At 72.3% G+C, this 230,686-nt stretch carries 93 protein-coding genes and 10 pseudogenes (2 of these 103 only partly in view); 43 read left to right on the forward strand and 60 right to left on the reverse strand.

The window, feature by feature from the left end; all coding sequences use genetic code 11:
- A protein-coding gene (locus tag JEK78_RS00305; RefSeq protein WP_200262082.1) for a 2-oxoacid:acceptor oxidoreductase subunit alpha crosses the window boundary here: on the reverse strand, positions 1–1,304 show its 5' portion. It extends 595 nt beyond the left edge of the window; the window shows 1,304 of its 1,899 coding nt (coding positions 1–1,304); its start codon is at positions 1,302–1,304; the stop codon falls past the left edge of the window.
- A gap of 50 nt (positions 1,305–1,354) precedes the next feature.
- Positions 1,355–2,931, reverse strand: a pseudogene (locus JEK78_RS00310) (acyl-CoA carboxylase subunit beta).
- A gap of 286 nt (positions 2,932–3,217) precedes the next feature.
- Between JEK78_RS00310 and JEK78_RS23735 the strand changes: the two are divergent.
- Positions 3,218–3,547 (forward strand): thioesterase domain-containing protein, encoded by a 330-nt coding sequence (locus JEK78_RS23735; RefSeq protein ID WP_200262083.1) that lies wholly within the window; start codon positions 3,218–3,220, stop codon positions 3,545–3,547.
- A gap of 15 nt (positions 3,548–3,562) precedes the next feature.
- On the forward strand, positions 3,563–3,889 hold the full coding sequence (locus JEK78_RS00320; RefSeq protein ID WP_200262084.1) for a hypothetical protein: 327 nt from the start codon (positions 3,563–3,565) through the stop codon (positions 3,887–3,889).
- A gap of 48 nt (positions 3,890–3,937) precedes the next feature.
- Here the strand turns inward: JEK78_RS00320 and JEK78_RS00325 are convergent, their stop codons facing one another.
- The 10 genes and pseudogenes from JEK78_RS00325 to JEK78_RS00365 all read right to left on the reverse strand — a co-directional run bounded on the left by JEK78_RS00325 (position 3,938) and on the right by JEK78_RS00365 (position 14,118).
- A complete protein-coding gene (locus tag JEK78_RS00325; RefSeq protein ID WP_200262085.1) occupies positions 3,938–5,446 on the reverse strand; it encodes an FAD-dependent monooxygenase in 1,509 nt (502 codons plus the stop codon).
- 228 nt (positions 5,447–5,674) lie between these two features.
- Positions 5,675–6,071, reverse strand: a pseudogene (locus tag JEK78_RS23110) (DUF6009 family protein).
- Positions 6,068–7,540 (reverse strand): phage/plasmid primase, P4 family, encoded by a 1,473-nt coding sequence (locus JEK78_RS00330; RefSeq protein WP_242483204.1) that lies wholly within the window; start codon positions 7,538–7,540, stop codon positions 6,068–6,070. Before JEK78_RS00330 ends, JEK78_RS23110 begins: the two are co-directional and overlap by 4 nt.
- A 1,013-nt stretch (positions 7,541–8,553) precedes the next feature.
- The gene (locus tag JEK78_RS00335) at positions 8,554–9,111 is read right to left on the reverse strand and encodes an XRE family transcriptional regulator (protein ID WP_200262086.1); all 558 of its coding nucleotides are present in this window, start codon (positions 9,109–9,111) and stop codon (positions 8,554–8,556) included.
- A 9-nt stretch (positions 9,112–9,120) separates the two neighbouring features.
- Entirely contained in the window at positions 9,121–11,331 is a 2,211-nt protein-coding gene (locus tag JEK78_RS00340; protein ID WP_200262087.1) for a helix-turn-helix transcriptional regulator, read from the reverse strand.
- A gap of 170 nt (positions 11,332–11,501) precedes the next feature.
- Positions 11,502–12,041, reverse strand: coding sequence for a hypothetical protein (locus JEK78_RS00345; protein ID WP_200262088.1), 540 nt, complete (start codon positions 12,039–12,041; stop codon positions 11,502–11,504).
- A gap of 2 nt (positions 12,042–12,043) precedes the next feature.
- Entirely contained in the window at positions 12,044–12,493 is a 450-nt protein-coding gene (locus JEK78_RS00350; RefSeq protein ID WP_200262089.1) for a hypothetical protein, read from the reverse strand.
- Positions 12,490–12,687, reverse strand: coding sequence for a hypothetical protein (locus JEK78_RS00355; protein ID WP_242483205.1), 198 nt, complete (start codon positions 12,685–12,687; stop codon positions 12,490–12,492). Before JEK78_RS00355 ends, JEK78_RS00350 begins: the two co-directional genes overlap by 4 nt.
- Before the next feature lie 22 nt (positions 12,688–12,709).
- Positions 12,710–13,717, reverse strand: coding sequence for an IS3 family transposase (locus JEK78_RS00360; protein ID WP_200262090.1), 1,008 nt, complete (start codon positions 13,715–13,717; stop codon positions 12,710–12,712).
- Positions 13,718–13,734: 17 nt separating this feature from the next.
- Complete coding sequence (locus JEK78_RS00365) at positions 13,735–14,118, reverse strand: transposase (protein WP_200262091.1); 384 nt, start codon at positions 14,116–14,118, stop codon at positions 13,735–13,737.
- A 20-nt stretch (positions 14,119–14,138) separates the two neighbouring features.
- Here JEK78_RS00365 and JEK78_RS00370 point away from each other — a divergent pair, with 20 nt between their 5' ends.
- The 3 genes and pseudogenes from JEK78_RS00370 (at position 14,139) to JEK78_RS00380 (ending at position 15,343) form a co-directional block, all read left to right on the forward strand.
- Positions 14,139–14,471 (forward strand): hypothetical protein, encoded by a 333-nt coding sequence (locus JEK78_RS00370; protein ID WP_242483206.1) that lies wholly within the window; start codon positions 14,139–14,141, stop codon positions 14,469–14,471.
- 6 nt (positions 14,472–14,477) lie between these two features.
- Positions 14,478–14,939, forward strand: a pseudogene (locus JEK78_RS00375) (metallophosphoesterase family protein); the annotation flags it as partial.
- Positions 14,849–15,343 (forward strand): alpha/beta fold hydrolase, encoded by a 495-nt coding sequence (locus tag JEK78_RS00380; RefSeq protein ID WP_200262092.1) that lies wholly within the window; start codon positions 14,849–14,851, stop codon positions 15,341–15,343. The pseudogene JEK78_RS00375 and the gene JEK78_RS00380, both read left to right, overlap by 91 nt.
- A gap of 120 nt (positions 15,344–15,463) precedes the next feature.
- Here the strand turns inward: JEK78_RS00380 and JEK78_RS00385 are convergent, their stop codons facing one another.
- From JEK78_RS00385 to JEK78_RS23115, 5 genes and pseudogenes are all read right to left on the reverse strand, one after another.
- On the reverse strand, positions 15,464–16,504 hold the full coding sequence (locus tag JEK78_RS00385) for a zeta toxin family protein (RefSeq protein WP_200262093.1): 1,041 nt from the start codon (positions 16,502–16,504) through the stop codon (positions 15,464–15,466).
- On the reverse strand, positions 16,501–16,809 hold the full coding sequence (locus JEK78_RS00390; protein ID WP_242483207.1) for a hypothetical protein: 309 nt from the start codon (positions 16,807–16,809) through the stop codon (positions 16,501–16,503). The genes JEK78_RS00385 and JEK78_RS00390 overlap by 4 nt, the downstream gene beginning before the upstream one ends.
- A 369-nt stretch (positions 16,810–17,178) precedes the next feature.
- Positions 17,179–18,380 (reverse strand): IS3 family transposase gene (locus JEK78_RS00395; RefSeq protein WP_200263920.1). Its coding sequence is split into 2 segments (ribosomal slippage): positions 17,179–18,089 and positions 18,089–18,380, totalling 1,203 coding nucleotides; the frame shifts between segments, so codons are not numbered across the junction.
- A gap of 153 nt (positions 18,381–18,533) precedes the next feature.
- Positions 18,534–19,781: pseudogene (locus tag JEK78_RS00400) on the reverse strand (IS30 family transposase); the annotation flags it as partial.
- Positions 19,782–19,812: 31 nt separating this feature from the next.
- A pseudogene (locus JEK78_RS23115) lies at positions 19,813–20,766 on the reverse strand (IS3 family transposase); the annotation flags it as partial.
- A 150-nt stretch (positions 20,767–20,916) separates the two neighbouring features.
- Between JEK78_RS23115 and JEK78_RS00410 the strand changes: the two are divergent.
- Positions 20,917–22,734: an RNA-binding domain-containing protein gene (locus JEK78_RS00410; RefSeq protein ID WP_200262097.1), complete on the forward strand. Its 1,818-nt coding sequence runs from the start codon at positions 20,917–20,919 to the stop codon at positions 22,732–22,734.
- A gap of 382 nt (positions 22,735–23,116) precedes the next feature.
- Here the strand turns inward: JEK78_RS00410 and JEK78_RS23635 are convergent, their stop codons facing one another.
- Both JEK78_RS23635 and JEK78_RS23120 read right to left on the reverse strand, forming a co-directional pair.
- The gene (locus tag JEK78_RS23635) at positions 23,117–23,242 is read right to left on the reverse strand and encodes a hypothetical protein (RefSeq protein WP_277953056.1); all 126 of its coding nucleotides are present in this window, start codon (positions 23,240–23,242) and stop codon (positions 23,117–23,119) included.
- Between the two features lie 87 nt (positions 23,243–23,329).
- Positions 23,330–23,626 (reverse strand): hypothetical protein, encoded by a 297-nt coding sequence (locus tag JEK78_RS23120; RefSeq protein WP_242483457.1) that lies wholly within the window; start codon positions 23,624–23,626, stop codon positions 23,330–23,332.
- A gap of 43 nt (positions 23,627–23,669) precedes the next feature.
- Here JEK78_RS23120 and JEK78_RS23125 point away from each other — a divergent pair, with 43 nt between their 5' ends.
- Positions 23,670–23,858 carry a hypothetical protein gene (locus JEK78_RS23125; protein WP_242483458.1) on the forward strand — a complete coding sequence of 63 codons (189 nt, stop codon included), beginning with the start codon at positions 23,670–23,672 and terminating at the stop codon, positions 23,856–23,858.
- Between the two features lie 150 nt (positions 23,859–24,008).
- Here the strand turns inward: JEK78_RS23125 and JEK78_RS23740 are convergent.
- Positions 24,009–24,323, reverse strand: a pseudogene (locus JEK78_RS23740) (transposase family protein); the annotation flags it as partial.
- Positions 24,324–25,092: 769 nt separating this feature from the next.
- On the opposite strand from JEK78_RS23740, the gene JEK78_RS00420 reads away from it, so the two are divergent.
- Positions 25,093–25,710, forward strand: coding sequence for a LuxR C-terminal-related transcriptional regulator (locus JEK78_RS00420; protein ID WP_242483208.1), 618 nt, complete (start codon positions 25,093–25,095; stop codon positions 25,708–25,710).
- 544 nt (positions 25,711–26,254) lie between these two features.
- On the opposite strand, the gene JEK78_RS00425 is transcribed toward JEK78_RS00420, so the two are convergent.
- Positions 26,255–26,662: a transposase gene (locus JEK78_RS00425; protein ID WP_200262099.1), complete on the reverse strand. Its 408-nt coding sequence runs from the start codon at positions 26,660–26,662 to the stop codon at positions 26,255–26,257.
- Positions 26,663–26,918: 256 nt separating this feature from the next.
- The gene (locus tag JEK78_RS23135) at positions 26,919–27,410 is read right to left on the reverse strand and encodes a transposase family protein (RefSeq protein ID WP_242483209.1); all 492 of its coding nucleotides are present in this window, start codon (positions 27,408–27,410) and stop codon (positions 26,919–26,921) included.
- A gap of 634 nt (positions 27,411–28,044) precedes the next feature.
- Here JEK78_RS23135 and JEK78_RS00435 point away from each other — a divergent pair.
- Positions 28,045–29,352 (forward strand): annotated as a pseudogene (locus tag JEK78_RS00435) (ISAs1 family transposase); the annotation flags it as partial.
- A gap of 679 nt (positions 29,353–30,031) precedes the next feature.
- Here the strand turns inward: JEK78_RS00435 and JEK78_RS00440 are convergent.
- From JEK78_RS00440 to JEK78_RS00485, 4 genes are all read right to left on the reverse strand, one after another.
- A complete protein-coding gene (locus JEK78_RS00440; protein WP_242483210.1) occupies positions 30,032–31,726 on the reverse strand; it encodes a 3-hydroxyacyl-CoA dehydrogenase family protein in 1,695 nt (564 codons plus the stop codon).
- Positions 31,727–31,815: 89 nt separating this feature from the next.
- Entirely contained in the window at positions 31,816–61,623 is a 29,808-nt protein-coding gene (locus JEK78_RS00445; RefSeq protein ID WP_200262100.1) for a type I polyketide synthase, read from the reverse strand.
- Between the two features lie 24 nt (positions 61,624–61,647).
- A complete protein-coding gene (locus JEK78_RS23140; protein ID WP_242483211.1) occupies positions 61,648–89,529 on the reverse strand; it encodes a type I polyketide synthase in 27,882 nt (9,293 codons plus the stop codon).
- 51 nt (positions 89,530–89,580) lie between these two features.
- Entirely contained in the window at positions 89,581–97,443 is a 7,863-nt protein-coding gene (locus JEK78_RS00485; protein WP_200262101.1) for a type I polyketide synthase, read from the reverse strand.
- 263 nt (positions 97,444–97,706) lie between these two features.
- Between JEK78_RS00485 and JEK78_RS00490 the strand changes: the two genes are divergently transcribed.
- Positions 97,707–98,735: an FkbO/Hyg5 family chorismatase gene (locus JEK78_RS00490; protein WP_200262102.1), complete on the forward strand. Its 1,029-nt coding sequence runs from the start codon at positions 97,707–97,709 to the stop codon at positions 98,733–98,735.
- 96 nt (positions 98,736–98,831) lie between these two features.
- Positions 98,832–100,454, forward strand: a complete 1,623-nt coding sequence (locus tag JEK78_RS00495; protein ID WP_242483212.1) for a bifunctional 3-(3-hydroxy-phenyl)propionate/3-hydroxycinnamic acid hydroxylase — start codon at positions 98,832–98,834, stop codon at positions 100,452–100,454.
- Between the two features lie 6 nt (positions 100,455–100,460).
- Here JEK78_RS00495 and JEK78_RS00500 read toward each other — a convergent pair whose 3' ends face one another.
- The gene (locus JEK78_RS00500) at positions 100,461–103,223 is read right to left on the reverse strand and encodes a LuxR family transcriptional regulator (RefSeq protein ID WP_200262103.1); all 2,763 of its coding nucleotides are present in this window, start codon (positions 103,221–103,223) and stop codon (positions 100,461–100,463) included.
- A gap of 371 nt (positions 103,224–103,594) precedes the next feature.
- Between JEK78_RS00500 and JEK78_RS00505 the strand changes: the two genes are divergently transcribed.
- Genes JEK78_RS00505 through JEK78_RS00520 form a run of 4 tightly spaced genes read left to right on the forward strand, consistent with a single transcriptional unit; the run spans position 103,595 to position 107,463 of the window.
- A complete protein-coding gene (locus JEK78_RS00505) occupies positions 103,595–104,977 on the forward strand; it encodes a glycosyltransferase (protein WP_200262104.1) in 1,383 nt (460 codons plus the stop codon).
- On the forward strand, positions 104,974–106,035 hold the full coding sequence (locus JEK78_RS00510) for a DegT/DnrJ/EryC1/StrS family aminotransferase (RefSeq protein WP_200262105.1): 1,062 nt from the start codon (positions 104,974–104,976) through the stop codon (positions 106,033–106,035). Before JEK78_RS00505 ends, JEK78_RS00510 begins: the two co-directional genes overlap by 4 nt.
- Positions 106,032–107,234: a cytochrome P450 gene (locus JEK78_RS00515; protein WP_200262106.1), complete on the forward strand. Its 1,203-nt coding sequence runs from the start codon at positions 106,032–106,034 to the stop codon at positions 107,232–107,234. Before JEK78_RS00510 ends, JEK78_RS00515 begins: the two co-directional genes overlap by 4 nt.
- A 34-nt stretch (positions 107,235–107,268) precedes the next feature.
- Positions 107,269–107,463: a ferredoxin gene (locus tag JEK78_RS00520; RefSeq protein WP_200262107.1), complete on the forward strand. Its 195-nt coding sequence runs from the start codon at positions 107,269–107,271 to the stop codon at positions 107,461–107,463.
- A gap of 69 nt (positions 107,464–107,532) precedes the next feature.
- On the opposite strand, the gene JEK78_RS00525 is transcribed toward JEK78_RS00520, so the two are convergent.
- The 6 genes from JEK78_RS00525 to ccrA form a co-directional block, all read right to left on the reverse strand.
- A complete protein-coding gene (locus JEK78_RS00525; RefSeq protein WP_242483213.1) occupies positions 107,533–108,717 on the reverse strand; it encodes a cytochrome P450 in 1,185 nt (394 codons plus the stop codon).
- Between the two features lie 49 nt (positions 108,718–108,766).
- Positions 108,767–113,935, reverse strand: a complete 5,169-nt coding sequence (locus JEK78_RS00530) for a type I polyketide synthase (RefSeq protein ID WP_200262108.1) — start codon at positions 113,933–113,935, stop codon at positions 108,767–108,769.
- An 18-nt stretch (positions 113,936–113,953) separates the two neighbouring features.
- Entirely contained in the window at positions 113,954–134,146 is a 20,193-nt protein-coding gene (locus JEK78_RS00535) for a type I polyketide synthase (protein ID WP_200262109.1), read from the reverse strand.
- 125 nt (positions 134,147–134,271) lie between these two features.
- A complete protein-coding gene (locus JEK78_RS00540; protein WP_200262110.1) occupies positions 134,272–161,304 on the reverse strand; it encodes a type I polyketide synthase in 27,033 nt (9,010 codons plus the stop codon).
- Between the two features lie 171 nt (positions 161,305–161,475).
- Positions 161,476–162,684 carry a cytochrome P450 gene (locus tag JEK78_RS00545; protein WP_200262111.1) on the reverse strand — a complete coding sequence of 403 codons (1,209 nt, stop codon included), beginning with the start codon at positions 162,682–162,684 and terminating at the stop codon, positions 161,476–161,478.
- Positions 162,681–164,036, reverse strand: a complete 1,356-nt coding sequence (gene ccrA, locus JEK78_RS00550) for a crotonyl-CoA carboxylase/reductase (RefSeq protein WP_200262112.1) — start codon at positions 164,034–164,036, stop codon at positions 162,681–162,683. The genes JEK78_RS00545 and ccrA overlap by 4 nt, the downstream gene beginning before the upstream one ends.
- A gap of 167 nt (positions 164,037–164,203) precedes the next feature.
- Between ccrA and JEK78_RS00555 the strand changes: the two genes are divergently transcribed.
- Together JEK78_RS00555 and JEK78_RS00560 are read left to right on the forward strand one after the other, a co-directional pair.
- Positions 164,204–165,931: an ABC transporter ATP-binding protein gene (locus tag JEK78_RS00555; RefSeq protein WP_200262113.1), complete on the forward strand. Its 1,728-nt coding sequence runs from the start codon at positions 164,204–164,206 to the stop codon at positions 165,929–165,931.
- Positions 165,928–167,823: an ABC transporter ATP-binding protein gene (locus JEK78_RS00560; RefSeq protein WP_200262114.1), complete on the forward strand. Its 1,896-nt coding sequence runs from the start codon at positions 165,928–165,930 to the stop codon at positions 167,821–167,823. Before JEK78_RS00555 ends, JEK78_RS00560 begins: the two co-directional genes overlap by 4 nt.
- Before the next feature lie 77 nt (positions 167,824–167,900).
- On the opposite strand, the gene JEK78_RS00565 is transcribed toward JEK78_RS00560, so the two are convergent.
- The 10 genes and pseudogenes from JEK78_RS00565 to JEK78_RS00610 all read right to left on the reverse strand — a co-directional run bounded on the left by JEK78_RS00565 (position 167,901) and on the right by JEK78_RS00610 (position 177,812).
- Positions 167,901–168,932 carry a GDP-mannose 4,6-dehydratase gene (locus tag JEK78_RS00565; RefSeq protein WP_200262115.1) on the reverse strand — a complete coding sequence of 344 codons (1,032 nt, stop codon included), beginning with the start codon at positions 168,930–168,932 and terminating at the stop codon, positions 167,901–167,903.
- A gap of 11 nt (positions 168,933–168,943) precedes the next feature.
- Positions 168,944–169,753, reverse strand: a complete 810-nt coding sequence (locus JEK78_RS00570) for an alpha/beta fold hydrolase (protein WP_200262116.1) — start codon at positions 169,751–169,753, stop codon at positions 168,944–168,946.
- Between the two features lie 344 nt (positions 169,754–170,097).
- Positions 170,098–170,814 (reverse strand): annotated as a pseudogene (locus JEK78_RS00575) (transposase); the annotation flags it as partial.
- 69 nt (positions 170,815–170,883) lie between these two features.
- Positions 170,884–171,513: a flavin reductase family protein gene (locus JEK78_RS00580; protein ID WP_200262117.1), complete on the reverse strand. Its 630-nt coding sequence runs from the start codon at positions 171,511–171,513 to the stop codon at positions 170,884–170,886.
- The gene (locus tag JEK78_RS00585) at positions 171,510–172,307 is read right to left on the reverse strand and encodes an amino acid racemase (RefSeq protein ID WP_200262118.1); all 798 of its coding nucleotides are present in this window, start codon (positions 172,305–172,307) and stop codon (positions 171,510–171,512) included. Before JEK78_RS00585 ends, JEK78_RS00580 begins: the two co-directional genes overlap by 4 nt.
- Positions 172,304–173,527, reverse strand: coding sequence for a DapH/DapD/GlmU-related protein (locus JEK78_RS00590; RefSeq protein WP_200262119.1), 1,224 nt, complete (start codon positions 173,525–173,527; stop codon positions 172,304–172,306). Before JEK78_RS00590 ends, JEK78_RS00585 begins: the two co-directional genes overlap by 4 nt.
- Position 173,528: 1 nt before the next feature.
- Positions 173,529–174,722 (reverse strand): methyltransferase domain-containing protein, encoded by a 1,194-nt coding sequence (locus tag JEK78_RS00595; protein WP_200262120.1) that lies wholly within the window; start codon positions 174,720–174,722, stop codon positions 173,529–173,531.
- Positions 174,719–175,474: a class I SAM-dependent methyltransferase gene (locus JEK78_RS00600; protein WP_200262121.1), complete on the reverse strand. Its 756-nt coding sequence runs from the start codon at positions 175,472–175,474 to the stop codon at positions 174,719–174,721. The genes JEK78_RS00595 and JEK78_RS00600 overlap by 4 nt, the downstream gene beginning before the upstream one ends.
- The gene (locus tag JEK78_RS00605; protein WP_200262122.1) at positions 175,471–176,316 is read right to left on the reverse strand and encodes a YggS family pyridoxal phosphate-dependent enzyme; all 846 of its coding nucleotides are present in this window, start codon (positions 176,314–176,316) and stop codon (positions 175,471–175,473) included. Before JEK78_RS00605 ends, JEK78_RS00600 begins: the two co-directional genes overlap by 4 nt.
- A gap of 368 nt (positions 176,317–176,684) precedes the next feature.
- On the reverse strand, positions 176,685–177,812 hold the full coding sequence (locus JEK78_RS00610; protein WP_200262123.1) for an acyl-CoA dehydrogenase family protein: 1,128 nt from the start codon (positions 177,810–177,812) through the stop codon (positions 176,685–176,687).
- 233 nt (positions 177,813–178,045) lie between these two features.
- Here JEK78_RS00610 and JEK78_RS00615 point away from each other — a divergent pair, with 233 nt between their 5' ends.
- Entirely contained in the window at positions 178,046–179,290 is a 1,245-nt protein-coding gene (locus tag JEK78_RS00615) for a transposase (protein ID WP_200262124.1), read from the forward strand.
- 17 nt (positions 179,291–179,307) lie between these two features.
- On the opposite strand, the gene JEK78_RS00620 is transcribed toward JEK78_RS00615, so the two are convergent.
- Genes JEK78_RS00620 through JEK78_RS00650 form a run of 7 tightly spaced genes read right to left on the reverse strand, consistent with a single transcriptional unit; the run spans position 179,308 to position 187,678 of the window.
- On the reverse strand, positions 179,308–180,702 hold the full coding sequence (locus JEK78_RS00620; protein WP_200262125.1) for a UDP binding domain-containing protein: 1,395 nt from the start codon (positions 180,700–180,702) through the stop codon (positions 179,308–179,310).
- A 33-nt stretch (positions 180,703–180,735) separates the two neighbouring features.
- The gene (locus tag JEK78_RS00625) at positions 180,736–181,401 is read right to left on the reverse strand and encodes a PIG-L deacetylase family protein (RefSeq protein ID WP_200262126.1); all 666 of its coding nucleotides are present in this window, start codon (positions 181,399–181,401) and stop codon (positions 180,736–180,738) included.
- Positions 181,398–182,825, reverse strand: coding sequence for a pentapeptide repeat-containing protein (locus JEK78_RS00630; RefSeq protein ID WP_200262127.1), 1,428 nt, complete (start codon positions 182,823–182,825; stop codon positions 181,398–181,400). The genes JEK78_RS00625 and JEK78_RS00630 overlap by 4 nt, the downstream gene beginning before the upstream one ends.
- Positions 182,822–183,664, reverse strand: coding sequence for a TIM barrel protein (locus JEK78_RS00635; RefSeq protein WP_200262128.1), 843 nt, complete (start codon positions 183,662–183,664; stop codon positions 182,822–182,824). The genes JEK78_RS00630 and JEK78_RS00635 overlap by 4 nt, the downstream gene beginning before the upstream one ends.
- Positions 183,661–185,169, reverse strand: a complete 1,509-nt coding sequence (locus JEK78_RS00640) for an AMP-binding protein (protein WP_200262129.1) — start codon at positions 185,167–185,169, stop codon at positions 183,661–183,663. The genes JEK78_RS00635 and JEK78_RS00640 overlap by 4 nt, the downstream gene beginning before the upstream one ends.
- Positions 185,166–186,779 (reverse strand): amino acid--tRNA ligase-related protein, encoded by a 1,614-nt coding sequence (locus tag JEK78_RS00645; RefSeq protein ID WP_200262130.1) that lies wholly within the window; start codon positions 186,777–186,779, stop codon positions 185,166–185,168. The genes JEK78_RS00640 and JEK78_RS00645 overlap by 4 nt, the downstream gene beginning before the upstream one ends.
- Positions 186,776–187,678, reverse strand: coding sequence for a nucleoside-diphosphate kinase (locus tag JEK78_RS00650; RefSeq protein ID WP_200262131.1), 903 nt, complete (start codon positions 187,676–187,678; stop codon positions 186,776–186,778). Before JEK78_RS00650 ends, JEK78_RS00645 begins: the two co-directional genes overlap by 4 nt.
- Positions 187,679–188,147: 469 nt before the next feature.
- On the opposite strand from JEK78_RS00650, the gene JEK78_RS00655 reads away from it, so the two are divergent.
- The 6 genes from JEK78_RS00655 to JEK78_RS00680 all read left to right on the forward strand — a co-directional run bounded on the left by JEK78_RS00655 (position 188,148) and on the right by JEK78_RS00680 (position 193,882).
- The gene (locus JEK78_RS00655) at positions 188,148–189,374 is read left to right on the forward strand and encodes a pitrilysin family protein (protein ID WP_200262132.1); all 1,227 of its coding nucleotides are present in this window, start codon (positions 188,148–188,150) and stop codon (positions 189,372–189,374) included.
- Complete coding sequence (locus tag JEK78_RS00660; RefSeq protein WP_200262133.1) at positions 189,371–190,198, forward strand: hypothetical protein; 828 nt, start codon at positions 189,371–189,373, stop codon at positions 190,196–190,198. The genes JEK78_RS00655 and JEK78_RS00660 overlap by 4 nt, the downstream gene beginning before the upstream one ends.
- A gap of 75 nt (positions 190,199–190,273) precedes the next feature.
- On the forward strand, positions 190,274–191,368 hold the full coding sequence (locus JEK78_RS00665; RefSeq protein ID WP_200262134.1) for a hypothetical protein: 1,095 nt from the start codon (positions 190,274–190,276) through the stop codon (positions 191,366–191,368).
- A 3-nt stretch (positions 191,369–191,371) separates the two neighbouring features.
- Positions 191,372–192,310: an ABC transporter ATP-binding protein gene (locus JEK78_RS00670; protein ID WP_200262135.1), complete on the forward strand. Its 939-nt coding sequence runs from the start codon at positions 191,372–191,374 to the stop codon at positions 192,308–192,310.
- The gene (locus JEK78_RS00675) at positions 192,307–193,065 is read left to right on the forward strand and encodes an ABC transporter permease (RefSeq protein WP_200262136.1); all 759 of its coding nucleotides are present in this window, start codon (positions 192,307–192,309) and stop codon (positions 193,063–193,065) included. Before JEK78_RS00670 ends, JEK78_RS00675 begins: the two co-directional genes overlap by 4 nt.
- Positions 193,058–193,882, forward strand: a complete 825-nt coding sequence (locus tag JEK78_RS00680; protein WP_200262137.1) for an ABC transporter permease — start codon at positions 193,058–193,060, stop codon at positions 193,880–193,882. Before JEK78_RS00675 ends, JEK78_RS00680 begins: the two co-directional genes overlap by 8 nt.
- A gap of 12 nt (positions 193,883–193,894) precedes the next feature.
- Here JEK78_RS00680 and JEK78_RS00685 read toward each other — a convergent pair whose 3' ends face one another.
- Both JEK78_RS00685 and JEK78_RS00690 read right to left on the reverse strand, forming a co-directional pair.
- Positions 193,895–194,113, reverse strand: coding sequence for a helix-turn-helix transcriptional regulator (locus JEK78_RS00685; RefSeq protein ID WP_242483214.1), 219 nt, complete (start codon positions 194,111–194,113; stop codon positions 193,895–193,897).
- A gap of 53 nt (positions 194,114–194,166) precedes the next feature.
- Positions 194,167–194,358 (reverse strand): hypothetical protein, encoded by a 192-nt coding sequence (locus JEK78_RS00690; RefSeq protein ID WP_200262139.1) that lies wholly within the window; start codon positions 194,356–194,358, stop codon positions 194,167–194,169.
- 636 nt (positions 194,359–194,994) lie between these two features.
- Between JEK78_RS00690 and JEK78_RS00695 the strand changes: the two genes are divergently transcribed.
- From JEK78_RS00695 to JEK78_RS00710, 4 genes are all read left to right on the forward strand, one after another.
- Positions 194,995–196,212: an IS110 family transposase gene (locus JEK78_RS00695; protein WP_200261607.1), complete on the forward strand. Its 1,218-nt coding sequence runs from the start codon at positions 194,995–194,997 to the stop codon at positions 196,210–196,212.
- 141 nt (positions 196,213–196,353) lie between these two features.
- Positions 196,354–197,466, forward strand: coding sequence for a helix-turn-helix transcriptional regulator (locus JEK78_RS00700; RefSeq protein ID WP_200262140.1), 1,113 nt, complete (start codon positions 196,354–196,356; stop codon positions 197,464–197,466).
- Between the two features lie 97 nt (positions 197,467–197,563).
- Positions 197,564–198,028: a hypothetical protein gene (locus JEK78_RS00705; RefSeq protein ID WP_200262141.1), complete on the forward strand. Its 465-nt coding sequence runs from the start codon at positions 197,564–197,566 to the stop codon at positions 198,026–198,028.
- Positions 198,029–199,040: 1,012 nt separating this feature from the next.
- A complete protein-coding gene (locus JEK78_RS00710) occupies positions 199,041–202,073 on the forward strand; it encodes a BTAD domain-containing putative transcriptional regulator (protein ID WP_242483450.1) in 3,033 nt (1,010 codons plus the stop codon).
- A 168-nt stretch (positions 202,074–202,241) separates the two neighbouring features.
- Here the strand turns inward: JEK78_RS00710 and JEK78_RS00715 are convergent, their stop codons facing one another.
- Positions 202,242–203,552, reverse strand: a complete 1,311-nt coding sequence (locus JEK78_RS00715; protein WP_242483215.1) for an aspartate aminotransferase family protein — start codon at positions 203,550–203,552, stop codon at positions 202,242–202,244.
- A 238-nt stretch (positions 203,553–203,790) separates the two neighbouring features.
- Between JEK78_RS00715 and JEK78_RS00720 the strand changes: the two genes are divergently transcribed.
- Entirely contained in the window at positions 203,791–204,975 is a 1,185-nt protein-coding gene (locus tag JEK78_RS00720; RefSeq protein ID WP_200262144.1) for an LLM class flavin-dependent oxidoreductase, read from the forward strand.
- Between the two features lie 25 nt (positions 204,976–205,000).
- Positions 205,001–206,002, forward strand: coding sequence for an alpha/beta fold hydrolase (locus JEK78_RS00725; RefSeq protein ID WP_200262145.1), 1,002 nt, complete (start codon positions 205,001–205,003; stop codon positions 206,000–206,002).
- Positions 206,003–206,269: 267 nt separating this feature from the next.
- On the opposite strand, the pseudogene JEK78_RS00730 reads toward JEK78_RS00725, so the two are convergent.
- Positions 206,270–207,021: pseudogene (locus JEK78_RS00730) on the reverse strand (thiamine pyrophosphate-binding protein); the annotation flags it as partial.
- 433 nt (positions 207,022–207,454) lie between these two features.
- Between JEK78_RS00730 and JEK78_RS00735 the strand changes: the two are divergent.
- The 9 genes and pseudogenes from JEK78_RS00735 (at position 207,455) to JEK78_RS00775 (ending at position 216,455) form a co-directional block, all read left to right on the forward strand.
- The gene (locus JEK78_RS00735) at positions 207,455–208,432 is read left to right on the forward strand and encodes an aldo/keto reductase (RefSeq protein WP_200263925.1); all 978 of its coding nucleotides are present in this window, start codon (positions 207,455–207,457) and stop codon (positions 208,430–208,432) included.
- Between the two features lie 312 nt (positions 208,433–208,744).
- On the forward strand, positions 208,745–209,200 hold the full coding sequence (locus tag JEK78_RS00740) for a nuclear transport factor 2 family protein (RefSeq protein ID WP_200262146.1): 456 nt from the start codon (positions 208,745–208,747) through the stop codon (positions 209,198–209,200).
- A gap of 41 nt (positions 209,201–209,241) precedes the next feature.
- Positions 209,242–209,613 (forward strand): hypothetical protein, encoded by a 372-nt coding sequence (locus JEK78_RS00745; protein WP_242483216.1) that lies wholly within the window; start codon positions 209,242–209,244, stop codon positions 209,611–209,613.
- 84 nt (positions 209,614–209,697) lie between these two features.
- A complete protein-coding gene (locus JEK78_RS00750; protein ID WP_200262019.1) occupies positions 209,698–210,993 on the forward strand; it encodes an ISAs1 family transposase in 1,296 nt (431 codons plus the stop codon).
- A gap of 55 nt (positions 210,994–211,048) precedes the next feature.
- Positions 211,049–211,897, forward strand: coding sequence for a serine hydroxymethyltransferase (locus JEK78_RS00755; protein ID WP_242483217.1), 849 nt, complete (start codon positions 211,049–211,051; stop codon positions 211,895–211,897).
- An 85-nt stretch (positions 211,898–211,982) separates the two neighbouring features.
- On the forward strand, positions 211,983–212,558 hold the full coding sequence (locus tag JEK78_RS00760; protein ID WP_242483218.1) for a flavin reductase family protein: 576 nt from the start codon (positions 211,983–211,985) through the stop codon (positions 212,556–212,558).
- Positions 212,559–212,756: 198 nt separating this feature from the next.
- Entirely contained in the window at positions 212,757–214,409 is a 1,653-nt protein-coding gene (locus JEK78_RS00765; protein ID WP_200262149.1) for a GMC oxidoreductase, read from the forward strand.
- 81 nt (positions 214,410–214,490) lie between these two features.
- Positions 214,491–214,884, forward strand: a pseudogene (tnpA, locus tag JEK78_RS00770) (IS200/IS605 family transposase).
- A 230-nt stretch (positions 214,885–215,114) separates the two neighbouring features.
- A complete protein-coding gene (locus JEK78_RS00775) occupies positions 215,115–216,455 on the forward strand; it encodes a VanZ family protein (RefSeq protein ID WP_200262150.1) in 1,341 nt (446 codons plus the stop codon).
- 67 nt (positions 216,456–216,522) lie between these two features.
- On the opposite strand, the gene JEK78_RS00780 is transcribed toward JEK78_RS00775, so the two are convergent.
- The 4 genes from JEK78_RS00780 to JEK78_RS00795 form a co-directional block, all read right to left on the reverse strand.
- A complete protein-coding gene (locus JEK78_RS00780) occupies positions 216,523–217,932 on the reverse strand; it encodes a sugar porter family MFS transporter (protein ID WP_200262151.1) in 1,410 nt (469 codons plus the stop codon).
- Between the two features lie 153 nt (positions 217,933–218,085).
- A complete protein-coding gene (locus JEK78_RS00785) occupies positions 218,086–218,883 on the reverse strand; it encodes an enoyl-CoA hydratase-related protein (protein ID WP_200262152.1) in 798 nt (265 codons plus the stop codon).
- 52 nt (positions 218,884–218,935) lie between these two features.
- Positions 218,936–220,243: a hypothetical protein gene (locus JEK78_RS00790; protein WP_200262153.1), complete on the reverse strand. Its 1,308-nt coding sequence runs from the start codon at positions 220,241–220,243 to the stop codon at positions 218,936–218,938.
- Positions 220,240–221,853, reverse strand: coding sequence for an amino acid adenylation domain-containing protein (locus tag JEK78_RS00795; RefSeq protein WP_200262154.1), 1,614 nt, complete (start codon positions 221,851–221,853; stop codon positions 220,240–220,242). The genes JEK78_RS00790 and JEK78_RS00795 overlap by 4 nt, the downstream gene beginning before the upstream one ends.
- 417 nt (positions 221,854–222,270) lie before the next feature.
- Here JEK78_RS00795 and JEK78_RS00800 point away from each other — a divergent pair, with 417 nt between their 5' ends.
- The gene (locus JEK78_RS00800; RefSeq protein WP_200262155.1) at positions 222,271–223,578 is read left to right on the forward strand and encodes a M28 family peptidase; all 1,308 of its coding nucleotides are present in this window, start codon (positions 222,271–222,273) and stop codon (positions 223,576–223,578) included.
- Between the two features lie 49 nt (positions 223,579–223,627).
- Here the strand turns inward: JEK78_RS00800 and JEK78_RS00805 are convergent, their stop codons facing one another.
- Complete coding sequence (locus tag JEK78_RS00805; protein WP_200262156.1) at positions 223,628–224,554, reverse strand: haloalkane dehalogenase; 927 nt, start codon at positions 224,552–224,554, stop codon at positions 223,628–223,630.
- Between the two features lie 269 nt (positions 224,555–224,823).
- Between JEK78_RS00805 and JEK78_RS00810 the strand changes: the two genes are divergently transcribed.
- Positions 224,824–225,471: a TetR/AcrR family transcriptional regulator gene (locus JEK78_RS00810; RefSeq protein ID WP_200262157.1), complete on the forward strand. Its 648-nt coding sequence runs from the start codon at positions 224,824–224,826 to the stop codon at positions 225,469–225,471.
- A gap of 56 nt (positions 225,472–225,527) precedes the next feature.
- Here the strand turns inward: JEK78_RS00810 and JEK78_RS00815 are convergent, their stop codons facing one another.
- Positions 225,528–226,130, reverse strand: a complete 603-nt coding sequence (locus JEK78_RS00815) for a DUF998 domain-containing protein (protein ID WP_200262158.1) — start codon at positions 226,128–226,130, stop codon at positions 225,528–225,530.
- Between the two features lie 209 nt (positions 226,131–226,339).
- On the opposite strand from JEK78_RS00815, the gene JEK78_RS00820 reads away from it, so the two are divergent.
- Complete coding sequence (locus JEK78_RS00820) at positions 226,340–228,502, forward strand: FUSC family protein (RefSeq protein WP_200262159.1); 2,163 nt, start codon at positions 226,340–226,342, stop codon at positions 228,500–228,502.
- 204 nt (positions 228,503–228,706) lie between these two features.
- On the forward strand, positions 228,707–230,686 hold the 5' portion of the coding sequence (locus JEK78_RS00825) for a SpoIIE family protein phosphatase (RefSeq protein ID WP_200262160.1). It continues 138 nt past the right edge of the window; 1,980 of the gene's 2,118 nt are visible here — the first part of the coding sequence; the start codon lies at positions 228,707–228,709; its stop codon lies off the right edge, out of view.

A 230,686-nucleotide genomic window follows, 5' to 3' on the forward strand; every position in this document is an offset into this window, starting at 1 on the left:
TCATCGGTCTCGGGGACCCGCCAAGGCTCCGAGCCGTTGGCGAGGTAGCCGTCGGACAGGAGGAAGACCGGGGTGCGGTAGACCAGCGCGATCCGGGCCGCCTCCAGCGCCGCGTCGAAACAGTCCGCCGGAGTACGCGGCGCGACCACCGGAACCGGGGCCTCGCCGTTGCGCCCGTACATCGCCTGCAACAGGTCCGCCTGCTCTGTCTTGGTCGGCAGCCCCGTCGACGGGCCGCCGCGCTGGATGTCCACCACCAGCAGGGGCAGCTCCAGGGAGACGGCCAGCCCGATCGTCTCCGACTTCAGCGCCACCCCCGGCCCCGACGTCGTCGTCACTGCCAGCAAACCGCCGAACGCCGCGCCCAGCGCCGCCCCGATCCCCGCGATCTCGTCCTCGGCCTGGAACGTACGCACACCGAAGGTCTTGTGCTTCGACAGCTCGTGCAGGATGTCCGAGGCCGGCGTGATCGGATACGACCCCAGGAACAGCGGCAGGTCCGCCTGACGCGACGCCGCGACCAGCCCCAGCGACAGGGCCAGGTTCCCCGAGATGTTGCGGTAGGTGCCCGGCCGGAACGCCCTGCCCGCCGGCGCCACCTCGTAGGAGACCGCGAAGTCCTCCGTGGTCTCCCCGAAGTTCCAGCCCGCCCGGAACGCGGCGATGTTCGCCGCCGCGATGTCCGGCTTCTTCGCGAACTTCGACCTCAGGAACGCCTCCGTGCCCTCCGTGGGCCGGTGGTACATCCACGACAGCAGCCCCAGCGCGAACATGTTCTTGCTGCGCTCGGCCTCCTTGCGGCTGAGGTCGAACTCCTTGAGGGCCTCGACGGTCAGCGTGGTCAGCGGCACCGGATGCACAGGGAAGCCGTCCAGCGAGCCGTCCTCCAGCGGCGACACCTCATAGCCGACCTTCTGCATCGCCCGTCGGGTGAACTCGTCCGTGTTCACGATCAGCTCCGCGCCGCGCGGCAGATCGCCCACGTTCGCTTTGAGCGCCGCGGGATTCATCGCCACCAGCACGTTCGGCGCGTCGCCGGGGGTGAGGATGTCGTGGTCGGCGAAGTGCAGCTGGAAGGACGAGACGCCCGGCAGCGTGCCGGCGGGCGCCCGGATCTCGGCCGGGAAGTTCGGCAGCGTCGACAGGTCGTTCCCGAACGACGCGGTCTCCGAGGTGAAACGGTCGCCGGTGAGCTGCATTCCGTCACCCGAGTCCCCCGCGAACCTGATCACCACCCGGTCCAGCCGGCGGACTTCTTTGTCGACCGTCCCCGCGACGGCGGGGGCGGTGGTTTCCACGGACATGAGTGTGTCGACTCCTGTCGTTGCTGGCCCGCGGGCGCGGGCCAGGCGCGTCACTGGGGCTGGTTGCCGTGCTTGCGTGAGGGTTGCGCCACGTGCTTGGTGCGCAGTACGGCGAGCGCGTCGATCAGTCTGACCCTGGTTTCGGCGGGGTCGATGACGTCGTCCACCAGGCCGCGTTCGGCGGCGTAGTACGGGTGCATGAGCCGGTCCCGGTACTCCTTGACGTACTGCTCGCGGGCGGCCTCGGGATCGTCGGCGGCCGCGATCTCGCGCCGGAAGACGACGCCCGCGGCCCCCTCCGCGCCCATCACCGCGATCTCGTTGCCGGGCCAGGCCAGCGACAGGTCCGAGCCGATGGAGCGGGAGTCCATGACGATGTAGGCGCCCCCGTAGGCCTTGCGCAGGATCAGCTGGATACGGGGGACGGTGGCGTTGCAGTACGCGTAGAGGAGTTTCGCGCCGTGCCGGATGATGCCGCCGTGTTCCTGATCGACGCCGGGCAGGAACCCGGGCACGTCCACCAGGGTCACGAGCGGGATGTTGAAGGAGTCGCACATCTGCACGAAGCGGGCCGCCTTCTCGCTGCCCTTGATGTCGAGGACCCCGGCGAGGGAGGCGGGCTGGTTGGCGACGATGCCGACGGTGTGGCCGTCCAGGCGGGCCAGGGCGCACACCATGTTGGGCGCCCAGGCCTCGTGGACCTCGAAGTAGTCGCCGGCGTCGACGAACTCCTCGATGACCCCCGCATGTCGTAGGCGTGCCGGGGCTCGGCCGGCACCAGGTCGTACAGGGCCGGGGTGGGCCGGTCGGGCCGGTCGCCGCAGGGCTGGGCTGGCGGCAGCTCGCGGTTGTTGGCGGGCAGGTAGGACAGCAGGTGGCGGACGTCGGCGAGGCAGCTCTCCTCGTCGTCGTAGGCGAAGTGGGCGACTCCGGAGCCGGCGGCGTGGGCGTCGGCGCCGCCCAGGTCGTCCTGGCTGATGCGTTCTCCGGTGACGGCCTTCACCACCTCCGGACCCGTGATGAACATCTGGGAGGTGCCGCGCACCATGAACACGAAGTCGGTCAGGGCCGGTGAGTAGGCCGCCCCGCCCGCGCAGGGGCCCATCATGACGCTGATCTGCGGGACGACCCCGGAGTTGCGGACATTGCGCTGGAAGATCCCGCCGTAGCCGGCGAGCGCGGACACGCCTTCCTGGATGCGGGCCCCGGCGCCGTCGCACAGGCCCACGATGGGGGCGCCGGCGGTGGCGGCCATGTCCATGATCTTGTGGATCTTCTCGGCGTGCGCCTCGCCGAGGGAGCCGCCGAAGATCCGGAAGTCGTGGGCGTACGCGAAGACGGTACGTCCCCACACCCGGCCCCAGCCGGTGACCACACCGTCGGTGTGGGGGCGACGGTCCTCCAGGCCGAAGCCGGTCGCGCGGTGCCGGCGCAGCCCTTCGACCTCGGTGAAGCGGCCGTCGTCGAAGAGGAGTGCGAGGCGTTCGCGGGCGGTGAGCTTGCCCTTGGCGTGCTGTGCCGCGGTGGCCTTCTCCCCGGGCCCCTCACGCAGGGCCTCCCGTACGGCCTCGAGTTCGGCGACCGTGCCGCGCCGCCGCCCGACGGGCTTGTCGTCCAGGGCGGTCATGAGGTCCCCTTCCGGCCGTCGTCATGAACCACCGAGAAGCCTCTGTCACGTCGCTCGAAGCCGGATGGAGCGCGGGATGACGCCGGCCGGGCGGCTCTCCAGCGGTCCGCGAGCAGCCGTCGAGGGCGGGGCGTGACGCTCGGGTCGTGAGCTCCGGTGTGGACGGGCTTGAGCCCTCGCGGGGCATCCGGTCGCCCGTCGGCGCCCCCCACCCCCGTGGGCACCGGCGGGCCTTCCGCGCAGTGCCGGGCCGGTCGGCCGGCACGGACGAAGGGACACACCCACTGTGAACAGCGAATGGTTTCGGCGCTTCACCACGAGCGCGGGAAACGGGCCGCGGCTCGTGTGCTTCCCGCACGCGGGGGGCTCCGCGACGGCGTACACGCAGCTCGCGCGCGCCCTGCCGGCGGACTTCGACGTGGTGGCGGTGCAGTACCCGGGGCGCCAGGACCGGTACGACGAGGCGCCGTTCACGTGTCTGGACCGGCTCGTCGCGTCGTTGAGCCGCCGCTCGACGTCCTCCACGGCGGAGGCGAACCGCTCGGGCCCGGCGTCGAGCAGCTCCCTGACCTCGGCTGCGGCGATCTCGCGCACCGCCTCGGCTACGGCCCGGTAGTCCTCCGAGGCGGGGGTGACCAAGGGCGCGCTCTACTTCCATTTCCCCTCCAAGGAGCACCTCTCCCAGGGTGTGCTCCACGAGCAGGACCAATGGCTTCCGGTACCCGAGCGGTCCTGTTACGTCACCGCGCCCGAAACCGCCGACGTCCTGGTGGGGGCGTTCGCCGGCGTCCAGGCCATGTCACAGGCCGTCTGCGAGTACCAGGACCTGCTGACCCGGTCCTCCGCCCTGCTGCGGCACCTGCTCCCCAGCGTGGCCCTGTCCTCCGTGCTCGCCTCCGTCGACCTGACCGCCGGCCGGGGTGAGGCCGTCACCGCCGAACTGCGGGCCCGGCTCTGACCGCACAGCCGGTGAGCCAGAGGGTCTGACGCACCCTCTTCCGCGCCGTCACAGGCCCGCGTCGACACCGACCGGGCTTCCGAAGCAGGCCGTCAGGACCGCTGTCAGGTCCGCACCGCCCGCGGCCCAGGCGACGTACCCGTCGGGCCGGACGAGCAGCGCGTCGCACGGGATGTCCGGTCCCGGTTCGGCACGCACCACGCGCAGCACTCCGGCCCAGCCCCGCGCCTGCCCTTCGTAGCCGCTCCTGCCCTGCTCCCCGAGGAGGAGCAGCAGGGGCCGCCCCTCGCGCAGCAGGCCGATCACGTCGGTCCGGCCGCGGGCCGTGGTCAGGCCCACGTTGGGCAGGAATCTCCCCTCCCACGAGGAGGACCTCGGGGCGTGTGCGGGCAGCACCGTGTCCTGGGCACTGATCATGGCACTCAGTACGCCGCTCTCCGCGCCCCCGGCCAGCAGCTCACCGAACAGGGCTCGCAGCGGGTCGAGTTCGGGGCCGGGTCGCATCAGGGCGACCTGGGCCCGCGTGTTGTCGATGACCCGCTGCGCGGCGGGCCGGCGTTCCAGGTCGTAGCTGTCGAGCAGGTCCTCGCCCGCCTCGCCGCGCACCGTGAACGCGAGCTTCCAGCCCAGGTTGACCGCGTCGAGCAGCCCCGTGCTCAGCCCTTGGCCGCCGATCGGGAAGTGCACGTGCGCCGCGTCCCCGGCCAGCAGGACGCGTCCCGACCGATAGGACCGCACGAGCCGTGAGAAGTCGCTGAACCTGCTCAGCCACTGCGGCGCCGCCATGGGAATGTCCCGTCCGGCGATCCGGGACACCTCCTCGCGCAGTTCCTCCAGGGTGAGCGGCTGTCCGCGGTCACCGTGGGGGCCGGCGCAGTCGAGGATACGCAGACGCGTCCGGCCACCCGGTATGTCCTTGGCCACGATCCAGCCGCGCGGTGTGCGGTGCCACCCGGCACCCATAGCGGCCCCCTCACCGAGCCTGACATCACCCGCCATCGCGGACACCGTCGCGGGATACGAGTCCGAGACGAAACCCGACCGCTCCCGCACCGTGCTGCGCGCACCGTCGGCCCCCACCACGTACCGCGCCGCACAGCTCACCGGGCCGTGCGGCCCTTCCGCCGTGATGCGGACCCCGTCCCGCTCCGGCCGTACCTCGGTGACCCGGTGCCCGCGCAGGATCCGCGCTCCGGCCGTCCGGGCCCGCTCCTCGAAATGCCGCTCCAGCTCTTCCTGCGAGCATTTCAGGACCGGCTCGGGCTCCATGGCCGGCACGGAGATGGCCAGCCCCGGTATGCCCGCGAAGTGGAAAGGGCTGCTCGCCGGGGCGCTGCCGGGCCCGCCCACGCTCGCCAGCCCGCCGAGATGACCGCGCCGCACCAGGCACTGCACCGTACGCGCGTGGAGCGTCGTCGCCCTGGGCCGACCGGACACCGACGCCCTCGCCTCGAAGACCACGGTACTCACTCCGTAGCCCGCCAGTTCGCAGGCGACGACCATGCCGACCGGGCCCCCGCCCACGACCACTACATCCACGTGCAACTCGCGTGCCATCCCGGCCTCCCCCTGCTGTGCGGACCAGGGCCCGCCCCCCCTGCGGCGCGGTCTCGCCGTGGCTGACGGGCACTGCCAGGACGGCGGGCACAGGCGCGGGACGCGGTCGGGCCGGCGCGTGGACGGGAGCGGCGAGCTCCGCGGGAAGCCGTCCGGCTCCCTGCCGGGACGAAAATATGCCGGGCGGACGGTTCTTCGCAATGCCCGCCGCGTCCAGGGGGAAGACGGCTACAGCGGCAGCGTGCCCCCCGGCTCCCGTGGCGCCGCCGACGGCGGACCGCCCTCGGACCGCTCGGTCTTGCGGCCCTTGCCGCCGGGCGCCAGCGTGCGCGGATCCACGGCCTCGGCGGGCGTGCCGGTGGCGTACAGGCCCTTCGGTTCGGAGTCCCGGTCGTGCGGCAGCAGCCAGAAGACACGGCGGCGGAAGGTGCCCGACGAACGAGAAGGCCTGGCCTCGGGTCCCAGCAGGGCATACCATGCGGCCGTCCCGGTGGTAGGGGGGCTTGCTCTGGCGGTTCGGCAGCCGGTCCAGGCTCTGCCGCACGTAGTCGAGACCGCCGACGTCCTCGAGCCAGACGAGGTCGACCTCGTTGTCGATCTCGCACTCCTCGATGAGGGCGCTCATGCTGTCTCCTCGTCGGCGACCAGTCCGATGCCCGGGTAGTACTTGCGCTGGTTGGACAGGATCATCTCCTTGGGAGAGGCCAGTCCCACCACTTCTCGGGCCCGTGCGGCGAAGGCACGCGACGAGACGGCCGGGGACCCCTCCTTCTGACACCAGTCCCTGTAGGCCGCGTAGAGCCTGGCCTGTTCCGCCTTGAGGCCGCCCTCCATCCGGCAGGACTCGCCGAGGAAGCGCCCGGTGTGGTCCTCGGTCTCGGCGTAGGCGTTGGTGGCGATCCGGACACGCTCGGGCCCGGTCAGGTCCCTCTCGCCGCTCAGATACCGACGGGCGCCCAGGATCAGCCAGTTGAGAATGCCGGGGCCCTCCTCGGTGACGAGGACGTCGGCCAGGTTGTCGATCTTGCCGTCGTAGGGGACGACCCGCTCGAACGGGAGCAGCCGCATACGCCGCCAGAACGCGTAGCCGCCGGTGCCCACCTCGGGCCGGTGGTTGCCCAGCAGCCACAGCTTGTGCGTGGGTTCGAAGCTGAAGAAGTCCTGCCGCATCCGGCGCGCCTTGATGCGGTCGCCGCCCGTCAGCAGTTTGACCCGGGCTTCGTCGAAGCGCTCCCCGGGCTTGACCTCGCTGCACACGACGACCCGGCGGCCGTGAAGTTCCGCGAGGTCGGTGGGGTGGCCCTCGTAGGGGCGGGCCATCAGGAAGCCGGGCGGCGCGGCGTCGGCGTAGTCGCCGAGCAACTTCATCAGCACGTCCAGCAGGACGGACTTGCCGTTGCGGCCGGAGCCGAAGAGAAACGGCATGACCTGCCCGCCCACGTCCCCGGTCACCGAGTACCCCAGCAGCAGGTGCAGGAAGTCGATCATCTCCGCGCCCTCCTGGTCCTCACCGAAGGTGTCGGTGAGGAACCGGTGCCAGCGCGGCGTGGGCATCGGCTCGGGGGCGGCCGCGGTGGAGCGGGAGTGCAGGTCCTTGCTGGGGTCCGGAATCCTGCTCAGTCCCGTACGCAGGTCCACGACCCCCTCGGGGGTGCACAGCGCGTACGGATCGGCGTCGAGGCGGGCGGCGTTGAGCACCATGCCGGGCGCTGTCCGGGCCTGTGTGAGGAACGCGTTCAGTCCGGTGGTGCTCAGGGCCCGCCGGCGGTGCTGCTGGAGGGCCGTGGTGGTGAACAGCCCGCGCGGATCAATCGTCGCGAGCGATTCCGCCAGGTCGCCCGCGGCCCAGAGCACCGTGCCGTCCTCGTCGGCCTGCCAGCGGGTGTTGTCCCATCGGAACCAGCCGAGGCCGGGTACGTGCCGGTAGTCGTTGGCGTAGAGCCGGACGAACAGCTTGGCGTTGCCGCGGTCGCTGAGTGTGTCCGGCAGCAGCCCGTCGGCGGTTGCCTCTCCCCCGGCTCCCGTCGTCCGGGTGAGGATCTGCCGGGCCACGTCCTTCGCGTCGAGGAGGCTCTTCTGGTGGTCGCGCATCATGCGCGGCCTCCCCGGCCGGTTGACGGCGGCCGAGAAGCCCTCGGTGGAGGAGCCTCTGGACGTCTTAAGTCGCTGCACAAAAAACGCAGCTCAGAAGCCATGCGCATCCCCCCACAGCGACCCAAGCGACTGAACGACTCAAACAGACTAGCGAAACGAACGTTACTGAAGGAGACCTGAGAAAGAACTGAAACGACGCGCACCGATCTCGCCACCGCGAGCCAGGGACCCGACCGAAGGACCGGACACCTTTCGGCCACTGTCTCCAGACCTGACAAAGAGCCAGGTCAGGGGCGCACGAAGACTGGAGCAGCGACTGAAGCGACTCAATATCCCGACATTTGACTCACGCGGGCTCATGTCATGAGTCCCCTCCCCATCCGGCGCCCGCACATCACATCGCTTCAGTCGCCGACGCCCTCCACTTGAGGCCGTGACCTGCGAATTTGACGGATCGACGGGGACGGCTGCCCTCAGGTGCGTCGCTGTCACTCGGTGGCCGCGTCGCGGCCCCGCCACTCTTCCACCGCCCCGCCGCCCCGGCCACCGCAGCGGCTGAGCGACCGCAGCGACTCAAGGACCCCTCAAGCAGATGCCGAGCGGCCCGTGCAACCCCCGTGCGCGCGCCCCAGGCCTTCACCCGTCTTCGACGAACCGCTCCCCCGCCCCCCTAGCCCGTCCCCGATCACGAGGCATGCTCCTGGACGCCTGGCATCTCACCGAAGACATCGAGGACTTCCTCGACCGGGCCGGACCCTCCCTGCGCTCGCGTCCTGCGCGTATGTCCCCGGCACCGTCCTCTTCGGCCTGCTGGAGGCGGAGGGCGATGTCCGGGCCGACTTCTTCCGCCCACCGACCCGCCGACTGGCCCTCACCCCGCTCTCCCCTGAGCGGACCGACGCCCTCGCCGCCCGGCTGGCCGGCTGGCCGGGCTCGGCCACACCCTCGCCGTGACGTCCGTGCTGTACACGAACGCCGCGAACCCCACCAGCAACGCCCTCCCCCGCCGCTCCCTACAGCTCGAAATCGATCTGCTCCACATCCGTGAAGCGGATCTCCTCCAGGGAGCCGGCGCGGCGGCCGCTCTCCTGGAAGTACACCTCCTTGAGGCCCTCGGCGGTGATCTGCCGCAGCCGTTGTTCCCCCGCGCCCGCCTGCTGGGCGTCGAAGAGACGAGCTGCGTGCTGGGGCGGGAGCGCGACGGTGAGGTGCCGGACGCGGGCGTCGTCGGTCGTACCGACCGGCGCGGTGTACCCGATCCGCGCCCGGGTGTCGATGACGATCCCCCCGGTGGTCGCCGCCCTGCGCCGCGCCTCGGCCCGGATCTGTGGCTGCCACCGCTGCCGGACCTCGCGCTCCAGGCGGGCCGCCAGTTCTGGGCGCGGCTTCCTGATCTGGTTCTTCACGTACCGTTCCACGGTGCGCTGGCTGACCCCCAGCAGCCCGGCGACCGACCTGGTGCCCTTGAGCTGCTTGACGAGGTAACGCATCTGCGCACCCGCGCTCTTGGGCGCCGGGCGGGTGAACGCCTTCTGCACCGCGGCCTCCAGGCCGTCCCCGAACAGGGCCATCACCTGCTCCTACTCTCCGGTGTCGACGTCGGTGACCGTACCGTCCTTGATGTAGCGGGCGAGGTTCAGCTCCGGGGCGTCGAACCGCTCACGGACCTCCTCGCCCCACAGAACGGTCTGGGTGCCCTCGTGCTTGACCAGACCCGGGTTGACCCCCAGCTTGAAACCGCCGGGCAGCGGCTTGCCCTCCCGGTAGGGCAGGAAGTCCAGCGGCGACGCCCCGTCGGCCGCGTACACGACGCAGTCAGAGAGGACGGCGACCGGGTACTGCCCGGTGAACGCCGCGTGCTTGACGATCTTCCGGTGCAGATTGACCCGCGTACGGGAGATGACCGCCGCCCGGATGTCCGGCCGCCACGTCGGACGGGCCAGCGCCCGCCACGGCTCACCGGGACGCCACCCCTCACCCCGCGGGCGCTCCCGCAGTTTCCCCAGCCCGCCCTTGACGGTCGCCTTGATCGCCGAGACGACGACGGCCAGCTCCGGGTCCCGCTCCTTGTAGCCGTCCATGGCCGCCAGGAACTCGGCCGGCGCCAGGTCCGGGTGCACACCGAGGTCCGCCATCGTGGCGAGGTAGGCATCGCGCAGACGGCCGTACCAGCTGTCCAGGTAGCGGCCGTTGTCGTAGCGCACCCACGCCTCGACGGGGCGTACGTCGTACCCCAGCTCCACCGCGTAGGCGACGGTCGGCGTCGCGTACCAGGCCGGGCCCTCGGGCCGCTCGCCTGCCGGCGTGAACGGGCTAGGCAGCAGACTGCCGTCCAGGTCCGCCCACCGGTCCTTGCCGATCCGCACCCGGGACAGGTCGACATGCGACAGGTCGACCAGCCACGAACCGGGCAGCGTCGCATCGAACACCGGAGCCTTCACGCGCGTCGGCACACCGGTGCCCACGACCAGACCGTTGGCACCGGCGGCGAAGGCCATGTTCACGTCGATACCGACCAGGTGGCGGCGCATGCACTCCTCGTCGTTGAGCGGCCGCGCCCAGTCGCACGCCTCCTCGAACAGCTTCTCCTGCGGACCCCGCACATGGAAACGCGGCAGGTCCTTGAGCAACGGATGTCCGTCGGGCGCCTCGCAGGGCGCCGGGTCGACCGGTTCCGCCCCCAGGCTGCCGGGGTTGTGCTCGGAGTGCCGCCTGCCGTCGCCGTCGGGCCCGGAGGCACGGGTCGGCGGGTGCAGGGCGGTCATCAGCTCCAGGCCGGTGACGGCGGTGGAGCCACGCGGCGTCATCACCCGGGACGCGTAGACGCCCAGCACCCGGGCCAGCTCGGCGGGCGGCAGGCCGGCGGCGTTCCCCCAGTGCCGGGCGTCGAGCGCGTGCCACGACGGGACACACAGCTGCACGCAGGCCCGCTTCGAGCCCTGTGCCGGGCGGTAGATCCGCGCCCACGGCCCGAATCCGCGCTTGGTGAGCTTCCAGTCGGCGCGCGCGAGCTGCCGGACGACCTTGTGCCCCTCCGGGATCCGCCCGGCGAGCCGCTCCTCGTCCGTGAGGGTACGGGGGAGTCCGTAACGCTCCAGCGCGGCCTCGGTGAGCACGAGCAGCGGGTCGGCGTCCTTGCCCGGGCCGGAGAGCCTGGGCTGCCCCAGGCAGGCTTCGTGCAGCGCCCAGTCGACCAGGGCCGGAAGGGACTTGGCGGGCACGTCCAGGACGAGACCACCGGTGCAGTACCCCGACACCTGCCCGTCGACCACATCGATGACCGCGAGGGGGCCGTTCTCGTACGCGTCACCGGAGCCTGCCGCAGCCTGCCCCGCTCCCGGGCGCCGTGCGGTCGTCACCGGCTCGGAGGCACGCGCCAGCCGTGACACGGGAATCTGGCCGACCGCACTCGAGGCAGCGTCCCCAGAGCCAGATGCCCGGCGCGATCCCTCACCCTTGCCTCTCTCCTCGCCCCGGTCTCCGGGCGAAGCATCGGAGAATGCTGCGGGCCGGTGCGCCTCGTCCTGCTCGGGCGCACCGCTGTGAACAGGCGCGGGATAGAGATCCGCGAGCTGCTTCAGCATCCGCGCATACGCGTCCCGCTCCGGCGGCCGGGGCTCGGTCCTACCCGCCTCCCACCCACTGACCGTGGCACGGCGCACCTTCAGAGCGGCGGCCACTTCGTCCAAGGTCAGCCCGTGCGCCTGACGCAGCCGCTTGCGCTCCGCGGGCGGCGGCAGCGGCGAACGCGACGCGACCAGCGCGTCGACCGCGTCAAACAACTCGGACATGGGCACCTCCTGCTGGCACCCTATCCAAGAACCACCCCAGCACCGTACGAGCACCGCCCTTATCCCGTACGAATGGCGTACGGAAGGGTGCCCATGTCTTCACCCATCGAAATCCAGACACACTGATGCCAACGCTTCCAGCGGGGGCATCAGTGGCTCCGGTGGCAGCTCTACTGGGACGGCCTACGTCGCGACCGCCTTCGCACGGTGGAAAGCTGCAGAACATCTGCCTTCTCGGCAGTGGTCGCCTTCTCGGCGGCCGCCGCTGGGCGCGTCGTCTTACGCCCCAGACGCTTCGCTTCCTTCTCCAGCTTCGCCTGCTCCACGGCCGTGTCGTAACGCTCCTGGTAGTCGTCAACGTCCAGGCGGTCGTCCGGGTCGAGTGTCCCGATGGCCTCGAGGTGCTCCGTGACGCTTCTCCCCCCGCTGATCATCGGATTGAGAAGGTAGACGCCCTTCGTCTGCCGGAAGACGAGCCGCGCGTGGATGAGGGCCTGGAGGCCACGCCCCACCAAGGAACGGTGGACCTCCAAAGCATCGGCCAGCTCGTCCTCGGTAACGAGGCAGCGTCCCCCCGGCTCCTGCGTCCCGAGGAGCCTGAAGAGCACTCGGTAGGCGATCCCGGGCATCGCGGGCATGTAGGCGAAACCGTTGAAGGTGCCGTACGTCAGCTCTGGCGGCTCCGGGTTCACTGACGCTGCAGTCCTCATCTTCACGCCTCCGGTGTCTGCTTCTGCGTGGCCGCCTTCCGCCTGCGCTTCTTCCCGGGGTCCGGGAGCTGCGCACCGGGGAGGGCCATCTTCCTGAACTCCTCGGGAACGTCCTGGTCCACCACCAGTTCGTTGAGGAGGCTCAGTTGATCCACATGTACTTTGACCTGCCGCTTGGCCGCACCCCGGACAGGCTTGTCGACGGTTTTCAGCCCTCCTCGGAGGGTCGCGGCGGGCTGGAGCTGGATGGAGCCCTTCTTGGGCGAGTAGGCCAGGCCGAGCCTCTTGAGTTTCGCCTGGGCTCGCGAGACCTGGGAGGGATCCATCTCCAGGGCCTCGGCGATGTCCACCTGCCTCAGTTCGACGTGGCCGCCGACCTCCTGGCTGCCCATCAGGTAGAGCAGCACGCACAGAGCAGGGTCATTGCGTGAAGTGATCTTGTCCGGTTTCATCCGGTGAGGCCGAGGGCGGTCAAGGGGCGGCGGTAGTCGCGGGCGGCTCGGCGGAGGGCTGCGGCGATGTTGGTCGCGCCGTCCTGGCGGTGGAGGCCGATGGCGAGGTTGCGCAGGCTGGCCATGGTGCGGGGCAGGTGGGCGGTGCGGACCTTGGAGTCGTCCTCGCGGAAGGTGCGGTCGGAAGATTTCAAGTCCAGTGAGACGGTCGTGACGCTATGAGATTTGTGGTGTGGGTTCGCGGCGCTTGGCTGGGTCGTTGATCCAGGCGGTCTGGGGTATCTCGGGTGGTCGGGGGCGGCGGCCGAAGCGTTCGGGGTGGCGGGCGTATGCCTCGGCGAGGGTGACGGCCCGCTGGTCGCGGACCTCCTCGGCGGTCCCGAAGTGGACGGAAGCGGGCGTGTGCCAGCCGATGCCCGAATGCCGATGCTCATGATTGTAGTACGCGATGAACGCGTCGAACCACTCGCGGGCGTGGGCCAGTGAGTCGAACCGTTCGGGATAGTCCGACATGTACTTCGTGGTCTTGAACTGTGCCTCGCTGTAAGGGTTGTCGTTGGAGACCTTCGGCCGGGAGTGCGACCTTGTCACTCCGAGATCGATGAGCAGCTGGGAGACCTTCTTGCTCGTCATCGAGGTGCCGCGGTCCGCGTGCACGGTCTCGGGCACGATCCCGTTGCGGGCGATGGTCTCGCGGATCAACTCCTCGGCCCGTCCGGCCGATTCGGCGAGTTCGACGGTGTGGCCGACGATGTAGCGGCTGAAGATGTCGATGATGACGTAGGCGTGGTACCAGATGCCCTTGGCCGGTCCGGCCGTCTTGGTGATGTCCCAGGTGAACACCTGCGACGGGGCGGTGGCCACCAGCTCGGGCACCGTCTTGGCGGGATGGGTGGCCTGGCGGCGGCGCTCACCGGACTGCCCCCTTTCGCGCAGGATCCGGTACATCGTGGAGACGGAGCAGTGATAGCGCCCGGCATCCAGCTCGCGGGCCCAGATCTGCGCGGGTGGCAGCTCGGCGTATTCGTCGCGGTTCATCAACTCCAGTACCGCAGCCCGCTCTTCGGCCGTCAGAGCCGCGGGCTGGACCCGCGGCGAGCGGGGCCTGCACGGTGGCGGGGGCTGCAGCCGGCGGTAGTGGGTGGCCCTCGATCGACCGGTCAGCCGGCACGCGGCCGTCACGCCCAGCCTGCCCTCGACGCCGGTGAACGCGTCGTCGACCACCGGGTCGGCGGCAGCCTTCAGTCCGCGCCCTCGGAGATCATTTCCAAGAGCGCGGAAGCTTTTCCCATTACCTCCAACGCGGCCTTGTTGCGGGCCAGTTCCTTCTCCAGCCGTTCCACCTGGCGGCGCAGTCTCTCGTTCTCCGCCTCGGCAGCAGACTTCTTCGGCCTCGCCGGGCTGGTGCGCTTGTCGACCAGCTTCTCCAGAGCCCCGGCATCCCGCGCGGCCCGCCATTCCTTGACGTGCGAGTGGTACAGCCGCTCGCGGCGCAGGATTGCGCCCTTCTCGTTCTTGGGCGCGGCGTCGTACTCGGCCACGATCCGCAGCTTGTACTCGGGGCTGAAAGTGCGGCGCTTCGGCCGGGGAGCCGGGTCGGATCCGGCAGGCTTGGTGCTGGTCATGAGGGGGTGGTTCTCCTGTCGTGCCCTCTCAGGCTAACCCGCCGAAGCGGGGCGTCTCACCCAAGGCTGACAGAGAGGGGGCCGAACTCGCCACCACCCGCAAGGTCATCGACAGCCTCGCCCCGCCCGACTACGAACCGGCCCCCGCGGACACCGCCACTGTCTACCAGCGCATCGTGACTGCCTTCAACGAGCACCCCGAGAAGGTATTCCGCGTCCGCGACCTGCACGAACATCTCGGTCTGCCCGACGACGAGCCCTCGATCAACGTCACCCGCTCCCGCCTGGGACGACTCGTTCGCCAGGGATTCCTCGAGCAGCCCGGACGTGGCCGCTATCAGAAACGGACTTAACGCCCTCTCAGCTCACTTCCACGATCACTCTCCCTGCCCGTGAACGGCCTGGGAAAGGTGCTGTTCTGCCACGCCACCCCCCGCAACGACGAGGAGGTAGTCCTGGTCGACTCCCGCCTCGACCGCTGGAAGGAAGTCTTCAACGGACTCGATACCGACATCCGCACCGTGGTCTGCGGCCACACCCACATGCCGTTCGTTCGCCTCGCCCACGGCCGACTCGTGATCAACCCCGGCAGCATTGGCATGCCCTACGGACGAACCGGAGCACACTGGGCCCTCCTGGGCCCGGGCGTCGAACTCCGCACCACACACTTCGACCTCCAAGCCGCGGCCACCCAGCTCAACCAGGACTCGTCCTACCCCGACATCACCGAATGGGCCGACTACTTCCTGCACGCTCGCGCCACCGACGCCGACGCCCTCACAGCCTTCGCCCCACGGGAGGGACGCGACCACAGCCCGTGACACTCGCACCCCATCCACGACAGCGGGCAGCCGAACACCGACTACACGATCAACGACGCCTACCAATCTCAACCCCCTGCCTGCCGCCGGCCGGCGGCACTGCCCAGGCGTACGCGCGCTGGGCCGGGCACCTGCCCGACGGCACCGAGGTAGCCGCCGTAGAGCTGCCCGGCCACGGCTCCCGGATGGGCGAGCCGCCGTTGACCCGGATGGCGGACGTGGTCGAGGGGATTGAGACCGCCCTGGCGGCGCGCCCCGAGCTGCCGCTGGTGATCTTCGGGCACAGCATGGGGGGCGGTCGTCCGACCCCGACACCTGATCCGGCCCCGACGAGCGGCTCGTGGCCCGGTCTCACCCGCCGGGTGTCGGCGAGCCGGGGTGGCCGCCGTCACCCGGCCGAGTAGGGGCATCGGAGCAGCGACGCCTTGACCTGGTCCCGCGCCTGGTGGATCTGCCCGATCCGGTGCTTGCGAGCCTCCAGTCTCGGCGTCACCAGCCAGCCGTTGGGCCGACTCCAACACTCTCTACTTGCTGCGGCCTCGCCGCTGCGCGGGTCCTTCCCCCTGGCGGGGAGGCGTCCCATCCTGCGCGGTACCCGCGCCCTGTTGGGGAGGACGCTTACCCCGCGTGGTGCTTCGGGACCACCCAGCAGCGCTGGACGGGCGCCGAGGCCGATCGAGCTTCTGCGCGGCCGCCGAGGTCAGCAGGGGGCGCGCCTGCTTCTCGATGCGCTCCAGTCGCGAAGGCCACTCCGGTCCGAGCTGCCGGCTGGCCTCCCGCAGGCGTAGCTGTGTGGCGACGAAAGATTCGCTCTCCGTCTGCGTCCAGGGTCGGGACCGCTCTGCGGCAAGAGCCTGCGAGAGCGTTGGCGGACTGGACCAGGTTCCGCCGTTCAGGGTGTTGCTGTAGCGGGGCTTGCTCTCTCCCCGGCGGTAGACGCTGGCGAGATCGACCAGAGCGCCACGATCGACTCGGTCGGCGAGATCGAGGGTGCCGCTGTAGGACTCGTCGGCGTTCGCCTGTACCGTCAGCCGCCCCTGCCCGCGGTCAGCGAGCTGCTCGAAGTATCGGCTGACGATGCCCTGATTGCTCATGGCCTGTGGGACGCCCATGAACAGGCCTTCTAGGCGTACACCGACCTGGCGGTAGGCGCGCATCTTCTCTTCCACGGCCGCGCTGTTCTGGGACGTCTCTTGGATGATCGCGTGCAGCCCGTGCGAGTGTACGTACTCCTCCGCCTGGGCCATCCAGGCTCGCCCGTCGGCCCTCGTGTACGCGGCCATCAGCGTGTCGTCCTGCGCCATCAGGGTTGCGTAGGCAGGGTGGTAGGGCTTGTAGAGGTCGCTATCGACGTCCACGAACCCACCGCGCTGGTTAAGAACACCGGCCACCATCTCGGTGACGCGACTCTTGCCAGCGCCGGGCTGACCGACGAGGAAGACCACCGTGGGAGTCGCCTGCGCTACCCGGCCATCCAGCAGGTCGGGCACGATCCGCTCGCGGAAGATGCGCTGGTTCTCCTCCTCCGGCAGCCGGTGCCGCTCGACTTCTGCCGGGTCTATCACGCGACACTCGCCAGGACGTCGCGCGCCAGGGCCGCATAGTGTGCGCGCGCGTCTGCGATCTGCTGGGCATCCGCCGACCGTAGCCTTTCACGGTCACGGGCCAGGCGAGACTGGGCTTCGCGAGCCTTGCCGATTCGACCCGGGTCGGGCTCGGACTTTTTCTCTTCGGCGGCGATGAGCGCGCTGTAGGCACCCACCGCACCGTTGACCGCCTCAACCGCAGCCTCGTATGCGGCGGTCTCCTCGTTCGACCACTTGTACTCGGGGAGCTGGTGGGTGATCGAGACGTCGTTGTTAGCGGACATGGTCTTCCCCCTTCGTGTCGAGACAGTGATCATTCTCCACCCTGGCGCCCTGCTGGAGCACCGCCCACGCAGACCTGCACTGGGCCAAGTTGATTCCTGGATCCACCGCGTGAATTCTCGTCTCCGGTATCCGGCGGGCTCGGGGTGATCTTTCGGGGTGCGGGCAGCACGATGGGCCGGGTGGCCGTCCGGTGCGGGGTCTCCGAGGTTTTTCAGGTCGTGGGTGGTCAGGTCGGCTGCGTGGTTCAGGTGAGCATGCGCTGGCCGGTGGCGGTCCACAGGTCGGTGAAGTCGTCACACCAGCGCCAGCGTTCGGGCAGGTGGAGGGTGAGGCGGCGGGGGGCCTTGACCCCGAATCCTGGACACGGGCTATGCGGCTTGAGCCAGCGTAGTTGATGTTGCGGCGAGTGCCGTCTCGTAGGCGATCGGGCTGCGTTGTCCGAGTCGTGAGTGGCGGCGTCGGGTGTTGTAGCGGTTCAGCCATCGGAAGGCGTCGAGCCGGGCTTCGCGCTCGCTGGACCAGCTCTTGCGGCCTTGGAGGGTTTCCCGCTTGAACGTCGCGTTGAAGGACTCGGCCAGCGCGTTGTCCGCCGAGCTGCCGACCGCGCTCATGGACTGGCGGACACCGGCCTTCGCGCAGGCGTGGGCGAAGGCCCGACTGGTGTATTGCGCCCCGTGGTCGCTGTGCATGACGGCCCCCGCGAGGCTGCCGCGGGTCCGTATCGCCGCGTCCAGGGCATCGGTGACGAGCTCGGTCCGCATGTGATCGGCCAGCGCCCATCCGGCCAGGCGGCGCGAGGCGAGGTCGATGACCGTGGCGAGATAGAGGAACTTCCCACCGTCCAGCGGGAGATACGTAATATCGCCGGCATACCTGGTGTTCGGCTCCGTGGCGGTGAAGTCCCGGCCGATCAGGTCGGGCGCCTTCGCGGCGGCCGGGTCCGGGACCGTGGTGCGGTGTCTGCGGCGCAGGCGCGTCCCGGCGATACCGGCAGTGCGCATGAGGCGGGCGACGCGCTTGTGGTTGACGCGCTCACCGTCCTCGCGGAGCTCGGCGGTGATCCTGGGGACACCGTAGGTGCCGTCCGACTCCCGGTGGACGGTTTGGATCCGTGCGGCGAGCTGGGCGTCGGCCGCCCGGCGGGCCGCCCGGTCCGGTGCGGTCCGGCGCCAGTAGTAGAAGCTGGAGCGGGCGATGCCCAGGACCTGGCACAACCGCTTCACGCCGTATCGGCGCTGGTGGTCGCAGACGAACTGGAAGCGGTTCACCAGCGCGTCTCCCCGGCGAAATACTTCGCGGCCTTCCGCAGGAGCTCGCGTTCCTCCTCCAGCTCGCGGATCTTCTTCCGCGCGGCGGCGAGCTCTGCCTGAAGCGAAGACTCCGGCACCGCCGGACCCTCCGGGCGGCGGCCACGGGGACGGGCGGCACCGGCCGCCCGGATCCAGTTCCTCAGCGTCTCCGGGTTGACCCCCAGATCAGCGGCGACCGACTTGATCGTCGCCCCGGGCCGCGACTCGTACAGCGCGACCGCGTCCGCCTTGAACTCAGGCGGGTAGTGCTTCATGACCACGGGACATCCGTTCTCCTGGACCTTCAAGATCCAAGTGTCTCGGGTGTCCAGGATCCGGGGTCAAGGCCCGTACTCGAGTCAGCCTGCCCGGTGTCCTGCGGCACGTTACGGGCGGCCAACCCGATCACGACACCGCTACCCCCATACAAGTCGGAAGTACTGCCGCAGCAGTCCGTTGGTGTTCTCGTTCGTGCCGCGCTGCCAGGGGCTGTGCGGGTTGGCGAAGTAGATCTCCAGCCCGCTGTCGATGCACAGTTGAGCGTGCTCGGCCATCTCCGAGCCCTGGTCCCACGTGAGTGTCCTGCGCAGCTGCTCGGGCAGTGAGGTGATTGTGGTGGCGATGGCATCCCGGACCGCTGTGGCCCCGTGTCCGGCCAGTGCCGGGCCGTTCTTCTCCCGGGGCCCGCCGTGGCCGGGCATCGGGGGCAGGTGCAGCAGCATCGTGAACCGGGTAGTGCGTTCGACCAGCGTGCCGATCGCCGAGCTGTTCAGCCCGATGATCAAGTCGCCCTCCCAGTGTCCGGGGACCGCCCGGTCCTCCACCTCGGCCGGCCGCTCGCTGATCTTCACATCGTCGGTGACGAACTTCTTGCCCCGTCCCTGGGCGCGGGCCCGGGGAACCCGCAGGGCGCGTCCGGTGCGCAGGCAGGCGGACAGCTCGCGCCGCAGCCCGCCCCGGCCCTGGATGAACAGCGCCTGGTAGATGGCCTCGTGCGAGATACGCATCGTGTCGTCTTCGGGGAAGTCGAGCGGCAGGCGTCGGGCGATCTGCTCGGGGCTCCATGCCGTCCCCCACCGCCGGTCCGCCCTGCGGCCGTGCCGCCGCTTCTTCCACGGTACTTCCGGGCCGGCCACCTCGCTGCCGTCCTCCGTACGCACTGTCCCGGCCAGCCGGTCCCGCACCCACTCCCACAACCGCGGATTCTCCTTGAGCTTGCAGGGCTTGGGCCGACGGGCCTGCCGATCCGCGTGCCACTGGGCGACCGAGGCACGATAGTCCAGCCGACCGCCGCGCGTTGCCGCGTTGCGGCGCAGTTCGCGGGAGACCGTCCATGGTGAACGCTCCAGCTCGCGAGCGATCTCCCGTACTCCGCAGTTCTTCGCGCGCAGCAGCGCGACCTCCTCGCGTTCGGCGAACGACAGATAGCGGCCCGACGGCTCGTCCAGGCTGATCGATGGCATGCCGCCACCCTCACGGAACCACCGCGGCCCCAATGGCATCGACACCCCGCACGCCACCGCGGCGTCCTCGCCGGACATCCCTTTCGCGATCAGCCGCCAGAACTGTTGACGCTCCGCCCGTCGGTTGACCGGCGACCTCCCCGGCGACTGCAACGGCGGCCGCCCGGCCTTGATCGCCTCCCGCGCTCGTCCCTGCGCCACAACATTCTCCCTCGTCATCGAGGTGTTGCGACGACCACTTGAATCCGCCCTGGGCTCCGTGATCGCTGTGGAAGATCGCTCCGGCGAGGCTGCCGCGGGTGGCGGCGGCCATCGTGAGCGCGTCGGCGACGAGATCGGTGCGCATTGGTCGGCGATCGACCAGCCGGCCACCCGGCGGCTGAAGCAGTCCAGCACGGTCGCCAGATAGAGGAACTCCCCGTCGCCGACAGGCAGATATGTGACGTCGCCCATGTACTTGGTGTTCGGGGCGGCGGCGGAGAAGTCGCGGCGGAACAGGTCCGGCACGGGGGTGGCGGACGGCTCGGGCACCGTGGTCCGGACCTTCTTGCGCAGGTGCGTGCCGACGATACCGAAGGCGCGCATCACCCGGGCCACTCTCTTCTCGTTGACCGGCGCCTGGCCGGCCTCCCGGAGCTCGGCGGTGATGCGCGGGGCCCCGTAAGCTCCGTCGAACTCGGTGTGTATGGCCTTGATCCTGGCGGCGAGGGCGACGTCGGCCTGCTCGCGGGCTGTGCGGGCCGGGGCGGCGGCGCGCCACTTGTAGTAGCTGGAGCGCTGCACGTCCATGACCTGGCACAGCCGCTTGACGGGGAAGTCCTCCCGGTGGGCGGAGATGAACGCGAAGCGGCTCACCAGTTCATCTCCGAGGCGAAAAACTTCGTCGCCTTGCGCAGGATGTCGCGTTCCTGGGCGAGTTTCTGGTTGTCCTTGCGGACCGTCTTCAGCTCGGCCTCCAAGGCTGCGATGCGTTCGCGCAGCTCGTCGGGGCCGGCTGGGCCGTCCGGGGTGGGGTGCTGGTCACGTTCTTCCTGGTGGTGCCGGTGGTTTCGGTGCGGGCGCGGTGGGCGCTCACCCAGTTCCGCAGGGTCTCGCGACTGACGCCGAGATCGTCGCCGATCTGGGCGTAGGTGTGGCTCGGGTCCGAGAGGTACAGCGTGACGGCGTCGGCCTTGAACTCGGGCGAGTAGACCCTCATCACCATAAATGACTCCTTCTGGCCGGTCCCCTGCGGGGCCGGATCGAAGGTGTCCACCTACAGGGGGGAAGCGCCTCCCTACATCGGATGCGGTAGCGCCGGTGAGCTTGTGAAACTTGGCGGCAAGCGGCCGAAGCGCCGGTGGATACTGCCGGAGTGGTGAAGGATCTGAAGAGCGCGCTGGCCGCGCTGGACGCCCAGGAGCCGGGCTCCCTGCTCGGCCTACGCGAGACGCAGTGGCTCGACGCCAAGGCGGCCCCGTACCAACTGGCAGGCCCCAAGGCGGTCGAGGAACTCGCCAAGGATGTCGCCGCGTTCGCCAACGGGGGCGGCGGGATCATCGTCATCGGCATCGCTACCCGCCCTGAGCACGACGAAGAGGTCCTGGACCGCATCGTCGGCCTCGACCCGGCCGCAGTGAACGTGGACCAGATCCGCAAGCTGATCCGTCAATGGATCACCCCGGCTCCACGCGGCGTCCGCGTCGGATGGTCCGGTGCTGACGGCGAACGCGTGATGTTCATCGATGTCCCCGAGCAGGCCGCCGGCACGTTGTTCGTCGTGCCAGCGCCGGTGGGCAAGCCCGGCTCTCCGCGCACGGACACAGTCGCCGTACCGATGAGGGATGGCGACAGCACGCACTGGCTGCCGCGGGCCGAGATCCAGCAGCTGCTCTCCGCCGGCGTCCGCGCCTCTGGCATGCCCACCGCTCAGGCGCTCACCGAGCTCGTGCGGCAAGCCGTCTCTGAAACCGGGCCGGACGGCGGGCTGCGGGTCGGGCAGGGCCTGCCCGACCGCGAGCGGGAGATGCGGGCGGCCTACGAGCAGCTGGCCGGCGCAGGACTGGGCCGGCCAGCCGGAGAGGCGTGGGCGCAGGGCCCGGCTGCTCTACAGGATCTGCACCACGAGCTCGACGGCGAGCCGGGCTGGGTGCTGTGTCTGGTGCCCGGCCGCCCTCCGGCCGCCGTCGCCGAGCCCCTCTGGCAGGCGATCGTCGAAGCGGGGCGGCGTGCCCCGGGCGGTCAGGACCCGCTCTCGGCCGTCGGCTTCCCCCGGCTTCCCGCCGACTCGGACACCCCGTGGGTGATCCCGGCCGACGCTCGGAGCGTGGACCTCGACGGCGGATCGTGGGGTGCGGGCCGGCTGTCGTGTTCGGGCCGCGGCGTGTGGCGGTGGCAGCCGCTTCCCCGCTTCAGCCTCGACCAGGGCCGGTCGGCCGAGATCGGGACCGCCGGTCAGACGCCGGCGCTGCGCCTTCGCGCCCTGGTGAACCTGCCGTGGGCCGACCCGGACGCGCTGGAGGTCAGCAAACCCCGGCGTACGCTGCTCGAACAGCAGCTAGCGCACAGCGCGGTGGCCGGCGCGGTGACGATGCTGTCCCGACGTCGAGGCGCGGAGTTGCCCGCCGGTCGCTGGGAAAGGGCGCTCTTTGGCAACTCGGCCCGGTCCGTGGGGTACACGTGCACGATCGCCACGCCGGACGGCGGGTCAGCCGTGAAGGCTTCCGTCATGCTCGCTCTGCCCACCACGATGGAGTCCACCGTGGTCGCCTGCGCGGACGTCCTGATCGAGAATCCGGAGGCGTGGGCCGCGCTCCTCGGTCCCGGCTGGGACACGCAGCTGGGCCTCGACGAGGTCCAGGCCGTGCTGCTCGCCTTGTGGGAGACGGCCGCCGAGCTGCTGCCTGATGTCGTCGGCGACCCGGCCGGACTGGCGTGGGCTGCCCCGCCCACCACCGAACTGCGGATGACGTGCGAACAGCCCGCCGACAACGGCGTCCTGCCGGACCTGGACACGCACGTCGACCTGACGCCGCTCGGCCCCACCGACGGCGGCCCCAGGTCGCGGATGGCCGTCACCATCACCACGGCGCCCGCCATGGTCCGCGCAGAGCGTCAGCGCCTGTTGCGGGAGGCGCTGGTGTACATGGCTCGCCAGTTCGGCTACGTCGACGCCGAGGTGGACGTCCTGTAGGCCGGGCTGTGCGCACCGGCATTGCGCCAGAGAAGAGCGCGTAGAACCTGGTCTCTAGCGGACTGCTTGGCGGTGGGGCCTGTCCGTCGTCGCGGCAGGGCAGCCAACAGGGAGCGCCGAGCTTCGACGTCGATATGGACGGCGCCGGTCAGGTCGACCGTGTCGGGGCCTCTTCGGCGGTGCCAGCTACACAAAGGCGCGGAGGAACTTGTCGTGGCCCGCCGTAGTGAACGCAGAAGCGCCAGCGTTGGGCTGATCTGCGGTGACATGCCCCCGCATGAGTCCGGGACGTGCCACCACTCAGTTTCCCCAGTGCAGAGCCGCCTAGCTGATCACGAAGGGAATCCAGGGTCATTGCGTGAAATGATCTTATCCAAGTTCGTCAGGTGAGTCCGAGGGCGGCCAGGGGGCGGCGGTAGTCGCGGGCGGCGCGTCGGAGGGCGGCGGCGATGTTGGTGGCGCCGTCCTGGCGGTGGACGCTGATGGCGAGGTTGCGCAGGGAGGCCATGGTGCGGGGCGGATGACCGGTGCGGATCTTGGAGTCGTCCTCGCGGAAGGTCCGGTCGCGGACGTGGTGCGGGAGGTTCTCGATGCCTCAGTGGCCTCTGATCCAGGAGGCGAGTTCGGGGCCGGTCGCGGCGCCGGGGGCGAGGCTGGTGATCAGGTAGATCCGCTCGATGGTGAGTTCACCGGTGGCCCGGTCCAGACGCCATCGGACCATCTGGAGGGCCTGTTTCGCGTCGGGGTAGTCGAGGTGATCGAAGGCTGCTGCCTTCAGCCTGCGGATCTCGATGCGGTGGTGGGCGCGGGTGCGGTCGTAGTGCTCCAACGGCATCTCCCGCCAGGGCAGATGACGCACCCGGTCGTGGAGCTTGGCGTGGTTCTTCTTCACGATCGCCAGGTAGTGGGCCCCGGCGGGAGCGGAGGTAGGTGCCGTGGGCGTGCTGGGTGTGCAGCGCGTCAGCGGTGACGACGACGCCGTCCAGATCGTCGATCGCATCCGGCAGGGGCGCGAAGGCGGGGATCTCGTTGCTCTTGTCGGCGATCTGCCGCTGGGCCAGGACGCTGCCGGTGTGATCCATCGCCGCGAGCAGGACCACCGCGGTCTTCTCGGTGGTGCGTGAGCCGCGCACCGTCTTGCCGTCCACGGCGACAGCCCGACGGCCCGCGTGCGGAGCCCGCTCACCGTCCGGGGCGGTCTGGTGGGTGTCGAGGAAGGCGCCGATGGCCCGGTCCAGGACATCGCGGTCGAGGCGTTCCGGCAGGCGACGGACGGTCGCTGGGTGCGGGACGGGGATCTGGCCGGTGAGCGGGTCGGGGGCAAAGCCGAGTGCCCGCGGGGCCCAGGCCGGCGCGTCGGTGACCCACTCACCGATGGCGGCCAGCGACTTCGCGCCCGCCAGAACTCCGGCGGCTGCCGCGCACACCAGCGCGTCCAAGGGGTAGATCCGGCCCTTGCGGCCCCGGGGATCGGGCACGCGGCCCAGGAAACTTCGCAGGTCAAGGGCGTCGAGAAGAGGTGCCGGGTCGCATATCGAGGCCAGTTGGCCCAGCGGGGAGGCGATGGGCGATGATGCAGAGGCAGGCACGGGCTCGCTCGGTGTTCATGGGACGTAGACACTCACATGATCACCGGCACCGTGCCCGCACTGCGTTCCACCCCCGGAACCCCACCAACCCCGACATGACGCAACGTCACAGACATTAGCGGCGAAGCCGCTTCACGCAAGGCCCCTGGTACGGCGGCTTCTTCTTGGACCCCATGAATCCCAACTTCCCCTGCAATCAAGGGCTCCACGCTACGAGGGGATGGTCAGTCGAGGTGTCCCCCCTCAAGTCGCGTGTTGGGTGGGTTGATCCGACCGGCGGTGCCCGGCGGTGCGCCCTCGAGTGGCGTGGATCACGCGGTTCCCACGAGCTGGCGCCCGGCGTGTTGTCGATCTCGACACTTGGCCGGGCTGTGGTGTGTGTTCATACAGTCCCAAGGCTGAGGGGATCGTCGGAACCTACATCTCGCGTTGCCTCACGGCTCTCGTGACCTGCACCTTTCTGCAGAATGTCGGAGTTCATCCGAGTTTCCTCTGCGCGTGATGCGTCGATGAGAGCCGCAGGTTACTGACGGATAATCACCAAATGGTGAGATGACTTCATTGACCCTGCGATCCGAATTTCCTTACGATCAAGCCCGGGGGATTCCCGGAATTCCTCCCGGAGAGGCGTCGACTTTCCGGGCGGAGCTGGGATTCAGTAACCTCAAATTTAGCTCAAGTGAGGACAGCTTCTATGCAGACTGCCGCCGCTGGCTATCTTGGAATTGACCAGTGCTCTGGTCCGGCAACGGCTACGAACGTGCCCGAAGTGGATGTATTCAGAACGCTCCTGGACCGGTCCGGCCTCCTCCTCGCGAGCCTGGCCCCCCAGATGTGCGTCGTCGAGGCGAACGAAGAGTTCGTCGACCAGTTCGGCTGCGACCGGGAGACCCTGGTCGGCAGCAGCTTCTACGACCTCCTGCACCCCGGTGTGCACGCCCCCATGCGCAAACAGTTCCAACGCCTCCTCGAGGGGCGCCGCGAACGCTTCGTCGAGCACCTCGCCGGCATAGGGCCCCGGCAGGCCGTGTTCACCGGAGACATCACGGGCATCGCCGTGCACGCCGCGTGCGGCGAGCTCGTCGGGTTCGTCGTCGTCGTGAACCCGGAGGAGGCCGTACAGGCCAACGCCGTCGTCGTCGACCGCACCCGCATCCTCAGCGAGATCGACGCCCGCATCCTGGAAGGCATCGCCAGCGGCGAGTCCACGATATGCCTCGCCTCCCGCCTGTTCCTCAGCAGGCAGGGCGTCGAGTACCACGTCGGCACCATGCTCAAGAAGCTCAAGGCACCCAACCGCGCCGCCCTCGTCAGCCGCGCATACAGCCTCGGCGTCCTGAGCGTCGGCAGCTGGCCGCCGCAGGTGTCACCCGACTATGTGAAGTGACCGCCCCGGACGAGCCGGACCCGGACGCAGACGACCACAGGGCCACCGCCCAGAGCCGTCCCGGAACACCGACGCCCGTCCCCGCACCGAACTCACCACCCACCGCACCACGTACCACCGCTCGGTCCGTGGACTCCCAGCAGTGGCGCCCATCCGTTCCGCCGCCCAGGCCGTACACCACACGACCCGAATCCCGTCCCCCCATCCGCAACCACCGCGGGCCTCGCGCGCCCTGTGGTCTCATCCCGAGCCGACGGCATCCGTCGGCTCACCTCATTCCCCCAAGACCGGCGGTCAGCCCGCCCGCCCGCTGTGGCGCGGCGGGCGGGCCGTCGCACGTCTTTCACCCATGCGCCTCCATCTCTCCCAGCCGCTCGCTGCCCACAGCGCCGCTGGACGTCGACCCGTGAGGAAGGACGAGAATGCCGGCAGCGGATAGTCGCGGGACTCGGATCATGGCTCCCGCCGAGGGCAGTGACCAACGAGGAACTCACCTGCAGGCTCAGGGCGATTGCAAAGTTCGTTGATCGTGCGTTGGTGCAGGTCAGTTGAGTCCGAGGACGGCCAGTGGCCGCTCGTACGGGCGGAGGGCTGTTGTGCGGAGTCCGGCGGCGATGTTGGTGTGGCCGGCGGCGCGGAGCTGGTTGATGGCGAAGCTGCGCAGGGTGGCCACGTTCTCCGGCCCGTGTCCGGTGCGGATCTTTGAGGCGTCCTCGCGGAAGGCGGTGTCCCGGACGAAGCAGTGGAGCCTGTCTTCGATCACCCAGTGTGCCCTCAAGATCGTCGCGATGCGTTCCGGGGATGCCTGGCGGCTGGTCAGGTCGGTGATGACGTAGACGGACTCGCGGCTCTTCTTGACGGTCTTGGTGTCGGTGCCGTGGCGTACGACCTTCGCGACCTGGGCGGCGTGGGGGAAGTCGACGCCGAGGTCGGTGACGGTCAGCGCTTGCACGACCCGGCTCTCCTTGCGGCCGTGCCCCTGGGTACGGTCGTAGAACTTCGCCGTCGCCTCGCCCCAGTGGCAGGGTCCGCATCTGCTCGTAGAGGTTCTTCTGGTTGCGTTTCACGGTGAAGGCGTAGTGCGCCCTCTTCGCCTCGACGAGGAAGCGGGCGTGGTCTCGCTGGGTGTGCAGTGCGTCGCCGGTCACGGTGACTCCTTGCAGGTCATAGGGGTCCAGCAGGGCAGCGAAGCAGGTGATCTCGTTCGTTTACTCGGGGACCCTGAGTTGGGTGACGGTCATCCCGGTACCGGTCATCGCGGCCGGCAGGTGCGCGGCCGGGGCGGCGCCGAGGCGCGAGCCGCGGGCGCTCTTGCCGTCGATCGCGAGGGTGTCGGCGCCGGCCGGGTCGTGGCCGAGGAGGTCGGCCAGGCCGCCGGGGCAGGTGTCCTTGATGACCCGGCGGATCGTCGCGCCGCTGGGCGGAATGCGCACGGCCAGGGCGGTCGCGGTGCGGGCACCGAGCCGGGCCAGGACGTCCTGCGGGGCGTCGGCGGCCCACTCGTCGATCGCCACGAAACTCCTCGCCCCGCTCACCACGGCGGAGCAGGCGATCAGCAGCACTGCCACGAAGGGGTGACGCTTCCCGCGTCGGCACCGCGGATCGGCCAACGTTGCCAGCCGCTCGGCCAGCCCATCCGTCACACGGTGCTGACGGGTGGGCGACTTGACCAGACAGACGGTGGCAGACTGACGGCACATCGAAGCTCCCTTGGGCGCAGGCGACATGGCAAGGTCACCTCCGCAACGGGGCTTCGTTGCATCCGGTCGCACGCCCTCCCGGCATCGTCACGCTGCTGTGACCTGCGCACTCACAAGATCCCCAAGGACTTGCAATCGCCCTGCCTGGGATCCCTTCACCGACAGGTCTTTTTCCGCCAAGATCCACCTTGGTCACACAGCCCATTTCTGCTCTATTGCGGCTCCGTTACCGCGTGAACCCTCTTGCATCACCACCGGTGCCGGAAGTTTACAACTCGGCGGGCTGGAGCGGCATCGACCGACAGGGAACAGACAGAAAACGCCTATGACGTGCACACCTACAGGCACCCACTGCCACCCAAGTTATTTACCAAGCCCTGGTGAACCGGCACCCCTGGGTCTCGAATATTATTACGGAACTCTTCACAAGCTCTTCCCATCCTCCAGAAATGGCCCGAATCATTCAAGCCACTTTCCCGCACGAACAACAGAGGCGCGCCGAAACCGCACACCACCCCTCAGGGCCCCGGCGTTTGCCCGGATCGCCCCGTCCTGGGCCGGTTGATCATGCTGGCGGGCCCCGGAAGCAGATGAACACGGCACCTGTGGATCATGGAGTTCTCTACGCTGCAAGATCCACGAAGGTGCCGCGTTCGTTCCTCCATCATCCCCTGCCGTCGTTCCCGTCTCTGTGGCGCCCTGCCTGGAGGCCCTCGGCTCGGATGTCGCCCGAGGCCAAGTCCGCTGTCTGGTAGCCGAGTTCGAGTCGGTCACCGATCCTCGCAGGGCGTGCGGGGTGCGCTACCGGGTCTCCTCGCTGCTCGCCCTGGTGGTCTGTGCGATGACTGCGGCGGGCCATGACTCCATCACCGCGGCGGCGGAGTGGTGCCGACGTGCGACGCCGCAGGAACTGGCCGCTTTCGGTCTGCCCTACCATCCGCTGCTCGGCCGCTACCGGATCCCGAGCGAGAAGACCCTGCGCACCGTTCTGGGGCGGCTGGATCCCGGTGAGGTCAGCGCGGCCGGCTACGACCACCTGCGGCCCCTGCTGTCCACGGTGTCCCGCTCTCCCGAGCCGCTCATGCCCGACGGCGGCATCGAACGTGAACAGCGCCGCGCCCACCGGGCGGCCGCCCACACCGAACCAGCGCGTTCTGGGCGCCGGGCCATCGCGGTGGACGGCAAGTGCCTGCGCGGCGCGAAGCGCCCGGACGGCAGCCGCGTCTTCGTGCTCTCCGCCGTCCGACACGGCGACGGCATCACCCTCGCATCCCGCGAGATCGGCGCGAAGACCAACGAAATACCCGAGTTCCAGCCCCTGCTCGACCAGCTCGACGACGCCGATCTCGCCGGGGCCGTCGTCACCGCCGATGCCCTCCACGCGCAACGCGACCACGCCACCTACCTGCACGAACGTGGCGCACACTACCTGCTGACCATCAAGAACAACCAACGCGGCCAGGCCCGTCAGCTCCACGCCCTGCCCTGGAAGGAGATCCCCGTCATCCACCGCGACGACGCCCAAGGTCACGGCCGTCACGAACAGCGTCTCGTCCAGGTCGTCACCGTCAACGGCCTGCTCTTCCCCCACGCGGCCCAGGTCCTGCGCATCCAGCGCAGACGCCGTCTCTACGGAGCGAAGAAGTGGTCCAGCGAGACCGTCTACGCCATCACCGACCTACCCGCCGAACAGACGAGTGCCGCCGAGATCGCCTCATGGGCTCGCGGGCACTGGACGGTGGAGAACACTGTCCACTGGTGTCGGGATGTGACCTTCAACGAGGACAGATCCCAGGTCAGGGCTGGCAACACGCCCTCAGTCCTCGCCGCCGTCCGCGACCTGATCCGCGGTGCGCTCAAGCTTGCCGGGTACGCCAACACCGCCGCCGGCCGCCGGGCCCACACCGAACGCACCCTCGTCCTCAGCCTCTACGGCATCACACGATCAAACCGGACGACCCGGGCAAACGCCGGGGCCCTGCACCACCCCACCTCACAAGGTGACGCGCGTCAATGTGAGTGCCCTAGGCAACCATTGATTCGGATCCGCCTCCGACGAGCCGGTCACCGGTGCCCTCGGTGTCGGGCCGAGCGCTCCAAGCACGCCGGGACGAGCCGGTACAGCCCGGGCCCTCCGGACACGAACGCCAGCCCGAAGCGGGTGAGGAAGTCGATGAACTCGTCGTCGACGAACTCGTCCTGCACGAGTTCGATCTCCCCGGCCGCCCTCGGCTCGATGGCCGCCGCGACGGCGTGGGCGGTCTTGTCGTAGATCACGACGTCCGGCAGATCGTCGGCGAAGTACCCCCGCGCGAGGGCGACCGGCGAACTGCTGTCGTCGAGGAACCCCACGACGTCCCAACCGTCTTCCGTCGCCCCCGAAATCGCCAGCCGCGCGGCCAACTCGGATCCTGTCGCCCAGGTAACCCGGTAGCCGCGCCGGACGAATTCCTCGACCAGTGCCAACATGGGCAGTTCCTGTCCGTGCTCGGGGTCGCTGAAGACGGCGACGTGCCGCCGCTCCCCGGATGCCTCCTGAGTCATGCCGCCCCAACCTCTCGGCGGGCGATGGCCGCCCCCCACGTCCTGTCGCCAAGCGTAACTCCGACGACACGCAAGTCTCACTCCACCAGTTCGGCCACGCGGAACCCGCGCCGGGTCTTGCGTCCCAGGTGCCCGGCGGCCACCAACTGCCGCAACGGCTCGGCCGGGGCGACCTGCGCCTCGCTGAGCATCTCCATGATCGCGAGTGACACGTCGAGCCCGATCGTGTCGAGCAGGGTGAACGGCCCCATCGGATACGGGTACGCCGTGCTGACCGCGGCGTCGATCTCGGCCACAGTGACATCGGTGCGGCCGAGCAGGCGCACAGCGTCGTTGAGGTACGGGAACAGCAGGAAGTTCACGATGAACCCGGTGCGGTCCGTGCAGTCGACGGCCGTCTTGCGCAGCCGTGCCACCAGCGCATGTGCCGTGGCGTGCACATCGGGGTCGGTGTGCTGGGTGCGCACCACTTCGACCAGCCGCATCACGGGTGCCGGGTTGAAGAAGTGCAGGCCGATCACATCGCGGGGCCGGCCGGTGTGCTCGGCGATCTCGGTGACGGACAGGCTGGAGGTCGTGGTGGCGATGACGGCGCCCGGTGGGAGGTGTGCGTCGATCGCGCGCAGCACCGCGGGTTTGACGGCCATGTCCTCGGCTACGGCTTCGACGACCAGGCCGGCGTCCGCGAGGCCCGCGTAGTCCGTTCCCGTGGTGAGCCGGGCGAGGATGTCCAGCCGGTCCTGCTCGGTGATGCGGCCCTTCCTGACGGACCGGGCGAGTGAGGCGGCGACGGCGTTCCGGGCGGCCTCGGCCTTGTCCGCGGTGCGGGCGACGAGAGTGGTGGGGATGCCCGCGACGGCCAGGACCTCGGCGATACCGCGCGCCATGGTGCCGGAGCCGGCCACACCGGCCCGGGTGATCGCGCGGGGCGTTCCGGTGACGGCGGTGACGCGGCCGGTCCGCACCCGGGCGCCGGCATCGTCGTACCGGTGGAACCCGTGCCCGGTCTTGCGTCCCAGGCGTCCCTCGGCCACCAGCCGGTCGAGCAGCGCGGCGGGCTTGACGCCCAGGGCCGTGAGGGAGGCGTGGACGGTGTCGAGACCGATCAGATCGAGCATCTCGAACGGGCCCTGCCCAAGGCCGCAGCCGAGTCTCATGGCGGTGTCGATGTCCTCGACGTCGGCATAGCCCTCGGCGGCGAGGTCGACGGTCCGGTTCAGCCATGTGTGGACCAGCGCGGCGGCCACCTCGCTCGGCCGGTGGCCGAGGGGGACCACCTCCGTGTCCGCGAGAGCGGCCACGCTGCGCGCCAGTTCGGACGTCCGCCGTGCCGCCATGGCGGTCTCGACGAGCGCGGCGTTGCCGCCCTCGGGCGGCGGCAGGAAGTAGCGCAGGCCGACGGCCCGGTCCGGAGCCCCCGAGGCGATCGCGAGCTCGGACACCGACAGCGTGGACGTGGTGGTGAGCAGGACCGTGCCGGGCTCGACCAGCTCGACCAGCCCACGCAGCACGGCTTCCTTGGCGGCCCGGTCCTCCGGTACGGCCTCGATCACCACGTCGGCGCGTTTGAGGTCGGCCGGTTCGGTGCCGAGGGTGAGCAGCGGACTGTCGCCGAGCGTGAGCAGCGGCCCGTCCAGCCGGTTGCCGACCCGGGCCACCACGGCCGGGTCGTGGTCGACTCCGATCACCTCCGTGCCGTTGCCGAGCAACACGCGGGCCAGCCCCTCGCCCAGCGAGCCGAGCCCCACTATCCCGATCACGAGCTCCGTCATGGCGTCGTACTCCTTACTTGATGGGATCTTTGGGGCCCATGGGCCCTTGGGACCGGGCCGGTCGGCCGACCGGCCCGGATTCGTGTCGGCTACAGCCCGAGCTCGGAGTCGAGCAGGGCGAACATCTCGTCGTCGGACGCCGTCTCCAGGTCGATCCCGCCGTCACCTGTGTCTCCCTTGCGCAGCTCCACCCACTTGGTGCGCAGCACCTCCAGGCGGCCGGCGACCTGCTGGTGGAACCGTTCGTCGAGGGCGCCCGCAGCGTCGGCGAACGCCGCTTCGATGCGGTCGAGTTCGGCGAGCAGGGCCGGTGTTCCCTGCGCGGGTTCGCCGATCTTCAGCTCGGAGCGGAGCAACTCGACCAGGTCGTTCGGGGTCGGGTGGTCGAACACCAGCGTGGCGGGCAGGCGCAGACCGGTGACCGTGCCGAGACGGTTGCGCAGCTCGACGGCGGTGAGGGAGTCGAAGCCCAGCTCCTGGAACTGGCGCTCGGGTTCGATCTCCTCACCGACGCCGTGGCCGAGCACTTCGGCGACCTGACCCCGGACGACCTCCAGCAGCATCGCCGTACGCTCGTCCTCCGTGAGCTTCGCCATCCGGCGCACCAGAGAGTCGGCGGTCTCCTGTCCGGCGACGGCCCGCTTGGACTTCGTCCGGACGAGACCGCGCAGCAGTGGCGCCGGCTCGCCCAGGTCCCGCAGCACCGCCAGGTCCAGGCGGGCCGGGAGCAGGACCGGCAGCCCGGTGCCGAGCGCCGCGTCGAAGAGGCGTATGCCCTGTTCCTCGGTGAGCGCGGGCAGGCCGCCGCGGGCCAAGCGTGCCGCGTCCTGCGCGGTGAGCATGCCGGTGTCCCAGGCGCCCCAGGCCAGCGAGACGGCGGGCCGTCCTTCGGCCCGGCGGCGGGCGGCGAGGGCGTCGAGGAACGCGTTGCCCGCCGCGTAGTTCGCCTGCCCCGGGTTGCCGAGCGTGCCCGCGACCGAGGAGAACAGCACGAAGTGGTCGAGGTCGCCGGCGAGTTCGTGCAGGAACCAGGCCGCGTCGGCCTTCGGCTGGAGCACCGGGTCGATGCGGTCCAGCGTCAGCTGCTCGATCGTGGCGTCGTCGAGGACACCGGCGGCGTGCACGACCGACCTGACCGGGTGCCGGTCGAGCAAGGCCCTCAGGTCGTCCCGGTCGGCGATGTCGCAGGCGACCACCGTCACGGTCGCGCCGGCCGCCTCCAGTTCGCTGACGTCGGCCTCGCCCTTGCGGCTGGCCAGCACCAGCTCGGTGACGCCGTGCTGGTCCACCAGGTGCCGGGCGATGATCCGGCCGAGCGCGCCGGTGCCGCCGGTGATGAGGACGGGCCCGGTCCAGGTCTGCTCCTCCTGCGGCTGCGGCGCGGGGGCCAGCCGTCCAGCCAGAACCTCCCCGTCGCGGATGACGACCTGCGGTTCCTCGACGGCGACGGCCTGGCGCAGCACGGCGAGCGACGAGCGCCGGTCGTCGAGGTCGAGGAGGCCGAAGCGCCCGGGGTGTTCGGACTGCGCCACGCGCACCATGCCCCATACGGCGGCGCCCACCACGTCCGGGACATCCCCGTCGGCTGCGGCGATGGCACCCCGTGTGACGAACACCAGCCGTCCGGACCGTTCGGCGGTCAGCCACTCCTGAGTGTTCACCAGTGCGTCGGACACCGCCGCGTGCGCCGAGTCCACGACGTCCTCGGAGGGGGCGACGACCTCGACCAGCACCACGTCCGCGTCCGCGGCGGCGATGTCCGGGTGGACCCGGCCGCCGACGAAGCTGTCCGCAAGGCCGAAGGCGTCCTCACCGGCGACCGCGACCGGCTCGTCGAAGGCGGTGTTCGCCGCGATGGGCGTCCAGTTCAAGGTGAACAGCGAGTCGCGCCCGACGCCGGAGCCCGCCAGCTGCTGTGCGGAGACCTCCCGCACCACCAGGGACTCCACTTGGGCGACCGGAGTGCCGGACGAGTCGGCGAGGGCTATCGACATCGCCCCGCTCTCGTCGCGCTTCATCCTCACCCGTACCGCCGAGGCACCGGTGGCCTGCAGCGAGACGCCCTCCCACGAGAAGGGCAGCGCAGCGGATCCGCCGCTCCCGCCCCGCTCCTCGCCGCCGAGCAACGCGGTGTGCAGGGCGGCGTCGAGCAGCGCCGGGTGCAGGCCGAACCCGCCGGCTTCCGTTCCCTCGGGCAAGGCGACCTCGGCGTACACGGCACCGGCCGCCCGCCACGCCCGCCGCAGCCCCTGGAACGCCGGCCCGTAGCCGAAGCCGACCTCGGCGAACTGGTCGTACACGCCGTCGAGGTCGATGGCCTCGGCGCCGGCCGGCGGCCACTCGACGGTGCCGGACCCGAGGTCGGACGCGGGGTCCGACGGGGCGGGCACAACGCCCGTGGCGAGGAGGCCGGTGGCGTGCTCGGTCCAGGGCAGGTCCGTGTCCTCGGGCCGCGAGTAGACCGTCACGGTACGTCGGCCGTCGTCGTCGGCGATGCCGACGGACACCTGCACCTGGACACCGCCCTGTTCGGGCAGGACCAGCGGCGCGGCCATCGTCAGCTCCTCCACGGTGTCGCAGCCCAACTCGTCACCGGCGCGCAGCGCCAGCTCGACCAGCACGGCACCGGGCACCAAGGCCCGGCCCATGATCACGTGATCGGCAAGCCAGTGGTGCGTACGCAGCGAAAGCCTGCTCGTGAACAAGTGGCCTGCGGAACCGGCGAGTTCGATGGCCGCACCGAGCAGCGGGTGTACGACACCGCGCAGACCGGCGGCCCGTACGTCGCCCGCGCCTTCGGCGACCTTGGGCCAGTAGCTCTGCCGCCGGAAGGCGTAGGTGGGCAGATCGATGAGCTTCCCGCCCGGGTAGAAGGACGTCCAGTCGACATCGGCACCGCCGACATGCAGCCGCGCGAGGGCGGTCAGCGCCGCGGTCTCCTCCGGCTTGTCCTTGCGCAGGACCGGGATCGCCACCGCGTCGGCCGCGTCCTGGGCGACCATCGCGGACAGCACACCGTCCGGGCCGATCTCCAGGAAGGCGACGTCACCCAGTGCCTGGACGTTGTCGTGGAAGCGGACCGCCCCGCGGACATGCCGCACCCAGTACTCGGGGTCGGTCACATCTCCCGACGTGCTGAACGGGATGCCCGGGGCCTCGAAGTTGATGTCCTCGACCACCTCGCGGAAGTCGTCGAGCATCGGGTCCATCAGCGGCGAGTGGAAGGCGTGGGACACACGCAGCCGCTTGAACTTCCAACGCCCGGCGATCTCCAGCACCTCGGCATCATCGCCCGCGATGACCACGGAGACCGGGCCGTTGACGGCGGCGATGGAGACCTTGTCGGTCAGATGCGGCAGCACTTCGGCCTCGGAGGCCATGACCGAGACCATCGCGCCACCGGCGGGCAGTTCCTGCATCAAGCCGGAACGGGCCGTGACGAGGAGGCACGCGTCCTCCAGGCTCAGCACACCCGCGACATGCGCCGCCGCTATCTCACCGATGGAGTGACCGGCCAGATGATCGGGCCTCACACCCCACGACTCCACCAACCGGTACAGCGCCACCTGAAGCGCGAACAACGCAGGCTGCGTGTAGCCCGTCCGGTTCAGCAACTCCTCGTCCTCACCCCACACCACCTCACGAAGCGCCGGGTCGAGATGGACGAGTACGGCGTCGAAGGCCTCCGCGAACACCGGGAAGCGGTCGTACAATTCCCGTCCCATACCGAGCCGTTGCGAGCCCTGCCCCGAGAACAAGAAGGCGAGGGGCTTGCGGGCGACCGCGCCTCGGGCGAGTTCCACCCCGTCGAGCAGGACTGCGCGGTGGCTGAACCTCGATCGGGCGGTGAGCAGCGAGTGGCCAATGTCGATCGGGTCGCCGTCGAGTTCCCGGACCCGCTCGATCTGGCCCGACAACGCCGCCTCGGTCTTGGCGGACACCAGCCACGGGACGCCTCGCACGGGCCCGGTGTCTTCCGGGGCGGCCGGGGAGTCCACTGCGGGTTCCCGCTCCAGGATGACGTGCGCGTTGGTGCCACTGATGCCGAAGGAGGACACGGCCGCGCGCCGGGGGCGGTCGACCTCGGGCCACTCGGTGGTGTCGGTGAGCAGGTCGACGGCGCCTTCCGTCCAGTCCACGTGCGACGAAGGCGTGTCCGCGTGCAGTGTCCTGGGCAGGATGCCGTGCTGCATCGCCTGCACCATCTTGATCACTCCGGCGACGCCGGCGGCGGCCTGGGTGTGACCGATGTTCGACTTGATGGCTCCGAGCTTGAGCGGTACGTCGCGGTCCTGGCCGTAGGTCGCCATCAGGGCCTGCGCCTCGATCGGGTCGCCCAGTGTCGTACCGGTGCCGTGGGCCTCGACGGCATCGACGTCCGCGGTGGACAGACCGGCGCTCGCGAGAGCTTGCCGGATCACCCGCTGCTGCGACGGACCGTTCGGCGCGGTCAGACCATTCGACGCACCGTCCTGATTGACCGCCGACCCCTTGACCACGGCGAGGATCCGGTGTCCGTTACGCACCGCATCCGACTGCCGTTCCAATACGACGATGCCGGCGCCCTCGGCCCAGCCCACGCCGTCCGCGCCGTCGCCGAACGCCTTGCAGCGGCCGTCCTCGGACAACCCGCGCTGTCGGGAGAACCCGACGAACGAGCCCGGCGTGGACATCACGGTGACACCGCCGGCGAGGGCGAGGGTGCACTCGCCGGAGCGCAGCGCCTGCATCGCCCAGTGCATCGCGACCAGCGACGACGAGCACGCCGTGTCCACGGACACCGACGGGCCCTCCAGCCCGAGCACATACGAGACTCGACCGGACACCACGCTCGGCGAGGCGCCGGTGCTGCCGTAACCCTCGGTGTCGGAGCCGCCGATCAGCTGCGTGTAGTCGTTGTACATGACGCCGGCGAACACACCGGTCCGGCTGCCCCGCAGCGACACCGGGTCGACGCCCGTGCGCTCCAGGGCCTCCCACGCCGTCTCCAGCAACAACCGCTGCTGGGCGTCGGTCGACAGTGCCTCGCGCGGGGACATCCCGAAGAACTCTGCGTCGAACTGGCCGGCGTCGTGCAGGAAGCCGCCGGAGCGGGTGTACGACGTGCCGGGGTGGTCGGGGTCGGGGTGGAACAGGGTGTCCAGGTCCCAGCCTCGGTTCGTCGGGAACGGCGTGATGGCATCCGTGCCGTCGAGCACCAGCTGCCACAGCTCTTCGGGGGTCGTGACCCCGCCGGGGTAGCGGCAGGCCATGCCGACGATGACGATCGGGTCGTCGGACAGGGCCGCAGCGGACACGGCGGGCAGGTTGTCCGCCGAGGCCTGAGCGCCGAGGAGTTCGTCCTTGACGTAGGCCGCGAGCTGGTGGGCGGACGGGTAGTCGAACACCACGGTGGCGGGCAGCTTCAGTCCGGTGACCGCGGTGAGGCGGTTGCGCAGCTCGACCGCAGTGAGCGAGTCGAAGCCCAGTTCCTGGAAGGCTCGCTCCGGGTCGACGGCGGCGGTGGTGTCATAGCCGAGGACCACGGCGACCTCGCCGCGCACCAGGTCCACGAGCGCCGCGGTGCGGCCCGCCTCGTCGAGGGCGGACAGCCGCTGGACGAGACCGGATGCGGTCTCCGCCCCGGCGATCCTGCGGCGCGACCTGACGCGGATCAGACCGCGCAGCAACGGCCGCACGGCTCCCTCGGCCTTGAGGGCCGCGAGGTCGAGTTCGACCGGCAGCACGGCCGCCGTGTCACTGCCTACGGCGGCGTCGAACAGTTCCACGCCGCGTTCGGCGCTGATGGCGGGCATGCCCGAGCGGGCCATGCGCTCGGCGTCGTCCTGAGCCGGCATGCCGGTCTCCCACGCACCCCAGGCAAGGGACACCGCGGGCAGCCCTTCCGCCCTGCGCCGGACGGCGAGGGCATCGAGGAAGGCGTTGCCCGCCGCGTAATTGCCCTGCCCGGCGTTGCCGAAGACACCGGCCGCACTGGAGAACAACACGAACTGCGCGACATCACCGACGAGTTCGTGCAGGTTCCAGGCCGCATCGGCCTTCGGCCGCAGCACGCTGTCGAGACGCTCCGGGGTCAGCGAGGCGACCACACCGTCATCAAGCACACCCGCGGCATGGACGACGGAGCGGACCGGGTGCCGGTCCAGGAGCCCGGCGAGCGCGTCCCGGTCGGCGATGTCGCAGGCGACCACCGACACGCTCGCCCCGGCCGCCTCCAACTCGCTCACATCAGCCTGGCCGGTGCGGCTGGCCAGGACGAGCTCCGTCACACCGTGCCGCTCGACCAGGTGCCGGGCAATGATCCGGCCCAGGCCACCGGTACCGCCCGTGATGAGCACAGGACTCTCCCAGCCAGCCGCCTCCTGGGCGGGATGCGCCCGGGCCAGGCGGGCGGCGAGTACCTTGCCGTCGCGGATCACCAGTTGCGGCTCGTCGAGGTCGAGCACCGCGAGCAGCGTCGCGAGCGAGGAATCCTCGGCGTCGAGGTCGATCAGGCCGAAGCGGTCCGGGTGCTCGGACTGCGCCGAGCGGACCAGACCCCAGGCGGCGGCGCCGGCGAGGTCGTCGCCGTCGACCGCGCCCCGGGTGACGAACACCAGGCGGCCGTCGCGGTCGTCGGCGATCCACTCGTGCAGCAGCCCCAACACCTGGCGGGTGGTGCGGTGCGCGCCGGCCGCGCCGGGCTCGCTGGACAGCGGCACCAGCACGACCGACGTGTCGGCGAGCGTGAGCCGGCCTTCCACCCGGCCGACCGACAGCCCGAGCACGTCGGGGCCGAGAACGCTGACGCTCCGGCCCGCCTCCGCGGGCGGCACGGCGACCGGCGTCCACTCGACGGCGAAGAGCGCGTCCTGGCGGCGGGCACCGGTCTCCTCGTGGGTGACCTCCCGCACCACCAGCGACTCGACCGAGGCGACGGCGTTGCCCGCCGGGTCGGCTAGCGCGATCGACGTTCCGGCGGCGTTGCGGGTCAGACGCACCCGCAGGGCGGAGGCGCCGGTCGCGTGCAGGGAGACGTTCTCCCACGCGAACGGCAGCCCGGCGGTGCCGCTCTCGTCGAGCAGCAAGGCGTGCAGGGCCGCGTCGAGCAGGGCAGGGTGCAGTCCGTACGGCGTGACGTTGACATCGTCGGGCAGCGCCACCTCGGCGTATGTGTCGTCGCCGATCCTCCATGCCGCCTTCAGGCCCCGGAAGGGCCCACTGTAGGTGAACCCGACCCCGGCGAAACGGTCGTAGCAGTCCGTCACGTCGAGCGGCTCGGCGCCGGCCGGCGGCCACACGCTCGTGTCGAAGTCGATCCGACGCTCGCCACCGGCCAGCGCGCCGGACACGACCTGCGTCCACGGCACGTCCACGGCCTCGGCGGGCCGGGCGTGCACGGTGAAGGTACGACGGCCCGACTCGTCCTCGGCGGACACCCGTGTCTGCAGGGCGAGGCCCCCAGTCTCCGGAAGGATCACCGGCGCGGACAGCGTCAGCTCCTCCAGACGGTCGAGCCCGAGTTCGTCGCCGGCCCGCACGGCCAGTTCGACGAGGGCCGCACCCGGCACCATGACGCTGCCGTTCACGACGTGGTGGGCCAGCCATGGGTGGGTGCGCAGGGCGAGGCGGCTGGTGAACAGGAAGCCCTCGCCGTCGGCGAGTTCCGCCGAGGCGTTCAGCAGGGGGTGCCCGAGGGCCACCAGGCCGATGCCCGACGCGTCGTCACCGCCGATGCGTACGGCGGGCCAGAACACCTGGTGCTCGAAGGCGTAGGTGGGCAGGTCGATCGGCCTGCCGCCCGGGTAGAAGGACGTCCAGTCGACGGGGGTGCCGTGGACGTGCAGGGTGGCGAGGGCGGTCAGCGCCGCGGTCTCCTCCTGCTTGTCCTTGCGCAGGACCGGGATCGCGACCGCGTCGGCCACGTCCTGGGTGACCATCGCGGACAGCACACCGTCCGGGCCGATCTCCAGGAAGGTCGCGTCGGCGAGAGCCCGGACGTTGTCGTGGAAGCGGACCGCGTCCCGGACGTGGTTCACCCAGTACTCGGCCTCGGTCACATCGCCGGACGTCGCGAAGGAGATCTGCGGCTCACGGAACTCGATCTCGCCGATCGCCTCCCGGAAGTCCTCCAGCATCGGGTCCATCAGTGGCGAGTGGAAGGCGTGCGACACCCTCAGCCGCTTCGACTTCCAACGCTCAGCGATCTTGAGGACTTCGGCCTCGTCACCGGAGATCACCACGGACGTCGGGCCGTTGACTGCGGCGATGGAGACGTTGTCGGTCAGATGCGGCAGCACTTCGGCCTCGGAGGCCATGACCGAGACCATCGCACCACCAGCGGGCAGTTCCTGCATCAAGCCGGAACGGGCCGTGACCAACAGGCACGCATCCTCCAGGCTCAACACACCCGCGACGTGCGCCGCGGCGATCTCGCCGATGGAGTGACCGGCCAGATGATCGGGCCTCACACCCCACGACTCCACCAACCGGTACAGCGCCACCTGAAGCGCGAACAGAGCGGGCTGGGTGTAGCCGGTCTGGTTCAGCAGCTCCTCGTCCTCACCCCACACAACCTCACGCAGCGCAGGGTCGAGGTACATCAGGGCGTCGTCGAACGCCTCCGCGAACACCGGGACGCGGTCGTACAACTCCTTTCCCATACCGAGCCGTTGCGAACCCTGACCGGAGAAGAGCAGGGCGAGGGGGCGACCGGAGCGGGCCCGGCCTCGGGCCAGTTCGATGCCGTCCAGCAGGACCGCACGGTGGTCGAAGAGCGTACGGCTGGTGAGCAGCGAGTGGCCGATGTCGACGGGGTCGCCGTCGAGTTCACGGACCCGGTCGATCTGGCCCGACAGAGCCGCCTCGGTCTTCGCGGACACCAGCCACGGCACGTCGGAGGTGGGGGCCTCGACAGCCGTTGCCGGTGCGACGGGTGCTTGTGCGACCGGCTGCTCCAGGATGACGTGTGCGTTCGTGCCGCTGAGGCCGAACGACGAGACACCGGCCCGGAGCGGGCGCCCGACGGTCGGCCAGCCGGTCGGTTCGCCGATCAGCTCGACGGCGCCCTCGCTCCAGTCGACGTGTGCCGACGGCTCGGTGACGTGCAGCGTCGGCGGGAGCACACCGTGCTCAAGCGCCTTGACCATCTTGATGACACCCGCGACGCCCGCGGCCGCCTGAGTGTGGCCGATGTTGGACTTCACCGACCCCAGGTAGAGCGGTACGTCGCGGCCCTGGCCGTAGGTCGCCATCAGGGCCTGCGCCTCGATGGGGTCGCCGAGCGTCGTACCGGTGCCGTGCGCCTCTACGGCATCCACGTCCGCGGTGGACAGACCTGCGGATGCGAGTGCCTGCCGGATGACGCGCTGCTGCGACGGACCGTTCGGCGCCGTCAGCCCGTTGGAGGCACCGTCCTGGTTGACGGCCGAGCCCTTGACGACGGCCAGGATCCGGTGACCGTTGCGGATGGCGTCGGACTCGCGCTCCAGCACCAGCAGGCCGACGCCCTCCGACCAGCCGACACCGTCGGCACTGTCCGAGAACGCCTTGCAGCGGCCGTCCTCGGACAGCCCGCGCTGCCGGGAGAAGCCGACGAAGGCGCCCGGCGTGGACATCACGGTGACACCGCCGGCGAGGGCGAGGGTGCACTCGCCGGAGCGCAGCGCCTGCATCGCCCAGTGCATCGCGACCAGCGACGACGAGCACGCCGTGTCCACGGACACCGACGGGCCCTCGAAGCCGAACGTGTAGGACACGCGGCCGGACGCCACGCTGGGCGAGGTGCCGGCGCCCTGGTGCCCCTCGGCGTCGGCCTCCAGGATCTGGGCATAGTCGGAGTACATGACACCGGCGAACACACCGGTCCGGCTGCCCCGCAGGGACGTCGGGTCGATGCCGGTGCGCTCCAGGGACTCCCAGGTCGTCTCCAGGAGCAGCCGCTGCTGCGCGTCGGTGCCGAGCGCCTCACGCGGGGACATCCCGAAGAACTCGGGGTCGAAGAGGCCGGCATCGTGGAGGAAGCCGCCGGAGCGGGTGTATGACGTGCCGAGGTGGTCGGGGTCGGGGTGGAACAGGGTGTCCAGGTCCCAGCCCCGGTTGGTCGGGAACGGGGTGATGGCGTCGTCGCCGTTGACCACCAGGTTCCAGAGGTCCTCTGGCGAGTCGACTCCGCCGGGGAAGCGGCAGGCCATGCCGACGATGACGATCGGGTCGTCGGTGGTGGACACAGGTGCGGGCGGGAACTCGGCGGTGTCCGCCACGGAGCCGAACAGTTCGGCGTGCAGGTGGTCGGCGAGGGCCAGTGCGGTCGGGTAGTCGAACACGAGCGTCGCGGGCAACTTCAGGCCCGTGGCCGCCGTCATCTGGTTGCGGAACTCGACCGCCGTGAGCGAGTCGAAGCCGAGGTCCTGGAAGGCCCGCGTGGAGTCGACCGCGTCGACACCCGCGTGGCCCAGCACCTGCGCCGCCTGGGCGCACACCAGGCCGACCAGTTCGGTGCGGCGTGCCGCAGGGTCGAGGGCGGCCAGGCGTGCGACCAGCGAGGACGCGGCCTCCGAGCCCGCGACGGCCCGGCGTGCCTTGGTGCGGACGAGTCCGCGCAGGAGGGGGACGACGGTGGCGTGACCGCGCAGCGCCGGAAGGTCCAGCCGCACGGGAAGCACCAGGGGTTCGCCGGTTGCGAGCGCCGCGTCGAACAGTTCCACGCCGCGTTCGGCGCTGATGGCGGGCATGCCCGAGCGGGCCATGCGCTCGGCGTCGTCCTGAGCCGGCATGCCGGTCTCCCACGCACCCCAGGCAAGGGACACCGCGGGCAGCCCTTCCGCCCTGCGCCGGACGGCGAGGGCATCGAGGAAGGCGTTGCCCGCCGCGTAATTGCCCTGCCCGGCGTTGCCGAAGACACCGGCCGCACTGGAGAACAACACGAACTGCGCGACATCACCGACGAGTTCGTGCAGGTTCCAGGCCGCATCGGCCTTCGGCCGCAGCACGCTGTCGAGACGCTCCGGGGTCAGCGAGGCGACCACACCGTCATCAAGCACACCCGCGGCATGGACGACGGAGCGGACCGGGTGCCGGTCCAGGAGCCCGGCGAGCGCGTCCCGGTCGGCGATGTCGCAGGCGACCACCGACACGCTCGCCCCGGCCGCCTCCAACTCGCTCACATCAGCCTGGCCGGTGCGGCTGGCCAGGACGAGCTCCGTCACACCGTGCCGCTCGACCAGGTGCCGGGCAATGATCCGGCCCAGGCCACCGGTACCGCCCGTGATGAGCACAGGACTCTCCCAGCCAGCCGCCTCCTGGGCGGGATGCGCCCGGGCCAGGCGGGCGGCGAGTACCTTGCCGTCGCCGATCACCAGTTGCGGCTCGTCGATGGCAAGGGCCGCCGCGATCAGGTCGGCGCCGGTCGCGGCACGAGCCTCGTCGTCGGCCGCGCCCACAAGGTCGATCAGACCGAAGCTGCCGGGGTGCTCGGACTGCGCCGACCGCACCAGGCCCCAGACGGCCGCACCGACGAGGTCGCCGCCGACCGTGGCGTCACGGGTGACGACGACGAGCCTGCCGGGCCGCTCTGCGGCGATCCACTCCTGCAGCGCGGCGAGGACACGCACGGTGGCGGTGTGCGCCGCCCCCACCACTGCACCGTCGCCGTCACCGCCTCCCTCGCCGCCGACGGGCAGGAGTACGACTCCGGCCTCGGTGTCGCCCGGGGACGCCACCGTCTCGAAGCCGAGTCCGAACGGGTCGTCGCCGAGGACCGCCACGGAGCCGTCCGGCACCGCGCCCTCGGTGTCGACGGGCACCCATTCGACGCCGAAGAGCGCGTCGCGGCCGATGTTCGGGGCGCCGAGCCGGTCGGCGGCGACCGGGCGGACGACGAGGGAGTCGATCGAGGCGACCGGCGTGCCGGTGGGGTCGGCGAACGCGAGGGTGCGGGTCGTGCCGGACGCGTCCCGGGCCATCCTGAGGCGCAGCCGCGATGCCCCGGTGGCGTGCAGGCTGACGCCCGCCCAGCTGAACGGCAGCCCGGCCTCGGCCGTCTCGTCCAGCAGCGCGGCGTGCAGGGCCGCGTCGAGCAGCGCCGGGTGCAGCCCGTAGCCGCCCGGGGCGGCGTCGTTGGGCAGGGCGAGTTCGGCGTACACCTCCTCGCCCAGACGCCATGCCGCCCGCAGCCCCTGGAAGGTCGGCCCGTAGGCGAAGCCCGCGTCGGCGAAGCGGTCGTAGCAGTCCTCATGGTCCATCGCGACGGCGCCGGCCGGCGGCCACACGGTGCAGTCGAAGTCGCCCGGGGGCCGCTCTCCCGTCGAGAGCACACCGGAGGCGTGCTGGGTCCATGGCTCCTCGACGTGGGCCTCCGGCCGGGCGTGCACGGTGAAGGTACGGCGACCCGCCGCGTCCTCGGCGGCCACCCGCAGCCGGACCTGCACACCGCCACGGTCCGGCAGGGCAAGCGGCGTCACGAGGGTCAGTTCGTCGACGCGGCCGCAGCCGACCTCGTCACCTGCACGCAGCGCGAGCTCGACCAGCACGGCCGCCGGTACCAGGCGGTGGCCCATGATCTCGTGTTCGGCGAGCCACGGGTGCGTGCTCGTCGAGAGCCTGCTGGTGAAGACGACGCCTTCGTCCTCGGCCAGTTCGACGGCCGCGCCCAGCAGTGGGTGCTCCATGCCGACCAGGCCCAGGCCGGTGGCGTCGTGCTTCGGGCTCGCCGGGGCGGGCCAATAGCGTTGGCGCTGGAAGGCGTAGGTGGGGAGGTCGACGCGGGTGCCGCCCGGGTAGAAGGACGTCCAGTCGACGGGGGTGCCGTGGACGTGCAAGGTGGCGAGGGCGGTCAGGGCCGCGGTCGGCTCCGGCTTGTCCTTGCGCAGGACCGGGATGCTCACTGCTTCAGGTGCGTCCTGGGCGACCATCGCGGACAGGACGCCGTCCGGGCCGATCTCCAGGAAAGTCACATCGCCCAGAGACCGGACGTTGTCGTGGAAGCGGACCGCGTCCCGGACATGGTTCACCCAGTACTCGGGGTCGGTCACATCGCCGGTGGTCGTGAAGGGAATCTGCGGGGCGTGGAAGGTGACGCCGTCCAGCATCTCCCGGAAGTCGTCCAGCATCGGGTCCATCAGCGGCGAGTGAAAGGCATGCGACACCCTCAGCCGCTTCGACTTCCAACGCGACGCGATCTCCAGCACCTCAGCCTCGTCACCGGCGATGACCACCGATGCCGGGCCGTTCACGGCAGCGATCGACACCTTCTCCGTCAGGTGCGGCAGCACCTCGGCCTCGGTCGCCTGGACCGCCACCATCGCACCGCCGACCGGCAGTTCCTGCATCAGGCTGGAGCGCGCCGTGACGAGGAGGCACGCGTCCTCCAGGCTCAACACACCCGCGACATGCGCCGCCGCTATCTCACCGATGGAGTGACCGGCGAGATGGTCGGGCTCAACGCCCCACGACTCCACCAACCGATACAGAGCCACCTGAAGCGCGAACAGAGCAGGCTGCGTATAACCGGTCTGGCTCAGCAGCTCCTCGTCCCCACCCCACATCACCTCACGCAAAGCCGGGTCCAGATGGACGAGTACGGCGTCGAAGGCCTCCGCGAACACCGGGAACCGGTCGTACGACTCCCTTGCCATCCCAAGGCGTTGCGAACCCTGACCCGAGAACAGGAACGCGAGCGGCTTACGGACAGCCACGCCCCGGGCGAGCTCGACTCCGTCGAGGATCACGGCACGGTGGTCGAAGGTCGTACGCGTGGTGAGCAACGAGTGCCCGACGTCCACCGGGTCACCGTCGATCTCCTTGACCCGTTCGACCTGCTCCCGCAGCGCCGCCTCGGACTTCGCGGACACCAGCCACGGCGCCGATTGGCCGCGTGGTCCTTCCGCAACCGGCGCCTCCACGAGCGGCTGCTCAAGAATCACATGCGCGTTGGTGCCGCTGACACCGAACGACGACACCGCCGCGCGACGCGGCCGGTCGACCGAGGGCCATTCGGTGGCACTGTCGAGAAGCTCGACCGCGCCCGCCTCCCAGTCGACGTGGGACGACGGCTGGTCCACGTGCAACGTCCTGGGCAGAACCCCGTGCTCCAGCGCCTTGACCATCTTGATGATGCCCGCGGCGCCCGCGGCCGCCTGGGTGTGGCCGATGTTGGACTTCACCGACCCCAGGTAGAGCGGTACGTCGCGGTCCTGGCCGTAGGTCGCCATCAGGGCTTGGGCCTCGATGGGGTCGCCCAGTGTCGTTCCTGTGCCGTGGGCCTCAACGGCGTCGACGTCCGCGGTGGACAGACCGGCACTCGCGAGAGCCTGCCGGATCACCCGCTGCTGCGACGGACCGTTCGGCGCCGTAAGGCCGTTGGACGCACCGTCCTGGTTCACCGCCGAGCCCCGCACCACCGCCAGGATCCGGTGACCGTTGCGCACCGCGTCCGACTGACGCTCCAGCACCAGCAGACCGACGCCCTCGGCCCAGCCCACGCCGTCCGCGCCGTCGCCGAACGCCTTGCAGCGGCCGTCCTCGGACAGCCCGCGCTGTCGGGAGAACCCGACGAACGCTCCCGGCGAGGCAAGGACCGTGACACCGCCGGCGAGGGCGAGGGTGCACTCCCCCTGCCGCAGCGACTGCGCCGCCAGGTGCAGCGCCACCAGCGACGACGAGCACGCGGTGTCGACCGTGACCGCCGGGCCCTCGAAGCCGAACGTGTAGGACACCCGGCCCGAGACCACGCTCGGTGAGCCGCCGGTGCCCTGGTAGCCCTCGGCGTCACCGTCGAGCATCAGGGAGTAGTCGTTGTACATGACGCCCGCGAAGACGCCGGTCCGGCTGCCCTTCAGCGAGGTCGGGTCGATGCCCGCGCGCTCCAGCGACTCCCAGGTCGCCTCCAGCAGCAGGCGCTGCTGCGCGTCGGTGCCGAGCGCCTCACGCGGGGACATACCGAAGAACTCGGGGTCGAACTGGTCGGCGTCGTGCAGGAAGCCGCCGGAGCGAGTGTACGACGTGCCGACGTGGTCGGGGTCGGGGTGGTAGAGGGCGTCGAGGTCCCAGCCGCGGTTCTCCGGGAAGCCGGTGATCGCGTCGGTGCCGTCCAGCACCAGGTCCCACAGCTCCTCGGGGTTGGTGACCCCGCCCGGGTAGCGGCAGGCCATGCCGACGATCACGACCGGGTCGTCCGCCTGGGCCGTCGCCGCCACCGGGACCGGTACGGCCGGTGCGTCCGTGCCGAACAGCTCGTCCTTGAGGTGGGCGGCCAGTACGGCGGTGGTCGGGTAGTCGAAGGTCAGCGTCGCGGGCAGCCGCAGTCCGGTGACCGCGCCGAGGCGGTTGCGCAGCTCGACCGCCATGAGGGAGTCGAACCCGAGGCTCTGGAACGCCTTCGCCGGGTCGACGCCGTCGGCGCCCGCATGACCCAGTACGGCGGCGACTTCGCCGCGCACCAGGTTCACGAGCTCGTAGAGGCGAGCGGTGTCCTTCAGTGCGCCGAGTCGGCGGGTGAGGCTCGACGCCGTCTCGGAGCCGGCGATCGCACGCTGGGTGCGGGTGCGGATCAGGCCGCGCAACAGCGGGCGGATCTCGCCGTGGCCGCGCAGGGCCGGGAGGTCGAGCCTGAGCGGCAGGAGTGCGGCTTCGCCGGAGGCGATCGCCGTGTCGAAGAGCGCGAGGCCCTGTTTGGGGCGGAGCGGCGGGGTGCCGGCTCGTGCCATGCGTTCCGCGTCGGCGTCCGACAGCATGCCCGTTCCGCTCCACGCGCCCCAGGCGAGCGAGACGGCCGGCAGGCCGCTGGCCTTGCGGTGGGCGGCCAGGGCGTCCAGGAAGGCGTTGCCCGCGGCGTAGTTGGCCTGCCCTGCGGCGCCGAAGGTGCCGGCGGCGCTGGAGTAGAGGACGAACGCGGCGACGTCCTGGGCGAGTTCGTGCAGATGCCAGGCCGCGTCGATCTTCGGACGCAGAACGGCCTCCAGCCGCTCCGGCGTCAGTGACTCCACCACACCGTCGTCCAGCACACCCGCCGCATGCACCACCGAACGCACGGGGTACCGCTCCAGCAGATCCGCCACCGCGGCACGATCCGCCACATCACAAGCCACGACCGACACCCTCGCCCCGGCCGCCTCCAGCTCACTCACGTCCGCCGCCTCACCCCGGCGGCTCACCAACACCAACTCATCCACACCATGCGCCTCGACCAGATGACGCGCGATCACCCGACCCAGACCACCCGTACCACCCGTCACCAGCACCGGCCCTTCGAGCCGCACCGGCTCAGAGGTGACCTCGACGGACGCGCGGGCGAGGCGTGCCGCGAAGGCCTCGCCGCCCCGGATCCTGAGCTGAGGCTCCTCGCCGGTCAGCGCGCCCGCGGGGACGTCGGTGTCGGTGTCGACCAGCACGAACCGGCCCGGATGCTCCGACTGCGCCGACCGCACCAGACCCCACACCGCCGACGCCGCCAGATCACCCTCACGCGTCACGAAGACAAGGCGCTCGGCACGGTCTTCCGCGATCCACCGCTGCACCAGGGCGAGCGCGCGGGCCGCCTCGGCGTGGGCGGAGCCGACGACGTCCGCGCCTCCGGTGATCTGCACGATCTCGGCGTGCCCGTCGGCGCCGTCCGGCAGTGCGACCGGCACCCAGTCGAGACGGAACAGGGAGTCACGGCCCGCCCGGCCGATCTGCTCGGCGGACACCGCACGCGTCATCAGCGCACCGATCGTGGCCACAGGCGCGCCGGTGGAGTCGGCGACGGCGACGCGCCAGGCGGAGCCGGTACGGGTCAGCCGGACCCGCACCGACGAGGCACCGGTGGCGTGCAGCGACACGTTCTCCCACGAGAAGGGCAGACCGGCCTCGCTGGCCTCGAAGAACCCGCCGGCGTGCAACGTCGCGTCGAGCAGCGCCGGGTGCACGCCGAACGCCGAGGCATCCACGTCCTCCGGCAGCGCGACCTCGGCGAACACCTCGTCACCACGCCGCCACGCCTTCCGCAGCCCTTGGAAGACCGTGCCGTAGTCGAACCCGGCCTCGGCGAACCGCTCGTAGGCCCCGGCGATGTCCAGGGGTTCGGCGGCCGGCGGCCACGCGGTGGCGTCGAAATCGTCCGCGTGCGTGCCGACCGTGAGGAAACCGTCAACGTGCCGCGTCCACGGGGCGTCCTCGCCGTCGGGCCGCGAGAAGACCTCCACGGTGCGCCGCCCCGACTCGTCCGCCGTACCGACGGACACCTGCAACCGCACCGCGCCCCGCTCCGGCAGCACCAGCGGTGCGGCGAGGGTCAGTTCGGCGACGCGGTCGCAGCCGACCTCGTCCCCGGCACGCAGCGCGAGCTCCAGGAACGCGGTGCCGGGCAGCAGCACCTGCCCGAAGACGCTGTGGTCGGCGAGCCACGGGTGCGTACTCAGCGAGATCCTGCTGGTGAACAGGTGCCCGTCCGAGCCTGCGACATCGACCGCCGCACCGAGCAGTGGGTGCTCCACGGCGGTGATGCCGACCGCCCCCACGTCACCCTTGCGGCGTGCGGTGGCGGGCCAGAAGACCTGGTGTTCGAAGGCGTAGGTGGGCAGGTCGACGCGGGTGCCGCCCGGGTAGAAGGACGTCCAGTCCACGGGGGTGCCGTGGACGTGCAGGGTGGCGAGGGCGGTCAGCGCCGCGGTCTCCTCCGGCTTGTCCTTGCGCAGGACCGGGATCGCCACCGCGTCAGTCGCGTCCTGGGCGACCATCGCGGACAGCACACCGTCCGGGCCGATCTCCAGGAAGGTCGCGTCGGCGAGAGCCCGGACGTTGTCGTTGAAGCGGACCGCGTCCCGGACGTGGTTCACCCAGTACTCGGCCTCGGTCACATCGCCGGACGTCGCGAAGGAGATCTGCGGCTCACGGAACTCGATCTCGCCGATCGCCTCCCGGAAGTCCTCCAGCATCGGGTCCATCAGCGGGGAATGGAAGGCATGCGACACCCTCAGCCGCTTCGACTTCCAACGCGACGCGATCTCCAGCACCTCAGCCTCGTCACCCGCGATGACCACGGACGCCGGGCCGTTCACGGCAGCGATGGAAACCTTCTCGGTCAGGTGCGGCAGCACCTCCTCCTCGGAGGCCACCACCGAGACCATCGCACCACCATCAGGCAGCTCCTGCATCAGACTGGAGCGCGCCGTAACCAGGAGGCACGCGTCCTCCAGGCTCAACACACCCGCGACATGCGCCGCCGCGATCTCACCGATGGAGTGACCGGCGAGATGGTCGGGCTCAACGCCCCACGACTCCACCAACCGATACAGGGCCACTTGCAGCGCGAACAGAGCGGGCTGGGTGTAACCGGTCTGATTCAGCAGCTCCTCGTCCTCGCCCCACATCACCTCACGCAGAGCCGGGTCCAGATGGACGAGTACGGCGTCGAAGGCCTCCGCGAACACCTGGAACCGGTCGTACAACTCCCGCCCCATCCCCAGCCGTTGCGAACCCTGACCCGAGAACAGGAACGCGAGCGGCTTACGGACAGCCACGCCCCGGGCGAGTTCCACACCGTCCAGCAGCACCGCACGACGGTCGAACAACGTACGCGTCGTCAGCAACGAGAACCCTACGTCCACCGGATCCCCGTCAAGACCCTTGATACGTTCGATCTGGCCCGACAGCGCCACCTCAGACCTGGCGGACACCAGCCACGGCACACCACCGACGGCCTCCATGTCCGGGGCGACCGACATCTCCCCGGCCGGCTGCTCAAGAATCACATGCGCGTTGGTGCCGCTGACACCGAACGACGACACCGCCGCGCGACGCGGCCGGTCAACTGAAGGCCACTCGACAGGACCGCCCAGCAGCTCCACCGACCCCGACTCCCAGTCCACCTGGGACGACGGCTCCTCCACATGCAGCGTCGGCGGAAGCACCCCGTGCTCCAGCGCCTTGATTATCTTGATGATGCCCGCGACACCCGCAGCGGCCTGGGTGTGGCCGATGTTCGACTTCACCGAGCCCAAGTACAGGGGCACATCGCGGTTCTGGCCGTACGTAGCGAGCAGTGCCTGCGCCTCGATCGGGTCGCCCAGTGTCGTACCGGTGCCGTGTGCCTCGACCGCGTCCACGTCGGAGGTGGACAGGCCGGCGCTCGCGAGAGCCTGCCGGATGACGCGCTGCTGCGAGGGACCGTTCGGCGCGGTCAGACCGTTCGACGCACCGTCCTGGTTGACCGCCGAGCCCCGCACCACCGCCAGGATCCGGTGGCCGTTGCGGACGGCGTCCGACTGACGCTCCAGGACCAGCAGGCCGACGCCCTCACCCCAGCCCGTGCCGTCCGCGCCGGCGCCGAACGCCTTGCAGCGGCCGTCGGCGGACAGGCCGCGCTGGCGGGAGAACTCGACGTAGGTGGTGGGGGTGGACATCACGGTGACACCGCCGGCGAGGGCGAGGGCGCACTCCCCCTGCCGCAGGGCCTGTGCCGCGAGGTGGAGCGCCACAAGCGACGACGAGCACGCGGTGTCGACCGTGACCGCCGGGCCTTCGAAGCCGAACGTGTAGGACACCCGGCCGGAGGCGACGCTGCCGGCGCTGCCCTGGCCCTGGTGGCCCTCGAAGTCGTCCCCGTCCAGGAGGGAGGCGTAGTCGTTGTACATCACGCCCGCGAACACGCCGGTCGCGCTGCCGCGCAGGGACGTCGGGTCGATGCCGGTGCGTTCCAGCGCCTCCCAGGTCGTCTCCAGGAGCAGGCGCTGCTGTGAGTCGGTGGCTAGGGCCTCACGCGGGGACATGCCGAAGAACTCGCGGTCGAACGCGCCCGCTTGGTGCAGGAATCCGCCGGAGACGGAGTACGTCGTGCCGAGGTGGTGGGGGTCGGGGTGGTAGAGGGCGTCGCGGTCCCAGCCCCGGTTGGCCGGGAACTCGGTGATGGCGTCGACGCCGTCGGCGACGAGCCGCCACAGGTCCTCGGGGGAGTTCGCTCCGCCGGGGTAGCGGCAGGCCATGCCGACGATGACGATCGGGTCGTCGGTCGTCGACAGCGGCGCGGGGAGCAGCCCGGCGGTGTCCCGGTCGGCGTCGAACAGCTCGTCCGCGAGGTGGGCGGCCAGGAGGGCGGCGGTCGGGTAGTCGAAGGTCAGCGTCGCGGGCAGCCGCAGTCCGGTGACCGCGCCGAGGCGGTTGCGCAGTTCGACCGCGGTGAGGGAGTCGAAACCGAGGCTCTGGAAGGCGCGATCGGGGTCGACAGTGCCGGCGCCCGCGTGGCCGAGTACAGCGGCCACCTCGATACGCACCAGTTCCAGCAGCGATTCCAGGCGCGCTTCCGCGGAGAGTGCGTCGAGCCGTCGTACGAGGGACGCGGCGGTGGCCGAGGCAGCGGTCCGCTTGGTGCGGGTCCGGATGAGTCCGCGCAGGACGTCTGGGATCTCGTCGCGCGCACGCAGGGCTGCGGTGTCGAGGCGCAACGGCAGCACGAGCCCGCCGCCGACGGCGAGGGCGGCGTCGAACAGCTGGACGCCCTGGTCAGGGGTGATCGGCGGCAGGCCGGACCTGTTCAGCCGCTCGGCGTCAGCTCCGTCGAGCATGCCGGTCCGGTCCCAGGCGCCCCACGCCAGGGACAGGCCCGGGAGGCCGAGAGCGCGACGGTGGGCGGCGAGGGCGTCGAGGAACGTGTTGCCCGCGGCGTAGTTGGCCTGTCCGGCCGTACCGAAGACGCCGGACGACGAGGAGTAGAGGACGAACGCGGCGACGTCCTGGGCGAGTTCGTGCAGATGCCAGGCCGCGTCGATCTTCGGACGCAGAACGGCCTCCAGCCGCTCCGGCGTCAGTGACTCCACCACACCGTCGTCCAGCACACCCGCCGCATGCACCACCGAACGCACGGGGTACCGCTCCAGCAGATCCGCCACCGCGGCACGATCCGCCACATCACAAGCCACGACCGACACCCTCGCCCCGGCCGCCTCCAGCTCACTCACGTCCGCCGCCTCACCCCGGCGGCTCACCAACACCAACTCATCCACACCATGCGCCTCGACCAGATGACGCGCGATCACCCGACCCAGACCACCCGTACCACCCGTCACCAGCACCGGCCCTTCGAGCCGCACCGGCTCGGCGGGGGCGGTGAGGCGGACGACGCGCGGGACGCTCACCACCCCGTCACGGATCCGGAGTTGCGGCTCGGCGCCGCTGAGTACGCCCGCGTGCAGCGCGCCGCCAGTATCGGCGTCGGTGTCGACCAGCACGAACCGGCCCGGATGCTCCGACTGCGCCGACCGCACCAGACCCCACACCGCCGACGCCGCCAGATCACCCTCACGCGTCACGAAGACAAGGCGCTCGGCACGGTCCTCCGCGATCCACCGCTGCACCAGGGCGAGCGCGCGAGCGGCGAGCTCATGGGCCGACGCGACGACGTCGCCGTCGCTCACCAGGTACTCGACCACGGCGTCGGCGTCGGCGTCGGGGGCTGCGGGCGGCGCGATCGGGGTCCAGTCCAGGCCGAACAGCGAGTCGGTGGTGGAGGCGAGCTGCTGTGCCGAGACGGCGTGGGTGAGCAGGGAGTCGACGGAGGCGACGGGTGCTCCGGCCGTGTCGGCGAACGCGAGGGACAGGGTGTTGTCCCCGCTGGTAGTGAGGCGCACCCACAGAGCGGTCGCGCCCTCCGCGTGCAGCGAGACGCCCTCCCACGAGAACGGTACGGCTCCCTCGGTGCGCTGCCGCGCGAAGGCCACCGCGTGCAGGGCGGCGTCGAGCAGCGCCGGGTGGATGCCGAAGGTGCCGGGCTCCACGCCGTCGGGCAGCGCGACCTCCGCGAACACCTCGTCACCGCGCCGCCAGACAGCACGCAGGCCCTGGAAGACCGGGCCGTACTCGAAGCCACGGTCCGCGAAGGCGTCGTAGCAGCCCTCGATGTCGACCCGTTCGGCACCGGCCGGCGGCCAGACGGCGGCGTCGAAGTCCGCTGTCTCCGCGGCCGGGGCGAGGAAGCCGGTCGCGTGCTCGGTCCACGGCTGGTCGGCCGCGTTCTCGGGCCGGGTGTGCACGGCGACGGGCCGGCGTCCGGCGGTGTCGGCGGTGCCGACGCGCAGTTGGAGCTGGATCGCGCCCTCGACGACGAGCGGCACGGACAGGGTCAGTTCCTCGACCCGGCCGCAGCCGACCTCGTCCCCGGCACGCAGCGCGAGTTCGACGAGCGCGGCGCCGGGCAGGAGGGTTCGGCCGTGAAGCGTGTGGTCGGCGAGCCAGGGGTGGGTGCGGGACGACAGCCGTGAGGTGAACAGGAACCCGTCCGATCCGGCGAGTTCGACGGCCGCGCCGAGGAGGGGATGGCCGACGGAGTCGAGGCCGGCGGACCGCACGTCCGACGTGCTCGACGCCTCGGGCCAGAAGCGCCGGCGTTGGAAGGCGTAGGTGGGCAGGTCGACGCGGGTGCCGCCCGGGTAGAAGGACGTCCAGTCGACGGGGGTGCCGTGGACGTGCAGGGTGGCGAGGGCGGTCAGCGCCGCGGTCTCCTCCGGCTTGTCCTTGCGCAGGACCGGGATCGCCACCGCGTCAGTCGCGTCCTGGGCGACCATCGCGGACAGCACACCGTCCGGGCCGATCTCCAGGAAGGTCGCGTCGGCGAGAGCCCGGACGTTGTCGTGGAAGCGGACCGCGTCCCGGACGTGGTTCACCCAGTACTCGGCCTCGGTCACATCGCCGGACGTCGCGAAGGAGATCTGCGGCTCACGGAACTCGATCTCGCCGATCGCCTCCCGGAAGTCCTCCAGCATCGGGTCCATCAGCGGGGAATGGAAGGCATGCGACACCCTCAGCCGCTTCGACTTCCAACGCGACGCGATCTCCAGCACCTCAGCCTCGTCACCCGCGATGACCACGGACGCCGGGCCGTTCACGGCAGCGATGGAAACCTTCTCGGTCAGGTGCGGCAGCACCTCCTCCTCGGAGGCCACCACCGAGACCATCGCACCACCATCAGGCAGCTCCTGCATCAGACTGGAGCGCGCCGTAACCAGGAGGCACGCGTCCTCCAGGCTCAACACACCCGCGACATGCGCCGCCGCGATCTCACCGATGGAGTGACCGGCGAGATGGTCGGGCTCAACGCCCCACGACTCCACCAACCGATACAGGGCCACTTGCAGCGCGAACAGAGCGGGCTGGGTGTAACCGGTCTGATTCAGCAGCTCCTCGTCCTCGCCCCACATCACCTCACGCAGAGCCGGGTCCAGATGGACGAGTACGGCGTCGAAGGCCTCCGCGAACACCTGGAACCGGTCGTACAACTCCCGCCCCATCCCCAGCCGTTGCGAACCCTGACCCGAGAACAGGAACGCGAGCGGCTTACGGACAGCCACGCCCCGGGCGAGTTCCACACCGTCCAGCAGCACCGCACGACGGTCGAACAACGTACGCGTCGTCAGCAACGAGAACCCTACGTCCACCGGATCCCCGTCGAGCTCCCGGACCCGCTCGACCTGTCCGCGCAGCGCCTCCTCGGACTTCGCGGAGACGATCCACGGCGTCCTGGCAGGGGTGGTGTCCGTGGTCGCCGGTTCGGTGGCGGCGGGGCCCTGTTCGAGGATGACGTGCGCGTTGGTGCCGCTGACGCCGAAGGACGAGACACCGGCCCGGCGGGGGCGGTCGGCGGTCGGCCACGCGGTCCGCTCGACCGCGAGTTCCACCGCTCCGGCGGACCAGTCGATGTGCGACGAGGGCTGGTCGACGTGCAGGGTCTGCGGCAGTGCGCCGTGCTGCAGCGCCAGGACCATCTTGATGACACCGGCGACGCCGGCGGCGGCCTGGGTGTGGCCGATGTTGGACTTCACGGAGCCGAGCAGGAGGGGCTGTTCGCGGTCTTGGCCGTAGGTGGCCAGCAGTGCCTGCGCCTCGATCGGGTCGCCCAGTGTCGTACCGGTGCCGTGTGCCTCGACAGCGTCCACGTCGGAGGTGGACAGGCCGGCGCTCGCGAGAGCCTGCCGGATGACGCGCTGCTGCGAGGGACCGTTCGGCGCGGTCAGACCATTCGACGCACCGTCCTGGTTCACCGCCGAGCCCCGCACCACCGCCAGGATCCGGTGGCCGTTGCGGACGGCGTCCGACTGACGCTCCAGGACCAGCAGGCCGACGCCCTCACCCCAGCCCGTGCCGTCCGCGCCGTCGGCGAAGGACTTGCAGTGGCCGTCCGCCGCGAGGCCGCGTTGGCGGGAGAAGGCCACGAAGGAGCCGGGGGTGGACATCACCGTCACACCGCCCGCGAGGGCGAGGTCGCACTCGCCGCCCCGCAGCGCCTGCGTGGCCAGGTGGAGGGCTACCAGGGAGGACGAGCAGGCGGTGTCGACGGTGACCGCGGGGCCCTCCAGGCCGAAGGTGTAGGCCACGCGGCCGGAGAGCACGCTCTGCGCGGTGCCGGTGCCCTGGTAGCCCTCGAAGGCCTCGTCGCCGACGAGCGTGCTGTAGTCGTTGGTCATGACGCCGGCGAAGACGCCGGTGCGCGAACCGCTCAGCGAGGTCGGTGCCACGCCCGCCCGTTCGAACGCCTCCCACGCCGTCTCCAGGAGGAGGCGATGCTGGGCGTCGGTGGCCAGGGCCTCGCGGGGCGACATGTCGAAGAAGTCGGGGTCGAACAGGTCGGCGTCGTGCAGGAAGCCGCCCCGCATGACATGGGTGGTGCCGGGGTGGTCGGGGTCCGGGTGGTGGATGGACTCCAGGTCCCAGCCCCGGTTGTCCGGGAAGCCGGTGACGCCGTCGCGGCCCTCGATCACCAGCTGCCACAGGTCCTCGGGGGAAGCGACGTCGCCGGGGTAGCGGCAGGCCATGCCGACGATGACGATCGGGTCGTCGGTCGTCGACAGCGGCGCGGGCAGCTCCCCGGCGGTGTCCCGGTCGTCGCCGAACATTTCGTCGCTCAGGTAGGCGGCCAGCGCGGCCGGGTTCGGGTAGTCGAAGATCAGCGTGGCGGGCAGGCGGATGCCGGTCGACGCGGTGAGGCGGTTGCGCAGTTCGACCGCGGTGAGCGAGTCGAAGCCGAGGCCCTGGAACGTTCGGGTGTGGTCGACGTCGTCGACACCGCTGTGGCCGAGCACCGTGGCGACGTCGGCGCGGACCACGTCCAGCAGCGCCGTCAGGCGCTCGTCGCGAGTGGCCCGGGCCAGGGACTGGGCGAGTCCGCTGGCGGCCGCGGCCCCCACGGCGGCGGCGCGGCGGCGCGGTGACTTGACCAGGCCGCGCAGCAGCGGGGGCGTCTCCGGGAGGCGGCGGAGGGTGGGCAGGTCGAGGCGGAGGGGCAGCAGGACGGGCTCGGCGGCGGCCACGGCGCCGTCGAAGAGGGCGAGGCCCTGCGTCACGGTGAGCGGCGGCATGCCGGAGCGCTCGACGCGCCGCAGGTCGGCGTCGGACATGGCGCTCGTCATGCCGACCGACTGCTCCCAGGCGCCCCACGCCAGTGCCACGGCGGGCAGGCCCTGGGACCTGCGGTGGCGGGCGAGGGCGTCCAGGTAGGCGTTGGCGGCGGCGTAGTTGGCCTGGCCGGCGCCGCCGAAGGTGCCGGCCGCGGAGGAGAACAGGACGAACGCCGAGACGTCACCGGCCAGTTCGTGCAGGTACCGTGCGGCGTCGGCCTTGGCCCGCAGGACGGTGCCGACGCGCTCCGGGGTCAGCGACTCGACGACGCCGTCGTCCAGGACGGCCGCCGTGTGCACCACGGCGCCCACGGGGTGCCGTTCGAGGAGGGCGGCCAGCGCGGCCCGGTCGGACACGTCGCAGGCCTCGATCTCGACGTGCGCGCCGAACTCGGTCAGTTCGGCGGTCAGCTGCTGCGCGCCGTCGGCGTCGGGACCTCGTCGGCTGACCAGCAGCAGGTCGCGGACGCCGTGCCGTTCGACCAGGTGCCGGGCCAGGACCGCGCCGAGGCCGCCGGTGCCGCCGGTGATCAGCACGCGGCCGTTCCAGGTGAGGGTCTCCAGGCGCAGTGCCACGCGGGCCAGCCGTGCGGCACGCACCTCACCGTCGCGGACGGCCAGGCTGGGTTCGGCCGTGGCCAGGGCCGCGGACAGCAGGTCGGGGGCTTCGACATCCGCCGTGTCGACGTCCACCAGCGCGAACCGGCCGGGGTGTTCCGACTGGGCCGAGCCGACCAGGCCGCGTACGGCCGCCGCGGCGAGGTCGTCGCCCTCGATCGCGCCACGGGTGACGAACACGAGCCGTCCCGGCCGGTCCTGGCGCAGCCAGTCCTGGACGAGGCCCAGGGCGCGGGAGACCGCCGTGTGCACGTCCGCACCGCCGGCGAACGGCACGAGCACGTCGTCGACATCCGCGTCCGCGGCTACGCCGTCCAGGTCGTCGTACACGGGTCCCAGCCCGAGGCCCACCACGTTCTGGCCGAGGCCGAGCGCGTCCGGCCCGAGGACCGCGACGCTCCGCCCCGCGCTCTGCGTCGTCGGCTCGACGGGCGTCCAGTCGACCTTGAACAGCGAGTCGCGCTCGACGCCGGAGGCGGTCGGCGTGCCCTGCTCGTCGGCCGGGACGGGCCGGGTCTGCAGCGCCTCCACGGACGCCACGGGAGCACCCGCCGGATCGGCGACGGCGATCTCCATCGAGCCGTCGGCGCCGCGCGCCAGCCGCACCCGTACCGTCGAGGCGCCGGAGGCGTGCAGGGTCACGCCCTGCCAGGAGAACGGCAGTCCGCCCCGGCTGATGGAGCCGAGGTCACCGAATCCGGCGGCGTGCATGCCCGCGTCGAGCAGGGCGGGGTGCAGTCCGTACGAGGTGGCGTCCGCGTCGTCGGGCAGCGTGACCTCGGCGAAGACGACGCCGTCGCCGCCTCGCCACACGGCGCGCAGGCCGCGGAAGACGGGCCCGTAGTCGAAGCCCAGCTCGGTGAAGCGGTCGTAGGAGCCCTCGATGTCGACGGGTTCGGCGTCGGCGGGTGGCCACTGCGCGGCGTCGAATGCGACCGTGGGGGCCCCGGGCCCCAGCACACCGCTCGCGTGCTGGAGCCACGGGGAATCGATGTCCCCCTCGGGGCGGGAGAAGACCGCGACGGATCGCCGGCCGGTCTCGTCGGGGGCTCCGACGGAGACCTGCACCTGTACGGCGCCCTGCTCGGGCAGTACGAGAGGCGCGGCCAGCGTGAGTTCGTCGACGCGCTCGCAGCCGACCTCGTCGGCGGCGCGTACGGCGAGTTCGAGGAACGCGGTGCCCGCGAACAGCACGCGTCCGCCGACGACGTGGTCGGCGAGCCACGGGTGGGTGCTCAGGGAGAGCCGGGAGGTGAACAGGAACCCGGCGGAGTCGGCGAGTTCGACCGCGGCGCCGAGCAGCGGGTGCTCCACGGTGCCCAGGCCGGCGGCGCGGACGTCACCGTTCGGGGTGGCGGGCCGCGGCCAGTAGCGCTCGTGCTGGAACGGGTACGTAGGCAGGTCCACGCGGCGGGCGCCGGTGCCCTCGAAGAGCGGCGCCCAGTCGACGGTCACGCCGCTCACGTGTAGCCGCGCCAGCCCTGTGACCAGCGCGGACTCCTCCTCGCGGTCCTTGCGCAGCACCGGGACGGCGACCGCGCCGGGGGCGGTCTCGGCGACCATCGCGGACAGCACGCCGTCCGGGCCCAGTTCGAGGAAGGCGGTCACGCCTTGGTCGTGCAGGCGGCGTACGTTGTCGTGGAACCGCACGGCGTCGCGGGCGTGCCGCACCCAGTACTCGGGGTCGGTCACGTCTCCCGTGGCGGCCACGGGAATCAAGGGGTCGTTGAACGACACGCCGCCGATGGCGGTGCGGAAGTCCTCCAGCATCGGTTCCATCAGGGGCGAGTGGAAGGCGTGGCTGACCTGCAGCCGCTTGGCCTTGCGGTCACCGAGCCGGGCGACGACCTCCGCGACCCCCGCCCCGTCGCCCGCTACCACCACGGCGGACGGGCCGTTGACCGCGGCGATGGAGACACGGTCGGTGAGATGCGGCAGTACCTCCGCCTCGCTCGCCTGGACCGCCACCATCGCGCCGCCCGCGGGCAGCGCCTGCATCAGCCGGGCCCGCTCCGACACCAGCGTGCAGGCGTCCTCCAGCGACAGCACCCCGGCCACGTGCGCGGCCGCGATCTCGCCGATGGAATGGCCCGCGAGCTGGTCCGGGGTGATCCCCCACGACTCCACCAGCCGGTAGAGGGCCACCTGGAGCGCGAACAGCGCGGGCTGGGTGTGACGGGTCTGGTTCAGCAGCTCCGCGTCCTCGCCCCACATCACCTCGCGCAGCTGCGGGTCCAGGTGGGTGAGTACGTCGTCCAGCGCGCTCGCGAAGACCGGGAAGCGGTCATACAACTCCTCCCCCATGCACAGTCGTTGCGAGCCCTGCCCCGAGAAGAGCACGGCGAGACCGGTCTCCGCGTTGGCGACGCCGGTGGCGAGTTCGGTTCCGTCGGGGAGCAGTACGGCGCGGTGTTCGAGGGCGGCGCGGGCGGTGGCGAGGGTGTGGCCGACGTCGACCGGGGAGAGGGCGGCGGCCGCGGTCGCGAGCCGGGCGCGCTGCGCCACCAGGGCGGCCGCAGAGCGCGCGGAGACCGTCCACGGGACGATGCCGGGGGTGACGGTGGCTTCCTCGGCGGCGTCGGGCTGCGCCGGGGCCTGCTCGATGATGACGTGGGCGTTGGTGCCGCTCACGCCGAACGCGGACACGCCCACGCGGGAGGGCCGGTCGGCAGCGGGCCAGGGCCGCGCGGAGGTCAGCAGCTCCACCTTGCCGGAGTCCCAGTCGACGTTGGTCGACGGGGTGCCGACGTGGAGAGTCCGGGGCAGCAGTCCGTGCTGGAGGGCCATGACCATCTTGATGACGCCGGCGACACCGGCCGCGCCCTGCGGGTGGCCGATGTTGGACTTGATGGAGCCCAACAGCACCGGGTTCTCGCGGTCCTGGCCATAGGTGGCGAGCACGGCGCCCGCCTCGATGGGGTCGCCGAGCGTGGTGCCGGTGCCGTGCGCCTCGACTGCGTCCACGTCGGCGGCGGACAGGCCGGCGTTGGCCAGCGCTTTGCGGATCACCCGCTGCTGCGACGGACCGTTCGGCGCCGTAAGGCCGTTCGAAGCGCCGTCCTGGTTGACAGCCGAGCCGCGGACCACGGCCAGGATCCTGTCCCCCGCGCGCCGCGCGTCGGAGAGGCGCTTGAGCACCAGCACGCCGACGCCTTCTGCCCAACCTGTGCCATCGGCGTCGTCGGAGAAGGCCTTGCAGCGGCCGTTGCCGGCGAGACCGCCCTGGGAGGTGAACGCGGCGAACCCGGCGGGCGTCGTCATGACCGCGACGCCGCCGGCGAGCGCCAGGTCGCACTCGCCGCCGCGCAGGGCCTGGGCCGCGAGGTGCAGCGCGACCAGGGACGAGGAGCAGGCGGTGTCGACGGTGACGGCCGGGCCCTCCAGGCCGAGCAGGTAGGAGATACGGCCCGACAGCACGCTCGCGGCGAACGCGGTGGTGGCGTAGAGACCGACGTCCTCGGCGGACCGGGCGAGCAGGTCGGCGTAGTCCTGTGAGGTGGTGCCCAGGAACACGCCGGTCTGGGTGCCCCGCAGCGAGGAGGCGTCGATGCCCGCCCGCTCCAGCGCCTCCCAGGAGGTCTCCAGGAGGAGGCGCTGCTGCGGGTCCATGACGACCGCCTCGCGCGGCGAGATCCCGAACAGTCCGGCGTCGAAGCCCGCCACGTCGTCCAGGAAGCCGCCCTCGGCGGTGGCGCTCGCCAGCGCCGCCGTGTCCCAGCCGCGGTCGGCCGGGAACGGGCCGATGGCGTCGCGCCCCTCGGCCACCACCTGCCACAGGTCCTCCGGCGAGGCCACCCCGCCGGGGTACCGGCAGCCGATGCCGACGATCGCGATGGGCTCCACCGCCGCCGCGATCAGCTGCTGGTTCTGCTTCCGCAGCCGGTCGACCTCCTTCAGTGACGACCGAAGTGCCTCGACGTACTGGTTGGCAGAGGAGGTCATCGCGCTTCCTTCTGGGGTCGGCCGTCAGTTCCCGGAGTTCTCGATCGCCAGGCGCAGCAGTGCTTCGCCGTCGAGGTCATCGATCGAGTCCGCCTCGGGATCAAGCACAACAGAATCAGTGCTCGTGATTTCCCCACTGTCTTGGGCAAGTTGGAGCACGAGATCCAGCAGGCCGGCCGTGCGCAGTCGGCTGATCGGGATCGAGGCGAGGGTCTCGCGGATGTGCGCCTCGGGATCGTCCTCCCGCCGCTCGCCCGTCTCGCCCAGCAGCTCGGTGCGGATGAACTGCGCCAGGGCCGCCGGGGTCGGGTGGTCGAAGACCAGGGTCGCGGGCAGCGCCACCCCGGTGGCCGCCTTCAGCCGGTTGCGCAGGTCGACGGCCATCACCGAGTCGAAGCCGACGTCGCGGAAGGCACGGTTCGCCGAGAACGCGTCGGTCTCGTCGTAGCCGAGCGTCGCTGCGGCCTCGGCGCGGACCAGGTCGAGCAGGACCCGGCCGCGCTCGGACTCGGGCAGCGCGGCCAGCCGCTCCTTGAACCCGGAGTCGGACGACTGCTGCGCCTCGGCTTCGGCCAGCCTGCGCACGTCCGGGATACCGTCGAGCAGCGGACTGGGCCGCTGTGCCGTGAAGCTGGGCGCGAACTTCTCCCAGTCGGTGTTGGTGACGGTGAGCTGCGTCCGGCCGTCGGCGACCGCCTGCCGCAGCGCCCTGATCGCGAGCTCCGGCGCCATGGTGTGCAGGCCGCGGCGGCGCAGCTGCTCCGCGCCCTCGGCGTTCTCGGCGGCCATGCCGCTGTCCGCCCAGGCACCCCACGCGACGGACGTGGCCGCGAGGCCCAGACCGCGGCGGTGGTGCGCGAGGCCGTCCAGGTAGGCGTTGGCCGCCGCGTAGGCGGGCTGTGCCCCGCTGCCCCAGCTCGCCGCGCCGGACGAGAAGAGGATGAACGCCTCGATCTCCGGGTTGTCCGCAGTGAGTTCGTGCAGGTTCCACGCGGACGTCGTCTTGGCCCGCAGCAGCCGGTCGAGCTGGTCGATGCCGAGCGCGTCGGTCGGAGCGTTGCCCTCGACGACACCGGCCGCGTGCACGACCGCCGTCAGCGGGTGCTCGGCCGGGATCTGCTCCAGAAGCGCTGCCAGCGCCGCCCGGTCGGAGGCGTCGCAGGCCGCGAGCGTGACCCGGGTGCCGGGCGCTTCGAGTTCGGCCCGCAGCTCCTGCGCGCCGGGCGCCGCTGCCCCGCGACGGCTGGTGAGGACGACGTGCTCGGCACCGGCGTCGACGACCCAGCGGGCGACATGACCGCCGAGCGCGCCCGTGCCACCGGTGATCAGCACCGTGCCGCGCGGTTGCCACTCCTCGCCCCGCTGCCCACGCGGCGCGGGCACCAGCCGCCGGCCGTGAACGCCGGAGGCGCGCACGGCGAGCTGATCCTCTCCACCCCCGTTGCTGAGCGCGGCGACCAGGCCCTCGGCGATACGGTCGTCGATCTCCTCGGGAAGGTCGACCAGGCCGCCCCACCGGTGCGGCAGGTCCAGGGCCGCGACCCGGCCGAGTCCCCACAGCGCCGTCTGGGCGGGGCTGGTGACCGTGTCGTCGGCGCCGGTCGTGACCGCTCCCCGGGTCACGGCCCACAGCGGCGCCGTGATCCCGGCATCGCCGAGCGCCTGCACGAGCACTACCGACAGCGCCAGGCCCGACGACGTGGCGTCGAACCCGGGGTACGGCCGGTCGGCCGTACCGAGCAGGGACAGCACTCCGGCGGGCTCAATACCGGCCAACCGGGCGGCGAGGGTTGCCCGGTCGGTGTCCGGTGCGACATCGATGCGTACGAGGTCGGCGCCGAGCGGCGCGAGCACGGACTCGGTCCATGCCTTGTCGGCCTGGTCCGCCCCGTCGACGCCGGCCGGAACGAGGGCGAGCCAGGTCCCCGTGACACCGGCGACTGGGACACCGCGCAGCCGCTCCCAGGAGTCCTGGTACCGCCACGAGTCCACGGTGGACTGGGCCTTCTGCCGCCCACGCCACGCGGACAGCGCCGGCGCCACAGCCGCCGCCGCGTCCGGGTCCACATCGAGCGCGGAAGCGAGGTCACCGTTGTCGACGAGTGTCCAGAACTCTGCGTCCACGGGGTCGGCCGCGCCCGAGCTGGCGGCCGCCTTGGGCCAGTAGCGGGAGTGGTCGAAGGCGTAGGTGGGGAGGTCGATGCGGCGGGCTCCGGTGCCTTCGTAGAACACCCGCCAGTCGACCTCGATGCCTGCGGCCCACGCCTCGCCGAGGGAAAGCGCGAACCTGACCGGGCCACCCTGGTCCCGGCGCAGGGAACCGACCGCCACGACGTCCGCCGCGCCATGGTCGTCAGCGGTGGACTGCAGTGGCATCGTCAGTACCGGGTGCACGCTGGACTCGACGAACACGCGGTAACCGTCATCGATCAACGCCCGGGTTGCCTTCGCGAACTCGATCGGCCTGCGAGCGTTCAAGTACCAGTACTCCGGCCCCAGTTCCGTCGTGTCGATCCGCTCACCGGTCACCGCCGAGTAGAACGGGATACCCGCCGTCCGAGGAGTCGTCTCCGCCAGCATCTCCAGGAGGCGTTCCCGCAGCGGCTCGACCTGCGGGCCGTGCGACGCCACCGTCGAGGGCACGATCCGCGCCCGCTCACCCCGGCTCACGCACAGGTCGACGAACTCGCCCAGCTCATCCTCCGGACCAGCCACCGTGCACGCGTTCGGACCGTTGATACCGGCCACCGACAACCCAGCCCAGCGACCGATGAATTCACGCACCGCCTCGACCGGCAGCGCCACCGAGGCGACCGCACCCCGGCCCACCAACTCGTCCGCGAACAGCTGACTGCGCAGCACCACGATCCGCACGGCATCCTCAAGGCTCAGCGCGCCAGCCACGAAAGCGGCCGCGACCTCACCCTGGGAGTGGCCCACCACCGCGCCCGGCTCCACACCGAACGACCGCCACGTCTGCGCCAACGACACCATCACCGCGAACAACACCGGCTGCAGAATCTCGATGCGCTCCAACAGCTCCGCATCACCCCGCAGCACGTCGGTGACCGACCAGCCCACGAAGGACCCGATCACCCGGTCACACTCAGCCATCCAGTGCGCAAACACCTCGGAAGAATCCAGCAGTTCGACCGCCATGCCCGCCCACTGCGAGCCCTGCCCGGGAACACGAAAACCGGACAGGGCCGACCTCACCGGCCACACCCCGCACCAAACTGCCTCCACCAGCACAGCCCGGTGATCAAACACCGACCGCCCCAGCAAAGACCAGCCCACATCCACCGCACCGGCCTCAAGAGCCTCCAACCGCGCAACCTGAGCATCCAACGACCGCTCAGACCGCGCCGACACCACCCACGGAACCCCAAGCCCCGAAGGCACCGGCTCAGCAACAGCCTCCTCGGAGCCGACGGCGGCCTCTTCCAGGATCAGATGCGCGTTCGTACCGCTGATACCGAACGACGACACACCCGCCCGACGCGGACGCACCCCACCAGGCCACTCCACCGCCGACGTCAACAACTCCACCGAACCCGCGGCCCAATCCACATGCGACGACGGCTCAGTGACATGCAACGTCCGCGGCAGCACCCCGTGCCGCAGCGCCAGGACCATCTTGATGACACCGGCGACGCCGGCGGCGGCCTGGGTGTGGCCGATGTTGGACTTCACGGAGCCGAGCAGGAGGGGTTGTTCGCGGTCCTGGCCGTAGGTGGCCAGCAGGGCCTGCGCCTCGATCGGGTCGCCGAGCGACGTCCCGGTACCGTGCGCCTCCACCGCGTCCACGTCGGACGTGGACAGCCCGGCGCTCGCGAGCGCCTGCCGGATCACGCGTTGCTGCGAGGGACCATTCGGCGCGGTCAGACCATTCGACGCACCATCCTGATTCACCGCAGACCCACGCACCACCGCCAGCACCCGATGCCCATTGCGCACCGCATCCGACAGCCGCTCCAGGACCACCATGCCGACGCCCTCGGACCAGCCCGCGCCGTCGGCGTCGTCGGAGAAGGCCTTCGAGCGGCCGTTCTTGGCGAGGGCGCCCTGGCGGGTGAGTTCGGCGAAGGCGAGTGGGGTGGTCATGATGGTCGCGCCGCCGGCGACGGCGAGCGTGCACTCGCCGCCACGCAACGCCTGGGTGGCCAGGTGGATTGCGACCAGGGACGCGGAGCAGGCGGTGTCGACGGTGACGGCCGGGCCCTCGAAGCCGAAGTTGTAGGAGAGGCGGCCGGAGATCACGCTCGCCGCGAGACCGGTGGCGGCGTGGCCCTCAGTGTCCTCGGCGGAGTCGGTGAGCAGCGTCGCGTAGTCCTGGCCGTTCGTGCCGACGAACACGCCGGTCGGGGTGGATCGCAGGGAGTCCGGGTCGACGCCGACGCGCTCCAGGGCCTCCCAGGTCGTCTCCAGCAGGAACCGCTGCTGCGGGTCCATCGCCAGCGCCTCACGCGGGGCGATGCCGAAGAACGCGGGGTCGAAGTCCGCGCTGCCTTCGAGGAATCCGGCCTCGCTGGTGACGCTGGTCGCCAGCACCGACTCGACGTCCCAGTCCCGGTCGGTCGGAAACGCGCCCATGCCGTCGCGTCCCTCGACCAGCATCTCCCAGAACTCCTCGGGCGTCGTCACCCCGCCGGCGAACCTGCAGGACATGCCGACGATGGCGATCGGCTCGTCGTCGCGCACGGAACCTCGGGCGACCACGGCGGCGTCGGCGGCGACTCCGAGCACCTCGTGGAGCAGGTGCTCGGCGAGCTCGCGGGGCGTCGGGTAGTCGTAGACGAGGCTCGCGGGCAGGCTGCGCCCGGTTGCCGTGCCCAGCTTGTTGCGCAGTTCGACGGCGGTGAGTGAGTCGAAGCCGAGGCCGCTGAAGGGCTTGGTGACGCCCACGGCGGACGGGCCGGCGTAGCCGAGCACTGCCGCGACGGCCGTGCGGACGACGTCGAGCATCACGTCCAGCGGCTCGTCGGCGTCCTGGAGCGTGGCGAGCAGGCCGGCGTCGCCGCGCGGCTCGCGTGCCCGGCTCTCGGCCGCGGGCACGGCGTCCGGCAGGATCGCGATGCCGATGGTCGCGTCGGGTTCGCCGACGGCTCGCCGCATCGCCTCCACGGCGAGCGCGGGGTTCATGGCGAGGCCGTGCAGGTCGGCGGCGACGCCCTCCCCTGCGGCCATGCCGGCTCCGGCCCAGGCGCCCCAGGCGATGGAGGTCGCGGCGTGGCCGGCGGCCCGGCGCCGGGTGGCGATGGCGTCGAGGGCGGTGTTGGCGGCGGCGTAGTTGGCCTGGCCGGGGTTGCCGATCGCGCCGGCGAGGGACGAGAACAGGACGAACGCATCGAGGTCGAGCTCGCGCGTCAGCTCGTCCAGGACGAGCGCGGAGGCGACCTTGGCGCGGAACACGTCCGCGAACCGCTGCGGCGTCAGCGACTCGATCACGCCGTCGTCCAGCACACCGGCGGTGTGCACGACGGCGGTGAGTCCGGGCAGGTCGGCGAGGAGGGCGCGGACGGCGTCACGGTCGGCGACGTCGCAGGCCACCACGTCGGCCCGCACGTGCTCGCGCAGTTCGTCCCGCAGCGCGGCGGCGCCGGGCGCGTCCAGGCCCCGGCGGCTTGCCAGGACGATCCGCTCCACGCCCCGCTTCGCGAGGTCACGGGCGACGTGCGCGCCGAGCGCGCCGGTGCCGCCGGTGATCAGGACGGTGCCGGTCGGCTGCCACGCCGTACCGGCCGGGCGCGGTGCCTTGCCGTATCGGCGGGCGAAGACGCCCTCGGGCCGGACGGCCACCTGGTCCTCGGCGCCCGTGAGTACGGCAGCAAGTAGCTCGGGTGCACCCTGTACGTCGACCAGGCCGCCCCACTGGGCGGGCAGTTCGAGCGCGGCGACGCGGCCGAGGCCCCAGACAGCGCTCTGTCCCACGTCGGCGATCGGCTCGCCCGCGACCGAGACCGCGCCGCGTGTGACCGCCCACACCGGGGCGGCGATGCCGCGGCGCGCAAGCGTCCGGACGAGTTCCAGCGTGCCGGACACGCCGACCGGGACACCGCCCGCGTATGTGCCGTCCGACAGTGCCAGCAGCGAGACGACGCCGTCGTACGGCGTTTCGGGCAGTTCCTCGACGATCGTGCCGCCGACCGCCGCGGCGACCTCGACGGCCCAGGGGTCGTGGGCCAGCCCGGCCGGCACCACCACCAGCCAGGTGCCGGTGACCGAGCCCGTCGGCGTGACCGGCGTCCAGGACTCGCGGTGCCGCCAGGAGTCCACGGCGGGGTGTGCGGAGGCGGTGGCCTCCAGCAGCGTCGGCCAATAGCGCTCGTGCTGGAAGGCGTACGTCGGCAGGTCCACGCGGCGGGCGCCGGTACCGGCGAACAGCGGCACCCAGTCCACGGTCACACCGCTCACGTGCAGCCGCGCCAGGCTTGTGACCAGCGCGGACTCCTCGTCGCGGTCCTTGCGCAGCACCGGGGTGATCACGGCTACCGGGGCCATCTCGGCGACCATCGCGGACAGTACACCGTCGGGGCCGATCTCCAGGAACGCCGTGGTGCCCGCCTCGCGCAGCGCCGTGACGTTGTCGTGGAACCGCACGGCCTCACGGACATGACGGACCCAGTACTCGGGGTCGGTCACGTCACCCGTCGTCACGAACGGCATCTCCGGCTCGTGGAACGTCAGCCTGCCGACCACCGCGCGGAAGTCGTCCAGCATCGGTTCCATCAGCGGTGAGTGGAAGGCGTGGCTGACCGGCAGCCGCTTGGTCCTGCGGTCGGCGAAGTGTTCGGCGATCCGCTCGACCTCGGTCGCGTCGCCCGCGATCACCACGGACATCGGCCCGTTGACGGCCGCGATCGACACGCCGTCGGTGAGATGGGCCGCGGCTTCCTCCTCCGTGGCCTCGATCGCCAGCATCGCGCCGCCCGCGGGCAGCGCCTGCATCAGCCGGGCCCGCTCCGACACCAGCGTGCAGGCGTCCTCCAGCGACAGCACCCCGGCCACATGCGCGGCCGCGATCTCACCGATGGAATGGCCCGCCAGCTGATCGGCCCGCACACCCAGCCACTCCGTCAGCCGGTAAAGGGCCACCTGGAGGGCGAACAGCGCGGGCTGGGTGTGGCCGGTCCGGTTCAGCAGGTCCGCGTCCGCACCCCACATCACCTCGTACAACTCCGGGTCCAGGTGGGCGAGTACGTCGTCCAGAGCACCCGCGAAGACGGGGAACCGCTCGTACAACTCCCGGCCCATGCCGAGCCGTTGCGCCCCCTGCCCAGAGAACAGGAACGCGAGTTGCTGCTCGGTGGCCTCGCCCCGGGCGATCTCCGCTCCGTCCGCGAGGACCACCCGGTGCTCGAACCGGCTACGACCGGTGGCGAGGGAGTAGGCGATGTCGAGGGGACTGGCATCGACCGCGGCGAGGCGGGCGACCTGGTCGGCAAGAGCCTGCTCGGTGCGGCCCGACACGAGGACCGGGACGACACCCGGCGTCACGCGCACCGGCTCATCCCGCTCCGGGGTGGACTCCGGCGCCTGTTCGATGATCACGTGCGCGTTGGTGCCGCTGACGCCGAACGACGACACACCGGCCCGGCGGGCGCGGCCGGTGGCCGGCCAGTCACGGCGTTCGGTGAGGAGTTCGACGCTGCCGGTCCCCCACTCGACGTTGGTGGACGGCGCGTCGACGTGCAGGGTGCGGGGTACGACGCCGTGCCGGAGCGCCATGACCATCTTGATGACGCCGGCGACGCCGCCGGCCGACTGCGGGTGGCCGATATTGGACTTGATGGAGCCCAGCAGCACCGGGGTCTCGCGGTCCTGGCCGTACGTGGCGAGCACCGCGCCCGCCTCGATGGGGTCACCGAGCGTGGTGCCGGTGCCGTGCGCCTCGACCACGTCGACGTCGCCCCCGGAGAGCCCGGCGTTGGCGAGGGCCTGCCGGATCACCCGCTGCTGCGACGGCCCGTTCGGCGCCGTAAGGCCATTGGACGCACCGTCCTGGTTGACGGCCGAGCCGCGCAGAACGGCGAGGACTTCGTGACCGTTGCGCCGGGCGTCGGACAGGCGCTCCAGCAGGATCACGCCCGCGCCCTCGGACCAGCCCGTGCCGTCGGCGGCGTCGGCGAACGCCTTGCAGCGGCCGTCGGGGGCGAGACCTCCGGTGGCGGTGAAGGCGGAGTAGGCGTTCGGCGTGGTCATCACCGCGACACCGCCGGCGAGCGCGAGGTCGCACTCGCCGTTGCGTAGCGCCTGCGCCGCCCAGTGCAGCGCGACCAGGGACGAGGAGCAGGCGGTGTCGACGGTGACGGCCGGGCCCTCCAGGCCGAGCAGGTAGGAGATACGGCCGGACAGCACGCTCGCGGAGAACGCGGTGGTGGCGTAGGGACCGGTCTCCTCCACCGAGCGGTTCAGCAGCGACGCGTAGTCCTGTCCGGTCGTACCGACGAAGACACCGGTGGGGCTGCCCTTGAGCGTGACCGGGTCGATGCCCGCCCGCTCCAGCGCCTCCCAGGAGGTCTCCAGGAGCAGGCGCTGCTGCGGGTCCATGACGACGGCCTCACGCGGCGAGATCCCGAAGAAGCCGGCATCGAAGTCGGCGACGGCGTCGAGGAATCCGCCCTCGAACGTGGCGCTGGCCAGGCTGTCCAGGTCCCAGCCTCGGTCGGCGGGGAAGCCGGAGACGGCGTCGCGGCCGTTGAACACGAGCTGCCACAGCTCCTCCGGCCGGGTGACGCCACCGGGGTAGCGGCAGCCGATGCCGACGATCGCGATCGGGTCGTCGGAGGCGGCCGTGGCGGCAGGCACCTCGGCGGGGGCGTCGGTCCTGCCGAAGAGTTCCTCGCGCAGGTAGCCCGCCAGCGCGGTCGCGGTCGGGTGGTCGAACACCACGGTCGTGGGCAGCGGCAGGCCGGTGACGGCCTTGAGCTTGTTGCACATCTCGACGGCGGTCACCGAGTCGAAGCCCAACTCGCGGAAGGCCCGCCCGGCCGGCAACGTGTCGGTCTCCGCGTAGCCCAGGGTCTTGGCGGCCTCGGTGCGCACGAGGTCGAGCAGGGCCCGGTCGCGCTCCACGGCGGACAGCGCGACGAGCCGCTGCTTGAGGGCCGACTCGTCCCGTTCCACGGGGCTGTCGGCGAGAGCCTGCCGTACCTCCGCGATGCCGTTGAGCAGGGGGCTCGGCCGCTCGGCGGTGAAGCTCGGGGCGAACGTCGCCCAGTCGATGTCGGTGACGGTGAGCTGCGTCTGGTCGTCGGCGACCGCCTGCCGCAGCACGGCCATCGCCAGCTCGGGCGCCATCGACCCGATGCCGCGGCGGGCGAGTTCGTCGTAGAGGCCGTGGTCGGCGGCCATGCCCGCGTCGGCCCACGCACCCCACGCGATGGACAGGGCGTGGCGGCCCTGGGCGCGGCGCAGTCGGGCGAGTCCGTCGAGGTAGGCGTTGGCGGCCGCGTAGGCGGGCTGTCCGCCGCTGCCCCAGCTCGCCGCGCCGGACGAGAACAGGATGAACCTGGCGTCCGGCGCCAGCTCGTGCAGATGCCAGGCTGCCGCCATCTTGGCGTCCAGGATCCCGGTGACGGCGTCGAACGACAGCTCGCCGACCGGTGCGTCACCCGTGCCGACGCCCGCCGCGTGCACGACGACGGTCAGGTCGCCGACACGGTTCACGACGGCTTCGATGGCGGCGCGGTCCGCCGCGTCGCAGGCCTCGATCGTCACCCGGGCACCGAGCGCTTCCAGTTCGGCCCGCAGCTCCTGCGCACCGGGCGCCTCGGCACCGCGGCGGCTGGTCAGTACGATGTGCTCAGCACCGGCCTCGACCAGCCAGCGGGCGACATGGCCGCCCAGCGCGCCGGTTCCGCCGGTGATCAGGGCGGTGCCGGTGGTGCGGAACTCAGGCCCGTGCTGGGCCGTGGCCCGTACCAGGCGTCGGGCGAAGACCCCGCCCTGCCGGACGGCGACCTGGTCCTCGGTGCCGGTGAGCACCGCCGCGAAACGCGCCGCGGCCCGGTCGTCCATCTCCTCCTGCAGGTCAATCAACCCACCCCATTGATAAGGCAGTTCGAGCGCGGCCACCCGGCCGAGCCCCCACAGCGCGGTCTGCGTCGGGTGCGCGACCTCGTCGTACACCGCCTGCCGAGTGACCGCCCATACCGGCGCGGAGATGCCCGCCTCGGCCAGCGCCTGCAGCAGCGTGACAGTCAGGGCGAGACCGGCCGGGTGGTCCGGCGTGCCAATGAGGCCGGTCAGGGCCACCACTCCGCTCGGCACGACCGCGAGGTCCCCCAGCTGTGCGGCGAGTCGGGCCCGGTCGGCATCCGCGTCGAGCTCGACCCGTACGACGTCCGCGTGCGCGCCGATGGCCGCGATCACGTCGGCATCGGTCACGCCGGCCGGGCTGACGACGAGCCATGTCCCGAACGGCGTCCCGGACACCGTGACGGGCGCCCACTGGTCGCGGTAGCGCCAACCGTCGATCGTGGAGCGGGCCTTGCGCTGGGCACGCCAGGTCCGCAGCGTGTCGGCGAGCGCTTCGTCGGTGATGCCGATGGTGTCCAGCTCGCCGTTGTCGACGAGTGTCCAGAACTCTGCGTCGATGGGGTCGCTCTCGGCCGCGCCCGAGCTGACGGCCGCCTTGGGCCAGTAGCGGGAGTGGTCGAAGGCGTAGGTGGGGAGGTCGATGCGGCGGGCTCCGGTGCCTTCGTAGAACACCCGCCAGTCGACCTCGATGCCTGCGGCCCACGCCTCGCCGAGGGAAAGCGCGAACCTGGCCGGGCCACCCTGGTCCCGGCGCAGGGAACCGACCGCCACGACGTCCGCCGCGCCATGGTCGTCAGCGGTGGACTGCAGTGGCATCGTCAGTACCGGGTGCACGCTGGACTCGACGAACACGCGGTAACCGTCATCGATCAACGCCCGGGTTACCTTCGCGAACTCGATCGGCCTGCGAGCGTTCAAGTACCAGTACTCCGGCCCCAGTTCCGTCGTGTCGATCCGCTCACCGGTCACCGCCGAGTAGAACGGGATACCCGCCGTCCGAGGAGTCGTCTCCGCCAGCATCTCCAGGAGGCGTTCCCGCAGCGGCTCGACCTGCGGGCCGTGCGACGCCACCGTCGAGGGCACGATCCGCGCCCGCTCACCCCGGCTCACGCACAGGTCGACGAACTCGCCCAGCTCATCCTCCGGACCAGCCACCGTGCACGCGTTCGGACCGTTGATACCGGCCACCGACAACCCAGCCCAGCGACCGATGAGTTCACGCACCGCCTCGACCGGCAGCGCCACCGAGGCGACCGCACCCCGGCCCACCAACTCGTCCGCGAACAGCTGACTGCGCAGCACCACGATCCGCACGGCATCCTCAAGGCTCAGCGCGCCAGCCACGAAAGCGGCCGCGACCTCACCCTGGGAGTGGCCCACCACCGCGCCCGGCTCCACACCGAACGACCGCCACGTCTGCGCCAACGACACCATCACCGCGAACAACACCGGCTGCAGAATCTCGATGCGCTCCAACAGCTCCGCATCACCCCGCAGCACGTCGGTGACCGACCAGCCCACGAAGGACCCGATCACCCGGTCACACTCAGCCATCCAGTGCGCAAACACCTCGGAAGAATCCAGCAGTTCGACCGCCATGCCCGCCCACTGCGAGCCCTGCCCGGGGAACACGAAAACCGGACCAGGGCCGACCTCACCGGCCACACCCCGCACCAACTGCCCCTCCACCAGCACAGCCCGGTGATCAAACACCGACCGCCCCAGCAAAGACCAGCCCACATCCACCGCACCGGCCTCAAGAGCCTCCAACCGCGCAACCTGAGCATCCAACGACCGCTCAGACCGCGCCGACACCACCCACGGAACCCCAAGCCCCGAAGGCACCGGCTCAGCAACAGCCTCCTCGGAGCCGACGGCGGCCTCTTCCAGGATCAGATGCGCGTTCGTACCGCTGATACCGAACGACGACACACCCGCCCGACGCGGACGCTCCCCACCAGGCCACTCCACCGCCGACGTCAACAACTCCACCGAACCCGCGGCCCAATCCACATGCGACGACGGCTCGGTGACATGCAACGTCCGCGGCAGCACCCCGTGCTCCAGGGCCTTGATCATTTTGATCATGCCGGCGACACCCGCCGCCGACTGGGTGTGCCCGATGTTGGACTTCACGGAGCCCAGGTAGAGCGGTACATCACGGTCCTGGCCGTACGTGGCCAACAGGGCTTGCGCCTCGATCGGGTCGCCGAGCGACGTCCCCGTACCGTGCGCCTCCACCGCGTCCACATCCGCGGTCGAGAGACCGGCGGAAGCCAGCGCCTGCCGGATCACCCGCTGCTGCGAAGGACCATTCGGCGCGGTCAGACCATTCGACGCACCATCCTGATTCACCGCAGACCCACGCACCACCGCCAGCACCCGATGCCCGTTGCGCACCGCATCCGACAGCCGCTCCAGCACGACCATGCCCACACCCTCGGAGAACCCGGTGCCGTCGGCGTCGTCGGAGAAGGCCTTCGAGCGGCCGTCCGCCGAGACACCGCGTTGGCGGGAGATCTCGATGAATGTGGCCGGCGTCGACATGATCGCGACGCCGCCGGCGAGGGCGAGGGCGCACTCGCCCTGTCGCAGTGACTGCACGGCGAGGTGGGTTGCGACGAGCGAAGACGAGCACGCGGTGTCGATGGACACGGCGGGGCCTTCCAGGCCGAGCACGTACGAGACGCGGCCCGAGGCGACGGAGGGGGAACTGCCGGTGCCGTGGTAGCCCTCGAACTCGGTGCCGAGGAGCTGGGCGTAGTCGTTGTACATCACGCCGGCGAACACACCGGTCGCGCTGCCGCGCAGCGAGAGCGGGTCGATGCCGGCTCGCTCCAGGGACTCCCAGGACGTTTCCAGCAGCAGGCGCTGCTGGGCGTCGGTGGCGAGGGCCTCACGGGGTGACATGGCGAAGAACGCCGGGTCGAACTCGCCCGCGTCGTGCAGGAATCCGCCGAGTCGGGTCGCGGAGGTGCCGGTCTCGGCGTCGGCCGCGAACAGGGCGTCCAGGTCCCAGCCGCGGTCGGCGGGGAACTCGGAGATGGCGTCGGTGCCGTCCAGGACGAGCTGCCACAGCTCCTCCGGGGTGGTGACCCCGCCGGGGAAGCGGCAGGCCATGCCGACGACGGCGATCGGGTCGTCGTCCACGGCGGTGTGCACGCGTACGGCCGCGGTCCGGTCGCTGCCGAACAGCTCGTCGCGCAGGAACTCGGCGAGCACGGCGGTGGTCGGGTAGTCGAAGACCAGTGTGGCCGGCAGCCGCAGCCCGGTGACGTTGCCGAGGCGGTTGCGCAGGTCGACGGCGGTCAGCGAGTCGAAGCCGAGGTCGCGGAAGGCCCGTGAGGCGTCGAACGTGGTGCCGTCGGCGTGGGCGAGGACGGCGGCGACCTGGGTGCGGACGATGTCGGTCAGCGCGTCGATCCGTTCGGCGTCGCCGAGTGGGCGCAGGCGCTGCACCAAGCCGGACGCGGCGGCCGAGCCGGCGGCAGTGCGGCGGGTCCGGGTGCGGACTAGGCCGCGTAGCAGCGCGGGGACGTCTCCCTGGGCGCGCAGGGTCGCGAGGTCGAGGCGGGCGGGGAGCAGGACCGGTTCGGCGGTGGCGAGGGCAGCATCGAACAGGGCCGTGCCCTGCTCGGCCGACAGCGGCGGCATGCCGGCGCGCACGAGGCGTTCGCGGTCGGCTTCGGTGAGGGTGCCAGTGAGGCCGGCCGTGGAGTCCCAGGTACCCCAGGCGAGCGAGACGGCGGGCAGTCCGAGGGCGCGACGGTGCGCGGCGAGGGCGTCGAGGAAGGCGTTGCCCGCCGCGTAGTTGCCCTGACCCGCGCCGCCGAGCAGTCCGGCGGCGGAGGAGAAGACGATGAACGCCGAGAGGTCCGCCGTGAGTTCGTGCAGGTGCCAGGCCGCGTCCACCTTGGGCTTGAGCACGGTGGCGAGCTGCTCCGGCGTCAGCGATTCGATGATGCCGTCGTCGAGCACGCCCGCGGTGTGCACGACGGAGCGGATCTCGTGCCGGGCCAGGAGGTCGGCGAGTGCGTCCCGGTCGGTGACGTCGCAGGCGACGACGTCCACGTGCGCGTCGAGCTCGGCGACCCATTCCGGGGTACGGCCGCTGCGGCTGGCGAGGACCAGGTCGCGGATGCCGTGCCGGTGGACGAGGTGCCTGGCGATGACGCCGGCGAGGCCGCCGGTGCCGCCGGTGACGAGCACCGGCCCTTCCCAGGCGATGTCGTCCTGTGCGGCGGCGCGGGCGAGGCGCGGCGCGTACGCCTTGCCGTCGCGCATGCGCAGTTGCGGCTCGTCGGAGGCGAGTGCCTGCGGCGGTACGGCGGCGAGGTCGCTGTCGCTGGCGCTGTCGACGCTGATGAGCTGGAACCGGCCGGGGTGCTCGGTCTGCGCGGAGCGCACCAGGCCCCACACCGCCTGCCCGGCGAGGTCTCCGTGGCGGGTGACGAATGCGAGCCTGCCGGGGCGTTCCTCGGCGATCCACTCCTGGAGCAGGCCGAGAACACGGGTGGTGAGGGCGTGCGTGGACCCGATCACGTCGTCGGGGTCGCCGGTGTCATCGGTGCCCAGGGCGTGCTCGACCACGACGTCGGCGATGTCGGCGGATGTGGCGTCGGGCAGCGTGACCTGCGTCCAGTCGACGCGGAACAGGGTGTCCCGGTGGATGTCGTCGAGCGGCGTCTGCGCGAGGGGGCGTACGACGAGGGACTCGACGGACGCGACGGGGCCGCCCTCGGCGTCGGCGAAGGCGAGTTCCATGCCGTCGGCCCGGGGGGTGAGGCGTACCCGGAGGGTCGTGGCGCCGGTGGCGTGCAGGGACACGCCTTCCCAGGCGAAGGGCAGTCCGGCGCCGTCGCGGGTGAGCAGCGCGGCGTGCAGGGCGGCGTCGAGGAGGGCGGGGTGGATGCCGAAGGTGCCGGGCTCCACCCCTTCGGGCAGCGCCACCTCCGCGAACACCTCGTCGCCGCACCGCCACACGGCCCGCAGGCCCTGGAAGACGGGGCCGTACTCGAAGCCGAGGTCCGTGAAGGTGTCGTAGCAGCCTTCGATGTCGACGCGTTCCGCGCCGGTCGGCGGCCAGACGGTGGCGTCGAAGTCGGTGGTGTACGCGCCGTCGCTCAGGGTGCCGGAGGCGTGTTCGGTCCACGGTGTGTCGTCGTCGGGGCGGGAATGGATCGCGACGCGATGGCGGCCGTTGTCCTGTGGGGTTTCCTGCGAGGTTACCTGTGGGGTGACGGAGACCTGGAGCTGGACGGCGTGGTCGAGGACGAGGGGCGCCGAGATGGTGAGTTCGTCGAGGCGGTCGCAGCCGACCTCGTCGCCCGCGCGGAGCGCGAGTTCCACGAATGCCGTGCCGGGCAACAGCACCCGCCCGCCGACGGCGTGGTCGGTGAGCCAGGTGTGGGTGCCCGGGGACAGGCGACTGGTGAAGAGCACGCCGTCGGCCTCGGCCAGGTCGACGGCCGCGCCGAGCAGCGGGTGCGCCACCGTGGTGAGGCCGAGGCCCGTCGCGTCGCCCGCGCCGGTCACGGTGGCCGGCCAGTAGCGCTGCCGCTGGAAGGCGTAGGTGGGCAGGTCGACCGTCGTGCCGCCGGTGAACAGGTCGTTCCAGCGGACGGTCAGGCCGCGTACATGCGCCTGCGCCAGGGCGGTGAGGAGTTGTCGCCGGCCGCCCTCGCCGCGCCGCAGGGTGCCCAGGGCGACGGCGTCGACGCCCTCGTCCTCCAGGGTCTGCTCGATGCCGACGGTGAGGACGGGGTGGGCGCTCGGCTCGACGAAGAAGCGGTGGCCGTCGGCGAGCAGGGCGCGGGTCGCCCGCTCGAACTCCACGGTGTGGCGCAGGTTGGTGAACCAGTACTCGGCGTCGAGTCCCGCGGTGTCGATCCGGGTGCCGGTGACGGTCGAGTAGAACGGCACGTCACCGGTGCGGGGCGTGATCGGGGCGAGGTCGGCCAGGACGCGTTCGCGGATCTCCTCCACCTGCGGGGTGTGCGAGGCGTAGTCCACGGCGATCATGCGGGCGCGGATGTCCTCGGCCTGGCAGTCGGCGACGATCTCCTCCAGCGCGGCGACCTCGCCGGCGACGACGGTGGAACCAGGGCCGTTGACGGCGGCTACGGCGATCCGGTCGCCGTACTTCTCGATGCGCGGCCTGATCCGGTCGGCGGGCAGCGACACGGACAGCATGCCGCCGCGCCGGGACAGCGCCTCGTCGACGGCCTGGCTGCGCAGGGCCACGATGCGCGCGGCGTCGTCGAGGCTCAGGGCTCCGGCGACGGCCGCGGCGGCTATCTCGCCCTGGGAGTGGCCGACGACGGCGTCGGGCTCGACGCCGTACGAGCGCCACACCTCCGCGAGGGACACCATCACCGCCCACAGCACGGGCTGGACGACATCGACCCGTTCCAGGGACCGCTCGTCACGCAGGACGTCGAGCAGTGACCAGTCCACGTACGGCCGCAACGCCTCGGCGCACTCGGTGAGGCGGCGGGTGAACGCCTGCTGGGAGCCGAGGAGTTCACGGCCCATGCCGATCCACTGGGAGCCCTGCCCGGGGAACACGAACACGGTGCGGCCGCTGATGTCGGCCCGGCCGGTGACGGTGTCGTCCGGGCCGTCGCCGAGGACGACGGCGCGGTGCTCGAATGTCGTCCTGTCGTTGAGGGAGTGGGCGATGTCCAGCGGGTCGCCGTCCAGGTCCCTGATCCGTTCGAGCTGTTCGCGCAGCGCGGCCTCGGACTTGGCGGACACCAGCCTGGGGACGTTCCCGTCCATGGGGCGCGGGGCCGGGGTTTCGGTGACGGTGGGGCCTTGCTCCAGGATGACGTGCGCGTTGGTGCCGCTGACACCGAACGACGAGACACCGGCGCGGCGGGGGCGGTCGGCCGTCGGCCACGCGGTCTGCTCGGTGAGCAGTTCGACGGAACCCTCCTCCCAGTCGATGTGCGAGGAGGGTTCGGTGATGTGCAGGGTGCGCGGCAGCACACCGTGCCGCATCGCGAGCACCATCTTGATGACGCCGGCGACACCGGCGGCGGCCTGGGAGTGTCCGATGTTGGACTTCACGGAGCCCAGGTAGAGCGGTACGTCACGGTCCTGGCCGTAGGTCGCGAGCAGGGCCTGCGCCTCGATCGGGTCGCCCAGCGGGGTGCCGGTGCCGTGTGCCTCCACGGCGTCCACGTCCGCCGTCGTGAGGCCGGCGGAGGCGAGGGCCTGACGGATGACGCGCTGCTGCGATGGCCCGTTCGGTGCCGTCAGACCATTCGACGCACCGTCCTGGTTGACGGCGGAGCCGCGGACGACGGCGAGGATGCGGTGCCCGTTGCGGAGGGCGTCGGACTGCCGCTCCAGGACCAGCTGGCCGACACCCTCGGCCCAGCCCACGCCGTCGGCGGAGTCGGAGAACGCCTTGGAGCGGCCGTCCGCGGAGATGCCGCGCTGGCGGGAGAACTCGATGAACGTCGACGGCGTCGACATCACCGTCGCACCGCCCGCGAGCGCGAGATCGCACTCGCCGCTGCGCAGCGACTGGATCGCCCAGTGCATCGCGACCAGCGACGACGAGCAAGCGGTGTCGATGGTGACCGCCGGCCCCTCGAAGCCGAACACGTACGACATGCGGCCCGAGGCCACGCTGCCCGCGCTGCCCTGGCCCTGGTGGCCTTCGAGGTCACCGCCGCCGAGGAGGGACTGGTAGTCGTTGTACATCAGGCCGGTGAAGACACCGGTCCGGCTGCCCTTCAGCGCGACCGGGTCGATGCCGGACCGCTCCAGCGCCTCCCACGCCGTCTCCATCAGCAGCCGCTGCTGGGTGTCCGTGGCCAGCGTTTCGCGGGGCGACATGCCGAAGAACTCGGGGTCGAAGAGCGCCGCGTCGTGCAGGAAGCCGCCGGAGCGGGTGTACGAGGTGCCCAGGTGGTCGGGGTCGGGGTGGTAGAGGGCGTCCAGGTCCCAGCCGCGGTTCGCCGGGAAGCCGCTGATCGCGTCGGTGCCGCCCAGCACCAGCTGCCACAGTTCGTCGGGGGTGGTGACGTCACCGGGGTAGCGGCACGCCATGCCGACGATCACGATCGGGTCGTCGTCGGCCGGGGTCGCCGTGGCGACCGGAACGAGCGCGGCCGGTGCGTCGGTGCCGAACAGCTCGCCCTGGATGTGAGAGGCGAGGGCGGCGGCGGTCGGGTAGTCGAAGATCAGCGTGGCCGGCAGCCGCAGCCCGGTGGCCGTGCCGAGACGGTTGCGCAGCTCGACCGCGGTGAGCGAGTCGAAGCCGAGGTCGGCGAACTGCTGCTCGGCGTCGACGGCATGCGCTCCGGCGTGCCCGAGCACCCCGGCGATCTCGCCGCGCACCAGCTCCAGCAGCGCTTCGAGACGCTCGGCGTCCGCCCGCGCCGACAGCCGCGCCACCAGCGACACGGCCGTCTCGGACCCGGCGACCGAACGCTTGGCGCGGGTACGGATCAGACCGCGCAGCAGCGGCCGTACCTCGCCCCGGGCCCGCAGCACCGACAGGTCCAGGAGCGCCGGGACCAGAACGGCCTCGTCGCTCGCCAGTGCCGCGTCGAACAGCGCGACGCCCTCCTCGACGGTGATCGGCGGCAGCCCGGCGCGGCGCATGCGCTCGACGTCCGCCTCGGGCAGCGCGCCCGCCATGCCGCCTTCCCAGGCGCCCCACGCGAGCGACAGCGCGGGCAGGCCGGCCGCCCGGCGGTGCTCGGCGAGGGCGTCGAGGAACGCGTTCGCGGCGGCGTAGTTGCCCTGGCCTGCGCTGCCGATGGTGCCCGCCACCGAGGAGAAGACCACGAACGCCGAGAGGTCCTCGGTGAGTTCGTGCAGGTGCCAGGCGGCGTCGGCCTTCGGCGCGAACACCGTGTCGAGGCGGTCGGGGGTCAGCGACTCGACGACCCCGTCGTCGAGGGTGCCGGCCGCGTGCACGACGGAGCGGACCGGGTGCTCCGCCAGCAGCCCGGCGAGCGCCTCGCGGTCGGCGACGTCGCACGCCACCACCGTGACGTCGGCGTCCAGCCCGTCCACCCACTCCGGCCGGCTGCCGCTGCGGTTGACCAGGACAAGGTCGCGGATGCCGTGATCGTCGACGAGGTGCCGGGCGACGATCCCGCCGAGGCCGCCAGTGCCGCCGGTGATGAGCACCGGCCCTTCCCAGGCGATCTCCCGCTCCCCCGCTGTGGCCCGGGCGAGCCGGGCGGCGCGCACCACGCCGTCACGGATGGACAGTTCGGGTTCGTCGATGCCGAGGGCCCGGGCGACGAGTTCGTCGGAACCGGTGTCGGATTCAACGGTGCTGGTGTCGGTGTCGATGATGCCGAACCGGCCCGGGTGCTCGGTCTGTGCCGACCGCACCAGGCCGCGCACGGCCGCCCCGGCGAGGCACCCGGCACCGGTGACGAAGACGAGCTTGTCGGGCTGCTCCTCGGCGATCCACTGCTGCATCGCTTCAAGCGCCCGCGCGGTCAGCCGACGCACCGACTCGACGACGCCTTCCTCGGCGACGGCGACGACGGGCTCGACGACGACCCCGGTCGCGGGCTCGACGGGCGCATCGACGGGAACCCAGTCGACGCGGAACAGCGCGTCCCGCTCCGGACGCGCGGCCCGCGCCGCCGCCGTGTCCTCCCGTACGACGAGGGCGTCGACGCTCGCGACCGGCGCGCCGGTGGTGTCGGCCAGCGCGATGGCGTACCCGTCGGCGCCCCGGGTCAGTCGCACCCGTACCGACGAGGCGCCGGTGGCGTGCAGCGACACGCCCTCCCACGAGAACGGCAGCCGGGCGCCGCCGTCGACGAGCAGCGCCGCGTGCAGGGCGGCGTCGAGCAGCGCTGGGTGCAGGCCGAAGCCCCACACATCGGCACCCTCCGGCAGCGCGACCTCGGCGTACACGGTGTCGCCCGCGCGCCACACGGCACGCAGGCCCTGGAACAGCGGGCCGTACTCGAAGCCGAGGTCCGCGAACCGCTCGTACGCGCCGTCGACCTCGACGGGCTCGGCGGTCGGCGGCCACACCGTCGCGTCGAAGTCGCTGCCGCCCGTCCCGACAGCCAGCGTGCCCGTCGCGTGCGGCGTCCAGGGCCCGTCGACGTCGTCCTCGGGCCGCGCGTGCACGGTGAACGAACGGCGGCCGTCCACCTCCGCACCGACCCAAGCCTGCGCCTGCACGGACCCGCGCGCGGGCAGCACCAGCGGTGCGGCGAGCGTCAGTTCCTCGACCCGGTCGCAGCCGACCTCGTCACCCGCGCGCAGCGCCAGCTCCACCAAGGCGGCACCCGGCACGAACACCTCGCCGCGCACGGCATGGTCGGCGAGCCACGGGTGCGTACGCAGCGAGAGCCGCGACGTGAAGAGATGCCCGGTTGAGCCGGCGAGCTCCACGGCAGCGCCGAGGAGGGGGTGTTCGACGGATCCGAGACCGGCGGCGGCGACGTCCGTCCTGGGCGTGGGCTCGGGCCAGAAGTACTGGTGCTGGAAGGGGTAGGTGGGGAGGTCTACGCGGCGGCCGCCCTCGTAGAACGGCGTCCAGTCGACCGGCACGCCGGTGACATGCAGCCGGGCCAGAGCGGTGACGAAGGCGGTCGCCTCGTCCAGGTTCTTGCGCTGGGCGGGCACGGCGTCCGCGACGAGCGCGGAGAGGACGCCGTCGGGGCCGATCTCCAGGAACGCCTTCGCACCGAGGGCGGTGACGTGGTCGTGGAAACGGACCGTCTCGCGGACATGGCGCACCCAGTACTCCGGGTCCGTCACATCACCACTGGCCATGAACGGGATCGCCGGGGCGTGGAAGACGAGTTGACCGACGACCGTGCGGAAGTCGTCCAGCATCGGCTCCATCAACGGCGAGTGGAAGGCATGGGAGACCTTCAGCCGCTTGGTCCTGCGATCAGCAAAGCCTTCGGCTATGCGCTCGACCTCGGCTTCATCGCCCGCGATCACCACGGAAGACGGGCCATTGACGGCGGCTATCGACACCAACTCGGTAAGCTGCGCGGCGACTTCCTCTTCGGTCGCCTCGATCGCCACCATCGCGCCGCCCGACGGCAACGCCTGCATCAGCGACGCCCGCGCGGACACGAGCTTCGCCGCGTCCTCCAGGCTCAGGACACCGGCCACATGCGCGGCAGCAATCTCGCCGATCGAGTGACCGGCCACATGAGCGGCCTTCACACCGAACGACTCCGCCAGCCGGTACAGCGCGACCTCGAAGGCGAACAGGGCAGGCTGCGTATGACCGGTCTGGTTCAACGCCTCCTCGTCCTCGCGCCACATCACCCCCCGCAGCGCCGGGTCGAGATGCGCGAGTACCCCATCCAGAGCACGGGCGAACACCGGGAACCGCCCATACAACTCCTGCCCCATACCGAGCCGTTGAGATCCCTGCCCCGAGAACAGCACGGCCACGGGCTTCCCGCCGCCCGCCACACCCCTGGCGATCTCCTCGCCGTCCAGCACCACCGCCCGGTGCTCGAAGAGCGACCGCGTGGTCAGCAAGGAGAACCCGATGTCGGCGGCGTCGCCCTCAACGCCGTGCAGGGCCCCGACCTGCTCGCTCAACGCCTCGTCCGACTTGGCCGAGACGATCCACGGCACCCCGCGCACAGGGCCGACCGCTGGCTCGGGGACGTTCGACGCGGGCGCCTGCTCCAGGATCACGTGCGCGTTCGTCCCACTGACACCGAACGACGAGATACCGGCCCGACGTACCCGATCCACCTCAGGCCATGGCGTGTCGGAGGTCAGCAGCTCCACCGCACCCCCCGACCAGTCGACGTGCGACGACGGCGCGTCCACGTGCAGCGTCCTCGGCAACAACCCGTGGCGCATGGCCATGACCATCTTGATGACACCGGCGACACCGGCGGCGGCCTGGGTGTGTCCGATGTTGGACTTCACGGAGCCCAACAGCAGCGGCCGGTCCGCATCGCGGTCCTGACCGAGCGTGGCGAGCAGCGCCTGCGCCTCGATCGGGTCGCCCAGCGTGGTGCCGGTGCCGTGGGCCTCGACGGCGTCGACGTCCGCGGTGGACAGACCGGCGCTCGCGAGAGCCTGCCGGATGACGCGCTGCTGCGACGGACCGTTCGGCGCCGTGAGCCCGTTGGACGCACCGTCCTGGTTGACCGCCGAGCCCTTGACGACGGCCAGGATCCGGTGACCGTTGCGGATGGCGTCCGACTGCCGTTCCAGTACGACGATGCCAGCGCCCTCGGCCCAGCCCACACCGTCGGCCGAGTCGGCGAAGGACTTGCAGCGGCCGTCGGCGGAAAGGCCGCGCTGGCGGGAGAACTCGATGAAGGTCGACGGCGTCGACATCACCGTCACGCCGCCGGCGAGCGCCAGCGTGCACTCGCCGCTCCGCAGCGCCTGCGCGGCCAGGTGCAGTGCCACCAGGGAGGACGAGCAGGCGGTGTCGACGGTGACGGCCGGGCCCTCGAAGCCGAAGGTGTAGGACACGCGGCCGGAGGCGAAGGTGCCCGCGCTGCCCATGCTCTGGTAGCCCTCGAACTCCGAGCCGCTGATCAGCACCGAGTAGTCGGTGTACATGACGCCCGCGAACACGCCGGTGCGGCTGCCGTGCAGGGTCAGCGGGTCGATGCCCGTGCGCTCCAGTGCCTCCCAGGAGGTCTCCAACAGCAGGCGCTGCTGCGAGTCGGTCGAGAGTGCCTCGCGCGGGGACATCCCGAAGAACGCCGGGTCGAACTCGCCCGCGTCGTGCAGGAAGCCACCGGACCTTGTGTACGAGGTGCCGGTGTGGTCGGGGTCGGGGTGGTAGAGCGCGTCCACGTCCCAGCCGCGGTTGGTCGGGAAGCCGCTGACCGCGTCGACGCCGTCGGAGACGAGGTGCCACAGGTCCTCGGGGGAGGCGACGCCGCCGGGGTAGCGGCAGGCCATGCCGACGATGACGATCGGGTCGTGGGACAGGGCCGCCGTGGACGCGGTGGCCACGGCGGGCAGGTCCGGCGTCGGCGCGTCGGTGCCGAGCAGTTCGTCCAGGAGGTGGTCCGCCAGCGCGCCGGCGTTCGGGTAGTCGAAGATCAGGGTGCTGGACAGGCGCAGGCCGGTCGCGGCGGTGAGCTGGTTGCGCAGTTCGACAGCGGTCAGCGAGTCGAAACCGAGGCTCTGGAAGGCCCGGCCGGGGTCGATCTCGTCGGTGCCGACATGGCCGAGCACGGCCGCGACCTGGCCGCGCACCAGATCCAGCGCGGCCTCGCGCCGTCCCTCGGCCGGCAGTTCGGCCAGCCGCTGCGCGAGGGACACGGCGGTGTCCGAACCGGCGACCGCGCGCCGGGCCCGGACCCGGATCAGGCCGCGCAGGATCGGCGCGACCTCGCCGCGTCCGCGCAGCACCGGCAGATCGAGGCGCACCGGCACCACGGCCGCCGTACCGGTTGTCAGGGCGGCGTCGAACAGTTCGACGCCCTGCTCCGCGGTGATGCCGGGGATGCCGGTACGGGCCATGCGGTCGGCGTCGGCGCCGGACAGCATGCCGGCCAGCCACGGGCCCCACGCCAGCGAGGTCGCGGGCAGCCCGGCGGCCCTGCGATGTTCGGCGAGGGCGTCCAGCAAGGTGTTGGCGGCCGCGTAGTTGCCCTGTCCTGGGGTGCCGAGGGTGCCGGCGACGGAGGAGAAGACGACGAAGGCGGACAGGTCGGCGGTGAGTTCGTGCAGGTGCCAGGCCGCGTCCACCTTGGGCGCGAGCACCGTGTCGACACGTTCGCCGGTCAGCGACTCAACGACACCGTCGTCCAGCACTCCCGCCGTGTGCACGACGGCCCGCACCTCGTGCCGTGCCAGCAGCGCGGCGACGGCGTCCCGGTCGGCGACGTCGCACGCCTCGACTGCGACCCGCGCGCCAAGCGCCTCCAGCTCGGCGGTGTCCGCCTCCCCCCGGCGGCTGACCAGCAGCAGGTCACGCACGCCGTGCGCGGTGACGAGGTGGCGGGCGACGAGCATGCCGAGCCCGCCTGTGCCGCCGGTGATCAGCACCTGGCCGTCCCACTCGGGTCGGGTGCCCGCCGGGGTGTCGGCCCGGAGGAGGCGAGTGAGGCGCGGAGCGGCCACCTCGCCACCCCGGATGCGTAGTTGAGGCTCATCGAGGCTCATGGCCCGGGCGACGAGTTCAACCGAATCCGACTCGGTGCCGGAGTCGGAGTCGATGATGCCGAACCGGTCGGGGTGCTCGGTCTGCGCCGACCGCACCAGACCCCAGGCGGTGGACGCGGCCAGGTCACCGGCACGGGTGACGAACACCAGACGCTCGGGGCGCTCGTCGGCAAGCCACTCCTGGATCTTCGCCAGGACCCGCTTGGTGATCTCGTGCGCCGAGTCGACGACGTCGTCCGACGGCGCCGCGAGGTATTCGAGTACGACGTCGGCGGCGCCCTCAGCGGGCAGCTCGACCGGCGTCCAGTCGACGTGGAACAGCGCCTCGCGCGCGATCGAGGTGCCGAGGTCGCCGCTGGGCAGCGGGCGGGTGACCAGGGAGTCGACCGAGGCGACCGGGGCTCCGGTGCCGTCGGCGAGGGCCACGCAGACCGACTCGTCGCCGGTCCGGATCCGTACCCGCAGCGCGGTCGCGCCGGTGGCGTGCAGGGACACGCCCTGCCACGCGAAGGGCAGACCGCCGCCGGCCGCGCTCAACTCGGCGGCGTGCAGCGCCGAATCCAGCAGCGCCGGGTGCAGTCCGTATACCGCCGCGTCGGCGTCCGTACCGGGGCCGGTGCCTTCCAGCAGCGCAACCTCCGCGTACACGCAATCGCCGAGCCGCCATGCCGCTCGTACGCCCTTGAAGGCGGGGCCGTAGGTGAAACCGGCGTCGGCGAAGCTCTCGTAGAGCCCGTCCACGGGGACCGCTTCGGCCCCGGGCGGCGGCCACGCGGTCGCGTCGAAGTCGTCGTGGACGGTGCCCGCCGCGAGGAACCCGGTGGCGTGCTCCAGCCAGGGGGTGTCGGCGTCGAGCCGCGAGTACACCGTGACCGGGCGGCGCCCGGTGCCGTCCGGCGCCCCGACCGCGACCTGTACCTGGATCGACCCGCGCTCCGGCAGCACCAGCGGCACCGACAGGGTCAGCTCGTCCAGCCGGTCCAGGCCCACCTCGTCGCCGGCCCGCAGCGCCAGCTCGACGAAGGCGGTACCGGGGAACAGCACCCGGCCCGCCACGACATGGTCCGCGAGCCACGGGTGCGTGCTCACCGACAGCCGCGAGGTGAACAGGGCACCGTCACCGCCCGCGACCTCGACCGCCGCGCCGAGCAGCGGGTGTTCGACGGCGGTCAGGCCCAGCCCGGAGGCGTCGACCGCGCGACCGGAGGCAGAGGGCCAGTAGCGCCGACGCTGGAAGGGGTAGGTGGGGAGGTCCACACGGCGGCCGCCCTCATAGAACGGCGTCCAGTCGACCGGGATTCCCGTGACGTACAGCCGGGCCAGAGCGGTGACGAAGGCAGTCGCCTCGTCCAGGTTCTTGCGCTGGGCGGGCACGGCGTCCTCGACAAGCGCGGAGAGGACGCCGTCGGGGCCGATCTCCAGGAACGCCTTCGCACCGAGGGCGGTGACGTGGTCGTGGAAACGGACCGTCTCGCGGACATGGCGCACCCAGTACTCCGGGTCCGTCACATCACCACTGGCGGTGAACGGGATCGTCGGCGTGTGGAAGCGGAGTTGACCGACGACCGTGCGGAAGTCGTCCAGCATCGGCTCCATCAACGGCGAGTGGAAGGCATGGGAGACCTTCAGCCGCTTGGTCCTGCGGTCACCGAAGTGTCCGGCGATTCGCTCGACTTCAGCCTCGTCACCCGCGATCACCACCGAGGACGGCCCGTTGACGGCAGCGACGGACGCCAACTCGCTGATATGTTGGGCGACTTCCTCTTCCGTCGCCTCGATCGCCACCATCGCGCCCCCGGGCGGCAACGCCTGCATCAGCGACGCCCGAGCCGACACCAGCTTCGCCGCGTCCTCCAGGCTGAGGACACCCGCCACATGCGCGGCCGCGATCTCACCGATCGAATGACCGGCCACATGAGCGGCCTTCACACCGAACGACTCCGCCAGCCGGTACAGCGCGACCTCGAAGGCGAACAACGCCGGCTGCGTGTAACCGGTCCGGTTCAGCAGCTCCTCGTCCTCGCCCCACATCACCCCGCGCAGCGCCGGGTCCAGATGAGCCAGCACGTCATCCAGCGCCCACGCGAACACCGGGAACCGCTCGTACAACTCCCGGCCCATGCCCAGCCGTTGCGACCCCTGCCCGGAGAACAGCACCGCAAGCTGCCGCTCCCCCGCCACACCCCTGGCGATCTCCACGCCATCGAGCACCACAGCCCGGTGCTCGAACAACGACCGCGAGGTCAGCAGGGAGAACCCGATGTCGGCGGCATCGCCCTCGGCACCCCGCACCGCCTCGACCTGCTCGCCCAACGCCCCCTCGGACTTGGCCGAGACAACCCACGGCACCCCGCGCACAGGACCCGCCTCGCGCTCGGGCGCTTCCTCCGCGGGCGCCGCCTCCAGGATCACGTGCGCGTTCGTCCCACTGACACCGAACGACGAGATACCGGCTCGACGGGGGCGCCCCAACTCCGGCCAGGCCGTGGCGGACGTCAGCAGCTCCACCGCACCCGCCGACCAGTCGACGTGCGACGACGGCGCGTCCACGTGCAGCGTCCTCGGCAACAACCCGTGCTGCATGGCGTACACGACCTTGATCACGCTCGCGACGCCGGCGGCGGCCTGGGTGTGGCCGATGTTGGACTTGACCGAGCCAATCAGCAGCGGGCGGTCGGCGTCGCGGTCCTGGCCGTAGGTGGCCATGAGGGCGTGGGCCTCGATCGGGTCGCCCAGAGCGGTGCCGGTGCCATGTGCCTCGACCGCGTCCACCTCGGCGGCGGACAGGCCGGCCGAGGCGAGCGCCTGCCGGATCACCCGCTCCTGCGACGGACCGTTGGGCGCTGTCAGGCCATTGGACGCACCGTCCTGGTTGACCGCCGAACCCCGCACCACCGCCAGCACCCGGTGCCCGTTGCGCACCGCGTCCGAGAGGCGTTCCAGTACGAGGACGCCGGCGCCCTCGGACCAGCCGGTGCCGTCGGCGGCGTCGGAGAAGGCCTTGCAGCGGCCGTCGGCGGCGAGTCCGCGCTGCAGGGTGAACTCGACGAAGGCGTGCGGCGTGGCCATGACCGTGACGCCGCCGGCCAGGGCGAGGGAGCATTCGCCGCCGCGCAGCGCCTGGGCGGCGAGGTGCAGGGCGACCGAGGACGACGAGCAGGCGGTGTCGACGCTGACGGCGGGGCCCTGGAAGCCGAAGGTGTAGGACATGCGGCCGGAGAGGACGGATGCGATGAGGCCGGTGGAGGCGTGCCCGTCGCCGTCCACTGACACCAGGTCGGCGTAGTCCTGGCCGTTGGTGCCGACGAACACGCCGGTCTGGCTGCCGCGCAGCGCGGCCGGGTCGAGGCCGGCCCGCTCCAGTGCCTCCCAGGCCACCTCCAGCATGAGGCGCTGCTGCGGGTCCATGCCCAGCGCCTCACGCGGGGAGATGCCGAAGAAGTCGGCGTCGAAGTCGGCCGCCGTGTCGAGGAAGCCGCCCTCGGTGGCGAGGGAGGCGCCGGAGCGCAACGTCTCCAAGTCCCAGTCTCGGTCGGTGGGGAACGGGGAGAGGACGTCGCGTTCCCCGGCCACCACGCGCCACAGGTCCTCGGGGGTGCTGACACCGCCGGGGAAGCGGCACGCCATGCCGACGATCGCGATGGGCTCGGTGCGGTCGCGTTCCAGTTCGAGGACGCGTTCGCGAGCCCGGCGCAGCTCGACGGTGACTCGCCTCAGGTAGTCGGCAACCTTGTCCTGCTGCTCTTCCTGCACTGGTCCGTCCTCATTTCACGCGGGCACAACAAGTCATGCGGGCACAGCAAGTCACGAAGGGTCGAGCAACTCGTCGTCGATGATCGACAGGAGGTCCTCGACGGAAGCGCTGTTGATGTCGTCCTCGGAGGAACGCGGCGCGGCCGGCGTGCGCAGGCTCGCGAGGAGCTTCTCCAGGCGTTCCCGGACGGCGTCCTGGTCGGCGGCCGGCGCGGAGGGCAACGCCGCTTCCAGCCGGGTGAGTTCGGTCAGTGCCGAGCCGGTGGGTGCGGCGAGCCGGGACAGCAGGTGTTCGGCCACGGCGCGCGGCGTCGGATGGTCGAAGACCAGCCCGGACGGGACCGGCAGGCCGGTGGCGGCCCTGATCCGGTCGCGCATCTCGACGGCGGTCAGCGAGTCGAAGCCCTGGTCGCGGAATGCCTTGTCGACGCTGATCGAGTCGACGCCGGGGTGTCCGAGGACGGCGGCGGCCTGGGTGCGCACCAGGTCGAGCACGGTGGCGGTCCGTTCGTCCTCGGGCAGGGCGGAGAGCCGGTCGGCGAGGGCGCGGGCCTCACCGGCCTGGTCCTCGTCCATGTCCGTGAGGGACCGGGTGAACTCCGGGATCTCCATCAGGAGGGGCGCGGGGCGGGCGGCGGTGAAGCCGGGGGCGAAGCGCCGCCAGTCCGTGTGGGTGACGGTCAGGACGGTCTCGCCGTCCGCGACCGCCTCGCTCAGCGCGGTCAGGGCGAGCCGCGGCTCCATCGGCAGCATGCCGTGCCGGCGCAGCTGTTCGGCCGTCTCGGGGTCGGCGGCCATGCCGGCGCCGTCCCAGGTGCCCCACTGCAGGGAGGTCGCGGCGTGTCCCTGGGCCCGGCGCAGTTGGGCGAGGCCGTCGAGGTAGGCGTTGGCGGCGGCGTAGGCGGGCTGCCCGCCGCTGCCCCAGGCTGCCGCGCCCGAGGAGAACAGGACGAACGCGTCGAGGTCTGACGTGAGTTCGTGCAGGTGGCGGGCCGCGGTGAGCTTGGCGGCCAGTACGGTGTGCAGCCGCTCGGGGGTGAGGGAGGCGACGGGCCCGTCGCCGGTGTCGATGCCGGCCGCGTGCACGACCGCGGTGAGGCCGGGGATGCCGGCCAGCAGTTCGCGTACGGCTTCGCGGTCGGCGACGTCGCAGGCCCGTACGGTCACCTCGGCGCCGTACTCCGTCAAGCGGGCCACGAGCTCGTCGACGCCGGGTGCCTGCGGGCCCCGGCGGCTGGCGAGGACGAGGTGCTCGGCGCCCCGGGCCGCCAGCGCCTCGGCGACCGCGCCGCCGAGGGCGCCGGTGCCGCCGGTGATCAGGACCGAGCCCGAGGGTGTCCACCCTCCGGTGCGGCCCGCGCGGGGTGCGGGTATCAGGCGGCGGCCGAAGACGGTGTCGCCACGCACGGCCAGCTGGTCCTCGCCGCGCGGGTTGCCCAGGGCGACGCGCAGCACTCGCGCGTCGACGGTTTCGGGCAGGTCGACGAGTCCGCCCCAGCGGTGCGGGTGCTCCAGTGCGACGACCCGGCCGAGGCCCCAGAGCGCCGTCTGCGCGGGATCGGTCACAGGGTCGCCGTCGCCGGTCGACACCGCGCCCCGGGTGACGGCCCACAGGGGCGCGGACACGTCGGCGTCGCCGAGGGCCTGGACGAGTGCGAGGGTGGCGGAGAGGGCGTAGGGGGTGTCGTCGCCCGACGTCCGCGGGCCGGTGCCCAGCAGCGACACGACGCCCGTGCCGGGGAAGCCGCGCAGCCGCTCCGCGAGCGCCGTGCGGTCCGGCGCGCCGACCTCCAGGACCGTGGCGCCCAGGGCGTCCACGACCGCCGAGGTCCAGGCGTCCCGCTCCCCCGCCGGTACGACGACGAGCCACGCGCCGGGCACGTCACCGGGCGGCAGGGACAACCGGGTCCAGGACTCTCGGTAGCGCCGGCCGTCCAGAGCGGAACGGCCCTGTCTGCGGGAGCGCCAGGACGCCAGCGCGGGAGCCACGGCGGCGGCGGTGTCGGGGGCGAGGTCGACCTCGGCGGCCAGGTCGCCGCCGTCGACGAGGTCCCAGAACTCCGCGTCGACCGGGTCGGCGGGGCGGGGGGCGGGCTCGGGCCAGTAGCGCTGCCGCTGGAAGGGGTACGTGGGCAGGTCGACGCGGTGTGCGCCGGTGCCGGCGAAGAGGGGCGCCCAGTCGACGTGCGTACCGGCGGCGTAGAGCCGGGCCAGCGCGGTCACCGCGGCGGCCTCCTCCGGGCGGTCCTTGCGTAGTAGCGCGACCACTGGTACGTCGTCGGCCGGGGACGTACCGGAGGAGGTGGCGTCGAGCGCGTCCGGCACCAGCGCGGAGAGCACCCCGTCGGGGCCCAGTTCCAGGAAAGCCGTCGCGCCCTGGTCGCCCAGGGTCCGTACGCCGTCGTGCAAGCGGACCGTCTCGCGGACATGGCGGACCCAGTAGTCCGGCGAGGTCAGCTCGCCGGGCGCGGCGAGCCGGCCGGTGAGGTTCGACACCACGGGAATGCGTGGCTCGGCGGCCGGTACGTCGGCGACGGCGGCCCTGAAGTCCTCCAGCATCGGGTTCATCAAGGGCGAGTGAAACGCATGGCTGACCAGGAGACGCCTAGTCTTGCGGTCGGGGAACCGCTCGACGAACGTGCGCACTTCGGCCTCGTCGCCCGCGACGACCAGCGAGCGGGGGCCGTTGACGGCGGCGATCGACACCAGGTCCGTCAGGTGCGGCAGCACCTCGTCCTCGGTGGCCTCGACGGCGACCATCGCGCCGCCGGCCGGCAGTTCCTGCATCAGCCGGGCCCGCGCGGACACCAGGCGGCAGGCGTCGGCCAGCGTGAACACGCCTGCGACGTGGGCGGCGGCGATCTCGCCGATGGAGTGCCCGGCGACGAAGGAGGGGGTCACCCCGAGGGACTCGACGAGGCGGTACAGCGCGACCTCGACGGCGAACAGGGCGGGCTGGGTGTGCCGGGTGTCGTTCAGTGCGTCGGCGTCGTGGCCCCACATCACCTCGCGCAGCCCGGGGTCCAGTTCGGCGAGGACGGCGTCGAAGGCGACCGCGAACACCGGGAACCGTACGTACAACTCCCGTCCCATGCCCAGCCGTTGCGAGCCCTGCCCGGAGAAGAGGAGCGCGAGCTGCCGGTCCTGGGCCGTGCCGCGCGCGATCTCGGTGCCGTCGGCGAGCACCGCCCGGTGCTCCAGCGCGGTCCGGGTCGTCGCCAGCGACAGCGCCACGTCCAGTGGGGCAGCCTCCAGCGCCGCCAGGCGGTCGAGCTGGGTGTCGAGGGCCGGGGCGGTCTTGGCCGACACCACCCAGGGCACGACGGAAGGCGCAACCGAGGGCGCGTCCGCCGGACCGTCCGGCTCGGCCTCGGGCGCGGGGGCCTCCTCGAGGATCATGTGCGCGTTGGTGCCGCTGACGCCGAAGCCGGAGACGCCGGCCCGACGGGGGCGGCCGGGGTCGGTCCACTCCTTGGGGGTGGTGAGGAGTTCGACGCCGCCCGTGCTCCAGTCGATGTGGGTGGAGGGCGCGGTGACGTGCAGGGTCCTGGGCAGGACGCGGTGGCGCAGGGCCATCACCGTCTTGATGACCGAGGCGACGCCGGCCGCGGCCTGAGTGTGGCCGATGTTGGACTTGACCGAGCCGAGCCACAGCGGCCGGTCGGCGGGCCGGTCCTGGCCGTAGGCGGCGATGAGGGCCTGGGCCTCGATGGGGTCGCCGAGGGTGGTCCCGGTGCCGTGGGCCTCGACGGCGTCGATGTCAGAGGGAGCGAGTCCGGCGGCGGCGAGCGCCTGGCCGATGACCCGTCGCTGGGAGGGCCCGTTGGGTGCGGTCAGGCCGTTGGAGGCGCCGTCCTGGTTGACGGCGCTGCCGCGCAGCACGGCCAGCACACGGTGCCCGTTGCGGCGCGCGTCGGACAGGCGTTCCAGTACGACGAGGCCGGCGCCCTCGGACCAGCCGGTGCCGTCGGCGCTGTCGCTGAACGCCTTGCAGCGCCCATCGGCGGAGAGGCCGCCCTGCCGGGAGAACTCGACGAACGTGGCCGGCGTCGACATGACGGTGACGCCGCCGGCCAGCGCGAGGGAGCACTCGCCCTGGCGCAGTGAGCGTGCCGCCCAGTGCATGGCCACCAGGGAGGAGGAGCAGGCGGTGTCGACGGTCACGGCGGGGCCCTGCAGGCCGAGGGTGTAGGCGATGCGGCCGGAGACGACGCTGCCTGCGGTGCCGGTGGTCCAGTACCCCTCGGTGCCCTCGGGCGCGGCGGTCAGGCCGGTGCCGTAGTCGTGGTACATGACGCCGGTGAACACGCCGCCGTCGGTGCCGCGCAGCGTCGCCGGGTCGATGCCGACGCGTTCCAGGGCCTCCCAGGACACCTCCAGAAGCAGCCGCTGCTGGGGGTCCATGGCCAGGGCCTCGCGCGGGGAGATGCCGAAGAAGCCGGCGTCGAAGTCGGCGGCGTCGTGGAGGAATCCGCCGTGGCGGGTGTGGCTGGCGCCGGCGGCGAGGGCGTCCAGGTCCCAGTCACGGTCGGTGGGGAACGCGGACACGACGTCCGTGCCGGTGTCGACGATCCGCCACAGGTCCTCGGGGGAGGTGATGCCGCCGGGGAAGCGGCAGGCCATGCCGACGATCGCGATCGGTTCGTCCAGCGGTACGGGTGCGGCGTCGGTGGGCGCCGTGGCGGGGCGTCCGCCGAGAAGTTCGGCCCTGAGGTGGTGGGCGAGCGCGGTGGGCGTCGGGTGGTCGAAGGCGACCGGTACGGCCAGGTGCAGGCCGGTGGCGGTGGTGAGCCGGTTGCGGAGGTCCACGGCGTGGGCGGAGGTGAGGCCGAGTTCGCGGAACGTCCTGCGCGGGGCGACGCGTTCGGTGCCGGCCAGGGCGAGCACGGCGGCGACCTCGGTGCGTACGAGGTCGAGCAGGAAGGTGTCGCGCTCCTCCGGTGTCCGGGCCGTGAGGTGCTGCCGCAGTTCGGTCAGCCGGTGGTCGTCCGGTGCCGTCAGGGGTGCGGAGACGTCGATCAGTCCGCGCAGCAGCGGGGGCACTTCGGCCTGTGCGGTGCGCTCGCGCAGGGCGGCGCTGTCGATGCGCATGATCACGGCCTGGGTCATCCCGGCCCCGGTGGCGATGTCGAACATCGCCGTGAACTCCTGGTGGGGCAGGTCACGCACCTGGCCGGTGGTGGTGGGCGCGTCCGGGGAACCGGCGGCGAGGAACAGGGCGGGCAGGCCGCGGTCGCGGCGGTAGCAGGCCAGCGCGTCGAGGAAGGCGTTGGCCGCCGCGCGCTCCTGCGAGCCGGGCAGGCCGAGGGCGCCGGCGACGGTGGACAGCATCACGAACGTGCGTACGTCGCCGTCCTTGGTGAGCTGGTGCAGGTTGACCGCGCCGGAGACGGCCATGCGGAACGCGTCGCGTTCGTCGGGCCCGGTGGCGCCGGGTGCGTCCGCGTACTCGCCGTCGCAGTGGACGACCGCGCCGACGGGCCGCTTCAGTCGGCCCAGCGCTTCGGCGAGGGCCTTGCGGTCGGTCACGTCGCAGGCGGCGACGGCCACCCGGGCGCCCAGTGCGGTGAGTTCGCCCTCCAGCCGGGCGGTGGCGTCGTCGCCCCGGCCGCGGGGGCCGATCAGCAGCAGGTGCCGGGCGCCGTAGGCGGCGACGAGGTGCCGGGCCAGGGCGGCGCCCAGTGGGCCGGCCGCGCCGGTGACGACGACGGTGCGCTGGGGGTCGACTCCTCGCGCGAGGCCGGAGTTGACGGTGGCCGACACCCGCTTCAGACGCGGTGCCAGCACGCTTGCGGAACGCACCGCGAGCTGCGGCTCGTCGGTGGCGACCGCGGACGGCAGCACGCCGGGCGAGGTGTCGTCGGCGTCGATGTCGACGAGGGTGAACCGGTGCGGGTGGGCCACCTGCAGTGAGCGCAGCAGCCCCCACACCGGGGCGTGCAGGAGGTCACGCACGCCTTCCTCGCCGGCGGCGACCGCGTTGCGGGTGAGCACGACCAGGCGGCAGAGGGCGAGGCGGTCGTCGCCGGCCCAGGTCTGGAGGACGTCGCGCACCTCGTCGGTGGCCGTGTGTGCGGCACGGGCGAGCCGGCCGCCGGGGTCCAGGTCGTCGGGGAGGCACAGCACGGCCACGTCCGGCGCGGGTTCGCCGTCCGCCAGGGCGGTGTGCAGGGCGGCGGCATCGGTGTGCGGGGTGACCTGGAGTCCGGTGGCGGTGAGGGCGGCGGTGAGGCCGAAGCGGTCCGGTCCCACGACGGCCCAGCGTGCGGCGGCCCGGAATCCGGCGGTGCGCAGCGAGGGCAGTGGCGCCCAGTCCATGCGCAGCAGTGCCTCGTGCTGGCCGCCGCTCGCCGCGCGCAGCCGTGCGGGGCGCTCGCGCAGGACGTGCCGGGTGATCTTGCCGGAGCTGGTGCGCGGGATGTGGTCGATCTCGTAGACGGCCTCGGGCACCTTGAAGCCGGACAGCTGTGCGCGGCAGGCGTCGTAGAGCTGCTCCGGGTCGAAGCCGTCCTTGGCGGGGACGACGAAGGCGATGGGCACCTCTCCTAGCACGTCGTGCGGGGTGCCGACGACGGCGGCGTCGAAGACGCCGGGCACCTTCAGCAGGACCTGCTCCACCTCGCCGGGGTGGATGTTCTCGCTGCCGCGGATGATGAGTTCCTTCACCCGGCCGGTGATGGTGAGGTAGCCGAACGCGTCGCGGCGCGCGAGGTCGCCGGTGCGGTACCAGCCGCCCGGCATCGCCTGTGCGGTGGCCTCGGGCTGCTTGTGGTAGCCGAGCATGAGGTTGGGGCCGCGCACCCAGACCTCCCCCTCGGCGCCCTGCGCGACGTCCTCGGCGGTGTCGGGGTCGACCAGACGCACCGTCACCCCGGGCACGGGCAGTCCGCAGGAGCCGGGGACGCGGGTGCCGTGCGGCCAGTTGACGGTGATGAGGCCGCAGGTCTCGGTGCTGCCGTAGCCGTCGAGGAGGGGGATGCCGAAGACCGTCTCGAACTCGGCGCGCAGCGTGGTAGGGCAGTTGGAGCCGGCGGTGAGGCAGCGGGTGAGGGTGGTCGAGCCGGGGGGCGCGGGGCGTGAGCGGGCCGCCTCCAGGAGGTGGTGGTACATGGTCGGGACGCCGGCCATGAAGGTGTAGGTGTCCTCGTCGAGGGCGCGCAGCACCTCGTCGGCGGAGAAGCCGTCGAGGAGGCGCGCGGTGGCGCCGGTCGCGGTCACGCCGATCACGCACAGCACGTGGGCCAGGGAGTGGTGCAGCGGCAACGGCCACAGCACCGTGTCGTCCTCCGAGAGGCCGACGACGGGTGCGTAGCAGGCGGCGACCGACCACAGGCAGGAGCGCTGGGTCGACAGCACACCCTTGGGCTTGCCGGTGGTGCCGGAGGTATAGAGCATGAACGCGGCCTCGTCCAGGCCCTGGTCGTCGCGCGCGGGCTGCGCCGGGTCGCGGCCGACGAGGTCGTCGTACGACACCAACGCGCCGCTGCCCGGGAGGGCTTCGGGGGCATCGCCGGTGACGACGACCCTGAGGTAGGGGCGGCCGGGCAGCAGGGTGCGTACCTGTTCCAGGTGGGCAGGGTCGGTGATGACCACGCGGGCGCCGCTGTCGTCGGCGGCGTAGGCGAGTTCGGCGTCGGCGCAGTGCGGGTTGAACGGCACCGCGACGCCGCCGGCACGGGTGACGGCGAGGTAGCTCTCGACGATCTCGACGCCGTTGCCGAGGTGGATCAGCGCGCGGTCGCCGGGTTGCAGGCCCAGGTCGGCCAGATGTCCGCCGAGGCGCCGGGTGCGCCGCTCCAGCTCCGCGTACGTCACGGTCCGCCGGTGGTCCTGGAAGGCGACCTTGCCGGGGATGCGCTCGGCGTGATCGCGGAGCAGGTCGGACAGGGGCTGGATCAGTTCGGTGCGAAACATTCCGACGACGCTCCCTCATTACGGGTGACAGGCGCGATGCTGACGTCGAGCATGCCCGAACAACAAGTAGGAAAAGTCCGAGTCATCGGGCCGCCGGAAGGGCTCCCCCTGTCGAATCCGGGGCACCGGGCGGAACCACCCCTATGACCCCCCTGTCCGCACGCAGCTCCAAGGGTCCACGCCGGGCGGGCCCGAAATGCCCGTACTCCGGGTGCTACGAATGAGGCCGATCGATTTCCTGATCCCGAGAAAGGCCTTCTTCGATGACTCAGGTGAATCCGGCGGTCGGCCTCGGCCTACCTTCCTCCACCTTCATGAATCCGGCCGATGTCACCGACGCGCTGCTCCGCGCGAACGTTCTCGGAGTCGTCAACTACACGACCGAGCCGGCCGGTCCGGGCATCGGGAACGGCGCGCTGACGATCGACCTGCACATGGCGCACAAGGCGGACGAGGCGTTCGCCGAGGTGTGGACCACCGACCGGCCGGTGGAGACCGGAGTGGTGCGGGAGGTAGCCTACGCGCACGACGGCGAATATCTGATCGTGGCCGGCCGCATCCCCCAGGCCGGTCGCTACACGGAAGCCACCCGTGCCGCGTACTGCACCGCGCTGGAGCTGATGGACGGCCTCGGCTACAAGAACTGCTTCCGGATGTGGAACTTCGTGGCCGACATCAACGGGGACAACGCCGACGGCCTGGAGGTCTACCGCGACTTCTGCCGGGGGCGCGCGGAGGCGTTCGAGCTGTTCCACTTCGGGGACCAGGAGGTACCCTCCGCCACCGGCATCGGCGCGCTGGGCGGCGGGATCTCCTTCTACTTCCTGGTCAGCCGGTCGGCCGCGCCGACCGCGGTGGAGAACTCCAAGCAGGTGTCCGCCTACCGCTACCCGCAGCAGTACGGGCCCCGCCCGCCGAAGTTCGCGCGCGCCACCTACCTCGCCGCGACGCACACCGACCGCAGCGGCGGGCAGATCTACGTGTCGGGCACCGCGAGCATACGAGGGCACGAGACGCTGCACGAGGGCGATCTGGTGAAGCAGGTGGAACTCTCGCTGGACAACATCGCCCACCTCGTTTCCCGGGACAATCTCGCCGCCCATGAGATCGAGCGGCGCACCGGACTGAGCGACCTCGACAACATCAAGGTGTACGTCCGCCACCGCGAGGACATTCCCGTCGTACAACGAATGTGCTCGGAGTATTTCTCACCCGCCGCGAGGACCGCCTACTTGAACGTCGACGTCTGCCGTTCCGGTCTCCTGGTGGAGATCGAGGGAATCGTCCCCTGAAGCCCTGTCGCAGAACTGGGCAATCACCTCGACACCTCGGCCCTATCATCCGGGAGGCGTGATCGATTCCGTTTCCCGACCGCGGAGATGCCCCCCATGATGTTGTCCTCAGCAGCGCGCTCCGGCCCCGCGGCCTCCGGTCTCACCGCGGACGTCGCGGTGGTCGGGTGCGGCCCGGTGGGACTTGTCCTGTCCATACTTCTGGCCCACCGCGGATGGCAGGTCGTCATCCTGGAGAAGTACGAGAACCAGTACCCGTTCCCGCGCGTGGTCGCCTTCGACGGCGAGACCGCGCGCACGTTCGCCACGGCGGGCATCGGTGCCGAGCTGATGGAACTGGGCGAGCCGCTCGGGCAGTACATGTTCCAGAACGGCGCGGGCCGGGAGCTGTTCAGCTTCGAGGCGCCATACGAGCCCGGCCGCGACGGCTGGCCGATCGCCACCGTCATGCACCAGCCGACGTTCGAGAAGGCGCTGCGCGCGCACGTCGACGAACTGCCGAACGTCACCGCCCTGTTCGGGCACGAGGTGCGGCAGATCACCGACCACGGCGACCAGGTCGAGATCACCGCCCCGGGCGCCGGCGGACCGCCGGACGGGCGGGTCACGGCGTCGTACGTCGTCGGGTGCGACGGCGCCAACAGCTTCGTGCGCGACGCCATGGGCGCGAAGCTGACCGACCTCGGCTTCGCACACGACTGGCTGCTCGTCGACGTCGTGTTCCATGAGCCGCGCTCGTTCCGCCCCAACGACGTCCAGATCTGCGATCCGAACAGGCCGACCACGATCGTCGCCTCCGGCCGGGGCCACCGCCGCTGGGAGTTCATGCGGCTGCCGGGCGAGTCCGTCGAGGAGCTCAGCACCCACGAACGCATGTGGCAACTGCTCGCACCGTACGACGTGACGCCCGAGAACGCCGATCTGACCCGCAACATCGTCTACACGTTCCAGGCGGCCCTCGCCGACAGCTGGCGGGCCGGACGGCTGCTGCTGGCCGGTGACTCGGCGCACCTGATGCCGCCGTTCGCGGGGCAGGGCATGTGCTCGGGCGTCCGGGACGCGGCGAACCTGGCGTGGAAGCTGGACCTCGTGCTGCGCGGCACGGCCCGCGACACGCTGCTCGACGTGTACCAGGCGGAGCGGTCCCGGCAGGTGCGGCACACCATCGACATGTCCATCGAGGTCGGCAGGATCGTCTCCGAACTCGACCACGCGGCCGCCGCACGCCGCGACGCCTATCTGATCGGCCTGCACTCCCGGCCCGACGCGCCGTCGCTGTCACCATCGTGGTTCGCCCTGGAGGACGGCGTCGTACGCCGTGACGCCTCGGGGTCGGTGGCGCCGCGGGCCGGTGAGCTGTCGCCGCAGGGCGTGGTCGCGCGCGGCACGGTCAAGGACCGCTTCGACGATGTGGTCGGCCGGGGCTTCCAGCTGATCACGACCGTCGACCCGTACGAGACGTTGCCCCAGGACGACCTCGACTTCCTCAAGTCGATCGGGACGCGCCTGGTCCGGGTGCTGCCGGCGGGGATCTTGCCGAAGCGGGCGCGGGATCACGAAGTGGTGGACGTGCGGCGCACGTATCTGCCCTACCTGGCGCAGACTCGCCAGACGGGGGTGCTGGTGCGGCCGGACCACTATGTGTTCGGGTTCGCCGGGGACGGCGCCGACCTGTCGGTGCTGGTCGGTGAACTGCGCGAGCAGTTGCACCTGGTCTGAGACGGTTCAGGCCGTGTCCGGCAGATGGCTGTGCAGGCCGGTCGGCAGGTCCTTGCGGTACTTCACGTTGAGCTTGCGGTAGACCCGGGTGAGGTGCTGCTCGATGGTGCTCGGGGTGATGAACAGCTTGCCGGCGATCTCCCGGTTGGTGAGGCCGACCGCGGCGAGCGCCGCCACCCGCCTCTCCGCGTCGGTGAGCCGGGAGATCGGGTCGGCCGGCGGCTGTTCTTCGGGAGACTCGTCGTCAGTCCCGCGCCGACTGGGCAGGAGTTCGTCGCGCAGCGCCGTCGCGTCGCACACGTTCGCCACGTGCCAGGCGCGCCGGGCGACGCTCCAGGCCCGCCGGTGCTCGCGCAGCGACTGGTGCGCGTTGCTCAAGTCGCCCAGTGTGCGGGCGAGTTCGTACTGGTCGCCGCACTCCTCCAAGACGGCGACGGCCTCGCCGAGCAGCCGGGGCCGGTGCTGGGGCGCGGTGGTCGCCGCGAGCAGACGCAGGGCCACGCCGCGGGTGCGCGAGGTCTCCGGGCCGAGCCGGGCGAGCTGTTCGTTGACAAGCCGTCTGGCCTCGTCGCGGTTCTTGCCGTGCCGCAGCCACGCCTCGGCGGCACTGGTCCGCCACGGCACGAGCACTGACTGGTCGATGCCCCACTCGGTCATCAGCTCGCCGCACGAGAGGAAGTCCGCGAGCGCGGCGTAGTGCCGGTCGGTGGCCAGGTAGTGGTGGCCGCGGGCGTGCAGGTAGGGCAGCCCGTAGCGGCTGCGGAACATGGCGTCGGGCACGGGCCTGGTGAGGTGGGCAGCGGCCTCCTCGTGTCTGCCCTGCTTGGTCGCCGTCTCGACGAGGACGCCCAGCGGGACGCCGACCGCGACTCCCCAGCCGCCCGGGGGCATGAGGGTGAGCGCGTCACGGGCGTGGGCGTGAGCCCCGGCGAGGTCGCCCTCGCGCAGGGCGATGTCGCCGCGTACCCCGGCGTAGAGCGCCTGTGCCACGGCGAGGTCCCTGGCCCGGGCGTCGTCGAGGAGTCTGTCGCACCAGGACCGGGCGAGGTCGAGGCGGCCGGCGTGCACGAGGGCGTGGAGCGCGGGCAGTGCCGTCTGGGGCCCCCAGGACATGCCGTCGCTCGGCCGCGCGACCTGCAGAACGTACTCGGCGTCGGTGACGGCGTGTTCGTCGGGTCCCTGGGTGAGGACGGTCGTCAGCGCCCTCACGGCCCTGAGTGCCGGGCCGGTGGTACGGCCAGCCGGTCCGCTGTCGCGGTCGGTCTCGGCGGGTGGCCGGGTGCGGCGGGCGAGCGGCGGGTGGGTGCAGGCCAGCCACAGCTCGGTGGTCCGGTCGGCGGCGCCCGGCTGGTGGCGGGCGCGCCGCAGCCGTTCCATCGCCTCGGCCGCCTCGTCGACGCGCCCGTGCCACAGCAGGGGCGGCACCAGGGAGCGCACATCGCGGTCGGACAGCCGCCCGGCGCGCATCGCGTCGGTGACGGTGGTGAGCCGGCGGCCCGCGGCGGCCGGGTTGCTACGCGACTCCACGCGCACCAGCTTCGCTGTGATCGCCGCCTGCCGGTGTGCCTCGGGGCAGGCGCGGTGCGCGCGTTCGAGGCAGCGCAGCGCCGTGTCGATCCGTTCCTCGCGCAGAGCGTGCTCGGCGGCCTCCTCGAACACCGGTACAGCCCAGCTCTCGTCGGTCCTGTCGGCCCCGTCGGCGCGCAGCAGGTAGGGCGCCACCTCGGTCGCGGGCGCTCCCTCGTCGTGCAGCAGCAGGGCGGCGGTCCGGTGGGTCCGGCCGCGTTCGTCGGCGGGCATGTCGTCGAGTACGGCGATGCGGGCGGCGTCGGTGCGGAAGCGGCCGTCGGCCAGCAGCCCGGCGCCGGCCAGGAGGTCGAGCGCCGAGCGCACCGCCTCGACATCGAGGCCGGCGAGGCGGCCCAGCCGCTCCACGGTGGCGTGGGCGCCGGTGACGGCGAGCGCGCGGGCGACCGCCACGACGTACGGCTCGCAGCGGTGGACACCGCTGACGAGGGCCCGGCGGAACCCGGGGCCGGGTGCCGGCACACCGTCCGCGTCCGGCCCGGCCGTCCGCCGGTCGGCGAGCAGGGACCGGGCCAGCAGCGGGTTCCCCCCGGTGAGCGCCATGGCCTCGCGGCCCGCCTCGGCGCCGCCGAACAGGTCGGCCATGCCCGCCTCCGACAGGGGCGCCACGCCGATCTCATGGCAGTGCGGGTGCCGTGACAGCTCGGTGTGCAGCGGGCAGTGGGCGGTGCCGGGGCTCTCCGTGCGGGTGAGGAGCAGCAGGATGCCGGCCCGGCCGAGGCGGCGGATGAGCGAGAGCAGCCAGTGCAGGGACTGCGGGTCCGCGTGCTGTACGTCGTCGACGGCGATCACCAGTGGGCTGTCCGCGGCGAGGTCGAGCAACGCCAGGCACAGCGTGTGCAGTTGGTGGGCGGTCGCGGGCCCCACGGTCCGGGTCGCCGCGTCGAGCAGGTCCCTGACCTGGGCAGACGCGCCGAGCGCGTGCAGGAGCTGCCCGGCTACGCCGAAGGGCAGGTCGCGTTCGAGGGCCGAGCAGGTGGCGGACACGAACCGTTCGCCGCAGCGCTCGCCGAACCGGTACAGCAGCTCGGTCCTACCGCAAGCCACCGGGCCCGTCACGAGAGCGACCCGACCCGATCCGGCGACGGCGTCCGACAGCAGCGTGGTGAGGCCGGCCCACTGGGCGTCGCGTTCGATCAGTCCCGTGCACCCCGCCTCGGCGCGCCGGTCCGTGCCGGTCATGTCGCTGCACCTCTCACCTGGGGCCCTTCCGACGAGGTCCGCGCGGCGTCGCGATGCCCGTCAGGTGCTCTCACCGCACCGCGAGAGCCCGCACCGGACGCCGCTTCCGCTGCTACGGAGATCCGTCAGAAGGGCCCATGGCCCGCGTGCTCATCATCGCGGCCGCGGACGGGGTGCCGAAAGCGCAGCACAGAGGTTCTAGGGCATCACCTGGACATCGGGCGGGCGGCAACTCTAGGGCTTCACCTCGACATGGCCCGCACCCGGCGACACCGGCACACGGCGTCGGGCAGGCTCGGCGCCACCAGCAGATTCCGCCACGCCAGATCCCGCGGTACCAGATCCCGTCATGCCGCCTGAAGGGTACAGCCATGAGTCAGCGGCCGATCCTGTTCGTCAGCCTGCCCGAGAGCGGCCTGTTGAACCCGATGTTGGTGCTCGCGGAGGAACTGTCCCGTCGTGGCGTCGCCGACCTGTGGTTCGCCACCGACGACAAGGCGCGCGAGGATGTCGCGGCGACGGCGGTCGGTTCCCCCGTCGAGTTCTTCTCCCTGGGCGAGGTCGTCTCCGAGATGTCCTCGGTGACCTGGGACGACGAGACGTACGCGGCGGTGACGCAGCGGTCGCGCTTCAAGGCGCGGCGCGCCGTGATCGAGCAGACCGACCGGCCCGCGCTGCGGGTGCCCAAGTACCGGGCGCTGGAGGAGGCCGTGGAGAAGCTCCGGCCGGCCCTGATGGTCGTGGAGAGCATGTGCCAGTTCGGCTGGGAGCTCGCCATCTCCAAGGGGATCCCGTTCGTGCTCAGCGACCCGTTCGTGCCGTCGAACCTGCTGACCTCGGCCGTGCCGATCGGGCCCTCGCACACCCCCAAGGGCTTCCCGGTGCCGCACTCGGGCCTGCCCGCCGACATGTCGCTCCCGCAGCGGTGGCAGAACAGGCTGTTCCAGTGGCGGACGCTGGCCATGGCGTTCGGGAGGTTCAACAAGGAGCGCAACGCGGTCGACGCGCGGGTGCGGGCGGAGCTGGGCATCGCCCCTGAGGCGTACGGCCAGTTCTGCCGCGTGGAGCGGTCGGAGCTGGTGCTGTGCTACTCGATTCCGGAGATGGACTACGCCTTCGACATCCCTGCGAAGCTGCGCACGGTCGGCGCGCTGGTGCCGCCGCTGCCGCAGTGCCCGCCCGGCGAGCTGTCCGCCTGGCTCGACGCGCAGGGGTCCGTGGTCTACATGGGCTTCGGCACGATCACCCGGCTCACGGCCGGGCAGGTGCGGGCGTTCGTGGAGGTGGCCAGGCGGCTGGAGGGCCGGCACGCGGTGCTGTGGAAGCTGCCGCGCGACCAACAGGCCCATCTGCCCGCGGACCTGCCGGGGAACCTGCGGGTCGAGACCTGGGTGCCGTCGCAGCTGGACGTGCTGGCGCACCCGAACGTGAAGGTGTTCTTCACCCACGCCGGCGGCAACGCGTACACGGAGAGCATCCACTTCGGCAAGCCGATGGTGTCCCGTCCGCTGTGGGTCGACTGCTACGACCAGGCCGTGCGGGCCGAGAGCTTCGGCGTGGGGCTCACGCTGTCGAAGCCGCACACCGTCGACCCCGACGACGTGCTCGACAAGCTGACCCGCGTGCTCGACGACCCCGCGTTCACCGAGAACGCTCGGCGTCTGGCCGCGCTGCAACAGGCCGCCGGCGGCCGGAGTGCCGCCGGCGACCTGATCCTGGACCTGCCCGCGCTGTCTTCGGAAGTGAGTCGATGAGCTTCACGTATCCCGTGTCGATGCCTTCGCTGAAGGGCAACGAGCTCGACTACGTCACCCAGGCGGTCACCAGCGGCTGGATCTCCTCGCAAGGGCCTTTCGTGCCCCGCTTCGAGGATGCCTTCGCCGCCTACAACGGGGTGGCCCACGGGGTGGCCTGCTCCTCGGGGACGACCGCGCTGACGCTCGCGCTGCGCGCACTCGGGGTCGGTCCCGGCGACGAGGTGATCGTGCCGGAGTTCACGATGATCGCGTCCGCGTGGGCGGTCACGTACACGGGCGCGACGCCGGTGTTCGTGGACTGCGCCGACGACCTCAACATCGACGTGACGCGGATCGAGGAGAAGATCACCCCGCGCACCAAGGTGATCATGCCGGTGCACATCTACGGCCGGCGCTGCGACATGGACGCGATCCTGGAGCTGGCCTACGAGTACAACCTGCGCGTCGTGGAGGACTCCGCGGAGGCGCACGGCATCCCGCCGACCGGTGACATAGCCGCGTTCTCCCTGTTCGCCAACAAGATCATCTCGGCGGGCGAGGGCGGCATCTGCCTGACGAACGACCCCCATCTGGCCCGTCAGATGGCGCATCTGCGCGGCATGGCCTTCACCCGGGACCACAGCTTCCTGCACAAGAAGCTCGCCTACAACTTTCGTATGACCAACCTCCAGGCGGCCGTGGCGCTGGCCCAGACCGAGCGGCTGGACGAGATCCTGGCCACCCGGGCAGGGATCGAGAAGCGCTACGACGAGGGACTGCGCGGCATCGACGGCATCACCCTGATGCCGGAGCGGGACGTGCTGTGGATGTACGACCTGCGCGCCGAACGCCGGGAGGAACTGAGGGAGTTCCTCGCCCACCAGGGCATCGAGACCCGCCTTTTCTTCAAGCCCATGAGCCGCCAGCCCGGCTATCTGGACCCGGTCTGGCCGACGCTGAACGCGAACCGCTTCGCCGATGACGGCCTGTATCTGCCAACGCACACCGAACTGGCCGAGAAAGAGCAGGAGTTCATCGTGGCGCAGGTCCGCGCGTTCTACGAGGTGTCGTCATGACCTCCTCCCCCACGGCCGGCGCCGAGGCCGACGCCGAGGACGAGATCGTCCCGTTCGTGCTGCGCCGCCCCGGCGCCCCGTTCCCGCCCCCCGAGTACACGGAGTTCCGGCAGCGGCCCGGCCTGGTGAAGGCCGCGCTGCCCTCGGGCGACACGGTGTGGCTGGTGACCCGGCACGAGGAGGTGCGCCAGATCCTCACCGATCCGCGCATCAGCGCCAACCCCGCGCACCCGGGCTTTCCCCGCCCGTCGCGCACCGGGGGCGTGCCCACCGCCGACGAGGTGCCGGGCTGGTTCGTGGCGCTCGACCCGCCGGACCACACCAAGTTCCGCAAGGCGCTGATCCCCGAGTTCACAGTGCGCCGCATCCGCGCGCTGCGGCCGGTCGTCGAGGAGATCGTCGACCACAGCATCGACCAGATGCTCGCCCGGGGCGACACCGCCGACCTCGTCGAGGACTTCGCGCTGTCGGTGCCCTCGCTGGTGATCGCGTCGCTGCTGGGTGTGCCCAACGTGGACCGCGGCTTCTTCGAGACCAGGACGAAGGTCCTGGTCACCATCAACTCGACCGACGAGGAACGCGACAACGCCTCGCAGCAGCTGCTGCGCTATCTGAACCGGCTGATCGCGATCAAGACCAAGCGGCCCGGCGACGACCTGATCAGCAAGCTGGTCGAGGGCGGGCTGCTGTCCCCGCAGGAGCTCTCCGGGGTCGCCATGCTGCTGCTGATCGCCGGTCACGAGACGACGGCGAACAACATCGCCCTCGGTGCGGTCACTCTGCTGAACGACCCTCGGTGGATCGCAGACGAGCGCACGATCGAGGAACTGCTGCGCTTCCACTCGGTCGCCGACCTGGTGGCGCTGCGCGTGGTGGTGGAGGACATCGAGATCGGCGGCCGACTGCTGCGGGCCGGCGAGGGCGTCGTACCGCTGGTGGCCGGCGCCAACCACGACCCCGCGGCCTTCGACCACCCGCATGTGTTCGACCCGTCCCGGTCCGCGCAGGGGCATGTGGCGTTCGGCTACGGCGTCCACCAGTGCCTGGGGCAGAACCTGGTGCGTCTGGAGCTGGAGGTCGCCTACCAGAAGCTGTTCGCCCGCATCCCGACCCTGCGGATCGCGGTTCCGCCGGAGGAACTGCCGTTCAAGTACGACGGGGTGCTCTTCGGACTCCACGCACTGCCGGTGCGGTGGTAGCTCCCCTTCACCACCCTTTCCCGGAGGAAAGATCATGACGCGCATCAGTGTGGACACCGACAAGTGCATCGGGGCGGCGCAGTGTGTGCTGACCGCGCCCGAGGTGTTCGACCAGGACGACGACGGGTTCGTCGCCCTCCTGCAGGAGGAGCCGCAGGGGCAGGAGGAGCGTTCGGCGCGGATGGCCAGGTCGGTCTGTCCGGCTCAGGCGATCACCGTGCACGAGTGACCCGCTCCCGACCGCTTCCGAGCATCGAAGCGGCCCCCGCCCTCGGGCGGGGGCCGCTCTTCGTGCGGGTCACCAGGTGACGGGGAACCTCGCCAGGCCGCCGGCCAGCCGGCCGCCGGGGTGGGACTCCAGTTCCGCCTCCGGCACCGCGAGGCGCAGCGAGGGCAGGCGGGAGAACAGCGCGGTGTAGGCGACGGCCAGGATGATGCGCACCAGCGGCGCGCCCGTGCAGTGCCGCATGCCGTGCCCGAACGTGAAGTGTGGGTTGGGCGTGCGGGTGACGTCGAAGCGGGACGGCTCCTCGAAGGCGCGGGCGTCGTGGTTGGCCAGCGAGAAGTCGAGCATCACCAGGTCGCCCTCGGCGATGGTGACCCCGCCGATCTCGATGTCCTCGCTCGCGTACCGGGGCAGCACGGGGCTGCCGATCGTGGCGCGCATGACCTCGTCGACCGCCCGGACCATGACGTTCGGGTCGGCCATGGCGAGGGCGAGCTGGTCGGGGTTGCGCAGGAACAGCAGCACCCCGAAGTCGAGGTGGGAGGCGAGCCCGGACAGGCCGGTGAACAGCAGCGTGACCGCGTGCAGTCCGATCTCCTCGTCGGTGAGGCCGGAGTCGATGAAGCGGGAGATCACGTCGTCGCCGGGTTCGTCACGGCGTTTGGCGCCGAGCTCGGCGGCGTAGCCGAACAGGGCGTCCATGCCGGACTCGGCGTGCTGCCGGTCGGTGTCGCCGACGGTGTCCATCATGGCGAGCAGCCGCCGGCGGTCCTCGGCGGGGACGCCGACCATGTCGCACAGCGCCTGCTGGGAGTACTCCATCGAGTAGGACTCGTGCAGGTCCGCGGTCGGGCCGGCGGCGATGATCCCGTCGAGCGTGGCATGCGCGATCACCTCGACGCGGGAGCGGCGGTCGAGGACCTTCCGGGCGGCGAAGCTCTTGGTGTACAGGACGCGCTTGTTCTCGTGGGCGCGCCGCTCGGTCTCCACGTCGTCGCTGGTGACGAGCATGTCCAGCATCGGGTTGCGGAAGAACCGGGGCGCGTTCTGCGGATCCTTTCGCGAGCGGCCGAGGCGGTGGTCCTGCAGCAGCGCCTTGACCTCGGCGTGGCGGGTCACCAGCCACCCCTCGTCGCCGGCGGGCGTGAGGATGCGGCACACGGGGGCCTGTTCCTGCAGACGCAGGCGGATGTCGCTGAAGGCGAGGATCGAGGGCTGTTCGACCCCGATCAGGGGCGGTTGCTGCGCGGTGGACATGGGTTCCTTCCGACTGGTGGGAATGGCTGGGTCCCGCTGGTGGGGGTGGCTAGGGCCGGTCGGTGGCCAGGGTGGTGAGCCAGTCCTCGATCACGCCGGCGGTCAGGGCGGCGTCCTCCTTGACCATGGCCATGTGGTCGGTGGGCACGATGCGGATCTCGTCCGCGGGTACGGACACCTCCTGGCCGGTGGTCGTGAACTCCGTGCCGTCCACCTCCCGGCCGCACCGCACGAGCAGCTTCGGCACGGTGGGGTGCAGGCCGGTGTCGGTGATGCGGACGAACCAGTGGGCCATCGCCGACAGGCGCGCACTGTTCAGGTTCACCGCGGGCGAGTCCATGGTGGTGAAGTAGTTGGTGGTGACCGAGTCGAAGTCGAGGCCCTCGTTGGTGTCGTAGTTGAGGCTGAGCGTGTCGAGCATGATCACGGCTTCGGGGGCGATGCCCCACGTCTCCTCCAGCACGGCCGCGGCGAGGTAGGCCAGGGTGCCGCCGGAGGAGTGCCCGACCAGGCAGAACGGTTCACCGTCGCTGGCGTGCAGCACGCTCTCGGCGACCCAGCGCACGGCGGCCGCGGTGTCCCTGGGCAGCGGTTCGCCCGGCTCGAAGCCGATCAGCGGCAGCGCCGACACCTGCCGTTTGCCGCGCAGGTGCGCCGCGAGGCGGGCGTACATGTGGACGCCGGCGGTCGCGCCGGGCGCGCTGATGCAGATCAGCTTGGGCAGCGCCGGGCCATGGGCGAGGGTCACCGCCGTGGGCAGGTCTTCCAGTTCGGCCGGGGTCTCGAACATCGGGCGCAGGTTCGCCACGGCCTTGAGCAGGCTCAGGCCCTGCAGCACCTTGCCGGTCGACACCGACTCCATGAACAGCCCGAACACGGTGTCGGACGGGTCGACGGCCGCGCCGGTACCGGCGGAGGCCGCGGCCGGGCCATGGAGCGTGCCGAGGTCGGCGAGCAGGGTCCGGGCGAGGTTCGCCGGGGTCTTGTTGTCGAAGACGATGGAGCCCGCCAGCTTGCGTCCGCCCAGCAGTTCGCCCAGCTGGTTGCGGAGTTCGACGGCGATGAGCGAGTCGAAGCCCAGCTCCAGGAAGTCCTTCTCCGGGTCGACGGCGCTCGGATCAGGGTGGCCGAGCAGCGCCGCCGAGGTGCCCACGACAAGGTCGCGGAGCATGGTCTCGCGGGCCTCGGGGCCGGCACCGCGCAGCCGGTCCAGGACGGTGACCGCGGCCTTCTCGGCGGGCACCGCGGCGGGCGCGTCGGTGAGGAGGCCGCGCAGCAGCGGGGCGACGGGGCCGTGGGCCCGCTGGCCGGCCGGGTTGACGTACATCGGCACGAGCAGTGCCTCGTCGCGGGCGAGCGCCGCGTCGAACAGGGCGAGGCCCTGCTCCGCCGCGAGGGGCGGCATCCCGGAGCGCGCGATGCGGTCCATGGCGGCCTCGCTCAGCGCGCTCGTCATACCGCTGTCCTGCGCCCAGGGACCCCACGCCAGCGACACGGCGGGCAGACCCTCGGCCCGGCGACGGACGGCGAGGGCGTCCAGGTAGGCGTTGGCGGCGGCGTAGTTGCCCTGCCCGGCGGCGCCCATGACGTTCGCGACCGACGAGTACAGCGCGAACACCGCGAGGTCCAGGCCCCGGGTGGCCCGGTGCAGATGCCAGGCACCGTCGGCCTTGGGGCGCAGCACCGCGTCGAGGCGTGCCGGGGTGAGGGTGTCGACGAGGCCGTCGTCCAGCACGCCGGCGGTGTGCACGACACCGGTCAGCGGGTGGGCGGCGGGCACGGCGGCGAACAGTTCCGCGACGCCCTCCTCGGTGGAGACGTCGGCGGCGACGATGGTGACCGAGGCGCCCCGCGCCTCGAGTTCGGCGCGCAGTTCGCCCGCGCCGGGCGCGTCGGGGCCGCGGCGGCCGGCGAGCAGCAGGTGCCGTATGCCGTGGCGGGCGACGAGGTGGCGGGCGAGTGCGGCACCCAGGCCGCCGGTGCCGCCGGTGATCAGGACCGTGCCCTCGGGGTTCCAGGCGGGGGTGGACGGCGTGGTGGTGGGCGGTTCGGCGAGGCGGGCGACCTTGACGACGCCGTCGCGGACCAGCGCCTGGGGCTCGTCCCACGACACCAGCCGTACGACCGTGGCGATCGACACGTCCGACGCGTCGAGGTCGACCAGGGTGAACCGGCCGGGGTGCTCCGCCTGTGCGGTGCGCACCAGGCCCCACGCCGCGGCGGCGGCCAGGTCCTCGCCGGTTGCCGCGCCCCGGCTGACGAACACCACGCGGGCGCTCTCGTACCCAAGGCTCTCCTGAAGCACCGTCAGGACCCGGGTCGTCGTGTCCCGCACGCTGCCGGGCGTCTCGTCACCTGACACCGACACGACGAACACGTCCGGCGCGGCGGCCTGGCCCGCGGCGTCGGCCAGGGTCTCGCCGTAGCCGGTGACGGTCTGGCCCGCGCTGTAGAGGACGTGGGCCACATCGAACTCGTCGGTGCCGACCACGGCCCAGCGGGCAGTGGCCACGGGCACCCCGTCCAGCGGGGCGGTGACCCAGTCGACCTTGTGGAGCGCGGGTCGGTGGGCCTGCTGCGGTCCGGCGTACGGGCCGCCCGGCGCCATGGTGGACTGCGGCCAGAACCGGTGCCGGTCGAACGGGTAGGTGGGCAGGTCGACCCGGCGGCCACCGGCGTAGAACGAAGACCAGTCGACCTTCGCGCCGGCCGTGTGGAGCCGAGCGAGCGCGGTGACGAGGGCGGTCTCCTCGGGCCGGTCCCGGCGCAGCAGGGGCACACAGCCGTCGACGAGTGCGGAGAGCACGCCGACGGGGCCGACCTCGACGAAGGTGGCGTCGCCGATCGCGGCGACGTGGTCGGCGAACCGCACCGCGTCCCGTACGTGCCGCACCCAGTACTCGGGCGAGGTGACGTCGCCGGTCGTGGCGATGGGCAGACGCGGCGTGTGGAAGGCGAGGTCCTTGAGGGAGTTGCGGAACTCGTCGAGCATCGGCTCCATCAACGGCGAGTGGAAGGCGTGGCTGACGCGCAGCCGCTTGTGCTCCCAGCGGTCGGCGATCCGCAGGACCTCGCTCTCGTCGCCGGCGATCACGACGGAGTCGGGGCCGTTGACGGCGGCGACGGAGACGTTCGCGGTGAGGTGCGGGAGGACGTCGGCCTCGGTGGCCGTGACCGACACCATGGCACCGCCGGCGGGCAGCGCCTGCATCAGGCGGGCTCGGGCGGTGACCAGCGTCGCCGCGTCCTTCAATGTGAGGACTCCGGCTACGTGCGCGGCGGCGATCTCGCCGATCGAGTGCCCGGCGAGGTGGTCGGGCTTGACGCCGTAGGACTCCAGCAGGCGGTAGAGGGCGACTTCGAGGGCGAAGAGTGCGGGCTGGGTGTTGCCGGTGCGGTTCAGGGCCTCCTCGTCGTCGCCCCAGATCACGTCGCGCAGCCCGGCGTCCAGGAGCGCGAGCACCTCGTCGAGGGCGGTGCGGAACACCCGGAAGCGGTCGTACAACTCGCGTCCCATGCCCAGGCGTTGGGCACCCTGGCCGGAGAACAGCACGGCGAGCGGGCGGCGGGTGACCGTGCCCCGGGCGAGGACGTCGCCGTCGAGGAGTACGGCTCGGTGCTCGAAGGAGGTGGAGCGGGTGGTCAGCAGGGAGTACCCGATATCGACAGCGCCGACGGGGTCGCCGGAAAGCTGTTGCGCCTGCTCCACACGTGAGTTCAGGGCGGTGTCGGACTTGGCGGAGACCAGCCACGGGACCGGGGAGGGGACCGCAGAGGCGGCCGGGCGCTCACCGGCCGCGAACGCTTCCTCAGCCGGCCCCACCTCAGCCGATGCCTCCTCAGCCGATGCTTCCTCGACCGGCGCCTCCTGGATGATCACGTGCGCGTTGGTGCCGCTGACGCCGAACGACGACACACCGGCCCGGCGCGGCTTCTCCGTGGGCGGCCACGGCACGGCGGAGGTGAGCAGTTCGACGTTCCCGGCCGTCCAGTCGACTTGCGAGGTCGGCTCGGTGACATGCAGGGTGGGCGGCAGTTCGCAGTGGCGCAGCGCCATCACCGTCTTGATCACCCCGGCGACGCCGGCGGCGGCCTGGGTGTGACCGATGTTCGACTTGATCGCGCCCAGCCGCAGCGGCGGCTCACGGTCCTGTCCGTAGGCGGTGATCAGCGCCTGTGCCTCGATGGGGTCGCCGAGTGTCGTGCCGGTGCCGTGCGCCTCGACTGCGTCCACGTCGGACGGGGTGAGGCCGCCGGAGGCGAGCGCGGCGCGGATCACCTCGCGCTGGGCGGGGCCGTTGGGCGCGGACAGCCCGTTGGAGGCGCCGTCCTGGTTGACGGCGCTGCCCGCGACCACGGCGAGCACGGGGTGGCCGTTGCGGCGGGCGTCGGACAGCTTCTCGACGAGCAGCACGCCGATGCCCTCGGACCAGCCGGTGCCGTCGGCGTCGTCGGAGAACGCCTTGCAGCGGCCGTCGGCCGCGAGGCCGCCCTGGCGGGTGAACCCGGCGAAGTTCGACGCCGTCGTCATGACGGTGACGCCGCCTGCGAGGGCGAGGGAGCACTCGCCACCCCGCAGCGCCTGCGCCGCCAAGTGCAGGGCGACCAGCGAGGAGGAGCAGGCGGTGTCGAGGGTGAGCGATGGGCCTTCCAGGCCGAGCGTGTAGGAGACCCGGCCGGAGATCACGCTGGCCGCCGTGCCCATGCCGGCGTGGCCCTCGATGTCCTCCCGCGAGGCGATCAGCACATGGCCGTAGTCCTGGCCGTTGGTGCCGACGAACACGCCGGTCCGGCTGCCGCGCAGCGTCACCGGGTCGATCCCGGCGCGTTCGATCGCCTCCCACGAGGTCTGCAGCAGCAGCCGCTGCTGCGGGTCCATGGCCAGCGCCTCACGCGGGGAGATGCCGAAAAAGCCGGGGTCGAACTCGGCCGCGTCGTACAGGAATCCGCCCTGCAGAGTGGCGCTGTCGCCGCCGGCGAGCGTGCCCAGGTCCCAGCCCCGGTCGGTGGGGAAGCCGGAGACGGCGTCCCGGCCCGAGGACACCAGGTCCCACAGGTCCTCGGGCGAGCGGACGTCGCCGGGGAACCGGCAGGCGATGCCGACGATCGCCACCGGTTCGTGCCGGTCGTTCTCCGCCTTCTCCAGCCGCTGCCGGGTCTGGTGCAGGTCGGCGGTGACCCACTTCAGGTACTCCACGAGCTTCTCGTCGTTCGGCATCGCCGCAAACCTTCCTGGTCAGCTCTCGGTACGTCGGCCGAGTTCGTTGTCGATGAAGGCGAGGACCTCGTCGGTGCTCGCGGCGCTGAGGCGGTCGGCCACCGCCGTCTCTTCCTGGGGCGCGGCGGGTCCGCCGTACTGGGCGAGGAGGTTGCGCAGCCGGGCCAGGGCGCCCGACTGTGCGAGGTCGTCGTGGGTGCCGGCAGCGAGGGCCGCCTCCAGCCGGTCGAGTTCGGCGGTGATCGCCGGTGTCTCGGGGGCGGCGCCCAGCAGTTCGCCGGCGAGCTGGTCGGCGAGTTCCTGCGGGGTCGGGTGGTCGAACACGAGGGTGGCGGCGAGCTTCAGGCCGGTCGCCGACGACAGGCTGTTGCGCAGTTCCACCGCGGTGAGCGAGTCGAAGCCGAGCGAGCGGAACTCCTTGTCGGCGTCGATCGCGGCAGGTGTGGCGTGCCCGAGGACGCCGGCGGCGTGTCCGCACACCAGGTCCAGCAGGTACTTGGCGCCCTCCTCGGGCGGCAGCTCGGCGAGCAGGCCCGCCAGGTCGGGTGCGGCCCCGGTCGGGCCGCCGCCCGCGGTGCGCTTGCCGCCGCGCACCAGGCCGCGCAGCACCGCCGCGACCTCGACGGGCCGTTCCGTGCGGCCGGTGGCGATCAGCGCGGGCACCAGCAGCGCGTCCTCGCGGGCGATGGCGTCGTCGAACAGCGCGAGGCCCTGTGCCTCGGACAGCGGTGGCATCCCGGAGCGTCCGAGGCGGTCCATGGCGCCCTCGGCGAGGTGGGCGGTCATGCCGGTGTCCTGCGCCCACGGCCCCCACGCCAGGGAGGTGGCGGCGAGGCCGAGGCCGTGCCGGTGGGCGGCGAGGGCGTCGAGGAAGGCATTGGCCGCCGCGTAGTTGGCCTGTCCGGCGGCGCCGGTGACACCGGCCACCGACGAGTACAGGACGAACGCCGTCAAGCGGTGCTCGCGGGTCGCCTCGTGCAGGTTCCAGGCGCCGTCGACCTTGGGGCGCAGCACCGCGTCGAGCCGTTCGGAGGTCAGGGAGCCGAGCACGCAGTCGTCGAGCACCCCCGCCGTGTGCACCACCGCCGTCAGCGCGGGCACCGACGCGACCAGCTCGGCGACCTCGGCACGGTCGGCGACGTCGCACGCTGCGACGGTCACCTCGGCGCCGTATCCGGCGAGTTCCGCGCGCAGCGCCTCGGCCTCCGGCGCGTCCGGTCCCCGGCGTGATACAAGCAGCAGGTTCCTGACGCCGCGCCGGGTCACCAGATGGCGGGCGAGTGCGGCGCCGAGGCCGCCGGTGCCGCCGGTGATCAGGACGGTGCCGTCCGGGTCCCAGTCGCGCGGTGTGCCGTCGCCGGTGACCCGGGCGAGCCGTCCGACCAGCACCTCGCCGTCGCATACGACGACCTGGGTCTCACCGGAGTCGAGCAGCGCGGGCGCGAGCGGCAGAGCGGGCGCCGGGTCGTCGCCCTCGACGAGCAGGAGTCGGCCGGGGTTCTCGGACTGCGCGGAGCGCACCAGGCCCCACACGGTGGACGCCGCGAGGTCGCCGGGGCGGGTGGTGAACACCAGGCGGGCGTCGGCGTACCGGTCGTCTTCGAGGAAGTCCCGTACGGCGGCCAGGGCGCGCCCGGCGAGCGCGTGCGCCTCGCCCGGCACGTCGCCGTCGCAGACGGCCTCCAGGGCGAGGGCGACGACGTCGGGCACGGTGGTGCCGACCTCGGCGAGGTCCGTCACCCGTGCCACGGTCGGCGCACCGGCCGCGTCGAGATGTGCGGGCACCCAATCGAGCCGGAACAGGTCCTTCTGCGCGACGCGTTCGGCGAGGGAGGCTCCGAAGGTGACCGACCGGGCGGAGAGGACCGGCGCTCCGTCGCCGTCGGCGGCGGCGAACGAGCCGTCCGCGCCCCACCGCACGCGCAGCGCCGAGGCGCCGACTGCGTGCAGGGAGACGCCGTGCCACTCCAGGGGTACCCGGTCCGCCTCGCCGTCCCGCACGGCGCAGTCCAGCAGCACCGGATGCACGCCGTAGAACTGGGCGTCGGCGGCGCCTTCGGGGAGTTCTGCGGGCGTCCAGCCGCCGCCCGTGAAGTCGGCGACATGCTCGCCCGGCGCGAGGACGCCGGAGGCGAGCGGAGTCCAGGGCCCGTCGTCGGCGGAGCGGGAGTGAACGGTCAGCTCCCGCTTGCCGTCGCCGTGGGGCGCGCCCACCCACACCTGGAGCACGCCCGCTGTCAGCGGGGCGGTGACGGTGAGGGACTCGACGGTGCCGAGGCCCACCTGGTCGGCGGCGCGGAACGCGATCTCGGCGAACGCGGTCTCGGGGAAGCCGACCGGGAGCCGGTTGGTGAACACCACCGCGTCCGACCCGGCGACGGCCATGGCGGCGCCGAGGATGGGGTGGTCGACGGGGCCGAGCCCGACGGCGCTCACGTCGCCGGACTGCCGCAGCGGCGTCGGCCAGTAGCGCTCGTGCTGGAACGCGTACGTCGGCAGCGCGACCCGGCGTGCGCCGGTGCCCTCGAACAGGGGCGTCCAGTCGACGTGCACGCCCGTGACGTGCAGCCGGGCGAGTGCGGTGAGCAGGGCGGTGGGTTCGTCCCGGTCGCCGCGCAGCAGCGGGACAGCCGCGGCGGAGGCGAACTCGGTGAGCAGGGCCGACAGGACGCCGGTGGGGCCGATCTCCAGGACCGTGTCCGTGCCTGCGGCTTCGAGCGCGGCGACGCCGTCGGCGAAGCGGACGGGCTCGCGGACGTGGCGGACCCAGTAGTGCGGCGAGCACAGCTCGTCGCCGGTGACGAGCTGTCCGGTCAGGTTGGACACCACGGGGATCTGCGGCGGGGCGAACGACAGGTCCGCGAGCAGCTCACGGAAGTCGTCGAGTATCGGCTCCATCAGCGGCGAGTGGAAGGCGTGGCTGACCGGCAGCCACTTGGTCTTCCGCCCGTTCTTCGCGAAGTCGTCGGCGATCTGCCGGGCCTCGCTCTCGTCACCGGCGAGCACGACGGAGTCGGGGCCGTTGACGGCTGCGATCGAGACGCTCGCGGTGAGGCGGTGGGCCACCTCGTCCTCGGTCGCCTGAATCGCGATCATCGCGCCGCCCCCGGGCAGCGCCTGCATCAGCCGGGCGCGCGCGGTGACCAGCGTGGCCGCGTCCTTCAGCGTGAGCACTCCGGCGACGTGCGCGGCGGCGATCTCGCCGACGGAGTGCCCGCCGACGAAGGCGGGCCGGACGCCGTAGGACTCAATGAGCCGGTAGAGGGCGACCTCGACGGCGAACAGCGCGGGCTGGGTGTGCCCGGTCCGGTTCAGCGCTTCCTCGTCCTCGCCCCAGATCACCTCGCGCAGCCCCGGCTCCAGCAGCGCCAGCACCTCGTCCAGCGCGGCACGGAACACCGGAGACCGGTCGTACAACTCCATTCCCATGCCCAGGCGTTGGGCGCCTTGGCCGGAGAACAGCACGGCTAGTTCGGGCCGTCCGGCGCGGCCGCGGGCGATCTCGTGGCCTTCCAGGAGTACGGCGCGGTATTCGAACCGGGACCGGTCGAGCAGGGAGAGTCCGACGTCGAGCGGGTCGGCCTCGACCGCGCGGAGCCGCGTGAGCTGGGCGTCCAGCGCCGCGTCGGACTTGGCGGAGACGGTCCAGGCAGCCGGCGGTCGTGCCGCGTCAGGGGCGGGGGTCGGCGCCTTCTCGGCGAACCGCGGGGCCTGCTCCAGGATGACGTGCGCGTTGGTGCCGCTGAGGCCGAACGAGGAGACGCCCGCGCGGCGCGGCCGGTCCTCGGTGGGCCAGGGGGTGGCCTCGGTGAGCAGGGACACCGATCCGGCGGACCAGTCGACGTGGGTGGTCGGCTCGGTGACGTTCAGGGTGCTCGGGAGCACCTCGTGGCGCAGCGCCATCACCATCTTGATCACCCCGGCGACGCCGGCGGCGGCCTGGGTGTGACCGATGTTCGACTTGATCGAGCCGAGCAGCAGCGGCCGGTCGTCGTCGCGGTCCTGCCCGTAGGTGGCGAGCAGGGCCTGCGCCTCGATGGGGTCGCCGAGGGTGGTGCCGGTGCCGTGTGCCTCGACGGCGTCCACGTCGGCGGCGGTGAGCCCGGCGGAGACCAGCGCCTGCCGGATCACCCGCTGCTGCGAGGGACCGTTGGGCGCGGTCAGACCGTTGGACGCACCGTCCTGGTTGATCGCCGAACCGCGTACGACGGCGAGCACCTCGTGCCCGTTGCGCACGGCGTCGGAGAGCCGCTCGACGACGAGCACGCCGATGCCCTCGGACCAAGCGGTGCCGTCCGCGCTGTCGGAGAACGGCTTGCAGCGGCCGTCCGGGGCGAGCCCGCTCTGCAGGCTGAACTCCATGAACGCGCCGGGCGCCGACATCACCTGCACGCCGCCGGCCAGCGCCAGAGAGCACTCCCCGCCGCACAGCGCCTGCACGGCCAGGTGCAGGGAGACGAGCGCCGAGGAGCAGGCCGTGTCGACCGTCATCGACGGGCCTTCGAGGCCCAGCGCGTAGGACAGCCGGCCGGCGATGACGCTCGGCGAGGTGCCGGTGCCGGAGTAACCCTCCAGGGACTGCTCGGAGTTGAGCATCAGGTGCGCGTAGTCCTGCCCGGAGGCGCCGATGTAGACGCCGGTACGGGTGCCGCGCAGCGCCACCGGGTCGATGCCGGTGCGCTCCAGGGCCTCCCAGGAGGCCTCCAGGACGAGGCGCTGGTGCGGGTCCATGGACACGGCCTCGCGGGGCGAGATGCCGAAGAACGCGGCGTCGAAGTCGGCGATGCCTTCGATGAAGCCGCCCTGTCCGGTGACGCTGCGGCCGGCGCCCTCGCCGACCAGGTTCTCGTCCCAGCCGCGGTCGGTGGGGAATGGCGTGATCGCGTCACGGCCCTGGGCGACCAGCTCCCACAGGTCCTCGGGGCCGTCGATGCCGCCGGGGAAGCGGCAGGCGATGCCGACGATCGCGACCGCCTCGCCGTCGTGCCGTGCCGCGACGGACGGCAGGTCGGGCTCGGCGGCGCCTGCCGGGCCGCCGAACACCTCGGCGACCAGGTACTCGCCGAGTGCCTGCGGGGTCGGGTAGTCGAACACCAGGGTCGCGGGCAGGGTCAGGCCGGTGGCCGCGCCGAGGCGGTTGCGCAGTTCCACCGAGGTGAGCGAGTCGAAGCCGAGGGCGCGGAACTCGCGGTCGGCGTCCACGGCGTCCGGCGAGGCGTGCCCGAGCACCGCCGCCGCCTCGCCGCGCACCACGTCGACGAGGGCGCGCACCCGGTCGGCGGGGCGGGCGTCGTCGAGGCGCCGCAGCACCCCGGCCGCCGTGCCGCCCGAGGTGGCCGTACGGCGGCCCCGCAGCAGGTTGCGCAACAGCGGCGGCACGAAGCCGGTGGTGACGGTGCCGGTGATGACGCGGGCCGGCACCAGCAGCGGTTCGTCGACCGCGGTGGCCGCGTCGAACAGGGCGAGGCCGTGCTCCAGGGGCATCGGCGGCATGCTGGACTTCTCCAGCCGCTCCAGCGCCGCCGCATCCATCGTGCGGGTCATGCCGGCCTCGGAACTCCACGCGCCCCACGCCAGGGAGAGCGCGGGCAGCCCGAGCGAGCGCCGGTACTGGGCGAGGGCGTCGAGGAAGGCGTTGCCCGCCGCGTAGTTGCCCTGCCCCGCGGTGCCGAGCACACCGGACACCGACGAGTACAGGACGAACGCCACGAGGTCCTTGTCCCGGGTCAGCTCGTGCAGGTTCCAGGCGGCGTCCGCCTTGGGCCGCAGCACCGCGCCGAGCCGGTCCGGGGTCAGCGAGGCGGTCACACCGTCGTCCAGCACACCGGCCGTGTGGACGACCGCGGTGAGGTCGTCCACGCCGTCCAGGACGGCCGCGAGCGCGTCCCGGTCGGCGGCGTCGCACGCGGCGACGGTGACGTCGGCGCCGTGGGCGAGCAGTTCGGCCTGCAGCTCCAGCGCGCCGGGCGCATCCAGGCCACGTCGGCTCAGCAGCAGCAGCCTGCGGGCACCGCGCTCGACGAGGTGGCGGGCGAGTTCCGCGCCGAGCCCGCCGGTGCCGCCGGTGATCAGGACCGTGCCGTCGGGGTCCCGGCCGCCCGGCACGGTGATGACGATCTTGCCGATGTGCTGGGCGCGGCTCATGTACCGGAACGCGTCCCGGGCCCGCCGTACGTCCCAGGTGCTGACCGGCAGCGGCTCCAGGACACCCTGGTCGAACAGTTCGACCAGGGCGAGCAGCATCCGCTGAATGTGGTCGGGGTGGGCCTCGCCGAGGTCGAAGGGCCGGTAGGCGATGCCGGGCGGGTCCTCGCGCAGGTCGGTCTTGCCCATCTCCAGGAACCGGCCGCCCGCGCCGAGCAGGCGCAGCGAGGCGTCGATGAACTCGCCGGTCAGCGCGTTGAGTACGACGTCGATGCCCTCGCCGGACTGACCGGACTGGGCGGACTGGGCGGACTGGGCGGACTGGGCGAACTTCGTCTCGAACGCGGTGTCGCGGGAGGAGGCGATGTGGTCGTCGTCGAGGCCGAGGCCGCGCAGCACGTCCCACTTGCCCTCGCTCGCGGTGGCGAAGACCTCGGCGCCAAGGTGCCGGGCGACCTGGACGGCCGCCATGCCGACGCCTCCGGCACCGGCGTGGACGAGCACCTTCTCGCCGGGGCGCACCTGGCCGAGTTCGACGAGGGCGTAGTACGCGGTGAGGAACACCAGCGGTACGGAGGCACCCTGTTCGAAGGTCCAGCCGTCGGGGAGCCTGGTGAGGTAGCGCTCGTCGATGACGCCGAGCGGGCCCATACCGCCGAACAACATGCCGAAGACGGGGTCGCCGGGGCGCAGCCCGGTCACCTCGGGGCCGGTCTCGACGACGACGCCGGCCGCCTCGGCGCCGAACGAGCCGGCTTCGCCCGGGTACATGCCGAGCGCGTTGAGGACGTCGCGGAAGTTGAGGCCGGCCGCGCGGATGGCGACGCGCACCTGCCGGCCGGTGAGGGGTTCGGCGACCTCGGGGCAGGGGGCGAGGGTCAGCGCGTCGACGCTGCCCTTGGCGGTGGTGTCGAGCCGCCACGGCACGCCCACAGGGGGTACGAGGGACGGTCCGCCGGCGGTCCGGGCGAGTCGGCCGACGTAGGTGACGCCGTCACGCACGATCAGCTGCTGTTCCTCGGTGACCAGCATGCCGGGGCTGAGCTCGCCGCCGGCGTCGAGGTCGACGAGCAGGAACCGGCCGGGGTTCTCGGCCTGGGCGCTGCGCACCAGGCCCCACACGGCGGCTGCGCCGAGGTCGGTGACGGGTTCGTCGCCGATGGCGGCGGCCCCGCGGGTCACGAACACCGTGCGCTGGTCGGCTTGTTGGAGGAGCTCCAGCACCCGGGCGGTCTCGGTGTGCGCGGAGGCGGCGTCGGTGCCGCCGGTGACCTCGACGATCCGTATGTCGGCGGCTTCGGCATCCGTGTCGGGGAGCGGTATGCGCGTCCACTCGACGCGGAACAGGGAGTCGCGCGGGTCGGCGCCGGGTGCGGGCCGTTCGGCGGACGGCCTGCGCACCACGAGGGACTTGGCCGACAGGACCGGGGCGCCCTCGGCGTCGACCGCGGTGACGGAGACGGCGTCGCCGCCGACGGGTGACAGCCATACGCGTAGCCGCGACGGGCCGATGGCGTGCAGCGACACGCCGTTCCACTCGAAGGGCAGGCCCTGGCCCGCGCCCTCGACGAACGTGATGGCGTGCAGGGCGGAGTCCAGCAGGGCAGGGTGCACACCGAACCGGGCCGCGTCCTCGGCGTCGTCGGGCAGCGCGACCTCGACGTAGACGTCGCCGCCCGCGCGCCAGGCGGCCTTCAGGCCCCGGAACACCGGCCCGTAGGACAGGCCGGCCTCGCCCAGGGTGTCGTAGAAGCCGTCCAGGTCGACGGGGTCGGCTCCGGCGGGCGGCCACTGCGCGGTGTCGAAGGCGGCCTGGTGCGGGCCCTCGGCGAGAGTGCCGCTCGCGTGCTGGACCCAGGTGTCGGAGCCAGTCGGGCGGGAGTGGACGCTCACCGCGCGCCGGCCGCTGTCGTCGGGGGCGCCGACGCGGACCTGGACGGGCACGGCGTCGCGTTCCGGCAGGACCAGGGGTACGACGATGGTGAGTCCGTCCACGCGGTCGCAGCCGGTGACGTCGCCGGCGCGGATGGCGAGGTCGAGGAACCCGGTGCCGGGGAACAGCACCGCGCCGCCGACGACATGGTCGGCGAGCCAGGGCTGGAGCGCCGGGGACAACCGGCCCGACATTACCAGTTCGTCGGTGCCGGCGACGGACACCGAGGCGCCGAGCAGCGGGTGGCCGCCCGGGGCGAGCCCGTACGCGGTGGGGTCGCCTGCGCGGCCGCCGACGGAGGCCCGGGGCCAGAAGCGCCGGCGGTCGAAGGCGTAGGTGGGCAGGTCGACGAGGCGGCCCTGCGGGAACCACGGCGCCCAGTCGACCGGCACCCCGTCGACGTGCAGCCGGGCGAGGGCGGTGACGAGGGCGGTCGCCTCGGGACGGTCCCTGCGCAGCGCGGGCACGGCACCGTCGACGAGGGCCGACAGGACGCCGTCGGGCCCGACCTCCAAGAACCTGGTGGCGCCCGCCGCGCGCAGCCGGTCCACGTTGTCGCCGAACCGCACCGCGTCCCGGACGTGAGCGACCCAGTACTCGGGGTCGGTGACATCGCCGCTGGTGAACAGCGGGATCGCGGGCTCGCGGAAGGACAGCCCGGCGAGAGCCGTACGGAAGTCGTCGAGCATCGGGTCCATCAGCGGGGAGTGGAAGGCGTGCGACACCTTCAGCCGCTTGTGCCTCCACCGTTCGGCGATGCGCAGCACCTCGTGCTCGTCGCCCGCGACGACCACGGAGTCGGGCCCGTTGACGGCGGCGACCGAGACGTTGGCGGTGAGGTGCGGGACGACTTCGGCCTCGGTGGCCTGTACGGCGACCATGGCGCCGCCGGGCGGCAGCGCGTCCATGAGGGCGGAGCGGGCGGTGACCAGTTCAGCGGCGTCGGCGAGCGACAGCACCCCCGCGGCATGGGCCGCGGCGATCTCGCCGATGGAGTGGCCGGCGAGGAGCGCGGGCCTGACACCGAAGGACTCCAGGAGCCGGTGCAGGGCGACTTCGACGGCGAACAGCGCGGGCTGGGCGTTCCCGGTGCGGTTCAGTGCCTCCGCGTCGTCGCCCCAGATCACCTCGCGCAGGGCCGGGTCGAGGTGGACGAGTGCGTCGTCCATGGCGGTGGCGAAGATCGGGAACCGCTCGTACAGCTCGCGGCCCATGCCGAGACGCTGTGAGCCCTGCCCGGAGAACAGAACGGCGAGGGTCTGCTCGGCCGCCACGCCGGAGGCGATCTCGGCGCCGTCGAGGAGCACCGCGCGGTGCTCGAACAGGGTCCGGGAGGTGACCAGCGAGTACCCGATGTCGGCCGGGTCGCTCGGGAGTTGGGCCGTCTTGTCGACCTGGGCGCGGAGCGAGGCCGGGGACTTCGCGGAGACGATCCACGGGGCCGGTGGCGCATGCTCGGGGGCGGGCGCGGAGCCCTGGCGGGCAGCGGGAGCCTCGGGGGTGGGCAGTTCCCGGGCGGGTGCCTCCTCCAGGATCACGTGCGCGTTGGTGCCGCTGATGCCGAAGGAGGAGACGCCGGCGCGGCGCGGTCGGCCGCCGGTCGCGGGCCAGTCCGTGGTCTCGGTCAGGAGCGATACGGCGCCGGTGGACCAGTCGATGTGCGACGACGGTTCGGTGACGTGGAGGGTCCGGGGCAGCACGCCGTTCCGCAGCGCCAGCACCGTCTTGATGACGCCGGCCGCGCCCGCCGCGGCCTGCGTGTGGCCCAGGTTCGACTTGACGGAGCCGAGCCGCAGCGGCCGGTCGGCGGGCCGGTCGTGGCCGTAGGCGGCGATGAGGGCCTGGGCCTCGATGGGGTCGCCGAGGGTGGTGCCGGTGCCGTGGGCCTCGACGGCGTCGACGTCGGCGGGCTGCAGTCCACCGCTGGCCAACGCCTGCCGGATGACGCGCTGCTGCGACGGGCCGTTCGGCGCCGTGAGGCCGTTGGAGGCGCCGTCCTGGTTGAAGGCGGAGCCGCGTACGACGGCGAGGACCGGGTGCCCGGCGGCCACCGCGTCGGAGAGCCGCTCGACGACGAGGACGCCCACGCCCTCGGACCATCCGGTGCCGTCGGCGTCGTCGGAGAACGCCTTGCACAGGCCGTCCGGGGCGAGCCCGCCCTGCCGGGAGAACCCGGAGAAGCTGGTCGGCGTCGCCATCACGGTCACCCCGCCGGCGAACGCGAGCGAGCACTCACCGGCCCGCAGCGCCTGCGCGGCGAGGTGCAGCGCGACCAGCGCCGAGGAGCATGCGGTGTCGACGGTGACGGCGGGCCCTTCGAGGCCCAGCGCGTAGGAGACGCGCCCGGAGATCACGCTGGCCGCGAGCCCGGTGCCGGCGTGGCCCTCCAGGTCCTCGTCGGAGGCCATCACGACGTGCTGGTAGTCCTGCCCGTTGGTGCCGTAGAACACGCCGGTGCGGCTGCCACGCAGCGAGCCGGGGTCGACGCCGGCGCGTTCGACCGCCTCCCACGACGTTTCGAGCAGCAGCCGCTGCTGCGGGTCCATGGCCAGGGCCTCGCGGGGCGAGATGCCGAAGAAGGCGGGGTCGAAGTCCGCGACGCCGGCGAGGAATCCGCCGCGTCCGGTGGAGCTGGCGAGCGCGCCGAGGTCCCAGCCGCGGTCCGCCGGGAACTCGGTGATCGCGTCCCGTCCCTCGACGAGCAGCGTCCACAGGTCCTCGGGCGAGTCGATGCCGCCGGGGAAGCGGCAGGCCATGCCGACGATGGCGATGTCGTCCGTGGTGCGGACCACGTCGGTGTCGGCCAGATCGGCCCCGGTGCCGAGGAGTTCGCCGAGCAGGAACTCGGCGAGCGCGCGAGGGCTGGGATGGTCGAAGACGAGCCCGGCGGGCAGCGCGAGCCCGGTGACCTCGGTGAGCTGGTTGCGCAGGTCGACGGCGGTCAGCGAGTCGAACCCGATGTCGCGGAACGCCTTGTCCGCGGCGACGGCCTCCTTGCCGGAGTGGCCGAGCACGGCCGCCGCCCGGGTGCGCACCAACTCCAGTACGGCTGCGATGCGTTCACCGTCGGGCAGGGCGCGCAGGCTGCCGCGCAGGGCGGCGCCGGCGGACTCGCTGTCGCGCCGGGCGGCGTCGAGCGCGTCGAGCACTCCGCGCGCACCGGGCAGTTCGCCGATGACCGGGGTGGGGCGCAGGCTCAACAGGGCGCTGAGCAGCTGCGGGTGACGCAAGTCGGCGACGACGGCGGTCGCGGCGGGTTCGACGACGACGTGCCGCAGGGCTTCGAGCGCGAGGGCGGGGTCGAGGCTGGTGGCGCCGGTCTGCCGGATGGCGGCCGCGGCGCGTTCGCCTCCGGCCATGCCGTCGCCGGCCCACGCTCCCCAGGCGACGGAGGTCGCGGCGAGACCGGCGGCGCGCCGGCGCTGGGCGAGGGCGTCGAGGACGGCGTTGGCGGCGGCGTAGTTGGCCTGTCCGGGGTTGCCGATCGCGCCGGCGACCGAGGAGAACAGCACGAAGGCGTCGAGGTCGCGTGCGCGGGTCAGCTCGTCGAGGACGAACGCGGCCTGCGCCTTGGCGCGGAAGACGTCGGCGAACCGCTCGGGCGCCAGGCCTTCCAGGACGCCGTCGTCGAGGACACCGGCGGCGTGGACCACGGCGGTGAGGTCGTCGATGCCGTCCAGCAGCGCGGCGACGGCCTCGCGGTCGGCGGCGTCGCAGGCGGCGATCACGATGTCCGCGCCGAGTCCCTCCAGTTCCGCGCGGAGTTCGGCGGCGCCGGGCGCGTCCGGGCCCCGGCGGCTGAGCAGGACGACGCGGGCGGCGCCCCGGGTGGCGAGGTCGCGGGCGACGTGGCGGCCGAGGGCGCCGGTGCCGCCGGTGACGACCACGGTGCCGGAGGGCTCCCACTCGGGGCCGCCGGGTGCGCGCGGCGCCACGACGACACGTCGGCCGAAGACCCCGGAGTCGCGTACGGCGACCTGGTCCTCGGTCGAGCCGAGGACGGTCAGCAGGCGTCGCGCGGCGCGTTCGTCGAGCTCTTCGGGCAGGTCGACGAGACCGCCCCAGCGCACGGGGTGCTCCAGGGCGGCGACCCGGCCGAGTCCCCAGACGCCGGCCTGCCAGGGGTGGACGACGGGGTCGGCGCGGCCGACGGACACCGCCGCGCGGGACACGGCCCACAGGGGGGCGGTGATCCCTCCGTCGCCGAGGGCCTGGAGGAGGGTGGCGGTGGCGACGGCCGGGGTCTGGTCGCCCGGGTCGTCGAGCGCCATCAAGGAGACGACGCCGGTGTATCGGCTCGTGTCGAACTCCTGCAGCAGCGCGGTGAGTTGGCTGCGGTCGGCCCCCGCCGGGACGTCCAGGCGGGTGGCATCGCCGAGGGCGGAGATGACGGCGTTGGCCCACGGGTCGTCGGCCGCGCCACGCGGCACGATGACCAGCCAGGGGCCCGTGGCGGGGGTGAGTCCGGTGACGGGCTGCCAGGTCTCGCGGTGCAGCCAGGAGTCCACGGTGGAGCGGGCCTTGCGCCGGCCGCGCCACGCGGACAGCGCGGGCAGCACCCCGTCGAGGGTGTCGGCGTCGAGGCCGAGGGTCGCGGACAGGGAGGCGCCGTCCGCACTCTCCACGGCGGCCCAGAACGCCGCGTCGGCCGGGTCCTGCACCATCGCCCCGGAGTCGGCGGTCTCGGGCCAGTACCGCTCGTGCTGGAACGGATAGGTCGGCAGGTCGACGAGCCGCCCGCCGGGGTAGCAGGGTGACCAGTCGACCTCGACGCCGCCGACGTGCAGCCGGGCGAGCGCGGTGAGCAGCGCGGTCGCCTCGTCGCGGTCCCGGCGCAGCACCGGCACCGCGTCCTCGACGAGCGCGGACAGCACGCCGTCGGGGCCGACCTCCAGGAACGCCGTCGCGCCCCGCTCCCGTAGCCGTACGACGTTGTCGTGGAACCGGACCGCGTCGCGCACATGACGCACCCAGTACTCGGGATCGGTCACGTCGCCGCTGGTCACGACCGGGATGCTCGGTTCACGGAACGTCAGGTCGGCGATCGCGGCGCGGAAGTCCTCAAGCATGGGGTCCATGAGCGGCGAGTGGAACGCGTGGGACACCCGCAGCCGCGTCGCCTTGCGCCCGATGCCCTCGAAGTGGGCCGCGACCCGCGCCGCCTCGGTCTCGACTCCGGCCACGACCACGGAGTTGGGGCCGTTGACCGCGGCGATCGACACCTCGGGGGTGAGGTGCGGCAGGACCTCCTGTTCAGTGGCCCGGATCGCGATCAGCGCGCCACCGGCGGGCAGCGCCTGCATCAGCCGGGCTCGGACGGTGACGAGCCGGGCCGCGTCGGCCAGGTCGAGCACCCCGGCGACGTGGGCGGCGGCGATCTCGCCGATGGAGTGCCCGGCCAGCAGCCGCGGCTTGATCCCATAGGACTCGATCAGCCGGTAGAGGGCGACCTCGACGGCGAACAGCGCGGGCTGGGCGTGCCCGGTCCGGTTCAGCGCCGCCTCGTCGTCCCCCCACATGACCTCGCGGACCGCCGGGTCGAGCCGGTCCAGCAGCTCGTCCAGCGCGGCTGCGAACACCGGGTGCCGTGCGTACAACTCTCGCCCCATGCCTAGGCGTTGGGCGCCCTGCCCGGAGAACAGCACGGCGAGGGTCCGGTCGGCTGCGACGCCGGAGGCGAGTTCCGTGCCGTCGAGCAGTACGGCCCGGTGCTCGAACAGGGTCCGGGAGGCAGCCAGCGAGTGCCCGATGTCGACGGGGTCGTCGCCCGTCAGTGCGCGCACCTGCTCGACCTGGGCCCGCAGCGCCGCCTCGGACTTGGCGGAGACGAGCCACGGGACCGGTTCCGTGCGGGGCGCGGCGGCCGGGGCGGCGGGTTCGGCGGGCCCCTGCTCCAGGATGATGTGCGCGTTGGTGCCGCTGAGGCCGAACGAGGAGACGCCCGCCCGGCGCGGCCGGTCCGCCTGCGGCCACGGGGTGTTGTCGGTGAGCAGCGAGACCGCGCCCGCCGACCAGTCGACGTGCGAGGACGGCTCGGTGACATGCAGCGTCCTGGGCAGCACCCCGTGCCGCAGCGCCAGGACCGCCTTGATGACGCCGGCGACGCCCGCCGCCGCCTGGGTGTGCCCCAGGTTGGACTTGACGGCGCCCAGGTACAGCGGCGTCTCGCGGTCGCGTCCGTAGGCGGCGAGCAGCGCCTGCGCCTCGATCGGGTCGCCGAGCCGGGTACCGGTGCCGTGCGCCTCCACGGCGTCCACGTCCGTCGCGGACAACTCGGCGTTCGCCAGCGCCTGCCGGATCACCCGCTGCTGTGCCGGACCGTTCGGCGCCGTAAGCCCGTTGGACGCACCGTCCTGGTTGACGGCCGACCCGCGCATCACGGCCAGGATCCGGTGCCCGTTGCGCAGCGCGTCCGACTGCCGTTCGAGTACGACGATGCCGGCGCCCTCGGACCAGCCCGTGCCGTCGGCGTCGTCGGAGAAGGCCCGGCAGCGGGCGTCGGCCGCCAGGCCGCCCTGGGCGTTGAAGCCGGCGAAGTTCATCGGCGTCGACATGACCGTGACACCGCCGACCAGGGCGAGTGTGGACTCCCCGGAGCGCAGGGACTGCGCCGCGAGGTGCAGGGCGACCAGCGACGACGAGCACGCGGTGTCGACGGTGAGGGCGGGCCCCTCGAAGCCGAACACGTACGACAGGCGGCCGGAGATCACGGCGGCGGCGAGGCCCGTGCTCGCATGGCCCTCGATGCCGTCGCGCGCTCGCAGGACGAGGTTCGTGTAGTCTTGGCCGTTGGTGCCGACGAACACACCGGTCCTGGTGCCGCGCAGGGTGGCGGCGTCGATGCCGGCGTGCTCGACCGCCTCCCAGGCCACCTCCAGCAGCTGGCGCTGCTGCGGGTCCATGGCGAGGGCCTCGCGCGGGGAGATACCGAAGAATCCGGCGTCGAACTCGGCGGCCCCGTACAGGAATCCGCCCTCGCCCGTGCCGCCCGCCGCGAAGGCCTCCTGCTCCCAGCCGCGGTCCGTGGGGAAGCCGGAGATGGCGTCCTCGCCGTCGTACAGCAGCCGCCACAGCTCCTCGGGCGAGCGCACCCCGCCGGGGAAACGGCAGCCCATGCCGACGATCACGATCGGGTCGTCGGCGTCGGCGACGTCCTGCGCCACCGCCTCCAACTCGACTCTGTCGCCAAGGAGTTCGGCCAGCAGGTGGTCGGCCAGCGCGGCCGGGGTCGGATAGTCGAAGATCAGCGTCGCGGGCAAGGTGAGCCCGGTCGCCGCGGTGAGGGCGTTGCGCAGCTCGATCGCGGTGAGCGAGTCGAAGCCGAGCGCGCGGAACTCCTTCTCCGCGCCCACGGCGTCGGCCGAGTCGTACCCGATGACCTTGGCGGCCTCGGTACGCACGAGGTCGAGCAGCAGCCGCTGCCGTTCATCGCCGGCCAGCTCGGCGAGCCGCTGGGCGGTGTCGCCGGACGCGGTGGCGGCGACACGGCGCCCGGTGCGGGTGAGTCCGCGCAGCAGCGTCGGTACGGGGCCGCTGCCGCCGGAAGCGCCGGGGGCCAGGGGCGCGAGCAGCGGCTCGTCGGAGCGCAGCGCCGCGTCGAACAGGGCCAGGCCCTGGGCGACGGACAGCACGGGCATCCGACGCAGGGCGGTGGCGTCCAGTGTGGCGGTCATGCCGGCGCCGGAGTCCCAGGCGCCCCACGCCAGCGACAGCGCGGGCAGGCCGAGGGACCGGCGGTGCGCGGCGAGCGCGTCCAGGTAGGTGTTGCCCGCCGCGTAGTTGGCCTGCCCGGCGGCGCCGAGCAGGCCGGACACCGACGAATACAGGACGAACGCCGCGAGGTCCTTGTCCCGGGTCAGTTCGTGCAGATGCCAGGCCGCGTCGGCCTTGGGCCGCAGCACGGTGTCGAGCCGGTCCCCGGTCAGCGAGCCGATGACGCCGTCGTCGAGCACGCCCGCGGTGTGGACGACGGCACCGAGGTCGTCGACGTCGGCCAGCAGCGCGGCCAGCGCCTCGCGGTCGCCGACGTCACAGGACCGTACGGTCACCTCCGCACCCTGCGCGACGAGTTCGCCTCGCAGCTCGGCCGCCCCGGGCGCGTCCTGCCCTCGCCTGCTGACCAGCAACAGCTTGCGGGCGCCGCGTGCCACGAGGTGCCGCGCCATGATCGCGCCGAGCCCGCCGGTGCCGCCGGTGATCAGGACCGTGCCGGTCCAGTCGGGCGCCTCACCCTCGTACCGGGGAGCCTTGGCCAGCCGGCCGACGCGCGCCTCGCCGTCGTACACCACGACCTGTGTCTCACCGGCGTCGATGAGCGCGGGGAGGCCCGGCAGGACGGCGGCCGACTCCGCCGACCCGTCGAGGTCGACGAGCAGGAACCGGCCCGGGTGCTCCGACTGCGCCGAGCGCACCAAGCCCCACACGGTGCCTGCCGACACGTCCTCGCCGGACACTGCGCCACGCGTCACGAACACCAGGCGCGCCCTCGTCGGCAGCCACTCCTGGACGATCTCCAGCGTCCGCGCGGCGAGTGCGTGCGCGGACTGGGGCCCGGGCTCCCCCATGAGGGGTACGAGGACCACGTCCGGGTCGGTGTTCACCTCCGGGTCGGCCCCGTCCGCCGACGACGTCACCCAGTCCTGCACGTCGAGCCCGAAGGTGTCCTCGCCAAGCAGCGCCCAGCGCTCCCCGCCGGGCTCCGGCACCTCTTGGGGCACCCAGTCGAGCCGGAAGAGCGAGTCCGCGTCGATGCGCGCGGCGAGGTCGCCGACCTCCTCGACCGTGACACGGGCGGCGGAGAGTACGGGCGCGCCGGTCGGGTCGGCGGCGGTGAGCGTGACCCCGCCGTCGGTCGCCGTCAGCCGCACGCGCAGCACGGCGGCGCCCGAGGCGTGCAGGCCGACGTCCCGCCAGTGGGTGGCCACGCCGTCGAGGCCCAGGTGGGCGGCGGCGTGCACGGCGGCGTCGAGCAGCGCGGGATGGATGCCGAACCCCTTGGCCTCGCCGGGCAGGGCGACCTCGGCGAACACCTCGTCACCGCGCCGCCAGACCGCCCTGAGGCCCTGGAACGCCTCGCCGTGGTCGGTGTCGTCGTAGAAGCCGTCGATGCCGACGACCTTGGCGCCCCGCGGCGGCCACACGGAGGCGTCGAACCGCTCGGTCCGCTCCCCCGGCGCAAGCACTCCCGTGGCGTGCTCGATCCACTCGCCGTCGCCGAGCCGCGAGTGGAACCGCAGCTCCCGCCGCCCCTCCTCGCCCGGCCGCCCGACCCACAACTGCACCTGGACGGGCGCCGCCTCCGGCAGCACCAGCGGTGCGACAGCGGTGAGTTCCTCGATCCGCTCACAGCCGACCTGGTCCGCCGCACGCAACGCCAGCTCGACCACCCCGGCACTGGGGAACAGCGGCGCGTCCTCAAGCCACGGGTGGGTTGCCCGCGACAGGCTCCCGGTGAGGATCAGCTCGCCGGACCCGGCGACGGTCATGGCGGCGCCGAGCAGGGGGTGGTCGGCGGGCGTGAGCCCCAGTCCGTGGGCGTCACCGGCGCTGACCGACACCGACGGCCAGTAGCGCTGCCGTTGGAAGGGGTAGGTGGGGAGGTCTGCGCGGCGGCCTCCCTCGTAGAACGGCGTCCAGTCGACCGCGGTGCCTGTCACGTGCAGGCGGGCCAGGGCGGTGACGAAGGCGGTGGGCTCGTCGAGGTTCTTGCGCTGCGCGGGGACGGCGACCGCGCCCGTGGCGGCGGCCATCGCGGACAGGACGCCGTCCGGGCCGATCTCCAGGAGGGGCTTCGAGCCCAGGGCGGTGACGTGGTCGTGGAAGCGGACCGTTTCGCGGACGTGGCGGACCCAGTACTCCGGGTCGGTCACATCGCCGCTGGTCACGATCGGGATGTGCGGCTCCCGGAACGTCAGTCCGGCGATGGCGGCACGGAAGTCGTCCAGCATCGGTTCCATCAGCGGCGAGTGGAAGGCGTGGGAGACCTTCAGCCGCTTGGTCCTGCGGTCACCGAAGACTTCGGCGATCCGCTCGACTGCGGCCTCGTCACCCGCGATCACCACCGAGGAAGGGCCGTTCACGGCCGCTATCGACACCAACTCGGTCAGTTGCGCGGCGACTTCCTCCTCCGTCGCCTCGATCGCCGCCATCGCGCCACCGGACGGCAACGCCTGCATCAGCGACGCCCGCGCCGACACCAGCCTTGCCGCGTCCTCCAGGCTGAGGACACCAGCCACATGCGCCGCCGCGATCTCACCGATCGAATGACCGGCAAGGCTCTCCGCCCGCACGCCGAAGGACTCGGCCAGCCGGTACAGCGCGACTTCGAAGGCGAACAACGCCGGTTGCGTGCAACCGGTCCGGTTCAGGGCCTCATCGTCCTCGCCCCACATCACGTCCCGCAGCGCCGTGTCGAGATGCGCGAGTACGTCGTCCAGAGCCCGCGCGAACACCGGGAAACGCTCGTACAACTCCTTCCCCATGCCGCGCCGTTGAGACCCCTGTCCGGAGAAGAGCACGGCCGTCGGCTTCGCGACGCCCGCCACCCCCCTGGCAATCTCCTCGCCGTCCAGCAGCACGGCCCGGTGCTCGAACAACGACCGCGTGGTCGCCAAGGAGAAGCCGATGTCGGCCGCGTCACCCTCGATACCCCGCAGCGCCCCGACCTGCTCGCTCAGCGCCTCATCGGACTTGGCTGAGACGATCCACGGCACCGCGTGCGCAGGGCCGGCCGCGGGCTCGGGAGCGTCCGCCGTAGGCGCCTGCTCCAGGATCACGTGTGCGTTGGTGCCGCTGACGCCGAAGGACGAGACGGCGGCGCGGCGCGGATGGTCCGCGGTGGGCCACTCGGTGTCGGTGGTGGCCAACTGCACCGAACCGGTGTCCCAGTCGATGTGCGTGGACGGCCGCGAGACGTGCAGAGTCCGCGGCACCACGCCGTGGCGCATGGCCATGACCATCTTGATGACACCGGCGACGCCGGCGGCGGCCTGGGTGTGGCCGATGTTGGACTTCACGGAGCCCAGGTAGAGCGGTACGTCGCGGTCCTGGCCGTAGGTGGCGAGGAGGCCGCGGGCCTCGATGGGGTCGCCGAGGGGGGTGCCGGTGCCGTGGGCCTCGACGACGTCGACCTCGGCGGCGGGCACCCCGGCCCGGTCCAGGGCCTGGCGGATGACGCGCTGCTGGGCGCGGCCGTTGGGGGCGGTGAAGCCGTTGGAGGCGCCGTCGGAGTTGACCGCGCTGCCGCGCACCACTGCGAGCACGGGGTGCCCGTTGGCGACGGCGTCGGAGAGGCGTTCCAGCATCAGCATGCCGACGCCCTCGGACCAGCCGGTGCCGTCGGCGTCGTCGGAGAACGCCTTGCAGCGGCCGTCGCGCGCGAGGCCGCCGGCGCGGCTGAACTCGACGAGCGAACCGGGCGTGCACATCACGTTGACGCCGCCGGCGAGCGCCAGGGAGCACTCACCGGCGCGCAGCGCGTGCACGGCGAGGTGCAGTGACACCAGCGAGGACGAGCAGGCGGTGTCGACGGTGACGGTGGGGCCCTCCAGGCCGAGGGCGTAGGAGATACGGCCGGACTCGGCGGAGGCGGCGATGCCGGTGCCGACGTCGCCGGTGGCGTCGTCGAGGCCGCGGATCAGCAGGTGTTGGTAGTCCTGGCCGTTGGTGCCGACGAACACGCCGGTGCGGGAGCCGCGCAGAGTGGTCGGGTCGATGCCCGCCCGTTCGATGGCCTCCCAGGAGGTCTCGAGGAGCAGCCGCTGCTGCGGGTCCATGGTGACCGCTTCGCGCGGGGAGATGCCGAAGAAGCCGGGGTCGAACTCGGCGAGGGCGGGCAGGAAGCCGCCCTGGACGCTCAGGCTGCTGCCGCGCTCGTCGACCTCGCCGCCCAGCAGCGAGGCGATGTCCCAGCCCCGGTTGGTGGGGAATCCGGTGATGGCGTCGCGCCCGGCGGCCACGAGCTCCCACAGCTGTTCCGGGGAGTCGATGCCCGCCGGGAAGCGGCAGGCCATGCCGACGATCGCGACCGGCTCGGTGGCGGCGGCGACCAGTTGCCGGTTCTGCCTGCGCAGCCGCTCCGCGTCCTTCATCGCGGCGCGCAGTGCCTCGACAACCTTCTCGCTGGAGGTGTTCATCCATCAGCTCCGTCGTCCGCAGTCATCCGAATTCGTCCGATCGCAATTGCAGCAGCCAACCCAGTAGCGATTTCCTCAGAAGTACGGCCGGTCGTCCGTGCGGGACGACCGGCCGTCGGCGGACGTCAGTCGAGCTGTCCGTCCAGCTGTCCGTCCAATTGCCCGCCGGGTTGTCCTTCGAGTGCCGCCTGCACCAGGTCGTCGACGGACATGTCGTCGATCGAGCCGGTGTCGTCGCTCTCCTCGGCCGAGGACCTGCCGAGGAGGTGCAGCAGCGGTTCCAGTACGCCGATCTCGCGCAGCTGGGTGAGCGGCACCTTGGCCAGGAGTTCGCGGATCTCGGCCTCCTCGCCGTCGGCCTCGGCCGCGTCCTCGGGTACCAGCTGGTCCAGAAGGTGGGTGGCCAGTTCGGCGGGCGAGGGGTGGTCGAAGACCAGCGTGGAGGCGAGGCTCAGGCCGGTCGCCGCGCCCAGGCGGTTGCGCAGTTCGACCACGGCGAGCGAGTCGAACCCGAGGTCGCGGAACGGGCGGTCCGCGCGCACCGCGTCGGTGTCGGTCCGGCCCAGTACCTCGGCGGCCTGGGTGCGGACCAGGTCGAGCAGCGTCTCGTGGCGCTTGGCCGGCGCCAGGCGGAGGAGCCGCTCGCGCAGTGCGCCTGAGGGTGCCGCTTCGGGTGCCGCCGTCTCCTGGGGTCCGGCGAGTTCCCGCAGCAGCGGGTTGGGCCGGAAGCCGCCGGAGAAGCGGCCCTTGTCGACGGCCGCGACGACCGCGGTCGCCCCGTCCTCCGCGGCCAGCCGACGCAGGGCCGTGCAGGCGAGTTCGGGGTCCATCGCCGCGATGCCCGCGCGCTGGGCGTTGGCGACGGCGTCCTCGGAGTCGGCCATGCCTGCGCCGCCCCAGGCGCCCCAGGCGATCGAGGTGGCGGCCAGGCCGTGGGCCCGGCGCCGTTCGGCGAGCGCGTCCAGCATGGCGTTCGCGGCCGCGTAGTTGGCCTGGCCGGGGCTGCCGACCGCCGACGACGCCGACGAGAACAGCACGAACGCGTCGAGGCCCGAGGTCAGCTCGTCCAGCAGCAGCGCCGGGTCGGCCTTGCTGCGGAACACGTCCTGGAACCGTTCGGGCGTCATCTTGTCGAGGACGCCGTCGTCGAGCACGCCCGCCGTGTGGACCACGGCGGTCAAGTCGTCCACCCCGTCCAGGACCGCCCGCAGGGCGGTCCGGTCGGACGCGTCGCAGGCGGCGATGGTGACCTCGGCGCCCAAGTCGCGGAGCGCGGTGCCGAGTTCCTCGGCGCCGGGGGCGTCGGGGCCGCGCCTGCTGAGGAGCAGCAGGTGGCGGGCGCCCTCGCGGGCGAGGGTGCGGGCGACATGGCCACCGAGCGCGCCGGTGCCGCCGGTGATGAGGACCGTGCCGCGCGGCTCCCAGACGCGGGCCGGCGCGGGGGCGGGCGCGGTGAGGAGCCTGCGGCCGAAGACGCCGCTCGCCCGTACGGCCACCTGGTCCTCGCCGTCGAGTCCGGCGAGGACGGAGGCGAGGCCGCGCAGGACGCGGTCGTCGAGTCCGGCGGATCCGGCAGGTTCGACGGGCAGGTCGATCAGGCCGCCCCAGCGCTCCGGGTACTCCAACGCGGCCACCCGGCCCAGGCCCCAGATCGCCGACTGCGTCAGGTCGTCCGGCGCCTCGGCGGCGCTGACGGCCACGGCGCCGCGGGTGACGCACCACAGCGGTGCGGTCAGGCCCGCGTCGCCGAGCGCCTGAATCAGCGCCGCCGTGAGCAGGGTGCCCTGCGGTGTGCCGCCGGGGTCCGAGGGGGCGCGGCCGAGCAGGGAGACCACTCCGGTGAAGCCGGTACCCAGGGGGGCGAGGGCCTTGGCGATCCGGGCACGGTCGGGGGTGTTGAGCGCGACGGTGACGACGTCGGCGCCGAGCGCGGCCACGACCCGTGCCGCCCAGGCATCGTCGCCGGCCGGGGTCACGGCCAGCCAGCGTCCGGCCGGCGTACCGGAGCCGCCGTCCAGCGGCTTCCAGGCGATCCGGTACCGCCAACTGTCCACGACTGCGAGGTCGTTGTGCTGTCGGCGCCAGTCGAGCAGGGCGGGCAGCACCTGGGAGAGCGCGCCGCCGTCGACGTCGAGCACCTGCTCCAGCGCGCCGAAGTCCTCGCCCTCGACGGCGGCCCAGAACGCGGCGTCGTCGCTGCCGGGCTCGGCGGCGGCCGGACGCGTGGCGGTGCCGGTCATGGTCGAGGGCCAGAACCGCTGGTGCTGGAAGGCGTAGGTGGGCAGGTCGACGCGGTTGCCGCCGCTGAAGAGGCCGGCCCAGTCGACGCGTACGCCGCGGGCGTGGAGCCTGGCGAGCGCGGTGACGGCGGTTGTCTCCTCGTCGCGGTCCTTGCGCAGCAGAGGGATCGCCACCGTGCCGGGGGCGCTGTCCGGGACGAGGCCCGACAGGGTGGCGTCCGGGCCGAGTTCGACCAGGGTCGTGACGCCGCGCTCGGCGAGGGTGCGGACGTTGTCCGCGAAGCGCACGGGCTCGCGCACGTGCCGTACCCAGTACTCGGGGTCGGTCAGGTCTCCCCCGACCACGACCGGCATGGTCGGCGCGGCGAAGGCCAGACCCGTGACGACCTTGCGGAACTCGTCGAGCATCGGGTCCATCAGCGGCGAGTGGAAGGCGTGCGACACCCGCAGCCCGCGGCGCTTCCAGCGACCCACGACGGCGCCGACCGCCTCCTCGGGACCGGCGACGACCACCGACTCCGGCCCGTTGACCGCGGCGATCGTGACACCGTCGGTGAGGTGCGGCAGGACGGCGTCCTCCGACGCCTGCACCGCGACCATGGTGCCGCCGGCCGGCAGGGCCTGCATCAGCGAGGCCCGCGCCGACACCATCGTGCACGCGTCCGCCAGGGAGAGAACCCCGGCGACGTGCGCGGCGGCGATCTCACCGATCGAGTGCCCGGCGAGGAAGTCGGGCCGCAGACCCCACGACTCGGCGAGCCGGTAGAGGGCGACCTCAAGAGCGAAGAGGGCGGGTTGCGCGTTGCCCGTCCGGTTCAGTGCCGCCTCGTCGTCGCCGCGGACGACCTCCCGCAGCGCCGGGTCGAGGAGTTCCGTGACCTCGTCCAGCGCGGCCCGGAACACCGGGAACCGCTCGTACAGTTCGCGGCCCATGCCGAGCCGTTGCGAGCCCTGTCCGGCGAACAGGAAGGCGAGCTTGCCCGCCCGGGCGGCCTCGTCGACGACGACGTGCGGGGTGCGGGCGCCCTCCGCCAGCGCGGTGAGGCCGGCCAGCAGGTCGTCCCTGTCGTCGGCGAGGACCACCGCGCGGTGCTCGAAGGCGGCACGGCCCGTCGCCGCCGAGTAGGCCAGGTCGGCGGGTTCGGCGGTGGCCGCGGTCGCCAGCAGGCGGGCGGCCTGGTCGCGCAGCGCGGCGGGGGTACGGCCGGAGACGAGCACCGGCAGCACTCCGGCCGTGTGCTCCACCGGATTCGTGGGCTCGGGCTCGGCCTGCTCGATGATCACGTGTGCGTTGGTGCCGCTCGCGCCGAACGACGAGACACCCGCCCTGCGCAGCCGGCCGGTGTTGGGCCACGGCGTCCGCTCCGCCAGCAGCTTGACCGTGCCGGAGCTCCAGTCGACGTGCGTGGTGGGCTTCTCGGCGTGCAGCGTGCGGGGCAGTTCGCCTGCCCGCATCGCCATGACCATCTTGATCACACCGGCGACACCGGAGGCGGCTTGGGTGTGGCCGAGGTTGGACTTGATGGCGCCGAGCAGCAGCGGGTTGGCCCGCTCCCGGCCGTAGGCGGCGATCAGCGCCTGGGCCTCGATCGGGTCGCCGAGCTTGGTGCCGGTGCCGTGCGCCTCGACGGCGTCCACGTCGTTCGGGCGCAGTCCGGACGCGGCCAGCGCATGGTGGATGACCCGCTGCTGGGCGGGGCCGCTGGGTGCGGTCAGGCCGTTGGAGGCGCCGTCGGAGTTGATGGCGCTGCCGCGGACCACCGCGAGGACCTGGTGGCCGTTGCGCCGCGCGTCCGACAGCCTCTCCAGTACGAGCATGCCCACGCCCTCGGCCCAGCCGGTGCCGTCGGCGTCGTCGGAGAACGCCTTGCAGCGACCGTCCTCGGACAGGGCGCCCTGGGCGCTGAACTCGATGAACCCGACCGGCGTCGACATCACGCACACACCGCCGGCCAGCGCCATGGAGCACTCGCCCGCACGCAGCGCCTGTGCGGCCAGGTGCAGGGCGACCAGGGACGAGGAGCACGCGGTGTCGACCGACGCCGTCGGCCCCTGGAGGCCGAAGGTGTAGGCGGGGCGGCCGGACAGCAGCGACGCTGACTGCGCGGTCTGCCACTCCAGGCCGGTCTCCTCCTGGGAGGGCCGGTACTCGCCGCTGCCGCCGCCGACGAACACGCCGGTGTCGGTGCCGCGCAGCAGGCCCGGGTCGATGCCCGCGCGCTCCAGGGCCTCCCAGGCCGTCTCCAGCACGAGGCGCTGCTGCGGGTCCATGACGAGGGCCTCGCGCGGCGAGATGGAGAAGAAGTCCGGGTCGAAGTCGGCGACGTCGTACAGGAATCCGCCGCGCCGGGTGGCGCTCTGTCCGGCGGCCAGCGCGGCCAGGTCCCAGCCCCGGTCCGCGGGCATGTCGCCGGTGGCGTCGATGCCGTCGAGGAGCAGCTGCCACAGGTCCTCGGGACTCGTCACGCCGCCGGGGTAGCGGCAGCCCATGCCGACGATGGCGATGGGCTCGTCCAGGGCCCTGGCCCGCGGGACGAGCACGTCCTCGGCCGGGTCCTCGGTGGTGCCGAGCACCTCGTCGAGCAGGTGGGTGGCGAGTTCGCCGGGTGTCGGGTGGTCGAAGACGAGCGTCGCGGGCAGGGTGTGGCCGGTCGCGGCGCCGATCTGGTTGCGCAGGTCGAGCGCGGTGAGCGAGTCGAAGCCCAGGTCGCGGAACGGCACGTCCGGTTCGATCGCGTCGAGCCTGGAGTGGCCGAGCACCACGGCCGCGCGCTCGCGCACCAGCGTGAGGACCTCGCCGTGCCGCTCGTACTCCGGCAGCTCAAGGAGCCGCTGTGCGAGGGCGGAGTCGGGCTCGGCGGCCTCGACGCGGGCCTCGGGCAGGGCGGCGAAGACGGTGCTGGGGCCGAACGCGGGCGCGAACGTCTCCCAGCGCACATCCACCACGGCGACCGTGCCGCGCCCGGCCGCGACCGCGAGCCCGAGCGCGGACAGCGCCTGCCGGGCGGGCATGACCGGCATGCCGCTCAGCCGCAGGTGCGCGGTCATGCTCGGGTCGGTCGTGTCGGCCCACGGGCCCCACGCCACGCACAGTGCCGTACGGCCCCGGTCGCGCCGCCCGCGGGCGAACGCGTCGACCAGCGCGCCGTGCGCGGCCTGCGGACCCTGCCCCCGCGCGCCCCAGATCCCGGCGACGGACCCGAACACCACGAAGGCGTCCAGCTTCCGGTCGCCGAGCCGTTCGTCGAGGTCGTACAGGACGTCGAGCGGGGTGTCCTCGCCGACGTAGAGGACGGCGTCGGCCCGCTCCAGGTCGTCGAGGTCGTGGCTGACGACGACGTCGTCCCCCTCGTCCTCCAGCCACCGCACCACATGCCGTCCCATGGTGCCGTCGGCGCCGATGACGAGGACCGTGCCGCGCGGCGTCCAGGACGGCGCGGTGACGGTCGTACGGGCCAGCCGCCGGGCGTGGACTCCGTCGGCGCGGATCGCGACCTGGTCCTCGCCCTCGGGTATCCGGGCGAACCAGCCGGCGACGGGCTCGGCCAGGTCGACCAGGCCGCCCCAGCGCTCGGGGTGCTCCAGCGCGGCGACCTGTCCCTCGCCCCAGACCGGGGCCAGGGCGGGGCTGCGCAGCGGCTCGTCGCCGACCGCGACCGCGCCCCGGGTGACGCACCACAGCGGCGCCGTGACCCGGGCCTCCGCCAGGTCCGCCAGCAGTTGAGCCGGCCCGGTGGGCAGCAGCGAGAGCACCCCGGCGTAGTCGCCGGCCCGCACCTCGTGGGCCACCTCCGCATCCCCGCCGAACGCGGCGACCGCCTCGGCCGCCCACGCGTCGCCCTCCGGCACCAGCGCAAGCCAACGCCCCTGCGGCCCGCCGGTCCCCGCCGCGACCGGGGCCCACGTCACCTCGTACAGCCAGCCGTCCACGGCGGCGCGGGCCGGCTGCGCGGACGAGATGGTGTGCGGCCAGTAGCGCTCACGCTGGAAGGCGTACGTCGGCAGTGCCACGCGGCGGGCGCCGGTGCCCTCGTAGTACCTCTCCCACTCGATGCCGGTGCCCCGCAGGAACAGGTGGCCGAGGGCGAGGGCGAACGCGTCCCGCTCGTCGCGGTCCTTGCGCAGCGCGGGCACGGCATCCTCGACGAGCGCGGATAGTACGCCGTCGGGGCCGATCTCCAGGAACGTCGTGGCGCCCTCGGAGCGCAGCGTGCCGACGTGGTCGTGGAAGCGGACGGTCTCGCGGACGTGGCGGACCCAGTACTCCGGGTCGGTCACATCGCCGCTGGTCACGATCGGGATCGTCGGCTCGTGGAAGGTGAGCCCGGTGAGGGCGGCGCGGAAGTCGTCCAGCATCGGTTCCATCAGCGGCGAGTGGAAGGCGTGGGAGACCTTCAGCCGCTTGGTCCTGCGGTCGCCGAAGACTTCGGCGATCCGCTCGACCTCGGTCTCGTCGCCCGCGATCACCACGGAGGACGGACCGTTGACGGCCGCGATGGATACCAACTCGGTCGCCTGCGCGGCGACTTCCTCCTCCGTTGCCTCGATGGCCACCATGGCGCCCCCGACAGGCAACGCCTGCATCAGCGTCGCCCGAGCCGTCACCAGCTTCGCGGCGTCCTCCAGGGCGAGGACACCGGCCACATGGGCCGCCGCGATCTCACCGATGGAATGACCGGCGAGGTGGTCGGGCCGTACGCCGAGCCATTCCGTCAGCCGGTAGAGCGCGACCTGGAGCGCGAACAGTGCGGGCTGCGTGTGACCGGTCTTGTTCAGCGGCTCCGCGTCCTCACCCCACATCACCTCCCGCAGCCCCGGCTCCAGGTGTCCCAGTACGTCGTCCAGGGCATCGGCGAAGACGGGGAAGCGCTCGTACAACTCCCGTCCCATGTCGAGCCGTTGAGATCCCTGCCCGGAGAACAGCAGTGCCGTTGTGGCGGCCTTGCGGGCGGTGCCGGTGGCGATCTCGGTGCCGTCGACGAGGAGGGCGCGGTGTGGGAAGGCGGTTCGGGTGGTGGCCAGTGAGTAGGCGATGTCGAGCGGGGCGGCGTCCAGCGTCCTGATCCGTTCGACCTGGGCGCGCAGGGCGTGTTCGGACTTCGCGGAGACCAGCCACGGGGTGCCCGGGGCTCGATCCGCGTCGGCCGGGGTCGGGGCCGCGGGGGCGGGGCCCTCCTCCAGGATGACGTGGGCGTTGGTCCCGCTGAGGCCGAACGCTGAGACACCGGACCGGCGCGGATGCCCGTTCTCCGGCCAGTCGACGGAGTCACCGAGCAGCGACAGCGTGCCCGAGGACCAGTCGACGTGCGAGGTGGGCGCGTCGACGTGCAGCGTCCTGGGGAGCATGCCGTGCCGCATCGCGAGCACCATCTTGATGACGCCGGCGACACCGGCGGCGGCCTGCGTGTGGCCGATGTTCGACTTGACCGAGCCCAGGTAGAGCGGGGCCGGCCGGTCCGTGCCGCCGAACGTGGACAGCAGGGCCCGCGCCTCGATCGGGTCGCCCAGCGTGGTGCCGGTGCCGTGCGCCTCGATGGCGTCGATGTCGGCGGGCGAGAGGCCCGCGTCGGCGAGGGCCTGCCGGATCACGCGCTGCTGGGAGGGGCCGTTGGGCGCGGTGAGGCCGTTGGAGGCGCCGTCCTGGTTGACGGCCGAGCCGCGGACGACGGCCAGGACGTCGTGCCCGTTGGCGACCGCGTCGGACAGCCGCTCCAGTACGAGCAGACCGGCGCCCTCGGACCACGCGGTGCCGTCGGCGGCCTCGGCGAAGGCCTTGCAGCGGCCGTCGGGGGCGAGGCCGCCCTGAGTGGTGAACTCCACGAACGAGTCGGGGCTGGACATGACCGACGCGCCGCCCGCGAGGGCGAGGGTGCACTCGCCGCCGCGCAGCGCCTTGGCGGCCCAGTGCAGGGCGACCAGGGAGGAGGAGCAGGCGGTGTCGACGGTGACGGCCGGGCCCTCCAGGCCGAGGACGTAGGACAGCCGGCCGGACATCACCGACGCGGTGTTGCCGGTGGCCAGGTATCCCTGGACCTCGGCGACGGTGTCCTCGGTGGCCCGGCGCAGGACGTTCTCGTAGTCCTGGCCATTGGTGCCGATGAACACGCCGGTGCTGCTGCCGCGCAGGCGCGAGGGGTCGATGCCCGCGCGTTCCAGGGCCTCCCAGGCGGTCTCCAGGACGAGTCGCTGCTGCGGGTCCATGGCGAGGGCCTCGCGCGGCGAGATGCCGAAGAAGCCGGCGTCGAAGTCGGCGACCGCGTCGAGGAATCCGGCTTCCAGGGCGGCGGAGGCGCCGGCGCCGAGGGCGTCGAGGTCCCAGCCGCGGTCGGCGGGGAAAGCGCTGACGCCGTCCCGTCCCTCGGCCAGCAGCCGCCACATCTCCTCCGGCGAGCCGGCGCCGCCGGGGAAGCGGCAGCCGATGCCGACGATGGCGATCGGGTCGTCGTCGACCGGGGCGGCCGTCACGGCGGGCGCCGAGGTGCCGGATTCGGCCCCTGTTGCGCCCAGTGCTTCGGCGCGCAGGAACTCGGCCAGCTCCGCCGGGGTCGGGTAGTCGTAGAGCAGGGACGCGGGCAGCGTCAGCTCCAGTGCGGCCTGGAGGCGGTTGCGCAGCTCCAGCGTGGTCAGAGAGTCGAAGCCGAGGTCCTGGAAGGCCCGGTCGACGTCGACCTCGGCGGCGTTCGCGTGGCCGAGGACGGCGGCGATCTGGCCGCGTACGAGGTCGAGTACGGCGCGGGCGCGATCCGCGGCGGGCAGGGACGAGAGCCGGCCGCGAACCTGAGGCTGCTCGGCCCCGACTGTGTCCTCGGTGGTGCGCAGACGCCTGACCTCGGGCAGGTCGTCGACGAGCGGCGCGGGCCGCAGGCCTGCCAGGGCGGGCAGATAGCGTTCCCAGTCGATGTCGGCGACCGTCACCGAGGCGTCGCCGTGCTCGATCGCCCGGCGCAGCGCGGCCATCGCGAGGTCCGGTGCCAGGGGCGCGAACCCGCCGCGCCGCAGCCGCTCGGCCACTTTGGCCCCGTCGACGGCCATCCCGGCCTCGGCCCACGGGCCCCAGGCGACGGAGGTGGCCGCCAGGCCCTGGGCGCGCCGGTGTTCGGCGAAGGCGTCGAGGAAGGCGTTGGCCGCCGCGTAATTGCCCTGTCCGGCGGCGCCGATGACACCCGCGGTGGAGGCGAACAGGACGAACGCGTCCAGGTCGGCGGTCAGTTCGTGCAGGTTGCGGGTGGCGGTCTCCTTGGCGCGCAGCACGCTCGCGAAGGCGTCCGGTGCCATCGTCTCGACCAGCCCGTCGTCCACGACGCCGGCCGTGTGGAACACCGAGGTGACCGGGTGCTCGGCGAGCAGGGCGGCGAGCGCGTCTCGGTCGGCGACGTCGCAGGTGGCGATGACGGCCTTCTCGCCAAGTTCGGAGGCGAGTTCGGCCGCGCCGGGCGCGCCCGTGCCACGCCTGCTGACCAGGACGATCTTTTCGGCGCCGTTGGCAGCGAGCCAGCGGGCGACGTGCGCGCCGATGCCTCCGGTGCCGCCGGTGATCAGGGCCGTGCCGGGGCGGAACTCGCGGGCGGTGCCGTGGACGGCTCTGCGGCTCAGGCGGCGGCCGTAGGTGCCGGAGGGGCGCACCGCGACCTGGTCCTCATCGCGCTGGGCGAGGATGCCCGTGAGACGGCGCAGGGAGTTGCGGTCCAGTTGCTCCGGGAGGTCGACCAAACCGCCCCAGCGGGTGGGGTGTTCGAGGGCGACGACCCGGCCAAGACCCCACACGGCGGCCTGTTCGGGCCGGGTGACGGTCTTGGAGCCGCCGACCGACACCGCGCCCCGGGTGGCGACCCACAGCGGGGCGCTGACGCCCGCCTCCCCGAGTGCCTGCACGACGAGGGTGGTACGGGCGAGGGCGGTCTCGGTATCGGCGCCGAGCGCCACGAGCGAGAGCACACCGGCGTAGGAGCCGCCGTCGAGCCGGGCGGTGAGCGCGGCACGGTCGGTGTCGGCCTCGATCACGTCGGTTCCGGCGCCGAGCGCGGCCACGATGTCCTGGACGTCGGCGGCGTCGTGGCCGTCCGCCCTCAGCACCAGCCACGGCCCGGTCGCCACGCCGTTCGCGGTGAGCGGCTTCCAGGTGACGCCGTAGCGCCAGGAGTCCACGGTGGACCGGAGCTTGCGGCTGCGCCATTCGGCGAGCGCGGCGAAGTCCTCGCGCTCGACGGCGTCCCAGAACGTGTCGTCGACACTGTCGCCGGCGGCCCGCACCGACTGCGGCGCGACGGGCTCCGGCCAGTAGCGCTGGTGCTGGAACGGGTAGGTCGGCAGGCCGACGGTGCGCGCTCCGGTACCGTCGAAGTACGCCCGCCAGTCGACCGCGGTGCCGCGCACATGTACGCCCGCCAGCGCGGTGAGCAGGGTGACGGCTTCGGGCCGCTCACCGCGCAGCGCCGGGACCAGTATGGCGTCCTCGGTCAGGCTCTCCCCCGCCATGCCGCAGAGCACGCCGTCGGGTCCGAGTTCCAGGTACGTCCCCACGCCCCGGCTCTCCAACTGCCGCACGGCGTCGGCGAATCGCACCGTCTCGCGCACGTGCCGCACCCAGTACTCCGGGTCGGTCACATCACCGCTGGTGGCCAGCGGGATCTCGGGGGCGTTGAACGACAGCCCGGCGATGGCGGCACGGAAGTCGTCCAGCATCGGGTCCATCAACGGCGAGTGGAAGGCGTGCGACACCTTCAACCGCTTCGTACGACGGTCCGCGAACCGCTCGACGACCCGCGCCACGTCGGCCTCGTCACCCGCGACCACGACCGACGACGGCCCGTTGACGGCCGCGATCGACACCGCACCATCCAGGTACGGAGTCACCTCCTCCTCGGTCGCCTCCACCGCCACCATCGACCCACCCGACGGCAACGCCTGCATCAACCGCGCCCGCGCCGACACCAGCGCACACGCGTCCTCCAGCGACAACACACCCGCCACATGCGCGGCAGCGATCTCGCCGATCGAGTGCCCGGCGAGGTGGTCGGGCGTGACGCCCCACGACTCGACCAGGCGGTACAGGGCGACTTCGAGTGCGAAGATCGCGGGCTGGGCGTATCCGGTGCGGTCGAGGGTGTCCTGGTCCTCGCCCCACATCACCTCGCGCAGCGGCCGGTCCAGTTCGGCGTCGAGGTGGACGCAGACGGCGTCCAGGGCGTCGGCGAACGCGGGGTGGGTTTCGTACAACTCGCTTCCCATGCCGCAGCGTTGGGAGCCCTGACCGGTGAACAGCAGTGCCGTACGGCCCCGGGCGGCGGTGCCGCGGACGAGGGAGGCGTCCGGGAGGCCGTCGCGCAGTGCGGTCAGGCCGCGTACGAGTTCGGCGTGGTCGTGCGTCACGATGACGGCGCGCCGCTCGAAGGTGGAGCGGTGGCGGGCCAGGGATCCGGCGAGGTCGACGGGGTTGGCGTCCAGTTCCAGCAGCCGTGCGGCCTGCTGTCGCAGGGCCTCGTCGGCGCGTGCGGACAGCAGTACCGGGACCAGGGTCGGGGTAGGTTCCGGTGCCGGGTCCGCGGCCGGCGGCGCCTGTTCCAGGAGCAGGTGCGCGTTGGTGCCGCTGAGCCCGAAGGACGACACCGCGCCGCGGCGGGCGCGGCCGGTCTCGGGCCAGGGCTGCTGCTCGGTGAGCAGTTCGATGGTCCCGGTGGACCAGTCGACCTTGGTGGACGGCTGGTCGACGTGGAGAGTGCGGGGCAGGATGCCGGTCTGGAGCGCCTGGACCATCTTGATGACGGAGGCGACGCCGGAGGCCATTTGGGTGTGGCCGATGTTGGACTTCACGGAGCCGAGCAGCAGCGGACGGTCGGCGGCGCGGTCCTGACCGTAGGTGGCGAGCAGGGCCTGCGACTCGATGGGGTCGCCGAGGTCCGTGCCGGTGCCGTGGCCCTCGATGGCGTCCACGTCGGACGGTGCGAGGCGGGCGTTGGCCAGGGCCTGGCGGATGACGCGCTGCTGGGAGGGGCCGTTGGGTGCGGTGAGGCCGTTGGAGGCGCCGTCCTGGTTGATGGCGGAGCCGCGGACGACGGCGAGGACTCGGTGTCCGGCCGCGACGGCGTCGGAGAGGCGTTCCATCAGGACCAGGCCGATGCCCTCGGCGAGGGTCATGCCGTCGGCGGAGTCGGAGTAGGCCTTGCAGCGGCCGTCCTTGGCGAGGGCGCGCTGCCGGCTGAAGCCGACGAAGGCGCCCGGGGTGGCCATGACGCTGACGCCGCCGGCGAGGGCGAGGCTGCTCTCGCCGTCGCGCAGCGACTGGCAGGCCAGGTGCATGGCGACCAGGGAGGACGAGCAGGCGGTGTCGAGGGTGACGGCGGGGCCTTCGAGGCCGAAGAGGTACGACACCCGGCCGGACAGCACGCTGGAGAGCGTGCCGGTGATCATGTGGCCCTCGTCGCCGGGGGTCGCTCCGGTGCCGCCGGAGGAGTAGTCCTGGTAGCTGGCGCCGATGAAGGCGCCGGTGCGGCTGCCGCGCAGGGTGTGCGGGTCGATGCCGGCACGTTCCATGGACTCCCAGGCGGTCTCCAGGAGGAGGCGCTGCTGCGGGTCCATAGCGAGGGCCTCGCGGGGCGAGATGCCGAAGAAGCCGGGGTCGAAGTCGGCGACGTCGTGCAGGAAGCCGCCCTGCACGGAGTAGGCGCCGCCGGGGGCGTCGGGGTCGGGGTCGTAGAGCGCGGAGGCGTCCCAGCCGCGGTCGGCGGGGAAGCCGGAGATGGCGTCGACGCCATCGAGCACGACCCGCCACAGGCCCTCGGGCGAGCTGACGCCGCCGGGGTAGCGGCAGGCCATGCCGATGATGGCGATGGGCTCGTCGGTGGCCGCGGCCGCGACGACCGGCTGCTGTGCCGTCGGGTCGGAGCCGAGGATCTCGGCGAGCAAGAACTCGGCGAGGGAGAGGGGGCTCGGGTGGTCGAAGACCATCGTGGTGGGCAGGGTGAGGCCGGTCGTGGCGGCGAGCTTGTTGCGCAGGTCGACGGCGGTGATGGAGTCGAAGCCGGCCTCGCGGAAGGCCCGGTGCTCGGTGAGCGCCTCGGGGCTCGCCATGCCGAGCACGGCGGCCGCCTGGGCGCGTACGAGGTCGAGCAGGGTCTGCTCCCGCTCGGCGGGCGGCAGGGCGCGCAGCTGCGCGGCGAACCCGTCGGCCTGCCCGTTTCCGGCCGACTGTGCGGCGGCCGTGGTGAGCGCCCGCACCTCGGGGAGCTCGTCGAAGAGTGTGGTGGGCCGGACGGCCGTGAACACGGGGTGGTAGCGGTCCCAGGCGACGTTGGCGATGGCCAGCTCGGTCTCGTCGTCCTCGATCGCCCGCTCCAGCGAGGCGAGCGCGAGGCGGGCCGGCATGAACTCCAGGCCGCTGCGCCGGATCTGCTCGGTGTCGACGCGGCCGAGGCCGAGGTCGTCGGACCAGATGCCCCACGAGACGGCAGTGCAGCGCAGGCCGCGGGCCCGGCGGGCGGCGGCGAGCGAGTTGAGGTAGGCGTTGCCGGCGACGTAGGCGGCGTGGTCGCCGCTGCCCCACATGCCGGAGACGGACGAGAACAGCACGAACGCGTCGAGGTCCTCGGTGAGCAGCTCGTCGAGGTGGCGGGCGCCGTCCACCTTGGCACCGAGGATGTCGGCGAGTGCCTGGGGGGTGGCGCCGTCGATGGAGTGCAGGCCGATGACCGCGGCGGTGTGGATCACCGAGCGGATGTCGTGACCGTTCGCGCGCAGGTCGTCGAGCAGGGTGGCGACGGCGTCGCGGTCGGCGATGTCGCAGGCCATGACGGTGGTTGGCGTGCCGATCTCGGCGAGTTCGGCGGCGAGTTCGCGGGCGCCGGGCGCGTCGAGGCCGCGGCGGCTGGTGAGCACCAGGTGCTCGGCGCCCAGGTGGGCGAGCCAGCGGGCCACGTGCGGGCCGAGCGTGCCGGTGCCGCCGGTGATGATCGTCGTGCCGCGCGGCGTCCACTCCCGCCGCTTGTCGGGGCGGGCGGGGGCGCGCACGATCCGGCGGGCGAGAGTGCCCGAGGCACGGATCGCCAGCTGGTCCTCCTGACCGGCGCCGGTGAGCGCGGCGACCAGGCGCCGACCGGCCCGGGCGTCGAGTGCGAGGGGCAGGTCGATGGAGCCGCCCCAGCGCTGCGGGTGTTCCAGCGCGGCGGTCCAGCCGATGCCGAGGGCCTGGGCCTGGCCGGGGTGGGTGACGGTGTCGGAGCGGCCGGTGGACAGGGCGTCGCGGGTGAGGTTCCAGACGGGCGCGGTGATGCCCGCGTCGCCGAGGGCGTTGATCAGGGAGACGGTGAGGAGCAGGCCGAGCGGCAGCCCCGGCGTGGCCGGCCGTTCGGCGGCGGGCAGCAGCGAGACGATGCCGGCGAGGACGGCGTCGGTGAGGTCGGAGAGCCTGGCCGCGAGGACGGCACGGTCGGCGTCGGCCTCGCCGAGCGTGATGCGGCGGACCTTGGCGCCCCCGGCTTCCAGGGCCGCGACCACGTCGGCGTCGTCGCTGTCATCGGCGGCGACGACCAGCCAAGTGCCGGTGAGGGCAGTGCTGTTGAGGCCGCGCAGGGGCTTCCAGGTGACCCGGTAGCGCCAGGCGTCGGTGGTGGAGCGGTCACGGCCCGCCTGCCGCCAGGTGGTGAGCGCGGGCAGGACGGCGGCGAGGGTCTCCTCGTCGAGGTGCAGCGAGCGGGTGAGGGTGGCGAGGTCGGACTGCTCGACGGCCGTCCAGAACGCGGCGTCGGCCGGGTCGGCGGCACCGGCGGCCTGCGGCGGCATGGCCGGGCCGGTCCAGAACCGCTCGCGCTGGAAGGCGTACGTCGGCAGGTCGACGCGGCGCGCCCCGGCGAACTGCTCCTTCCAGCGCACCGGAATCCCGCGCACCCATGCCTCGGCGACCGAGGCGAGCACCCGGGCGGCGCCGCCCGCGTCACGGCGGAGGGTGCCGGTGACGACGGCGCGCCGGCCCGCGTCCTGCGCGGCGTCCTGCACCCCAGGGGTGAGCACGGGATGCGAGCTGACCTCGATGAACGCCTGGTGCCCGGCCGCTAGGAGCGTGTCCACGGCTTCGGCGAGGCGCACGGTGCGGCGCAGGTTGGTGAACCAGTACTCGGCGTCGGTGGTGGCGTTGTTCCACTCTCCGGTGACGGTGGAGAGGAAGGGGACCTCGGGTTCCAGCGGCCGGATCAGCGCGAGGTCGCGCAGGAGTTCCTCGCGGAGCACCTCCACCTGCGCGGAGTGCGAGGCGTAGTCGACCTCGATCCGGCGCACGCGGACGCCTTCCTCGGTGAGCGCCCCGCACAGCGCGTCCAGGGCCTCCAGGTCGCCGGAGACCGCGACCGAGCGGGGGCCGTTGGTGGCGGCGAGCGAGAGCCTCTCGCCCCATTCGGCGAGGCGCGGCTCGATCTCGGCGGCGGACAGGGCGACGGACACGATGCTGCCGGAGCCGGACATGGTGCGCCCGATGGCCTGGCTGCGCAGCGCCACCACGCGCGCGGCGTCCTCCAGCGACAGCGCCCCGGACACCGCGGCGGCGGCGATCTCGCCCTGGGAGTGCCCGATCACGGCGTCGGGGGTGACGCCGTACGCCTTCCACACCTCGGCGAGGGACACCATCACCGCCCAGGAGGCGGGCTGGACGACGTCCACGCGGTCCAGCGAGCCGCCGCCGCGGACGACGTCGATGAGCGACCAGTCGGTGAACGGGCGCAGTGCGGCGTCGCACTCGGCGAGACGGGCGGCGAACACCGGTGATTCGTCGTGCAGTTGAGCGCCCATGCCGACCCACTGGGTGCCCTGGCCGGGGAAGACGAAGGTGACCTTGCGCTCCAGGTCGGCGACGCCGCGCGCGATCTCGACGCCGTCGAGGAGCACCGCGCGGTGGTCGAAGACGGAGCGGTGGGCGAGCGAGAACCCGATGTCGTGCGGGCTGCCCGGCACCTCGCGCAGCCGCTCCACCTGGGCGAGCAGCGCGGCGTCGGACTTCGCGGAGACGACCCAGGGGACGCCGGCGAGGACCGGGACGGGCGCCTCGCTCACCTCTTCGGCGACCTGGGCGTCGTCGCCCGGCGCCTGTTCCAGGATCACGTGGGCGTTGGTGCCGCTGATCCCGAACGACGACACGGCGGCGCGCGCCGCGCGGCCCGTCTCCGGCCACGGCGTGGGCTCCTTGAGCAGCGACAGCGCGCCGGAGCTCCAGTCGACGTGCGAGGACGGCGCGTTGAGGTGCAGGGTCTGCGGCAGGACCTCGTGCCGCAGCGCCATCACCATCTTGATCACCGACGCCACACCGGCCGCGGACTGGGTGTGGCCGATGTTCGACTTCACCGAGCCGAGCAGCAGTGGACGGTCGGCGGCGCGGTCCTGACCGTAGGTGGCGAGCAGCGCCTGCGCCTCGATGGGGTCGCCGAGCGCGGTGCCGGTGCCGTGTGCGTCCAGGGCGTCCACCTCGGACGGCTGCACGTCGGCGTTGGCCAGGGCCTGCTGGATGACGCGCTGCTGGGAGGGGCCGTTGGGGGCCGACAGTCCGTTGGACGCACCGTCCTGGTTGACCGCGGATCCGCGTACGACCGCCAGCACCGGAAGCCCGCCCCGGCGCGCGTCGGACAGCTTCGCCAGGAACAGCATGCCGATACCCTCGGACAGGATCATGCCGTCCGCGGAGTCGTCGAACGCCTTGCAGCGGCCGTCCTTCGCCAGCGCCCGCTGCCGGGAGAACGCGATGAGCGGCTTCGGGTTCGGCATCACGGTGGCGCCGCCGGCGACGGCGTACGTGCTCTCCCCGGAGCGCAGCGACTGGCAGGCCAGGTGCAGGGCGACCAGGGAGGAGGAGCAGGCGGTGTCGACGGTGACGGCCGGGCCCTCGAAGCCGAACACGTACGACACCCGGCCCGACAGCACCGACGGGCTGCTGCCGGTGACGGCGTAGCCCTCGCTGCCGCCGCCGTCGCCACCGCCGTACTCGATGTAGCTGGACCCGATGAACGCGCCGACCCGGTCGCCGCGTAGCGCGGCGGGGTCGAGGCCGGCCCTCTCGACCGCCTCCCAGGTGGTCTCCAGCAGCAGCCGCTGCTGCGGATCCATGCCAGTGGCCTCGCGCGGCGAGATCCCGAAGAACGCCGGGTCGAAGTCGCCGGCGTCCGGCAGATAGCCGCCGGCGGTGGTGTATGTCGTGCCGGGCCGGTCGGGGTCGGGGTCGTACAACTGGCCCATGTCGAAGCCGCGGTCGCCGGGGAACTCGGTGATCGCGTCGGTGCCCGCGAGCACCATGTCCCAGAACCGTTCCGGGGTGTCGGCGCCGCCGGGGAAGCGGCACGACATGCCGATGATGGCGATGGGCTCGTCGGAGCCGTCGCGGTGGGCGGTCCAGACGGTCTCGGCTTCGGTGGCGCCGAGCAGTTCGGCGAGCAGGTGGTCGGCGAGGACCGCGGGGGTCGGGTAGTCGAAGACCAGCGTGGCGGGCAGCGGGAGCCCGGTGGCGTCGGAGAGTTTCTTGCGCAGCTCGACGGCGGTGAGCGAGTCGAAGCCGATGTCGCGGAAGGCGCGGTGCTCGCCCACCTCGTCGGCGGAGCCGTGGCCCAGCGTCGCCGCGGCCTCGGCGCGGACCAGGTCGACGATGCGGCGCCGCCGGTCGTCCTCCAGTAGATCGCGTAGCCCGCGGACGAAGTCGGAGTCGCTGCGCGCGGGTTCGGCCGCCCCGGTGAGCAGCGCCTTCGTCTCGGGCAGGTCGGCGAGCAGCGGGCTCGGACGCACCGAGGTGAAGACCGGGAAGTAGCTCTCCCAGGCGACGTCGGCGACGGTGACGCAGGTGTCGCCGTGCACGAGGGCACGGTTGAGCTCGGTGACCGCCGGCGCGGGCGAGAGGAGGGTCAGGCCTCGCTTGGACAGGTGCTCCGACATCGCGGCGTGGGTCGCCATGCCGACCTCGGCCCAGGGGCCCCAGGCTATGGACGTGGCCGCGAGACCACGTGCCCTGCGATGCTCGGCGAGCGCGTCGCAGTACGCGTTGGCCGCGCCGTAGGCGGCCTGGCCGCCGCTCCCCCACACGCCGGCGATCGAGCCGAACAGGACGAAGAAGGCGATGTCACCGACGAGTTCGTCGAGGTTTCGGGCGCCGTCGACCTTTGCGGCCAGCACGTCCGCGAACGCGGTCAGGTCGGTGTGCTCCAGCGGCGCCTGCTGGGGGGTGCCGGCGGCGTGCACGACGCCGGTGAGGTCGTCGATGCCGTCCAGGAGGTGCTGGAGTGCGGCGCGGTCGGCGACGTCGCAGGCGACGATCTCCACCCGTGGGCCCAACTCCTCCAGTTCCGCCCTGAGTTCGGCGGCGCCCGGCGAGTCCGGGCCACGTCGGCTGGTCAGGACGAGGGTCTCGGCGCCGCGTCCGGCGAGCCACCTGGCGGTGGTGGCGCCGAGTCCGCCGGTGCCGCCGGTGATCAGCACCGTGCCGGAGGCGGGGAGGCCGGAGGGCAGCGCGTCGACCGGTCGGCGGGCGAGGCGGCGGCCGAGGACACCGGTCGAGCGCACGGCGACCTGGTCCTCGCCGTCGAGTCCGGCGACCACGGTGACCAGACGACACAGGGCGTTCTCGTCGAGGGTGTCCGGGAGGTCGACCAAGCCCGCCCAGCGCTGCGGGTACTCCAGCGCGGCGGCCCGGCCGAAGCCCCACACCGCCGCCTGGGCGGGCGAGCGGACCTCGTCGCCGAGACCTGCGGCGACCGCGCCGGAGGTGACCGTCCACAGCGGGGCGTCGAGCCTCTTCACGAGTTCGACGGTGAGCGCGAGGCCGACGGTGAGCGCGGCGTGCGGACGCTCGTCCAGCGCGAGCAGCGACACCGCGCCTTCGCAGTCGGGGAGTTCGCCCATGGCGGCGACATCGGCGGGGGCGGAGGGGTCGTCGGCCGGATCATCCAGGGTGACCACGGTGACGTCGGCGCCGTGCGCGGCGAGCGCGGCTCGGTACGGTTCGGGGTCGGTGTCGCCGGAGGTGAACAGGGCGATGCGGCCGTCCAGGACCGGGGTGGCGGCGGCCCGCAGCGGCGCCCACAGCACCCGGTAGCGCCAGGAGTCGAGGAGGGCCTTCTCCTGGTTGCCGTGCCGCCAGGACGAGAGCACCGGGAGCAGGGAGTCCAGGGAGGAGCGTTGGTCGGCGTCCAGCCCGAGCAGTGCGGCGAGTTCGCGGGCGTCCCCGCGTTCGACGGCGGCCCACAGGGTGGCGTCGGCGGGGTCGGCCGAGGTGTCGGAGTCGGCGGCGGGCGGCTGCTGCGGCGCGCCGAGCGGCCAGTAGTACTCGTGCTGGAAGGCGTAGGTGGGCAGGACGATCTCGCGGGCACCGGCGAACCAGGTGCTCCAGTCGACGCCCACCCCGGCCGCGAACAGCCGGCCCAGGGCGGCGACCACGGCCTCCTCCTCGCCCCGGTCCTTGCGCAGCACCGGGACGGCCTCGTCGACCAAGGCGGACAGGGCGCCCTCGGGGCCGATCTCCAGGAAGGTGGTGACGCCCGAGTCGCGCAGTGCCTGGACGTGGTCCGCGAACCGAACGGCGTCGCGTACGTGCCGCACCCAGTACTCCGGGTCGGTCACGTCGCCGCTGGTGACCAGCGGGATCTCGGGGGCGTTGAACGACAGCCCGGCGATGGCGGCACGGAAGTCGTCCAGCATCGGGTCCATCAACGGCGAGTGGAAGGCGTGCGACACCTTCAACCGCTTCGTACGACGGTCCGCGAACCGCTCGACGACCCGCGCCACGTCGGCCTCGTCACCCGCGACCACGACCGACGACGGCCCGTTGACGGCCGCGATCGACACCGCACCATCCAGGTACGGAGTCACCTCCTCCTCGGTCGCCTCCACCGCCACCATCGACCCACCCGACGGCAACGCCTGCATCAACCGCGCCCGCGCCGACACCAGCGCACACGCGTCCTCCAGCGACAACACACCCGCCACATGCGCGGCAGCGATCTCACCGATAGAGTGCCCGGCGAGCGCGCCCGGCCTGATCCCCCACGAGCGCACAAGCCGGAACAGGGCGACCTCGACGGCGAACAGCGCGAGCTGTGCGTGGCCCGTCCGGTTCAGCTCCTCCTGGTCCTCGCCCCACATGACGTCGCGGACGTCGAGGCGCTGCAGCACCTCGTCCAGGGCGTCCCTGAACACCGGGTGGCGCTTGGCGAGTTCACACCCCATGCCGAGGCGCTGGGTGCCCTGTCCGGAGAAGAGGAAGGCGACCTTGCCCGGTGCGGCCTCGCCCTCGACGAGCGCGATGTCCGTGTGCTCGGTGGCCAGCGCGGTCAGCGCCCGCAGCAGCCCCTCGCGGTCCTCGGCGACGACGGCCGCCCGCTGCTCGAACGCGGAGCGGGTGGTCGCCAGCGAGTACGCGAGGTCGGTGAGGTCGAGCGAGGTGTCGCCGGCCACGAACGACCGCAGCCGGGCGGCCTGGCCGCGCAGCGCGCGCCGAGTGCGGGCCGACAGGACGAAGGGCCCGCGGACCTGCTGCGGGGACTCGCCTGCCTGCTGCCGGGACTCACGGGGCCGCTCCTCGGCCTCGCGGCGCGGCTGCGCGGCGTCGGCGCTTTCGAGGATCAGGTGCGCGTTGGTGCCGCTGATGCCGAAGGAGGAGACGCCTGCCCGGCGCGGCCGGTCGGCCTGCGGCCACTCGGTGTTCTCGGTGAGCAGCCGGACCGCGCCCTCGGTCCAGTCGACGTGCGTGGACGGCTCGGTGACGTGCAGGGTTCTCGGCATTACGCCGTGGCGCATCGCCATGACCATCTTGATGACGCCGGCGACGCCCGCCGCGGCCTGGGTGTGGCCCATGTTGGACTTCACCGAGCCGAGCAGCAGCGGCCGGTCGTCGTGGCGGTCCTGCCCGTAGGTGGCGAGCAGGGCCTGCGCCTCGATGGGGTCGCCGAGGGTGGTGCCGGTGCCGTGCGCCTCGACCGCGTCCACCGCGTCCGGGGTGAGCCCGGCGGAGGCCAGGGCCGCGCGGATGACGCGCTGCTGGGCGGGGCCGTTGGGGGCCATCAGGCCGTTGGAGGCGCCGTCCTGGTTGACGGCCGAGCCGCGGACGACGGCGAGGACGCGGTGGCCGCTGCGCCGGGCGTCCGACAGCCGTTCCAGTACGACCACGCCGGCGCCCTCGGCCCAGCCGACGCCGTCGGCGGAGTCGGAGAAGGCCTTGCACCGGCCGTCCGGGGACAGGCCGCGCTGCCGGGAGAACTCGATCAGCGCGGTCGGCGTCGACATGACGGTGACACCGCCGGCCACCGCGAGCGAGCACTCACCGGCGCGCAGCGCCTGCATCGCCCAGTGCATGGCCACCAGCGACGAGGAGCACGCCGTGTCCACGGTGACGGCGGGCCCCTCCAGGCCGAGCGTGTAGGAGACCCGGCCGGACACGATGGACGGCGAGGTGCCGGCGCCCTGGAAGCCCTCGAAGTCGCCGCCGCCGAGCCGGGCGCCGTAGTCGTTGTACATGACGCCGGCGAAGACACCGGTCTGGCTGCCGCGCAGCGAGGTCGGGGCGATGCCCGCGTTCTCGATCGCCTCCCAGACGACCTCCAGCAGGATGCGCTGCTGCGAGTCGGTGCCGAGGGCCTCGCGGGGCGACATGCCGAAGAACCCGGCGTCGAACTCGCCGGCGTCGTGCAGGAATCCACCGGAGCGGGTGTACGTCGTGCCGGGGTGCTCGGGGTCGGGGTGGTACAGGTTCTCCAGGTCCCAGCCCCGGTTGGCGGGCAGGCCGGTGACGGCGTCGCCGCCCTCCGAGACCAGCCGCCACAGGTCGTCGGGCGAGCCGATGCCGTCGGGGTAGCGGCAGCCCATGCCGACGATGACGATCGGGTCGTCGGAGACGTCGGTGACCGCGGTGGGGGCGGTGATCTCGGCCGCGCCGTCGAAGAGGTCGTCCAGCAGGTGGGCGGCGAGCGCGGTGGGGGTCGGGTAGTCGAACACCATCGTCGCGGGCAGCCTGAGGCCGGTCACGGCGGTGAGCTGGTTGCGCAGTTCGACCGCGGTGAGCGAGTCGAAGCCGAGGTCCTGGAACTGCCGCGTCGGCTCGATCTCGGCGCCCGAGGCGTGGCCGAGCACTGCGGCGACCTGCCTGCGCACCAGGTCGAGCAGGGCGTCGCCGCGCTCGTCCGCCGGCAGTTGGGCGAGACGGCGGACGAGGGTGTCGGCGGTCTGCGAGCCGGTGGCGGCGCGGCGGACGCGGGTGCGGACCAGGCCGCGCAGCAAGGGCGGCACCTCGCCGCGCCGGCGCAGCGTCGCGAGGTCGAACCGCGCGGGTACGGCGGTGGCGTGGGAGCCTGCGACCGTGGCGTCGAACAGCCGCAGTCCCTGCTCGACGGTGAGCGGCGGCATACCGGTGCGGGCCATGCGCTCGGCGTCGGCGTCGGCGAGCATGCCGGCCCCCGCCCAGGCGCCCCAGGCGAGCGACACGGCGGGCAGGCCCTCGGCCCGCCGGTATGCGGCGAGTGCGTCGAGGAAGTGGTTGCCCGCCGCGTAGTTGGCCTGGCCGGGGGTGCCCCAGGTGCCGGCGAGGGACGAGAACAGCACGAACGCCTTGAGGTCCAGGTCCCGGGTGAGTTCGTGCAGGTGCCAGGCCGCGTCCACCTTGGGGCGCAGCACGGGGTGGAGCCGTTCGGGGATGAGGGAGGAGAGCACGCCGTCGTCGAGGACGCCGGCCGCGTGCACGACCGCGCTGACGGGGTGCTCGCGCAGCAGCTCCGCCAGCGCCTCGCGGTCGGCGACGTCGCACGCGGCGACGGTCACCTCGGCGCCCAGCGCCCGAAGTTCGGAGACGTCGGCCCTGCCGCTGCGGCTGACCAGCATCAGTTCGCGGACGCCGTACGCCGTCACGAGGTGCTGTGCGATCAGCTTGCCGAGGCCGCCGGTGCCGCCGGTGACCAGGACCTTGTCGCCCCAGTCGGCCTGCGGCTCGGCGGCTTGGGCGCGGGTCAGGCGGGGCGCGTAGGCCTCGCCGTCGCGCAGGGCGAGCTGCGGTTCGTCAGAGCCGATCGCCTGGCCCAGCGCCGTCAACGAGTCTTCGGTGCCGTCGAGTTCGAGCAGGGTGTGGCGACCGGGGGCCTCGGACTGGGCGGAGCGGACCATGCCCCAGACTGCGGCGGAGGCGAGGTCGCGGTTGCTGGTGACGAAGACGAGGCGTTCCTCGCGCTCCTCCTGGAGCAGGCTGAGGACGCGTTCGGTGAGCGTGTGCACGGAGCCGACGACGTCCGCGTCGCCGAGCAGAGGCACGACGACCACGTCGGCGTCGTCTTCGCCGCCGAGCCCGAACACGTCCTCGCCCAGCACGGAGAACGCGGTGGGCTCGGCGGGCACGGTGACCGGCACCCAGTCGACGGTGAACAGCGAGTCGCGGTCGGTGGCGGCGGAGGGTGCGCCGACGGGCCGTACGACCAGCGAGTCCACGGTGGCGACCGGTTCGCCGGAGGCGTCGGCGGCGGCGATGGCGTAGGTGTTGTCGCCGCTGCGGGTCAGGCGCACACGCAGTTCGCTCGCGCCGGTGGCGTGCAGGGACACGCCCTCCCAGGAGAACGGCAGTCCGGCGTCACCCTCCCCGGCGACGAGCGCGGCGTGCAGGGCGGAGTCCAGCAGCGCCGGGTGCAGGCCGAAGCCGGCCGCGTCGGCGTCCTCGGGCAGCCGCACCTCGGCGTAGAGGGCGCCGTCGCCGCCCCGCCAGGCCGCCTTGAGTCCCTGGAACACGGGCCCGTACTCGAAGCCCATGCCCGCGAACTGGTCGTAGCAGCCGTCGATGTCGAGGGGGCGGGCGTCGGCGGGCGGCCACACGGTGGTGTCGAAGGAGGAGGCGCGGGCGGGTGAGGTGAGGACGCCGGTGGCGTGCTGCGTCCACGGCTCGTCCTCCTCGTCGTCCGGACGGGAGTGGACGGTGACGGTGCGGCGGCCGTCGGCGTCCGGCTTGCCGATCCACAGCTGCACCTGGACGCCGCCGGTCTCGGGCAGGGCGAGCGGCGCGGTGAGGGTCAGTTCCTCGACGCGGTCGCAGCCGACCTCGTCGCCGGCGCGGACGGCGAGTTCCAGGAAGGCGGTGCCGGGCAGCAGGACCGTGCCGCGCACAGCGTGGTCGACCAGCCACGGGTGGGTGGTGCGGGTGAGGCGGCCGGTGAGCAGCACCCCGTCGGAGTCGGCGAGGGAGACGGCGGCGGTGAGCAGCGGGTGCTGGGCTGCGCCGAGGCCGGCCGAGCGCGGGTCGAAGCCGAAGCTGCCGCCCTTGGGCCAGTAGCGCCGGGTCTGGAAGGCGTAGGTCGGCAGGTCGACTCGGCGGGCGCCGGTGCCGGCGAAGTACTCGGCCCACTTCACGGTGGTGCCGCGCACATGCAGGGCGGCGAGGGCGGCGGTGACGGTGTCGGTCTCGGGGCGGCCGGAACGCAGCAGGGGCAGCGCGGTGACGTCGTCTGCGCTCTCCTGCGCCAGGGCGGACAGGACGCCGTCGGGGCCGACTTCGAGGAAGGTGGTGACGCCGTGCTCGTGCAGCCAGCGGACGCCGTCGGCGAACCGCACCGCGCGGCGGACGTGGTCCACCCAGTAGTCGGCGGAGGTGACCTGCTCGACGCGGGCCTGCTCGCCGGTGACGTGGGAGATCAGGGGGATGAGCGGCGGGTTCAGGGTGAGGTCGGCGACGACCGCGCGGAAGTCGTCGAGCATCGGGGCCATCAGCGGCGAGTGGAAGGCGTGCGACACCGCGAGGCGCTTGGTCTTGCGGCCCTCGTCGGTGAAGTGCGCCTCGATCGCGGCGACGGCGTCGGCCGCTCCGGCGACGACGACCGAGCGGGGGCCGTTGACGGCGGCGACGGAGACCTTTCCGGCGGGGATCCTCCCGTCCGACTCGGCGTCGCCGAGGTGGGCCAGGACCTCGTCCTCGGTGGCGGTGACCGCCAGCATGGCGCCGCCGGCGGGCAGTGCCTGCATGAGGTCGCCGCGGGCGGTGACGAGACGGGCGGCGTCCTCCAGCGATAGCACTCCGGCGACGTGCGCGGCGGCGATCTCGCCGATCGAGTGCCCGGCGACGAAGTCGGGCTTCAGGCCCAGGGACTCGGCGAGGCGGTAGAGGGCGACCTCGAACGCGAACAGCGCGGGCTGGGTGTGCCGGGTCTGGTTCAGGACATCGGCGTCCTCGCCCCAGACGATGTCGCGCAGCGCGGGGTCGAGGTGCGCCAGGGCGGCGTCGAAGGCCTCCCGGAAGGCCCCGAAGCGCTCGTACAGTTCGCGTCCCATGCCGAGGCGCTGGGCGCCCTGGCCGGTGAAGAGGAACGCGCACTTCGAGCGGGCCGCAGTGGCTTGGAGGAGCCCCGCGGCCGGTTCGTCGGCGGCGAGGGCGGCGAGGCCGGCCCGGATGTCGCCGGTGATCGCGGCGCGGTGGTCGAAGCTCGACCGGGTGGTGGCCAGCGAGTGGGCGATGTCGAGTGCGCGGTGCTGGTCGGCGACGGTCAGCAGCCGCGCGGCCTGGGCGCGCAACGCCTCCCGGGAGCGGCCCGAGACAAGGACCGGCACGGTCCCGGCGGGCACCGGGTCCTGCTCCTGCGTGGGTGCCTCGGCGGGCGGGGCCTGCTCGATGATGGTGTGCGCGTTGGTGCCGCTGAGGCCGAACGAAGACACGGCGGCGCGGCGGGGCTGCCCGGTCTCGGGCCAGGGCCGGTTCTCCCGCACCAGTTCCACGGCGCCGGAGTCCCAGTCGACGTGCGAGGAGGGCCGGTCGACGCCGAGGGTCTGCGGGACGACGCCGTGGCGGATCGCCATGACGGCCTTGATCACGCCGGCGACTCCGGCGGCGGCCTGGGTGTGGCTGAGGTTGGACTTCACGGAGCCGAGCAGCAGCGGCCGGTTCGCGTCGCGGTCCCGGCCGTAGGTGGCGAGCAGGGCCTGGGCCTCGACGGGGTCGCCGAGGGTGGTGGCGGTGCCGTGCGCATCGACGACGTCGATCTGGTCGCCGGTGAGCCGCGCGTTGACGAGGGCCTGCTCGATGACGCGTCGCTGCGAGGGGCCGTTGGGCGCGGTGAGGCCGTTGGAGGCGCCGTCCTGGTTGACGGCCGAGCCGCGCAGTACCGCGAGGACCTCGTGGCCGTTGCGCTGCGCGTCCGAGAGGCGTTCCAGGACGAGCATGCCGACGCCCTCGGCCCAGCCGGTGCCGTCGGTGGAGTCGGCGAACGAGCGGCAGCGGCCGTCCGAGGACAGGCCGCCCTGGCGGGAGAACTCGATGAACGTCGCCGGGTTCGCCATGACGGTCACGCCGCCGGCCAGCGCGAGCGAGCACTCGCCGGCACGCAGCCCCTGCATGGCCAGATGCATCGCCACCAGCGACGACGAGCAGGCGGTGTCGAGGGTGACGGAGGGCCCGACGAGGCCGAGGGTGTAGGAGATGCGTCCGGAGATGACACTGTTGGAGCTGCCGAGCAGGACCATGCCCTCGCCGCCGTCGCGGGGACCAAGCTGGTAGTCCTGGTTCATGGCGCCGGCGAACACCGCGGTCTGGCTGCCCTTGAGGGTGTGCGGGTCGATGCCGGCCCGCTCCAGCGCCTCCCAGGTGACCTCCAGCAGGACCCGCTGCTGCGGGTTCATGCCCAGCGCCTCGCGCGGCGAGATGCCGAAGAAGTCGGCGTCGAACTCTCCGGCACCGTCGAGGAAGCCGCCCTGGTCGGTGGCCGACAGGGCGAGCATGTCCGGGTCCCAGCCGCGGTCCTGGGGGAACGGGCGGATGCCGTGCTCGCCGCTGACGACCATGCGCCACAGGTCCTCGGGGCTCTTCACCCCGCCGGGGAAGCGGCAGCCGATGCCGACGACGGCGATCGGCTCCTGCGCCGCCGCTTCGAGGTCCTGAAGCCGCCGTCGAGTGCGCTGAAGGTTCGTACTGGCCCGTCGAAGGTAGTCCCGAAGCTTCTGTTCGTTGTCCATCTCTCAACTCATCTCGACAGGCGACAGCGACGTGCTGGAAAGTCTTGTGCGGCGCGGGGTGGCATCCCCCTAGAAAGCGGGGGGTGGTATCCCGCGGAAACCGTCGGAGGCCGCGCCCGCCTTGGCGGGCCGGCGCGCGACGGGTGACGGGGTGCGCGAGGTGACGGTCGGTCACCAGATGACGGGCAGCTCCCGCAGGCTGTAGACGATGGCACCGTCGCGGAAGCGCAGTTCCCGCGCGGGCTTGGCGAGCTTCAGCGTCGGAATGCGGGTGATCAGCGTGAGGACGGCCACCTGGAGTTCCACACGCGACAGGAACTTCGCGATGCAGCTGTGGATTCCGTGCCCGAAGGCCAGCGGGGTGCTGTCCTTGCGGGTGATGTCGAGCCGGTCGGCGTCGGCGTAGACGCTCTCGTCGCGGTCGGCCGAGGAGAGCAGGGCGATGACGCCCTCGCCCGCCCTGATCACCTGCCCGGCGATCTCCACGTCCTCCTTGGCGACCCGGCCCACCCCGCACTGCATGACGTTCTGATGGCGCAGCAGTTCCTCCACGGCGCCGACCACCAGACCAGGGTTCTCGCGCAGTTTCACCAGCTGGTCGGGGTGTTCGAGCAGCGCGAGCACGCTGAGCGCGATGGAGCTGGCGGTGGTGTCGTAGCCGGCCGACAGCAGCATCATGCCGATGACGACGACCTCTTCGCGTTTGATCTCACCGGTCTTGAGCTGGTTCTCGACCAGGAGCCCGAGCACGTCGTCGCTGGGCTCGCGCTCCTTGCGCATGACGAGCTTGGTGAGGTAGCCGAAGAGGGCGCCGGCGGCGGCGTTGCGGTGCGCCTGGCTGGAGGTGGTCTCGACGAGGGTGCCGATCCAGCGGCCGAAGGCCAGCCGGTCCTTGTAGGGGACGCCGAGCAGTTCGCACACGACGGTGAGCGGGATGGGCCGGGCGAAGGCCGACACCAGGTCGGCGGGCTGGGGCCCGGCGAGCAGCGCGTCGATGCGTTCGTCCACGAGCTCCTGCACGGCGGGCCGGATGCTCTCGGCCTTCTTCTTGGTGAACATGCTCATGATCATTCGCCGATAGCGTGTGTGCTCCGGCGGGTCGACGGTGACGAACGCCCCGGGCTGCGGGGCGACCGGGAAGAGGTAGCGGGGGTAGCCGGGGTTCATCACCTCGGCGCTGAACCGCGGGTCGGCCAGCAGCGCACGTACGTCGGAGTAGCGGCTGACCAGCCAGGCGGTGTCACCGGCGGGGGTCTCGACCCTGCAGACCGGGTCGTCCCCGCGCAGGCGCCCGTACTCGGGGGGCAGGTCCAGGGGGTGGTGCGGGTCGCGCGGGGACGGGAAGGGGCACGCCGCCGGCACGGAAGGCTTGTCGTTCATCGCAGCGCAGCTCCTTCCTCCGCGCGGCGGCCGTCGGCGATCCGGAACCGGTTGATGGCGTCCAGGTGGCGGGCGCGCAGCGCGTGGTCGCGCACGCCGAGCCCTTCCGAGGGCGTCAGGCACAGCACGCCGACCTTGCCCTGGTGGGTGTTGCGGTGCACGTCGTAAGCGGCCTGCCCGGTCTTCTCCAGCGGGTACACCGTGGACAGCGTCGGGTGGATCCGCCCCTGGGCGACCAGCCGGTTCGCCTCCCATGCCTCGCGGTACGTGGCGAAGTGGGTGCCGATGACGCGCTTGAGGTGCATCCACAGATAGCGGTTGTCGTACTGGTGGAGAAAGCCGCTGGTCGAGGCGCAGGTGACGATGGTGCCGCCGCGTCTGGCGACGTACACGCTGGCGCCGAAGGTCTCCCGGCCGGGGTGCTCGAACACGATGTCCGGGTCCTGGCCGCCGGTCAGTTCGCGGATCCGCGCGCCGAACCGCTTCCACTCCCTGGGGTCCTGGGTGTGCTCGTCGCTCCAGAACCGATACCCCTCGGCGGACCGATCGATGATCAGGTCGACGCCGGCCCTGCGGACGACCTCCGCCTTCTGCGGCGAGGAGACCACGCACACCGGCGTCGCGCCGCCGTTGAGGGCGAGCTGGGTGGCGTAGGAGCCGAGCCCGCCGGAGGCGCCCCAGATCAGGACCGTGTCGCCCTGCTTCATGTTCGCGCCGTTGGCGGAGACGAGCTGCCGGTACGCGGTGGAGTTGACCAGGCCCGGCGCCGCCGCCTCCTCCCAGGTGAGGTGCTCCGGCTTGGGCATCAGCTGGTTGGCCTTGACCAGGGCGAGCTCGGCGAGGCCGCCGTAGTTTGTCTCGAAGCCCCAGATGCGCTGCTGCGGGTCGAGCATGGTGTCGCCGTGGCCGTCCGGGTGCTCCAGTTCGACGTCCAGGCAGTGCGCCACGACGCGGTCGCCGGGCTGCCATGCGGTGACGCCCGTTCCGACGCGGAGCACGACGCCGGCGAGGTCGGAGCCGAGCACATGGTGGGGCAGGTCGTGCTTGCCACCGAGCCGCTTGAGGAAGGTGAAGGTGGGCAGCGGCTCGAAGATCGAGGACCACACCGTGTTGTAGTTGACGGACGAGGCCATCACCGCGATCAGCGCCTCGCCCGGCCCGACCTCGGGAGTCCGCACCTCGGCGAGGCGCAGCGACCGGCGCGGGTCCTTCTCCCCGGTCCGCAGTCCCTCGAACATGCCGACGTCCTCGCGGCGGACCACGACCCCCCGGTAGCTGTCGGGCACCGGCAGGGCTTCGAAATCCCGGGGCCCCGCGTCGTCCGACTCGATGGCACTCAGGATCTCGCTCATCCGGGCACTCCTCACGACGGCCTCTGGGTCTGACACCACCGTAGGAGCGGGAACACTAGGGATTCTGCCTGTCCTTGGGCCGCGGAAGTCTAGTGATCCCCCACGCTCCCCGTGCGGTGTGCTGGTCGGGCAAACCGCGTCGACCTGGGCCTCAAGGGGAGTGCCGTGTGCTGATCGGATTCCTGAAAACCCATCTGCGGCCCTATCGCCGAGGGCTTGTGGCCCTGCTGGTGCTGCAACTGATGCAGACCGTGGCCACCCTGCTGCTGCCCACCCTGAACGCCGCCGTCATCGACCACGGCATCCTCACCGGCGACGTGGAGTACATCTTCACCATCGGTGCGGTGATGCTGGCCGTCGCCGTGGTGCAGATCGTCACCGCCGCCGGCGCCGTGGTGTTCGCCGCCCGGTGCGCGGCCGGCCTGGGCCGCGATCTGCGCCGCCGGGTCTTCCGGGCCGTGCTCGGCCTGTCGGCGCGCGAGGTGGGCGAGATCGGCACTCCCTCGCTCCTCACCCGCACCGTGAACGACGTCCATCAGGTGCAGACCATCGTCCTGACGACGGCGGACGTGGCGGTGTCGGCGGTCATCATGTGCCTGGGCGGAGTCGTGCTGGCCGTCCTCCAGGACGTCGCGGTGTCCGTGGTCGTCGTCGCGCTCGTGGTGACCGTGATCGCGAGCCTGACGGTGGCGCTGGGCCGGCTGAGCCCGTTCTACGCGCGCATGCAGAAGTCCATGGACCGCATCAACCACCTGCTGCGCGAGCGGATCAGCGGGGTGCGGGTGATCCGCGCGTTCGTCCGCGACGACCATGAGCGTGCCCGCTTCGACCGCGCGAACGACGAGCTGTTCGAGGTGTCGCTGCGGGTGGGGCGGATCATCGCGGCCATGCCGGTCGTGGTGATGATCGTGATGAACGTCCTGACCGTGGTGATCATCTGGGTCTCCGGGCGGCGGATCGACGCCGGCGACATGCGGCTGGGCGCCCTCACCGCGCTACTCAGCTACGTCACGCTGATCATCGTCTCGATCATCATGGCGGTGATGGTGTTCACCGAGGGCTCGCGGGCCGCCGTCTCGGCCGGGCGCATCCAGGAGGTGCTGGACGCCCGCACCAGCGTGCCGGCGCCCGAGCGTCCGGTGCGGGAGCTGCCCGCCCCCGGCCACCTCGAACTGCGGGGCGCCGCCTTCGGCCACCCCGGCGCGGAGAAGCCCGTCCTGCGCGACGTCGACCTCGTCGTCCGGCCCGGTCAGAAGGTCGCGATCCTCGGCAACATCGGCAGCGGCAAGTCGACCCTCCTGAACCTGGTGCTGCGGCTGTACGACGTCACCGCCGGCCACATCCGGGTGCACGGCGTCGACGTACGCGCCCTCGACCCGGCGGTGCTGTCACAGACTGTCGGCCATGTGCCGCAGCAGCCGCACCTGTTCAGCGGCACCGTGGCCTCGAACCTGCGCTTCGGCCGCCCCGACGCCACGGACGCCGAACTGTGGCACGCGCTGGAGGTCGCCCAGGCACGGGAGTTCGTCGAGCGGATCGGACTGGACGCGCCGGTGGCGCAGGGCGGTTCCAACCTCTCCGGCGGCCAGCGCCAGCGTCTGGCGATCGCCCGGACGCTGGTCCGACGCCCCGGCATCTACCTGCTGGACGACTGCTTCTCCGCCCTCGACCACGGCACCGAAGCCCGGCTGCGAGCCGCGCTGGCGACCGAACTCGCCGACGCGACGGTGCTCCTGGTGACGCAGCGGGTGAGCGCGGCCGAGGACGCCGACCACGTCCTGCTACTGGACGACGGACACGTGGTCGGCTCCGGCACGCCCGCACAGCTGTCGCGGGACAACCCCACCTATCGGGAGATCGCGCTCTCCCAGCCCGTCCACCAGGAGATCCGATGAACGCCCCGACACGCGAGGCGCCCCCGGCGGCCGTACCCGCACCCGCCGAGAAACACGAACCCGCCACCACCAGACGGCTCCTGGGCCTGCTGCGGCCCTACCGGGCCAAGCTCGTCCCAATGGCCCTGCTCGGCACCGCCTCGATCGTGCTGAACCTGCTGGGCCCCAAACTGCTGGGCCACGCCACCGACCTCATCTTCGCCGGTCTCGTGGGCCGCTCGCTGCCCGCGAACGCGTCGGAGGAGCAGGTGCTGGAGCATCTGCGCGCCGACGGCAAGGACACGCTCGCCAACGTCATCAGCACGGTCGACGTCACCCCGGGCCAGGGCGTGGACCTGCGTGCGCTGGGCATGGTGCTCGCGGTCATCGTCGCCCTGTACGTGGTGGGTTCGCTGTGCATGCTGGCGCAGGGGCGGCTCGCCGCCGCGGTGGTGCAGCACGCGGTGCACCGGCTACGCGAGGAAGTCGACGCCAAGCTCACCCGCCTGCCGGTGAGTTACTTCGACCGCAGTCCGCACGGAGAGGTGCTCAGCCGGGTCACCAACGACATCGACAATCTCCAGCGCACCCTGCAGCAGACCATCGGCCATATGATCAACTCGGTCTTCTCGGTCGTCGGTGTGCTGGCCATCATGCTGGTGATCTCCGTCGAGCTGGCGCTGTTCGTGCTGCTCAGCGTGCCGGTGGCACTGGCACTCGCGACCTGGATCAGCAAACGGGCGTGGCCGCGCGTGCAGCAGCAGTGGAAGAGCACCGGCGAGGTGAGCGCCCACGTCGAGGAGAGCTACAGCGGTCACTCCCTGGTCAAGACGTTCGGCCGCCGGGAACTCGCCGAGGAGCGGTTCGACGAGCACAACGAGGCGCTCTACCAATCCGGTTACCGCGCCCAGGCGCTCTCCGGCCTCGTCGCTCCCACGACGCGCTTCGTGACCGACCTCAACTACGTGCTGGTGGCGGTGGTGGGCGCGCTGCGGGTGGCCTCGGGCGCGGTGACGATCGGCGACGTGCAGGCGTTCATCCAGTACTCGGGCATGTTCAGCCGCCCGATCATCGACGTGTCCAACTTCTCCGGCCAGCTCCAGTCCGGCATCGCCTCGGCCCGCCGCGTCTTCGAACTCCTCGACGAGCCCGAGCAGTCGCCCGCCCCGGCCTCCCCGAAGCGCCTGGCCTCGGTGCAGGGCAGGGTCGAGTTCTCGGACGTGTCGTTCCGGTACCTGCCCGACGAGCCGCTGATCGAGAACCTGTCGCTCGCGGCGGAGCCGGGCCAACTGGTGGCGATCGTCGGCCCCACCGGCGCCGGCAAGACGACCCTGGGCAACCTGCTGCTGCGCTTCTACGACCCCGACGCCGGCCGCATCCTCCTGGACGGCGTCGACACCACCGCCCTGACCCGCGCGGACCTGCGCTCGCGGATCGGCCTGGTGTCGCAGGACACCTGGCTGTTCCACGGCACCATCGCCGAGAACATCGCCTACGGCCGTCCGGGGGCCACCCGTGCGGAGGTCGTGGAGGCTGCCCGGGCCATGTGCGTGGACCGGTTCGTGCGCGCCCTGCCGGACGGCTACGACACCGTGCTGGACGACGACCACGGCGGCCTGAGCGCCGGTGAGCGGCAACTGATCACGCTGGCGCGGGCCTTCCTCGCGCAGCCGGCGATCCTGGTCCTGGACGAGGCCACCTCGTCGGTCGACACCCGCACCGAGGCGCTGATCCAGCAGGCCATGGTGTCCCTGCGGGCGGGTCGCACGAGCTTTGTGATCGCGCACCGCCTGTCCACCGTGCGGGGCGCCGACCTGATCGTTGTCATGGACCGCGGCAACGTGGTGGAGCGCGGCCCGCACGCCGAACTCCTGGCCCGCGGCGGGTTCTACGCCAGGCTCCACTCCGCCTGAGCGGTAAGAGGGCAAGAACGAGCGGGGCGCGCACCGGGTGCGCGCCCCGCTCGGGGTCTGCGGTCGGTCCCGGCGGGCTACCAGCCTGCGGCCGCCAGCAGATCGCCGTACTCGTGCTCGGTGGCGACGTGCTTGAGGTCGGCGTCCACCATCATCCGGATCAGCGACGTGAAGTCGACCTCGGGCTTCCAGCCCAGTTCCTGGCGGACCCGGGTGGTGTCCGCGCAGAGGATCTCCACCTCGGCGGGACGCACCAGCGCGGGGTCGGTGTACACGTGGTCCTGCCAGTTGAGCCCGCCATGCTCGAAGGCGAGGCTCATGGCCTCGCGCACCGAGTGCGTCTCGCCGGTGCCGACGACGTAGTCGTCGGGCGTGTCCTGCTGCAGCATCAGGTGCATGGCCCGCACGTAGTCGCCGGCGAAGCCCCAGTCGCGCAGGGCGTCGATGTTGCCGAGCGAGAGCTTCTCCTGGAGGCCCAGCTTGATCCGGGCGACGCCCAGGGAGATCTTGCGGGTCACGAACTCCGCGCCGCGGCGCGGGGATTCGTGATTGAAGAGGATGCCGCCGACGGCGTACATGCCGAACGACTCGCGGTAGTTGCGGGTGATGAAGTGGCCGTAAGCCTTGGCCACACCGTAGGGGCTGCGCGGGTGGAAGATGGTCGTCTCGCGCTGCGGGGTCTCCGCGGCCTTGCCGAACATCTCCGAGGACGACGCCTGGTAGAAGCGGATCTGCTTGCCGGTGGCGTGCCGCGAGGCGGACAGGCCGGAGACCTGGCGGATCGCCTCCAGCATGCGCAGCACGCCCATGGCGTTGACCTCGGTGACGAGTTCGGCCTGCTGCCACGACATCGGTACGAAGGAGATGGCGCCGAGGTTGTAGACCTCGTCCGGCTGGACGAGGTCCACCGCCGAGACCAGGGACGCCTGGTCCATCAGGTCGCCGTCGACGAAGGACAGTTCGGACATCAGCCGGGACACCCGCGACTTGCGCGGGTTGGCCTGTCCTCTCATCAGTCCCCACACCTGATAGCCCTGCTTGATCAGATGCTCTGCGAGGTACGAGCCGTCCTGCCCGGTGATGCCGGTGATGAGTGCACGCCTGGTCATCCGGTTTCCTCTCAGCACGCGGAAGGTCCGCGAGGGGACGGACCCGGAACTGGTGTCAAAGTAGAGCGCCGAGCACTAGGTGATTCGCCGGAAAGCAGGTCCATCACCGCTTCGCTGTGCTCGGCGAGGAAGAAGTGGCCGCCGGGGAACACCCGCAGCTGGAACGAGCCCGTGGTCCGCTCCTGCCAGTCAGCCGCCTCCTGGACGGTCGTCTTGGGGTCGGCGTCCCCGGTGAGCGCCGTGACCGGGCAGGTCAGCGGCGGTCCAGGCCGGTAGCGGTAGGTCTCGGCGGCGCGGTAGTCGCCGCGGATCGCGGGCAGCACCATGCGGACCAGTTCCTCGTCGTCGAAGACGCGCGAGTCCGTGCCGGCCAGCCGGCGCACCTCGGCGATCACTCCCGCGTCGTCGAGCCGGTGCACCTGCTCGTCATGGGAGTGCTGCGGCGCCCGGCGCCCGGACACGTAGAGGTGGGCCACCTCCGCCGACCCGGCTTGGAGCGCCGTCGCGACCTCGAACGCCACGGAGGCGCCCATGCTGTGCCCGAACAGCACCAGCGGGCGGTCACGCAGCGGGGCGACCACCTCGGTGATGCGCCGGGCCAGGACGTGTACGTCGTCGATCAGGGGCTCGTTGTGGCGGTCCTGGCGGCCCGGGTACTGCACCACCAGCACCTCGGCGCGCGTGGCCAGCCCGGTGGCGAGCGGCCGGTACCAGCTGGCCGCACCGCCGGCGTGCGGAAAGCACACCACACGGGGTGCGGCACCTTGCGGCGCGTCATGGAAACGGCGCAGCCAGAGATCGGTATCCGATAGGAGGGGCATGATTCCGGATCCAACCAGCGTCCCACCTGAGAAAAGCCCTAGTGTCTCGTGATCCTGTTCATGTCGGTTTGAACCGCCCCGGGTTCGGTAGAGATCTCAGAGGGCGTTTGCCCAGGTCAAGGCCGGGATACGGCTTATGTGACTGTCTTGTTTTGATGCGATTCATCCATTAGCCTCGATCTTGCATGAGGGTCCGTCAGCTTGCTGACGGACCCTTTCTGCTTGTTCGGGGCGGTCACTTCTGTAGGTGGGCAGGGTGGTGGCCCGGCTGTCGCGTCGGGTGGGCGCCGGATTCCACGGCTCCGGTCGGGTGGTGCTGCTGGTAGGGACGGGGAAGTTGCTGGTCAGCCGCGGTTCGGCAGGGTCGCGAGCCGTTGCGGGGCTTCGGTGATCAGGCCGGTCCAGGGCCAGTGTTTGGCGAGGCGGAGGACGCGGCGGCGTCCGGTGGTGACGAGCTGAGCGGCTGCGGAGAACAGCCGCAGCCGCAGGCGGCGGGGTTCCCACCGGCGGGCTTGGCCGGTGAGGGCGAGCATCGGCATCCAGGCCAGCAGGTCCAGGGCGATCTGGACGATCTCCAGCCAGATCCGGTTCTGGGCGGCGTCGTGCGGGGGGAGGTTGCGCAGGCCGGTGGCGCGGGCGGCGCGGATGCGGTCCTCGGCCCTCGCGCGCCGGCGGTGCCGCAGTTCGAGTGCGGCGATCGGGGTGTTCTTGGTGTTGGTGGCGAAGCAGGTCAGGCGCATGCCGTCGGCGTCGGTGATCCGCAACTGGGCGCCGGGGTGCGGCCGTTCCTTCCGTACGATCAGGCGCATCCCCTTCGGCCAGCCCTTGAGGCAGTCGCCGTCGAGGTCGGCGACCCAGGCGCCTTCGCGGATCTCGCCGTCGTGCTCGACGGCCGGCGTCCAGGCCGAGGCCGGGATCTTCAGGACCGCGTGGTGGATGGCGTCGGTGATGGTCATACCGACCGAGTAGGACAGCCACCGGCCGCGGGCGGACAGCCAGTCGACGAACTCGTGGGTGCCTCCGCCCGAGTCGGTGCGGATCACTCCGCGATCTCTTCTACGAGCGGCCCTCACGCTGCCCGCAACCAGCTGAACCCCCTAAACAATTACGCGCCCGACGTCGAGGCATTCTTAGACAGTTTCGACAGCTCCCAGCCGGCCCGAGAAGCTGAGGAGCGGGGCGCCGGGGGCCGGGGCGCCGCCGGTGACCTCGGCCAGCAGCAGGTCGTGGTCACCGACCGGGCGGCGGTCGAGCATCCGGCAGGACAGGTGCGCGAGCGCGCCGTCGAGCAGGGGGGCGCCGCTGAACGGGTCCGCTCTCCAGGCCACGTTCGCGAACTGGGCGTCACCCGGCGACCGGCCGGGGTCCGCGAACCGCCGGGCGGCCTCGCCCTGCCCGACGGCCAGCACGTTCACCGAGAACGTGCCGGTGCGCAGCACCAGACGGACGAAGGCGGACCCCGGGCGCAGCGCCACTCCGAGGACCAGCGGCTCCCTGGAGATCGCGACCACCGAGCCGGCTGTGGTGCCGTGCCGGTCACCGTCGCCGCCGTCGACGGTCAGGACGGTCACCGCGGAGGTGAGCCGGCGCAGCGCCGTGCGGGCCGCGACCGGGTCCCCGTACTCCGGCGGATCGGTCCCTGCAGGCCGTCCGGCTCGACCGGGTTCGGTGCCGGGGGGCGCGGAGGGCTGGGCGCGGGCGGCGGGGGTGGTCCGGCCGGCGGGGGTCGTCGGCCGCCCGGCCGGGCTCCAGGCTCTCACGTGCCGTACCCCGTCGGTGCGGGTGCGGCGATCGCGGGACCCGCCGGCCGCGCGCCGGACACGTTCGCCGGGCCCGCCACCCGGTCCCCCAGTGACGCCGCGACCAGCGCCTCGACGTGTACCTCCAGGGTGTCGAGCACCGCGCGCGAGCCGCGCTCGGCGGCCGGGACGAGCAGGCCGAGTTCGGTGCACGCGAGAATGACGCCGTCCGCGCCCTCGCTCCGCAACCGCTCCCTCAGGTCCGTGAAGGCGGTCGCCGCGGCGGCGCTGACGGTGCCCCGGCACAACTCGTGGTAGATGATGTGGTCGATCAGAGTCTGGTCGGCCGGCTCGGGCAGGACAGGCTCGATACCCCGGGCGGTCAGCGCGCCGTCGAACAGGGCGCCCCGCGCGGTGAACCGGGTGCCCAGGACCGCCGCTCGGGACATGCGCCGTCGCCGGGCGGCCTCCGCCGTCACCTCGACGATGTCGACCAAGGGCAGGTCGCAGGCGGCACGCACGGCCCCGGAGACCCGGTGCATGGTGTTGCAGGCGATGGCGACCAGGTCAGCGCCGGCCGTCTCGAGCCGGCGGGCACCCTCGGCGAGCAGTGTCCCGGCCCCGTCCCAGTCCCCGGCGAGTTGGCGGCGCTCCACCTCGGCGTAGTCCTGCGACCAGATGAGCACCCGGGCGGAGTGCGAGCCGCCCAGGGCCTTCCCGACACCTTCGTTGAGGGCGCGGTAGTACGTGAGGGTGGACGGCCAGCTCATCCCTCCGAGCAGGCCGATCACCGCGGGTCCGTCGGTGGCGGTCATCCCGCGGCCTCTTTCAGGCGGGCGAAGGCCGCCGGCTCGATCGAGCTGAAGCAGCGGTCGTCCCCGCAGGGCATGGCATGCCGCCGCAACCGGTCGCGCAGGTCCTCGACGACGGGCGAGGCGTGGCCGGAGAGCCGTCCGGAGCGCAGCTCGAACAGGGCGACGGGGTCGCCGGGGCGCGGCCGTCGGTCGGGACGCTCGCCCAGCGAGAGCACCGCGAGGGCCTGGCCGGGTGGCGGGTCGCCCGGCCAGGGGTCGTCCGGGGCGAGGAGGACGACCCGGGTGCGGTGCGTGCCGTCCGCAAGGGCGACGGTCAAGGTTCCCGCGGAGCCTTCGTACGTGCCCGACGGGAGGCCCTGCCCCGGCGAGCCCGCGCGTACGTCGACCGTGCAGCCCTTCCATTCGAGTTCGGTGCGCCAGCCGTCCAGCACGCCGAGGACGGCGTCGCGAGCCCGGTCGTCGGCCACGGGCCCGAGGTGGAGCTCCCGCTTGACCCTGGCGGGGACGCCACCGGCCAGGATGCCCGCCGGGAGGGGGGCGGTGACGACGGAGCCGGCCGCCACGATCGTCCCCTCCCCGACGTGGGCGCCCGGCAGCAGGGTCACGTGGTAGCCGAGCCATACGTCCCGCGCGACGTGCACCGGGGCGTACGCGGGCTCGGTGCCGTCGAGGGGGCCGTGGCCGAAGTGGTAGCCGTGCGTCCACACCGCCAGGTAGGAGCCGGTGCCGACACCGTCGCCCAGGCTGATCTCGTGGTTCGCGTTGAGGATGGTGTGCTGGCCGACCGTGACCCGGTCGCCGATCTTGACCCGGGACGTCGAGGTGGTGGTGCCGCCGTAGCCGACCCGCGCGCCATCGCCGAAGTACAGCAGCCGGCCGGCGGTGAACTCCCGGCACAGGACTTGGGCGTCGGGGCCGATCCTGGCGGCACCGCCGGCCGCGAACCGCTCCGCGGCCAGGACGCGCACCCGCGGGCCGAGTTCGCTGCCCGGGCCCAGGCTCAGCGTGCCGGCCCGCAGGTCGCATTCCGGGCCGACGACGGTTCCGTCGCCGAGTACGACGTCGTCGCCCACGAGGGTGGTACCGGCACCGATGGTGACGTTCTCGCCCACGCTCAGGCGACCGGCGCGGATACGTACGCCCGGTCCGGTGCGGCAGGAGCGCGGCAACTGCCGCGGGTCCACGGGTGGAAGAGTGGGGCGGTCGTCGAGAGTGGTCATGTCAGAGCCAACTTTCGGGAAGGTCGACCAAGGCCCGCCGCCGGGCGGCGCGGTCGACGTCGGGATCGAAACCGGCCCGCCCGGCGCGGGCGGCGGCCACGGTGGAGCGGGGCGGCCGGGAGAGTTCGCGCAGGTAGGGCCAGCGGTCGGCGAACTCGCGGGCGAAGCGCTCGTGGGGCCAGCGAGGTCCGTCATCGCTCAGCAGCGGGTTGACGCGCAGCGGGCGGCCGGGCAGGGCAGCGGTGAGCCGACCGGGGGTGCCCGGCGCCCCGGTGGCCCGGAGGACGAACGCCAACGCCGCGGCGCCCTCCGGGCGGCCGTTCTCCGTCGGTGCGACCGTCCGCCCCCGCAACGCCGCCTCCGTCAGTGCCTCGTCGTCGTAGCAGTGGTCCGGCGCGAGCAGTTCCCGGTACCCGTCGGCGGTCAGCGGCAGGCCCGGCGAGTAGTTGGCGTGCCCGGCGTCGTGGACGTGGCCCAGCATGACCGGTCCGGTGCCGCCGACCCGCAGCAGTTCCGCCAGCACGTGCCGCTTGTCGCGGAAGTAGTGGAAGCTGTCGTGGCTCAGGGCCGCCCCGGCGGCGCCGTCGGCGAGCGGGAAGGGGCCGTCCGCGTCGAAGCAGACCAGGTCCGAGTCGGGGGCGCAGAAGGTCCTGGCGATCCACAGGTGGGAGAAGACCAGGTCGGAGCCGATGGCCGGGCCGGACCGCTCCGTCCAGGTACGCAGGAAGTGCCCGGCTCCGCAGGCGATCTCGAAGAGGGTGCCTCCGGTCGGGGCGTGCGCGTCCAGCAGGGCCAGGCCGCTGAGGTACGTCGGCTGGCACCAGCGGTGCAGGAAGTACGAGGCCAGGTCGCCGTATCCGAGACCGGCCATGGCCGCCGCGGCGGTCGTGGCCCCCGTGACCACCGCGAGGGCCGCCGCGGGGTCCGCGGGCGGGACCGTGTCGTCCTTGCGGTCGCACAGCAGCAGGGCCAGGGCACGTTCCACCTCGCCCGCCCGCAGGGCATCGACGGCCCGCGCCCGCAGCCCGTCGCGCCCGGTGCGCAGGTACGGGATGCCCTCCGGGCAGGGCCACAGCCCTTCGCCGTCGGTCAGCAGGTGCGGCCCGGCCCAGGTGAGCGGGCCCCCGGTCACCGGGCTGCGGAGCAGGGCGCGCAGCGGCTCGGCCAGCGGCCGGGCGGGGTGGCGCGCACTCATGCGAACACCTCCAACAGGGCGAACGGCAGCAGCACCCCGGCACCGTTGGTGAGCACGGTCGCGCCGTCCAAGGTCGCGCGGCGGGTGCTCAGCGGATCGTCGGGCGAGCACGGGACGTCCGCCGGCGGCTCGTAGTCGTGAAAGCGGTGGCGCTGTCCGCGAGCGGCGAGCCGGGCCGCGAAGGCTGCGCGGGAGTGGATGTTCCAGCCGGGCATCCAGTCGTCGTCCTCGGCGCCGTCGGTTTGGCGCAGCCGGACCAGTACGTCGACGGGGAAGGGGTTGAAGGTGCCGAACAACAGCGCCCGCCCGCCCGGTTCCACCAGGTCCAAGACGTGGTCCAGCCAGGGATCGAGGGAGTCGAAGTGGCTGTGCAGGGTGAGCATCGTGACCGCGCTGTACTGCCGCTCGGGCAGCGTTCGGGCACGGCCCACGTCGCCGACAAAGAAGTCGGCCCCGGGTACGTGCCGGGCGGCGTGCTCGACCAGCGCGGGCAGCGCGTCGACCCCGGACAGGGTGGCGTGCGGGTGGCGGTCCGCTAGGTGGTGCAGGAAGGCGCCGTTGGCGCATCCGATGTCGAGGACGGAGGCACCCGGTCGGTCCAGGACCCCGCGCAGGCGGTCCGCGACGAAAGGGAAGTAGGGGCGCTCGTGGTCGGCGGGCGGGCGTTCCAGGTAGCGCAGGTCCAGGGGCCGGGTCCCGGTACCGGCGGCCGGCAGACCGACGGGGGCCAGCGGCGGCGGCGAAGTGCTCACGCGGCACCGCCGGGCGGCGTCGCGTGCGTTTCCGTCGTCCGCCCGCTCGCCGGACCGTACGTCTCCGAGTCGGCTCCGCCCGGCGGTGTCCCGCCCCTGGCGGGGTACGCCCGGCCACCCAACAGGGCGGAGCCGATCCGCACGTGGGTCGCACCCGCCGCGACGGCCTTCTCCAGGTCCCCGCTCATGCCGGCCGACACGGCGGTCGCCTCCGGGTGGTCGACGCGCAGCCGGGCGGCGAGTGCGGCCAACCGGTCGAAGGCCGCCTCGGCGGGTTCGCCGAGCGGGGCGACCGCCATGACCCCGGCAGGTCGCAGGCCCGGGGCGTCCGCGACCGCGTCGGCCAGGGCGGCGAGCCCGTCAGCGGGCACGCCGCCGCGGCGCGGGTCGCCGTCCAGGCTGACCTGGAGCAGGCAGGACAGGGTACGACCGGCGTTCAGGGCGCCCCGGGACAGCGCCGCCACCAGAGCGTGACGGTCCACCGAGTGCACGAGCGAGGCGTAGCGCGCCACCGAGGCGGCCTTGTTTCGCTGGAGCGAGCCGACGAAGTGCCATTGCGGCGGCTCGGGGTGGCCGGCCAGGTCGGCCAGGTCGGCGGCCTTGGTGGCCGCTTCACGATCGTGGTTCTCGCCCAGGTGCCGGACGCCGAGCGCGTGCAGCATCCGGGCGTCCGCGGCGGGCCGGGTCTTGGTGACGGCGACCAGCGTGATCCCGCGCGGGTCGCGCCCGCACGAGGCGGCAGCCGACTCGACGCGGGCTGTCACGGCGCCGAGCGCGGCTTCGAGTTCGGCCCGGCGCGCGGCGGCCGGGAGGGCGGTGGGGTGGGCGGCCGTCGTGGTCACGGGTTCGTCCCTTCCGTACGGGGGTGGGTGTCGGGCGGCACGGGGAGAGGGGCGCGCCTGCGCGCCGCTTCCTCGAACACGGCCTCCGGCTCGCGGGACGTGAACCGGACGAACGGGCCGCCCGGCTCCGGACCGCTGTGGAAGACCCGGTGAGGGATGGCCGCGATGTCGCGACCGGCGGGCAGGGCGTGGCAGAACTTCGGCCCCTCCCGCTCGCCCGGCCAACGACGTCGGCGCCGGCGAAGTACGTGCCGCGCGGGGTGGACGCGCGGGCAGGCCGCCGCCAGTTCGGCGGCTGCCGTGCAGCGCGTTCGGGGACTCGGGTCCGGTGTCGGCGAGCCGGAATCGGTGCCGGCGCCCCGGACCGCTCACCGCGCGCCCCGGACCGCGTCGGCGACGGCGAGCATCCGTGCCCCGGTGGCGGTGCGGCTCTCCCGGGTCTGCGCCTGCACGAGGTGGAAGGATGCCTCCGCCAACAGCCGGGCCGGCGGCGAACCGGCGGCGGCGCTGGCCCCGCCACCGGCCGCGACGCAGGCGGCGGCGGCCCGACAGGCCAGTTCCAGGGCGGCCGACCGGACCGCGAGGCGCTCCTCGGCGGCCTCGTGCGGCGGTACCTCGTCCATCAGACGGTACGCGGCGGCCCGCAGCGCGTCCGCCTCGGCGGCGGTGCGCAGGCCCAGTTCGCGGTACTCGGCGCTCTGCGCGGCGTCGGTCAGGCAGGCGGTGGCGGCGGTGAGGGTGCCGAACACGCCGGGGTTGACGTTCGGGCGGCGCTCGGCGTCGGCGCGGCGCCACGCGGCGCCCGGGTGCAGGGCGACCACCCGGTCGGGTGCGACGGCGGTGCCGTCCAGTCGCGCCGACACCGTGCTGGTCGCTGCCATGCCCCACAGCCGCTGCGGGCGGACCTCGCCGATCCCTGCTCGCTCGTCGCAGTCCAGCAGGGCGAACAGGACCCTGTCGTCGCGGGTGACCGCGCCCACCATGACCACGTCCGCGATCCCCCAGCCGGACAGCCAGGCCAGCCGGCCGTGCAGCCGCCAGCCCCGGCCGTCGCGGACGGCGGTGACGGCCGGCGGACCCGACCGACGCAGATGGGAGCTCGCGCCCGCGGCCAGCACACGGCCCGCCGCCATTGGTCCGGCCCAGCGCTCGCGAACCTCGGGGTCGGCGCTGCCCGCCACCTCGCGCAGCGGGTGGTGGTGCTGGGCCCACACGCACCAGGTCGAGCCGTCCGCGGCGGCGATCGCCTCGGACACCTCGCGCTGGACCTGTGCGGGGGTGACCGGGGCGGCCGGCCGGTGGACTGCGGTGCCCAGGGCGCCGGCCGCGCCCAGGGCGTCGAGGTGGGAGCGCGGGACCCGGCCCACGGCGGTCGCGGCGGCGGCCGGGGCGAGCAGCTCGCGGGCCACCGCGCGGCCACGCACGACCACCGGGTCGTGGGCCGCGTCCGCGTGGCGGGCCGCGTCCGGCCGAAGATGCGCGGCGGGGGCGGTCACTGGTCCACCATCCTTTCTGCGGGATCCAGTTGGATGCTCGTGGTCGGATGCCGGTGAGAGCCGGGGTGACGGCCTGGGGTGGTGGCTCGGCGAGAGCCCCGACGACACTGCCGCCCCCGGCTTTCGCGGAGCTGTCGACCGGCGACAGAGGGACGCGCCGCAGAGCGCCGGTCAGTGACCGCCGGGGGACAGGCTCCGTCACCGGCCTGTCGCTGACAGGCCCAAGGAAGGCTGTGGCACTGCCCGAGAGCGCGTACCACGTCGGGATCGACTGGGGATCGGCCGAGCACGCGGTGTGCGTCCTGACCGAAGCCGGCCGCCCCAAGACCCGGTTCACGATCAGCCACACCGCCGCCGAGTCCGCCGACCTGGCCCGCCGCCTGGCCAGGCTGGGTGCCGCCGAGGACATACCCGCGGCCATCGAGCGGCCGGACGGGCGCCTGGTGGACGGGCTGCTGGAGGCCGGGCAACCGGTGGTGCCGGTGAAGTCCAACGCCATCAAGGCGTGGCGGGACGTCGAGGTGCTGTCCGGCGCGAAGTCCGACCCCGGGGACGCGATGGTGATCGCCGAGTACCTGCGGCTGCGGCACCACAAGCTCGGCCCGGGCCACCCGTTCTCCGACCAGACCAAGGCCCTGCGGACCGTGGTCCGCACCCGCGACGACGTGGTCCGGCAGCCGGTGATGGCCACCAACATGCTCTCCGCGCTGCTGGATGCCTTCTGGCCGGGTGTGAAGGCCCTGTTCAAGGATATGGAGTCGCCGATCGCGCTGGAGTTCCCGACCCGCTACCCGACCCCGGCCTCCGCCGCGGCCTTGGGCGAGAAGCGCATGGCCGCGTGCTGCGCCAAGCACGGCCGCTCGGGCCGGCGCACGGCCGAGGAACTCGTCAGCTGCCTGCGAGCGGCCCCGCCCGGCGTCACGGCCGAGCACCACGCCGAGGCGGGCCGGGACGCCGTCATGGCTCTGGTCGCTGTGCCGCGGACGCCGGCAGGCGTCAAGAAGGACCTCGACCGGTCGGTCGACGCCCACCTCGGCCGGCATCCCGACGGCCGGATCTTCGCCTCGCTGCCCAGGGCCGGGCGCGTCAACGCCGCCCAGACGCTCGCCGAGTGGGGCGACTCCCTCGACGCCTACGACAGCCCGGACGTCGTGTCCGCTTTCGCCGGCGTCGCTCCGGTCGCCAAGGGATCCGGACGCGTGCGCGGGGTCTGCTATCGCTGGGCCTGCAACGAACGCCTCCGCCAGGCCATCACGACCTTCGCGGACAACAGCCGCCACGAGAGCGCCTGGGCGGCCGACATCCACCACCGGGCCCGAGGCCGCGGGATGGACCACCCGCACGCGACCCGCCTCCTGGCCCGAGCATGGGTCCGCGTGTTCCACCGCTGCCGGCTCGACCACGAGCCCTACGACCCCGCCCGACACGGCGCGGCACAACACTTCCTGCCCCAGCCCGAGTGGGTTCAAGCGGTCTGAGGTTGACGCAGGGGGTGTCATCGGGCGTCCGCCGCGGTGGGCGCGGGCACGTCCAGCCAGGAGGTACCGCCGGCCCGGCGGTAGGCGACATGGCCGGGCCAGTCGCGGTCCTCCCAGACCCCGTGGTTGTCCAGGATCAGCAGCTGCCGCTCGCGCGGCTCGTCGAGCAGCGCGAGGTACGGCTCGCCGCGGAACTCCGGGTGGTCGGGGACGACCAGGACGGTCGATGCCTTCCGGAAGGCGTCGGCCAAGTCGGTGGCGGCCGTGCCGGGCCCGAGCAGCGCGTCGATCTCGGCGGCGCTGTACATCGGGTCGTACACGCTGAACTCCGTTCCCAGCCTGCGCAGTTCCTCCGTGATGGCGACGGCGGGGCTGAGCGTGGCGACCTTGATGCCGCCCTTGTAGGCGAGTCCCAGGACCAGGACCCGGCCGCGCGGGGCGACCGCCTCCGCGACCAGGCCACGCATCCGCGTGTCGGTGTCCACCGCCTCGCTGAGCAGCGACAGCCGGGTGGCGTCGACGGCGCCCCGCAGCAGGTAGCGGCTGGAGAGCGGGATGCAATAGCCACCGGTGCCGAAGCTCGGGTGGAAGGTCCCGATGTTCCACTTGGTGCCCGCCAACCGCAGCACCTCCACCATGTCCACGTGCGTGTACGCCAGGCTCAGCTGGTTGGCGAGGGTGATCTCCACGTGCCGGTAGGCGTTCTCGACGCACTTGACCAGCTCGCCCTCGACGTGGCTGGGAGCCCGGTGCAGGGTGTCGCACATGAGTTCCAGCACGTCCCGGGCGGCGTCGGCGGAACGCGCCCCCACGCCGCAGTAGATCCGGTCCAGGTCCCGCAGCCCGTAGCCCTCCGCGAGGAACCAGTCGCGGCGCGGGGCCAGCGCCAGCAGCAGGTCGGTGTCCGGCTCCAGGCCGGCCGAGGTGGCGATCGGGAGCAGCAGTTCCTCGACCGTCCCCGGGGTCAGCGTCGACTCGACGACCACCAGCGGGGGGCGCTCGGGCCGTCGGGCCGCAGTGTCCTCGACGATCGCGGCGAACACCTCGACCAGGGCCCCGGAGTAGGGCTCCGCCTCGCGTTCGGTGGGCACGGCGACGAAGTGCACGGCGACATCCTCGGCCAGGGCGCGGGCCCGGTCGGAGGTCACCGGCGCGGCGGGCCCGGCCGGTCCGGCCGCGTCGGCGCCGCGCTGCTCGACCCGGTCGGGGTCGACGTCGTAGCCGACGACGGCTACTCCCTCGGCGCGCAGCGCCTCGACGGTGGACCAACCGATGTGCCCCAGGCCCCAGACGCAGGCGGCGGCGCGTCCGGCCGCCAGCTCCGCACGGTGGTCGTGGCGGGTGACGGGGACGGCGGGGCCTGCGGCCGGTGCGGTCGCGGCCCAGGTCGGCTCGGTGGTCAGTGATGTCACGGCGTGACTCCTTCGGTGGGAAGGACCGGGCGCTCAGAGGAGCGGACGGCCGGGGGTGAGGCGATGGCGTACGAGGCGCAGTCCTTCGGCGGCGTCCAGCCCCACGGCGGCCCCCCGCGCCCGGTCGAACAGCTCGACCGTGTCGGTGTCCAGGGGGCGGAACCCCTGTCCGGGGTAGCGGTAGCAGGCCAGTGCCTCCGCCTTGCGGGCGAGTTGGTCGGCGGTGGGGACGTAGAGGTGGGGCACGAACTGCGCGTGCCGCACAGTGCGGTGCTCGTTGGGGCCGAACTGCGCCAGCGCGGCGTGCGGCCAGCGGCGGGAGGAGGCGACGACCGCCCGGGCCACTCGGACGTGGTCGCCGTGCGAGTCGCCATCCCAGTGGCTGATGACGGTCTCGGGGTCTGTCCGCGCCACCAAGTCGTCGACCAGAGCGACCGCCTGGTACTCCGGCAGGTCCTCGACCTGGTCGTGGTGCCCGTCGCCGAGCCAGTGCAGCCGGTGTCCCAGGATGTCGGCGGAGGCCTCGGCGGCGGCGACGCGCCGACGGCGGCGCCCGCGGTCGGCACCGTCGGCCTTCTCGGAGACGGTGAACAGGGCCACCGTCACCTGCGCTCCGCCGTCGGTGAGACGGGCGATGGTGCCGCCCAGGGCGAGTTCGGCGTCGTCCGGGTGGGCCGCGACGATCAGGACGCGGGTCACGTCGAGCCCTTGCGGCCGACGGCGAGCGCGGCCTCGAAGTGCCCCAGGAAGGAGCCGAACTCCGCGGCGGCCGGGCCGCCCGCCCGCTCCAGGGCCTCGCGCAGGCCCGGGCAGCGGTCGGCGAACACCGGGGCGCGCACCCCGGTCAGGTCGGCGCCGCGGACCGGGACCTTGACCCAGGTCGACTGGTACATCCCGGCGCCCGTCAGCTTGGCGCCGCTGAGGTCCGACTGGCTGAAGCGGCTGTACGCGCAGTTCGCGCCTCGCAGGTCCGCGTCCCGCAGGTCGGCGGCGAGGTAAGCCTGGACCAGGGTGGCGTTCTCCAGTACGGCGCCGCGCAGGCTCATGGCGCGCGGCGGGTCGCCGGTCAGCATGGCCCGGTAGAGGTTGGCGCCGCGCAGGTTGGCCTCGGTGAGCCGGACGTCTCGGGCGCTCAGGCAACGGCCGGTGAAGCCGGCCAGGTCGGCGCCGCTCAGGTCGCTCTCGACGAGGTGCAGGTTCTCTCCGTGCCCGCCGCGCAGCACCGCGCCCCGCAGGCTGCTGGAGGCCACCGACCCGCCGGTCAGGTGGACCTCGGCCAGGAGCGCGCCGGGCAGGTCGCAGCGGCTGATCCGGGCGCCGCTGAGGTCGGCCCGGGTCAGTTCGGAGCCGGTCAGCACGGTCTCGGTGAAGTCGGCGTCGCGGGCGGCCAGTCCGGTGGCCTGGAGCCCGTCGGCCCGGACCTCGGACAGCCGCAGCCCCGGCAGGGACGCCCCGGCCAGCACCAGACCGTCCGCGGCGGTCAGGCGCTGGAGGACCATCCCCTTGCCGCTCGCTCCGCGCAGCGAGGTCTCGTGCAGGGAGGACTTGGTGACGGTGAGCTGGTCGACCAGCGCGCCGTCGAGAACGGCGTGGTTCAGCAGGCACTCGTTGACCAGGGCGCCTTGGAGATTGGCGGCCCGCGCCGAACCGTCCGACAGGTCGCACTGGTAGAAGAAGGAGCCCGCCAGGTGGGCGCCGTCGAGGTGGGCGCCGCGCATGCCGCACCCGTGGAAGAGCGAGCCGGTGGCGTCCCGCAGGCCGGTGAGGTCCGCGCCGTCGAAGGCGCAGGTCTGCGCAGCCAGCGCGTGCACGTACGCCGAGCGCAGGCTGGCGCCCCGGAGGTCGGTGCGCTCCATGCCGGGGCAGACCATGGTGACTTCGGACAGGTCGGCCGAGACCAGCCGGGTGCCGTGCAGCACGGCCCGGTTCAGGGTCGCGCGACGCAGGTCGGTCCCGTTCAGGTCGAGGCCGGTGAGGTCCGCCTCGGTGAGGTCCAGGCCGCGGCCGGTGGTGTCGATCAGGTGCTGGGTGGTCTCCGACAGCTCCTTGAGCAGCGTGGTGCGGTCGGTGCCGGTGGTCCCGGCGAGGCGGGTCAGCAGACCCGTGTGCGTGCTGTCGCTCATGCGATCGCTCCTGCGTCGTCGTCGTGGTGGTGGATCAGTTCGCGGAGCCAGTCGGCGACGGCCGGCTCGGTGCCGGGCGGGACCGGCTCGTGCTCCATGACAAGCGCCGCCGGCCGGGTGCGGCGCAACAGATCGGGCAGGAGCGCGGGCAGGCCCAGGAAGCCCTCGGCCGGGGTGCCGCCGCGGTCGGCGGGCTCGTGCCCGTGGCGCGGATAGCGGGCGACGGTGGTCTCGTAGACGTGCATGCTGCGGATGCGGGTACCGAAGAGGTCGGCGAAGCCGGCGGGCGCCGCGTGCCGCGGGCCCAGCAGGTGGGCGTGGCCGAGATCGAGGCACAGGCCCAGCTCCGGGTGGCCGGCCAACGCCCGGTGGTATTGGCCCGGGGTGCGCAACAGCGGGTGGGCGGAGAGGTTCTCGACCAGCACGCTCACCCCGTGCTCTCGGGCCAGGGCGGCGGTGGCGGCGAGGAAGTCCTGTCCGGCCCGCTCGAACCCGACCTGCGGATACGGCGGGTAGGGGCTCGGGAAGTGCACGACGACGTGGAGGGCGCCCAGGTCCGCCGCACAGCGCACGGTGGCCGTCGTCGTCCGCAGAGCCGCCGCCGCCTCTCGCGGATCCGGGCCGGTGGGCGCGAACCGCCGGGGCGCGGTGGTGCCTTCGTAGGGGACGGGGGTGTGCAGGGCCGGCCGAATGCCGTGCCGGGAGCAGAATCGCGCGATCCGGGGCAGCGCCGAGCCTGGGTAGCCGTAGAACTCGACCACGTCGGGCCGGTAGGCGAGCAGGGCCGCGAAGTCGTCCCGGTCGGCGAGCGCGGCGGTGGAGACGCCGAGCAGGGTCACCCGGTCGCCCCCGTCCGGTCCGGGGCGTCCGCGGCCAGCCGCGCGGCGGCGGTCCGGTCGGTCTTGCCGGTCCGGCCCAGCGGCAACTCCGCGACGAAGTGGACGCGCTCGGGCACTTGGTACGGCTCCAGGTGCAGTCGGCCGTGGGCCCGTAGCTCCTCCTCGGTGGGGTCGGCGCCGGGCGCGGGCACGCACACCAGGTGGACGCGCTCGCCGAGCATCGGATCCGGCACCCCGACGGCCAGGCAGCCCGCGATGCCCGGGTGGTCGGCGTAGGGCCGCTCCACCTCCAGCGGAGCGATCTTGACGCCGCCGCGGGAGATCAGCTGCCTGCGGCGTCCGACCAGCTCCACCATGCCGTCCGCGGGCCGGACCACGGCCAGGTCGCCGGTGCGCAGCCAGCCTCCGTCCACCGCCTCCCCGGTGGACGCCGGGTCGTCCAGGTACCCGGTCATCAGATACGGCGTGCGCAGGCACAGTTCGCCGGCCTTGCCGGGAACGGCGGGGAGCGGCGGGCCGTCCCCGGCGGCGATGCGGAACTCCACGCCCGGGCCGGGCCGGCCGATGGTGCCCGCCGCCGCGTCGTAGCGGTCGGGAGGGAGAACGAAGTCGGACGTCGAGGTCTCGCTCAGGCCGTAGACGTCGGCGATGCCCGAGCCGGGCAGCGCCTCCCGTAGCCGCCGGCCCAGCCCGGCCGGCAGCGGCTCCCCACCGGTGATCCAGATGCCGGGCCCGCCGGACGCCCGCAGCGCTTTCCGCAGCCTCGAACCGGAGTCGGGCTCGCTCAGTTCCCGGTCGACCATCCGCAGCATGCTGGGCACCACCGCGATCCGGTCGGTCCGCGCGGTGGCGAGCCGTGCCAGCACAGCCGGGGCGTGGAAGCGGGGCAGCAGGTGCAGGGTGCCGCCGGTGGCCAGGGTCAGCAGCGAGGTCCACTGCCCGAAGGTGAAGTTGAGCTGGAGGACTTGGAGGGCCTGGTCATCGGGGCGGAAGGGCAGTACCTCCTGGATGGCGCGCAGCTTGCCGGCCAGCGCACGGTGGGAGAGGACGACGCCCTTGGGCCGGCCGGTGGTGCCGGAGGTGAACGCCACCAGCGCCTGCCGCGCGTCGAGTTCGCGCGGGGCGGGCGTCGACGCGCCCCCGGTGGTCCGGACGAGGCCGCCGGCGGGCCGCGTGCCGTCCAGGACCAGCCGGGCGCCGGTGCGTGCGGCGGTCTCGCGCAGCGCCGCGTCCGGCGAACTCCGGTGCACCGGGACGACCACGCCCCGGGCCTGCCACACCGCCAGTTGGGCGGCCAGGTCGGCGGGGTCGTTGCCGACCCGGACGACGACGGGCCCGTCCGCGCGGTGCCCGGCCGCCTCCAGTGCGGCGCGCGACCGAGCGGCCTCGTCCGCCAGGGCGGCGTACGTGAGGGTGCGACCGCCCCCGGTCAGGGCGGGCCGGTCCGCGAACCGGTCGCACGCGCCGGTCAGCAGCTCGTCGAGCCGCTCGTGGTCGGTGATCACGGAGCTGCTCCTTCCTGGGGTCGTGGAAGAGTCGGGGCGGGTGCCTCGGGCGGGGGTGCGGAGCGGGCCGGCGGGGCGGGTGGGCCGCCTACGGTCCTGGTTCGGCCGGGCGGTCCCGGTGCGGGTCCGGACCGGTCCGGGTGGGGTGCCCCGCCGGACGCGGGCCCGGGACGGCTGATGGGGTGGCACTGGTTGTCGCGCAGCCGTCCGTCGCCGCGCAGCGCCGTGATCAGCCGGTCAACCCCCAGCACCAGGCCGCCCAGGGGCGGCAGGCCGTGCTCCAAGGCCGCCAGGAAGCCCTCGTCGAGGACGGTGGCGTCCAGGCCCCGCGCCGCCCGGGCGGTGGCCTGGTCGGCGAACCGACGCCGCTGCTCCACAGGATCCGTCAGCTCGGTGCAGCCCTGGCCTACGTCCAGCCCGCCGATCACCAGCGTCCACGTCTCGACGAGGGCCGGGTCCGCGCGGTGCGGGCGGGCCAGGATCGCCCCCTCGGCCGGGAAGTCGAAGACGAACGTCGGCCGCTCGATGCGGGGTTCGGCCAGCTTGCGGTAGAGCAGGTGTGCCAGGGCGCCGGGGCCGGTCCCGGCCGGCACCGCGATGCCGTGCCGCGCGGCGTGGCCCGCGAGCTCCCGGCAAGGGGTCGAGGCGTCGATCGACGTCCCGAGGGCAGCGCCGAGCAGGTCGTGGAACCGCTTCCGCGCGATGGCGGGGGTAGGGGTCCCCGGCCCGGCCAGGGCGCGCGCGACGGCGGTCACCAAGGCCTCGGCCAGGGCGGCGGCATCCAGGTAGTCGCTGTGCACCGCGTAGGCCTCGCAGACGGTGAACTCCGGGAAGTGCAGCGCGTCGGCGCCCTCGTTCCGGAAGGCCCGGCCGATCTCGAACACCTGGTCCAGCCCGCCGACGACCAGCCGCTTGAGGTACATCTCGGCGGTGCCCCGCAGGTACAGCGGCAGGCCCCAGGCGTTCATGCGGGCGGTGAACGGGCGGGCCGTGCCGCTCGGCAGGGGGTGCAGCAGAGGCGTGTCGGCCTCGGTGAACCCCCTCCCGTACAGGCCTTCCCTCAGGGACCGCAGCGCCGCGCCGCGTGCCTGCGCGCGCGCCGTCGCGGCGGGGTCCAGCAGCATCTGCCGGTAGCGGTCGCGGTGCGCGATACTCCCGCCGTCCGCCGCCCCGGCCGCGCCTGCGGTCCGGCCCGGCGGCGGTCGCAGCGCCTTCGCCGCCATCGTGAAGTGCCGCGCGGCCACGGCAAGGGCGCCACTGTCGGTGGTCACCACCTCTCCGTCGACCACCACCAGGTCCCCCAGGTCGGTGCGTTCGCGCCACGCGGCCCGGGGGCCGTCGGCGCCGGCCCGGCCGGCCAGCAGCACCTGGATCTCCTCGGCCCCGTCGCGCAGGGTGGCGAAGGCGACGGCCCGGTGCTCGCGGCGGCCCACGATCCGGCCGGCCACGCTCACCACCACGCCGGTCCTCGTGCCCGGCGGCAGTGCGCCGTAGCGTCGCCACAGGTCCGCCACGCGGACGTCGACGGTCCGGGCTGGCGGGTACGGGTCGACCCCCGCCGCCAGCAGCGCCGCGCGCTTGGCCCGCCGGTCGGGCAGCCGGCCGCTCATGCCGCCGACGCCCCGGAGGTCCCCACCGTGCCACCCGTGCGGATCTGCTCGCGGCGGCGCGCCGCGTCCTGGGCGAGCGTACGGATGGGGGTGTTCAGGCCCTGCGCCATCAGCGCGTCCCGGTAGCGCTCGCACTCGGCAGGCGTGCCCACGGCCAGCGTGAAATCCTGGTGGTGCAGGGCCGAGAGGATCAGCTCAAGCGCGTGTGGGAAGGCGATGCCCGGCAGTGCCTTCAGCATCGCCCCCACCAGGTTGTCGAAGGAGAGCTGGTTCGGGGAGGCGGCGATGTACACCGCGTGGTCCCGCGCCCCCGCCGACTCCCGCGACCGATACGGCCGCGGGTAGGTCGGACGCCAGAAGCAGGACGTCGGGTCCTCCCACATCGGCTGCGCCAGCTCCCGCAGCCGCTCGATGTCGCGCCAGGCGGCGGGCAACAGCGTGCCGCGCGGGTAGGCCTGGGGCACGTCGCCGTAGTCGCCGAAGTCGGTCGAGAGCGTTCCGGCGCAGGTCGGGCAGTCGCCGGCGAACACCGACATCTGGAGTTCGAACTCCCCGGTGTGGTCGGGGGCGTGCACGACGTTCCCGAAGGGCCCCAGCCGGTAGTCGGCCCGCACCGCGGACTTGGCCCGGTTCGCGCGGTTGAGGGCGTCCGGGCCGCGCACCAGCAGCACTTCCATCGGCCGCCCGCCATACCAGAGGTCCAGCGACAGGTGCTCCAGCGGGTGCTCGCCGCGGCGGGTGTCCGCCCAAGCCCGGACGATCTCCTCCTCGCCCAGCAGCAGCCGGTGCCGGCACACGACGGTGAGGTCGGCCTCCTCGGCGGCCTCGACGACCGCCTGCTGGAGCTGCCGCTCCACCCCGTCCGGTTTGATCAGCAACAGGGAGTGGGTGCTGGGCACTTGGCTCTCCTTAGGGGAGTACACGTACGCGGGACGTCCTGACCCGGCCGAACGCGGGAACGGCGAACAACGGATTCCGATGATGCCGTCGAATTCCCCTTCCGTACATCAACGAATGGGCGCGGCGCGCGCCGACGCGGGGCACCGATAAGGGACCTCGGAACCGGTGACGAGATCACGTGATCCGGGTTTTCGTGATACCCGGAATTGTTGACGGAAGGCGGTCCGGTCCGTCAAATTGTTGATGCGCCGCCGGGGAGAACACCCCGGTCGGAGCATTCCGAATCACCTTTTCCATCAAAGGAGTTCATCATGGACCGCAATCACGTCGTCTCCATGCGTCCGCGTCTCGACAAGGTCAACGTCCGCACGGGCAAGTAATCGACCTGACCCGTGAGGGGTGCCGCCGGACCACGTCCGGCGGCACCCCTGCCTGTCTCCCCCGCCCTTTTCGCACGACGGGAAAAACATGCCCTCCTCACCGAAGCCCGACGTCCCCGTGGTCGTGCGCCACGACCCGTCCCTGCGCACCACCAGCCTGTGCGTGGCGCTCGGATTCGGCGCGCGCCACGACCCGCCCGGCCTGGCCGGCGCGGCCCACCTGCTCGAACACCTCCTCATGTCCACGCCCCTGGGAGACGGGCCCTCGCTCAGCGAGCGCATCGAGGACCGCGGTGGCGACTGCAACGCCACCACCGGACCCGAATCACTGGTCTTCCACGCCCAGGTGCTCACCGAGGACGCGGCCGACGTCGCCGAGTGGATCTGCCGCGCCGTGCTCGATCCCCAGTGGGACCGGGCCGACTTCGAGGGCGAACGCGACGTGGTCCTGCAGGAACTGGCCGCCGCCGACTCCGACGACGCGGACGCCGTGCAGGACGCCTTCTTCTCCCGGCTCTTCGAAGGACACCCGCTGGGCTCGCCGGTCGGCGGTCTCCCCGCTTCCGTCTCCGGGCTCACACTCGACTCGCTGCGCTCGGCACACACCCTCGCGATGCGCACCGCGCCGATCGCCGTGGCCGCCGCCGGTGGCCTGCCCGAGGGCACCCTGCGCGAGGCGCTCGAACGCGGCGGCCTCGACCGCCAGGCCGGCCACCCGCTCCCCGACCCCCACCGCGGCTCGCTCGGCGGCATCCCCGCCCCGCCCGTCCCGCAGGACATCGAACAGTGGCCCGACTCCTTCTGCTGGCTCCTGGCCGGCGGCCGGGCACCGCACGCCGGCGACCCCCGCCGGTACGCCCACACCGTCCTCGCGCACCTCCTGGGCGGCAGCCCCGCCTCCCCTCTCTACGCCAGGATCCGCAACCAGGAGGCCCTGGCCTACGCGTTCCGCTCCTGGTCGCGCAACTACAGCGACTCCGGGGCCTGGCGGATGCTCGCCGGTTGCGAACCGGACAACGCCCCCCGGCTGCTCGCCGCCTTCCGCGACGTGCTGCGCTCCGTCGCCGAGGACGGGCCCCGCGAACAGGACCTCGCGGCTGCCGTCCGCCGGGCGACCGTCGAAGCGGTCCGGGAAGCGGAGGCGCCACTGGACCGGGCCATCGCCACCGCCACCCAGCGCATCCTGCGCGAACGGGTCTGGGACGCGGAGGAGGAGATCGAGGCGCTCGCCGCCGTGACGGCCGCCGACGTCTCCCGGGCGGCGTCCGACCTCGGCGCCTCCCTGATCGCGGTCGTCCGCCCGGAGCCGAAGTGAGCCCGGCCCCCGGCGACCCGCCACCGGCCTTCGACGTCGACGACAGCTACCTGCGGGCCGCGGACGAGGCCGGCCTGCTCGGCCGCGTCGACGGCCTGCCGGTGGTGGCGGGCGAGTACGTCGAACCCGTCGGCGGGGAACCGCAACTCCTGGTGGAGCACGCCGACCCGGCACTCCTGGCCCGGGCGCCGAAGCTGCTCGAAGCCCTCTTCCGGCGCCACCCCGGTTGCACCTCCGCCGTCGTACGCGTCCCCGCGGGCCTGCCCGCGCCGCCCGGACTCCACCCCCTGCTCAGCTACCTGCGCCACACCCCGGGCCCGACGCCCGAACCGGCCCCCGTACCCCTGCGCCTGACCGAGGCCCCCGCATCGGACGACGCCGCCGTCGGAGCATGGCTCGCGCGGGCGATCCGCCACGCCGGCGCCGACCGCGGCCACACCGTCACGGACACCGGCGTCGACGCGGCCGTCCGGGCCCTGCTCGACGCCCCCGACCGGCGCTCCTACCTGGTACGGACCCCCGGCCCGTCCGCGGCGATCGGGCACGCCACCCTCCTGACCGACGCCCACGACGACGTCAGCGGCACCGAGTTCGTGGACCTGGTGGACATCCTCGTCGACGACGACGCACTGCGCCCGGCCGCGACCGCACATCTGGTGGCGGCCTGCGCCGCGACCGCCGCCGCCCTGGGCAGACCGCTGATCGGCAACGTCACCCATCCGGTCGACCCCGCGGGCCGCGAACGCGCCGCCCGGGTCGTGGACGCCCTGCGCCGCCAGGGCTGGACCCCGACCCACGGCTACGCTCACGCCCCCCGCCCCTGACCACCCCCGCCGGCGGCCGACCTCCGGCGCCCCGCGGCCCGCCGCCCCGAACACCCGGCTCCGAGGAGTCCTCGCATGACAGCGGACCACCGCTCCGACTTCCCCCTCACTCTCGACCTCCTCCACGAATTGTTGGAGGTCGACACCGCACTCCCCGTCCGGCGCCTGCTCCAGGCCGCCCGCCAGGTGCGGGGCGTCCTGGCCCCGCTGATCCTGTCCCTGGCCGAGCGCGAGGGCACCCCCATGGGCACCGGCGCCCGCGACGAACTGGCCCGGATGCACCGGCGCGCCGCGACCTACCGCCGGCTGGCCGAGGAGATCGCCCGCGTGCCCGGCGCCCGCGTCGTCAAGGGACCGTCGCTGGCGCGCCACTACCCCGAAGGGGTCCTGCGCGCCCTGGGCGACCTCGACGTGGTCGTACCCTCCGAAGCCGCACTGTGGCAGGTCCTGGCCCTGGCCCTGGACCACCACGACAGCGACGAGGCCGAACTCACCCACCTCGACGACCGGGGACGGCCGCACCTCTACGCCGGCCTATGGTGGCCCGGCGAGGACCCGCTACTCGACCCCGACCACGGCATCGAGGTGACCACCTTCGCCTTCGCCGGCGACGGCGAAGGCGTCCCGCTGCGCGCGGCGCTGCCCGACGACCAGGTCCTCGCCGACGTCCTCTCCCTGGCCGAGGAGCGCTTCCAGCGTCCCTACACCGTCAAGGACGTCCTCGACCTGGTCTGCGTCATGACCTCACCCGCCGCCCCGGACCCCCGGGAACTGGTCGCCGCCGCCGAACGGTTCGCCCTCGCCCCCGAACTGCTCGCCCTGTGCGAGCGCGTGCGCGCCACGCCCTCGCCGGCCACCGCCGTCCCCGACGAACTGGTGGCGGGACTGCGCGGCCCGGCCGCGGCAGAACTGCGCCGCCGCGCCGGGGCACGGCCCGCCCCCGCCCGCCGCCTCCACGGCATGCAACTGACCTCACCGCTGCGCCGCGGGGAAGGCCACCGTGTCACCGAACACCGCTGGAGCGAAGGGGCCATCAGCCGCACGCCGGTCGGTGACTTCCTGCTCGTCACCGACGAGCTCGTCGACCCCGCCCTGCACGCCGACGCCCTGGAACGACTGGCCGAGCTGGCCCCCTGGCCACTGCGGCTCTCCGGCCGACGGGAGGCTTGAGCCGTGGCCGTCATCGAAGTCGAAGAGCTGACGCGTACTTTCAGGAACCGGCGGGGTCAACAGGTCACGGCCCTGGACCATGTCGACCTCCAGGTCGGCCAGGGCGAGGTGCTCGGCTTGCTCGGGCCCAACGGCGCGGGCAAGACGACCCTCTCCCGGATCCTCACCACCCTGCTCGTTCCCACCTCGGGTACCGCCCGGGTGGCGGGCTTCGACGTCGTGGATCGCCCACGCGAGGTACGCCGCCGCATCGGCCTGGTGCTCGGCGGCGACCGGGGTCTGTACGGCCGTCTGACCGCCCGCCAGAACCTGCGCTACTGGGCGGCCCTCCAGGGCCTCGACCCCCGGGCCGTGCGCCGGCGCACCGAAGAAGTCCTCGAACTCCTGGGCCTGGCCGCGCGCGCCGACGACCGGGTCGAGACCTTCTCCCGTGGCATGGTCCAGCGCGTCCACCTCGCCCGCGCGCTCCTCGGCGAGCCCGACGTCCTGGTCATGGACGAGCCGACCAACGGCATGGATCCGCACGCCGGCGCCGGCTTCCGCGCTCTGGTCCGCACCCTGCGCAGCAACGGCACGACCATCGTCTTGACCACCCACGACATGCAGGAGGCACAGACCCTGTGCTCCCGTGTCGCGCTGATCGACCACGGTCGCATCCTGCGGATCGGCTCCGCCACCGAACTTCTCGCCGAGCTGCGCGCCCCTCGCACGCTGACGGCCGTGGGCGTGAGGGCCGACACCGCCGCGCGCATCGCCGCTCTGCCCGGCAGCGCCACCACCGATGCCGAGGGCAATCTCACGGCCCGCCCGGCCGACGACGAGAGTCTGGCCCAGGCCCTGCTGCTACTCGCCCAGGCCCGCGCCGAGTCCATCGCGGTCACCGCCCCGGGACTGACGGAAGTCTACCGGACCGTCATCGAGGACCGGGAGTTCACCCTGTGATCGGCGCCGCCGCGCGGGCCCAGGGCGTGATCCTGGTCCGCTCGCCGGGGATGCTCGCCACCCTGGCCGTCATCCCGCTGTACTCGCTGGTCTTCTTCCACTTCCTGCGCGGCCACGACCGCGCCGACCTGGCCACCACCGTCGCCCTCACCGCGTTCGTCATGAGCCTGTGGTCCCACGCGGTGTTCGTCGCGGCCGAGACCGTCGACGACGACCGGTCCGACGGCACCCTGGAGCTGTCGCTGCTCACACCGGAGCGCTACCTCGTGGCCCTGGCCGTGCGCACCTTCACCACCACCCTGCTCGCGTTGCCGGTGCTGCTCGAGGTCGTCCTCATCGGTCGATGGGTGTTCGGCTTCGACGTGGCTCTGCGCGATCCCGTCACCGCGCTGGCCGTCACCGTCCTGCTGATCGCCGGCTGCGCCGGCGCCGCCCTGCTGGTCAGCGCGCTGATGATCACCGCCCGCGGGGCCCGCACCCTGCAGAACTCCTTGACGTACCCCTTCTATCTGCTGGGTGGCCTGATCCTGCCCGTCGACCGGCTGCCGGCCCCGGCCGACTCACTGGCCAAGGTGTTCTTCCTCTCCTGGGGGACCGACCTGCTGCGCGACGCGGCCGCCGGCCCGGTCCCGCACCTGGCACCGCGCCTGACGGTGCTGTGCGCCCTGATCCTGGCCCAGACCCTGCTGGGCGCGTATCTGCTGCGCCGCGTCCTGGCCTCCGTACGCAGCGGAAAGAGGGTCCTCCATGACTGACCGCCCCGCCCCCGTGCCACCGGCCCGACGCTCGGCGGGGGCCGTGCTCCACCTCGTCGGCTACGGGGCGCTCGCCGCGTACCAGGACTACCGGGCCATGTTCACCTGGCGCTCGTGGCTCGGCGGCTGGGTGGTACGGCTACTGTGCCAGGTGCTCTTCTTCGCCAACCTCGGGCAGCTCCTGGGCTCCCCCGAGCAGCAGGGCCACCTCGCTCTGGGCAACGCCGTCGTCCTCGGCCCGCTGGGCGCCCTGGGCGTGGTCACCTCCACCGTCGGCGAACTACGCTCGGGCACACTGCAGTTCCTGCTGATCAGCCGCACACCGCCGTTCCTCGCACTGGCCTCGCGCGGTCTGCACTGGGTCGCCGACGGCCTGCTGACCTCGACCGTCGCCCTGCTGACCGTGCACCTGCTGCTGCCCGTCCCACTCCACTGGCCGGCCCTGCCCGCGATCCTGGGCGTCAACGCCCTGATGACCTTCGGCGTCTACTGCCTCGCCCTGTGCCTGTCCGGGATCGCGCTGCGCAAACCGGAGTGGCGGATGTACCTGACCGTCGCCACGACCATCACGCTCCTGCTGGTGGCCGGCGTCAACACCCCCGTACCGAGCAGCGGGCCGGCTGCCCTGGTCGCCGCCGTGCTGCCGGTCAGCCACGGACTCGCCGCCGTACGCCAGTTGGCCCTGGACGGCACGCTTCCGGCGACCCTCGTGCTCCAAGAGGCGCTCGTCCTCGCGGGATGGGCCGCGGGCGGCTTCCTCCTGCTCACCCGCGGCCTGAGGCACACCGTCCGGTCCGGCGCCCTCAGTCTGCGCTGAGGGCGGCCCGGATCAGGCCCGGAACCCAAGCTGGGACGCGAGCACCGCCAGCTGCGTCCGGTTGCGGGTACCGGTCTTCTTCCGCAGGTGGCGCAGGTAGGTGTCGACGGTGTGCCGGCTGATGCCCAGCCGCTTCGCTATGGAGCAGTAGGTGTCGCCCCGGGAGAGGAGGGCGAGCACCTGCTGCTCGCGCGGCGTGAAGCTGAGGGCGGCGGCGGTGCTGTCGGACATGACGAACTCCTGTGACGGATCGCGGACGTACGGCGGATGGAGGCAGGTGCGTCTCAGCCACCCCAGGAGGTGTCCGCGGTGCACTTCTGGCCGACCGAGCATTCCTCCGCGACCGTGCGCGTCACGTCGGCCGGGTGCCCGGCTGTCCGGACCAGCTCCGCCACCCCGGCCGTGACGGAGCAGACGGCGGTCAGTACCACGGCCAACACGAGCCGGACGGGCAGGCAGGCGCGCTTCATCTTCATGGGGGGTGTTCCTTCTCTCCCGGCTTCCGGGCCGGGGGTCGGTTCCTGACAGGGACCAGACTGTCGTGTCCACGCCCCGCGAACGACCCTTCACCCCCTCATCAAAGTGCCTGGCACGAAGACGACGGGCGGCGTAACGGATCTTTCGTCATATCGCAGGCGCGCGTGGCCCGTCGGACGTCCGCCGTCGACCCGAAGGCCCGCCCGCCAGGGTCGGCGCGGCCGGTCGGGCGGGAAGCATCCGGCCGTGGTAGGGCGCGATCCGCCCGCTCGACGATCCCTGGCACCGCCCGCCCGCCGCACCGGCACTCCGATGCGCGCAACCGGGAGGCCCGACCCGCCGCGGACCGACCCGTGCGAGGCCGCTTCCCCCGTTATGTTTTCTGCGGTTCCGCAATGGGGCCGCCGGCCTCCGGGCCCGGTATGACTGTGTCCCCCTGTCGATGGCATGACCTGGGGGGTGGTGTCGCCGCGGTCCGGGGGTGTTCGTCGGAGACGCTGATCAGAGGTCCGGCCACCGTCCGGTCCGGCGCAATGCCGGGCAGTTCGCGGGCGGCAGGTCTGCATAACGTGGATGCGCGAGCACGACGCCCGAGCCGAGGCCGGCACCGCCAACACCCCCTGGGAAGGGGCACTATGTTCGAGATCGAAGACGTGGGCGTGTTCCTGGGCTTGGACGTCGGCAAGACCGCTCACCACGGCCACGGACTCACCCCGGGCGGGAAGAAGGTCTTCGACAAGCCCCTGCCCAACAGCGAGCCCAGGCTGCGGGCCGTCTTCGACAAGCTGCGCGAGAAGTTCGGCACCGTCCTGGTGATCGTCGATCAGCCCGCCTCGATCGGTGCCCTGCCGCTGACCGTGGCCCGCGATGCCGGCTGCAAGGTCGCCTACCTGCCCGGACTTGCCATGCGCCGGATCGCCGACCTCTACCCGGGCGAGGCCAAGACCGACGCGAAGGACGCCGCCGTGATCGCGGACGCGGCCCGCACCATGCCGCACACCCTGCGCTCCCTGGAACTGACCGACGAGATCACCGCCGAGCTCACGGTCCTCGTGGGTTTCGACCAGGATCTCGCGGCCGAGGCCACCCGCACCAGCAACCGGATACGCGGCCTGCTCACCCAGTTCCACCCCAGCCTCGAACGCGTCCTGGGCCCGCGTCTGGACCACCAGGCCGTGACCTGGCTGCTGGAGCGCTACGGATCCCCGGCCGCCCTGCGCAAGGCAGGCCGCCGCAGACTCGTCGAGCTGATCCGCCCGAAGGCCCCGCGCATGGCCACCCGGCTGATCGACGACGTCTTCGACGCCCTCGACGAACAGACCGTCATCGTCCCCGGCACCGGCACCCTGGACATCGTCATCCCCTCCCTGGCCGCCTCGCTCGCCGCCGTCCACGCCCAGCGCCGGGCGATGGAAGCCCAGATCAACGCCCTGCTGGAGGCTCACCCTCTTTCCCCGGTCCTGACGTCGATGCCCGGCGTCGGCGTCAGGACCGCCGCCGTCCTGCTGGTCACCGTTGGCGACGGCACCAGCTTCCCCACCGCCGCCCACCTCGCCTCCTACGCGGGACTCGCCCCGACAACGAAGTCTTCCGGGACCTCGATCCACGGTGAGCACGCACCCCGAGGCGGAAACCGGCAGCTCAAACGGGCGATGTTCCTGTCCGCCTTCGCCTGCATGAACGCCGACCCGGCCTCCCGCGCCTACTACGACAAGCAACGCGCCCGCGGCAAGACCCACACCCAGGCCCTCCTCCGCCTCGCCCGTCAACGCATCAGCGTCCTGTTCGCCATGCTCCGCGACGGCACCTTCTACGAATCCCGGACACCGACGGACATCGAGCTCGCCGCATAGCTTCAGCAAGCCCGAACCACCCGAAACCCGACAGAGATGCCTTGACGAAAGACATAGAGGCACCCTCCTCCTATTCTGTTCGCCTTGACCACAGGGCCGCCCCCCGGACGGCCCTGACAGAACGGGTGAGGGACGCGGGCCATGGGACTGGACGACACACTGGCCGCGGCCGGCGAACTACAGGACTCGGACATAGCCGTCTACGCCTGGGTGCTCGGACACGGCTCGGCGTCGGTCGACGCCATCGCCGCGCGGACCGGAGCGGACGCCGGGGAGGGTGCCGCCGCCGTCAAGCGCCTGCTGAAGCTACGCCTCCTCCAACAGCACCCCGACGAGCCCGCCACCGTCTTCGCGGTGGCACCCGAGACCGCTGCCGCCCAGCTCGCCGCGCCCGTCGAGGCCGAGATCCTCCATCAGCGACAGAGACTCTCCGGCATCCGCAGGGAACTGCTGCGCGCCGCCCCGACCTACGACAACCGGCGCTCGGCCGTCGGGGCGGTCGAGGTCCTGGAGAACCTCCACCTCGTGCGCGAGGCCCTCGCCCAGGCCTCCGAACGCTGCTGTGAGGAGATCATCGCCAGCCAGCCCGGCGGCGGTGCCCGCGTCTCCGAGGCGATGGAGGAAGCCCTCGTCCGCGACCGGGCCGTCCTGGAACGCGGCGTCAGGCTGCGCACGCTCTACCACCACACGGCACGCTTCAACGGCCCCAGCCAAGCCTACGTCGCCGCCGCCTCGGCCCTCGGCGGCGAATACCGGACGGCCCACGAACTCTTCGGCCGCCTCATCGTCTTCGACCGCGAGACCGCCTTCATCCCCGTCCAGGGCGACAGCTGGGGGGCCGTCGTCATCCGCGAGCCCTCCACCATCGCCTACCTCTGCGAGATCTTCGAGCAGACCTGGGACCGGGCCACCCCCTTCACCGCGGCGGTAGGCCAGCAGCTCGAGACGGTCTCCCGCGAAATCCACGAGACGATCGTCCGGCTCCTCGCCGCCGGCCTCAAGGACGAGGCGATCGCCCGCCGTCTGGGCATGTCGCTGCGCACCGCACGCCGCCACATCGCCGACATCATGGGCGACCTGGGCGCCGAAAGCCGCTTCCAGGCCGGCGTCCGCGCCGCGGCCCAAGGCCTCTTGGACGCCGACGAGCCGGACGCAACCCTCGTCGCCCCCTCAGCCCGCCCCGGTGTGGGGCCCGTTCCCACCCCGCCCCCCTCCGGAGCGCCGGAGCGGCCACACGGGAACAATTCTTCGTGACTGTCCGGAAGGCGCGTCGTGCGAGATGCTGGGCGCACCCAGCCGCGCGGGCCGCGGGCCCGCGCGCCCGACCCTCCGGACCCACCCCAGGAGCCCCATGTTCAGCGCGTCTTCGGCAGCCGAGGGCGCCCCGCCCCACGTGCGCGAACTGGCGCAGTTCCTCGCCGTGTGCGACGGCCGGGAGCCCGCCATCCTGTGGCCCGAGCAGGACCACGCGCGCGACGGCCACGACGCGGCCGCCCGCGCGAGCGAGACCCGCGAACTCGCCCGGCTGACCGGCCTGCGCCCCTCCCTCGCCTGCCACCTCGCCGACGTCGAGGGCCCCCGGTGCAGGTCCAACGGCTCGGCCGACTGCCTCCTGGTCCAGCAGACCGAAGGCGCCGGATCCTTCCGGCTGCCCGCCGGTCCTGCGGACGAGCCCCCCTTCTCCTGCCGCCTGCGCTCCGGCGAAGTGCTGTACGTACCCCCCGGGCGCGGTTGGCGGGCCGACCTCACCCCCAACGCCAGGCTGCTGCTCATCAGCCTGGCCTCCAACGGCCCATACGAACACCACCCCGGGTAGCCCGCTCCGGAGCCGTCGACCGGACGCCCGGCCCCGGAGCGGGTCGGCCACCCGCCGCCGACCCGTCGGATGGCCGTGCCCGTCGGGACCCCCTCGGAAAGGCCGACTCGACCCGGGAGAGAGCCTTCCAGGGCCGCCCGCGAGACTTCCACGCTTCCTCGAACGCGAGATCCTCCGGCACGCCCGCCGCTGGGACGGCCCCCGGGCAGGACGCCGGTACGTCCTCCGCCGGCTCGCGCGCCGCGACACACGCCGCCACCACGAGAAGAACGGCCGACCCGGCCCCGTCGCCTCCGAAGCGCGACACTCGGCCGCACTCACACTCGCCGCACGGGACGGACTGGTGTCCGCCTCCCGGGCAACTCCCGGTGGAGGCGACACCCGGCTCCGTGGCCGAGCCGCCGCTCCCGACCTCCGCCGACGGGGGACCCGGCCTCGAAGCCACCACCGGCGGCGCCTGGACCCTGGCTCCGGCCACACCATGGACACGGAGGGCGGCCCCGCCACCGGCGAAACCACCCCGGGAACAAGTCCAGTGATCTTCCGGACGCGCCGAGGAATCGAGGGCGCGATCCGTGGCACGTCGACTTCGCGCCAATTCGGGTCGGTGCGCCCCGTGCCGGTCGCCCAGCGACTGGCATCGGAGACCATCGAGCCTCGTGTGCCCACCGAGGTCTCCGAGGAGAGCGGTGCGAGGCGCTCGCACCGGCGCGTCGGGGATACGCACGACGGGCACCGCCGGCGACCTGCCGGAGCCGGCCGGACCCGATCCGTGCGCACAGAGTCGTTGGGCATGCGAGGCATCCCCCGCCCCCCACGGTGAAGTTGCTTGGCAAGTACCGATCGCGCCCGCTTCGTCGTGGACACGGATATCGACAGCATGGGTCGATCCATCCCTGAGAAGGATGTAGATCACCGTGCGAAGACAGATTCCGCTCTCAAGGCTGGTGATGTCATGCCCCATCAACCTCGGGCCGTCGCGACACGTTTCGCCATGCTCGGTCCGTTGAGCGTGATCGATGGCGACAGCTCCGTCGACATCGGCCCGCCGAGACAACGCGCGCTGCTCGCCGTTCTTCTGATTCACGTGGGCCGGGTGGCCCCCCTGCCCACGATCATCAACGCCATTTGGGGGACGGACCCGCCTCTCCATGTCATGGCGACGCTGCAGGCGTACGTGTCACGTTTGAGGAAACTCCTGCGACGCCACGACCGTTCGCTCCGGCTCGCACGTCGCCTCAACGGATATCTCTTGGAAGCGGACCCCGAACTCGTCGATGCCGTCGTGTTCGAGGCACGGGTACGGGACTGCCGCGAGGCACTCGCGACCGGTGATCCGACGGCCGCTCGTTCCCTGGCCGTCTCCGCCCTGGAACTGTGGAAGGGGCGGCCGATGGGCGAACTCTACGAGTACGAGTTCGCGGTCATGGAGGCGGACCGACTGGACCAGGTGCGATTGCAGGCGCTCGACACATGGGCGGAAGCATGCCTGGAGACGGGATCGTACGAGGAAGTGGCGGTCGTTCTTTGTGAGGAACTCAGGCTCAATCCCAGCCTGGAACGACTCGGCGGCCATCTCATGCGGGCCCACTATCATCTGGGGCAACCCGTACGCGCCCTCCAGACCTATGAGCGGATGCGCAAGGCCGTCGCCGAAGAACTCGGCGTCGACCTCAGCCGAGAACTGCGGATCCTGCACGGCGAGATCCTTCGGCAGGAACTCACCGCCGCGCCGTCGGGTAGGGTGGAGGCGCCTCCCGCCACCCCGCCCGAATCCTGCGATCCCCCACGCCCGGATCGGCCGGACTTCCGGGTCGTCGTCCGGGAACAGGAGACGGAGCGGCTCGCCGGTCTGGTGGAGGACGTCCGCCGCGGTCGCGGGCACGTCGTCCTCGTTCTCGGAGAACAGGGCATCGGCAAGAGCCACTTGGTGAACGAGGCGATGCGCGTCCTCGTACCGGCGGGTGCGAGGACGGTACACGGCCACTCCGCCTACGTCCCGTCCGCCCTTCCCTACTGGGCCTGGGAACAGGTACGCCGGCAGCTGGACTCCGGTGACGGACCTTGGGAACCGCTCGCCGAAGACGCGACGATCGGTGCGGAGTGGACGGCGAGCCGGCACTTCGCCCACCGGGTTCGCATCTGCCAGGCCGTGCTGTCGGCGGCGAAGCGCTCGCCACTGGTCCTGATCATGGAGGATCTGCACGCCGCCGACGTGTCGACGCTCGAAGTGCTCCACATGCTGGCCAAACAGGTCTCGGGGGCGCCCGTCCTCGTCTTGGCCACCTTGCGCGACCACGAGTTGGCGAAGGACCCCGCGATGCGGCGGATGGTGGGGCGGATCCTCCAGGAGGGCACGGCGCTGACGCTCCGGTTGAAGGGCCTCACCAAGGAGGAAAGCGGCCGTCTGATCGCAGAGGTCCGGGGCGCGGAGCCCTCCGCGGCGGAGACGAGCGAGTTGTGGAACGCGTCCGATGGCAATCCCTTCATCCTGCTCAGTCTGCTCTCCGCGCGGGCCGCCGGTGCGACCGGGGATCAACAGGCGATCCCCTTCGAGGTACGCGAGGTGCTTCACGACCGCCTGAGTTCGTGCACCCCCGGCACGCTGGACGTGCTCACACTGAGTGCCGTGATCGGGACCCAGGTGCCGCGGTCGCTGCTCGACGAGGTGTTGTCCGCTCGCGGCCTCCCCCGGAGTCTGGTGGACGACGCGCTGCTGACGGGTCTGCTGCACACGGACGCCGCGACCGAGGGCAGATTGGTGTTCACTCACGGGCTGGTGCGGGAGCTGTTGGTCGGCGAGGCACAGCCGCTCGCTCGCGCCCACTGGAACAGGGAGGTCGCCGAGGCACTGGCCGCCCGGTTTCGGCCCGAGAGCGACACCGTCCGGATCCGCCACCACTGTCTGGAGTCCGCTCGGGTGCTCGGAGCGCCCATGGGGATACGTCCGCTGGTCGGTCTGGCGGACCAAGCGGAGGAGCGCTTCCAGCACGGCCGGGCGTTACGATGCCTCGAGGAGGCACTGTCGATCGTCGCAGAGCTCTCCGACGAGGCGACACCTGCTGTGGAACTCCATCTGTGCAAGCGTGTTCTGCGGCTTCGGGCCCGACTCGAGGGATACGCCTGCCCGCGCGTGGTGGAGTCCTTCGGGCAGGCTCAGCGCCTGGAGAGGGTGGTGGACACCACACAACCGACCGCGCTGCTGCACACTCGCGCCGCCATGGCGCTCGTCGCGGGCGAGTACGGTCTGGCCGCCGAGACCGGGGAGATGCTCCATGAACTGGCCGCGCACGGCGGAGGTCCGGAGGCCGAGGCGGCGGCCTGCTACGCCGAGGGGGTCTCCCTGCATGTCGCCGGCAGGACCGAGGAGGCGCTCGCGACGCTCACTCGGGGAGTGCGACTCACCGACGACTTGCTCGGCACACAGGAGGAGGGCCTGTCGTCGACGGCTTCCCTCCTCTACGACCAACGCGTCGACTGCCGTGCCTATCTGGCGCTGACCCACTGGATCAACGACGATCGGGACCAGGCGCAGCACTACCGTGCCGAGATTCTGCGGTTGACCCAGTCCGACCGCTACGACCGTCCCTGGGACCGTGCCTTCGCGCGATACGTGGACGCGATGATGGCCGTGTGCGAGGGCGACGTGGAGGGCGCGTGGCGGGCGGGACTCGCGGGCGTCGATCTGGCCACCCGCTGCCAACTGCGTTATTGGCAGCGTATGTTGGCTGTCCCGCTGGGCTGGGCCGAGGTCCGCCAGGGGATGGCCGGAGCCGGACTGGCCCGCATCCGCAGAGCGCTGCGCGAGGCCGCCCAACACCGCACGTTGTTGCGTCGCGGTCTGCACCTGGGCCTGCTGGGCGACGCTCTACTGTACAGCGGTCGTGCCGAGGAAAGCAGGCTGGCCATGCGTTGCGCGGCCGAGGAGATCGAACGCGGCGGCGAGTACGCCTACGCCCGACCACAGTGGCCGTACGCCGCCCTCCTCGGTGAAGGCGGCTGCGGCTCGTCGGTCGGATCGGCGCCGCGTGTGGCGCGTCGGTAGTTCCGGGGTGGACGCCCACCCCCTCCGGCCGCCGCGCCGTCCGGTCCGCCGACACAGCGCCTTCCACTCCCCGGCGTGCGGGGGCCGGTCTCTCAGCTGGTCTCGGCCCGACGGACCGGGTCCGGAATCCTCACACGCTCTCCGCGCCTTGGCCCCCCGCCTCCCGAATCAACGCACGTGCCCGTCTGGACCGGTCCGCACGAGCACCGACCTCAGCCCGTCGACGAGCTCGTCGGCCTCCTCGCGGCTGAGGACCAGGGGTGGATTGATCACCAGCGCGTACGGGTTGGTGCGCAGGATGACCGCCGCCTGCTCGCGCAGCGCGTCGGCCACCGCACCCGTGCCGTTGGGCAACGGTCGGCGGGTCGCGCGGTCGGACGTGAGCTCCACCGCCATCATCAGACCGAGCCGCCTCACCTCCCCGACCACGGGCAACTCGGTCAGCTCGGCCAGCCTTCCGCCGAGGTACTCGCCGATCCCGGCCGCGTTCGCAAGCAGCCCCTCCCGCTCGATGATGTCGAGGTTGGCGAGGGCGACCGCGCAGGCGGTGGGATGCCCCGTGTAGGTGTAGCCGACGGGAAAGCCCTGGTCGCCGGTGACGACCTCGGCGACGCGCTCGCCGGTGAGTACGGCACCATGAGGGATGTAGCCGGACGTGAGGCCCTTCGCCGTCACCATGATGTCGGGAACGACACCGAAGTGCTGTGCGGCGAACCAGTGTCCGGTTCGACCGTAGGCGGTCACCACCTCGTCGGAGATGAGGAGGATGCCGTACGAGCGCAGCAGTTCCGCGACACGCGGCCAGTAGTCCGCGGGCGGGACCACGGCGCCGCAGCCCCCCATGACCGGCTCGCCGATCATCGCCGCGACGCGTTCCGGACCGACGCGTTCGATCGTGTCGCGCAACTCGGCCAGACAGAACTCCGTGACGTCGGCCCCGGAGTACAGATCTCGGCGGTAGGGGTGAGGAGGCGTCAGAAAGTGAACGTCCGGCAGGGAGGGCCCGAATCCTTCGTGGTAGACGGGGAATCCGGAGACCCCGCCGCTGCCGTACCCGATACCGTGGTAGGCCGTCCGGCGGGAGAGGACGACGGTCCGCTCCGGCTCGCCGCGGCGGTGGTGGTAGAGCCGGGCCATCCGTAGCGCGATCTCGTTGCCCTCGGCGCCCCCGCTGGTGAAGTACACCCGACTCAACGGGTCGGGAGCGAGGGTGGCCAGTCGCCCGGCCAGTTCCACGGCACGGTCGTTGCCGAGCGGCCCCCACGTGTGGAAGTACTCCAGACGAGTCATCTGCTCGGCCGCCGCACGCGCGAGTTCGGCACGTCCATGCCCCACCTGGGTGACTCCGAGTACAGCCGACGCGTCCAGGTACTCTCGGCCCTCGGCGTCGCGAACCCGGCTTCCGGATCCGGAGACCAACAGAGTTCGGTCGGTTCGATGCCCCGGCAGGGTCGGATGGATCAGTGTGGCACGGTCCATCTCGGCAAGTGTGGCCCCGGGCGCACGGGAGATCGCTGAGGTCAAGGTGAGCTCCTTCGCGGTCGCTGGGTTCTCCCCCAGATTCGCCATGCCGCCTTGGCACTCGCTGGACGGCCGCGGTCTACGACGGAACGTCCGACGGACAGGGATGCCGTCAAGCGAACGCCAAGAACGTGGTGGAACCGTCGCGTCGGCGTCCCCCACGACCCGCGTCGACGCCGCGAACGAAAGGACCACGGTGAAGTGCATCCTCTTCTATCTGCCGACCGCAGGTAGCCACGACCAGATCGTCCGCGGCATGTCGGGCGTCAACCCGCGCAATTACCAGAACATGCTGTGGCAGCTCACCCGTCAGGCCCAGACGGCCGACGAACTCGGCTATTGGGGACTGTCGTTCACGGAACACCACTTCCATGTGGAGGGTTTCGAGGTCTCCAACAACCCGATCATGCTCGGGTTGTACCTGGCCATGCGGACGAAGCACATCCGCGTCGGACAGATGGCGAACATCCTCCCCTTCCACAACCCGTTGCGGCTGGCCGAGGATCTGGCCATGCTCGACCACATGACACGGGGCCGCACCTTCGTCGGCATCGCTCGAGGCTTCCAGCGACGCTGGGCGGAGGTCATGGGCCAGGTGTACGGAGTAGGCGGGACGATGTCCGACGCGAGCGAGAGCGACCGCCGTAACCGCGCCCTCTTCGAGGAGCACTGGGAGATCCTGAAGAAGGCGTGGACGACCGAGACCTTCTCGCACTCCGGGAACCAGTGGACGATTCCGGTGAAGGACCTCGAATTCCCCTACGAGGCGGTACGGAAGTACGGCCGCGGTGTAGACGGCGACGGAGTCGTGCAGGAAGTCGGAATCGCCCCCAAGCCGTACCAGCGTCCCCATCCCCCGGTGTTCCAACCGTTCAGTTTCAGCGAGGAGACCTTCCGGTTCTGCGCCCGCGAAGGTGTCGTGCCGATCCTGATGAACACCGACGACCGGGTCGTCCGCCGTCTGACCGACCTCTACCAGGAGGAGGCCGAGGCCGCCGGTCACGGGACGCTGCGCCGCGGCGAGCGGATCGGAGTGATGAAGGACGTCCTCGTCGCGCGGGACGCACGGGAGGCCCACCACTGGGCCGCGCGCGGTGGAGGCTTCATCTTCGAGAACTGGTTCGGCCCGATGGGCTTCACGGAGGCGCTTCGCAACGTCGGCGAGACCGGCCCCATCGGCTCCGACTACGGGACGTTGGTCGAGCGGGGGCTGGAATGGGTCGGCACCCCGGACGACATCAACCGCAAGATCGAGAAACTGGTGAAGACGCACGACCCGGAGTACCTGCTCCAATGCCAGTACTCCGGGCTGATCCCCCACGATGTGATGCTGCGCAGCCTGGAACTCTGGGCCACCGAGATCGCCCCCAACTGGACCTGATCGAAACCCCGGACGGAGGACCTCGGTGGACCACCATCTCTACGAGATCGGCGCGTTGCCCCTGCTCGATGGAGGGTTGCTCGAGGACGCGGTGATCGGCTACGCCACGCACGGGAGACTGGACGCGGACGGCGCCAACGCGGTGCTGTGCCCGTCCTACTTCGGCGGCGACCACACCGGCTACGACTGGTTGATCGGGGCGGGGGCGCCACTGGACACCGAGCGGTACTTCGTCGTCGTGGCGGGCCTGTTCGGCAACGGCGTCTCCAGCTCCCCCAGCAACCACCCTTCGGGCACGGCGTTCCCACTGATCACGCCACAGGACAACGTGGCCGCTCAGCATCGGCTCGTCGAGCACTTGGGCGTGCGGGAGTTGGCCCTGGTCACCGGATGGTCCATGGGCGGGGCACACGCCTACCAATGGGCGGTCTCGCACCCGCGGGCGGTCAGGCGGATCGCCCCGATCTGCGGCTCGGCGGTGACCAGCGAGCACAACAGGGTCTTCCTCTCGGGGCTGTCCGCCGCGCTGAAGGCCGACGGGGGTTCGGAGCGGGGCAAGCGGGCCGCGGGAAGGGTCTTCGCCGGTTGGGGCACCTCGCACCCCTTCTGGGCCCGCCAGGTGTATCGGACACTGGGGTTCGAGAACCGGGAGTCGTATCTGTCCGGGTTCTGGGAGAGGTTCTTCGTCGACGGTCCGGCGACCGGGGATCTTCTCGCCATGCTGCGCACCTGGGACCACGCCGACGTCGGGGCCACTCCGGGATTCGACGGCAGCGCCGAGTCGGCCCTGGCCTCGGTCCGGGCCGACGCTCTGCTGCTGCCGGGTGAATGGGATCAGTGCTTCTCCGTCACGGACGAAGTCAGGTCCGCCAACCTGCTCCCTCGATCGGCCCTGGAGGTGATCCCCGGTGTCTGGGGGCATCTCGCGGGCGCGGGCGCCGACGCCGCCGACCGGGACTTCGTCGGCGCGGCTCTGCGCCGTCTCCTGGCCCACGGGACGGTGCGCACCGGTGCGGACGGCCCCTGACCTGGTCCACGTCAGAACGGGCTCCGCCTTCGTGCCCGTCCGCCGCAACCGGCCGGGCGGCCCCCCGCCGGGTGCGGGGGCCTCCTCCTTCCTGCGACCGTTCCCGGTCCCCGGTGCCCGCCGGGCCTCGCTCCGGGAGCGGCGGATCGCGAAGAGCGCACGGGACGGGGCGCGCCCTCGGAAGGCGGTCGGGAAGGCCACGACCGCCGGGAGAGGGTGGTCCGCCCCAGATGCTCAGCGCCCCGAAGCCGCCGGACTGGAAGTCGTAGCGATGTACGTCGTGATGACGGGTACGTCGAGTCGCTCGGCCAGGGCCCGGATCGCGTCGACGGCACCGGAGCGGATCGCGGCGGGGCCCACCACCAGCACCGGGTGCTCGGCCTCCGCGAGCAGCGCCGCCGATTCCCCGGCCGCCGCCCGCCAACCGTCCGCCACGGCGCCGGTCGGCTTCGCCGGGGTGACGGCGGCCGGCCGGTTCTCCGAGACGTCCGCGGCTCCGCCGAGCAAGTCCACGGGGAGCGAGATGAAACTCGGTCCGACCGGCTCCGTCATCGCGGCGGCGACGGCGGAGTCCACCAGGTCCGTGATGTCGTCGGGGCGCTGGAGCTCCACGGCGTACTTGGTCATCGGACGCATCACGGCCACCGAGTCGAGGCACTGGTGGGTGTCGTTGGGGAAGATGTCGTGGGACTCCGACTGCGCGGCGAGCGCGATGACCGGCGAGCGATCGAGGACGGAGGTGGCGACGCCGGTGGAGAGGTTCGTCATCCCGGGGCCCAGGGTGGCCCAGCACGCCTGCGGCCGCCCGCTGACCCTGGCCAGGACGTCGGCGGCGACACCGGCGGTGAACTCGTGACGTGTCAGTACGAAGTCGATGCCCCCCACCTCGTCGAGAGAATGGAGGCGGCTTCCCTGCCGACCACCCCGAACACCGTGCCCACCCCGTGGTCCCGAAGGCGCCGGAGGAGGGCGTGGGCCGTCGTCGGACGGTCACCGGGGGTCGCGGATACACGCGACATGGCAGCTCCTTGTTGCGTACGCATGTGGGGAGGGTGGCTCGGAGACCGGCCCGGCGGCCTCGGGCGGCGGCGCCGAGGGAGGCCGAGGGGGCCCGTGGCGCCACGGTGCGGTCCCTGTCTTGCAAGCGTGTGGATGTCCCCTTGCACCGGCCCGGACTCGCTTGTCCCGGCGGTCGCGCACGCGTGCCGGCGAGCCGTCACGCCAGGCGTCGGACGTTCTTGTGGCGGAGGGCGGAGATGCCTACTGTGCTTCGGGGCGGAGCCGCACGGCAGCGCCGACCGGTGCTCTGCCATCGAGGGCCGGCGGGGGCCGTGGCCCGTTCTCCGACCGTCCGTCCCGTCTTCCACCTTTCACGCCCGGCCTTCGCACTCGGGGCTCCCCGTTCGCGCTCTTCGAGCCGGGCCTCTTGGAGGTCTCCTCGTGTCCTTTCGTATGCCGATGCGTCACCTGCGAGATCTGCGGGTCGGTGCCCAGGGACTCGGATGCCTGCCGACCACGGCCTTCTACGGCCGACCCGACCCGGCCAGATCGATCGCGACCATCCGCGCGGCCCTGGACCTGGGGGTCACCATGCTGGACACCGCGGATGTCCAGGGCCTGGGCGCGGGTGAGCAGTTGCTCGCCCGGGCGCTCGCCGGGCGCCGGGGCGAGGCGGTGATCGCGAGCAAGTTCGGCATGGTGCGATCTGCCCAGGGAGCGTTCGAGGGGTTGTGCGGGGAACCCGGCTACGTGCGTGCGGCCTGCGAGCGCTCGCTCCTCCGCTTGGGAGTGGACCACATCGACCTGTACTACCAACACTGGATCGACCCCGACGTCCCGGTGGAGGAGACGGCGGGCGCTGTGGCCGAACTGGTGCGAGAGGGCAAGGTCCGGTACTTCGGACTCTCCGAGCCGTCGGCCGCCACGCTCCGCCGGGCGGACGCGGTGCTCCCGGTGACGGCGGTGGAGAGCGAGTGGAGCCTGTGGTCGCGTGACATCGAGGCCGAGGTGGTGCCCACCTGCAGAGAGTTGGGCATCGGCATCGTCGCCTATGCCCCGCTGGGTCGGGGGTTCCTGACCGGCGCCATCCGGGGCACCGGAGACCTGGCCGAGGACGACTTCCGGCGTGGTCAGCCGAGGTTCAGCGCCGAGAGCCTGGCACAGAACGCCTCGCTGCCCAACCGGTTGCGTCCGATCGCGGAACGGTTGGGCCTATCCCTGGCGCAGCTCGCCCTGGCCTGGCTGCACCACCGGGGAGGCGATGTCGTCCCCATCCCGGGCACCGGCGACCCGGTCCACTTGGCCGAGAACGTCGCGGCGGCCACCGTCGGGCTCGACGCCGCCGACCTGGCGGCGGTGGAGGAGGCGGCGGCCGTGCCGGTGAAGGGAGAGCGGTACGCGCCGGCGCTGCTCGCCATGACGGGCAACTGACGCCGGTTCGAGCGGCACCCGCGATCCCGTCCGGAGGCGATCCTGCCGCGCCGACGAGCGGATCCTCCGCGTCCGTCGAGTGCTCGCCGGGATGCGTCCGACACCTCCCGGACACTCGGCGGAACGGGCAGGGGATCTCGCAGCGGTGAACCCACGTCGGCGGCCGGCCCCCGAGCACAAGCCGGGAAACAGAAGTGCGTCAAGTTCACGTCAAGCCGACGCTGCGACGCTGGGCACTCCCGAACGGCCCCGCACCGCCTGGTGCGGGGCCGTCCCCCCGACTCGGATCTCCAGACCCTCGGAGGTGGTCACATGGCGGCGACATCGACCCCCATGACGGACGAACAACGAAAAGCCGTCATCACCGCGTACTTCAAGGCGTTCGACAATGGCGGTGTCGGCGCCGACGGAACCCCCGTCCTGGACTTCTTCGCCCAGGACGCCGACTTCTTCTTTCCCAAATGGGGTCTGGCACGCGGAAAGGAAGCGATCGCTCGGATGTTCGGCGATCTCGGGTCGACGATCAAGTCCGTGGAACATCACACGTGGTCCTTCAACTGGATCACCACGGGAACGGACCTGCTGGCGGTCGAGGGGACCACCCACGGGGAACACCGCGACGGTCCGTGGCGGGTGGGCACGCCCGAGTGGGGTGCGGGACGCTGGTGCGGCGTTTTCGAGGTGCGCGACTTCCTCGTCCAGCGCGCCTTCATCTACCTGGACCCCGACTACGCCGGCTTGGACAGGGATCGCTACGCGTGGTTGTGAACGACCCCCGAGACCGCGTACTTCCCAGCCGAGGAGCGCCCATGGACGTCCTGGCCACCTTGCGACGCAAGGACAGCCTCAACCTCTTCCCCATCGAGAACCGACTCTCCCCCCGAGCGGCCGAGGCCCTCGCGAGCGACGCGGTCAACCGATACCCGTACTCGGAGACACCGGTAGCCGTCTACGGCGACGTCTCGGGCCTCGGTGGCGTCCACGACCACTGCGTCCAGCTCGCGAAGGAGTTCTACGGCGCGCGACACGCCTTCGCACAGTTCCTGTCCGGGCTCCACACGATGCACACGGTGCTGACCGCGCTGACCCCGGCGAACGGCCGAGTCATGGTCATGGCCCCCGAGGACGGTGGCCACCAGGGCCCCGGCGAGTGCCTGAATTGCCCCAGCTTGGGGTGTTGATCTCGGTGGTGGGCCCCGGAAGCAGGCGAACACGGCACCTGTGGATCATGGAGTTCTCTACGCTTCAAGATCCACGAAGGTGCCGTGTTCGTTCCTCCATCATCCCCTGTCGCTGCCCCCGCTTGCGCGGTGCCCCGCCTGGAAGCCCTTGGCGAGGGGGCCGCCAAGGACCAAGTCCGCCGCCTGGTGGCCGAGTTCGAGTCGGTCACCGACCCGAGAGGGACTTGCGGGGTGCGCTACCGGCTCTCCTCACTGCTGGCCCTGATGGTCTGCGCGATGACCCCGTCCGGCCACGACTCGATCACCGCGGCGGCGGAGTGGTGCCGACGTGCGACGCCGGAGGAACTGGCCGCCTTCGGCCTGCCCTACCACCCGCTCCTCGGCCGCTACCGGGTGCCGAGCGAGAAGACCCTCCGCAGCGTCCTGGGACGCCTGGATCACGGTGAGATCTGTGCGGCGGCTTACGACTACCTGCGGCCCTTGCTGTCCGCACAGCCCCGCCGGCCGGAGCCGGTCATGCCCGACGGTGGCACCGAGCGTGAACAGCGCCGGGCCCACCGGGCGGCCGCCCATGCCGGGCCGGTACGGATCCGGCGGCGGGCGATCGCGGTGGACGGCAAGTGCCTGCGGGGCGCCAGGCGCCCGGACGGCAGCCGGGTCTTCGTCCTGTCCGCCGTCCGCCACGGCGACGGTGTCACGCTCGCCTCCCGCGAGATCGGCGCGAAGACCAACGAAATCCCCGAGTTCCAGCCCTTGCTCGACAGAATCGACGACGCGGATCTCGCGGGGGTGGTCGTGACCGCCGATGCCCTCCACGCCCAGCGCGACCACGCCACCTACCTGCACGAACGCGGCGCTCACTACCTGCTGACCATCAAGAACAACCAGCGCGGCCAGGCCCGTCAACTCCACGCCCTGCCCTGGAAGGAGATCCCCGTCATCCACCGCGACGACGCCCGCGGCCACGGCCGTCACGAACAGCGTCTCGTCCAGGTCGTCACCGTCAACGGCCTGCTCTTCCCCCACGCGGCCCAGGTCCTGCGGATCCAGCGCCGTCGCCGTCTCTACGGGGCCAAGAAGTGGTCCAGCGAGACCGTCTACGCCATCACCGACCTGCCCGCCGAGGAAGCGAACGCAGCCGAGATCGCGTCCTGGGCTCGCGGGCACTGGACGGTGGAAAACACCGTCCACTGGTGCCGAGATGTCACCTTCAACGAGGACAAGTCCCAGGTCAGGACCCACAACACGCCCGCCGTACTCGCTGCCCTGCGCGACCTGATCCGCAGCGCGCTCAAGCTCGCCGGCTATGTCAACACCGCCGCCGGACGACGAGCCCACACCGAACGCCCCCGCGTCCTCGCCCTCTACGGCATCACATGATCAAACCGGACGATCCAGGCACTCGCCGGGGCCCTGCGGTGGCCACTACACCACCGTGACCGTCTGCGAGGGCTACGGCTACCAGGTGGACTTCGTCCCCTTCGACCGCGACCGTCTGGCGATCGACCACGAGGCGCTCGCGGAGCGGATCGCGAAGCACCCGGCCGATGTCGTCTACCTGGATGCCTCCACGACGCTGCGCCTCCCCGACGCCCGGGCACTGCGGGCCGCCGCGCCCGACGCGACCATCTGCCTGGACGCCTCGCACCTGCTGGGTCTGTTGCCGGCGGCCCCAGACACCCTGGTCCTGGACGGTGGCTTCGACAGCGTGTCCGGCAGCACGCACAAGACGCTGCCCGGCCCGCAGAAGGGCATGCTGGTCACGGACAGCGACGACATCGCCGAGAAGATCGGCGCGCGGATCCCCTTCACCGCGTCCAGCTCCCACTCGGCCTCGGTCGGCAGTCTGGCCATCACGCTGGAGGAACTGCTGCCGCACCGGGTGGACTACGCCCGGCAGATCATGGCCAACGCACGGAGACTCGCCCGCGAACTGGTCGAATATGGTTTCGAGGTGGCGGGCGCGGACTTCGGACACACCGAGACCCACCAGATCTGGGTGCACCCGCCCGAGGGTGACGCCCACGCATGGGGGCGCCTGCTCACCAGTGCCGACATACGCACCACGACCGTGGTGCTGCCCAGCACCACCCGCTCCGGACTGCGCCTCGGCGTGCAGGAGGTGACCCGCTGGGGCATGTGTGAGGACGACATGGTGCCGGTGGCCGAACTGCTGGCGCGACTGTTGCTGCGCGGCGAGGACTCCGCCAAGGTCGCGATGGACGTCGCCGACCTGGCCCGGGGCTTCCCCGGTGTCGCCTACGTGGATGATCACGGCCGGTGACCTGCCGACCGGCTCCTGGCCCGGGGCGCCCGAGGGCGTGACCCTCGGGCGCCCCGGCCGAAGCGGAGACGAAGGAGACATCCCTGTGCCGCTTTCCGCCCCCGACCGCTCCGCGAACGGCACTCGCGCATCGGTGAGTCCCGAACGGCTCCGTGAGGTGGCCGGCCACCACCCCACCGGCGTGGCCCTCGTCACCGCTCCCGCCCCGTCTCCCGGTCAGGCACCGCCCGCCATGATCGTCGGAACCTTCACTTCCGTCTCCTTGCACCCTCCACTGGTGGGCTTCCTTCCGGCGCGAACGTCCACGAGTTGGCCGAGAATTCGAGCTGCCGGGCAGTTCTGCGTCAACGTGCTCGCCGCGGACCAGAAGGACGTCTGTCGTGCCTTCGCGGCCGCCGACCCCGGCCGCTGGGAGGTGCCGCACGAGACCGCGGAGACAGGTTCCCCCGCATTGTGCGAGGCGCTGGCCTGGTTCGACTGCGAGCTGGCCGGCGAGGTGGAGGCGGGCGACCACTGGTTCGTCACCGGAGCCGTCCGTGACCTGGGGGTCCGTCGGATCGGAAGCCCGCTGGTCTTCCTGAACGGCGGCTACGGCCGCACCGTTCGACTCGAACCCGCCGCACCGCCCGGGGACGGGACGCGAGGCGGGGCCTCCTCCTGACACCACGGCGAGGTCCCGCACGGATCGCGGGACGCCGGTCCGACGCAGTCGAACGCCGGCGACCGGATCGTCCTCGCCGGCCTCCACCCGGAACCCTGAGCTGGACGCCGGGGGCCGGGGAGGCGTCGCCCCACGACCCGCTCGCCGGAACACTCGCAGGAAACCCGCGAGGGATAGGCGGAATCGAATAATCCGCACATGCTGCGCTACATGACCTCATATCTGACGCGCCGTCACCTGCTGGGTGTCGGCGCCTTCCAGGCGGCGGCAGCGCTCGGACTCACCCGGTTCGGTCTCGCGCCCGCCGCCCACTCCGTCACCACGCCCTCGCGGCCCGGCGGCGCGGCGTCCGAGTACACACCGGCCCTCGTCATCGGCTCCGGCTACGGCGCGGCCGTCACCGCGCTGCGCCTCGGTGAGGCCGGGGTGCCCACCCTCGTGCTGGAGATGGGGCGGCTCTGGGACGCCCCAGCCTCCGACGGAAAGGTCTTCTGTTCAACCGGCTCCCCGGACCATCGATCGATGTGGTTCCGGAGCCGCACCGAGGCCCCGCTCGCCCAGTTCCTGTGGCTGGACGTGGTGAACACGGACATCACCCCGTACCCCGGTGTCCTCGACCGCGTCCACTTCGACCACATGTCGGTGTTCGTGGGACGCGGAGTCGGCGGCGGCTCCCTGGTGAACGGGGGGATGGCCGTCGTGCCCGAGCGCGACCACCTGGAGGAGATCCTGCCGGAGGTCGACGCGGACGCCCTCTACACCCGGCACTTCCCCTTGGCTCATCGGATGCTGGGCGTCAACTCCGTCGACCCGGCGTGGTTCGAGTCCACAGAGTGGTACCGCTTCTCCCGAACGTCCCGCGAGCACGCCGCGAGAACGGGACTGCGGACCGTCTTCGTCCCGAACGTCTACGACTTCGACTACATGCGGCGGGAGGCCGCGGGCCAGGTCGAGCGGTCGGCGCTCGCCGGGGAGGTCATCTACGGGAACAACCACGGCAAACGCACGCTCGACAAGACCTACCTCGCCGCCGCACTCGGCACCGGGAACGTCGTGGTCCAGACGCTGCATCGGGCGCGAGGACTGCGGCGGCAGCCGGACGGCACGTACGTCGTCACCGCGGATCTTCTCGACCTCTCCGGCCGGGTCACGGGAACCAGGGAGATCGGCTGCGGCCGACTGTTCCTGGGAGCCGGGAGCCTCGGCTCCACGGAGCTGCTGCTCCGCGCTCGGGACCGAGGCGATCTTCCCGACCTCCCGGAGGAACTGGGAGCCGGCTGGGGCACCAACGGCAACGTCATGACCGCCCGGGCCAATCACATCTGGGACACCGTCGGAGCGCGCCAGGCGACGATGCCCGTGCTCGGCATCGACGACCGGTCCGATCCCGACAACCCGGTCTTCGCCGAGATCGCGCCCCTGCCCATGGGCTTCGAACACTGGATCAGCCTCTACCTGGCCATCACCCGGAACCCCGAGCGTGGCACGCTCGTCCACGACCCCGCGACGGACGGGGTCCGACTGCGGTGGACCGCGTCGCAGAACGAGCCTTCCGTCGAGTCCGCCAAGAGGCTCTTCGACCGAATCAACCTCCGGAACGCCACGATCTACCGGTACGACCTGTTCGGCGGCAACCGGAGCTTCGCCGACGACTTCACCTACCACCCCCTTGGGGGGTGCGTCCTCGGGGCGGCGACCGATTCCCACGGCCGGGTCCGCGGGGCTCCGGGTGTGTACGTCAACGACGGCGCGCTGATACCGGGGGCCCTCGGCGTCAATCCGTTTCTCACCATCACCGCACTCGCCGAACGCAACATCGAACGCGTCCTGGCCGAGGACTTCGCCACCTGACGTCCCCTCCCCCTCGAGAGGGAGACTCCCGCTCACGCCGCCTTCCTGCCGCCCTTCAGGGGCTGAACGGTCGTCCACGCCCTGCACGCGCACTTGGTGTTCGTCACCAAGGACCGGCGCGGTGTCCTCGACGACGAGCTGCTGACACGCTGTGAAGAGGTCATGCGCAAGGTCTGCGAGGACTTCGGAGCGGAGCTGAAGGAATTCAACGGCGAGGCCGACCACGTCCACCCGCTCGTGCACCACCCGCCGAAGGTGGCGCTCGCCGCCTGGTGAACAGCCTCAAGGGCGTCTCCTGACGCCGCCTGCGCACGGAGCTCACCGGACGGGCAACCGGACGAGCAGGGACGGCCGGTTCTGGTCGCCCTCCTACTTCGCGGGCTCCTGCGGCGGCGCGCCGCTCCAGGTGGTCAAGGACTACATCGCGCAGCAGAAGCATCCGGACCAAGCGCTGCCGGCCGTCGGCCCGGGGTAGACAGTGCGGACCCGTGCCCATGGCCGAAGTGCGATTTCACCCCTGTCCTGAAGGCCGGGGCACTCTCGCAAGACCGGAGGTAGACCGTACGAGGCGGCACGCGACGGCCTCTATCATGGTCGACACGGGGAAGGCCTCGGACCGGGCGTCCGCGCGACTCGCCCTGCCTCGATCGCCTCTGCCCCTCGTGGCCCGGAGCGGCGGCGCACGCCGCGGACAGTGAGTGTGCCGTGTTCCGTACGTATCTGCTTCCGGTCCAGGCGGCGGTCGCCCTGTTCCCCGCGATCGCTCTGCTGATCATGGTGCCCGCCGCCGTCCACGGCTATCGCCGGCGCGGCCGGGCGGGCGGCTGGCCGGTCCTGGTCTTCTACAGTTTCGTGTTCTACCTGCTGGCGGCGTTGTCCCAGACCGTCATGCCACTACCGGCCAGGACCGCGGCCCACTGTTCCACCGCTCGCTACGCGGAGAGCCCGCAACTGCAACTCCTCGATTTCCACACGCGGATCGCCACCGCGTCGGGTGGAGACTGGTCGGCCGGCACTCTCGCCGGGCTCGCCGTCACCTGGACCACCCTCCTGAACCTGGCGTTGCTCTTCCCTCTCGGCGTCTACCTGCGCTACTACCTCCGCCGGGGTTTGCCGACCTCCATCGCCCTGGCCTTCGCCACCACGCTGTTCTTCGAGACGACCCAGTACACCGGACTGTGGTTCGTGTACGCCTGTCCCTACCGACAGTTCAACGTGGACGACCTGGCCCTCAACACCTCCGGGGCGGTACTCGGTTGGTTCGTGGCAGGGCCGCTGGCCCGGGTGCTCCCCGCCAACGACCCAGACCGCGAGCGCGTCCGGCACGGCGACCGCGTGACCCTCACCCGACGACTCTCGGCGGTCGTCACCGACCTGGCCGGCTGGTTGATCTCCTGGGTCGTCGTCACGGGACTTCTCGCGGTCGCCACCGACGCGGCCACCGGTCGCCGACACGCGTTCGCCGTGGGCAGCGCTCTCGGGTTGGTCTGGTTCTGGCTGGTGCCGGCGGTTCTCGCGGCGTCCCCCGGCCAACGGGCCGTCCTGTTGCGCGTGGTCCGGCCCGACGGCCGGCCCGCCGGGTTCGCGCGCGCCACGGTCCGCGCCTGGGTCGCGTACGCCCCACTCGCGTCGATCTGGCTCTGCGCCGCGCAATACACACGTGACGCCCTGCTGCCCGCGCCGGTGGCCGGGTCGCTTCCCTACGTCACCGCCGCGGCCGTCGTCGTGTTCTGGGGCCCGCCGCTCGCGAACGCGTCGATCGGGCGCGGGAAGCCGGCGCCGCACGAACGGTGGTCGGGTACCGCGACGGTCGCCGTTCTTCCCCCGCTCCCCCAGGCAGGCCGCGGCGATCCGCCACGCGTCGCCGGCCGTGACCGCCCGGTCGCGGCCGGGCCGTCGCAAAGCGACACCGCGGCGGGTTCCGGAGACCTACCGACCCCCGACGGGCCCGCGCGGAGCGCCGGTGGGCGTCCGCGGGGCGGGGAGAGCGACCGCGACGCGGAGACGCCGCCGGGGCCGGAGGCGGGGGCCTTGGGGCGGCGATGAGAGCGCGTCAGCGGCCGGGTTCCCGGTCGGGGGATCGCCGTCGCGGGGACTCGCCCGCGTCGGGTGTTCAGCCCATCGACTCCAGTGACTTGCCCTTCGCCTCTCTGACCAGGAAGATCACGAAGGGGATGGAGACGACCGCGAAGACCGCGTACATCGCGTAGGTGGCGGAGAGATTCCACTCCGAGAGCACCGGGAAGGTGACGGTGACGATCCAGTTGGCGATCCACTGCGCGGCCACGCCGACGGAGAGGGCGATCGCCCTGATCCGGTTGGGGAACATCTCGCTGAGCAGGACCCAGACGACCACGCCCCAGGAGAACGCGAAGCAGAGCACGAACAGGTGGACGGCCACCAGCGCCGTCACCGCGGGGACGGTGGGTAGTTCGGCCCCGCTCTCACCGAGGTAGGAGAAGGCCCAGACCAGGAGGGAGAGGGTGATCGCCATTCCGACGGAACCGGCGATGGCCAGGGGTTTGCGTCCGACGCGGTCCACCAGGGCCATCGCGATCAGGGTGCCCAGGATGTTGATGACGGAGGTGGACAGACTGATGAGGAGGGAGTCGGTCTGGTCGATGCCCACCGATTGCCAGAGCAGGGACGAGTAGTAGAAGACCACGTTGATTCCGAAGAACTGTTGGAGGAAGGAGGCTCCCATCCCCACCCAGACGACGGGCATCAGTCCCAGCGCGCCGCCCCGCAGGTCCCTGAGACGGGGCTTGCGCTCGGTCAGCATCACCTGCCGGATCTCCGCGACACGGGCGGGCGCGTCCACGCCGGGGCCCTCGATCCGCCTGAGGACGGTCCGTGCCTCCTTCTCTCTGCCGGCGGCGATCAGGTAGCGGGGCGATTCCGGGAGGACGAAGGTCACCAGGCCGTAGATCACGGCCGGTACGGCCTCGACACCGAGCATCCACTGCCACGCCTGGGCTGTGCCCAGTTGCCCCTCGGGGGATCCTCCGGCCGCGGAGGCGATGACGTAGTTGGCCAGTTGGGAGGCCGCGATGCCGAGGACGATGGCCAGTTGTTGAAAGGTCGTCAATCTGCCGCGCAGGGCTGGAGGCGCGACCTCCGCGATGTAGCCGGGGGCGACGGCGGAGGCGAGTCCGATGGCGAGGCCGCCGACGACCCGCCAACCGGTGAGCACCTCGATGCTCAGCGGGATCGCCGAGCCCACGCCGCTCACCGCGAAGAGCAGGGCCGAGAGCCGCATGACCTTCAGCCGCCCCACTCTGTCCGCTCCCCAGCCGGCCAGCACCGAGCCGGCCGCCGCGCCGAGCAGTGCGGAGGAGACGGTGATCCCGGTCTCGGCGGCGCCGACGGCGAAGTGTTCCTGGATGCCGCTGATCGCGCCGTTGATGACGGCGCTGTCGTATCCGAAGAGGAAGCCGCCGAGCGCCGCGCCGGCCGAGATGAGCGTGAGCCGGAGTCTCGGGTAACCGCTGTCGCCCGAACCCGATTGCCGAGTGTTGTGCACCGATGCTCCATGCCTGCGTGCGTGCGGGGTTCGAGCGCCCAATATCCACGACGCGGGCCCGCGCTCGTCCGCAGCGCGGCCGGAATGGGCCGGACGAGCACCCCGTCGTCAACTTGACGTTGACCGACGACGGATCTCCGGCCGCGACAGGGGTCAGCGCCCCTCGAACGTCGGGCTCCGCTTCTCCAGGAAGGCGCGCATCCCCTCCTTCTGGTCCCGGGTGGCGAAGAGCGCGTGGAAGACCCTCCTCTCGAAGAGGAGTCCCTCACGGAGCCCGCCCTCCTGGGCTCGGTGGACCGCCTCCCGAGCGGCGCGTACGGCGGGTCGACTGTAGGAGGCGATAGTCTCGGCCATCTGTCGGGTCTCCTCGGCGAGTCGGTCCGCCGGAACACGGCGTGAGACCAGTCCGGCCCGCTCGGCCTCGGCGGCGTCCATCGTGCGGCCTGTCAGGATCATGTCCATGGCGCGCGCGACACCCACCCGGCGGGTCAGCCGCTGTGTACCGCCCATACCCGGGATCACCCCGAGCCGGATCTCGGGCTGTCCGAAGACGGCGGTGTCGGCGGCGACGATCAGATCGCACATCAGGGCCAGCTCGCAACCGCCGCCCAGCGCGTGACCGGCGACAGCGGCGATCTTGGGAGTGCGCAACCCGGCGAAGGTGTCCCAGCCTTCGAAATGGTCGTCGTCCGCCATCTCCACGGCGGTCCTGGGGGCCATCTCGGCGATGTCGGCGCCGGCGGCGAAGGCCCTTTCCCCGCCGGCGAGCACGAAGCACCCCACCTCCGGGTCCCGGTCGTAGCCGGTCAGCGCGTGGTTCACCTCGTCCATCACTTCCGTGCTCAGGGCGTTGAGCACGTGCGGGCGATCGAGGGTGACGGTCACCACACGACCGTCGCGCCGCACTCGAATGGTTCGACAGGGGATGTGCCGGCGGGGAGCGGTCGACATGTCGGGTCCTCTCGGGTCTCGAAGGGTGGCGGAGCCGGGACGGTGGCCGGGGTCACGAGTCCCAGATGGCGCCGTAGGCGGGTATACCGAGCCGCTCCATGCCATGGACCACCGCCCAGGTGAGCCTCTTGTTGGAGATGCAGATGACGGCCTCGGCGTCGAACTCGCGGCAGGCGGCGTACGCCAGCCGCACCATGTCCGGCTTTCCGTGCTCGGCGGTGTCCCAGACCACGGCGTCCGGTTGGGCGTCGAGAATCTCCTCGACGAGGGCGTCGCCGTAGGTACGGCGCGGCGAACGCGTGGCCCAGACGAGGCGGGACGGCACCTCCGCGGCCAGCAGGTGGGGCAGGACGGGGCCGATCCCGCTTCCGGTGGCCACGTACACGACCCGATGGAAAAGCCTCTCCACCCGGGCCACGCCGGCCGTGGTGATCCCCTTGACCCAGACGTGGGACGGTGGATCGTCGATGAAGGAGCCCGTCCAGTCCCCCGCTCGGGACACGACGAGACGGAACCCCTCGCGGCCGGGCGTCGGCACGTTGGCGAAGGAATGCCACTCGGTCAAGGGGCTCCGGCTGATCGTGGTGGACGAGCCGGGGAAGGGCGTCTCCCCGTGGTCGAAGCCGGCGATCGCCACATGCGACGAAGGCCGATCGACATGGACCGCGACCCTCCGCAACCTGGTCCACGGCAGCGCCACGCTGAGGGTCAGGACAGCCAGCACCCACACGCTCGCGTCGAGCCCGTCCGAGCCCGAGGGGGTCGACAACAGTGTGTGCGCCCACAGCAGGCTGAGTGCCGCCCAGCCGCCGAACCGGTGGCTGCGCTCGAAGAGGTCGTGGTGGCGGGCGCGCATCGACGGCAGCGCGAGGACGACCAAGGCTCCCAGCAGAGCCGCGAGCGTGTAGGAGACGGCCAGCAGCGCGGGCGTCGCCCCGGCCGCCGTGACCATCGCGACCTGTGCGAGGAACCAGACCACGCCCATCAGCGCTCCGCCGACGTGGAGCCCGCCGAAGTGGTACACCTTGGCCAGCGTCCGGCGGACGCAGAGGGGCCACGTCAAGGGCACGGCGGTGGCGCACCGGAAGAGCAGGTTAATCACGTACTGCTGACGGACGATCACGGCGAGCGCCACGTTGACCAGGGCAAGGCGACCGAGCGCTGCGGAGTCCCAGCCTGCCCGCCCGCCGCCGAAGCCGACCGCGAACACCACCAGGTTGACCGCCACCACCAGCACCGCGAGCCTGTTGTGGTGCGTCAGGCGGGGATGGCTCCACACGCGGCGCAGCGGGGGCAGGGGCGGGGGCAGAGCGACGTCCGGGGAGACCGGCGCGGAGCGCGGCCGGGTGGGCGCCGTCATCGAAGCGCCTCAGCGGCCGTCGCCGGAACGCCCGGGTCGCCCGCGGCATCCTGGGCCAGCGCGCGAAGAGCCCGCTTGTCGATCTTGCCACGCGGGGTGGTGGGGAGGTGGGGCAGGACGTGGACGGTCTCGGGGACGCAGTAGTACGGCAGCGCCGCCGCCACGGCCTCACGGGCGGACACCGGGTCGATCGGCGTGGAGCCGCCGGAGGCGACGAAGGAGACGAGAGTCCGGGAGTCAAGTTTGAGGGTCACGGCACGAAGGCACGTGGGCATGCTCTCCAACACCGCCGACACGGAGTCGAGTTCGACCCGGAAGCCGCGGATCTTCACCTGGTCGTCGGTGCGGCCGAGGATCTCCAGATCGCCGTCGTACGTCCACCGGCCCAGGTCGCGAGTACGGAACATCCTGCGCCCTCCGCCGAGGAACGGGTCGGGCAGGTACCGCTCCCCGGTCAACTCCGGGTCGTCCAGGTATCCGGCGGTCACCCCGTCCCCTCCCGCCCATATCTCGCCCACCACGCCGGGGGCGACCGGGCGCCGGGCGCCGTCGAGTACGTAGACGGTGTTGTTCGGGGTCGGGCGGCCGATGGTGAGTCGAGCGGCGGCGGGTGTGTGGCGCGCCATGGTGTTGACGATGGTGGTCTCGGTCGGCCCGCAGGAGTTGTAGAAGTCCGCGCGGGCGGCCCACCGGTCGGCCAGTGCACGTGGGCAGGGCTCGCCCGCCACCGCGACCACTCGGACCCGCGGGCAGAGATCGGGGTCGACGGTGGTCAGGACGGTCGGCGTCGCGATGACGACTTCGGCACGGGCGACGGTCTCGGCGATGTCCGGTCCTCTGACGAGGAGAGTCGCGCCTCGGGTCAGTGCGCCGAGGATCTCCCAGGCGGCCATGTCGAAGGCGATGTTGAGGATCTGGGCGACCCGCTGCCCCGGCCCCATGCCCAGGCCGCCGGGTTCGCGGAGCAACAGGTTGCAGACGTTGCGGTGCGTGACGACCACTCCGTTGGGCGCTCCGGTGGTGCCGGAGGTGAAGAGCACGTAGCAGGGGTCCTCTCCGGTCGGGTCGGAGCGCGTGCTGGCGTCCGTTGCACCCCTCTCGCTCGACTGTTCGACATCGGTCCCTTCGACATCGAGTACCGTCGCGATCTCGCGCAGGGGCGCCGCACGTCCACAGCCGGCGGTGGTGAGCACGACACGGGCCCGGGTCTTGGCGAGGACGTGGCGCAGTTGCGCGTCCGGGGTGACCCGCCCGTCCAGGGGCACATAGGCGGCTCCACTCTTCAGTACCGCGATCAGCGCCACCAGCAGGGGAATCCCGCGCCGACCGACGACGGGCACGAGATCGCCGACGCCGATGCCGGCGCCGGCCAGGCGGTCGGCCAACCGCTGTGCCCGGTGGTCGAGTTCGCCGTAGGTGATGGTGCGGTCACCGTGCTCCGCGGCGACCGCGTGAGGACGAGCCGCCGCCCAGGCCTCGAACGCCCGATGGACTCGATCGTGGGGAAGGACGGCCGACGGAGCGGTCGCGCCGCGACGTGTCGTCGACGTCGAGCAGGTGGTCGCCGGGGGCGGGGCGATACGGGGCAGGGTGTTTCGAGGCGACGACATGCGGGGGTCCTCCTTGGGGGGCGGCTGGGGCGCGAGGCGGTACGACCGCCCCACGCGGTGAGGGGAGCGGGCGTGCGGCCTTGCGCTCCTCCCCCACAGCCCACACGAGTCGCACCGCGAGAAGCCAGGAAAGGCCGGTCCCCGTCACAGTTCCGTAAGCAGCGCGGGAAAGGCTCCCGGTCCCGGCCGGTCGTAGGCCGGCGAGGCACCCTCCGGGACCGTGGGCGGCGGCGCCGGGCCCGTGGGCCGGTCCGGTCGTCGGTCTTGACGCCGGGAGGCGGCTCGTCGAGCATTCAGGTCGAACGGTCGTACCAGGCACGGCACCACACAGCTCCAGCGCCCCGCACCCCATGAGCCGCGGGGCGTCCCGCATGTTCCGCAACCCACACCCAGTTCGGAATCACGGAGCCCCCACACATGACTCTCTCCGTCCGCAAGCGTGCCCTCGCGGTCGCCGGTGTCGCCCTCGCCGGGCTGCTCGCCGGGGCCGTCCCCGCAGCCTCCGCCGAGCGTGCCGCCGCGGTCCCGCCCGACATCCCCGTGTCCAACGTCAAGCAACACCTCGACGACCTGCAGGCGATAGCGGCCGCCAACGGTGGCAACCGGGCTCACGGTCGAGCCGGGTACCGCGCGTCGATCGACTTCGTCAAGGCGAAGCTGGACGCCGCCGGCTACACCACGACCGTGCAGCAGTTCTCGTCGTTCGGCAGCACCGGATACAACCTGATCGCCGACTGGCCGGGAGGGGACACGGAACAGGTCGTGATGGCCGGCTCCCACCTCGACTCGGTGTCCTCCGGACCTGGGATCAACGACAACGGCTCCGGTTCGGCCGCGATCCTCGAGGCCGCGCTCGCCGTCTCCCGGGCCGACTACCGGCCCGACAAGCACCTGCGATTCGCGTGGTGGGGGGCCGAGGAACTCGGGCTCGTGGGTTCCAGGCACTACGTGTCCGGCCTGTCCTCGGGCGAACGGGCCTCGATCGACGGCTACCTGAACTTCGACATGATCGGCTCCCCCAACCCCGGGTACTTCGTCTACGACGACGATCCCGTGATCGAGCGAACGTTCAAGGAGTACTTCGCCGGTCTCGGTGTCCCCACGGAGATCGAGACGGAGGGCGACGGGCGGTCGGACCACGCCTCGTTCAAGAACGTCGGCATACCGGTCGGCGGGCTCTTCACCGGCGCCGGCCGCACCAAGACCTCCGCCCAGGTGCAGAAGTGGGGCGGCACCACCACGGCGTTCGACCGCTGCTACCACTCTTCCTGCGACACCACCGCGAACATCGACGACACCGCGCTGGACCGCAACAGCGACGCCGCCGCACACGCCATCTGGACGTTGTCCTCGGGGACCACGACCCCGCCCTCGGGCACCGTGTTCGAGAACACCTCCGACGTCGCCATCCCGGACAACGGCGCCGCGGTGACGTCCTCCGTGACCGTAGACGGCATCGACGGAAACGCGCCGGCCGACCTGAGCGTGGGCGTGGACATCGTCCACACCTGGCGCGGGGACCTCGTCGTCGACCTGGTGGCCCCCGACGGCACGGTGTACAACCTCAAGCCGTACTCGTCCGGCGACTCCGGAGACGACGTCCGCGCCACGTACACGGTGGACGCCTCGTCCGAAATCGCGGACGGCGTCTGGCAGCTCAGGGTCCAGGACAGGGCCACGTACGACACCGGCCACATCGACGGCTTCAGGCTGACCTTCCCGTGAGGACTGGGTGGGGCGGGAGCCGTGGTCACTCCCGCCCCACCGGGCGGCGTCAGGCAGACACCGGCGTGTCGGCGATGAACCGGTTCACCGTCTCGGCGAGCAGCGTGCCCCGGTCCTCCTGCAGGAAGTGGCCCGCGCCCGCGATCGTGGGGTGTTCGAGCCCCCGGGCGCCGGGGACCTGCTCCCTGAAGACCCGGTCCAGGCCCCCGGTGATCGGATCCTCGTCGCCGAACGCGCACAGGAACGGCTTGTCGAAGCGCCGCAGGGACTCCCAGGCCGCGCGATTGGGCCCCGCGGCGGGATCGTCCGGCGATACCGGGACCAGTGTCGGGAACCGGCGTGCCCCCGCCTTGTGGGCGTCGTCGGGGAACGGGGCATCGTAGGCCGCCACGACCTCGGGCGTGAGGTCGCCGTGACATCCGGAGCGGACGATGTCCCCCACGCGCAGTTCGGGGGTGCTCTGGCTGAACTCCCGCCACCGCAGGAACGCCTTCGACGGCTCCCCCTCCCCGGTCGGCAGGAAGGTGTTGGCCACGACGACCCGGGCGAAGCGCTCGGGGTGCTCGGCCACCAGCCGGAGGCCGATGAGGCCGCCCCAGTCCTGGCAGACGAGGGTGACCCCACGCAGGTCGAGTCGGTCGAAGAGGGCCTCGCGCATCCAGTCGACGTGCCGCTGGTAGGTGTAGTCGGAGCGTTCGGCCGGCTTGTCGGAACGGCCGAAGCCCACCAGGTCCGGTGCGATACATCGGTGGCCGGCCCCGGCGAACACCGGAATCATGTGGCGGTAGAGGAAGGACCACGAGGGTTCACCGTGCAGGACAAGCACCGTCTCTCCGGTGGTTCCCTCTCCCTCGTCCACGTGGTGCACGCGAAGCCGTTCGTCCCCGTCACCGGACGCGACCTCCACATAGGAGGGGGGGAACGGGTAGTCGGGCAGGTCGAGGAACCTCTCCTCGGGGGTACGCAAGATCCGCATGATCCGGGCCGCTCCTGTGTGTTCCGGGCGCGGGAACGCCTCGCGGACTCCCGTCGGACACCAAGATGCCGCACCCGCCGGGGTCCCGCGGACCTGGCCGCGCCGACCGTCGTTGCCGTCCGCCTCGCTCCGCGAAGAGCGCCCCACGCGCCTCGACGCGACGGAACCTCGACTCGGAACGATCATTCCAAGATACCCACCGCGCGCCCCCGACACCAGAGCGGTACCGGTACCCTCGAATGCGAACTCCCCGTCTCAAGAGGTGAGGCGTGCCGGACATCAGACACTTCGACACGGACGCGACCCTGGAAGCGGCGATGCTTCTCTTCTGGCGCAAGGGCATGGTGCCCACCGGTATCCAGGACGTGGTGACGGCAACGGGGGTGAACCGTTCCAGCCTCTACGCGACCTTCGGCGGAAAGCGGGATCTGTATCGAGCCGCCCTCGGGCGATACGCCGAGCGGCGCGCCGCTCCCAGGTTCGGCCTCCTCACCGCGGACGACGTCGGTCTTCCGGCCGTGCTCGGCTTCTTCACCGAGGTCGTCGACACCTCCTGCCACGGCGACTACGCCGGTTGGGGGTGCATGATCTCCAACGCCCACGCCGGACCGGAGAGCGAGGACCCGGAGATCCGTGCCCTGCTCGACCGTCAGTACCGTGTGTTGGCCGACTCGCTGCGCTCGGCGCTCGGCACGGCGCGGAGACTGGGCCAACTGGGCCCGGGTGTCGACCCGAAAGCCGCCGCCACCACGCTCGCGCTGCTGACCCACGGCATCAACCTGCGCTCCCGTACGGGGGTCGACCCCGGCGAACTGCGGGCGACGGTGAGCACGACGCTGCTCGCCGTCACCGGCCGTCCCCTCGAGGTGTCGAGGGAGACGGCGGGCGCGCCCGCGCACCCGTCCCCGTCCTGCTGACCCCGCGAACCGCGCGTCGCGTGCCTCACCGGGCCTCGGGGACCTCGTCCCTCCCCTCAGCTTGGCATCGCGCGGACCTCGCCGTCGTGACGCAGGCACGAGACGACCACCACGAAGGGCCACAGGGACTGCAGGGCCGTCACCACCCGTTCGGCGGTACCGGGGGCGCCCTGACGATCCAACTCGTAGACGAACCACGCGGCGCTCAGCACCATTGCCGCGCTCGCCACCCGGGAGGGGATCGGACGCAGCGCCCAGGGCGCCTCCCTCTCGGATGTGGCGGCCAGCACGGGCCACACCGCCATGAGGGTGAATCCGGCCGCGGCCACGGCCCCGTGACTCAGCGAACCACCGCTGCTCGGAGTGGGGACCAGGACGACCGCGACGGCCGACGCCCCGCCACCGGCCAGTGCGAGGCGCCCCGGAAGGGCGGCGGCCCGCAGAGCCAGCGCGGTGAGCACGTGGCACAGGCCCAGGGCGAGGAACGCGCCGGTCATGATCCAGTAGCCGGACGCCCCGTAGGCGCCCAGGACGCTGATCGTCTCGCTGGTCGGGTCGTAGCTCGGTCCTTCGAGGATCGCCGCGACGGCCCATCCCGCGATGAGCAGGACGGGCGCGCACCCCGACGAGAGCAGGGCCCACCTTCGCACAGGCAGCATCGGGCGATGATAAGAGCGACGGCGGAGCCACCGGCCGTCGAATCGCTGCGCCGCCGGGAGAACCCACTCGCTCGACGGCCGCGGCGCCCACCCGGGCGGCGAGGGCCCGGCACAGCGGTGGCCGGCCCGGGGGTTCCGTCGACAATGGGGACCAGTGGCGGGGTGGACACCCGTCGGGGTCGGAGGTGGACGCCGAGGAGGGAGCGGGTGTGCCCGAGCGGCCGTCGGCTCAGGCCGTGCGGAAGGCGGCACGGCGGGGTCTTCGCGTGGCCGTGGCGGCGGCGGCGGGCTTCTACCCGTTCCTCTACGCGCTGGATCTGCCGTCCGCCGCGCTGTACGCGCTGTTCTCCCCCATCGCCCTCGGGGCCCTCTCGCCGTTGTCCGGAGCGGGGCGGGATCGTTCGCTGGTCGTCCTCCGCTCGGCGCCCGCGGCCCTCGCGCTGACGGCGCTGGGAAGCGTCCTGGCCGTCGACACCCTGACGGCCGTCGCGGGGATGTTGGTGGTGGGGTTCGCCCTTTCCTTCGGTTCGGCCTGCGGACCGCGGATCGCCGCGGTGACCCCTGGTCTCCAACTGTTCTACATCCTGTCCTGTTTCCCTCCGTACGCCCCGGGGACTCTGCCGCAACGCCTGGCGGGCGTGGCGATCGGATGCCTGCTGCTGGCCTCGTGCGAGCGGGTCTTGTCGCCCGAGCCGGGAGTCCCGACGTACCGCGAACGTGTGGCCGAGGGTCTGGACCTCGCCGCTCGCGCCGCCTCCGCCCTGGCCCGCCCCATGGCCGGCGGGGGCCCGTCGAACGCGTCGTTGAGGCGGGCCGCGGACGTGCTGCGCCTCTCGCGGCGAGGGACCGACGGCCGGCCTACCGGCGCGGGCAGGGGGGACCTGGCCCTCGCCCAGGCCGGCCGTGCCACCCGGCGTCTGCTGCTCCAGACCGCCGATCTCGGCGGACGTGGCGAGCCGCCGGGACGCGACGGGCCGTCGCGGACACTGCTGCTCGCGGTGGACGGGTGCTGCGCGGACGCGGCGGCCGGATTGCGGGGGCGAGGCGGTGCGGCGGACCCCGGCGTGCTGTTGGAGACGGCCGACGACTTCTTTCGGGTCGCCGAGCCCGCACGGCGTCCCGACACGGCGGCACTGCATCGTCTCCTGCGGGGCAGGACCGCCGTCCTGCTCGCCGCGATCTCGGCGGCCACCGCGTCCGCCGCGGTGGCGGTCGCCGCGGGTGCCACCAGGCCGGTCCCCGGTCTACCGCCGGGCCAGTTCTGGTATGCGCGGAGGTCGGTGGCGCGGCTTTGGGCCGCGCGCCTGTCGGGAAACCTCACCCCCCGCTCGGTGGTCCTGCAGAACGCCGTGCGGACGGCCCTGGGGCTGGGGGCGGCCAGGATGGTGGCGGGAGCCCTGGATCTGACACACGGCTTCTGGGTGCTGCTGGCGGTGCTGACTCTGGCCCGTACGACGGCGGTGGCCACCTGGTCGGCCGTCCGGTCCGCGGCCCTGGGAACCCTGGTCGGAGCGGTGCTGGCCGGCCTGTTGCTCCTGGGGGTCGGCGATGCCACGGTGGTCTACGCCGCGCTCCTGGTGCCGATGATGGCATTGGCGTTCACCTTGGGGCCCCTGGGCGGACCCGGGTGGGCCCAGGGCATGTTCACGGTGGTCGTCGCCACGGCCTTCGCGCAGTTCGCCCCGGCGACCTGGCGACTGGCCGAGGTCCGGGTGGTCGATGTCCTCGCGGGCAGCGCGATCGGACTGGCCTGCGGGTTGCTCGCGTGGCCGGCAGGAGCGCGAGCGGAGATCGGGAACGTCATGAGCGGCCTGTTGCGGGCGGCGGGACCGATGATCCCGCTCACCGCCGCGGCCGTGTGCGACGGTGGGCAACGGGCTCGGCGCCTCCTGGAGGAGAGTGCCCGGGAGACCCGACACCGCCTGCACATCGCCGAGGACGGATACGTCCAGTACCGCGCCGAACCACCCTCGCCCGGGGACGCACGCGAACCGGACTGGTTGATGACCTTGAACTTCGCCGAGCGGACGTTGCTGGGCGCACACTGGCTGCCCCCTCGGGACGAGGCGGCGCAGGGCATGCCCGAGTCGGCCAGGAGGTGGACGGAGCGGGCGGCGGGGCGGCTCGCCGAGGCGACCGCGCTCGCGGCGGACTTCCCGCCCGGCGGTGTCCGGATCAGCCCCGAACCTCTCCCCCCGGGGGTGGCGGAAGAGGTGCCGTCCACGACGCTGCCACACCTGGTGCGCCTGGAAGTGTGGCTGGAGCATCTGGCCGGGGATCTGGCTTCGGCGGTCGGCGGGCCCGGCGACGACGACGCGGCGGCCCGGACCTCTCCGGACGCGCCGCGCCCTCCGGCGGCCGGGCCCCGGTGAGGCCCGACGCCGGCGCCGCCGCGGCCGGGTACCGCGAGGCGGCCGAAGCCCCGACCGGCCCGGATCCTCGCCGGTCGGGGTCGATCGGCGAGACCGGGCGGGTGTGCCGACCGCGACGCATCGGCGTACCGTCCATAAGTGGAGAGGGACGACGGCGCGTCCCGCCCCCTCCGGAACCGCTCCTCAGGCTGCGGGAGGTGCCGCGTGACCGGGACGGGTGGACCAGCCGGCGGCACCGAGGAACTGGATGCCGCGTTCACGGACACCGTGCGCCGCACCGGCGCCTCCGTCGGGGGTCTGTACCTGCTCGCTCCGGAGGAGCGGACGCTCCGGCTCACCCTGCTCTCCGGGGCGCCCGTCCAGCTCGCCGTGCCCTGGGTGCGGGTGCCGCTGGCGATGCCGACCCCACTGGCCGACGCGTTCCGCCAGGACCGCATCGTCTGGGTGGCCGGGCCGGAGGAGATGGCGCGTTCCTACCCCCGGGCCGCCCTCGCCCTCCTGCACCCGCTGGCGCTGCTGGCCGCGCCGGTCGCCGGGGTGCGGCCGTGGGGGGCGTTGGTGCTGATCTGGCCGGCGAGCCGGCCTCCGTACATGACCGGGCGGGAACGGAGCAACATCTCCGCCAGCTGCCACAGGCTGGCAAGGGCACTGGAGGCGACGGCCGAGCGGGGCCGGCCCCCGGTCGGCCCCATGCCCCTGCGGCTGTTGCCGGTGGCCTCGGGACACCCGGCGGCCGAGCCGGGCCTGGTCGCCACCGACTTCATCGAGCGCCTGCCCGGCGGGAGCTGTGCCCTGGACCTGGAGGGGCGCTTCACCTACCTCAGCTCGGGCGCGTGCGAGCTGCTCGGCGGAGAGGCCGAACGGCTGCTGGGCACGCTGCCCTGGCAGTCCCTGCGCTGGCTGGACGACGCGGCCTACGAGGACCACTACCGCGGCGCCGTGCTGAGCCGCGAGCCGACGTCCTTCACGGTCCGCCGGCCTCCCGCACAGTGGTTGGTCTTCCACCTGTACCCGGACGCGAGCGGCATCAGCGTCCGCGTGCTGCCGGGACAACCCGAAGCCACCCGACCGGCCTCCGGGGACGCCACCCGGTCCGCCCGCGCGGGGCACCTGTACCAGCTCACCCACCTGGCGGCCGGCCTCACCGAGGTCGTCGGCGTCCAGGACGTCATCGACCTGGTCGCGGAGCAGATCGTACCGGCGCTCGGAGCCCAGGGGCTGGTGCTGTCCACCGCCGACGCCGGACGCTTGCACGTCACCGGGCACCGCGGGTATTCCCCGAGGGACATCGAGCGGCTCGACGGCGTCCCGCTCGACAGCGACGTCACCCCGGCGGGTCGGGCCCTCTCCCTAGGGAGGGCGGAGTTCTTCGGCAGCCCGGAGGAGCTGCGGCGCCACTACCCGGCGGCGGCGGCGCTCAGCGGCAAGCAGGCGTGGGCGTTCCTGCCGTTGCTCTCCTCGGGCCGACCGGTGGGCGTCTGCGTGTTCTCCTACGAACGTCCTCACCGATTCCGCGCCGAGGAGCGCGCCGTCATGACGTCCCTTGCCGGCCTCGTCGCCCAGGCCCTGGACCGGGCGCGTCTGTACGACGTCAAGCACGAACTCGCCCACGGCCTCCAGCAGGCTCTTCTGCCGGGCACCCTGCCGGCCGTCGCGGGGCTGCGGGTGGCCGCCCGCTACCTGCCCGCCACCTGGGGCATGGACATCGGAGGCGACTTCTACGACCTGATCCCCCTCGGCGACACCGCCGTCGCCGCCGTGATCGGCGATGTGCAGGGGCACAACGTGGCCGCCGCCGCGCTGATGGGCCAGGTGCGCACCGGTGTCCACTCCCACGCGACGGCGGGCACCGCGCCCGACGAGGTCCTCGCCCGGATCAACCGGCTGCTCGTCGACATCGGCCCGGACCTCTTCACCAGCTGCCTCTACGCGCGGATCGACCTGTCGGCCGGAGTGATGTCCCTGGCGACGGCGGGACATCCCCCGCCGCTGCTCCGTGTCCCCGATCGCGGCATCCGACCCGTCGAGGCGCCCCCGGGTCCCTTGCTCGGTGTCGTTGCGGACGCCGTCTTCCCGGTGACGGAGGTGCCGCTCGCGGCGGGCTTCCTGCTGACGTTCTACACCGACGGCCTGATCGAACGCCCGGGAGTCGATCTCGACGAGGCCGTGTCCGGACTGGCGGGC

Origin of the sequence: Streptomyces sp. HSG2, from assembly GCF_016598575.1 — a bacterium.
Lineage (GTDB): Bacteria > Actinomycetota > Actinomycetes > Streptomycetales > Streptomycetaceae > Streptomyces.

Bases quoted from the DNA above. Each gene is read 5' to 3' on its own strand.
- JEK78_RS00525 (WP_242483213.1), bottom strand. From the start codon at position 108,717: ATGTCCACCGCGCAGCAACCGCCCCTGATCGGGGTCGAACAGCCCTCG.
- JEK78_RS00535 (WP_200262109.1), bottom strand. From the start codon at position 134,146: ATGAACACCTCCAGCGAGAAGGTTGTCGAGGCACTGCGCGCCGCGATG.
- JEK78_RS00680 (WP_200262137.1), top strand. From the start codon at position 193,058: ATGACTGACCGCCCCGCCCCCGTGCCACCGGCCCGACGCTCGGCGGGG.
- JEK78_RS00590 (WP_200262119.1), bottom strand. From the start codon at position 173,527: ATGACCACTCTCGACGACCGCCCCACTCTTCCACCCGTGGACCCGCGG.
- JEK78_RS00340 (WP_200262087.1), bottom strand. From the start codon at position 11,331: ATGTCCGAGTTGTTTGACGCGGTCGACGCGCTGGTCGCGTCGCGTTCG.
- JEK78_RS00510 (WP_200262105.1), top strand. From the start codon at position 104,974: ATGAGCTTCACGTATCCCGTGTCGATGCCTTCGCTGAAGGGCAACGAG.
- JEK78_RS00785 (WP_200262152.1), bottom strand. From the start codon at position 218,883: ATGTCGACCGCTCCCCGCCGGCACATCCCCTGTCGAACCATTCGAGTG.
- JEK78_RS00500 (WP_200262103.1), bottom strand. From the start codon at position 103,223: ATGACCGGCACGGACCGGCGCGCCGAGGCGGGGTGCACGGGACTGATC.
- JEK78_RS00485 (WP_200262101.1), bottom strand. From the start codon at position 97,443: ATGTTTCGCACCGAACTGATCCAGCCCCTGTCCGACCTGCTCCGCGAT.
- JEK78_RS00815 (WP_200262158.1), bottom strand. From the start codon at position 226,130: ATGCTGCCTGTGCGAAGGTGGGCCCTGCTCTCGTCGGGGTGCGCGCCC.
- JEK78_RS00715 (WP_242483215.1), bottom strand. From the start codon at position 203,552: ATGGACCGTGCCACACTGATCCATCCGACCCTGCCGGGGCATCGAACC.
- JEK78_RS00560 (WP_200262114.1), top strand. From the start codon at position 165,928: ATGAACGCCCCGACACGCGAGGCGCCCCCGGCGGCCGTACCCGCACCC.
- JEK78_RS00645 (WP_200262130.1), bottom strand. From the start codon at position 186,779: ATGAGCGGCCGGCTGCCCGACCGGCGGGCCAAGCGCGCGGCGCTGCTG.
- JEK78_RS00545 (WP_200262111.1), bottom strand. From the start codon at position 162,684: ATGAACGACAAGCCTTCCGTGCCGGCGGCGTGCCCCTTCCCGTCCCCG.
- JEK78_RS00490 (WP_200262102.1), top strand. From the start codon at position 97,707: ATGACTCAGGTGAATCCGGCGGTCGGCCTCGGCCTACCTTCCTCCACC.
- JEK78_RS00795 (WP_200262154.1), bottom strand. From the start codon at position 221,853: ATGTCGTCGCCTCGAAACACCCTGCCCCGTATCGCCCCGCCCCCGGCG.
- JEK78_RS00325 (WP_200262085.1), bottom strand. From the start codon at position 5,446: ATGGCACGCGAGTTGCACGTGGATGTAGTGGTCGTGGGCGGGGGCCCG.
- JEK78_RS00765 (WP_200262149.1), top strand. From the start codon at position 212,757: ATGCTGCGCTACATGACCTCATATCTGACGCGCCGTCACCTGCTGGGT.
- JEK78_RS00335 (WP_200262086.1), bottom strand. From the start codon at position 9,111: ATGGCCCTGTTCGGGGACGGCCTGGAGGCCGCGGTGCAGAAGGCGTTC.
- JEK78_RS00655 (WP_200262132.1), top strand. From the start codon at position 188,148: ATGCCCTCCTCACCGAAGCCCGACGTCCCCGTGGTCGTGCGCCACGAC.
- JEK78_RS00595 (WP_200262120.1), bottom strand. From the start codon at position 174,722: ATGAGTGCGCGCCACCCCGCCCGGCCGCTGGCCGAGCCGCTGCGCGCC.
- JEK78_RS00445 (WP_200262100.1), bottom strand. From the start codon at position 61,623: ATGACCTCCTCTGCCAACCAGTACGTCGAGGCACTTCGGTCGTCACTG.
- JEK78_RS23635 (WP_277953056.1), bottom strand. From the start codon at position 23,242: ATGGCCTCCCTGCGCAACCTCGCCATCAGCGTCCACCGCCAGGACGGC.
- JEK78_RS00390 (WP_242483207.1), bottom strand. From the start codon at position 16,809: ATGTCCGCTAACAACGACGTCTCGATCACCCACCAGCTCCCCGAGTAC.
- JEK78_RS00665 (WP_200262134.1), top strand. From the start codon at position 190,274: ATGACAGCGGACCACCGCTCCGACTTCCCCCTCACTCTCGACCTCCTC.
- JEK78_RS00515 (WP_200262106.1), top strand. From the start codon at position 106,032: ATGACCTCCTCCCCCACGGCCGGCGCCGAGGCCGACGCCGAGGACGAG.
- JEK78_RS00530 (WP_200262108.1), bottom strand. From the start codon at position 113,935: ATGCCGAACGACGAGAAGCTCGTGGAGTACCTGAAGTGGGTCACCGCC.
- JEK78_RS00380 (WP_200262092.1), top strand. From the start codon at position 14,849: ATGGGCCGACTACTTCCTGCACGCTCGCGCCACCGACGCCGACGCCCT.
- JEK78_RS00365 (WP_200262091.1), bottom strand. From the start codon at position 14,118: ATGACCAGCACCAAGCCTGCCGGATCCGACCCGGCTCCCCGGCCGAAG.
- JEK78_RS23135 (WP_242483209.1), bottom strand. From the start codon at position 27,410: ATGTGCCGTCAGTCTGCCACCGTCTGTCTGGTCAAGTCGCCCACCCGT.
- JEK78_RS00740 (WP_200262146.1), top strand. From the start codon at position 208,745: ATGGCGGCGACATCGACCCCCATGACGGACGAACAACGAAAAGCCGTC.
- JEK78_RS00705 (WP_200262141.1), top strand. From the start codon at position 197,564: ATGTTCAGCGCGTCTTCGGCAGCCGAGGGCGCCCCGCCCCACGTGCGC.
- JEK78_RS00540 (WP_200262110.1), bottom strand. From the start codon at position 161,304: ATGGACAACGAACAGAAGCTTCGGGACTACCTTCGACGGGCCAGTACG.
- JEK78_RS00495 (WP_242483212.1), top strand. From the start codon at position 98,832: ATGATGTTGTCCTCAGCAGCGCGCTCCGGCCCCGCGGCCTCCGGTCTC.
- JEK78_RS00570 (WP_200262116.1), bottom strand. From the start codon at position 169,753: ATGCCCCTCCTATCGGATACCGATCTCTGGCTGCGCCGTTTCCATGAC.
- JEK78_RS00700 (WP_200262140.1), top strand. From the start codon at position 196,354: ATGGGACTGGACGACACACTGGCCGCGGCCGGCGAACTACAGGACTCG.
- JEK78_RS00735 (WP_200263925.1), top strand. From the start codon at position 207,455: ATGCCGATGCGTCACCTGCGAGATCTGCGGGTCGGTGCCCAGGGACTC.
- JEK78_RS00585 (WP_200262118.1), bottom strand. From the start codon at position 172,307: ATGACCGCCACCGACGGACCCGCGGTGATCGGCCTGCTCGGAGGGATG.
- JEK78_RS00565 (WP_200262115.1), bottom strand. From the start codon at position 168,932: ATGACCAGGCGTGCACTCATCACCGGCATCACCGGGCAGGACGGCTCG.
- JEK78_RS00690 (WP_200262139.1), bottom strand. From the start codon at position 194,358: ATGAAGATGAAGCGCGCCTGCCTGCCCGTCCGGCTCGTGTTGGCCGTG.
- JEK78_RS00520 (WP_200262107.1), top strand. From the start codon at position 107,269: ATGACGCGCATCAGTGTGGACACCGACAAGTGCATCGGGGCGGCGCAG.
- JEK78_RS00350 (WP_200262089.1), bottom strand. From the start codon at position 12,493: ATGAAACCGGACAAGATCACTTCACGCAATGACCCTGCTCTGTGCGTG.
- JEK78_RS00745 (WP_242483216.1), top strand. From the start codon at position 209,242: ATGGACGTCCTGGCCACCTTGCGACGCAAGGACAGCCTCAACCTCTTC.
- JEK78_RS00505 (WP_200262104.1), top strand. From the start codon at position 103,595: ATGAGTCAGCGGCCGATCCTGTTCGTCAGCCTGCCCGAGAGCGGCCTG.
- JEK78_RS00630 (WP_200262127.1), bottom strand. From the start codon at position 182,825: ATGAGCGACAGCACGCACACGGGTCTGCTGACCCGCCTCGCCGGGACC.
- JEK78_RS00805 (WP_200262156.1), bottom strand. From the start codon at position 224,554: ATGCGGATCTTGCGTACCCCCGAGGAGAGGTTCCTCGACCTGCCCGAC.
- JEK78_RS00800 (WP_200262155.1), top strand. From the start codon at position 222,271: ATGACTCTCTCCGTCCGCAAGCGTGCCCTCGCGGTCGCCGGTGTCGCC.
- JEK78_RS00685 (WP_242483214.1), bottom strand. From the start codon at position 194,113: ATGTCCGACAGCACCGCCGCCGCCCTCAGCTTCACGCCGCGCGAGCAG.
- JEK78_RS00330 (WP_242483204.1), bottom strand. From the start codon at position 7,540: ATGATGCGCGACCACCAGAAGAGCCTCCTCGACGCGAAGGACGTGGCC.
- ccrA (WP_200262112.1), bottom strand. From the start codon at position 164,036: ATGAGCGAGATCCTGAGTGCCATCGAGTCGGACGACGCGGGGCCCCGG.
- JEK78_RS00345 (WP_200262088.1), bottom strand. From the start codon at position 12,041: ATGAGGACTGCAGCGTCAGTGAACCCGGAGCCGCCAGAGCTGACGTAC.
- JEK78_RS00790 (WP_200262153.1), bottom strand. From the start codon at position 220,243: ATGACGGCGCCCACCCGGCCGCGCTCCGCGCCGGTCTCCCCGGACGTC.
- JEK78_RS00440 (WP_242483210.1), bottom strand. From the start codon at position 31,726: ATGACGGAGCTCGTGATCGGGATAGTGGGGCTCGGCTCGCTGGGCGAG.
- JEK78_RS00695 (WP_200261607.1), top strand. From the start codon at position 194,995: ATGTTCGAGATCGAAGACGTGGGCGTGTTCCTGGGCTTGGACGTCGGC.